Origin of the sequence: Collinsella sp. AF23-4AC (assembly GCF_003462685.1) — a bacterium.
Classification (GTDB): Bacteria; Actinomycetota; Coriobacteriia; order Coriobacteriales; family Coriobacteriaceae; genus Collinsella.
Genome location: NZ_QRVE01000001.1, coordinates 1 through 163,410 on the forward strand (window position 1 = coordinate 1; position 163,410 = coordinate 163,410).

Consider the following 163,410-nt stretch of genomic DNA (forward strand, 5'->3'; position numbering starts at 1 on the left):
AAGGAAAGGAATGGCAGGTCGCTTGCGGAGGCCGGGATATCCGTGATGCCGGAGCTGCTCAGGGCGCGGCAATATGCGAGCGCTGCGTCATTGGTCTCTCGGTCTCCCACGATGGACCCGGATTGGAAGCCTTCGCCCATGAGCGCGTAGTAGCTCTCGGCAGAGTCGAGAAAGGCGGCGTCGGTTTGAGCGGCGAGGGCGGCGTTCGCGTATCTTGCAAGCTCCGCGTCAGCTTGCTGCTCTGGAGATAGGTCTGGGCCGCTGGCCTGGGGCGCGCGCGTATTGAATGCGTGACAAAGCCCTGCATGCCCTGTTTCATAAAGAAGGGCCCGTAGATGGGTGAATTGAACGCACTGGGGACGGAAAAGGCTGCAGCGAGAACGAGCGTACAAATCCATACGGCCCTGTCTCTTAGGATTAGTTTGAGAAGAAGTCGACAGTACATTTAGAAGCACCTACGTTCCTCAAAGAATTGTTAGATTAAAAGTAACAGACCGGATGAAGATACGTGCGACGGGGGCGAGGCGAATGGCTGAACGGTATCGATATGCGGGTTTAACGGCATATCGACCACATAGATTATTAACTTGCATTTCTAACAGTTAAGGAGACGGGTGCTTTCCAGCACGCTCCTTCGATGACACCTTCCGCTAGCCGCTATGATGGTTTCATCCAACAAAGAATGTGCCCTGGCGTTCAGGTTCACCGCTAGCGTTGACAACATATGAGATGGGCCCGGCCCTTGCCGCGCGCCGAATGGGCGAGAGGTGTCGGGCTCCATGTTTATTCCACCTGCTTGTTATCAACCAGCTTCGTTCAACGTCAGACATTCAAGATGTCAGACGTCGAACCTGCGCCAAAGACGCAGCTGGGGCTACTAGTTGCCTACAATCGCTCGCGAAGCTCACCTGTTCGTGCGTGAATGTCTGACAGCTCCGTCAGACATTGTCGGACATTTGATTGTTCGACAAATGCGCACGTGGTCGCGTTCGCAAAGATAACTGAACGGTCGATGGGTGCATTGAGACCGGAGCAAACGGCGGATGCCAGAAAATTGGCCTCACAGAATCGCACCCATGGTTGATAAAATTGACCGCCCGGGCGCAAATACCCGGGCGGTCAATTCATCCCCTCGTTCGCGATCCTGTTGGGTTTTGGGCTTTGACATGTTGTTGACGGATGGATCAGCCGTACAGCTTGATCTCCCGGGGTTCCATGTGGTCGTCCCCCAATAAGACGTCCCTGATGTAGCTCTGCGGCAGGAACTCGACGGGCAGCACTGGGTCGTCGACGTAGCCGGACACTGGGAGTAGGCGTGGCCTTTGGACATAGCGTGGCCGCCTGCCGGCGGTCGGACTGCCACTTCAGCCAAAAGCTCAGGCGCGCGCATTAAAATAATGAATAGATCGCTTGATGGGCTTTTGACCAAGCATGAACATCGCAGGTAAATCCGTGTACCAATTTTTGATACACGGATTTACCTGCGGTTTGTTGAAAGCTCTGACATGCGCTGTCGACTTCATTAAAATCGATTGCCGATCAAGTCTTCCTATATATGCGAGCCCCAAGAAACTGCGCTGTGAACCTGAGTCCTCTATCGATCGGCCCGGTGCACCGGGCCGCTGTCCTCGAGCCGGCAACAGCTTGCCGGTCTCAAAACGTATACTTGATTTAAGGCGGAGTGGAATGTGGGCGCGCAAGGAGATGCGGAATCGATGAGAGCCTCAAAAAAAACTACTGCAGTGTTATCATCTTTCGTCCTCTCTATTCTTCCATTTCTGATTCTATGGGCGGCTTGGTCAGTCCTCCCTGATACAATTCCCGCTCATTGGAGTGGGGGTGTGGTTGATCGATGGGGTAATAAGCTTGAATTGCTGGTTGTTCCGCTGTTTTCTCTGATTGGTTCTATTGCAATTTCTGTGTACCTTATTGTTTCCACGCGGCGAAGAGAGTTCGCGGATTTCTCTGTTCGAATGCGACGGGACTTTGTTGCGTGCTATATTTCCAGTCTTCTTTTATCGACAACCTGCTCAGTGATAATTGCCGTTTGGGTTCAGTTGATTCTTACGCAAAGCACTGCGGTTGATGGGGGGCTTGGACTATCGATCCTGTATTCCCTTCCCGGGCTATATGTGATCTTGTGCGCTTTGCCGCCTTTTTATGCGAGCGGCGAGAGCAAAAAGGCAGAGCGCCTGATAACAGTTCTTATTGGCGGCGCGGAGATTGTTCTTTGTGGAATAGTGCTTGAAGGTTCGGCTGCCTCTTATGCGATGATTGGACTGATGATTCTGTTCTGTGCGTTTGAGATTGTGTCACAGGTAAGGGATAGCCGGTCCTTATGAGTTGAATTACGCGCGTGCGGATATAAAGGTTGGCATGTTAAATTTGTTGAAAACTCTGACATGCGCTGCCGACTTCATTAAAATCGATTGCCAATCAAGTCTTCCTATATATGCGAGCCCTGAGAAGCTGCGCTGTGAACCTGAGACCGCTATCGATCGGCCCGGTGCACCGGGCTGCTGTCCTCGAGCCGGCATCAGCTTGCCGGTCTCAAAACGTATGCCGTCCGGTACGACCAACAGCCGAGTCTTGCGCCCAGTTCGAGCAGCGCCAGAACCCCGTGCCGGAACCCACGCAGCCGATGGCAGGGGAATTCAGCCGCGGCCATCGAGGAGCCGACCCAGGGACGGCGCCCCCAGTCCTCGAAAGATTTCCACCGCCCCCTACAGGCCTGGATTGATTTAACAGTTGATTTAATCCGGCTGAACAAGCCGAGCATGGGCCGGTTGACAAAATGTAAGGTAAAAAAGCAGATACGACCGTACGCCGGTGCAGGGTTCGGGTGATGTGATAGAAAGTAATACACGTATTACATCTAACCGGGAGGTGCATCATGGCAACCGCCACCGCAGCCCTGAGAACCCCCGAGAACCTCGCGAACAGGTACGACCGCCTGGCGAAGTCGACGGGCCGCACGAAAACCTTCTACATGACGGAGGCGCTTGCCGCAGAGATAGGCAGGCTCGAATACGAGTACGGCCTCATGAATTATCCGGGAAGCGTTTGGTTGCGAGGTATGCCAGTGTGAGGGCCTGATTCGTCAGGCCCCGCACAGGGGGACCGCGATGGTGGCCACCGCACCGCCCGAGGGGCCGTTGGCGAGCGAGACGGAGCCCCCGTGGGCGCTCGCGGCCTCGGAGGCGACGTGGAGGCCGAGCCCGTAGTGGCGGCCTCCGTCACGCGAGGAGCGGGAGGAGTCGTCTGTGAAGAGGCGCTCGCAGCCGCGTTCGAGGGCGGCGGGAGAAAAGCCCGGTCCGTCGTCGGCGACCTCGATGACGAGGTGGCCGCCCGCGACATCGCAGGAAACAGTCACGCGCGAGCGCGCGTGCTCGGCGGCGTTGACCACAAGGTTCGCGGCGGCTCGCGCCAGGGCGGTTCGGTCGAGTGGGGCCTCGGGCGCGCCCGCGACAGCAGGGCCCGTGGCCGCGTCGAGCGTCACGCCTCGCGCCCGGGCGATCTGGGCGGCCTCGACGAGAACCTGCTCGCAGAGCTCGACCGGCCGCATGGGGGCCCTCTCCGCCCCGCCGGACCCGCGCGAGGCCTCGATGAGCAGGCGCACGTAGCCGTCGAGCCTTTCGACACTGCCGGCTATGTCGCGCGCGGCAGCCGCGAGGTCGCTGTCATTCTCGTCTTCCAACTCCTCCGCCACGAAGTCGGCGTTGGCGCGCAGCACAGTGAGCGGCGTCTTGAGGTCATGGGCGAGCGACGCCATCTGCTCGCGCTGCCCCCGCTCCGCGGCCCAGCGGGCCTCGAGCGACTCGGCGAGGGAGACCCGCATGGCGTCCATCGCGGCGAGGACGTCGTTCACCTCGCGCACGTTGGTGCTGCCGACCGCGAAGTCGAGCTCCCCCGCGCCGACGCGACCCGCCGCCTCCGCGAGCGGCGCCATCTTGCGCGAGATCACGCGGCTCGCGCGCCGCGCGACGAGCGCAAGCGCGAGTGCGCTTCCCGCCGTGGCGCCGACGAGCATGAGGTTCTGCGGGTTGGGAAGCAGGCCGGCGAGGTCGCGCGAGACCCACTGCGGCAGATACTCGCTGACGAGTGCGCAGGCCCCGCCGCCTTTGAGCGGGAACGCGGCGTAGGTGAGGCCCGAACCCCCGCCCTCGATCTCCACTGTGCCCGGATCCGCGGCGAGTGCCGTACGAGCCATTTCTGTCGCGTCCTCGAGCCGCGTGCTCTCGAGGTCTGTCATCATCACGTTTCCGTCCTTGTTCAGGATGAGGTAGCGGTACGCCGTCGGCACGTCCTGCTGCCCGCAGACGCCGTCGCGTGCCAGGCCCTCCGCGACCTCGCGCGCATTGGCCGGCCCCCAGCTTGCCTCGTAGACGAAGCCCGCGTTGATCGCCACAGAGAGCACCATGAACGAGGCGAGCCACGCCGTGGCGACCGCCGCGAACGCGTAGGCGAAGTAGCGCGCGATGACGAAGGAGAGCGGCATGCCCCCGCGACCTCGCGCCCCGATCTTCAGAGCTGCCACTTGTACCCCATCCCCCAGACGGTCGCGATCGGATCGGCGCCGGCCTCGGAGAGTTTCCTCCGGGCGCGACTGACCTGCATGGATATGGCCGCGTCGTCGGCGTCGCTCTCCCAGCCGAGCACCGCCTCGCGTATCTGCGCGCGGCTCATGACCTGCCCGGGGTGGCGCGCGAGGTACTCGCAGATGGCGTACTCGGTGGGCGTGAGCGGCACGGTCTCGCCGCCCACGGCGAGGTCGCGCGCCCCGAGGTCGATCCGCACCTCCCCGAAGGAGAGGGCGTGCGAGCGCGGCCGGCGCTCACGGCGTAGATGGGCCGCGACCTTGGCGCGCAGTTCCGCGGCCCCGAAGGGCTTGCGGACGTAGTCGTCGGCGCCCAGGCCGTAGGCAGCCACGGCATCCTCCTCAGCCACGCGCGCGGTCAGGAAGACGATGGGCCCGTCGAAGTCCGGGCGGATCTGCCGCACGAGCTCGAAGCCGTCGAGCCCCGGCATCATGACGTCGCAGAGCACGAGGTCGAAGCGCGAGAGGTCCATCCCCGGGACCGCCGTCGGATCCGCCGCCCTGACGACCTCATGGCCGTCGCGGCCGAGGACGCGCGCGAGCGCGTCGAGGATCGCCCGTTCATCATCCACTGCCAGTATCCTCGCCATGTTCGACCTCCTGAAACTTCCGTCGGAATTGTACTAGCGCCGCGCTCAGCGGTCCAGAGCCCTGCGCGCAGCCGCGGGTGCCTCGGCCGCGTCGCACGCGCGGTAGCGCACGCCCGAGCCGCCGCGCGCCTCGATCTCGAGCCAGCCCTCGCCGTCCGACTCCTGCCCGAAGAAGATGAGCTGGAGCTCTCGGACATTGCATCTGTCGTCCGCCGCGTCCACCAGGTAGACGTAGTTTGCCCCCGCCCCGGTGGCGTTGGCGTAGGAGCTCGCGTGACTGCCGGACTCGGGCGCGGGCGCCCACATGGCGATCTCAGGGTTGGGCAGCACGCGGTCGGCGATCGAGCGCAGCGCCGACCCCCAGCCGGCGTCGAGCAGGGCATTCCCGCCCAGGACGAGCGCTGCGGAGAGGAGGGCGAGCATGGCGGCGAGCGGCCTCCTACGCATCTGCCCTCCCGTCCTCGAAGCGGCAGAACCAGGCAAGAAGGACGGCGTCGGCTGCCAGGGTGAGCACGAGGCTGGCGAGCGCAGTCGTGAGGAGTGGGCCCGCCGCGCGTGCGGCGTCGATGAAGGCCTCCACCCCGAGCGACCCCAGGCGCGCGGGCCAGGCGAGCGGCACCCAGCTCAGGGGCGTCGCCAGGGCACCGGTGAGCTCGCCGGTCATGAGACCGTGCGCAAGTCCGCCCACTGAAAAGAACGCGAGGAGCATCCCCGCCGCGCCGGCGCCGATGACGGCGTTGCGGCCGAGGCGCAGGGCCACGCCGAGCCCCAGCGCGTAGAGGGGCAAGCTGCCCAGCACGATGCCCGCCCAGGCGGCCGCAAGCGGAGCGGGCCCGAGCGGCAGGCGCCCGGCGACGGCGAGCACGGCCCCGAACACGCCGAGCGCCACGGCTAGCGCGCCCGCGCCGAGCGCCGCAAGGGCGAGTAGCTTCGCCGCGACGGCGCGCCCGCGCGAAGGGACCGCCGTGAGGTTGGCGAGACGCCCGGCAGCGCGCTCCTCGTCCACGGCGAGCCCGCAGACGATGGCGGACATGAGCGGCATGAGGGCGCCGAGGAACTGGACGTAGGCGTCCGCGCCCAGCGCCGGGTCCCATCGGGCTACGGAGAAGTACTCGCCGCAGGCAAGACCGGCTGCCAGGCCGCAGACGAGGTGCATCGCCGTGAGCGGGGAGCGAGCCAGGCGCAGGGCCTCGGAGAGCAGGGCCCGCGAGAGAGTCATGCGCGGCGTCGGGTCGGAGAGTCGTGTCATGGCCATCACCTCTCCTCGGAGCGCGCGAACCAGGCCGCGCCCGCCGCCGTGAGCGCGGCGAACGCGAGCGCGCTGACCGCAAGGCCCGCCAGTGTGAGCATGCCATCCGCCGCGAGCGCCCCGCCGAGCGCCATGTCCGCCGCGAGTGGCTCGCCGCTCGGCAGCACGGGAATGAAGCTCGTGGGGATGACCATACTCGCCGACGGCGGAAAGAGCTGCGGCAGCGGCACCAACGACCAGGCAAACCCACCCACGAGCTGCGCGACGAGCGGGCAGAAGATGCCCGCGAGCATGCCGAGCCGCGCCGTGAGAAAGAGCCCTGTGGGGATCATCCACGCCGCGGTCACCGTGTTGGCGAGCGCGCAGAGGAGCATCGTGAGCGTGCCCGCGGCCGTGAGGCCCTGCGAGGAGAACGCCGATCCCGCGAGGTAGATGCCGAAGACCACGAAGTTCGAGAGCGTGCAGAGCGCGAGGCACCAGAGTGCCTTGGCCCACCAGGCGCGCCCGAGCGGGAAGCCCAGGCCCAGAAGCCCCCGCATCCGCGTGCGAGCGTCCGCCCGCGCGACGCACGCCACCACGAGCGAGAGAGACACGGGCAGGAAGAGCGCGTACCAGTAGTTCCACGCGCTGAAGATCTGCACGCCCCGATAGGGCATCGCGCCGAGCAGCGGCATCGGCAGCGCCATGAGCACGGCCAGGCGAACCGGTGCCGCGTGGCGCGACTTCAGGGCCTCGGCGCGCAGGCCCGCGAGCAGGCCGCCTTTCTCGCCCGTCATGCCGCCACCTCCCCGCGTGCTCGTCGCCCTTCCCGGCAGAAGCTCATGAAGAGTTCCTCGAGGTCCTGCCCAGGCCGAAGCGCATTCTCGTAGGCGAGGCGCCCCCCGCAGATGATGCCGATGGTGTCCGCCATCTGCTGCACCTCGGAGAGGATGTGGCTCGAGACGATCACCGTCGTACCCGCCGCTGCGAAGCCGCGGATCTGGTCGCGCAGCTCCTCGATGCCGATGGGGTCGAGGCCGTTGGTGGGCTCGTCGAGCACGAGCAGGCGTGGCCGGGCGATCAGCGCCAGCGCGAGCCCCAGGCGCTGCCGCATGCCCATCGAGAAGCGCCCGGCGCGCTTCTTCCCGGTGTCCGCGAGGTCCACGGCGGCGAGCACCTCATCTATGCGGCTCTCGGGAAGGCCCAGCAGCGTGGTGCGCACGCGCAGGTTCTCGCGCGCGGTGAGGTTGGGGTAGAGCGGCGCCTCCTCGATGAGGCTGCCGATTGCGTAGAGGTCCTCGCGGCGCCAGGCGTGCCCGGCAAAGAGGATCTCCCCGGCCGTCGGCCGCAGCATCCCGCAGATCATCTTGAGCGTTGTCGACTTGCCGGCGCCGTTGGGGCCGAGCAGCCCGTACACCTCGCCCTCGCGGATATGAAGGCTCACGTCGGCCACGGCGTCCTGCGCCTGGTCGCCGCGGCCGAAGCGCTTGGTGAGCCCGCGCGTCTCGAGCATGTAACCCATGGGTTTATCCTTTCTCTTCCGGGCGCGCGGGCCGATTCACCGTGCCCGCGCGTCTTACCTTTCGGGTTCACCATCCATGGTGGGGCGCGTTTCTAACGAAGCCGTAACGGCCGTTGGGCTCTTTTGGCGCCAACCCTTCTCGACCCGCACATCATGATTAATTTGCTTAAGGCAACAACTTTCCCGATCGATGTAATCACCGAATCAAAACGTGTACATCAGCCATCAAAGATGCCGAAAAATGTCATATTTGGAGGCTGATGTACACAAATGCAGAATCCAGCGCAGCCCAGAGGCGCCCTCCACATGTCTGGACTCTCTATGGCTGCGCTGGATAGACATCGCCGGAACGGGTATAGTATCGAAAGTTTTGTCGTTAACCAGCGGGGGAGTCCTGTGGGCATCAAAAAGAAGATCAAAAAGGAGCTTATCGGCACTTCCGATTACCCGTCGAATAAGATCTTTACGATCTCCAATTTCATCACCTTTACGCGCCTGATCCTCACCCTGGTATTTCTGTACCTGTTTGTGACGGATAACAACCGTGTCATCGCCATCGTTATCTACGCCGTTGCCGCCTCCACCGACTGGATGGACGGGCAGATCGCCCGCATGACCAAGACGGTCTCGTGGCTCGGCAAGGTCATGGATCCCATTTGCGACCGTGCGCTGCTGTTCACCGGCGTGCTTGGACTGGTGGTTCGCGGAGAGCTGCCAATCTGGGTCTGCGTGCTCATTATTGGCCGCGATATCTATCTGGGCATCGGCACGCTTATCGTGCGTCATTATCACCGTCGCCCCATCGATGTCGTCTTCCCCGGAAAGATTGCCACAGCGCTGCTCATGACTGGTTTCTCGCTCATGCTGCTCGGTTTCCCCGTTATTGACGGCCTGCATCTTTTACCTTCAACCCTTAAGGCCTTCCCGGGCCTCAACGGAAGCTCGGTGCCCCTCGGCATCTTCTTTGTGTACGGCGGCGTGATCTTCTCCATGCTCACGGCTGTCATCTACTCCATTAAGGGCGGAGTGGCCATTAAACAGGCTCTCGCGCATCCCGAGGACGAGGACATCGACTTTCTGAACCCTGAAATCGAAGACTGATTCGTTGGGGTATGATTACGTACGGTTCATTATTTGCGGCACGTCCGCGATAAGTTAGGGGTTGTCATGGACAACATGGTTAACAATATGCCTCAGAATGATAAGACTGCTGACGCTACCTGCGTATTCCGCGTGCCTTCAAGCGACGTCACCGTTCCCGACCTCATGGCCAACGTGCGCATCACCGCCCCCGTTCTGTCCATCGTCAAGGGTCCGCAGACGGGTGCCGCTTTTGAGCTCGAGGACGACGTGACCACCATCGGCCGCGATCCCGCGAACGGCATCTTCCTCAACGACATGACTGTTTCGCGCAGCCACGCGCGCATTATTCGCGAGGGCCTCGGCGCTCGCATCGAGGACTTGGGATCGCTCAATGGCACCTGGGTCGACGGTGCCATCGTCAATGCAGCCCCGCTGCACGACGGTTCTTCCGTTCAGATCGGTACGTTTACGCTCATCTACCACGAGAGCACGCCGGAGCGCATCGAAACCGGTGAGTAGGGCATGGCCGAACGCAACTATCTGAGTATCGGCCAAGTCGTCAACCTACTTCGAGGCGCATACCCCGATCTTTCGAACTCAAAAATTAGATTTCTAGAGGATGAGGGGCTCATTACCCCTCATCGTACGCCTAAGGGATACCGTCAGTACTCCAAGGAGGACGTTGATCGCCTGGAGGTCATTCTGCACTTGCAGAAGACTCGCTACATGCCACTCAACGTGATTAAGCAGCGCTTGGAAAACGCCACGGACCTGTCAACGCTCGCCTACGAGGTGGGTTTGCTGTCCGATGTTCCGCTCAAGACGGAGCCCAAGGAGACTAAGCAAAAGCTGCATCCCATCGAGACCATTCCCGATATGCTGGGCGTCGAGATTTCGTTTATCCGCTCGCTCGCCGAGAACGACCTCATTCGCATCATCAAGAGTCCGCAGAATCGTGAGCTCGTCGATGGTCGCGATTTTCCGATCATCCGTTACTGCTCCGAGCTGTCACGCTTCCATATCGAGCCGCGCAACCTGCGTCAGTACGTGTCTTCGGCCAACCGCGAGTCCTCGATGTTTGAGCAGGTGCTCGTGAGCATGCTCGGAATGGATACCTCCGATGACGAGCGCGATGCCAAGCTCGAGCGTGCGTTTAAGAAGCTTCACGACCTGACCGAGGGTGTGCACACCGCGCTGCTCAAGAACCGCGTTTTTGAGTCGCTCAACGCCGTGGTCGAGGACGCCGACATCGATGCACTCGATGAGGAAATCACTCGCTCCGAGTCCACCAAGGCCAAGAACGAAGAGATAGCCGCGCCGGCTTCACACGAGGATTCTCTCGTAAAGCCGCTCAAGGTCGTCGCCCCTTCGCAATCCGGAACCACCACCGCGGGCAAATAACAGCTGCCGCTTAACCGGCAACCCATTGAAAGGTCATGCAATGTACGACTTCGAATCTCAAATCGTCGACATCCCCGACTATCCCGAGCCCGGAGTCATCTTTAAAGATATCACGCCGCTCTTTGGCAACCCCGAGGCGCTCAAAGCCATGACCGATGCCCTCGTCGAGCACTTTGCCGGCATGGGAATCACCAAGGTCGTGGGTCCCGAGGCTCGCGGCTTTATGGTTGGCGTACCGGTGGCTGTAGCACTTGGCGCCGGCTTTGTTCCCGCACGTAAACCGGGCAAGCTGCCGCGCGAGACCGTAAGCCAGAGCTACGAGCTCGAGTACGGCACCGATTCAATAGAGATCCATGCCGACGCTATCAGCTCTAAAGATACCGTGTTGATTCTGGACGACTTGGTCGCGACGGGCGGAACCGTCGAGGCAACAGGTAAACTTGTGCGAGATATGGGCGCAAAGCTTGTCGGTTACGGTTGTATACTTGAGCTTGCGTTTCTCAACCCGCGCGAGAAGCTCACGCCGTCTGATGACGATGTGGAGCTCTTTAGCCTGGTGACGGTAGACTAGCCGTTACCCTTAGTTACTGGAAAGGAAGCTACATGCGCACAGCAAACACGCACAAAAACATGGCACGCTGCGCTGCTACGGCAACCCTCGCTTGTGTTTTGGGCTTGGGCCTCGCGGCTCCTGCCTACGCCGATACCGCATCCGACCTTGCCGCTGCTCGTTCGAAACTCGAGCAGATCGGCACCCAAACCCAGCAGATTTACGATGAGCTTGCCACGCAGACGCAGGCGCTCGATCAGACTGCCGGCGAGATCACGCAAAAGCAGCAGGAGATCGCCGATGGTCAGGCCAAGCTCTCGACCTATGTCGCCGGCGAGTACAAAACCGGCGGTCTGAGCCTGCTTCAGGTTCTGACGGGCGTCGATGACCTGAGCGATATGCTCAACCGTCTGTTTTACTACGGCAAAGTTTCCGATAAGCAGGCTCAGACCATTCAAGAGGTCAAGGAGCTTAAGCAGCAGCTCACCGATAAGCAGGCCGAGCAGGAAAAGAACGTCGCCGCTACGCAGAAAAAGGTCGACGAGCTTAACGCTCAGCAGGCTGAAGCCCAGAACGTCGTAAACTCCCTGGATTCACAGCTGCAGGCCGAGCTTGCCGCCGAGGCCGAGGCCAACGCCGCGCTGCAGGCCGGTATCAACGCCAGTACCGCCGAGAAGGCCACGGTGAGCAACGAGACTGCCGGTACGACCGAGAACACCAACAACGGTGGCCAGACCAACAATAACAACAACCAGGGCGGCAACACTCCGGCTCCTACGCCGGCACCTGCTCCGACGCCGCAGCCCTCCACGCCTGCTCCGGCTCCGACGCCTTCTGCTCCGAGCCAGTCCGTCGATGGCGGTTCTGTTGTCTCGCGTGCATACAGCAAGCTTGGTTGCGCTTATTCCTGGGGCGGAATTGGCCCGAACAGCTTCGACTGCTCTGGTTTTGTTAGCTACTGCCTCACTGGTCGCTATTGTCGCCTGGGCACCACGGGCACCTTTATGGGCTGGACGCGTGTGTCCGATCCCCAGCCCGGTGACGTTGTGGTCAACTCGTACCACACCGGCATTTACATCGGTGGTGGTCAGATGATTCATGCTTCCGACTACAACACGGGTGTTATCATCAGCTCCGTTGCCGCCGGCATGAACAACAACTATATCTTCGTGCGTTACTAAGTATTCAGATAAAGCAAACGGATATGGACCTCGTGGCTTTGAGCCGTGGGGTCCATTCTTTTGCCTTTAGTGCAGGCCTCTATCTAGTTTTGAATACTAGATAGAGGCCCAATCGGTCTGCAAGAAGGCTATAATTGTTTGGGAACAATTAGAAAGGACCCTCTATGAGCTGGGCACTTATCTCCGATTCAAGCTGCAACCTCCGCGATTGGCAACCGACCGCGCCTCATACCACCTTTGCATTTGCACCCCTCAAAATTCGAGTGGGGGAGCGTGAATTCGTCGATGACCATTCGCTCGATGTTCACGAGCTCAACTGCGCTGTTCAGGCGGAGACGAACGCTTCTTCGAGCGCTTGTCCCAGCGTAGGGGAGTGGGTCGAGCTCTTCAAATTGGCAGACAAGACCATCTGCATGCCGATCTCTGAAGGTGTGTCGGGCAGCTACAACGCGGCAGCCACGGCTCGCGATATGGTTCTTGCCGAGGAACCCGACCGGCAGATTCATCTAGTCAATTCGCGCGCAGCTGGCGGCAAAATGGACCTCATTTTCTTGCTGTTCGACCGCTATCTTGCAAGCAATCCGGATGTCTCATTCGAGGACGCTTGCGCATACTTCGATAGCCTTGAGCAGAACAGCAAAATCCTCTTCAGCCTGTGCAATTACGAAAACCTGGCCAAAGCCGGACGTATCCCTAAGGCAGCCGGCGTCATTGCCAACAAGCTCAATATCCGCATTTTGGGCACGGCGAGTGAGGCCGGTAAAATCGAACTCGTCGGTCACACGCGTGGCGAAAAGAAGATGCTCAAAAAGATCATCGACACCATGGAAGCCGAGGGCTTTACGGGCGGTGAGGTCGTCATCGACCATGTGGAGAACGCATCGAGTGCCCAGGCGCTGGCCGATTACATTGTTGAGCATTGGCCCGGCTCCAAGACCATCATCATGCCCTGCAACGGCCTGGATTCCTATTACGCCGAGATGCACGGCCTCATCATCGGCTACGGCATGGGCGTAGCTTCGGGCAAATAAAGTCCAACCAAGCAATATTACGGGCGGGACAAAGCGACAGATGGCTCTTTGTCCCGCCCGTTTTATACGACGGCTATCTATTAAACCCGTTGAACTTGAGATAGCTCATCAGGTACGCCTTCGAAACGAAGGATGAAACCGCACTGCGTACAAGCAGCGACTCACGCGTTACCTGATGCGCGGTATCGGGAACCGGCGTCTGCTCGACGGAAAACGCCGAACGAATCGATGCCTCGAGCTGATCGACCACATAATCAAAGGCCGTCGGGGCATCGTAGCTCAAACGCTGAATGTTAAAGAGTGCCTGCACCGCAGCAATAGGTAGCACCTGCTTAAAGATACAGATAGCGATCAGGCGGGCAATCTGCTCGCGGCCATATTGCTTTTTGACCGGAGCGGGCACCAGGCCGACCTTCACGTAGTTATTGATCATCGATGGCGTAATGACAGGCTGTTCCACGCAAATGGACAGCGGCTCCATCCACAGCGCAACATACTCAATGACCTGGTCGCGGTAGAGCGTCACATTGGGCAACTGGTCATAGCGCGGCAGACTCAACGTATTGAGTTTGCGTACGATATCGGACTGAATAAATGCATCGGGCAGCACAGTGGGTTGAATATCCTCAGGCTTAATGCTGACCGACGAATCAGACATCGGAATAACGTGTTTAACGTGATTCATAAAGGTCCTCCGTTCCTATTTTATATTGTATTCTACGTTATCTAGTTTTGCATACCACATAGCCGGCAAGAAAATTGGCGGGACAGTGCACTGATGCATCATCCCGCCATTTAGTAACTTGATAACAACATTACATAAGATATATTATCGTACTTATGCGCGTAGGAAAGTGTATGCGCTGGTTGCTGCTATAGCTCCGTCCGAAACGGCGGTCACAACCTGGCGCAAACGCTTAGAACGGATATCGCCGGCTGCGAATAAGCCGGGCGTACGGGTAGCCATCGAATCGTCGGTGACAATGCCGCCGTCGGGAGCCAGATCGACGAGATGCTCAACCAGCTCGGCATGCGGCTGCGTCCCCGTAAAGACAAAAATACCAAATGAGCCAGGTTCAAAGGACTCAGTGTGCATTCCACCAGTCGCATTGTCCTTGAACGTAATTGTCGTGGGCATCGCTTCACCAGAAAGCTCAACAATACTAGTTTGGTACCTAACTGAAATATTGTCCTTAGCAAGCACCTTATTCACAACGCCCTCGGGTGCACGGAACTGATCGCGACGCAGCACGATGGTCACGCTGCTGGCAATGTCGGAAAGGAACAGCGCCTCCTCGCATGCTGAATTGCCGCCTCCGATAACAAAGACCTGCTTGCCGCGGAAGAACATACCGTCACATGTTGCGCAATACGAAACGCCACGACCGCGATACGTGTCCTCGCCAACAAAACCCGCAGGACGCGGTGTGGCGCCCATGCACGCAATGACGCTCTTGGCCGTTGTGTCACCCATATCATGATGGATGGTAAATTGAGCCGCATCGGCATCGTAGTCGACGCCTGTTACCATACTCCATTCAACCTGAGCCCCCAGGCCTTCAGCATGCTGTTGAAACCGCTCACCAAGTTCGGCACCGCTCAGCAGCGGAATGCCAGGATAATTCTCAATCTCGTTGCTCGTGGCAATCTGTCCGCCGGACATGCCCTGCTCAAGAACGGTTGTCGTAAGATTGGCACGCGCCGCATAAATGGCGGCAGCATAACCCGCGGGACCGCCGCCGATAATCGCAACATCGATTGTCTGATCGGTAATCATGAAGAGTCCTCTCGTCGAAACGTTGTCGTTCTTTGCGCTCATACCCAAATTTACGTGAACGTGACACTCATGCACTACAATGATAAATCCGTGTTACAACGTCGAAGGGGAGTTATCGATGGATCAGACGCAGACGAGCGACGACGCTCCCCTGCTCACGCTTAGCACTCCCCAATCGGAGCAAACCACGCTCCTGGATCAGCAAAAACCTCTCGTGACCATCGTGCACGCCTCGGTTGGCTCGGGCCACAAGGCCGCCGCAAATGCGATTGCGCAGGCATTCGACCTCATCCGCGGCACCAATGGTATCCCCGAGGATGTTGAGATTGAAGTGCTCGATATCCTTGATTTTGGACGTATTAAATTCGACGGCAATAAGACCGCGGCTTCTTTTACGGGAGCCACGCGCCCCATTTACGACCTGACCTGGCGATATACGCTTACGGGACATCTGCTCTGGGGTGGTGGCACGGCATGGTCGAGAATTATGTTCCCCGCCTTCAACGATTATATTCGTAGCCGCAGGCCCATAGCCGTGGTCGCAACGCACATCACAGCAGCCAATGTTGCCGTGGGCGCCCGCGTAATTACAGGTAGCGATTATCCGGTCATCTGCGTGCCGACCGACTACGAAGTCGAGGGCTGGTGGCCCCACAAGGACACCGATCTATTCTGTGTTGCCAACGAATTTATGGCCGAAACGCTGCGTCCGCGCAAGGTGCCCGAGGCAAAGATTCGCATTACCGGCATTCCTATTCGCGCCGGATTCGACACGGATTACAATCGCGAGGAAGAGCTGGCCAAGTTCAATCTCCCCACCGACAAGACCGTCGTGCTGGTGATGGCCGGCGCCAGCTTGCCACAGCCTTACGTCCGCTTTCGCGCGGCGATGGACCAGACCCTCCCCTTCCTACGCAGCTTTGAGGACATGCACTTTGTCTTTTTGCCCGGCAAAGACGTGGAGTATGCCACACGGTTGAAGACGCTCTTCGATGCCATGAAGCTCGAGAACGTCACGGTGTTGGACTATGTCGACGACATGGCGGCCCTCATGCACGGCTGCGACCTGGCAATCCTCAAATCGGGCGGGCTCACGGTCACCGAGTGCCTATGCGCACATCTGCCGATGATCCTGCTGGGCAAATCGTACGGCCAAGAAAAAGCCAACACCACCATGCTTACCGGCATGGGCGCCAGCATGCACGTCACCACGGCACGAGAGCTCATCGTGACGTTGCGCCACCTGCACGACCATCCCGAATCACTCAAAGCCCTACTCATCAACGGCGAAGTTCTACGCCGCCCCCACGCAGCCGAAGACATAGCCATCGCAACCATGGAGCTCGTAGGCAAACCCCAAAAGCGCAAAAGAGCCTTCTGCCGCTTCTACTGGGGCGAAAAACCTGCGCATATCAGGTAGCGTCTTAATTTCCGCTCACCCGTGGGAGGCCCCTATATATCATCCCGTGCTCAAACATTCTCGCTTCGCTGCGAAACTGCGCGCGGGACGATATATAGGGGCCTCCCACGGGTGAGCTGCGTTTACGCACTAGCAGCTTCGCCAGATTCCCCTCCAGTAGAACCTGCTAAGGCGATACCAGAAAATATAAAAGCAGTAAGCCAACGCGACAAAGGAAGTGTCCCTTTATCGCGTCGGCTTACTAGCAAAGTGAGTATTTTTTCAAGCGAGTAGCCGCCCGCCCGGGGCTTACCTATATCGTTCCACGCGCAGTTTCGCAGCGAGCGAAGCGAAGCGAGAATGTTTGAGCATGGAATGATATAGGTAAGCCCCGAGCGGGAGGGATACGAGCGCCCTAGGCGACGCCGCTGGAGCCGAAGCCTCCGTTGCCTCGGTCGGTTTCGTCTAGTTCTTCTACTTCTACGAGGTTGACCGTAGGGACTTCTTGGATGACGAGTTGGGCGATGCGGTCGCCTTTGTTGATTTGGATGTTGTTCGTGGGGTCTAGGTTGATGAGGATGACTTTAAGCTCTCCTCGGTAGTGGGCGTCGATGAGGCCCGGCGTGTTGACTATAGACAGGCCTTGCTTGATGGCCAGGCCGCTGCGGGGCTGGACGAAGCCGGCGTAGCCGTCGGGCAGGGCGATGGCTAGGCCCGTGGAGACCAGACGACGCTCAAAGGGCTTCAGAGTACAATCCTCGTTGGAACGCAGGTCAAGGCCGGCATCCGTAGGATGGGCGTATTTGGGAAGCTCGACGGTTGGGTCGAGACGTTTAATGTTAACGGTAATGTTGGACATGAAATCACCTTAGCTTGTCGAGCTCTTGCAGAAACTCATCGACGTCTTTGAAATCGCGGTAGACCGAGGCAAAGCGGATGTACGCCACCTTGTCGATCTTGGCCAAGCGCTTGAGCACCATGTCACCTAACTCATGGGACGTGACGGCCGTCAACGTGCGAGAGCGCAGCTCGACCTCGATGTCGTCAATGATCTCATTGAGCTTTTTAGTATCGATATCTCGCTTGATCGTGGCGCGCATCAATCCGACCAGCAGCTTATTGCGATCGAACCGCTGCTTAGTTCCGTCCGACTTAATGACCTCGATTGGGTCTTCGCATCGCTCGAACGTTGTAAAACGGTAGTTACACGAGCAACATTCGCGACGGCGCTTAATGGTGTTATTTGACTCCTGCATGCGGGAATCAACGACGCGGGTATGTGCCTTGCCGCATTTGGGACAGCGCATGGTACCTCCTCTTAAACGATAACAAGGGTACCATGCGCAGCGCGATAATGATTACGAACGAGCAGGAACCTTAAGATGCGCACCGGCGGCGAGCGAACCATGCTCCAGATGATTGACGTTACGGATCATGTCGGAAGTCTCTAGCGTGGAAAGGCCTTCGATAGGATATTCCTCGGCAAGAGACCAAAGAGAATCGCCAGGCTGAACGCGAATGGTCTCGTAGGTAACGTTGGAAACGGACTCGGCATACGCGGTGTGACGAGCGCTAAAGACCGACGTAGCAAGGACAAAGAAGAGCGTAAGCGAAACGGCAACAGCGACAATCGTCGGAACCTTCAGGGCAACGCGGGCCGGCGCGACTGCAGCCTGCTGATTGCGAGCAGACTTTACGGTCAAAGGCTGAAAGCCGGAACGGCCACCCTGAACAACAGTAAAAGCGGGCGCGGCAGGCGTCTCGAGCTTAAGGACGAGGTTTCCCTGGACCATATTCGTTGCGTTCATCATGTTCTCCTCTCGCGTGTTTTGCTGAGAACAGTTTTATCAAGCCGCGCGGACAAAAATATCTGGCGCGAGAACGAATGTTCGGTTATTATTATCTTCGAACAGTTGTTCCTGTCAAGCAAAATTCGAACATTTGTTTGACATGGGTAGAGAGGATGCCCTGATGGCTCGCAAAATTACCAAGCGTCAGCAGCAAATTTACGACTTCATCAAGGAATATCAGCAGGAGAAGGGTTATCCGCCCAGCGTGCGCGAGATGGCTTCTGCCGTGGGCCTTTCCTCCCCCAGCACCGTGCACGCTCATCTCTCTGCCCTGGAGGCGCGCGGGCTACTCAAGCGCGATGCCACCAAACCGCGCGCCCTGGAACTCTTTAACGAGGACGGCTCCTCGGTCTCAATTTCTAAATCTGACGAGCCCTCCGCACCTCGCGGAACGGTCTCGCTACCGCTCGTTGGTCGCGTCGCAGCTGGGATTCCCATTCTGGCCGAGCAGAATATCGAAGACACGTTTACTATCCCGACCGAAATCGCCACCGATCAGGGTTCCTTTATCCTTGAGGTGCATGGGAGCTCAATGATCAATGTCGGCATCTTCAATGGCGATTACATCATCGTCCGTGAACAAAAGAGTGCCATGAACGGCGAAATTGTCGTGGCCATGATTGATGGTTCAGCGACCGTCAAGACGTTCTACAAGGAGCAGGGGCGCGTGCGCTTGCAGCCCGAGAACGACACTATGGAGCCTATCTATGCGACGAACCCCGTTATTTTGGGTAAAGTTGTCGGTTTAATGCGCCGGTTCTCGTAATGCAAAAACGCATCACCATCTTTGATACCGTCCGCGGGTTTACGATGATTTCTATGGCAGGTTTTCACGCTTGCTACGATCTCGCCTACCTGTACGGCTGGGATATGCCCTGGTTTACCCAGTCAGTCTTTCAAGACATCTGGCGCGCCAGCATCAGCTGGGTATTTTTGTTTATCGCGGGTTGGATGTGTACCCTTTCGCGCAACAATATCAAACGTGCCGCCAAATACGCCTTAGCAGCACTCGTCGTCTGGGTGGCAACAACACTTGTCTCAGTCGACGATTCGGTTAATTTTGGCATCATCTACTGCATGGCCGCATGTACTGGCATCGTGGCGTTGACCGATCCCGTCCTTAAGAAGATATCGGCGAGATGGGGCATGCCCCTATGCCTTGTGTTGTTCGCCCTCACCTGGAGCATCCCCAAAACGACCTACCCTGTCCCCTACCTGGCGTGGCTGGGATTTCCGAGCCCTGGGTTTGTCTCGGGTGATTACTACCCCATCATCCCGTTTATCTTTATGTATCTTGCAGGATACTTCGCCGCACACATAGCGCAGGGAATCGATAAGACCGTCCCTAGCTGGGCCTACGCCAACCCCCTGCCGGCGCTCGCCAGCCTTGGACGTCACGCACTCCCCTTTTATCTGCTGCATCAGCCCATCATTCTGGGCATTTTGGAGCTCGTCTACTCGGTGCGATAACGCTCGAGCCGCGGTGCAATACGAGCCGGCAACTTCGCCACAATGCGAACACCGTCCTCGAGATATTCCTCATGCAGAAGGGTTCCCTGCTCATGCACCAGCGTGATGAGAGCGCCCTCGCGATACGGAATGTCAGCGGAGAGCAACACATCGGTGGCAGCTGCCTCACGAGCAATGCGATCGACGAGATCGTCGAGCCCCTCGCCCGTTTGGGCCGAGAACAGAACGGCTTCCGGATAGCGACGACGGAAACTCAATCGATCAACGCTATCGAGAAGATCGATTTTATTGAATACGGTCAGCGTTAAACGCTCTCCGGCGCCGATCTCATCGAGCACGCGGTCGACAGCCTCCAGCTGCCGCTCATAGTCCTCGTCAGACGCATCTACGACTTTGAGAATTAGATCGGCACCCAACACCTCGGACAGCGTCGATTTAAAGGCATCGACCAGACCATGCGGCAGCTTTTGAATAAAGCCGACGGTATCAGTAATCGTCATGCCGCGACCGCCGGGCAGGCGATACGAACGCGTCGTCGGGTCGAGCGTAGCAAACAGCTTGTCCTGAGAAAGTACCGTAGAGCCGGTCAGACGATTGAGCAACGTCGATTTACCGGCATTGGTATAACCGGCTAACGCGACGCGAAACGCCGGTGACTCAATGCGGCTCTTGGATTGAACATCGCGACGCTGTTCAACCTGCTTGAGCTCACGACAAAGCGCAGCGATCTTATTACGAATGAGGCGACGGTCGACCTCGAGCTGACTTTCGCCCTGACCAAAGCGTGAGCCGATGCCGCCGCGCGTCTGTTCCTTGGCGAGATGACTCCACATGCCACGCAGACGAGGCAACAGATATTGAAGCTGTGCCAGCTGTACCTGTAGGCGTCCCTCACGCGTCTGAGCATGAAGGCCAAAGATATCCAAGATCAGTGCAGTACGATCGATAATCTTTACCGGCTCGCCCACGGCTTTCTCCAAATAGGATAGCTGCGAGGGCGTCAGGTCGTCATCAAAAATAACGACATCGGCATCCATGCGATGTACCAGGCCGCACAGCTCTTCAACCTTACCGGAACCGATAAACGATTTAGGATACGGCTTTACCAAACGCTGCGATAAGCGTGCCACGCACTGGGCACCAGCCGTGTGGGCAAGACGCTCCAGCTCATCAAGCGAGCGATCGAGCGGCCATGCATTGTCGCGCCATTCAACACCAACCAAAATGGCACGCTCGGGCTCGGGTGCCGTGGGAACAAGAGGAAAACGGGCCATTAGGCAACCTCAATACGATGCAAGATATCCTCAACGACCTCATCGATTGTAAATTTATCCATATCAAACCACACGATACGATCATCGTGCTTAAACCACGAAAGCTGACGCTTGGCATAACGACGCGAACGCATCTTAATGAGTTCGCGAGCCTCATCCATGCTCATCACGCCATTAAAAGCATCGATGATCTCTTTATAGCCAATTGCCTGCATCGACGTCAGGGCATCTCCCAGCCCCTGGCCCATAAGACTGCGGACTTCATCGACAAGACCCTGCTCAAACATCAGATCGACGCGCAGATTAATGCGCTCGTAGAGCACCTCGCGATTACGCGTCAGACCAAACCATAGGGCGTGATAATGCTCGCGCGGAACACTAAACTGACTTTTTTGCTTTGCATAGGAGATACCATCATCATGCATCTCGAGCGCACGAATCACACGGCGCACGTTATGGGGATGAATAACAGCAGCCGATTCTGGATCGCGCTCGGCAAGCAGAGCATGCAGCTCTTCCTCGCCAATACGCTCGGCAAGCTCCTGATAGCCCGCACGGCGATCGTCCTCAAGTTCTCCCGAGGGAAAGTCCATCTCATCGAGGGCGGCCTTGAGATACAGGCCTGTACCCCCGCAAAACACCGGAAGACGTCCTGACCCGAGCAGACGATCAACATGCGCGCGAGCGTCGACCTGGTAAAGCGCCGCAGAGTACGCCACACCCGGCTCTACAATGTCGACGAGACGCAGCGGCGCCGTACACTCATTGGGCGCCATCTTTGCGGTACCGATGTCCATGCCGCGATAGATTTGCATCGCATCGCACGACAGCACTTCGGACGAAAGACGAGCTGCCAAACGGTCGGCAACATCACTCTTACCAACCGCCGTCGGACCGACGATCGCAACGGCGGAAAGACCTGCCCCGGGAGAAATCATTAGCGCGGCTCACCCACAACGGAGCCTGACAAATACCACGTCTTAGCAACGTCGACGTTAACATCAACGATCTTACCGACAAGCTGGTCGATGCTGTAACCCTCGGGGATGGGTGCATGCACGGTCTGATTCTTGGGACTCTTACCCAGCAGCACCGCATCGTTCTTTTTACTCGTTCCCTCAATGAGCGCCGGCACCACAGTATGAAGCTCGCCCTGGTTATACTCGTGTGCCGTGGTCTCGATAACCTTAACCAGGCGGTTGAAACGCTCGAGAATAACCTCATGCGGCGTAGGATCGTCAATCTCTGCGGCCGGGGTACCAGCGCGCTTGGAATAGATGAAGGTATAGGCCTGAGCATAGCGGACCGTCTCGGCAAGTGAGAGCGTCTGCTCAAAGTCTTCTTCAGTCTCGCCCGGGAAGCCCACGATAATGTCGGTCGAGAGCGCGATATCGGGCATGCGGTTGCGAATGCGATCGACAAGGCCCAGATAGTCCTCGCGTGTATAACGGCGATTCATCTCTTTGAGGATCCGCGTCGAACCGGACTGGACGGCCAAGTGCAGCTGCGGCATAACGGCAGGCGTCTCGGCCATGGCGTCGATGGTCTCGGGAAGCAGATCCTTGGGATGCGAAGACGTAAAGAAGATACGCTCCACACCCGTATCGCCCACGGCACGCAGCAGATCGGCAAAACGCGGCTTACCAAACAGATCGCGACCATATGAGTTAACGTTTTGGCCCAGCAGCGTAATCTCACGCACGCCCTGGCGTACCAAACCGGTCACCTCGTCGACAATCTCCTCGAAGGGACGGCTCTTTTCGCGACCGCGCACGTACGGTACGATGCAGTAGGTGCAGAAATTATTGCAGCCGGTCATGATGGGCACCCAGGCGTGATACTGGGTCTCGCGATGCCACGGCATGCTCATGGCATCCATATCCTCATGCTCATTGGTGCGGATATAACGCTTGCCGTCAAGGAACGCCTCGGCAATGAGCTCGGCCACATGCGCGATGGAATGCGTGCCAAAGATGACATTGACGTTATCGACGTTGGTGAGCAGGCCCTCGCCATCGCGCTGCGCGATGCAACCGCCAACAGCAACCACGCGCTTGCCCGAAGGCGAAGGCGGCAGGCTTTTGCAGGAATTGCACTGACCGTACAGGCGAGTATCGGCGGCCTCGCGCACGCAGCATGTCATGAAGACAACAATATCGGCATGCTCGGGATCGAGCGCCATAAGGCAACCATACGAATCGAGCAGACCGCTCACGCGCTCAGAGTCGTGCTGATTCATCTGGCAGCCAAAGGTGCGGATAAAGTAGGTTTTACCGGCAAGAATATCGCGTACGGAACGCTGGTCCATGTGAATAAGTCCTAACGATGGGGAGCAAAACGAGGCAATCAGAAGCTATGCCACAGGCTTAACATCATCCATGACGACGTTATCCATAGCAGCTCGATTGATCTGGTGAACGTAGATAGAAAGGCGGATGGCCGTGCGCGACTCCCCGTTAATGAGGATGTCGGAGAACACGGGCGCGCAGGAAATATCAAAACCGGTTGGGATCAAAAAACCGCGCGCGATAGCCACGGCCTTAATGGCCTGGTTGACCGCACCGGCGCCGACACACTGAATGTTGACGGGTACACCATCCTTGACCATGCCGGCGATGGCGCCGGCAACGGACGCGGGCGATGATTTGCTTGATACCTTCAGGCAATCCATGAAGAAACTCCTGCGTTTAAAAGTACGTTTTAACTGCAATAACTGTATCGTACCGAGTGGACTCGGTAAAGGCACTATTCCTCTTTGGCAAGATCAAAGGTCACGGTGATTCGATCACGCGAAACGCGAATCTTTGGGTCGCCGCAAAGGTTGAGATAGTACCGGGCGGCAAGGTCATTAAAGTCGCGCTCCACAGCACGCGAAAACTGTGCCATATCATCCTTGGCAATACGTAGCCCGCGACGATCCTTTGCGAGATCGACAGGAGCCGGCGCATGCGAGGACGAATCACGCTCGCGCAGCAGACGCGCGGTCACACCGCGAACGGGCTTAATCTGCCCTGCCAAAATGCGATGAGCCGTGCGCTCGGACATCTCAAGACCCAAACCAGCACAGATACGGATAAAGTCCTCGGCATCAGAAGCAAGGCCTAAACGATCGACAACCGGAAGCTCGCTCTCGTCGTCAATGAACAGGAGACGAGACGTATCGAGCCGGCTTGACGCCTGAGCATAAAGGGTCGCGGCAATCTCAGACGGAGAACCAAGGTAGACATCGCAACCACGCAACTCCTCGAGCGCAAACTCACAAGCAGCGCGAATAATATTATGCGGACCGCGAGCACAGACATAACGTCCGTCCTCATCCTTGACGGCCTGGGGCCAGCTGGACTGATCGGCACGCTCACTGAGGCGGTCGGCCGCGACGCTCACCTTAAAGGCTGAACCAAGATCGACACCGGACGTGACCACACGGGCCTCATCGGTGTTCTGCTTGATCGAAAACAATGCCATGCCACGACCGTGAACGCCCCAACGGTCCATCTTCATGCTCTCGAGCTTGGAGGTAACGCGAGCATCGAAGATTTGCTCTTGCATATCCTGCGGAACACCCGAGCCGTTATCCAGAAAGACAAGCGTGCGGACGCCATCTTCCTTGGTCGTAGCGAGAAAGACCTTGTCGGCGCCGGCATCGCGAGCATTACGGAGCATTTCGATGACGATATCCTCGACATGCTGAATGTCGTGCTTTGCCTGGCGCCGCTCGGCCTCCGAAACGCGGAGGCGGACATACCCCTCGCCAAGGTTCTCCTCGACGCGAAGGTTGCCCTCCCCCGACATCGACGCGATAAATGAGATGAGCTCGTTCGCGTCGCTCATGTTATTTAGCGATATCGACAGCGCGGCTCTCGCGAATCACGACAACGCGCACCTGACCGGGATACTCCATCTCTTCCTCGATCTGATGGGCGATATCGTGAGCCAGGACCGTGGACTGGGCATCGGAGATCTTGTCCGGCTGAACCATGACGTGAACCTCGCGACCAGCCTGCATGGCATAGGTACGCTCGACGCCGTCATGGGAGTTGGCGATCTCCTCGAGCTTCTCAAGACGCTTGATGTAGTTCTCGGCAGACTCGCGACGGGCACCGGGGCGAGAGGCAGAGACAGCATCGGCGGCCTGTACCAGGACATCGAGCACCGTGTTAGGGTCGACATCGGCATGGTGAGCCTCGATAGCGTGGACGATAACGGGCTTCTCGCCATAACGGCGGGCCAGCTCGGCACCGATGACGGCATGCGGGCCCTCGACGTCATGGTCGATTGCCTTGCCCAGGTCGTGCAGCAGGCCGGCGCGCTTGGCAGTCACAACGTCCAGGCCAAGCTCGGAAGCCATCACGCCGCACAGATCAGAGACCTCGAGAGAGTGCTGAAGCACGTTCTGACCAAACGAAGTACGGTAGCGCAGGGCACCAAGGGTCTTGACGATCTCGGGGTGCAGGTCGTGGATGCCGGTATCGAAGGCAGCCTGCTCGCCAGCCTCGCGCACGCGCTGCTGAACCAGGTCAGCGGCCTTGTGATACATCTCCTCGATACGGGCAGGGTGAATGCGGCCGTCGGCGATGAGGTTCTCGAGGGCGACACGGGCGGTCTCACGACGGACCGGGTCGAAGCTCGAAAGAACGACGGTCTCGGGCGTGTCGTCGATCACGAGGTTGACGCCGGAAACCTGCTCGAAGGTCCGGATGTTGCGACCCTCGCGACCGATGATACGGCCCTTGAGGTCATCAGAGGGAATGTGCACGGAGGTAACGGTGACCTCGGCAGTATGGTCGGCAGCGCAGCGCTGAATCGCCAGAGACAGAATCTCCTGGGCGGTCTTGTGGCACTCGGCGCGAACCTGCTGCTCGGACTCGCGAATGATCGTGGCAGCCTCGTGGGTGACCTCGCCGCGAACCTTATCGAGGAGCTCCTTGTGGGCGTCCTCGCGGGTAAGGTCGGCGATACGCTCGAGCTCGGAGGTCTGCTTTGCGCAGAGCTCCTCGAGCTCACGGGAGCGCTTCTCGACCTGACCGGCCTGGCTGGACAGCTGATGCTCGCGCTTGTCGAGAGCATCGTTGCGGCGATCGAGGGATTCCTCGCGCTGCATCACGCGGTTCTCGAGCGTACGAATCTCGTTCTTACGCTGCTTATCCTCGGCCTCAGCGGCCTGCTTGTTCTTGATGATCTCCTCTTTAGCCTCGAGCAGAGCCTCTTTTTTGAGGGTCTCGGCCTGACGCTTGGCATCACCGATCAGGGACTCAGCCTGTGCGTGTGCCGACTGAATCTTTTCGTCGGCCTCGTGAAGACTACCCTGCTTGGCGGTGCGCATGTAGGCAATGGCGGCGATGGCACCCAAAACGATGCCAACGAGCGCTGCGATGATAGGCATGCTCACTCCTTTTTATGGATTCGTTACACAACAAAGCGAACCGTCCTTACGAACGGCTCGCGACATTTGAGTAATATGGGCGCAGCTTATGCGGGTCGGATACAGATAAACATATAAACAAACTCATCAAAGATGAGCACATATCACAAAGCAAATGACGCTGTTTATCGTACGTTGAACCACAACAACTGTCAAATAAATGCCCCCAACACGGCGGCTAAAACACGGTGAACGGCAGGGCCACAAAACGCATACGCCTAAACCGCACATTCCTCACGTTCGGCATCGAGACGCGCCTTAACGGCATCGGCGGCGATGTGGTACGAAAAGCCCTTGCCCATCAAAAACCGAACCAGTTTTTCGAATCCGCGCGTCTCTGGAACACGCCGCTTGGCGAGCAGGGCTGACGCACGCGCCAAATCGTCCTCGACGGCAAAATAATCCTCGGGATAACCGGGAATGTCATCGAGCACGACATGACGGCGCTTGAGCTCGGTCTCGATTTTACGCTGTCCCCAACCGCGCCGCTTGCGTTCCTCGATAAAGTACGAGCAAAAGCGGTTCTCGTCTAAAAAGCGATACTCGGTGGCGCGCTCGACGGCGAAATCGATCGCGGACTGGTGAAAGCCGTAGCGAGCCAGCTTTTCACGGACCTCACCCGTCGCATGGTCGCGGCGCGATAACATCTCGGTCACCATGGTAAGTGCACATTTACGCTCGATGAGCTGCACCGCCTCACGAAAGTTATCCCAATCACAGGGAAGATCGGGGCGGTTTTTGACATAAAGCCGCGCGACCCGCACGGGGATCCAAATGGACCGCTCAAAACCGCCCTCAAGCTCACAATCGATATGTGCGCAAGGCTTTTTGGACGCATAGCCGCTCGAGAACGAGGAGGCCGCCTTCTTATCGGGAAAGACGACCGAGGCCTCGGTCACCGTATACGACATGAGCGTAACCGCTACTCGTCGTCATCATCGAGCATGGCGGAACCATCGATGGCGTAAAGCTCGTCAAACTCCTCAGGCGCAGGCTGATCGGTCAGCTCGACCTCGGATGGAGCATCGTCATCAAACTCAAGCCCGCAGGCAAGGCGGACCTTATGCTCAATCTCGTCGGCGCAATCGGGGTGTTCGCGCAGAAACGCCTTGGCGGCCTCGCGACCGTTGCCGAGCTTGTCCTCGCCATAGGCAAACCAGGAGCCCATCTTCTTGCAGATGCCGCACTCGACAGCCATGTCCAGAATCGAGCCCTCCTTAGAGATGCCCGTACCGTACATGATGTCAAACTCAGCAGAACGGAACGGAGCTGCCACCTTGTTCTTAACGACCTTGGCGCGCACGCGGTTACCGATAACCTCATCCTTAAGCTTAATGCTGTCGATGCGGCGAATGTCGATACGCACCGAAGAGAAGAACTTAAGGGCGCGGCCGCCCGTCGTGGTCTCGGGGTTGCCGAACATGACGCCGATCTTCTCTCGCAGCTGGTTAATGAAGATGCATGTCGTGTTGGACTTGGACAGCGAGCCGGCGAGCTTGCGGAGCGCCTGACTCATCAGGCGAGCTTGCAAACCGACCGTGGTATCGCCGATCTCTCCCTCGATCTCGGCACGCGGCGTCAGCGCGGCGACGGAGTCGACGACGATGGCATCGATGGCGCCGGAACGCACGAGCATGTCAACAATCTCGAGCGCCTGCTCACCCGTATCGGGTTGGGAAATCAGTACCTCGTCGATATCCACGCCAATGCGCGCGGCATACGTGGGATCGAGCGCGTGCTCGGCATCGATAAATGCCACCACGCCACCCATTGCCTGAGCCTCGGCCAGGATCTCGAGCGAAAGCGTCGTCTTACCGGAGGACTCAGGACCGTAGATCTCGACGATACGGCCGCGCGGCACACCGCCGATACCAAGAGCGGCATCGAGGGCCAGAGCCCCCGTGGGAATGGCCTCGACCTCGAGCTCGGGACCACCGTCGCCGTACCTCATGATGGAACCCTGGCCGAATTTCTTCTCGATCTCTGCCTTGGTGGTGGCGATCATCTCATCGCGCTCTTTACCCGTCGTGCGAGCATGAACGGTACGTACGGGACCTGAATTCTTGGCCATGAATAGCCCTCCTCTTAACAACCTGCATCGATAATAAACGAACGGCTGTTCGTGGTCAACCGTTCAGGCCAATCATATGCAGTCGACCTTTCCAAAACCCAACCAAACGCCGACCAAACACTGACCAAATGCTTGACCATATAGGGCCAAATATGAACAAGGCAGGCAAAAATACGTCTACAACCAGCACATACGCCAAATGTGCCTAAGGTCCCTATCTCCACAATTAAGGGGCCCTAAGGCCCCTTAAAACACGTCTATTCCATAGAGTTGAGCACAAGGGCAATGCGTCCCAATGCCTCCGCGACCGCATGGGCACGAACACACGAACGGTCGCCCTCATAGTGGCAGCGCACAGAGTCCACGACCGGCACTTCCCCATCAGCCGCGCGATACGCCCAGCCAATATAGAAAGTGCCAGCCGGATCGTCCTCAGTGCCGCCGCCGGGGCCGGCATAGCCCGTTGCGCTCACTGCAATATCGCTCTGATACAGCTCCAGCGAACCCGCCGCCATCTCGCGCGCGGTCTGATGCGACACCGCGGTATAGCGGTCGAGCGTCTCCTGCTCAACACCCAAAACGCGATGCTTAATCTCATCGCAGTAGGTCACCGCACCGCCACGCAGCACCGCCGAGGCACCCGGGATATCGGCAATCGTCGAGGCGATCATACCAGCCGTCAGCGACTCAGCCGTCGAAACCGTCACGCCCCGAGCGCTCGCGCGCTCGACAATATCACGCGCCAGCTCCTCATTATGTGCGGAAATCTGCTCAAAAAAGTCCGTCATACCCACCAGGACCTAGACCGAAAAGACGATCTTGCGGCAGTTCCAGAAGTACTGGGCGCCCGAGATAACGGTCAGGACAACGGCAACGGCGTACAGGAAGCGCGACACCGAGTAGATGCCGAGCGTCAGCGCCACCGGGCCAAGGTGCAAGCCGGCCATCGCAAAAACGCACAGGTAACCGCAGATGGAGACCATCGTGGTTGCCGTCTTGTACTTGCCGAGCTTATCGGCCGCAACGACCACACCGGCCGCACTCGCAACCATGCGAAGGGCGCTCACCAGAAGCTCACGGAACAGGATGATGAACACCGACCACACGGTTACGGCACCAAAGTCCAAGAACAGCAGCAGGGCCGAGAACACGAGCAGCTTATCGGCGATGGGGTCCAAGAATTTACCGAAGTCGGTGATCTCGTTGCGTGAACGAGCCAGATAACCGTCGACCTTATCGGTGCACGACAGGATCACATACAGAATGAAGGCAGCGGCGGCGAGCGGACCGTCGAAGGTGCTCCAATCCGTACCGGCAACGCTCGTGTGAGAAAGCGCCGAGACGATCATGAACACCGGGATAAAGACGATGCGCACGCACGTCACGATGTTGGCGGGCGTCCAGACACTCGTCAGTTCCTTATTGCTCTCGTTAGCCACGACGCTCTCCTACTCCACAACATGGCCGATAAGCTCATAGCAGAAGCTATCGGTAAACTCGACAGTCAGAATATCGCCCACGGACGCCTCGCTGGCGTCCAAGTGCACCGCGCCATCGGAATCGGGCGCCTGGAACCAGGCATGGCCGATCAGCTCGGCGCCGTCCTCGGTCTCCTCGATGCCGTCGACGATCACCTGGGCGCGCTCGCCCACATGTGCGGCGGTGGCGGCAAAACCGAGCGACTCGGCCAGGTCCATGGCCTCCTGGGCGCGCTCGAGCTTGACCTCTTCGTCGACCTGACCCTCCATCTTAGCGGCCAGGCTGCCCTCCTCCTGCGAGTATGCAAAGACGCTCGTGTAGTCAAAGCCGACGGTGTCCATAAAGTCGATAAGGTCGCGGAACTCGTCGTCGGTCTCGGTCGGGAAACCGACCATGGCCGTGGAACGGATTACGATGCCGGGGATGCGCTCACGCAGATCGCGGAACAGGTCCTCGAGCTCTTGGCGCGAACCGGAGCGACGCATGGCCTTAAGGATGCGTGCATCGCAGTGCTGCACGGGAATATCGATATAGGGCAGCACCTCGGGGGTATCGCGAATCGTCTCGATAAGCTCGTCAGTCATGCCCTCGGGCTGCAGGTAGAGAACGCGGACCCAGACGTTCTGCGGACGCACGGCCTCGGCGACGGCGCGCAGCAGCTGTGCCAGATTGCGCGGCGAGCCCTCGGCGACGTCATCATCCGCAAAGTCGGTGCCCCAGATGCCCGTGTCCTGGCCGATCAGCACGATCTCTCGCACGCCACCGGCAACCAAGTCGCGCACCTCGGAAATAATGCTCTCGGCACTACGCGAGTGATAGCGGCCGCGGATGTAGGGAATCATGCAGAAGCTGCAGAAGCGGTTGCAGCCATCGGAAATCTTGACATAAGCAACGGCACCCTCGACGGTACGCTTGACCTGCGGGATATAGGCTGCGATCTCACGCTCGACACCCAGCACGCCATCGATGACCGCCACGATGCCGTCCTCCTCGTCGGCCTTCACAAAGGCCGCGACCTCGGGCAGCTCGTCAGGCAGGTCGTCGCCATAGCGCGACGGCACACAGCCGCACATGACGATGGGACAAGAACGAACGCCGTCCTGAACCTCGTTGGCGAGCTCGAGCGTGGTCTCGATGCTCTCGGACGTTGCAGAGGCGAGGAACGAGCATGTATTGACGATGGCGATATCGGCATCCTGTGGGTCGAATGCCTCCTCGTAGCCCGCGGCGGTCAAAAGAGAACGCATGCGGTCGGTGTCAACCTCGTTCTTAGCGCACCCGAGGGTAATGTAGAGCACGGAGCCCAGCGGTGTAACCATGTTGGAGAGCGGTCCTTTCGAATGATATTAGCGGTAGTTGGTGAACTGCAGCGGCTGGCCGTAGTCCTGGTCGCGCAGGAACTGGATCACGGTCTGCAACGCGTCCTTCGAAGCAGAGGAAACACGCAGCTTGTCGGCCTCGATGGTCACCTTGACCTTGAGCTTTTGGTCCTTGATGTCCTTGTTGATCTTCTTGGCGGTCGCCTGGTCGATACCCTCGACGATATGGCCGAGCACGCGCACGGTGCCGCCCGATGCCGCCTGCGGAGCATCCCACGAGACAGCCTTGAGGTCGATGCCGCGCTTGATGAGCTTGGAGCTCAGCACATCGATGATCTGCTTGGAGACAAAGTCGGCCGGGGCGTTGATCGTAAAGAGCTTGTCGCCCTTCGAAAGCTCGATCGCGGCGCCGGAATCCTTCAGGTCATAGCGCTGGGAAATCTCGCGCGTGGTCTGCTGGAAGGCGTTGTCGACCTCTTGCATGTTGACCTCGGACACGACGTCGAAGCTGGAATCTTTAGCCATGATATTTCCTTTCGCGTACGAGCGGCTTAGTAGCTATCGTACGAATAGTCGGTAGAATCGGTGGGCGTCTGACCGTCAGTTGCGGTATCGGTGCCATCCGTGGACTGGGCATCGGTGCCGTCGGTGGTGTCGTTACCATCGGTGGCGTCGGCACCATCAGAACTTTCACCATTCTCGGAATCAGTCGTCTCCTTCTTGGGAACGGTGATCGTCACACGCGCCACGCCGGAGGTCTTGGTATCGTAACGGACCTTTTCACCGTTCTTGGTAACGGTGACATCGGAAGGCTTGGACGTGGTGATCTCGATCGAGGACTCGGGCGTGTACTCTTGCTCAAAGGGGCCAGTCGCCTGGGCGCCATAGACCGACTTGCCGTCGACCTTGACCTCAATCCACGCGGTCTTTCCCTTGGCAACGGAGACCTTGACCTTCGTAACCTCGTTCTCTTCCTTCTTGGCCGTCGTCTTGGTAGCGTCCGAATCAGTCGACTCATCCGTCGCCTCATCGGCGTCTTCGTCCTCGTCGACCGTTTCGGTCTTCTTAGAAGACTTCTTAGTCGTCGTCTTGGTGGCAGTGGGCGTCTCGGGCGTGGTCTCGGGCGCCGAAGATGCGCAGCCGCGCAGAAGCACCACGATGAGCACGATCAGCAGCAGCGCAACGGCGCCGATGCCGGTGTAGACGATACGCGGATCGAGCCCGGTGTTTTGAGGAGTACGTGATCCGCCGCGTCCGCGACTGGAACTGCTGCGGCCGCCTCCCTGAGGCATACGACCACGATTGCTATCGGAACGGCCGCGATAGCCACCCTGGCCCTGAAGGCCGCGCTGACCCGAGCGGGGCGCAAGTTCACCGCGGCCTTGATAGCCACGCTGGCCCGAACGCGGAGCCGAAGAGCGCTGGCCATACGGCTGTGATTGAGAGCGAAGACGCGGCGTCACCTGCGTGGTATCGGCATCCGCATAGCCACCGCGAGAGCGTCCCGTAGAGGCACCACGGTAACCGCGATCGGAATAGCCGCCGTCGCCGTAGCCGGCACGAGGGTCACGCGCCACGCCTCGGGCAGCGGGAAGTGCACGGTCCTCGGGCATCGGCGTACTGCGGAACCGGTCACGCTGTGAGCGAATCTCTTCGCCCGAACCCGTCTCGGTAATATAACCGGCCTGCTGAGGACGCTGTCCATAGCGGGTCGAACGACCGCCCTGAACCATCAGGAAGCGCCCGTTTTCGACCGAGGAACGCGAATTGACGTAGCCGGCGGCGTCCTGAAAACGACCGCCCTGCTGCGACGTCTCGCGTTCGTATGCCATCAGATCGTCAAAGTAGGCATTGACGACCTCGCGCGGATTGAGGCCCAAAAAGCGAGCATAGCTCGAAATCATGCCCTGCGCATAGCCGCGCGGCGGCATCGAAGCAAAGTTACCGGTCTCGAAAAACTCGATGATCTGCGGCCTGATTTTGATGGTGTTGGCGACTTGCTGAATGGAAAGGCCCATACGGCGACGCTGCTCAAGCAGCATGTCACCAAAGCGTGCAGCCATCAGAATCCTCCAAACTCACGATCTTCACGTGCCATCTCGGCGTCGACAGACTCCAGCGCGGCAAGCCCCTCCTCGTCCAACAGGACCTCGCGCGGCTTGGAACCGTCGGGCGGGCCGACGACACCCTTTTCTTCCAGCATATCCATAATACGCCCGGCACGCGCATAGCCAACCTTCAGACGACGTTGCAGGCCAGATGTGGAGCCAAGCTGCGATTCCACCACAATATGGGCGGCTTCCCAAATGAGCGGATCATCGTCTTGCGGCTCGGCGACTCCGGTACGGACAATGCCGCCGCCACCCGCCATGGACATGGAAGCGGGCGCCACGGCAGACAGGATCTCCTCGTGGTAGTCGGGCTCGCTCTGCGACTTGACAAACTCGACAATCTCGTTGATTTCGTCGTCCGAGACAAAGCAGCCCTGGATACGGCGAGGCTTGCCCCAGTCGACCTTGGAGAACAGCATGTCGCCCAAACCGGTAAGCTTTTCGGCACCCATCTGGTCGATAATGACGCGCGAGTCGATGCCCGTGGCGACGTTAAAGGCGATGCGGTTGGTGATGTTGGCCTTGATGAGGCCCGTCACCACGTTGGAGCTGGGGCGCTGCGTAGCCACGATAAGGTGAATACCGGCGGCACGGCCCAGCTGGGCGATACGAACGATCGAGGCCTCGACATCCTTACCGGCAACCATCATCAGATCCGAGAGCTCGTCAATGATGATGACCAGGTAGGGCATCTTTTGCGGCGGGTTGTCGTAATGCTCAAACTCGCCGGCGGCCTGCTTTTCGTTGTAGGTCGAGATCTTACGCACGTTAAGACGCTCGAAGACCTTCAGGCGACGCTCCATCTCGGACACGGCCCATTGCAGAGCGCTCGCGGCCTGCTTGGGCTCGGTCACTACAGGCACGTAAAGATGCGGCAGACCGTTATAGCCCGCAAGCTCGACGCGCTTGGGGTCGACCATGATCAGGCGAACGTCCTCGGGAAGGGCGCGCATGAGCAAGGTCGTGATGATGGAGTTGATCATGACCGACTTACCGGAACCCGTGGTACCGGCGATCAGCAGGTGGGGCATCTTGGCAAGGTCGGCGACGACCGGCGTACCCTCGGCATCTCGACCGATGGCGAGCTCGAGCGGACCGCCCTTCACATAGGGAAGCACGTCGCCCAGGTTGACGTTCTGGCGCTTGCGATTGGGGATCTCGATACCCACAAGCGAGGTGCCGGGGATCGGGGCAAAGATACGCACCGACTGGGCAGCAAGCGATAGCGCGATATCGTCCTCGAGGCTCGAAATCTTGCTCACGCGCTCGCCCTCGCCAGGTTGCAGCTTAAAGGTCGTCACCGTGGGGCCGGCGATCCAGCCGACCACGCGGGCACTACGACCAAACTCCAGCAAGGTGGACTGAAGCGACTCGGCAGTCTGTTCCAGCTCCTTGTCAGAAGACGCGGAGGAAGCCGACTGCGGGTTGGCATGCAGAATCTCAAGTGGCGGAAGTTTGAGGCCGTCCTCTTCTTCGCCCTCGTTATCTGCGGCGCCGCCATCCGCTCCCCCATCGCTAGCCGCAGCCGATTCGACAGCACTCAAGGCAGGCGCATCGGCAACCTTGGGATGCTTCAAGAAATCGGGGATCTGAGGTGCTGCCGAGACAGGATTCACGGCAAACGGCGGCTCGGACTCGTCGATCTTATCGGGGTCGTCTTCCATCGAAAGCTGACCGGTTACCTGGTCGCGCTTTGCATGGCGACGCGGCAGCAAAGTTGTCTTTGCGGTCTCAATCGGAGCCTCGTCGTCCTCGTCATCGCCCTCGGTGAGCTCAATCTCGCTCTCGGACCAAGACGGGTCGGGCTCACTCGTATTGAGTTTGGGCGCAGCCTTGCCCTTCTTGGCATGGCGGCGCGGCAACAGCGTCGTCTTAGCGCGCTCAGCTTCCACGGCATCGGACACGTCGACAAACGGATCCTCGTCCTCGTCGTCATCGTCCAAAACCGGGTCCACATCGTTGCCCATGACCGTGGTCACGGCAGCATCGGAGCCCTTTTGACGAAGAATGCTCAGGTGAGGACGGGCAACGCCGGGCACCGACAGGGCCTCATCGTCACCCCACGGACTCGCGTTAACATCGGCACGACGGCGCTCGGCAAAATCGGCCGCACGGTCGCGAGCAGAGCGCAAAACGCCGCCCACCGAAAAGCCGATGATGACCAGGCCCACGACGACAAGGCCCAACAGGACCACCATCGCGATAGGCTTACCCAGGGCATTCTGCAGCGCACTCGCAATAAACGCACCAATGTAGCCACCCGAGGCGGACAGATTTTGCGGCGTGAACATAAGGTCGCACGAGTCGCTCGTACCTGGCACCATCAACGAAAGAATGGAGACGACGGCGATAAAGACCACGGCGCCGCCCGCAACAGAGCGCGCGTTGAGCGGCGAGTCCTCGCCTAAAAAGAGCGTGGCGGCAAACAGCAAAATGACGATCGGCAGCACGTAGGCGCCCAGACCGAAGCCCAAGTGGTAGAAACCGGCAACCGCAGCCGTAACGGGCGCAGTCGCCGGCGAAATCACGGCAATAAAGGACGCAATCGCCAAAACAGCAATGACCACGCCGGCGATATCGCGGTTGGCCGAGGGCTCGACCAAGGGCTCGAAATCATCGAACTCGGACTCGTGGCCCTTATTGGCACGCAGATGGGAACCGGCACCCTTAGCAGATGCCGGCTGGTTGTTGGCTTTATTGCCTTTGGCGTTTTGTGCAGATCCGCGCGCCAAACTAAACCTCCATGACGACCGGGATGATCATCGGACGGGTACGCGTACGGCTCCAAATGAAGTTGGAGAGCGAATCGCGCACGGCCTTACGAATAGCATCGGAGCCGCTGCTGGTAAAGCTAAACTTGCCCTTCTCGATCGTCTTCATGATGGACGCGGAGGCATCCTCGGAGAATTGATCGTCGATGGCAAACGAAACACCGCGGCCCGAGAACTCGATGGCCTCGATCTTCTTGTGCTTGAGCGAGACGATGGCAACGGCTGTGACCATGCCGTCGTTGGCGAGCTTTTGACGGTCGCGCAGGACGATGGGGTCGGTGTCGCCGATGCGCAGGCCGTCAACATAGACGACGCCGGACTCGACGGGCGTACCGCGCTTGACGATACCGCCGCGCATCTCGAGCGTGTCGCCGTTATCGAGAATAAAGATATGATCGTCCTTGAGACCCATCTTGCGGGCCAGCTGGGCATGGGCGCGCAGGTGCACGGCCTCACCGTGAACCGGCATAAAGTACGTGGGCTTGGCCATGGCCATCAGGAGCTTGAGCTCCTCCTGGCTACCGTGACCGGAGACGTGGACGAGAGCGCGGTTCTTATCCCACACGTCGCAGCCGAGCTTGGCAAGGCTGTTGACGACCTGCTGGACGGCTTTCTCATTGCCGGGAACAGGAGTTGCAGAGAGGATAACGGTATCGCCCTCGTGGATGGAAAGCGTCTTGTGCTCGCCATTGGCCATGCGGGACAGAGCCGACAGCGGCTCGCCCTGCGAACCAGTGCACATGACGACGATCTTGTCGTCGGGCAGGTTATCAATGTCGAAGGCATCGATGATATCGGCGTCATCAATGTTGAGGTAGCCCAGCTCACGCGCCACGCGGGTGTTCGTGAGCATAGAGCGACCGGTCACAACGACCTTACGGCCGCACTTGCGGGCGGCATCGCAGATCTGCTGCAAACGATGGATGTGGCTCGAGAACGATGCGACGAACACGCGACCCGGGGCGTTCTTGATGGCGTGCAGCAGGTTGGGACCAACCTCTGCCTCGGACTTGGTAAAGCCGGGAACCGTGGCGTTGGTAGAGTCGGAAAGCAGCAGGTCGATGCCCTGCTTGGCAAAGCGGCTGATAGCGGCATAGTCGGGCGTGACGCCGTCGATGGGCGTCTGGTCGAGCTTAAAGTCGCCGGTGTGCATAACGGTGCCCTGATTGGTGCGGATGAACACGCCCAGAGCGCCGGGGATGGAGTGCGTCATCGAGAAGAAGTCGAGCGAGATGCCGCCGAGGTTGACATGGCTGCCGCCCTTGACCTCGCGGAACTTGGGTGCGCGGATGCGGAACTCAGAAAGCTTGCCCTCGATAAAACCAAGCGTCAGCTTGCTCGAGAAGATGGGCACCTTATTGTTGAGGTCCTGCAGCAGATACGGAAGCGAACCGGTGTGGTCCTCGTGGCCGTGGGTGACGACGATACCGCGGAGCTTCTCCTCGTTCTCTAGAACATAGGTGTAGTCGGGAAGCACCAGGTCGATACCGGGCTGGGAGTCATCCGGGAACATGAGACCGGCGTCGACGAGCACCATGTCGTCGCCGCACTCGAAGACCGTCATGTTCTTGCCGATGCCGTCAAGGCCGCCGAGCGGGATGATCTTCAAGGGAGATGATTTTTTAGCTGCCATAGGTTAGTGTGGTTTCCTTTCTTCGAAACGGGTCTGGAACAACCGACGGGGCGCTTCTGGCAAACCGACCGCCGGGAACGTACAAACATGCATCGCAGAGTCGATGCAGTAACCACAGTATGATACCCATTTGCCCACCAACAGACCACCCATGCATCAAAGCCCCATCTGAACCAGTCTATCCCGCCGGTTTCCCGTGGGGCGGGCACTGATGAAGTTTCCTGCTCTACAGTCCTGCTCACGACGGAGGCCACATTAAGTGGCCTCCTGTTCGTGCGGAACTCGCGATAAACTTCATCAGTGCCCGCCCCACGGGAAACCTGCCAATAAGGGACAAGTTCATTTTGGTTGGTTTTATCTGGGAAAATACTGCTACGTCTATCAACAGACCTGAAATCTGACCACTGATTAGACTATCTAACTAAATAGCGAGCGGCACTAACCAGCCCTTTTGCTCGTGCCCGGGAGGGACGCATATGAAGTTTATCGCGAGTTCCGCACGCAAAGGAAAGCACTTAATGTGCTTTCCGTCTTGCGCAGGACTGTAGAGCAGGAAACTTCATATGCGGCCCTCCCGGGCACGAGCAAAAGGGCGACCCCCTTAGGAGTCGCCCTTGTTGAGCTGCTTATGTACGGCTGTTACTCGGCGTCGTGGTGACGGCGAGGCTTTCGGCCTCCGTTGTCGCCGGGACGGCGCGGACGGTCGCTGCGCTCGGAGCGCTCGCGACGCGGACGCTCACGACGCTGGAAGTGCTCGCCGTCGCCCTCGGAGGCACCCTCGGCGCGAGCCGGGGCCTCGGGCTTATCAAGACGATCGAGCGAGATTTTGCCGCGATCGTCGACCTCGATGACGACGACCTTGACCTCGTCGCCCACGTTGAGGACGTCCTCGACCTTCTCCACGCGGCCCTTGGCGACGCGGGAGATGTGCAGCAGGCCGTCCTTACCGGGCAGCAGGTTGACGAAGGCGCCGAAGGGCTGGATGGAGACCACGCGACCGGTGTACTCCTCGCCCGGCTCGGGAACCTTGATGATGAGCTTGATACGCTCGACGGCCTGGTCGACGGACTCGCCGGTGCCGCCGACAAAGACGGTGCCGTCCTCCTGGATGTCGACCGAGGCGCCGGTCTCGTCCTGGATACCGCGGATGACCTTACCGCCGGAACCGATGACGTCGCGGATCTTGTCGGTCGGAACCTGGATGGAAACGATGCGCGGAGCAGTGCTGCGCGTGGTGTGGCGCGGCTCGGGGATCACATCGAGCATCTTCTGCAGGATGAAGGCGCGACCCTCCTTGGCCTGCTGCAGAGCGCGGGCCAGGATGTCGAAGGTGAGGCCGGTGGCCTTGTTGTCCATCTGCAGGGCGGTGATGCCCTCGGTGGTGCCGGTGACCTTAAAGTCCATGTCGCCCAGGAAGTCCTCGAGACCCTGGATGTCGGACAGGACCACGGTCTTGCCCTCCTCCTGGATCAGGCCCATGGCGATACCGGAGACCGGGCGCTTAATGGGCACGCCGCCGTCCATAAGGGCGAGCGTGGAGCCGCAGGTCGAAGCCATCGAAGAGGAGCCGTTGGACTCCATGACCTCGGAGACGACGCGGATGGCGTAGGGGAACTCGTTCTCGTCGGGGAGCACCGGAAGCAGAGCGCGCTCGGCCAGGTTGCCGTGGCCGATCTCGCGGCGCTTGGGGCTGCCCATGCGGCCGGTCTCGCCGGTGCAAAACGGCGGGAAGTTGTAGTGGTGCATGTAGCGCTTGCCCTCGGTGGGCTCGATGGTATCCAGACGCTGGCCCTCGTTGAGCATACCGAGCGACAGGACGGAAAGCACCTGGGTCTGGCCACGCTGGAACAAACCGGAGCCGTGAACGAGCGGCAGGTAGTTATCCTTCACCATGATGGGGCGAATCTCATCGGCGGCACGGCCGTCGACGCGCTCGCCGGTCTCGACGACCATGGTGCGCATGGCCTTCTTCTCGAGCTTCTTGAGCGCCACGGGAATCTCGCGCTCCCAAGCGGACTGCTCCTCCTCGGTGAACTCGGCACGGATGGACTCCTTCAGAGCCTCGACCTTGCCGATACGGGAGAGCTTGTCGGCGTCGCGAAGGGCGGCTGCCATCTCGTCGTAGTGGGCGAAGATGCGCTCCTGGACCTCCTCGACGGGCTGGTCGAGCGGGTACTCCTTCTTGACGATAGCGCCGTTGACCTGCTCCCACTCGGCGACGAACTCATCCTGAGCCTGGCAGAAGGCAGCAAGGGCCTCCTGGCCAAACTTCATGGCGGCGAGCATGTCGTCCTCGGAGATCTCCTCGGCGCCGGCCTCGACCATCGAGATGAAGTCGGCAGAGCCGCCCAGCTCCAGGTCCAGATCGGAGTTCTCGCGCTCCTCGTAGGTGGGGTTGACGATAAACTCGCCGGTCTCCACGTTACGGCCGATACGCACGCAGGCAAGCGGGCCCTCGAAGGGCACGCCGCCGAGCGTCATGGCCAGGGAAGCACCCATGACGTTGATGACATCGAAGGGGTTGACCTGGTCGGCGACGAGCGAGGTAGCGACGATGTGTACCTCGTTGCGGAAGCCGTCCGGGAAGCTCGGGCGAATCGGACGGTCGATCATGCGCGCGGTGAGCGTGGCCTTCTCGCTGGGACGGCCCTCACGCTTGAGGTAACCACCCGGGATGCGGCCGGCTGCGTACATCTTCTCGTTGAAGTCGACGGTCAGCGGGAAAAAGTCGTAGTTCTTGCGCTCCTTGGAGACGACCACGGTGTCGAGCATCGTGGTGTCGCCCTGCTTGACCAGGCAGGCGCCGGTGGCCTGCTTGGCAAGCTCGCCCGACTCAAAGGTGTAGGTCTTGCCGTACAGCTCAAAGGTCTTGGATACGAGTGTCATTGTTCTCCTTTACCCCACAGGCCCCTTGCCTGCAGGCTTCTCATGTGACGCGGGCCCCCTGCCCCCGCCACGCTTCAGAGCGTGATTGTTCGCGCCCTTACACAAAAAGAGCGCCCCGCTGCGCAGGACGCTCTTAGCATGTACAAATCCTTACTGGATGTTGTCGCGGATGCCCAGAGCCTTGATGAGCTCACGATACTCGACGATGTCGTTCTTCTTGATGTAGGAGAGAAGACGACGACGACGGCCGACGAGCATGAGCAGGCCACGACGGGTGTGGAAGTCCTTCTGGTGGGACTTCATGTGCTCGGTCAGCTCCTTGATGCGCTCGGTCAGGATGGCGACCTGAACCTTGGGGTTGCCGGTGTCGACCGGGGTGTTACCGAACTGAGCAGTCAGCTCTGCCTTGCGCTCTTTGGAAACAGTCATTGTTTCACCTTTCGTTTCTTGTCGCCCGCGGGCGACGCTATTCGCCTCGGACTGGGAAGCCGCCGGTGGAGCGAGCATCCAAGGTCGAGGTACCAACAGGTCGGTATGTTACCACAAGCAGCCCGCGCCTGCGCATCATCACCGACCCAACATGAATTCCATCGCACGGAGACGTTGATCTGTGTGCGTCGCAGCCCACACGTGCGAAAGCCCCAGCAAAAAGGCAGCGGTATGGGGGTCGACCCTCTCGGCCATGAGTGCATCGAACGTCATGGACATGAGGGCGCGCAGCCATGCGACCTCACCGGTCGACACCAGCTCGGCACCCGGAACGCTCGACGCGCACGACCCGCACATGAGACCGCCCGCCTGGGGCGAAAAATACGACAACATGGGGTCTCCGCACAGCACGCAGGCCGAAAAATCGGGTCGGTAGCCAACGTGGGACAGCAGCTTAAAGACATATGCCGCCACAAGTAGATCCATATGCGCCGCGTCGAGCCCGCCGCCCACCAAGGCAAGCGCTCGCTGCGTGATGGCAAAGGTAAACGGGTCCTCGGCGTCCTCGAACGAGCACACGCGCGCCACCTCGGCAATCGCGCTTGCGGCGCAAGTCGTCTCGTAATCGGGCGAGGCGCCGAGCGGCGCCTCCATGAGCTCGGCCTGAGAAACCACGTCGAGCGACCGACCATGCGCGAGCAGCATATCGACGGTGCAGAACAGCTCGCAGCGCGCCGCCAAGCGCCCGCCGGGTTTGCGCGCGCCCTTTGCCACGGCACGAACCTGCCGACCCCGCTCGTCAAGCATCGTCAGAATCAGGTCGGTCTCTTTGAGCTTGGTCTTATCGAGGACGAGCACCTTCATGCGATATGTCCGGGAGCCTGCCATGCGCGCCGCGCGCCCTTAGTCCTCGGCGTTATAGCCAAAGCGGCGAATCTGGGCCTCGTCGTCACGCCAGCCGGCCTTGACCTTCACGTCCATCTCCAAAAAGACCTGGGTGCCAAAGATGCGCTCAAGGTCGCGACGGGCGTCGATGCCGATATGTTTGATCATCTCGCCGCCCTTGCCGATGATGATGCCCTTTTGGCCCTCGCGCTCGACGTAAATGGTGGCGTGCACGCGCAGCACCTTCTTGGTCTGCTCAAGCGCATCGCAAATCACGCCCACGGAGTGCGGGATCTCATCACGGGTGCGGCGCAAGACCTTCTCGCGCACAAACTCGGCAACGAGCGTCTCATCGGAAGCGTCGGTACCCATGTCCTCGGGGAACCAACGCGGACCCTCGGGCAAAAAGTGCGCAACGGTCTCGATGAAGGCATCGACGTTAAAGTTCTTGACCGACGACGTCACGATCTCGTCGTCATATTCCATAAGCTCGTGGGCGGCCTTAAGCTGCTCCATGACCTGTGCGGGGTCGGCTTCATCGGCCTTGGTGAGCACCAGGACCTTCTTGGAACGGGCATTCTTGACACGCTCGGCAACCCAGGCGTCTCCCCTGCCGATCGGTTTGGTGGCATCAATCAAAAACGCGACAACATCGACATCGTTCAGCTCGAACAGCGCGCTCTTGTTGAGCTCGGAGCCCAGGCCGTCCTTGGGCTTGTGGATACCCGGGGTATCGACAAAGACCAGCTGGTAGCCGGGGCGGTTGACGACGGCGCGCATGCGGCGGCGGGTCGTCTGGGCCACCGGCGAGGTGATGGCGACCTTTTTGCCATAGCAGGCGTTGAGCAGCGTGGACTTGCCGGCGTTGGGGCGGCCGACCAGGGCCACAAAGCCGCTGCGGAAACCAGGCTCAACGTCGCCAAAGCCCGCGAGGTTGTCGTCCTCGTCGCACAGGGCGTCGAGCTCCTCGTCGCTCATGCCCTCAAACGGGTCGAACTCCTCGACCTCATCGCAATCCTCGGTCGCCTTAGCATCCAGGGACTCTTCGTCCAAAATCTCATCGGTAGGCTGCATATTGTCGGACATGGGAATCCCTTTCTAAATAAAGCCGAGCGCGTGGGCAAATACCAGCAAGCCCACAATCGCGGCGGTGATTGAAAGTACGTATACCGAGGCGGCGGCGATGTCCTTGGCGCGTTTTGCCAGCGGATGGAGCTCCTGGGTCGCCAGATCGACGATGGCCTCCATGGCGGTATTGCACAGCTCGCCGTGAATCACCAGGCCGCAGCAGATGATAATCGTGGCCCACTCGGCAATGTCGAGCCCCACAATGCAGCCGGCAATGACGGTGCACACGCCTGCCACGAGCATGACCTTAATGTTGCGCTCGGTCTTGACGGCGGTGACGAAGCCCTCCATGGCGTAGGAGAACGACTTTAAAAAGGACGGATGGTCCTTGTTCGATCCGGGAATCATAAACGGCTCCTAGTCGTGGGCATGATTGGTGATGGGGCCGACGTGAACGAGTTTGGGGTCCTCGCCGCGCTCGAGCGCCAGATCGCGCAGGATAGCGTCCTCGCGGGCCTCCATGACCTCGGCCTCGTCGTCCTCGATATGGTCATACCCCAGCAGGTGCAGCATGCCGTGTACGAGCATCAGGCGGCACTCGTCAGCAGGGCTATTACCAAAGCCGGGGGCCTGACGGGCAATGACCTGCGGGGCAAAGATGATATCGCCGAGCTCGAGCGTCTCGTCAGCGGGAATATCCTCGTCAAAGGCCGAGTCACATTCAAACGAGAGCACATCGGTGGTGCGGTCGATGCCACGCCACTCGTGGTTGAGCTCGTGCATCTCGTCCTCGTCGACATACGAAAGGGAAATCTCGACTTCACGCTCAACACCCTCGGCGGCAAGCACAACCTCGCAGATGTGCTCCACCTCCTGCGCGTCGAGCAGCGTATCGAGCTCGGCATCGTTGCTGATCAATACACTCAACGGGACTCCTTTCGGTCGCGCGAGCGCTGCTCACGCACGTCATCATAAGCATCGTATGCCTCGACGATACGACCCACCAGGGCATGGCGCACCACATCGGCGCGCTCCAGGTGTGCAAACGCCACATCGTCGACACGGCCCAAAATCTTCTCGACATCCGCCAAGCCACCACGACGACCCACCAGGTCGCGCTGGCTGAGGTCGCCGGTAATCACGAACTTGGAGTTGAATCCAAGGCGTGTCAGGAACATCTTCATCTGCTCGGGCGTGGTATTTTGCGCCTCGTCGAGCACCACGAAAGCATCGCTCAGCGTACGACCGCGCATATAGGCAAGCGGGGCGATCTCGATCACGCCGCGCTCCATAAGCTCATCGGTTCGCTCGCGATCCATCATGTCAAAAAGGGCGTCGTAAAGCGGACGCATGTACGGATCGATCTTTTCCTCGAGGGTGCCAGGCAAAAAGCCCAGGTTCTCCCCCGCCTCGACAACCGGACGCGTCAAGATCAGACGGCCCACCTCGTGGCGCTTGAGCGCGGCAACGGCGAGCGCCATGGCCAGATAGGTCTTACCGGTACCGGCAGGACCCAAGCCAAAGGTGATGGTATGCGAGCGAATGGCATCCACATAGCGCTTTTGCCCAAGCGTCTTGGGACGAATGGCATGACCGCGGTATGAAAGCAGCACGTCATCGCGAAGCGATGTGGCCTCATGCTCGCCGTCGCGCAAGACGGCCAGGCAGCGAGAGACATCGTCGGCAGACAGCGTGCGCCCGGCGGCCGCCTCACGGAAAGTATGTTCGAAAAAACGCGCCACGAGTTCGACCTCGTCCGGGTCACCGCTCACGGCGAAGCTATCGCCACGGGCGACCACATGGGCGCGAACCAAACTCTCGAGCGCACGAAGGACGCCGTCGCCGGCGCCCAAAACGCGCGAGGGATCAATTCCCTCGGGAACGGTAAGTCTAATCTTCGAGGCTTCCATGGACCTCCCTGCGCGCATGGACCAAGCCGGAATCATCGACTCCGATGATAGCAACATCGAGCAGGCACGGGGCTGTAAGTCCACAGGTATCGTCAAGACGGGCATGATGGAACGAACCGAGCGTTAAATTGTCATCGTACTCAAGCACGGCACGCTCGACAGTGCCCACGCGACGACGAGCATCGGCAATAGCGAGCTCCTGCGCCGCGTCTCGCATACGGCGGCTGCGCTCGGCCATAACCTCGGGCGGCACCTGGTCGGGCATGTCGGCAGCAAGGGTACCGGGACGTTTGCTGTAGCGGAACACGTGCATACGCGAGAAACCCACACGGCGGCACAGCGCCAGCGACTCCTCGAACTCCTCGTCCGTCTCACCAGGAAAACCGACGATGACATCGCACGAAAGAGACGCCTGGGGCAAGTTGGCGCGAATCATACGCACCGTGTCCTCAAAGGCCTCCGCACTATAGGGACGACCCATGCGATGCAAGGTCGCCGTACAGCCGGACTGCACGGGCAGGTGCAAAAACGGGGCGATACGCTGCGGATAGCGCGCCATAACCTTAAGCAGGCGCTCAGAGATATCCATGGGTTCGACCGAGGAAATGCGCACATGCGCAATAGTCGTGCGCTCCATGATGGCCTCGAGCAGCTCATCGATTTCGACATGCTCGTCGGTCGCGCTCTTGCCATCGTAGGCACCCAGGTTCACACCGGTCAGCACCACCTCGGGCACGCCGGCCTCCTGGGCTTCGCGCACCTGTTCGAGAACGGACTCGACGGGCACGGAACGCTCGGGGCCGCGGGCCTTCCACACGATGCAATAGGTGCAGCGATGGTTGCAGCCATCCTGGATCTTCACGCCCAGCCGCGAACGACCGAGCGCATCGACCACGTCACCATCGCTGCAGGCGGGAACGCTATCGGACTCAACGCCCAGCACCTCGCAGACACGTTCGACGACATCGATCTTAGACGGCTCGGCAATCACGCGATCCGAAAGCTCCAACAGCTCCTCGGGATGCAAATTGACCACGCATCCGGTCACGACCACATAGGGCTCGTTTGGATGGGCCAGCGCATGACGGACGGCCTTACGGGTCTTGGCCTCGGCCTCGCCCGTAACGGCACAGGTGTTAATGACGATCAGATCGGCATCCTGGGGCTCCACCATGGCGAAGCCCAGGCGCATAAGATCGGCAGTGATACGGTCGGACTCAACCCGGTTGACACGACAACCGAGGTTGACAACAGAGATATGAGGTGCGAGCACGCGGGCTCCTTAATCGAGGATGTCGTCGAGGGCACTCTTGATACGGTCGGTCACCGACTTCTTACCGGATGCGACGTCATCGCCCATCTCGTCGGCAAAGGCGCGAAGCAGCTCGCGCTGCTTGTTGGAGAGATTGGTGGGGACGACCACGCGCAGCTGCACGATCAGACGACCGCGCGAACCGCCACCGCCGATACGCGGCATGCCGTAATTGTTGACGCTCACGGTGTCGCCGTACTGGGCGCCGGCGGGAACCGTCACCTTAACGACCTCGTCGGGCATAATGCCCTCGACCTCGATCTCGCAGCCGAGCGCAGCCTGCGCAATCGAGATATCGCTCACCAGGTACAGGTCGTCACTGTTGCGCTTAAAGCGCTCATGGTCGGCAACGCGCACGTTGACAATCAGGTCGCCCGAAGGCTCGCCGCGAAGGCCGGCCTCGCCAAAGCCGCTCACACGCAGCTGGCGACCGGTCGAAACGCCGGCGGGAATATCGATGTCGATCTTTTCGTGCGAAGGCGTGCGGCCCTGACCGTCGCAGGTCTCGCAGGGATGGTCGATAACCGTGCCCTCGCCATGGCAGTCGGGGCAAGGCGAGGAAGACTGAACCTGGCCCAAAAACGATCGCTGAACCGTCGTGACGTAGCCCGTACCGTGGCAGCGACTGCATTGCTTTTCCTGTGCACCCTCGGCCCTACCGGTACCGTTGCAGTCCTCACAGGGAGCAAGGCGATCATAGCTGATCGTCTTTTTGCAGCCGAGCGCCGCCTCCTCGAGCGTCACCGAAAGCGAGATGGCCATGTCACGTCCGCGACGACGCTCACGACGGCTGCGGGCGCCACCACCGGCACCGCCGCCAAAAAACGACGAGAACAGGTCGTCCATGCCCATGCCACCAAAGATATCGTTGATGTCGACATAACCAGAGCCACCGGGGCCGTCCGCGGTGCCGTAACGGTCGTAGTTAGCACGCTTGTGCTCATCGGAAAGGACAGAATAGGCCTCGTTAAGCTCCTTGAACTTGGCCTCGGCCTCGGGGTCGTCCGAAACATCCGGGTGTACCGTACGGGCTTTCTTTAGAAACGCGCGCTTAATGGTCCGCGCGTCGGCATCCTTATCGACGCCAAGTACCTCGTAGTAATCCCTATTTTCCGACACGACCGAATCCTTCCGACTTTCATTATTGTCACAGTGCGTCCTATACCCAAGCAGGGCCGACCGCAAACAGAGGGTTTGATGTTATTGCATTTGGTACGGCGAAAGCATGGCCCGTTGCGAACAGCTCGCGAACCAAACCGACACGAGCGCGAACATGAAGCCGTTGGCAAAACCGTTGGCAAACTGCATCGCACCGCGCTTCCACCACAGCAGGCTGCGATGAAGCACGCCGTCCGAAAGCACCATGAACAGGCCCATGGCAAACGGAATAAAGCACATCATGGCAAAGGCCGAGAACACGCCCGAGATGGCCGAGAGTACCAAAAACGGCGCCACGATGCCCATCAGGTAAAAACCGGTACGAGCTTTGCCTTCCAAGCGCTCGGCCTCAACATGGGCGCGGCCGACCAGATCGCCGCCCGCGGCACCGTTGGTGCCAGCATGACCCATGCCGCCAATGCGGACCTCGTCGCCATCGTGCGTGCCGGCAGGAAACTCAATCGTCTGCTCGGAGGTTACGCGAGTACGACCGCTGCCGCCGCAATCAGGGCAGGGGTCGGCCACGACCTTACCGGAACCGCCGCACTCGGGGCAGACCGACTGGAACGTACCCGCACCAAACAGGAAGGACAGGTCGACGTCGATGTGGCCGCGGCCACCGCAGCTCGGGCAGGTATGGGCATGCTCAGACGAAACGGAGCCCGAACCGCCGCAGTTGTTACAGGTATCGAAGCGCGTGTAGCGGACGGTCTTGCGGGCACCGCCCTTGGCCTCCTTGGCGTCGAGTTTGATATCAACGACCACGTTGGCGCCGTTCTCGGGATTGTAGGCAGCCTGCCCGCGACGCGGCTGGCCCCAGGCGCCACCAAAGGGAAAACCGCCCTCAAAGGGATTGCCATAGCCCGCGCTGCCGGCGTAGCCGCCGCCATAGGGCGAAGCCGTAGGAGCGCCGGCGAAGGGGTTGCCCGAACGCATGGCGTCGTAGCGCGAACGCTTCTGCTCGTCCGAAAGCACGGCGTAGGCCTCGGAAACCTCTTTAAACTTTTCCTCGGCATCCGGCTCTTTGTTGACGTCCGGATGGAGCTTGCGGGCCTTTTGCTGGAAGGCCTTTTGAATATCACGCGAGGTGGCGTCCTTAGAGACACCCAAAATCTCGTAGTAATCTTTTTCGTTCATCGTCGCCATGCGTGGCAACCTCCTGCTCACAGCAGCGTATATATTCCGGTAATTCTACCCGAGCGGCCTAAGCTAGATCCCAAAACAGCTCGAACAGAACATTTCCATCGAGCCAGCCCAGGTGTGTCGGCGCCAGACGAGCTCGGACATGGCCCGCGAGGACGTCTGCCGAAGTGAAGGGTCCCTCATGGACTCCGAGCGTCTCGGGCACCCAAGTGGCAAGACCCAATTCGAGCGCGCGATCGCAGGCAGCTGCCAGCTCGCCCGTTGGGATGACGCAAGCTGCACGAACCAACAGATCGGACGCAATACCGCGCGTCATGCGACAAGCGAGCATCAGGTCTTCAGCCGCAGCCTCACGCTGCGACAGATATTCAGTCTCGAACGCCGTCGCGTCATCGTCACGTTGCACCAGACGCACGCGGTACGCATCGCCTCGAGAAGAAACACCGGGGAACAACCCTGCAAGACGGTCGAAATCCTCGGCGTCGAGCATGCCCGCGGCAGAGCGACCAAGGCCCAGGTAACCCCGTCCGGTCCAGTAGGCAATGTTATGGGCGCACTCATGGCCGTCGAGCGCATAGCTTGCCACCTCATACGGGTGATAGCCGGCCGCACCCAGACGCTCACGCGCCACATCCATGCACGAAGCTTGAAAATCCTCGTCGGGCTCGACCGACTCGTCGCGGCACGCCATGCGATAAAGGGGGGTCCCCTCCTCAAGCGTGAGCGGGTAGACCGACACATGATGCGGAGCCGCCGCCAGCACGCCATCGAGCGTGCGCTTCCAACTCGCTGCGGTCTGCCCGGGAAGTCCGCACATAAGGTCGCACGACACGTCAAGCCCAGCGTTCTTGACCGTCGCGATGGCGGCAAACGCCCGATCGGCATCGTGAATACGGCCGATGGCGGTAAGTTCGGTGTTATCGAGCGTTTGCACGCCCAGAGAGACGCGTGTGACACCAACCTTGGCAAGCGCAGTGGCAAGCTCGGCGGTCAGCGACTCGGGATTGGCCTCGCAGGTAAACTCAACGGGGGCGCACCACGCACGAATACGCCGCGCCAGCTCCACCAGGCGCTCCCCCGCCAGCGACGGCGTACCGCCGCCAACATAGACGGTGCGGATATGGTCAAGGGCCCCAGCCTTGCCAAAAGCATCGAGGCGCGCGAACAACTGCTCAAAATAGACATCGAGCGCAGCACTCAGGTCGCACGGAGAAAAACTGCGCGAGTCAAAGTCGCAGTACCGGCACTTTTGGGCGCAAAACGGCACGTGCACGTACAGCGCGGTAACGGCCACCCTTAAGCCTCCAGCGGATGAGGGGGCACCGATTCGCCGGCGGCAAGGGCAGCCTCGCAGGCCACCACATCGCGCTCGATATCATCGACCAGTGCCATAAACTCCTCGTACGTGGAGCAGCGCACCACCTGAGCGCGCCAGGCGGCGGCATGGGGCATGCCCTTTAGATACCAGCTCGCGTACGTACGGGCGCGCGACATAAGCGGCAGAAGCTCGTGCGTCAACGTCAGGTGCTCACGCAGAGCCTCCAGGCGCTCGACCGAGGAGCGAGAAGGAACCGGCGTGCCATCGAGCGCAAGGGCGCGAGCATCACCGAACACCCACGGATTGCCGTAGATGCCGCGCGCGATAAACACCGCGCTGGCACCCGAGTTTCGCAGATGCACCGCGGCATCCTCGGCGGTGAACACATCACCCGAACCGATCACGGGAATCTCAACGGCATCTGCGACCTCATCGACGACCGACCAATCAGCCTGGCCCGTGTAGAGCTGCGTGGCGCAACGACCATGCACGGCGACTGCGGCAGCCCCTGCGCCCTCAAGCATCTGGGCAAACGTCGCGGCATTACGGTCCTCGGCATAAAAGCCCTTGCGGATCTTGACGGTCACGGGCACATGCGCCGCGCCCACCGTGGCCTCGACGATCTTCTCCGCCAGGTCGGGCGTGCGCATGAGCGCCGAACCCTCGCCCTTGGTGACAACCTTGCGAGCCGGGCAGGCCATGTTGATATCGATCAGCGACAGGCGATCGCCAACGCGCTCCTCGACGGCGGCGACGGCGCTCGCAAACTGATCGGGCTTGGAGCCAAAGAGCTGCACGCAAATCTGCTGCTCCTCGTCGGCCGGCAGCACCAGGCGCCACGTTTTGTTGCTGGCATAGGCAAGGCCTGCCACGCTCACCATCTCGCTGTAGGCAAGGTTGGCACCACGGCGGCGACACATGATGCGATAGGCGGGGTCGGTAACGCCCGCCATGGGAGCCATAAGGAACGGCTGCTCGGCATAGGCGCCCAGCAGCCGCTTGCTGTAATCAGAAAGCGCCATGGACCTACTCGTCCACCTTGAGGATCGCCATAAAGGCCTCCTGCGGGACCTCGACCGATCCGATGGCCTTCATACGCTTCTTGCCCTCTTTCTGCTTCTCGAGCAGCTTGCGCTTACGCGAGATATCGCCGCCGTAGCACTTAGCAAGAACGTCCTTGCGACGCGCCTTGACGGTGGAACGGGCGATGATCTTGTTGCCGATAGCACCCTGGATGGGAACCTCGAACAGCTGACGCGGGATGATTTCCTTGAGCTTGTCGCACAGGCCACGGGCCAGGCCATATGCCTTGTCCTTATGGACTATAAACGAAAGCGCGTCCACCTCGTCGCCCGAAAGCAAAATATCGAGCTTGACGAGCTCGGAGGGACGATATTCGTTGAACTCGTAGTCGAGCGACGCATAGCCCTTGGTGCGGCTCTTGAGCTGGTCAAAGAAGTCCAGGATGAGCTCGGCAAGCGGCATATCGAAGCGCATCTCGACCGATTTGCTCGTCAGGTGGATCATGTCGGTTGTGACGCCGCGGTGCTCGATGGCGAGCTGCATGACGGCACCCGTGTACTCAGGCGGGCAGATGATCTTTGCCTTGAGGTAGGGTTCCTCGATACGCTCGATGCGCGTGGCCTCGGGAAGGTCCTGCGGGCTGCGGACATCGATCATCTCGCCGTCAGTCTTGTAGACGTGATAGTCCACCGAGGGGCTCGTGGCGATAAGGTCCAAGTTGAACTCGCGCTCCAGGCGTTCCTTAACGACTTCCATGTGCAGCAGGCCCAGGAAGCCCACGCGGAAGCCAAAGCCGAGCGCCACCGAGGTCTCGGGCTCCCACACCAACGACGGGTCGTTGACGTGCAGCTTATCGAGCGCGTCACGCAGGTTCTCGTAGTCCTTGTTATCGATCGGGAACAGGCCCGTGTAGACCATGGGCTTGGCCTCGCGATAGCCCGGAAGCGGCTCGGGACAGGGATTCGACGCCCACGTGAGGGTGTCGCCCACGCGCACGGCCTCGGGGTCCTTCAGGCCCGTGACCACATAGCCCACCTCACCGACCGTCAGCGCGTCGACTGGCGTCTCGGCGGGACGCTTGACACCCACGCCGTCGACCAAAAAGTCGCCCTCGGCCTGCATCATGCGCAGGGTATCGCCCTTTTTGATGGAGCCGTCAAAGACGCGCACCGTGGCGACGACGCCGCGATACTCGTCGAAGTACGAATCCAGGATGAGCGCCTTGAGCGGCGCGTTCGCATCGCCCTTGGGAGGCGAGATCAAAAAGACAATGGACTCCAGCAGATCGTGGATGCCCTCGCCGGTCTTGCCCGACACGCACACGGCATCGTCGGCGGGAATGGCCAGATCGTCTTCGATCTCGGTCTTAACCTCGTCGGGATGCGCCGAAGGAAGGTCGATCTTGTTGATGGCCGGAACAATGTCCAAGTTGGCGTTCATGGCGAGCGTCGCATTGGAAACGGTCTGCGCCTCGACGCCCTGCGTGGCGTCCACGACGAGCACCGCGCCCTCGCAAGCTGCCAGCGAACGCGAGACCTCATAGGTAAAGTCCACGTGGCCCGGCGTATCGATCAGGTTGAACTGATACGTCTCGCCATCATCGGCGTCATAGGACACGCGAACGGCATTGGACTTGATCGTGATGCCGCGCTCGCGCTCGATATCCATAGTGTCGAGCAGCTGCGACTCCATGTCGCGCTCGTCAACGGTATGGGTGAGCTCGAGAATACGGTCACTGATCGTGGACTTGCCATGGTCGATGTGCGCAACAATCGAGAAGTTACGGATGTGGGAAATGTCAATTGAAGTATTCATGCGGACTATCTTACCCGAGCGATACAAAAAATGGAGCCTGTTCCATAAAACAGGCTCCATTTATGCGCGTAATCTGTGTGGTGTGAAATTTACAACTTAGGCGTTGATGCTGTTCACGAGCTTGGCAAGACCGGACTTGCGGTTGGAAGCCTGGTTCTTGTGGATGACATGCTTAGCGGCAGCCATGTCGAGACGCTTGGTGACGGTCTTGAGGGCAGCCTGGGCCTTCTCGGCGTCGCCCTCGGCGACGGCGGACTGGACGTGCTTGGTCAGCGTCTTGAGCTCGGACTTGACAGCCTTGTTACGCATGCGAGCTGCCTCATTGGTGCGGATACGCTTCTTCTGAGACTTGATGTTTGCCACTTCTGGAGTTCCTTTCGAGTTCCTTGCAAAAAATGTATGACACCTCTGAGACACGGTGAGGTCATGCAAGCGCCTACTATAGCACGCTCCCCCTCAAAGGGATAGAACGAATTTGTCAAATAGGCAGGTATCATCACGATTTTCTCAAGATGTTCGTAATCCAGAGCAAAAGCGCAGTCTGAGAATCGGCCGAACCCTTGAGCGCGAGCTCCACATCAACGGCACCCTCGAGCGCTGCGACGAGCTCTGCCATCGAAAAGCGACGTGCCCAGGTAAGGTGATTCTTGACCTGCCAGGCCTGAAGCTTGAGCGTCGCGGCGAGCTCACGCCCCTGCCCACGAGAGTCAAGCGCCTTGGCGACGATCAGCTCACGGATGCGGCCGCACAGCAATGTGTAGGTCCACACGTAACTCTTGGCGGGCAGTAGATTGAAGAGCTCGAGCGAGCGTCGCATGTCACGGGCCGAGACCGCATTGAGAAAGTCCCAGGGTTGAACCTCGGCCGTGCGGACGATCCAGCGTTCCACATCGGCAAGCTCAATCTGGGGGGCCTCGACCATCTGGGCAAGCTTGGCCAAGTCGTTATCGAGCATGCGGGTGTTCTCGCCCGAGCGCGAGACGAGCTCCTCGGCGGCCGCCGTCGAGATGGACTTGCCGTGTTGCGTCGCCATCTGCTGCACGCGGCGTGGGAGCTCCCAGCGCTTGGTGCCGGAGCAATCGATCACCGCCTTCTTGTCGATCTTGGCGATCGCTTTATACAGGCGCGTGTTCTTGGCAAGCGAGTCGGCGATGATGAGACAGACCGTTGTGGGGCTGGGACTTGCCAGATACTCAACGAGCGGCTCCGAGACCGCCTTGGCGAGCTTTGAACAGCCGTCAAGGATTACCAGGCGAAACTCGCTGCCCATCGGAAAGGTGTTAAGCGATCCGATAATGGACTCGATATCGGGGTCCTTGGTCATGTCGCGCTCGTCGAGGTTGAACTCGACCATACCCGACTTTTCCAGACGCGCTTTCATACGCGAGACGGCGTGATCGCGCTTGACGCCGTCGGTACCGACGATCAGATATGCCGGCAGCAGACCGGTTTCGGACATTGCGCTCCCCTCCCGCAGGCCTTCGTATTCGCTCCGTGCCATTCTAGCCCAGGGGCCCACCACACGCCAACGACGATCGTCACGATCGCTGGCATCGCATCGCAAAGCCATTCGCAGTCGGCGTGACGGTAATGTCGCCGTGTTGGATAGTGCACGCGAACACGCCGCCCGCTTCCTTAACGGCATCGATGCAGGCATCGGACGGATGGCCGTATCGATTCCCCTCACCGGCGCTTGCGAGGGAAAGCTCGGGCTTCAGGACGTCCAGTAACTCACCGTCGACTGAAGCCTTAGAGCCGTGATGCCCAAGTTTAAGGACATCGATATCCCCCACCTCCTGCACGAATTCCCGTTCTTGGTCGAGCTCGGCATCACCGGTGAGGAGCAGACGCAGGCCCTTGCCTTTCTGAACATAAGAGAGCAGCAGGACAAGCGAATCCTCATTTCCCTCGCCATCCACGGACTCGAATGGCCACATCACGCGGGCGCAAAATGAGCCGATATCGACCGTATCCCCACGGCGCACCTGCCGATACTCCACGCCAGGTCGGTTCAATACCTCGGCAGGAGCATCCTCCAGCGCATCCGCCGCAACGGCAATCGTTCCAACCGAAAACTGTTCGAGCACATCGGGAAGACCACCCCAGTGATCCTCATCCCAATGCGTCACAAAGACGGCATCGATATGGTGCACGTTATTGCGAACCAAAGCCGCCACCACGCGCTCGTCGAGCCCGCAGTCGACGAGCGCTACTGCGCCGCCCTGGCGGATAAGAATCGCATCGGCCTGGCCCACATCGAGCACCGTCACCGAAGGCGGAGCAAATCGATCCCAATAGACGTACGGAATCGCAGCCAAGAGCACCAGGCATGCAAGCCCCACCGCCATAGGACGTACACGGGGACGCGGCCACCAGACCAGCAGAACCGCCAGCAAACACGGCACTAGGTAAATCCACATGCTATCGGGCGGCACGCCCACGGATGCACCCGGCATGGCGGCAAACAGCTGCTCGAAGAACAGCGCGCAACGGGCGGCAATCATGGGCACAACGAGAGCCCAAGTCCGCAACGGTCCCACGAGCGAAAAGGGAGCCAGCACGATCGACACAGCGAGCAATACGCTCACAACCGGACCGATGACCGCATTTGCCAACGGAGCAATGAGCGAGAATGTACCGAAGGCAGGAATGGTAATGGGAAGTGTCGCCAGTTGCGAGCACAGCGTGACGGAAAGCATGCTGGCAACGCCCGATGGCACACCCAGCTCACTCAAAGCGTAGGTCGCATAGGGGCAAAAGCACAGAATGGCAAAGACGCTGGCACATGAAAGCTGAAAGCCCATCTCGAACAGCACCGTCGGCCGCAGTAGCACAAAGATGGACATGGTTACGAAGAGTGCCGAAAGGCCGTGCCGGCGACGCCCCGCGCCGTTTACGACAAGCGTCGCGAACACCATACAGCACGCACGCACGGCCGAGGGAGACGCGCCAGTAAAGGCAGCGTAACCCACAAGCGTTATCGCCAATATCGCCCGCTGAAGGCAACGTGGGCACCGAATCTTTTGCAATACACCCTCGATTACAAACCCCACGATGGCCAAATGGCTGCCCGAGACGGCGATAAGATGCGCCGTTCCCGTCACCGAAAACCAGTCGCCCGCCGGCTGGACGCGCAGCTCGGCCGAACGACCGCAGACGACACCGGCTATGAGCGCACGCGCCGGGTCGGTCGCAGGCGCGATGGACGCAAGCAGCCCATTTCGCAGCCGAAGCAGCGGCCCCGGAGAACCCTCATCGACCGACACAATCCGAACGGCTTTAACCTTGCGCACCTCGCCTCGGAGCACGCGCGATCGTCCATATGCATCGTTCTCAAAACGTGAAACGCGACCGATAACACGCACGTGCGCCCCGACCTTGAGCTCACGATCACACGATAGGCGAACCGTTGCCAAGTTCTTACCGTCCGCGCGTGCCTCGCAGGTATAGGAATACACGTCGTCGTTTATGGATGGGTCACCCTGCACGACAAACTCGAGGCTGCTTGCCGCTCGACCATCGAGCGCCTTCGAGGCACTCAGCGTGCCCACAGCCCACCACACCGAGACGACCGCTCCCGCCACGAGACCGACGGACGCGGCATACAGCCACCGCTTCCAAGGGGCAAGCCGCGCACAAGATTGAGCCAGCACAACGAATACCGCCGCCGCAACGGGAATGGCCCATAGCGGCCCGACCGCCGGAGCCCGCTCCCTCAGCAGCGCATCAGCGACCATGTTGAGCACCAAGACGCAGCTCATGCACATGCCGGCACACAGGGCCATCGTCCACGGCATCAGGGGCCGCGGAGGCATCACGTGCTCGCGCTCGGTCGTACTCATACGCAGATGCAATCTTTGATTTTGGCAAGCTTCTTCTCGCCGATTCCCGACACACGCATCAGATCGTCAACCGAAGAAAAAGCACCGTTCTTTGTCCGCTCATCGATAATCGACTGGGCCATGGAGGGGCCGATGCCCGAAAGCGTCTGCAGCTCTTCTGCGCTTGCCGTATTGATGTTTACTAGGCCTGTTGCGCCACCCGCGCCCGATGATGCGGAAACCCCACCATCAACACCGGCTTCCGCAATGGACGCCTGCTGCTCCCCTACCGTTGGAACATGGATTTTTTGTCCATCAGTGACCTTAGATGCCCGATTGAGCCCCGTAACGTCTGCCTCGGGCGCCAGCCCGCCGGCGGCATCAATCGCCTGAGCCACCCGCGCGCCGTCCTTGAGACGATATACGCCGGGCGACACAACGGCGCCATCAACATCGACATAGACCTCTGCCGCAGCAGACGCCTTAGGCGAAGAGCCTTCGGATGTCTTTCCGCTCGAAGCATCGCCGGATCCCGGCTCCACTAACGAGCCCGAACCATCAGTGCACTCAAACGACACGCCGCCGGCACTGCCGCCAAGGTTCGCCATTGCCAGTCCACTCGCCATCGCAATGACGACCAGTATCGCCATCACCACTGCCTTATGACCGAGCAGTTTGCCCGCCCAGCGGTCCATCTTTTTGACTCGTTCATGTTGTTCACGCTGCGCCATAGCAAAACCTCCCAACACCATCGTGTCAGGAAAGGAGCTCCGCAACAGCCACGCCCCAAAACCGGTTTTCGCGGTCAAACCAAAAGCTGACCAAAACCTTGCGCAATAATGTCCATTTATTCAGGCAAACGTCGACAAATGAACCGTTTATCGCCTAATGCCCAGATAGCAAAAGACCGACGATGCAGGCGCATCGTCGGTCTATGCACAAATTTATTCGTGATCTTGGTAAATCTCACGCGGAGCAAGCTCCGAATGTTTGCGCTTTAAGGTCTTAGGGGCCTTATACGTGTTGCTCTCGAAGTCGATGTACTCGGTCTGCTTGAGCAGGCGCTCGATCATCTCCTCGTGATCGAACAACTCCCAGGCCTCATGCACAGCATCGAGTTTAGCGTGCGTCTCGGGACGGCGCGGCATAAATAGCGTGCAGCAGTCGGGAGCGGCCTCAGTCGAGATATCGAACGTACCGATCTCCTCGGCGCGCGCGATGATCTCCTGCTTGTCCGAACCGATGAGAGGGCGGAACACGGGGATCTTCACGGCCTCGTTGACGGCCATGATGTTCTCAAGCGTTTGGGAGGCAACCTGCCCAAGCGATTCGCCCGTAACGATAGCCTTGGCACCCTCGATGTGTGCAATGCGCTCGGCAACCGAATACATAATGCGGCGATACATGATCACGCGCAGGTTGCTGGGACAGGTAACCGAAATCTCACGCTGGCAGTCGCCAAACGGCACCACGTACAGGCGGCCGATCTGGACACCTGGCTCAAGCGCACGGATGATGTCCTGCACCAAATACTCGCTCGTATCGGGCGTCTGCGGACGACCGGAGAAATGTACCGGCACGCACACCGCGCCGCGACGCGCGAGCATCCAGGTCGCCACCGGAGAATCGATACCCGACGACAACAGCGTCACGACCTTGCCGGCAGAACCCACCGGCAGACCGCCCACGCCACGCTCGGAGCGCGCATACACGTAGACGCTACCCTGGACCACCAGTACGTGCACCATCGCATCGGGGTCGTGCATTTGAACCTTTTTATCGGGGAAGGCCTCACACAGTACCTCGCCCACCTGACGATTGATGTCAATCGAAGTGAGCTCATAGTCGGTATTGGAGCGCTTGGCGTGCACCTTAAACGAATCGAAGGGGCCAAACTCGCGCAGCGCCTTGACGGCGGCGGCACAGTACTCCTGCGGGTCGCGGTTAGTGTGATACGCCAAAGACACGCGAGCAACGCCGGGAACGGTGCGAATGACACGCGCCGCCTCATCGGCCTGATGCTCGTTAAAGGTCACGAGGATATAACCGGAAATTCGAGACACGGTATTCACGGAAAAGGCGGCCAAGGCCGCCTTGATGTTATCCATGAGGATATGCTCAAAATGTGCGCGGTTCTTACCCTTCAGTCCAACCTCGTGATAGTGGACCAGGCAGACGCGAGCCGCCATTTAGGCTTCAGCAACCTTGTGGCCGAGCGCCTTCTCGTAACGGGCCTCGTCGTAAGAGATGTCGCCGTCGACAATCTCGTCCATAGCCATCGAGATGGTATCGGCACCGGAAAGCCCGATGGTGATGTCATCGACATCCTGGACGGCAAGCACGCGGTTGTGCTGGCCACGCAGCATGCTGTTAATGTCGCAGGCGCGCTTGGAGGCAAGCGAAGCGAGCAGGAAGCGGTTGTGATCGGTCTTCTCCAGAAGATCGTCAATGCAAGGCTTTACAACGGACACGGACCTCAGATCCTTTCATGCATATCGAGAACGCGAACGAGCTCATCGGTCGCGCGGTCGAGATCGTCATTCACCACGACGTCGTCGTAGCGGTCGGCAAGGGCAAGCTCATCGGCGGCGTTTGCCATACGCAGCTCAATCGTCTCGGGCGTCTCGGTACCGCGACCGACTAGACGCTCGCGGAGCACCTCAAGCGAAGGCGGCTTGATAAAGATCAGCACGGCCTCGGGGAAACGCTCCTTCACCTGCAGGGCGCCCTGGACATCGATCTCCAAAATCAGAGACGCGCCCGAGGCGAGCTTGGATGTAACCTCGCTCACCAACGTGCCATAGCAGTTACCGTGGACCTCGGCCCACTCAACAAACTCACCGTTTGCCACGCGGCGGTCGAACTCCTCGCGCGTCAGAAAAAAGTAGTTGACGCCGTCGACCTCACCTTTGCGTGGTGCTCGCGTGGTAGCCGAAACCGTCAGGCCCAGGTTCGAGCGGCGCTCGCGCACACGAGTGACGAGCGTGCCCTTGCCTGCGCCTGACGGTCCAGAAATCACAAAGAGCTTGGAATCCTGAGCGCTCACTTATTTGGTCAGCTGCTCGAGGAGCTGCTCGCGCTGACGGACGCCGAGGCCCTGGACGCGACGGGTAGCGGAGATACCGAGCTCCTCCATGATCTTGGCGGCCTTGGCCTTGCCATAACCAGGGAGAGACTCGATGAGGGTGGAAACCTTCATGCGGGAAGCAATGGGGTCATCGGAGTTGAGCACAGACTCGAGGGACTTCTCGCCCTTCTTGATCTGCTCGCGAAGCTCAGCGCGGGCGTGACGTGCGGCAGCAGCCTTCTCAAGAGCCTGCTTGCGCTGCTCATCGGTAAGCTGAGGGAGTGCCATTCGTACCTCCAAATAGTTGGGTTATATCTGATTCAATAATTGGCATTTTAGCACGTAGAACGTACAAAATGCCCAATAGCGGCTCCATAGGTTAGACGATACCCGCAAAAAGTGCAATATACTGCGCCCAAAGTTAAGCCCCTGACCTGCGATTCCACACAAAGGATGGGAAAGTTTACGCAGGCACAGGGGCTATTTTGTGCTAATGAGACCCAAAAGTGGTGACTTAGGGGAATCTTTTACGCGACGTTTTCGACCAGCTCGGCGACGATGGCGTCAAAGGCGGCAACCGGATCGTCGGCACCGGTGATGGGACGTCCCACAACAATGTGGCTTGCACCACGCTCGATAGCCTGGGAAGGCGTCGCCACGCGAGACTGGTCACCAAGAGCGGCACCCACCGGACGCACGCCCGGGGTCACGATGAGGGCATCGGGACCCAGCAGCTCACGCATGTCGTGAGCCTCCATCGGCGAGCACACGATGCCATCGATGCCGTTGGCCTGAGCGAGCTTTGCCAGGCGGGCGGCCTCCTCGGCCACGGGCGACTCGACGCCGATCTCGCTCAAGGCATCCTGATTCATGCTCGTGAGCACGGTGATGGCGACGAGCTTGGCGCGGTCCTCGCGCGCCTCCTCGGCACCCTCGCGGCAGGCAGCGAGCATGGCGCCCGAACCCAAACCGTGGACCGAGAGCAGGTCGGCACCGGCAAGCGAGGCCGAGCGGGCGGCACCGCGAACCTGATGCGGAATATCATGGAACTTGAGGTCAAGGAAGACCTTAAAGCCCAGGTCCTTGAACGTCTTGACGATCTCAGGACCCTCGGCGTAATAGAGCGTCATGCCAACCTTGAGCCAGGCGGCATGGCCCGAAAGCTCGTGGGCAAGCTCGAGCGCACGCTCACGGTCGCAGTCGAGAGCGACGATAACACGGTCGCGGGCATCGGTCTCTAGCATTCGAAAGCACCTACCAGCTCGTTGATGTCCTTTACGCCCTGGGACTCCGCCCAGGCCTCGAGCTCGTGCGCGATCTTGAGCGAAGCGCACGGATCGACGAAGTTGGCCATACCGACCGACACGCAGGTGGCGCCGGCCAGGATAAACTCAGCCGCATCCTCGCCGGTCATGACACCGCCGACGCCGTTGATGGGGATATCGACGGCCTGGGCGACCTCCCAGACCATGCGAACGGCGATGTGGTGGCACAGCGGACCCGAAAGGCCGCCCTTGGGTTTGGCAACGCGGGACTTGCGGGTGTGCACGTCAATGGCCATGCCCTGGATGGAATTGATGACCGAAAGGCCGTCGGCGCCGGCGGCCTCGAGAGCCTTGGCAATCTCGGCGACGTTAACCGGAGCCATCTTTACGAACAGCGGCTTATCGGTCACCTTGCGGCAGGCAGCCATAACGGAAGAGGCGCCCTCGGGCGTGGAGCCCATGGCGGCACCGCCGGCGGCGATATTAGGGCAGCTCACGTTGATCTCGTAGCCGGCAGCCCAGGGGCACAGCTCGACATACATCTCGAGCGCGCGGACAAACTCCTCGACGGAGTGACCGGCGACTTGGCAGATAACCTGACAACCGTCCTTGGAGAGCTGCTCGAGCCACGGACCGGACTCACGGGCAAAGGCGGCCACGCCGGGGTTCTGAAGGCCCACGGAGTTGATCATGCCGCCGGGAATCTCGGCCATGCGGGGCGCGGGGTTGCCGGGCCAGGGCTCGGCAGCGCAACCCTTGGTGGTGATAGCGCCCAGCTGGGAAACATCAAAGAAGTTCTGGAACTGCCAACCGTAGCCAAAGGTACCGGCTGCGGTGTTGATGGGGTTCTGCATCTTGACGCCGCCGAAATCGACGGCCATGTTCACGGTACCCACTAGAAGACCACCACCTTGGAAGCATCGAACACGGGGCCGCACATGCAAGCACCCTTCATACCGTCGACCGTCTCGACATTGCAGGTGTTGCAGGCGCCAAAGCCACAGCTCATCATGCGCTCGAGGGACACCTCGCAGTACGCACCGGCCTCGGCGGCAGCGGCGGCGACTTTCTTCATCATGACAGCGGGGCCGCAGCTGGCCACATAGTCGTAGCCGCCCTCGCCGAGCAGCTCGGCTGCCGGGTCGGTGCAAAAACCGTGCGTGCCCAGCGTGCCATCATCGGTGCACACGTTAACCGTGGCGCCCAGCGCGCGGAACTCATCGACACCCACGGCCTTGGAAGCGGTGCCAAAGCCCAGGCAAACGTCGACATCCACGCCCTGCTCGACAAGCTTGCCAGCGAGGCAGAGCACGGGCGGAACGCCGATGCCGCCCGCCACGAGCAGTGCCTTCCTGGTGCCCTCGGGAACAAGCCAGCCGCGGCCGCCAGGGCCCAACAGGTTGGACTTGGAGCCGGGGGCCATCTGCGACAGACGACGGGTGTCGTCGCCCACGACGGCGTACCACAGCTCGACGGTACCGGCCTGGGCGTCGGCGCGATAGAAGCTCAGGGGCACGCGAAGCAGCGAGGACGCATCGCCGGGCACGGCGATGTTCACAAACTGACCGGGCTTGAGCGCACTTGCAAGCTTGGGGGCCGAGATGACGAGCGAGAAGATGCCGTCGGCGATCTCCTGGTTCGAGACGACCTCGAAGTCGTGCATGCGTGCAGTGGAAGGTGTGAGCATAGACGCTCCAATCCCCCATGCGATTGCATGGTCAAAACGAACAGAAAGCGCGGCACCGCAAGGGCACCGCGCACAAAAGCGATAAGGCTATGCTAGCAGATGCAGCCGTCGGCGAGCGTCTGCTTACCGCCGACAAACACATCGGTGGCACGACCGGTAAGCGTGCGGCCGGCAAAACCGGAGTTCTCGGCGCGCGACTCGTAACCGTCCTCGCCGACCGTCCAGGTGGCAGAGGGGTCGAACACGGTCAGGTCGGCAACGGAGCCCGCCTTGACCTGAACCTGGTCGAGGCCCAGGATCTCACGCGGCTTGATGGCCATGAGCTCGACCATGCGGCCCACGCTCATCTTGCCCGTGTTGACCAGCTCGGTGAGCACAAGTGACAGCGAGGTCTCGAGGCCGATCATGCCAAAGGGCGCAAGCTCGAACTCGCGGGCCTTCTCCCACGGGGTGTGGGGAGCGTGATCGGTGACGATAGCGTCGACGGTGCCGTCGATGACGCCCTGACGGATGGCCTCGGCATCCTCCTCGGTACGCAGCGGCGGATTGACCTTGAGCGAGGTGTTGTAGGTCTCGTCCAGGTCGTTCTCGGTCAGGAACATGTGGTGCGGGGTGGCCTCGCAGGTAACCTGAACGCCAGCGGCCTTACCGGCACGCACGATCTCCAGACCATGGGCGGTGGAGATGTGCTGGATGTGCAGCTTGGCACCGGTCAGCTTGGCGATCTCGATGTCGCGGGCGATCTGGAGCTCCTCGCCGGCAGCCGGCCAACCCTCGAGGGCCAGACGGGTCGAGACCTTGCCCTCGTTGATCTGGCCGTGGCCGACCAGGTCCTCGTCCTGGCAGTGGCTCATGAAGACCTTGCCGAACATCTTGCCGTAGTCCATGCAGCGACGGAGCATGCCCGCGCCCTGCACGCCGCGACCGTCATCGGTGAAGGCGACGGCGCCGTGGGCGACCATATCGCCCATCTCGGACATGGCCTCGCCCTTAAGACCGCGGGTCATGGCGCCCGACGGATAGACGCGGCAGTGGCCGACCTCGGCAGCGCGGGACTTGACGAACTCCACGACAGTGCCGTTATCGGTGACGGGATCGGTGTTGGGCATGGCGCACACGCCGGTAAAGCCGCCCTTGGCAGCTGCGCGGGTGCCGCTCTCGATGTCCTCTTTGACCTCGTAGCCGGGCTCGCGAAGGTGAACGTGCATGTCCACCAGGCCGGGGACGAGGTACTTGCCGGAAAGGTCGCGGACCTCGGCCCCCTCGACGGCGAGATTCTCGCCGACCTCGGCGATCTTGTCGCCGTCAATCAGGACGTCAACGACACCGTCAAGCTCGACGGACGGGTCGACGACGTGGGCATTCTTAAGAAGCAAGGCCATTATCGGCACCTCCAAGCAGCAGATACAGGATAGCCATACGCACGCAGATACCGGCGTAGACCTGCTCCAGGATGACGGAGCGTTGCGGGTGGTCGGCCATATAGGAGTCGAACTCGACGCCGCGGTTGATGGGGCCCGGGTGGCAGATGATCGCGTCGGGCTTCATGAGCTTCTCGCGGTCCTTGGTCAGGCCGAAGAGCTTGTGGTACTCGCGAATAGTCGGGAACGGGGCACCCTCGAGGCGCTCCTGCTGCACGCGCAGCATGTAGACGACGTCCAGCTCGGGCAGGACGGAATCGAGGTCGCTCGTCACGTGGTCGCAGCCCAGGACCTCGGGCGACGGCGGCAGCAGCGTGCCGGGGGCGACGGCGTAGGTCTCGCAGCCCATGATCTTAAGGGCGGGGATCAGCGAGCCGCAAACGCGGGAGTGGGCGATATCGCCGACGACGGCGACCTTCAGACCGTGGAAGTCACCCTTGTGCTCCCAGATGGTGTACAGGTCGAGCAGGGCCTGCGTAGGATGGTTGTGCTTGCCGTCACCGGCGCAGATGACGCTTGCGGGCGAGTTCTGCGTGACGATGTAGGGAGCGCCGGCGTGCTTGTCGCGCACGACGATGCAGTCGATCTTATAGGCGTTGAGGGTCTCAACGGTGTCGACGAGGCTCTCGCCCTTGACCGTGGAGGTCGAGGAGCCACCAAAGTTAAGGCTGTCGGCCGAAAGACGCTTCTCGGCGAGCTCGAAGGAGCTACGGGTGCGCGTCGAGGGCTCGTTGAACATGTTGACGATGGTCTTGCCCTTGAGCGTGGGGACCTTCTTGATCGCACGCTCGTTGACCTCGGAGAACGCCTTGGCGGTCTCGAGGATGAGCTTGATGTCCTCTTCGGAGTACTCGGTAATGTCGATCAGGTGCTTATGGTTGAACGCCACGGTACTACTCACCTCCCAGCGGCGCGGAGCCCACGTGGGAACCCGGCGCGACGTCGTTAATCTCGACGGCGGTGTGGCCGTCGACTTCCTTCATATATAGGTGCACGTTCTCCTCATGCGACGAGGGAACGTTCTTGCCGACAAAGTCCGGCGAGATGGGGAGCTCACGGTGGCCGCGGTCGACGAGGACCGCCAGCTCGATGCGGCTCGGACGGCCCAGGTCCATGACGGCGTCGAGAGCGGCGCGGATGGTACGGCCCGTATACAGGATGTCGTCCACCAGCACGACGCGTTTGCCGTCGACGCTGAAGGGAATGTTGGTAGCGTGGATCGCGGGAGCGAAATTGGTCGCATAGTCATCGCGGTAGAAGCTAATGTCCAGGCTGCCGAGCGGAACGTCGACGCCCTCGATCTCCTTGATCTCCTCGGCGAGCTTCTTTGCCAGAAGGTCGCCGCGCGTGACGATGCCGACCAGAGCGAGGTCTTCACAGCCCTCGTTGCGCTCGAGAATCTCGTGCGCGATGCGGGTCATCGCTCGATTGACGGCGGTCTCGTCCATGATGACCGCCTTGGGGGAAGTCGTGCCCATCGATCTCCTTCCTCACATGTCTTGACTGCTGACACAGTCAAAAAAATAGATGCCCGACCGCTCAAAGCGGACCAGACACCCACAGGAAGGGCTGCTCTTTGGCAGCTATGTAATTCCATGTGGGTATCTCGTACCCCTTTAATGGTCAAGGGATAGTGTAGCCAACCTCGAGCTTAATTGCGAGCATAAATACAGAACAATCCGTAAACGGGCGCAGGCGCTCCATAAACCTATATATATTTGTGGGACGAGCTTGAAAACCTTGTTGCGAGCTGGCATAATCCCCTCTGCTGCACGCAAATCGGATCTACGTCCAGGGCCGTGGCGTGAGCACTATCGCCAAAAGAGGAATATCTCTGTGTAGATTACGCACAGGGAGCTGCTTCTGTGCTATAGTTCAGGCTTGTTTGTTAACGCGACATGTTCGTTTGTCGCCCAAGGAGGGTCAGTTATGTCCAAAGTTTGCGAAGTTTGCGGTAAGCACCCCGTTGCCGGTCGCTCCATCAGCCACTCTCACCGCGTCACCAACCGTAAGTTCCGCCCCAACATCCAGCGCGTCTACGTCGTTGTCGATGGTCACCGTCGCAAGATGAACGTTTGCTCCACCTGCCTCAAGTCTGGCAAGGTTGCGCGCTCCTAAATAAGGTCTTACCAACAAGTACCTCGGACTCTCCGGGTCAAAGACCTCGCGTTCATATAGAACTTACCAAAGGCGCCCTCCCCTACGGAGGGCGCCTTTTTGCACTCATTGGGGAATGACTTACATGAGTGTTTTCACGCATTGGGGACAGACATGGCGCACGCAAGCGGCACACCGACTGGCTCCGGCCCCTGCCTCACGCTGCATCCTTCCAGCCTGCAGTTGCCTTGGTCACACTCGTGGCGCCGATACCGGTGATACGAGCAATTTGCTTGACCGTGAGATGCGCCCGCCTGAGCCTCAGCAGACACGCATCACGTTCGGGGCGAGGCAGGGCCTTGAGCAGCGCAGGATCTATGCTGAGCAGGACTTCGCGCGCAACGGAAAGAGCGTCCTCATCGGGGATCCGTCGACGCGGAAGAATCTCCACTGACCAAATACGCCCGGCAACTTCCTTAAGATGCTCGCAATAGCGACGAGATCCCCCGACAATATCGAGCATAGGGGCCGCATCACAGATGTCAAAGGGATCGTAGCCCAGCTGATATGCCTTGAAGCTTGACCAGCGATACGCCTCGAGCGAGTCGAGCGCACCTTTCACGGGATTGAGATGGATATAATCGAGCAGCTGCACCGCCTGCGTGTCCGACTCAACCGCAACACGCGAATAGCGATTGTCAAACAGATGACCCGTTCTTCCCGTTTTCCCATTGAAATACTTAGCATACGCCGTCAGTGCGCACTGCATTGCCTTTGAAAGGTTGTCATATGGGTCATCAACCATCAAATGGAAGTGGTTGTCCATAAGGCACCAAGCCAACACCGCCACTTTTAGGCGAGCAAACCTGTCCGAGATATCCGATAAGAAACGATATCGGTCAGAATCATCTTCAAAAATAATCTGCTTGGAGTTGCCACGGTCAAAGACGTGGTAATAGCCGGTGAGCGAAACGGCGCGGGCGCATCGGGGCATAATCTCTCCTTTCAAAACTGAACAGGCAACACCTAAAAGGAGAGAAGGAACGCGAAATGCTGAGCCTGTGACCTATTTATATCCAATGAGCGGCATAAACAGGTCCAGAACGGCAAAATGACAAAACGATGTCTGTCCCCAATGAGTGAAAGCACTCATGTAAGTCTGTCCCTAATGAGCGGGGCGATGCACTGGCAGATAGTTTTAGTTAAAACGCTTCAGTTTATTGAAGCGTTTTAGTATGCCTTTTACGGGAATCTTGCCGTTCGCCGAATAATTTCTTGCTATCATGCAAGTCGTAGGGTAAATCTCCGATCGCAAGGAGACACAAATGGTGAAAAAGTCACCGGAAAACACTACTCCCGCAATTGTGGACAACGTAGAGGCGCTTGAGGCTAAGCTCGCTCAGATGCGAGAGGCCCAGGCGCTTTTTGCTACGTACACGCAGGAGCAGGTCGACAAGATCTTCTATGAGGCCGCCATGGCCGCCAACAAGGCTCGTATCCCGTTGGCGAAGATGGCCATCGAGGAGACCGGCCGCGGCGTTCTTGAGGACAAGGTCATCAAGAACCACTACGCCGCAGAGTACATCTACAACGCTTACAAGAACACCAAGACCTGTGGCGTTCTGGAGCGCGACGAGGCTTACGGCATCACCAAGATCGCCGAGCCCATCGGCATCGTGGGCGCCGTCATCCCGACGACCAACCCCACCTCCACCGCGATCTTCAAGACTCTGATCAGCCTGAAGACCCGCAACGGCATCATCATCTCCCCGCACCCGGCAGCCGCCAAGTGCACCATCGCCGCCGCCAAGCTCGTGCTTGACGCCGCCGTCAAGGCCGGCGCCCCCGAGGGCATCATCGGCTGGGTCGATGTCCCCTCCATCGAGCTGACCAACATGGTCATGCGCGACGTCGACATCATCCTCGCCACCGGTGGCCCGGGCATGGTCAAGGCCGCCTACTCCTCGGGCAAGCCCGCCCTGGGCGTTGGCGCCGGTAACACCCCGGTCGTCATCGACGACACCGCCGACGTGCTGCTCGCCGTCAACTCCATCATCCACTCCAAGACCTTCGACAACGGCATGATCTGCGCTTCCGAGCAGTCCGTGACCGTCATCGACACCATCTATGACCAGGTTAAGGCCGAGTTCCAGAAGCGCGGCTGCTACTTCGTCAAGCAGGGTGCCGAGATGGAGGCACTGCGTGCCGCCATGTTCAAGAATGGCGCCCTCGATCACCGCATCCCCGGCATGGCTGCTGCCAAGATCGCTGAGCTCGCCGGCATCGAGGTTCCCGCCAAGACCAAGATCCTGATCGCCGAGGTCACCTCCACCGACCCCGCCAAGGAGGAGTTCTCCCACGAGAAGCTCTCCCCGGTCCTGGCCATGTATCACGCCAAGGACTTCCAGGAGGCCGTCGACAAGGCCGAGCACCTGGTGCTCGCCGGTGGCCCGGGCCACACCGCCTCTCTGTACGTGCACCCCGCCCAGGCCGAGAAGATCAGCCTGTTCGAGCACGTCATGAAGGCCTGCCGTATCGTCATCAACACCCCGTCCTCGCACGGCGGCATCGGTGACCTGTACAACTTTGGCATGAAGCCGTCTCTGACCCTGGGCTGCGGCTCCTGGGGCGGCAACTCCGTCTCCGAGAACGTTGGGGTGAAGCACTTGATCAACGTTAAGACTGTGGCCGAGCGCCGTGAGAACATGCTGTGGTTCCGCGCTCCCGAGAAGGTCTACTTCAAGAAGGGTTCCACGCCCGTCGCCCTCGACGAGCTCGGTACCGTCATGGGCAAGAAGCGCGCCTTCATCGTCACCGACCAGTTCCTCTTCAAGAATGGCAACACCCGCGCCATCGAGGCCAAGCTCGACGAGATGGGCATCGCCCACGACTGCTTCTACGACGTCGAGCCCGATCCGTCGCTGCAGTGCGCACGTCGCGGCGCCAAGCAGATGGCTCTCTTTGAGCCGGACGTCATCATCGCCGTCGGCGGTGGCTCCGCTATGGACGCCGGCAAGATCATGTGGATGATGTACGAGCACCCCGAGTGCAAGTTTGAGGACATGGCCATGGACTTCATGGACATCCGCAAGCGTATCTTCACTTTCCCCGAGATGGGCAAGAAGGCCTACTTCGTCGCCGTCCCGACCTCTTCGGGTACCGGCTCCGAGTGCACGCCGTTCGCCATCATCACCGACAAGGAGACCGGCATCAAGTGGCCGCTCGCCGACTACGCGCTGCTCCCCAACATGGCTATCGTCGACGCCGACAACTGCATGACCGCCCCGCGCGGCCTGACCGCTGCCTCCGGCATCGACGTCATGACCCACGCCATCGAGTCCTACGTCTCCATCATGGCTTCCGACTACACCAAGGGCCTCTCCGAGCGCGCTGCTAAGCTCGTCTTCGAGAACCTGCCCTCCAGCTTCACGAACGGCGCCAAGGACCCGCATGCCCGCGAGGAGATGCACAACGCCTCTTGCATGGCCGGTATGGCCTTCGCCAACGCCTTCCTGGGCCTCAACCACTCCATGGCTCACAAGCTCGGCGCCTTCCATCACCTGCCCCACGGCCTCGCCAACGCCGTCATCCTGACCCGCGTTATGCGCTACAACGCCGCCGAGGCTCCCGTCAAGATGGGTACCTTCTCCCAGTATCCTTACCCCAACGCGCTGCACAACTACGCCGAGATGGCCAAGTACTGCGGCATCGAGGGCAAGGACGACAAGGAGGTCTTCGAGAACTTCATCACGAAGCTCGAGGAGCTCAAGGACTTCATCGGCGTCAAGAAGACCATCGCCGACTACGGTGTTGACGAGCAGTACTTCCTCGACACCCTCGACGAGATGACCGAGCAGGCATTCAACGACCAGTGCACCGGCGCAAACCCGCGCTACCCGCTCATGAGCGAGATCAAGGAGCTCTACCTGGACGCCTACTACGGCCGCGAGCCTCAGGACTACGCCGTCTGCTAGTTTTAGCACGGTTTTTAACGGCGGGGGTGCACGGGTGTTTCACACACCCCCGCCGTCGCTTCTATCGCATCGTTGAAAGGATGCAACCATGCTGCTACCCGATTCCAAGACCGAGCTCGTCCGCCGTGGCAACAAGGTCGTTTACGACCTGGGCGACAAGATCGTCAAGGTCTTTAACGAGACCAAGCCTGTCTCCGACGTGTTCAACGAGGCTTTGAATCTTGCCCGCATCAATGAGTGCGGCATCCGCAGCCCCAAGGCTCTCGAGGTTTCCCAGCTCGAGAACGCCAACGGCTGGGCGCTCGTGACCGAGAAGGTTCCGGGCACCACCCTTGCCGAGAAGATGACTGCCGAGCCCCAGCGCTTTGGTGAGTATCTCGAGATGTTCGTCGACCTCCAGATCGAGATCCACGGCTACACCTCCCCGCTGCTCAACCGTCAGCGCGACAAGTTCGCCCGCATGATCGACAGCCTTGATCAGCTTAATGCCACCACGCGCTACAACCTTCAGGAGCGTCTGGACGGCATGACCAAGGAGTTCAAGGTCTGCCACGGCGACTTCAACCCCTCCAACGTCATCGTCGGCGACGACGGCCAGCTCTATGTATGCGACTGGGCACACGCCACCCAGGGCTCCCCTGCTGCCGACGTTGCCACCACCTACCTGCTCTTCGCCCTCAACAGCAAGGATCAGGCTGAGGCCTACCTGGAGCTCTACTGCGACCGCGCCGACATGCCCATGCAGGTCGTGCGTCAGTGGACGAGCATCGTCGCCGCTTCCGAGCTCGCTCGTAAGCGCAACGTGAACGATGAGTTCCTGAAGAACTGGATCGACGTCGTCGATTATCAGTAATATCTGAGCGATTTATTTCGCATCGGAGGCACAAAGGGAAACCCCACAGCTCGAATGGGCTGTGGGGTTTTCCTTTTAGATATCGAGGATGCCACAAGATAAAAGGACGGCCCCACATCTCCCCGATCTGGAGAAATGCGGGGCCGTCCCGTATATCGAACTACAAGCGAAATCGTCGATTAACGGCGGGCCGCCTTAACAAGCTCGGCAACCTTGGCGACGACCTCGTCAATCGCCACGTCCTCGCGCTCGCCCGTGGCACGGTCCTTGAGCTCAACGTTGCCATTCTTAAGGCCACGCTTGCCAAGCACCACCTGATACGGGAATCCCATAAGGTCGTTATCGGCAAACTTAAAGCCGGGACGCTCGTCACGGTCGTCGACGACGACCTCGATACCCTCGGCGCACAAGCCCTCGACGATTTGGTCGCAGACGGTTGCGCACTCCTCCTTCTTGGGATCGAGCGGAATCACCGCGACCTCGTACGGGGCAACGGAGACCGGCCAGACGATGCCGTGTTCGTCGTTGTGCTGCTCCACGACGGCAGCAAGCGAGCGGGACACACCAACGCCGTAGCAACCCATGATGAGCGGCTTCTCCTTGCCGTCCTCGTCCATAAAGGTGGCACCCATGGCCTCGGAGTACTTGGTGCCCAGCTGGAAGACCTGCGAGACCTCGATGCCGCGGGCAGCAGAGAGCGGCTTGCCGCAGTGCGGGCAGGGATCGCCGGCAACGACGGTGACCAGATCTGCCCACTCATCGACGGTAAAGTCGCGCTCGGGGCAGGCACCGGTAAAGTGATAATCGACCTCGTTGGCACCGCAGGCCCACTGCTTGGACTCGCGCAGGCTCTCGTCACACACCAGACGGATGCCCTCGGGCAAGTTAACCGGTCCGATAAAGCCCTTGTGCAGACCGTTCGCCTGAAGCTCCTCGTCGGTCATCATGCGATAGCCCTTGCCAAAGACATGCTCGGCCTTGCAATCGTTGAGCTCGTGGTCGCCCGGGACAATGGCCACGACGGGCTTGCCCTCGGCGTCGATGAGTGCCAGAGACTTGCGCGTGCCGTTCTCGGGGAAGCCGAAGAACTTTGCAACGGCCTCGATGGTGCCCATGCCCGGAGTCTCGACCTTGGTAAGCGCACCGTCGCCAGGACCCTCGGTCACAACGACCTTGGTGCTTGCGGCCTCATCGTCGGCTGCAAAGCCGCAATCGTCGCAGTAGACGAGCGAAGCCTCGCCGGCGTCAGCCAAAGCCATGTACTCGACGGAGGTATCGCCACCGATCTCGCCGGAGTCGGCGACAACGGGCAGAGCCTTGATGTAGCAGCGCTCGCAGATGTTGGCGTAGGCCTGCTTCATCTTGTCGTACTCCTCCTGCAGACTCTCCTGCGTGGCGGAGAAGCTGTAGGCGTCCTTCATGATGAACTCGCGGCCGCGCATCAGGCCAAAGCGGGGACGGAACTCGTCGCGGAACTTGTCCTGAATGTGGTACAGGTTAACGGGCAGCTGTTTGTAGGAGCGCAGCTCGTTGCGCACCAGGGCCGTGACGGTCTCCTCGTGCGTGGGACCCAGGACGAACTCGCGACCGTGACGGTCGTCAAAGCGCACAAGCTCCTTGCCATAGGCGTCGATGCGGCCGGACTCACGCCACAACTCGGCGTCGACCATGATAGGCATCATAAGCTCCTGGGCGCCGGCAGCGTCCATCTCGTCTCGCACGATATTCTCAATCTTGCGGATCGAGCGCCAAGCAAGCGGCAGGTAGGAATACAGACCGGCGGCCTCTTTGCGGATCATGCCGGCACGGAGCAGCAGGCGGTGGCTGGCGAGCTCAGCGTCCGCCGGATCCTCTTTGAGCGTCGGCGCATAGAGCTTAGACATATACATTGCTCGGGTCATTTATTTCTCCTCAATTAGTTTGTCGACCTCGGCCATAAGCGCGTCGACAATTTGATCCTCAGCTACTTTACCAATGATCTGGCCATGCGAAAAGAGCAAGGCCTGACCACGTCCGCAAGCAACGCCCAGGTCGGCATCAGAAGCCTCACCGGGGCCATTAACGGCACATCCCATGACGGCAATCGAAAGCGGCGCGGCATAGTTCTTAAGCCGCTCGGTGACCTCCTCGGCGATGGGAATCAGGTTAACCTGGCAGCGGGCGCACGTGGGGCAAGAGACAATCTCGGGACCACGGCGACGCAGGCCCAGTGACTGCAAAATTCCCCAGGCGACCGGCGGCTCCTCAACCGGATCGGCCGTGAGCGACACACGCATGGTGTCACCGATGCCTTCGGAAAGCAAGATACCCAAGCCTACAGAGCTCTTGATGGTGCCCTGAAGCTTGGTCCCCGCCTCCGTCACGCCCAGGTGGAGCGGAACATGCGGTATCTCGCGCGACAGGGCGCGATAGGTATCAAGCGTCGTCTGTACGCTATGGGCCTTGGCGGATAGCACGATGTTGGTAAACCCACGGTCCTCAAAGTGCCGCACAAAGCGTTCGCTCGACATCACGAGCTTTTCGGGCTGCGTGAGGTCGTCGCGCTCGGCGATATCCTGCTCAAGCGAACCGGCATTGACGCCGATACGAATCGCACAGCCCGCGGCACCCGCAGCATCGATCACCGCGTCAACCTTGGCCCAATCGCCGATATTGCCGGGGTTGATGCGCAGCTTAGAGGCACCAGCCTCGACAGCGCCAATGGCAAGCTTATGGTTAAAATGGATATCGGCGACGATTGGCACCGGAGACTCGGCACAAATCGTGCGAAAGCCCTCGAGCGCAGCCTCGGTAGGCACGCTCACGCGCACGATATCGCAGCCAGCCTGCGCCAACGCGCACACTTGCGCAAGCGTTGCCTGGGCATCAGCAGTATCGGTGCAGGTCATAGACTGAACCACGACCGGAGCGCCACCACCGATCTGCACGCCGCCCACATGCACGGGGCGTGTCAACTCGCGAGGCAAAGGATGGGATAAAGACAATCCAAACACTCCCCTACAGAATAAAACGAAGGATGTCGGAACGAAGCATATAGACAAACAGCAGTGCAAAGAGCGCGATGCCGACATAGCTGACGATTGTCTGCACTTTGAGCGGCAGCTCGCGGCCCGCAATCTTCTGAATGATCTCGATGACCAGCTTGCCGCCATCGAGTGGTGGGATGGGCAGCAGGTTCATAAAGCCAAGCGAGAACGAAATGAGGGCGGCAAACGAAAGGAACGTGGCAGGGCCGGCAGCAGCGGCCTGTGAGGACATAACGCTAATACCAACGATCGAAGAAGACTGATCGAGAATCTCCATCGTATGCTGCGGCTGGAGCAGGCGCATCACGCCATCCGCTGTCTGCACGACATAGGAGAACGACAGGCGAGCCGACGTGATGGGGTCTAAACGGACCACCTGCGTAGAGGCATACACACCTAGGCGCTCGTCCTCTTTGAGCGCAACCGTGGTCGAATGCTGCTTGCCGTCACGCTCGTACTCGATGGCGATATCGTCCTTACCGGCAGCCTTGCCGATGGCATCGTAGACATCCATCCAAGTGGAACATGAGACACCGTCAACCGAAAGGATCGCGTCACCGCCCTCGATACCCGCCTTGGCGGCAATAGACCCCTCGTCAACCTGACCGATCACGTTGGTATCCATCGGCACGGTGACACCCGCAATGGAATAGATGCTCATAAGGAGCAAAAAACCCGTCAAGATATTGACGATAATGCCCGCGAGCAGCATAAAGGCGCGCTTGAGAAAGCCTTGGCCAAGATAGGTGTGCGAGCGCTCTTGCGCAAGGAACTCGGCCTCGCCGCACGGCAGCTCCCACACATCGCCCTCGGCAGTCGCATGTTCGCGATCGAAACGGCGACCATCAAAGGTGGTATAGCCTGCCTTGTCTCGCGGCAACGTCTGATATTTGGTGGGATAGTAGCTCGGCGAGGGCTTCTCCCCTTCCTCATACCAGGGCGCGATGGAGCCCCAGCCCAGCAAAAGGGCGCATGCCTCGAGCACATCCTCCTCGGAAAGCTCGAGCTCGACAGCAAGGTCGGCCACGGTCACGCGACCATGACGATAGATAGCCGCGAGCACGCGGTCGGCGCACGAAACATCGGTCGGATCCATACCGCAGATGGCAGCGTAGCCACCCAGCAGCAGCGGGGTCACGCCAAACTTGGTTCCAATGCGACGCGACGTGTAATGGATGTCAAAGCGGCACGGCAGACCCAAAAAGAACTCGGTCACACGGACGCCGCAGGCACGCGCCGCCAAAAAGTGGCCGCCCTCGTGCAAAAACACGAGGACGGAAAGCATCAGCAGGCCCCAAAAGACCGATGAGAGAACGCTCAGAACAGTATCCATAAAACGAAAAAGCAATCCTTATGGGTTAGGAACGGGTTGCGGCGAGCACCTGCGCAGCCTTTTCACGCGCCCACGCATCGATGTCGCGAAGCTGCTCAAACGAATCGACCACCTGCATATCGTGGGCGTCCATGCAGGATTCCACAATGCGATCGATATCGGTAAAGCTGCAGCCATCGTGCAGGAAGGCATCGACGGCGACCTCGTTGGCGGCATTGAGCACGCACGGCATGGTGCCACCCGTCTTGCCGGCACGCTCGGCCAGTGCCAGACAGCGGAAGGTATCCATGTCGGCAGCATCAAACGTGAGCTGCCCCAGCTCGCGGAAATCGATACGAGGCGCCGGAGTATCCCAACGCTCGGGATACGAGAACGCGAACTGGATGGGAATACGCATGTCGGATGCACCGAGATGCGCCATCACGGAGCCGTCGGCGAACTCGACCATAGAGTGAATCTTGGACTGACGCTGCACGACCACGTTAATGAAATCGAGGTCGCAGTTAAACAGATGCATGGCCTCAATGCGCTCCAGGCCCTTGTTCATGAGGGTGGCGGAGTCAATGGTGATCTTGGCACCCATGGCCCACGTGGGATGCGCGAGGGCATCGGCACGCGTCACGCGATCGAGCTCGTCGCGCGTGCGGCCAAAGAACGGACCGCCCGAGCAGGTGAGCCAAATGCAGTGGGCCTCGCGCGGGTTCTCCCCCAGATAGCACTGGTAGATGGCGGAATGCTCAGAGTCGACCGGAATAAGCTGGCCCGGTTGCGCCAACGGCATAAGCAAGTCGCCACCGACGACGAGGGACTCCTTGTTGGCAAGGGCAAGGCGCTTATTCGAGGTCAAGGCCGCATGGCTCGCCTCGAGACCGGCGGCGCCCACAATAGCGACAAGCACGCAGTCGACATCGTCGCGACGCGCGAGCTCGCAAACCGCCTGCGCGCCAACGCCGAGCTTCGTTCCCTCGGGCAACTCCTGCAGCACGGCGTCATCGCCATGATCGACATCGGCCACGGCAACCGCCGGAACCGAGAACTCGCGGGCAGCGGCAACGAGCTCGGAGGTACTGGAGTTAACGGACAGCGCCGTCACCTGCAGGCGATCGGCATGCTGGCGGCACACATCGAGCGCCTGGGTGCCGATAGAGCCCGTACAACCCAGGATGGCAACGCGAAGGCGTCCATCGGGGCCATACGTCGTCTGGAAGGACATTACAGCACGCCTCCGATCATCAGCAACAGCTGCGCGGTGATGCAGCCGAAGATAAGCGAATCGCTACGATCGAGCATTCCGCCGTGGCCCGGGATAAGGTTGCCGGAATCTTTGACGCCCACACCGCGCTTGATGCGCGACTCGATAAGGTCGCCGATAACGCCCAGAATGGACACGACCACGCCGCACAGCAGCGCATAGGGCAGGCTGAGCTTGTAGAAGTGCGTCGCCCACAGGATGAGCCAAATCAAAACCGAGCCCAAGATGCCGCCGGCAAACCCCTCCCAGCTCTTTTTGGGAGAGATCTTGGGAACCATCTTGTGCTTGCCGATACGGCTGCCCACGATGTAGGCAAACGAATCGGAGACCCAAAGGGACGCGCAAACGCCCACTGAAAGCAGGGCGCCGGCAAAACCGGGCACGGCATCGCGCAGCAGCACGATAGCCGACAGCATAAAGCCAGTGTAGATGGGACCCATGAGCGTCACGGCCACATCAGAGATGCGGGTACGCGGCGACCAGACATACCAAATGCCCACAGCGAGCATCAAGGCAAAAAGCAGGGCATTCAGCAACATCGAATCGCCCAACGCCGACAGCGGAAAGAGTACGGCGGCAGCGATACCCATGCGCTCGTTAGCCATCTTGCCATCGAGCCTTGTCATACGGAAAAACTCATAGCAGCACAGACCGCTCATGACAGAAACAAAGATGGCCGTGGGCACGATACCCAAAACCAGGCACAGGATAAAGACAACGGCGTAGACGATACCGGCGGCGGCACGGGTAATAAAGCCCGCCAGCCACGAACCGGTGCCGCTCTTCGCTGCAGGCGCTCCCGCAGTGGCAGCTTTGCGCACAGGCGTCTTGGGAGCAGATGCCTTGGGACGATCGGACACGATTAAGCCTCCTCGGTCTTGCTCAGTCCACCAAACCTACGGTCACGGCCCTGATAGGCCAAAATGGCGTCGACAAGGCCCCAACGATCAAAGTCGGGCCAATAGGTATCGGTGACGTAGAATTCGGAATAAGCCACCTGCCACAGCAGATAGTTCGAAAGGCGCAGCTCACCAGAGGTGCGAATCACAAGTTCGGGATCGGGAAGACCGGCGGTATAGAGGTGGGAAGCCACCATGTCGTCATCAATTGCGGCAGGATCGATCTTACCGGCGGCAGCGTCGACTGCGATCTGACGGACAGCACGGGTAATCTCGGCACGCGCGCCGTAGTTGACGGCAAGCGCCAGCGTCATACCGGTGTGATCGGCGCACTCGGCAAGACCGCGTTCAAAAACGTCGCGGGTCTTCTTGGGCAGCGCGGAAATGTCACCCAAAAAGACAACGCGCACGTTTTCGCGCTTCAGAAGCGGCAGCTCGTCGATAAACGTCTTGGCAAACAGATGCATCAAGACGTTGACCTCATGCTGCGGGCGGTTCCAGTTTTCGGTAGAAAACGCATAGGCCGAAAGCACGTCGACGCCCAGGCGCACGCAGGCGGTAATGATCTCGCGCAGCGAGACGATACCCGCCTTGTGGCCCTCGGTGCGTGCAAGACCGCGCGACGTGGCCCAACGACCGTTGCCGTCCATGATGCACGAGATATGGTGCGGAATGTTATTGAGGTCAAGGTCGGAAAAACCGACGCCCGCAGGGGCGTCGGCAAAGTACTCGACCAGTTTATGCTCGTCGTATTGCACCTTAGATCTCCATGACCTCGGCTTCTTTTTCCTTCAGAAGCTCCTCGACCTTGGCGACATACTCATCGGTATGCTTCTGGACCTTGGCCTGCTCGCGACGTACGTCGTCCTCGGTGAGCTCCTCATCGCGCTCGAGCTTGTTGTTGAAGTCGCGACGGATGTTACGGATAGACACCTTGGCCTGCTCGGCGTACTCGCGGCACTCCTTGACGAGCTCGCGACGGCGCTCCTCAGTGGGAGCCGGGAACGGCAGACGAACGACGGTGCCATCGGAGTTGGGGGTAATACCCAGATCGGAAGCGCCGATGGCCTTGACGATAGCATTGATGAGCGCCTTATCCCACGGCTCGATGAGCAGCATGTGAGCCTCGGGGGTCTTGACGGCGGCAACCTGCGTGACCGGCGTGGGGACACCGTAATAATCGACGGTGATGTCGGACAGAATGTTGGCGTTGGCACGACCGGTACGGACCTTGGAGAAGTTATGCTTGAGGGACTCGAGCGACTTGTCCATATGGGCGGTGATGTTCTCTGCCATGCTTAATCCTCCTGATAGACGAGCGTGCCGACGGGCTCACCCGCGAGCGCGCGCTTGACGGTGTCCTCGCCATCGATGTTGAGGACCAAAATAGGCATACGGTTATCCTGGCACAGGGCCGTAGCTGTGGAATCCATAACCTGCAGACCGCGAACGAGAACCTCGTGATAGGTAATCTTGTCAAAACGGACGGCATCGGCGCACTTGACGGGATCCTTGTCGTAGATGCCGTCAACCTTGGTGGCTTTAATCAGAATCTCGGCGCCGATCTCGCACGCACGAAGAGCCGCGGCGGTGTCGGTCGTAAAGTACGGATTGCCCGAACCGGCGGCAAAAATAACAACGTTGCCCTTGGAAAGGTGGTTGATGGCGCGACGGCGAATATAGGGCTCGCAGATCTCGTTCATCTGGATAGCGCTCATCACGCGGCAGGGAACATCGTTATGCTCGAAAGCATCCTGCAGGGCGAGCGCGTTCATAACGGTCGCGAGCATGCCCATGTAGTCGGCCTGAGCACGCTCCATGCCACCGGCAGCGCCTGCCATGCCGCGGAAAATATTGCCGCCGCCGACAACGACGCCGACCTCATGGCCAACGGCGAGCAGCTCCTTGACCTGCTTGGCAAGATGATCGGTAACCTTGGGGTCGATGCCATATTGGCCGTCGCCCATCAGCGCTTCGCCGGAAAGCTTAAGAAGCACTCGTTTATATCGGATGTCGGACAAAGCGATCCTCCTTTAATTAGACTCTCAATATGATATCAAAGGCTCTGATAAGAGCCATGAAAAAGCAGGCTGTGAGTAAAACCCACAGCCTGCTCATTACCAGCTACAAGAGCTTATTTACTCGCCACGGACCAGACGGTCAAAGGCAACGACGGTAATGGTGTCGCCGAGCTCCTTGGAGACCTGCTCAGCGTACTTCTTGATGGTGAGGGAGCTGTCCTTGATGAACTCCTGCTCGGTGAGCACGGACTGCTTGTAGAACTTCTCCAGACGGCCAACAGCCATCTTCTCCTGGATAGCCTCGGGCTTGCCGGACTCGGCAGCCTGGGCCATGTAGATCTGCTTCTCGTGCTCGACGGTCTCGGCCGGAACCTGATCGCGGGTAGCGCAGATCGGGGCGACGGCGGCAACCTGAAGGGCAACGTCGTGAGCGAAGGTCTTGAAGGACTCAGCCTGAGCGGTCTCGGCCTTCTCGAAGGCGAACTCGACGAGGACGCCGATCTTACCACCCATGTGGATGTAAGAAGCGAGCGCGCCGTTCTCGGCCTTGCGGGCAGCGAAGCGGGAGATCTTCATGTTCTCGCCCATGATGTGAATCATCTCGGTGAGCTCGGAGGAAACGGTCTCCTCGCCCATCGGCTTCTCGAGCAGAGCGTCGACGTCAGCAGGCTCGGTGGTAGCGACAACCTCAGCGACCTTAGAAGCAAAGCCGGTGAACTTGGCGTTGGAGCCAACGAAGTCGGTCTCGCAGGAGAGCTCGAGCAGAGCGCCGGTCTTGCCATCCTCGGAGACGAACGCGGCGACAGCGCCCTCGTTGGTCTCACGGCCAGCCTTCTTGGCAGCCTTGGCAAGGCCGTTCTTACGCAGAACGTCGACAGCGGCGTCCATGTCGCCGTCAGCCTCGACGAGAGCCTTCTTGCACTCCATCATCGGAGAGTCGGTCATCTCGCGGAGCTGCTTGACCATAGCGGCGGTAATCTGGGCCATTGTGGTTCCTTTCAAAGAGATGAAAAAGAATTAACTAAGACTGATTTACTCGGCCTTGGGCTCAGCGGCCATCTCGGCCTCGGAGACCTGCTCCTTACCGGAGCCAGCGAGGCAGGCGTCAGCCATGAGCTCGCACATAAGGGTGACAGCGGAGATAGCGTCATCGTTGCAGGGGATGCCGTACTCGACCTCGTCGGGATCGGAGTTGGTGTCGATCAGAGCGACGACGGGGATGTTCAGGCGCTGAGCCTCCTTGATGGCGTTCTCCTCGCGCTTAGTGTCGATGACGAAGAGAGCCTGGGGCAGACCCTTCATGTCGCGGGCGCCACCGAGGTTGGTCTGGAGCTTGGTGAGCTCCTTGCCGAGCACAGCCTGCTCCTTCTTGGGGAGCACTGCCATGCGGCCGTCCTCGACCATGGCCTCGAGCTCCTCCATGCGGTTGATGCGGGAGCGGATGGTGACGAAGTTGGTCAGCATACCGCCGAGCCAACGCTGGTTGATGTAGGGCATATTAGCGCGCTCAGCAGCGTTCTTGACGGCCTCCTGAGCCTGCTTCTTGGTGCCGACGAACAGCACGTTGCCACCCTTGGCGACGTTCTTGACGAAGGTGTAGGCCTGGTCGGCGTCGAGGATGGTCTGCTTGAGGTCGAGGATGTAGATGCCGTTGCGCTCACCGAAGATGAACGGCTTCATCTTGGGGTTCCAGCGACGGGTCTGGTGACCGAAGTGGCAGCCGGCCTCGAGCAGGGTGCGGATATTAATCTTGGTAGCCATGTTAAACCTCCTGTGGTTTGCCTCCGCGCGGGGTCATCCTCCAAAACCAACCCGGACATGTGCTACCAAAGCCCGGGCACCACGGTATGAAGTAGCCGCGCGTGCGTGATAAAAACATGTTGCCGTGAAGCAACCCGATGAATGATAGCAGGAATGCATCTTCGTGCCAACCCGCAATCAAAACCACACACCTGAGTGCGGCGCGGGACGTCCCAGCCACTATTCGCCTCGGGGATGGGCTTGAGCCACGGCACGTTTGAGCCGATCGGGCGTGAGGTGCGTGTAGATCTGCGTCGTGGACAGGCTCGCATGACCCAGCAGCTCTTGAACCGAGCGCAGGTCCGCACCGCCCTCGAGCAAGTCGGTCGCAAAGGTATGGCGCATCGCATGCGGGGCGATGTCGGCCGGAATGCCGGCGAGTGTCGCCAGAGTATGGAACCGCCGCCTGAGCATGGCGGCACTCATGCGATTACCGCGCGCCGATATAAGCAGCGGATGCGGCCCGGTAGTGGGGTCACGGCGCTTTGCCTGAGCGAGCAACTCCGGCCGCCCCTCCTCAATATAGAGACGCGTCGCCTCGAGCGCGCGACGATACAGAGGGACGATACGTTCCTTGCTCCCCTTGCCCCACAGGCGCAGCGTGCGTTCGGACCAAGCGATGGACTCCACATTGAGTGCTGCGAGCTCAGAGATACGAGCACCCGAGGCATAGAGCAGCTCGAGCATCGCCGCATCGCGCAGTCCCGCGGGGGTTGAGGTATCAGGGGCTTTGAGGAGCGCCTCCACCTGTTGGTTCGTCAGCACACCGGGCAGATCGCGCGGGAGCTTGGGCGAGGAAATTGCCGAGACCGCATCGCCCTCCACGACCCCCTCGGCAGCCATCCATCGATAGAGCGATCGGATAGCCGACAGATGCGCCGCAAGCGTTCGGGGAGCAACCTGCTCACGCGAAAGCTCGGCAAGATAGCGACGAATGGTGCGCACGTCGGCAGCGAAAGCATCGATATCCTCGCGCTCGCACCAGGCAGCAAAGCGCTCCAGCCTCGAGCCATAGGCCGTCACCGTGTTGGGAGAAAGTCCCTCGACACGTGCGATATAGGCGATAAACGAGTCGACGGTGTCGTACAGGTCAAAGGCTATGACCGGTCGCCTCCAAACAGATCGGGGCGAGTTGCCAGATAGGCATCAAGAGCCTCGAGCGCACGGTCCGCATAGGCCTGGTAGCGGTCGCGCTTACTGCGGCGCTTGCCGTCCTCGAGCGGCGGCACCAAGCCAAAGTTGACGTGCATGGGCTGATAGTCCACCGTTGCCGGATCGGTCGCATAGCCCACGAGCGCGCCCAGGGCGCCCACGCGCGGCAGCTCGACGCCCGCGGCACCGATAGCCTCGGCATAGGTGTTGAGCGCCGCGAGCAGACCGGTCGCCACGGCCTCCATATAGCCCTCGGTGCCGGTGATCTGACCGGCCAGGCGCACGCCGGTACCGGGCACGGCAAAGGTGCCATCGAGCACGTGCGGGGCGTCGACAAAGGTATTGCGGTGCATGACACCGTAGCGGAAGAACTCGGCGTTCTCCAGACCCGGCACCATATGGAAGACGCGCTTCTGCTCGCCAAAGGTCAGGTTGGTCTGGAAGCCCACCAGGTTATAGGCGGTCTTCTCCTTGTTCTCGGCACGCAGTTGAATCGCCGCCCAGGGGCGACGTCCGGTACGCGGGTCGGTGAGGCCGACGGGCTTCATGGCGCCAAAGCGAATGGCGTCCTTGCCGGTGCGCGCAACCTCCTCGGCAGGCTGGCATGCCTGGAACAGATCGCCGCCCTCAAAGTCCTTGAGCACCACGCGGTCGGCCGTGGTAAGCGCCTCGATAAAGGCCTCGTACTCCTCCTTATTGAGTGGAGCGTTGAGATAGTCGCCGCTCCCCTGTTCCTCGTAGCGCGACTGCGAGAACAGCACGTCCATATCGAGCGTGGAGGCATCGACGATCGGCGCCGCGGCATCGAAGAACGCAAGGGCGTCGCCACCGACGAGCTTCATGACCTCTTCGCTCAGCGCCGGCGAGCACAGGGGGCCGGCGGCAATGACCACATGGCCCTCGGGAATCTGCGTGACCTCGCCGTGAATGATCTCGATATTGGGACGGGCGGCAACCTCGGCCTCGACAAGCTCGGAAAACTTGACGCGGTCGACCGCCAAGGCACCACCGGCGGGAACAGCCGCGCGATGGGCGCAATCGAGCAGGACTGAACCCATGCGCTCAAGCTCAGCTTTCAGCAAACCAGCCGCGGAATCCGGACGGGTCGACTTAAACGAATTGGAGCAGACGAGCTCTGCCAGGTGATCGGTATGGTGGGCCGGGGAGCTCACCTGGGGGCGCATCTCGCACAGCTTTACGGCAAACCCGCGGTCTGCCAGCTGAATCGCGCATTCCGAACCCGCCAGACCGCCACCGATAACCGTCACCTGATCGAACTGCATCTGCAAACACCTTTCTAATTGACACGTTTTCCATTGTGACCGAAGGGCGTCTGGGCGTGAAGGGCAAACTTGGAGGGCGCATACCTTCCATCCATCATGCGCTCGATAAGGCCCTCGAGTTCAAGCGAACCCAAGAGTTTGAGTACGCCGACGGCATCGAGCGAGACGAGCGCCGCGATGTCGTCGACCTTGAGCGGAGAGGCGATGAGCGCATGCATCACGGTCTGCTGTGTTGGATCCAGGTCGGCAATGCCGGGAGCATCAGGGCGCGAGTAGCGCAGGGTGCCGTAGATACGTGAGACAGCCATCTCGATAGATTCCTCGTCGATGATGCAGCAGGCACCGTTCGCAATGAGGTAATTCGTGCCACGCGACTCGGGCGATAGGATCGACCCCGGCACGGCAAGAAGTTCGCGCCCCAAATCCATAGCAGCCTCGGCTGTAGAAAACGTCCCGGAAGGCATACCCGCCTCGGATACAAAGAGGGCTTGCGACAGGGCCGCGATCACGCGATTCCGGCGCGGAAAGGCAAACTTGCGCGGACCCATGCCCCACGGAGAGATCGACACGACCGCGCCACCCGTATCGAGCGTGCGAGTAATAAGCCCCGCGCTCGAACGCGGGTAGACCACGTCGGCGCCCGTCCCCAGCACCACGACGTGTTTGCCGCCGGCGTTGACCGCAGCCCAACCCGAGGCCTGGTCACAACCGACCGCGCCGCCCGAAACAACCGTCACTCCCGCCTCGACCGCCACCTTTGCCGCAAGCTCTGCCACGGCAAGACCATACGGCGAGGCCTTTCGCGCGCCGATGATGGAGAGCGCGGGCGTCGAAAGCGCCTCGGGGTTGCCGCGCACATAGAGCGTCTGAGGTACATCAGAAAGCTCCAAAACGGTCTCGGGATACAACGCGTCACCTGGATGCAGCTCGAAGGTCCCCTCGGCCATCATTGGTCCCTCCTTCCCTGGTACATCGCCGCCTCGAGCACGTGGTCCTGCGTCACTTGCTCGCTCTCGGCGACATCTGCGATCGTGCGCGCAATGCGAACCAGGCGCACGATGCCACGCCCTGTGAGATGCGTGCGTTTGGACAGACCGAGTACGCATTTCTCGGCAGCATCATCGAGCTCAAAGGTCGAAACGACGCCGTCAATGGACCGCGTCTCGTCATCCTCGGCCTCGGCATCCGCATCGTCCATACGAGACTCGCGCCAGGTGCGAAAAGCGCGACCGCGCACAACGTAGTCACGTAACTCGGCCGACGACATACCCTCCGCGCCCTCGATAATCACCTGGGGATCGGGACGGGTCACATCGATCATCATGTCGATACGGTCGGCCAAAGGACCGCGCAGCTTTGCCCGATAGCGCTCGACCATCGATGCCGAGCAGCGGCACGGCACCTCGCGGTCGCCCAAAAAGCCGCAGGGGCAGGGATTGCTCGCGGCCAGCAACTGAAAGCGCGACGGGAAGGTAAAGGCCCCGTCAACGCGTACGATCCTCACATAGCCGCGCTCGATAGGCTGTCTGAGCGTCTGCAGCACACCCGTGGGAAACTCGGCAAGCTCGTCCAAAAAGAGCACGCCGCCATGAGCAAGGCTAATCTCACCCGGGTGCACCGGGCGCCCGCCGCCGATAAGGCCTGCGGTCGAAATACTGTGATGGGGGCTTCGAAACGGCCGATGACCTGCCAATAAGCCATCGATGTTCTCGCCCAAGACCGAATGGATGCACAGTGCCTCCTGCTGATCCTCAACGGAAAGCTCAGGCAGAATGCCAGTCATACGGCGCGCAAGCATCGTCTTGCCCGATCCCGGGGACCCGATCATAAGCAAACCGAGCTCACCCGCTGCCGCCAGTGCCATGCCGCGTTTGGCAACCTCCTGCCCCAGCACGTCGGCATAGTCGAGTTCGGGCTCAAAAGTAGCCTCCACACCCTCGGAATCCAGATAATGCCGCGCGGCATCGCCCATGCCATGGGCAAGCTGAGACAAATGATCTATGAATCCGCAATCCACGCCCGCGAGTGGCACATGCTGGTCTGATCTGCCGGCGATAAAAGACAGCCCCAAATCACGCGCCAATAACTGAAACGCCACCTCGCCCTTGACGGGAAGCACCGTACCGTCCAAGCCAAGCTCACCGGCGATAAGACAACGATCGAGGTTGTCGCGGGGAATCTGACCATCGGCCGCCAATACCGCGATGGCGATGGGAAGATCAAAGCCGCTACCGGTCTTGCGAATATCGCCAGGTGCCAGATTGACCGTAATGCCCGAGCGTGGGATCTCGAACCCGGCGGAGCGCATCGCACAGCGAATGCGACCACGCGACTCCATCACCTCCATACTCGGGATGCCGAGCATCTGAATGCCCGGAACGCCGCCGGCAAGCGAGACCTCGACCGTGACGGGAATCGCCTCAACGCCGCGGATACAGGCTGCGTGAACGGCAAACGTCTCGAACGCCATCACGACACCTGCCAATCGAACGCATTGTACTGGTGCTCGATCTCGGCGATATGCCCGCCGCGAATGGTGACGCCCACGGCATCGAAGCGGATCGCCTTGAGCGGATAATGCTCCATGAGATAACAACTCGCGATGCGACGATAGCGCCGCTGCTTTTGGGCGTTCACCGCTTCCTCGGGAAACACCCGCGTATCGCAATCCAGCGCAACACGCCTGGTCTTGACCTCGGCCATCACCACCACATCGTCGAGCTCATCGAGCAGCACCAGGTCGGCCTCGCCCTCCGAGCATCGATAGCCTTGTTCCAGCAATGCATAGCCGCGCTCGTTAAAGTAATCGATTGCGATAAGCTCGCCCAGCATACCGAGCTCGCGAGGACTGAGCCCCTTGATAAACTCGGGCGTGATCGACCCGCAATCGAGCTCCCCCTCTTCCCAACGCTCCTTGAGCTGCTGCGTCTTGCTCATTTTGGCTGCGGCACACATGGGGTCTCCTTTCCCACTTCCTGCATTGCCTCGATAATGAGGGCAGGTTTCATGCGGGTAAGTACCGGAAGCAAACCAAAAACCAACCAAATGCCGACAAATGAGGGGCCGCGCGCAACAATAGCGTTGCACACGGCCCCTACCAGCAGGTTTATGGAGCCCTTAAGGTCCCAGTCTTCACAATTGGCCTAAAAAAGGCGCTCAGTCTGCAGAAAGTTTCCGCAAAAGCTCACACGGTGCAGCGGACAAAGTCCATGTTTGCGAATCGCCTCGATGTGCTCGGGGCTTGCGTAGCCCTTCGACTCGGCCAAATGGTACTCGGGATATTCGGCATCGTACTCGACCATCATCTCGTCACGCGTGACCTTTGCCATGATGGATGCCGCGGCGATACAGGCGATCTTGGCATCGCCCTTGACCACGTCGCGCTCGTGGGGCACGGCGCCCAGGGGGTTACCGTCCATAAGCACGCAATCGGGCTCAAGCCCCGTATCTGCCACCGCACCCGCGACAGCGGCTCGAATGGCGCGGGCCATGCCCATCTCATCGATATCCGCAGGAGCGATATGGCAAAAGCCGATAGCAGTCGCCACCTCGGCAATCTTCACCGAAAGCAGCTCGCGGCGCGCCGGCGTGAGCTTTTTGGAATCGTTGATGCCCCAGATGCGCGGCTCCATCGGAAGACACACGGCACACACGGTCAGGGGACCCGCTACCGAGCCACGGCCCACCTCGTCGACGCCCACGACCACGCCATCACCGCCGAGCTCATGCATAAGCTCGTACATGCCGTTGACGCGCTCGCGTTCGGCAAGTTCCTTGGCATGGCGCTTAAGGGCACGTTCGCAAGCCTTGATCACCTGCTGGCGCGGATCCTCGCGATAATGCTCCACGAGGGCGGGAATCTCCTCGAACGTGGCGCTCGCCAGCTCGCCGGCAACCTGCGATGCCGAAACCGAGCTCGTCATATTGGCCATACCAGGCCCTCCTTGCATGCAAATCAGATAAAAAGAAGGGCCACCCGAAGGTGGCCCTTGTGTCCAAACGAGTGGACGGACGCTGCGATCTTCTTAGCGCTTCTCGGGGATGCGAGCAGCCTTGCCCACCTTGTCGCGGAGGTAGTACAGCTTGGCGCGACGGACGCGACCATGACGAACGACCTCGAGCTTGGCGATCTTGGGGCTGTGAAGCGGGAAGGTACGCTCAACACCGACACCGAAGGAAATCTTGCGGACGGTGAAGGTCTCGCGGGCACCGGCACCGGCCATGCGGATGACGTCGCCCTGGAAGACCTGGATGCGCTCGCGGTCGCCTTCCTTAATGCGGTAGTGAACCTTGACGTTGTCGGCGACGCGAACCTGAGGAATGTCCTCGCGGATCTGCTGACGCTCGATTGCGCGGATGTAATCCATGTGCAATTCCTTACTCTTCTAGAGGTGCCGTTCCACCTAGGCCGGCACGTAGTTGAACAAACGTATTCGAGTATACACGCGCGGGTTTCTGCTGCAAGAACAATTTTTTACGCAGACAAAAAGACAAAACCCGCACATGATAACCGCCCGCCTCACGAATGAGACGGGCGGCGTGAAGGGGGCTACGCTAGGCGCCCAAACCCAAAACGTTAGGCGGAACGCTTGGCCTCGAGCTTGGCCTGGGCGGCAGCCAGGCGCGCGAGGGGCACGCGATAGGGCGAACAGGACACGTAGTCCACGTCGGCCACGTTAAACAGGGCCTTGATGGACTTGGGGTCGCCGCCGTGCTCGCCGCACACGCCAAAGTGCATGTCGGGGTTGGTGGCGCGACCTTTCTCGACGGCCATGCGCACGAGCTCCAGCACCGCCGAGTCGATGGTCTCGAAGGGGTTGTCCTTCAAGATCTTCTTGTGCAGGTACAGCGGGATGAACTTGGCCTCGGCGTCGTCGCGCGAGAAACCGAAGGTCGTCTGGGTAAGGTCGTTGGTACCAAAGCAGAAGAAGTCGGCGTGCTGCGCGATCTCGTCGGCAACCATGCAGGCACGCGGCAGCTCGAGCATCGTGCCCACGGGAATATTGAGCTCGACGCCCTCCTCGGCGGAAACCTCGGCGATCACGCGCTCGATGACCTCGCGAGTCTGAACGTGCTCGGCCGTAATGGAAACGAGCGGAACCATGATCTCGGGGCGCGGGTCGACGCCCTCCTTGATAAGGCGGGCAGCAGCCGTGGCCACTGCGCGAACCTGCATGAGCGGCAGATCGCTAAAGACGACGGACAGGCGCACACCGCGCAGGCCGAGCATCGGGTTGGACTCGACCATGCCGTCGATACGACGCAGACGGGTGCGCAGAGCGGCAAGCTCTTCCTCGTTGGCGCCAGCGGCTTCCTTCTTGGTGATGGCGACCTCGAGCTCACGCGGATTATCCAGGAACTCGTGCAGCGGCGGATCGAGCAGGCGAACGACCACATCGCGACCGGACATGGTCTTGAACATCGCCAGGAAGTCCTCGGTCTGAACCTTGAGCAGGTCGGCGAGGGCCTGCTGCTTCACGGCCTCATCATCGGACAAGATAAAGCTCTGGATGATGTTCTTGCGGTCGCCCAGGAACATGTGCTCGGTGCGGCACAGGCCAATAGCCTCGGCACCAAACTCGAGCGCGAGCTCGGCATCCTCGGGATTGTCAGCGTTGACGCGCACATGGTTGGCGTGGCCGACGGTCTCGTCCAGGCGAATCTCGTCGGCCCAGGACAGGATGGTGTCCAGGTCGCCGGTGAGCTCGGCCGAAACCAGATCAACGGCGCCGTCGACGACGATACCCTGGGTGCCGTCGATGGAGATGACATCGCCCTCGTGCAGCACACGATCGCTGCCTTCGATGCGTACAACCTTCTCAGCCGCGTCAATGTGGAAGCGCTCGACGCCGCAGACGCAGGGTGTGCCCATACCGCGAGCGATAACGGCGGCATGACTCGTCTTGCCACCGTGGCTGGTCAGGATGCCCTCGGCGGCAACCATGCCCTTCAAATCGTCGGGGTTGGTCTCCCAGCGAACCAAAATGACCTTGCGGCCCTCGTTGGCGCGCGCGACGGCATCGTCGCTCGAGAACACGACCTCGCCCACGGCGGCACCAGGGCTGGCGTTAAGACCGCTGGCCAGAGCCTCGTACTTCTTGGAGGCATCAAACTGCGGGTGCAGGAGCTGGTCGAGCTGCGCGGGATCGATACGGGCCACGGCCTCCTCGCGGGTGATCAGGCCCTCCTCGACCATTTCGATGGCGATACGCAGGGCGGCGGTGGCGGTGCGCTTGCCCACGCGCGTCTGGAGCATCCAGAGCTTGCCCTGCTCGATGGTGAACTCGATATCGCACATATCGCGGTAATGATCCTCGAGCGTCAGGAAAACGCGCTCGAGCTCCTCGCCCGCGGACTCGAGGCCCGGGGTGGTCTTGAGGTCGGCGATGGGCTCGGTGTTGCGGATGCCAGCAACAACGTCCTCGCCCTGGGCATTAACCAAAAAGTCACCGTAGAACTCCTTGGTGCCGTCGGCCGGGTTGCGCGTAAAGGCGACGCCGGTCGCAGAGGTCTCCCCCTTGTTGCCAAACGCCATGGCCTGCACGTTGACGGCGGTGCCGAGCTCGTCGGAAATGCCGTGCTGCTTGCGGTAGATGCAGGCGCGATCATTCATCCAGCTGCCAAAGACGGCCTGGATGGCAAGGCGCAGCTGGAGCTCCGGATCGTGCGGGAAGACGGGCTTGCCGTCGACGACCTCGAGCTTGGGATACAGGTCGGCCTCGACGTTCTCGGAGAAAATGCTCTTAAAGGTCTCGACGAGCTCCTGCAGGTCTTCGGCCGAAAGCTCGGAATCGACGCGAACGCCGGCGACCAGGCGTGCCTGGGTCAGCGCGTTCTCGAACAGGTCGGCGTCAACACCCATAACGACGTTGGAGAACATCTGGATAAAGCGGCGGTAGCTATCCCAGGCAAAACGCGGGTTCTGCGTCTGAGCAATGAGGCCCTGAACGGAGTCGTCGTTGAGGCCCAAGTTGAGGACCGTATCCATCATGCCGGGCATGGAGAACGGGGCGCCCGAGCGAACCGACACGAGCAGCGGATCGGAGGCGTCGCCGAGCTTCTTGCCGCAGCGGGCCTCGAGGTCGGCCTCGGCGGCAACGATCTCATCGAGTGCGCCTTCGGGCCAGACGTTGCCGGCGCCGGAGTACTCGACACAGGTCTGGCAGGTAATGGTAAAGCCACCGGGAACCGGCAGACCGATGCGGCTCATCTCGGCAAGGTTTGCGCCCTTGCCGCCAAGCACGAAGTTCATGGACTTGTCGCCCTCAGTGACACAGGTGCCCTGGGTGTCGGTTCCAAAACGGTAAACCCTCTTGCAATCGCTCACGATACTTCCCCTTCTATGCGCTCTCGCGCACGACCGTGGTGACGAATCGACCCGCCGGATGCGGGCCGTGAGGGAACTATACGGCGGACGTTGAGCGGGCTTGCGTAGAGGGTGCGGGGTTTGGTAAACGAGGTAAATGTGGCGGTAAACGGTAGGTAAAGGTGGTCACATTATGAAGATACCAATGCAAGAGAATTGCAGGTCAAATGCAAGTTCTTTGCTAAATCGCTTTACCAATATCGTGCATTATTTATAGGTAGTCTTTTTAAGACGGTGCATTTTTAGCTACCCCAAAGAGTTAGCTTTGCTGGGCTCGGCGGGCGGCGCGGCGGGCACGGGCTTCTTGGATTTCCTCCAGGTGACCGATGATCTCGGAGGCACTCTCCTCGATCGCCTTGCCGTCGGTGCGCACCACAAAGCAGCCCAGACGCTTCATAAGGGCGCGGGCTTCCTCGAGCTCGCTGCGCACACTCTCGGGCTCGACATAGGAGCCGGCAACGGCGCGAGCATAGTCATCGCCCAAGCGGCTATCGCGAATTTCAGAAATAACGTCGACGGTCGAAATCAGGCCGAACAACCGCATCGGGTCGACCTCGTAAATTGACTTCGGCGGCTCCATGCCATGGGCCAAAGGAACATTGGCAACCTTGTAACCCTGATAGGCCAAATACATCGACAGCGGCGTCTTGGACGTACGCGACACACCCAGCAGCACGATATCGGCACCCGACAGATCGTCGCAACCGCGCCCGTCGTCGTGCTCAACGAAATACTCCATGGCCTCGATGCGATGGAAATAGCGGTCATCGGTCTTGTGAATCACGCCCGCGACGCCCTTGGGCGGCACACCGATGAGCGACGACAGCACGGCGAGCGCTGGGCCGATCAGGTCAACCGAACGAATATGCAGCATGCCCAGGTAATCGAGCACGCGGGCGCGAAGCGCCGGATCGACAATGGTGTGGAACACGGCAATATCGCGATGGTCCGCATCGACGCGCGGGCCCACAAACGACTTGACCTGCTCCACCGAGTTCACCTTGGGCAGGCGCAAGAGACGAAAAGCCCCTTCATCAAATTGCCCGGACGCCGCAAGCACCACCTCACAAGCGGTATCGCCGAGAGAGTCGGAGATAACGATAACGGTGGGACGAACGGCGACCGGGCAATCCATGCGGGGCTCCTTTTGCGCTTACGCGCAGGCTGGCTTACTTTTTGCGGGCAAGCTCACCGATGTTGGCGATGCCGGAGAAAACGGCCTCGAAGCGGTTGAGCAGCTTAAGGCGATTATCGCGAAGCTGCTCGTCCTTGTCCATGACCATAACCTCGTCGAAGAAGCGGTCGATGGGGGCACGCAGGGCGGCAAGGGCGGCAAATGCGGCCGGGTAATCCTCGGCAGCAAGGGCGTCATCGACAGCGGCCTGAGCAGCCTCGGAGGCGTCGGCGAGCGCGAGCTCGCCCTCGCCCATCAGGCTGCGGTCGTACTCCGCACCCAGCTCGGGCTTGGAGATGTGCGCAGCGCGGGCATAGGCGGTAGCCAGGTTGTCGAAGGTCTCGGCATCGTTCTTGCGAGCCTCGTCGAGCGCGGCGCAGCGGGCGAAGAAGACGGACGGAGCGATGATGTGCACCGCGGAAACGGCGGCGACGGTGTCGGCAGGAATCTTCTCGTCGCGGGCCATGCTCACCAGGCGGCCATGGAAGAAGTCACGGACCTGTTGGGCGACCTCGGCGGAGTCGAACTCAATGCCTTGCTCGCTATAGAGCTCAAGGGCAAAGTCAATCAGCGACGTGGGGTCAATCGGCAGACGATCGCGCAGGATGTTGATGATGCCGATAGCGGCACGACGCAGCGCATACGGGTCGGACGAGCCGGTCGGGGGCTCGCCGATGGCAAAAATACCGGCAATGGTATCGAGCTTGTCGGCACAGGCCACGATGCAGCCAGCGGTGCCCTCGGGCAGCTCATCGCCGGCGAAGCGGGGACGATAATGATCGCGAATGGCGTGGGCGACCTCGTCGTTCTCCCCCATCGCGATAGCGTAGTAACCGCCCATCACGCCCTGCTGGCTCGTGAACTCGACGACGGCGTTGGATACCAGGTCTGCCTTGCACAGGTGCGCAGCGCGAGCAGCGTCTGCAGCAAGGTGGGCGCCCAGATGGGCCTCACGGGCGATGGCGAGCGCGAGCTGCTCAATACGCTCGGACTTGGCGAGCACGCTACCGAGCTTCTCCTGGAAGGCAACCTTGGCCAGACGCTCACGGAACTCATCGAGGGAGATCTTCAGGTCCTCCTCGTAGAAGAACTTTGCGTCGTCCAGACGGGCGCGCACGACGCGCTCGTTGCCGTCGATCACGCGCTCGGCATTCTCGGGCTTGCTGTTGGAGACGACCACGAACTCACGCGTCAGCTTACCCTCACCGTCATAAATCGGGAAGTAGCGCTGGTTGGTGAGCATAGACTCGCAGATGATCTCGTGCGGGACCTTGAGGAACTCCTCATCGAAGGTACCGACGAGCACCGTCGGCCACTCGCAGAGGTTGATGACCTCCTCGAAGACCTTCTTGGGCGTATCGACGTGGCAGCCAGGACGGACGGCCTCGACCTCGGCGATACCGGCAAGGATGGCCTCACGACGGCGCTCGGCAGAAAGCACGCCGGCGTCCTCGAGCACCTGCTCGTAAACAGCGGGGCTGGCGACCACATGGTCACCGGGGCCCAGGACGCGATGGCCGCGCGTGGTGTTGCCACTCGTCACGTCGGCAAACGACACGGGCACGACGTCCTCGCCCAAAAGGCAGCAGATCCAGCGGACCGGACGCACGAACGTGGCGTGCTCGTGGCCCCAGCGCTGGCTGCGGTAGTTGGGCCACTGCAGGCCGGCGATGGTCTTCTCGCACAGGGCCGTCAGAATCGGGGTGGCCGGGGCGGAAGGAATGTTCTTCTCAGCAAAGACGTACTCGCGTCCGTCGGTGTCCTCGCGACGGACCAGGTCCTCGGCAGCCACACCGCACTTGCGGGCAAAGCCCTGGGCGGCCTTGGTGGCGTTACCGTCAGCGTCGAAGGCGATGTTGGCCGCGGGGCCACGCTTGACCTCGTGAACCTCATCGGTCGCAGTGGCGACATTAGCCACGAGCGCGGCAAGACGACGCGGGCTCGAGATCACGCGGACCTCGCCGTGGGCCAGACCGGCCTCGTCGAGACCCTTGGCGATAATGGTGCCAAGCTGCTTGACAGCATTGTTCAGCGGTGCAGAGGGCATTTCCTCCGTACCGATCTCAAACAGGAAATCCTTAGCGTCTGCCATGGCTTACGCCACCTCGCCTTCCTGGTCGGCATTCTCGTTGATTCCGGCGACCTCGGCCATATAGGCCTCGCAGCACGCCTTGGCGACGGCGCGGACGCGCAGGATGTAGTTGGCGCGCTCGACTGCGGACAGCGCACCGCGGGCATCGAGCAGGTTGAAGGCATGACTGCACTTCATGACGCAGTCGTACGCCGGCAGCGGCAGCTTGCGCTCCAGGCAGGAGTGGCACTCGGCCTCGTAGTCGTCGAACTTCTGACGCATCATCTCGACGTTGGCGACCTCAAAGTTGTAAGCGCTGAACTCGCGCTCGTTCTCCAGGAACACGTCGCCGTAGGTCATGGGCGTGCCGTCGGGCAGGTAGCTCCACACCAGGTCGTAGACCGAGTTGACGCCCTGGGCGTACATGGCGATACGCTCCAGGCCATAGGTGATCTCGACGGGCACGGGATCGACCTCGATGCCGCCCACCTGCTGGAAGTACGTAAACTGCGTGACCTCCATGCCGTTGAGCCAGACCTCCCAGCCAAGGCCCCAGGCGCCGAGCGTCGGGCTCTCCCAGTCGTCCTCGACAAAGCGGACGTCATGGTCGTTGGGGTCCAGGCCAATGGCGGCCAGCGAACCCAGGTAGAGCTCCTGGGCGTTGACCGGCGAAGGCTTGATGAGCACCTGGAACTGATAGTAGTGCTGCATGCGGTTGGGGTTCTCGCCGTAGCGGCCGTCGGCGGGACGGCGGCAGGGCTGCGCATAGCAGGTGCGCCACTCGGCGGGACCAAGCGAGCGCAGCGTGGTCGCGGTATGGAAGGTACCGGCACCGACCTCGGAGTCATAGGGCTGCATAATGACGCAGCCCTGCTCGCCCCAGTACTGCTGGAGGCGCAGGATGATGTCTTGGAAGGAAAGCGATGAAGCGTTCATGCCTCTAATATCCCCTCGTCGAAACGATTACACGGTTAGGTACTGTACTATAGCGGTTTTTAGTCGATAGCGCCGATACGGTTGAGCGGCCAGTAGCGCACAAGTGCAACGGCTATCAAGTCGGAGCGGTCGACCGGGCCAAAGTAGCGGGAGTCGGCAGAGTTCTCGCGGTTGTCGCCCATCACCCACACACAGTCGTCAGGGACGGTGTAGGGATAGCTCACCTGAGCGCCGGGGGCTTGGGCCGAAAGCGGCCAGCTCATGCCGGTTGTATAGTCTTCGTCGAGCGCCTGGCCGTCGACGACAACCTTGCCGTCCTGCAGGTCGACCGTCTGACCGGCCGTGGCGATGACGCGCTTTACCAGCACGTCATGCTCGGACGTGACATCGGGGTTGTGGAACACCACGATATCGCCCTGTTTGACGGGCTGCCCAAGCTCGAGGCTGACCTTCTGCGCCAGGATCTGGTCGCCAATCTCGATCGTGGACTCCATGGAACCGGTAGGCACCACAAAGGGTTCGACCACAAACGAGCGAATCAAAAAGGTGGCGACCAGTGCGATCGCGACGACCACGATCCACTCAAACGCACCCTTTAGCACGGAATGCTGCGATGGAACCATTCTCACTCCTCGCTCTGTGAATACGAAGCGTCCAGGATCTCCTGCGCGTACGCGCGCTCCTCTACCGTAAGTCGTGCCGTCTCGATAAGATCGGGACGCCAACGACAGGTACGCTCGATGGCGTTTTTGCGACGCCAGGCATCGACCTTGGCATGGTCGCCGCTTACGAGCACCGGCGGCACGCCCTCGCCATTGAACTCGGCGGGGCGGGTGTACTGCGCGTACTCGAGCAGGCCACCGTCCTCGGCGGTCGAGAAAGACTCGTCCACGTTGCTCATCTCGTCGCCCAAGGCTCCGGGAATGAGCCGTACGACGGCATCGGCCACGACCATAGCGGGCAGCTCGCCGCCTGTGAGCACGTAGTCGCCGATCGACAGACGCTCATCGGCATACGCATATGCGCGCTCGTCGACGCCCTCGTAACGGCTGCACACAAACAGCAGGCGCTCGCTTTTGAGCAGGCGCTCGGCCACATGCTGCGTAAAGGGCTCCCCGCAGGGGGTGAAGAACACCACGGTGGGCTTGGGACCCTCGGAGCTGATGGCCTCGATTGCCTCGGCAATGGGCTCGACCTTCATGAGCATGCCCTGCCCGCCGCCATACGGCTCGTCATCGACAGTGCGATGGCGATCGTGCGTCCAGTCACGCAGGTTATACGCCTTAAAATCAAAAAGGCCGGCCTTGCGGGCGCGGCCCAAAATCGACGTGGACATGACGGGCTCAAACATCTCGGGAAAGACCGAAAGGGTCTCTATCAGCATGCTGTCCTCCCTACTTGTCCATATCGATCAAGCCGTCCATAACGTGGACGGAAATTGTTCCTGTGTCGGGAAAATCGAGCACAACCTGCTCGATCACGGGAATCAGCACCTCGCCGTACCGATCGCCCTCGACAACCCAAACATCGTTGGCGGGCGTCGACATGATCTCGACAATCGTACCGAGCGAGCCAAAGCGCTCATCGACCACCTCGCGACCCATAAGGTCGGTATAGGCGGCGTCGAGCGAATCGAGCTCGAAGTCGTCACGATTGGCCAGCACATAGCATCCGGTGATGCCCTCAGCGGCCGTCAAGTCATCTATGCCCTCAAACGAGACCAGATCGCCATCGCCCGTATCGGTGACGGACACGACCGTGCAAAAACGGTCGCGCTTGAGCGCCGGCGGCGTCAAGGCGACACGCATACCCGGCTCCAATACAGAAGGAAGCCCCCGCAGCGGCTGCGCGAGGACCTCCCCCTTCCTTCCGTGCGGCTTGACCACACGGGCGATGTTTTTGTACTGGGACCTCAAGGTCCTAGCCCAGAACCTCTACCTCGACAGCTGTGTCGAGGCGAGCGGCCAGTGCACGGGCGAGCGTGCGAATGGCCTTGATGGTACGGCCACGACGGCCGATGACCTTAGCGACGTCATCCTCGGCAACCGAAACCTCAATCGTAGAGGCGTCGTCACCATCGATGACCTCGAGGCTCACGGAATCCGGGTCGTCGACGATCTGAACAACGAGATATTCGACGAGATCGGCGATGCGATCTGAGAGCATTGCCTCACCCTCGAGCTGTGCAGCGTCAACCTCAGGCACGATTTACTCCTCGGCGCCCTCAGCGGCCTCAGCGGCAGCCTTAGCGGCCTCGGCCTCTTTGGCGAGCTGTTTCTTGGACTTCTTGACGACGGTCTCGGTCTTCTCGCCCTCGTTAGCGGCCTTGACCAGAGCGGCGACGGCGTCGGTGAGCTGAGCGCCCTTGGACTGCCAGTCAGAGATCTTCTCGAGATCGAGGTTGATGGTCTTGGGGGCGGTCATCGGGTTGTAGCGGCCAACCTCCTCGATGATACGACCGTCACGCGGGGCGCGGGAATCGGCGACGACGACACGGTAGTACGGACGCTTCTTAGCGCCGTGACGAGCAAGGCGAATCTTGACTGCCAAAGGAAACTCCTCCAACCAAGCAGCATTAGGCTGCAACTACAAACAAACAGTTGAACATAATACGCCATCGACGCGGGCAGGTGAAGTCCGTGAGACCAACTTCTTCGGTGTAGTCGAGGGCAAATCCATATCTTAGACAAGAATTCGCGATTTGCAAGCACATACACGCACCCCACATGAGCTGCGCGGTATACTCATGACATGGAAAGACGCGAACATACATACGGTTATGAGGATGCTGCGGGCGTCACGCCGCCGCCCTGGACGGGTCCGGCGGTGGGCCTGATGGACCTCGATGCATTTTTTGCGAGCGTGGAGATGCTCGATCATCCCGAATGGCGCGGCAAACCGCTCATCGTGGGCGGAGACGCCGAATCACGCGGCGTCGTGTCCACGTGCTCGTACGAGGCACGTCGCTTTGGCGTGCACTCCGCCATGCCCTCGGCCGAGGCGCGGCGTCTGTGCCCGCAGGCCATTTGGACGCATGGGCATTTCGATCGCTACCACGAGGTCAGCGCGCAGGTCATGGCGATTCTCGCCGACGAGACCCCGCGCGTTGAGCGCGTATCCATCGACGAGGCCTTTATCGATATCACGCCGGGCCGCTTTGCGCCCGAAGACCCGCTACTGGTTGCGCGGCGTATAAGCGACCGCGTGGCGGCGCTGGGAGTGACCTGCTCCATTGGCGTGGGCTGCAACAAGACGGTCGCAAAGATCGCAAGCGAACGGGACAAGCCGTTTGGGCTGACCATCGTGCGCCCCGGAACCGAGCAGCGCTTTTTGGCCGCGCTGCCGGTATCTGCCATGAGCGGCATCGGGCGTTCGGCCGAGGAGCGGCTGCGCCGCATGCGCATCTATACGCTCGGCGAGCTGTCACGCGCACCGGAATCCACCCTGGCCTCTATTATTGGTGTTAACGGCGAACGCATGCGCCAGCGTGCGCTGGGACTCGAAATCTCCGAAGTCACGAGCCTCGATGAAGAGCGCGAGGTCAAGTCGGTCAGCAATGAACGCACCTTTGCGAAAGATTTGACTGAGCGTGGGGATATCGAAGCGGCGATTGCGCTATTGGGAGAGTCAGTGGGGCGCCGTCTGCGCCGTCAGGGGCTGACGGGTGCCACGGTAACGCTCAAGCTCAAGTATTCGTATGGCAGCGGGCGTACGGCACAGCGCCGGCTGCCTCATCCGACCGACGATGAGAACATCTTCGTGGCGGTTGCACTCGAACTGCTCGATAACATCTGGCAGGAAGGCATGCATGTGCGTCTGGCGGGCATCGGAATGAGCGATTTTGATCACCAGGGAGGCATCCAAACCGACCTGTTCTGCGAAGTCGATGACCGCGGGGCCCAATCCAGCGACCGACGCGACCTCTCCGTCGCAATTGACGCCGTCCGCGACAAGTTCGGCGACACCGCCCTATCCTTCGGCCGCCAATCCCGCTTCGACGATTAACCGCCTTTGGGCAAAAAGAAAGCCGGGCAGCTGCGAATGATTATTCTAGGACGGGGATTTTTTAATCATTTGGAGCGTCATTTCGCCCTTTGAATGATATTGGTCCCAATTCCCGTCAGACGCGAAATCTGGTCAATCGTAAACCCCCGATGCCTCAACACTGCCAGAAGACGATTTCGCTCTGATTTCGGCAAAGTTTTAAGCTGATAAGGCTCATGCGGAGCCAAAAGAGCCCGGGCAACTTCCAGCGCATCCATATCGGAGATATGCTTACCTTCGGGCATAAAATAGGGATTAGGCTTGCCGTCGGTACTCGAAAGATAAAACGCTTCCGTACCCCCAAACAGATTGAGAATACCTTCACAATCACAAATTTCGGGATGAGAGAAATACTCATGGAAGCTGCTCCAGCGATACAGAGGAGCAGAAGAAATACCTGCTTTTGCAGGATTGTCGTGTATGTATCGGACGCAACGGAGCAGCTGTTTGTCGTCAGAAATGATCACACTCTTGAATCGTTCCTGGAACACCGGTCCGCGGCGGCCGGTTTTTTGATTGAAGTGTTTCGCATATGCCGTATCAATCGCATGCATAGCAACGCTCATCTGATTATCGAGATCATCAAATAGCAGGTGAACATGATTGTCCATGAGGCACCAGGCAAGAAGACGAATATGAGCGGACGTAAATCGTCTGTTCATTAGATTGAGAAAATAAAGGCGATCGTCATCGTCTTCGAAGATCAGCTGGCCAGCACAGCCCTTGAGCATGACGTGATAATGGCCAAGTTCGGACAACGCACGGGCAACACGAGTCATCGAAACCCTCCCTTCCAAGGATGCAGTAGTCACAGCATACAAAAGGAAAGGAAGAAAAAGGCCGAACCGCCCAACAAAGGTGAGCGGTTCGGCAAACGGTAGCAATGATTATTTTATCCCCGTCCCAGAAAAATCATTTAGAGGAGGTCGAGGGGAAGCTGGGGGGCGTCTCCCCAGAGTTTCTCGAGGCGGTAGAAGTCGCGAGCTTCGGGAGTGAAGACGTGGACGACAACCGAACCGTAGTCCATGAGCATCCAGGTCTTCTGCTCGCGGCCCTCGATGGAGAACGGATGCTCGCCGCAAGCCTCGGCGACCTTCTCCTCGATCTCGTCGACGATCGAATCGACCTGGCGGTTGTTGGTACCGGTGGCAAGCACAAAGTAGTCGCATACGTCGGAAAGCTCGGTCAAGTCGAGCACCTGAACGTCCTCGCCCTTCTTGTCGTAGGCGGCCTGCGCGGCGGCGCGGGCGACATCCTCGGCGGCGACACCGCTCGCGGACAACGAGGCGGCGGTGCGGTCGGACGTGGCGGCGAAGCTCTTGTGCTCCACATCCTTGAGAATCTGCTCGTCAGTCATGGTCTCGTCGGCCATGGAATACCTCTTTCTAGACAGCCCGAGCTAGCGTAGCTGGGCGTAATGGTTGTAAATCGAAATAGCCGTGGGATAAAGATAGCGCCCGGACTGGATCACATAGACCAAACCCTGCGCAAAACAGGAGAAGAACAACTCGTCAAGCGTCGACTCCCCCACCATCTTGCGCAGCGCGTGGGCATAATCACCATGGCGGTTGGGCTCGATGGCATCGGCTACAAAGACCACCATATCGAGCGGCGTCATGTCGCAGGCGCCCACGGTGTGACGGTCAACAGCTTGGAAAACGGCCGGCGATAGCTCGGGAAATAGCTGCGGAAGCTCATAGGCGGCAACCGGGCCATGCAAAAGCGGCGTCGCGGCAGACGGAGAGCCGGCAATCTTAATGCCGTAATGCAGGGCGCGCGTGACCAGCTCGTCGTCGGAGAGCACTTTGTCCCAGTCATGGATCAGGCCAGCGGCAGCGGCATCAAAGCGGTCGACACCGTATACCTCGGCTAGGTGCAGCGCAGTCTCGGCAACCCCGAGCGAATGAACGTAGCGCTTACGTTTATCCTTCATGCGCACATCGAGCAACTCGTGGATACGCGTCAACAGTGCGCGCTCGTCGCCCTCAAACTGGTCTTCTACCGACAACGTTCTCCCCCATCAATCAAAATCGTCTTGCCCAAGATCGGCATACAGGCCGCGTTTACGGATATAGCCGAGCACGGACTCGCTCGTAAGATAGCGCACGCTCATGCCGCGGGCAACCCGCTTGCGAATATTGGTCGAGCTAATCGCCAGCGCCGGAATCTGAATATAGCGCACGTCGAATGGCAGGCCCGATTCCTTAATCCGCGCCCGGGCCGTATCGATGTCAAAACCGGGACGTGTCGCAGCAATGAAGGTCGCCAGTTCGGCAATCTCATCAGCATTGTGCCAGGTCACAATATCGATAATCGCGTCGGCACCCGTAATAAAGTAAAGCTTTACCTGCGGCGGGTAAAAGTCGCGAAGGGCATGAAGCGTATCGGCCGTATAGGTTACGCCCGGACGGTCAATCTCGAACCGGCTCGCCAAAAAGGCCGGGTTCGCGGCGGTGGCGAGAACCGTCATGGCATAACGGTCCTCGGCAGGCGTCACCGGCTTGTCAAGCTTAAAGGCGGGAGAACCCGCCGGCATAAAGAGCACAGCGTCCAAGTCGAGCGACTCGCGCGCCTGCTCGGCAGTCACCAGGTGCCCGTAATGAATCGGGTCGAATGTGCCACCCATAATGCCAAGCCGAAACTCTTTGCCATCTTTTATGGGCAGCTCGGGCAAACCGATTCCACCGCGCAGCGACATGGCTTACTCGCCCTCCGAGGTCTCGGCATCGTCCGCGGCATCCGCCGCATCGACAACCTCGACGCCCTCATCCGCAGCATCGGCCACGTCAATGGCCTCAACGGCAACGTCCTCGCCAGCGTCCTCGAGCTCCTCGTACTCCGAGAAGTCCTCAGCGCCCTCAAAGTCAAAGGCACGCTGGCAAATGCGGACCTCGTCGCCCGCACGGCAACCGGCCTTCTCGAGCGCGTCGTCAACACCCATACGCGCAAACTTGTGCTGCAGGTAGATGACGGCTTCCTCGTTTTCCCAGTCGGTCTGGATGACCATGCGCTCGATGGCACGACCGACCACGCGGAAGGCATGGGGCTCTTCCTGGACAATGCGGAAACGCTTCTCGCGCTGCAGACGGCGGCGCTCCCACTCCTCGTCGCGCAGATCGACCGGCTCATCGGAGACCGCCAGCTCGGCGCGAAGCTTAGCCACCTGCTCGCCCACGGCAAGCATCAGCGTGTTGAGGCCGGCGCCCGTCACGGCGGACACGGCAAAGAACATATGTCCGTCGTCGAGCGCGGCGCGCTTGAGATCGGCAATCTTGTCGGCCGTGCCCGGCGCGTCGCACTTGTTGGCGACGACGATCTGCGGACGCTCCGAAAGCTCGGCGCCATACTGCTCGAGCTCACGGTTGATGATGCGGTAATCCTCAACCGGGTCGCGATCCTCAAAACCGCCCGTCATGTCGACGACATGCATGATGAGCGCCGTACGCTCAATGTGGCGCAGGAACTGGTGGCCCAGGCCCTTGCCCTCGCTCGCGCCCTCGATCAAACCAGGAACGTCGGCAACGACGTAAGAATACTCACCGGCACGCACCATGCCCAGATTGGGCACGAGCGTTGTAAACGGGTAGTCAGCGATCTTGGGGCGGGCGGCACTCATGCGCGCAATGAGCGATGACTTACCCACCGAGGGAAAGCCCACGAGTGCGGCATCAGCCATAAGCTTCATCTCGAGCTCGATCCAGTGCTCCTCGGCCGGTTCGCCCAGCTGTGCGAACGCGGGCGCGCGGCGCACCGACGTCACAAAGTGCGTGTTGCCCAGGCCACCGGCACCGCCGGGCGCCACGACAACGCGCTCGCCATCATGCACCAGATCGGCAATCTCGAACATCGGGGTCTGCGTCTCGGGGTCGAGCTCGCGCACCACGGTGCCCATGGGAACCTTCAGGATCAGGTCCTCGCCGCTCTTACCGTTACGACGGGCACCCTGCCCGTGCGTGCCGCGCTCGGCGCGGAAGTGATGCTTAAAGCGGTAATCGATCAACGAAGACAGCTGAGCATCGGCCTGGATGACGACATTGCCGCCACGACCGCCGTCGCCGCCATCGGGGCCGCCCTTGGGGACAAATGCCTCGCGCCTAAACGACATGCATCCGGCTCCGCCGTCGCCGCCGCACACGTTAATGCGGCTGATATCGGTGAACTGTGACAACAGAATCGCCTCCTACAAAAAGAGGGAGACCCTTGAATCCTAAAACTCAAGTGCCTCCCACATATGTGCTCTATGAAGGGTGAATTACGCGTTCGCGAGCGGGCGTACGCTGACCCTGTGCTTGATACCCTTGTGGAACTCAACGGTACCGTCGACCAGCGCGAACAGCGTGTCGTCCTTGCCACGGCCAACGTTCTCACCCGGGTGGATGTGAGTGCCGTGCTGACGGACGAGAATCGTGCCCGTGGTTACCGTCTGGCCGGCATAGCGCTTCGTGCCAAGGCGCTGACCGCGGGAGTCACGGCCATTACGGGAGGAACCGAGTCCTTTTTTGTGTGCCATTGTGTATACCTACTCTTTCGTTACGAGTGTAATCTACTCGGCGACGGGAGCCTCGGCAACAGCCTCGGCCTCTGCCTTGACAGCCTTCTTGGCGCGGGACGTAGCCTGGACCTTCACGATCTTCAGCTTGGTGAGCTGCTGACGGTGACCCTTCAGACGACGATAGCGCTTACGCTTGTGGAACTTGAAGACCAGCTGCTTCTCGCCCTTGAACTGCTCAACGATCTGAGCGGTAACCTTGGCCTTGGCCAGCTTGTCGGGATCGGTGACGATCTTCTTACCATCGTTGAGGAAGATGACCGGCAGGGTGATCTTGTCGCCCTCATTGCCCTCGATCTTCTCGACGGTGATGACATCGTCGGTGGCGACCTTGTACTGCTTGCCGCCCGTGTTAACGATTGCGTACATGTTTACTTGCCCTTCATGCATCAGTTAGTGCAACAGCCGAATATAGTAGCAGGCGAAAATACCCCCGTCAACGAGTATGTGGAGCAAATCCACAAGTTCGCACAGGTATGGGGCTGACGAGTCGGCCCTCGTCGTCCTCGCATGCTTGATTCTGACGCTCGACATCGTAGGAGCAGATGGTCACGAGGTCTTGCATACCGGTGGAAACAATAGGTGCATCCACGCCCGGGGTCAAGCCCTGCAACAAAACATCAGCTGCAGAAAGCAAAATTTCCGGACGCATGGAGCCCTCGTTATCGGCATGGGTGTCGAGCATGAGCACTAAATGGTCCGGGCGCTCCCCCGCCGTGAGCTCATAGCCCACGAGCGTGTGATCCAAATCCAAGCGCTTGCTCTTTTTTCCGCGCGCGTAGTCGATGCCATGGTCCGCGCGCAGCGTGTCGATCGCACGACGCACCTCGTCGGCGCTTACGGGCGCCTCGGGATCCAAGTGCAAATCGATGCGATACGACAAGCGCGTGAGCTGCGCCGTCAACGCCGGCGTGCGCACGTCGATGTACGCCGCCTCGATGGGTGCCAGATCGGCCGGAGAGGCCGCAGCCAGGCGCCCAAACGCCTCGTCGAGCGCCACGAACTCGGTCATAAACAGGTCATACCACTCGCAGGTCGACGACGTACCCACCGGTAGCGCCGAAGAGAAGCCCACGCGCATGTGAGGAGAGAAACCCTGCGTGACGGCATAGGGAAGTCCCGCACGGCGCACGATGCGCTCAATGGTATGGATTACTTCGAGATGGCCCAGGTACTTAAGGCGATCGCGCTTGCCATAGCGAACACGAAGCCTAAAGAGCGTGGGGTTGTCGGTCAGGCGCTCACTCATGCGCGATCACCCATCAATACATTCTTGGCGTGGAGCGTGGGGCAGATTCCGCAGCCGGTGCACGACGTGCGGGTGCAGTCGGGAGTCGTGACACCCTCGAGCGAGCGACGGTACTCGCGCTCGAGGAAGCCGCGCGTGCAGCCGGGGCTCACGTGCTCCCACGGCAGGCGCCAGTCCAACTCGTAGGGCAGGTGCACGAGCTCATTGAGGTCGATGCCGTTTTTGGCAGCAGCCTCCTTCCAGTTATCGAGCGAGAAATGCTCTACCCAGGCGTCAAAGCGAGACCCCGAGCGCCAAGCATCGATGATGACGGGCGTCATGTCACGACCGGCGCGGGACAGCGCGGCCTCGATGAGCGAGGTCTCGGCATCGTGGTAATGCACGCGGACGGCACGGTTGCGAACGCTCGTGATAAGCAGCTTCTGGCGACGCTTGACGTCGTCGTAGTCGAGCTGCGGGCACCACTGGAACGGCGTGGCAGCCTTGGGGATAAACACCGAAACCGAGATGGACACCGAGATCGAGCCGCGACGAGCCTTGGGCACCACGGAACGACCGAGCTCCAGCACGTGATCGGCCAGATTGGCGATGGCCACGATGTCCTCGTCGCGCTCGCCGGGAAGGCCCATCATGAAGTAGAGCTTCATGCGGTTCCAGCCGGCCTCGAAGGCCGCCTTGGCCGCACGGTCCAGGTCCTCCTCGGTCACGTTCTTGTTAATAATGTCGCGCATGCGCTGGCTGCCGGCCTCGGGTGCGAACGTCAGGCCGCCCTTCTTTTCGCCGGCGACCGACTCGGCCATATCCACGCCAAACGAATCCAGGCGCTGCGACGGAATAGACACGCGAATACCCGTATCCTCCAGGCGACGGTTGAGCCTGCCGAGCACGTCGCGAATGCAGGAGTGGTCGGTCGTGGAAAGCGAGGTCAGCGACACCTCGTCATAGCCGGTCTTTTCCAGACCCTGAATCACCGACGAGACGATCTGATCGGCCGAACGCTCGCGCACCGGGCGATACGTCATGCCGGCCTGGCAAAAACGACAGCCGCGAGCGCAGCCGCGCAGGATCTCGATAGACAGGCGGTCGTGAACCAGCTGCGCATAGGGTACGCACGACTGCGACAGCGGATTCGTGGCGCCGAAATCCTCGACGACGCGCTTGTAGACCACGGTCGGCGCATCCTTGCCCTCGCGCGGCACGGTGTAGCCATGCGGCGAGCAGGGCTCGTCGTAACGAACCTCATAGAGCGACGGCACGTAGTTGCCGGCAATGGATGCAAGCTGCTCAACAATCTGCGCGCGCGGGACTCCTTCGTCGCGCAGGCGCCGATGCAGCTGGCAGGTCTCGAGCAGCGATTCCTCGCCCTCGCCGATGAGGATGGCATCGAAGAAGGCCGCGTACGGCTCGGGGTTGTACACCGAGGGACCGCCGGCGATGATAATGGGATCGTCCTCAGTGCGGTCGGCCGCCAACAACGGAATGCCAGCGAGGTCGAGAGCCTCGAGGAAGTTCGTCACCGCCATCTCGTGCGGCACATGCAGGCCGACGATATCAAACGAAGCGACGGGGGCAGCGCCTTCGAGCGACAGCAGGGGAATACCCGCCTCGCGCATGGCGTCACCCATATCGGGCCACGGCACATAGCCACGCTCGCAGGAGATGCCCTCGGCCTGGTTAAGGATGTTGTAGAGGATGGCGATGCCCTGGTTAGGCAGACCGACCTCGTACACATCCGGATAGATCAGGCAGCAACGGTAGTCGGCATCGGCCTTGGAAAGCGTGCCCCACTCGTGATCGATATAGCGACTCGGCTTCTCGACCTTGGCGAGCAGCGGCTCAATTAAATGAAAACAGTCTTGATACGGAACGCGCAACGGAAAACCCCTAAGCAGCGAGATCGGATGCGTCTTGATAGGACGCCATAGGACGGGTAGCGCCCGCGACCGTGGTCACCAGATCGCGAACGCGGGAGAACGTGGCAGTGACTACCTCGTTGGCACGGCTGTAGTCAACATCGCGCTCGTAGAGCGAAACGAGCGCACGGCCCATGCCATAGGTGCCCGCGGCAGCAGTGAGCGCCTTGACGGCAAACCCAATATGCGGCGTCTGCTTGACGAGCGCGCGGGTGACCGCGCGGATCACAAGACCGCCGGCAAGCACGCCCGCGACCTCGTAGCCGCGCTCGGGCTTAATGCCGCGTCCAAAGACGGCAGCGAGCTCAAAGAGCATGCCCACCTGCGCCAGCGCCATAACGGGATAATCGGCGCCCGGCAAAAACACCAGCGCACCGGTCGCCATATTGGTGAGCGCGCACGAGGTGATGATACGATTGGCCGCCGCGATGCGCATGAAGGCAAAGTTCGCCGCAAAAGCCGTTTCCTTGTCGGTGCGGTCGAGAATCCAGCGGGCAAGCGTCTCGAGCAGATACGTCTTATCGGTTGCCGCGACAACGCCGAGCATGGGCGTGGACTCCTCGATAAACGGCACCTCCACAGCAGACTCGGCAAGCACGCACACGGGCGCGCCGGCGATCACGAGCTCCTGCACGGCACTCTCCAAGCGGTCGGAACCACACGAGAGCACCAGCACCACATCGGTATCGGTCTTTGGAGCAATTCGCTCCTCCCCCAGACGCTCGACGCGCACAATGCCCGAGGTCGTCTGCGGCACAAAGGCGTCACGCACCGTCTCGGCCAGAAAGCGCGAGGCGGACGAATCCAGATAGACCGAAACGCGCACCGGCGTATCGGAATCCTTCTTAACGGACGCGCCCATCTTAAAAGCGCGGGTCAGCTTATCTACGGGAATTTTCATAGCAAACCCCTCCAGCGGTTACGCGGCGCCCGAACGATGCCGCCATATGGATTGTACGATACCCACCGTCAGCAGCTGAATCATCATCGAAGACGAACCGAAGCTAATAAACGGTAGCGGAATACCGGTAATCGGCATCATGCCGATGCACATGCCGATGTTTTCGAAGGTCTGGAACGCCCACATGCCAACGATGCCCACACACGAAAGACGCAAAAACAGTGACTCACACTTAAAGGCGACGCGAATCGTCGAAAAGATCAACAGCACGTAGAGGCACAGGAGCAAAAAGGAACCGCAAAAGCCAAAGGTCTCGGACAGGAAGGCGAAGACGAAGTCGGTGTGGAACTCAGGCAGAAAGCCGCCGGCCGACTGCGTCGCATGGCCCAAGCCCTTACCAAAGAAGCCGCCCGAGCCAACGGCGATAAGCGACTGCTGCAGGTTGTAGGCATCGTCCGAATCGGCATTATCGGGGTCGATAAAGACCGTCAGACGGTTCATCTGATACTGCTTGATGAGCACATCGTGGCCGAGCAACGAATCAAAGACCGAATCGAGCGCCAGGACGAGGGCCACCAGGCCCACGAGCAGGGCCAAGGTCGACAGCACCCATTCGCGGCGTGCACCGCTCATGCAGATGACGATGGCACCCGAGACCAGCACGACCAGGCCCGAGCCCAGGTCGCCCATGGCAACGACGGCCAAAAACGGAATGGACAGCATGCCGCAGAGCTTGACGTAGTCGCGAACGGTATCGATGCGACCGTTATACTGCGAGCCAAGCGTGGCAATAAAGAAGATGGTGATGAGCTTGGCAAGCTCAACCGGCTGGAATGTCAAGCCGATACCGGGAATCTTGATCCAGCCCGTCATGCCCAGACCGCCTGTATAGGACAGACCCGGAATCTTGGGCGAGAAGATCACGATCAGGTCGATGACGAGCAACGCCGTCGAGAAGTTGGAGATGCCGCGCAGGTCGGTACGCCACACCAGCACCGCAAGCACCGCGCCAATGCCAATGCCCAGCAGGTGGCGCGAGAATGAGGCGTCGGCCTTAAACTGTGACGCCGACCAAATAATGATGGCGCCATAGGCAACGAGCGCGACGGTAGCCAGCAGCACACCGATATGCACCTTTTGGCGAAACGTGCCGCGCGAGGCCGAAAGTTGCTTGTTGACGCGGTCCAGGCTGCTGCGAGAGCCGGTCTTGGTTGAACGGAACAGATCCGCCGGAGAAAAATCCATCGCAACCTCCTATCGAACCGAAGAATCGCCCGAGGCCGAAGAGGTATCGGGCTCGTCATAAATCACGCCGAGCACGTCGCGCACGACATGCATCGCGGTATCTGAGCCGCCGCCGCCCTGCTCCAGAACAGTAGCGATGACATACTTGGGATCATCGGCCGGTGCATAGGCGCAGAACCACGCGTATTCGTCCTCGCCACTTTTCTCGCCCGTGCCCGACTTGCCGTATACCTGCGGCGTCAGGGTGCCAAAGTGCGCCGCCAGGGACGTCGATGCCGTGTAAATCACGTCGTGCATGCCGTTGCGAACTAGAGCCAAATCCGAATCGCTGTTGATCTTGGCCTCCAGGCGCTTCTTCTTGCCCTTGCCGTTGTACTTATAGGCATCGCCGTCGCCATCGCGCGACACGGCAGATAAAAACACGTGAGGCACGTACTGTTTACCGCCGTTGGCAAGACCCATATAGGCGCACGCCATCTGCAGGGGCGTCACCAGGATGTCGCCCTGGCCGATGGCAATGTTCGTCATATCACCGGCATTCCACTTGCGGTCCTCGGCAGATGCGTCGGTGAAGTACGACTCTTTCCACTCGGCATCGGGAATACGGCCCGCGCCCTCACTCGGCAGATCGATACCGCAGGTCTTGCCTAGGCCCCAGCGACGAAAGACCTCCTGCAGGCCCTCGGAATGTTTCTCGTCATAAAAGAACGCCTTGCCCATGTCGTAGAAGACGGGGTCGCACGAGTTGGCGATACCCGACTGCAGCGTCATGGTGCCGTGGCCGGAATGCAGCCAGCAGTACTTGCCCCACGACTTGCCCAGACCCGTCCAATAGCCCGTGCAGTTGGTCGTCTGCCCCGACGTGTAGGTTCCAAACTCAAGACCGGCCAGTGCCGAGAGCGGCTTGATGGTCGAAGCCGACATGTACTGTCCGCTAATGGCGCGGTTGAGCAGCGGGTGCGAACCCTTGTCATCATTGAGCTCGGTCCACACGTCATTTGAGACGCCGCCGATAAAGACGGACGGATCGAACTTGGGCTCGCTCGCCATGCCCAGGATCTCGCCATTGTTGGGATCGAGACACACCACAGCGCCGTTGCCGGCATTGCTGTAGCCAGTGGTCTTGGCAAGCTCGATAGCGCTCGCCAGTGCCGTCTCGCAGGCCTGTTGGATCTTAAGGTCGAGCGTGAGCTTAATGTCGGAGCCGGCCTTCGCCGGCACGGCGCCGGCCTGACCGGTCACATTGCCCGAGGCATCGACCTTGACGGTCTGCTCGCCACGAATACCCTGCAGCAGGTTTTCGTAGTAGCTCTCAACGCCCGCCTGGCCCACGATATCGCCCGACTGGTACGTAATCTTGCCAGCAGAAGCATCATCATCGCCAGAGGTTTTCTTATTCTGGGCCTCGAGCTGCTCGGAGGTAATGGTGCCGGTATAGCCCAAGATATGGCATGCCGTCTCGCCATATGGATACTGGCGCTCGGTACGCTCGGCAATCTTGACGCCCGGGAACTCGCCGGCATGCTCCTGAATATAGGCAACCGTGGAGCGACGGACGTCCGTCGCGATGGTATGCAGGCTCTGAGCGCCCTCTGTATTGTCCTGAATATTGCGAAGGACCGCCACGTAAGGCATTCCAAGCACGTTGGCAAGATGGCGAACCAGAACCTCATCCTCCGCAAGGTCGCGGTAGGCCACGACAGCAAGTGAGGGACGGTTCTGGACAAGCGCCACGCCATTGCGGTCAAGGATGCGACCGCGCACAGCGGGTGTGGTAACGGTGCGAGTCTGATTACTATTGGCCTGCTTCTCGTAATAGTCCGACGAGACCATCTGCATGCCCCACAGCTTGACGGCAAGCGCCGCAAACATCGCGCCCACACCCGTGGTGAGGATGGAAAAGCGGCCCTTAAAGGCGGTCGCCGCGGTATTGCCCTCGCCCTCGGTGGCGCGCGGGGCCGTTCCATGCTGCGTATCGTAGGTAAAACGGGAATCGCCACGACGCATGATGACCAGCGCGACCACGATGGCCACAACCAGCACGATACCGGCGATAATAACCGTCAACTGGGAAGACATCTACGGGCCTCCCCTATTTGAGCTTGCGGGTCTTGGGCTTAAAGCGCATACCCGTCTGGCGTCCGCCACGCGCGGAGAATCCATAGCCGGACTGCGGCACGACGCCGGACATCAAAAACGGAATGGCAACCAGACCCGTCAGGATCGAGGACGGCAGTGCATGGCCGAAGATCGCCACGACAAAGCTCGTCTCCAAACCCATAAACAGCAAGATGATGCTGTAAATCACATTAATGACGAGCGCGAAGGTGCCCACCGTGATGCCGCGCGCACTCGGGGTACCGCCCGTCTGACCGACGGCACTGTGCACCAGGGCAAAAGAACCCACGGTCAGCAGGAGCGACATAACGCCCACCGGCACGGCAGCGGACAGGTCATAAAACAAGCCGCTGCAAAAACCGCACACGACGGCACGGGTCGGGTCGCCCGAGAACACGCTTAGGCACACCAGGATAATCATGAAGTTGACGCGACCGCCCGCAATGGAGATCTGCGGTGCCAGGCCTGCCTGCAGCAGCACGCACACGATGGCGGCGATCACAAACGTACGGGAGCTCATCCCCTGCTCGTGTAGATCCATGGACATGCCCCCTATTCGTTCGAGCCGGAATCAGTCGTCTCGGACGTGTCGGAACTGTCATCCGAACTCTCGTCCTTCGTCTTGGTCGCAGCATCGCGCGACGTTCCCTGCGGCGTGCTATTAGCGGTGCTCACGTCCTCATCCGAAGCTGACTGTTCGTCGGTCAGCGAGGTAATGACCAGCACTTCCTCGTTGTTCTCGGCCGTGGTCTGAGCGCGCACCACAATGGTGTAGTACACGTCGTTTGCCGATTTCTCAACCGACGAGACGGTACCGAGCGGAAGGCCCTTGGGGAACACGCCGCCAATGCCCGAGGTCACGATGATGTCGCCAACCTTAACATCGGAGTCGACGCTCACGTACTCAAGACGCAGCGTGCCGTCAGCCTGACCCTGCAGCATGCCCTGGGCGCGCGTGTCCTGCACCATAGCGGACACGCCCGAGTTCTCGTCGCCAATCAGGCGCACGGTGGACGTCTTGGCCGAGACTTCGATGATCTGGCCGATAACACCGGCCGAACTCGTCACAGGCATGTTGATGGTAAGGCCGTCGGCAGAGCCCTTGTCGATGGTTACGGTCGAGGTCCAGGCATCGCCCGAGGCACCAACGATACGAGCAGCGGTCGATTTGAGGTTGTAGGTCGACTGCAGCCCGACCAGCCCCTCCAGACGCTCGGCGGTCTTTTGAGCCTCGGAGAGCTCAGCAACCTTAGAGGTCAGCTCCTCGTTTTGCTTCTTGAGCTCGTCGAGCGTGTCCTGCGACGCCGTAAGGTTAGAGAACACGTTGCCAATAGCATTGAAAGGAGCCGCCACAGCCGAACCCACAAAGCGCACCGGCGAGGTAATCGTCGTTACGCCCGAACGCACGGCATGAATCGGTCCCGCCTCGCCCTCGCGGATGTAAAACGTGAGCAGCAACACCGAAATCAGGCTGAAAACAATCAACGGGCGCATACCCGTTGATTGTCGCTTGGTATTCAGATTTGTGGAGAAACCCGAAGATCGTGCCAAATGGAATCCACCTTTTGGAAATTAAGCATTGGTCTGGACGAAGCCGCCATCAAACGCATTGGCCTCGAGCACGCGGGCACAGCCGTTAACGACGTTATCGAGCGCCGTTGGGCTGACGTTGACCGAAACGCCGGTCTCATCGCGCAGGCGCACGTCGAGACCGCGCAGCAGCGCGCCGCCACCGGTCAGCAATATGCCATAGTACATAAGGTCAGAGGCAAGATCGGGCGGCGTGGCATCGAGTGCGTCCTTGACGGCCTTGGCCATCTCGTCGAGCGGCTTGTTGAGTGCGCGACGAATCTCCTCGCTCTCGATGCGCACGGTCTTGGGCAAACCGGTGATCACGTCGCGGCCGTTGACCTCGACGTCGAGCTCGTCCTTGAGCGGCACGGCGGAGCCGACCTTGATCTTGATGTCCTCTGCCGTACGCTCGCCGATGGCCAGGTTGTAGGCATCGCGAACGTGCGTGAGGATGGCCTGATCGAACTCGTCGCCGGCAATACGAATGGACTGCGAGACGACGATGCCGCCCATAGCGATAACGGCAACCTCGGTGGTACCGCCACCGATGTCGATGACCATGGAGCCGGTGGGCTCCTCGACGGGCAGGTCGGCGCCGATAGCGGCAGCCATGGGCTCCTCGATCAGATAGGCCTGGCGGGCACCGGCCTGGATCGTGGCCTCAAAGACAGCACGCTTCTCGACCGACGTGACACCGGAAGGAACGCAGACGACAACACGCGGACGCGGGGTCCACGGATAGCGCTTCTCAGACGCCTTGTCGATAAAGTAGCGAAGCATGGCCTCGGTAACATCGAAGTCGGCGATGACGCCGTCCTTCAGGGGACGAACGGCCACGATGTTGCCGGGCGTACGGCCGAGCATGCGCTTTGCCTCGATACCGACCGCCAGGATGCGCTCGTCGTTCTTGTCGATGGCGACAACAGAGGGCTCGCGAATGACGATGCCCTTGCCGCGCACGGAGACAAGCGTATTTGCGGTGCCGAGGTCGATGGCAAGATCGCCCGCATAGCTACCGAAGAACATATCCATCAAAGAAAACAACGCAACTCCTGATGTGTTGGATGATTGCTGGAAAACTACTAGCTCATCATACTAGCGCAAGCCCGGCACCTCACTTGCGGTGAAGCGCCGGGCAAAGCTAAATCCCATAAGGTCACTACTGGTTGTCAGCAGCCGAGAAATCCATATCGAGCGAGGAAACGGCCCAGCCGATATGGTTGTCGGAGCGCACGAATTTGACGGTGTACTCCTGCTCGCCGCCCTTGGACAGCGATGCCTTCACCTTGGCGGTCGTCTCGGTCATGGACTGATCCATGCCCTCGACGGACACGGTGGCACCCTGCGGAATCGAGGAGATGATCATCGACTTAGCGTCCTCGGACAGGCTCGATGCCAGGCAAGACTCGGCCTTTGCGGTGTCACCGTCGTCGGCAGCCTGGAACAGATCGGTAACGACAGACTCCTGGGACGGGAAGCCAAAGCCGCGCGTGTAGGCAAAGCCCAGACCGCCCGCGGCGATCAAAATGAGCAGAAGCAGCACGATGAAGACTTTGAGACCCGTGTGGCGATGGCGACGACGAACCTTGGCCTGCTTGCGGTCCTGACGGTCCTGCTGGACCATCTCGGACTCGGACAGCGTAAAGAAGCCGGTGTCCGAGGGATCGGGCATAAACTGACCGGTCGCGCCCGTAGGATCGAGCGGATCGACGGCAGGAGCGTCCATCGCAGGCGCCGGAGCCGTGGCCATAGCCGTTTGGGCAGACAGCGCGGCAAGCGAATCGTGCACGCGGGCAAGCTCGTCGGCCTGCTCGGAGGTGAGCTGGTAGATGCCATCGGCAGTAGCGGCGTTAAAGGCGTCGAGTGCGTCGGAGGGACGGCCGGCGGCAGAAAGCGCCTGACCCATGCCGGCGTTGAGCGCACGCGTGTCGTCGCGGGGGCCGGCAAAGTCGATAGCCGTGCGGTAGGTCTCCACGGCATCCGCCGGACGGCCGAGCTTAATGAAGCAACGACCGAGCTCGCCGAGTGCGGCGGCAGGAGCCGGATTGGCGCCGTCGATGGCGGCCTGACGGAAGGCAGTACCCGCGTTGGCATAGTCGCCCGACTGGAACAGCGCGTTACCCAGGCCCAGATAGGCCTTAAACGGCGTGGCATAGGAAGCATCCTGCGTAGCAGCAGAGAACGCCTGTGCGGCCGTCGTGTAGTCGCCCACGGCGGCGAGTGCCTTGCCGCGGTTGGTGAGCAGCGCGCCGCGCTTGCCGTAGGTGCCGTCGTTGAGGGCGGCGGCATAGGCCTCGGCGGCCTCGGCATACATGCCCAGGTGCATCAAGGCGTTGCCACGAAGGTGATCGGCCTCGCCCATAATCTCATCGGGAGTCTTTGCCGCCCCAAGCATCTGGGCTGCAGCGGAAAAATCACCCGCGCGGTAAGCGGCGCGGCCCTGTTGGATCAGCTGGCTATTCAAGGAAGTCCCCTTTACTCGTGAACGATCTCGACGTGGACGATCTCGTCGCCGGCGCGCAGCTGCGAAATCACATCGAGACCCTCGACCGTGGTACCAAAGACGGTGTAACCGGAATCGAGGTTATGCTGGGCACCCAGGCAGAAGTAAAACTGCGAACCCGCGGAATCGGGGTCCATGGAGCGTGCCATGGCAAGGGCGCCATCGACATGGCTGTTGCGCGGATTGGTGGCAAACTCGCCCTTGATGCAGTAGCCGGGGCCACCGGTACCGGGCATGCCGTCGGGGCCCTCAAGACCGGCAGCGACGTCGGCGCCGGACATATCGCGGGTATTGGGGTCGCCACCCTGAATGACAAAGCCGGGCACATAGCGATGGAACTTAAGGCCATCATAGAAACCCATCGTGGAAAGCTCGCAGAAGTTCGCGACATGAATGGGAGCGCCCTCGCCGTCAAACTTGACCTTGATGGTACCCTTCGACGTCTCGATTACGGCGCACTCGTCGCCGGCAAGCTGATACTCGGGCGTGTAGAGCTCTTTCTTAAAACCAAACATGTGGTTCCTTCCTCGTGCGTTTAAAGCATATTTGTACGAATTGTAGCAATAAGCATGCGCTTACATCAATTGCGCACGTAGGTTATGCCGACTATGGCGAACTAATTTTAGGAACGCTGCTGCGGCTTCCAGGAACCCACATTGGCGTCGTACTGGTTCAGCGCGCTGTTGCCGCCCTGCGCGATGGGCGCCAGGATCTCGCTTTGGTGGGAACTCATCGACTCGCCATCGGGAATGGCCAGCGAGATGTCCCAACTCTGGCAGATCACGTCGACGCGCTCATACATCCACTCGGCAAGCTGCTTTAAGTGGGCGATGTCGTCCGCATAGACCGTATCGTCCTGATACTTAAGGTTATTGAGCTCATCTTGCGTCTTTTTGATCTGGTCGCGCAGGGCGTAGGCACTCTGCGACAGCTCCTGACGGGTTGACAGCGGCGATCGGAGATAGCCGTTGTTAAAGGAATCGATGACCTCGCCGATCTGGTCCTCGTCACCGTAGGACACGATGGTCTGATACAGACCGTCGAGCCTGGTATAGAGCTGATCATCGGTGAGCACGGTTTCTTCCTGGACCACCTCGGCAGAATCGTCCTGCTTGGTATCGTCCTCAGTCGCCTCGCCCTTTTGGCGCGTAGGGAAGGTCGTCTGCGCAGCCTGGCCAAACTGGTCATAGAAGCCGGGCATAACACCCATGGGATCGGTCGTCACGAACCAATAGGCACCGCCGCAAAGGACGGCAAGGACCGCGATGACGATGAACGGCTTGGGGATATGACGCTTGTGCTTGTGATAGGCGTCCTCGTCGGGGTGCACCTTGCGCTTGGGTTTTTGAGCATCGTCGTGCAGGGAAACCGGCGTGGGAATATCGACCTTGGGGATACCGAAATCCTTATCGAAAGCCGGCAGCACGCAGGTCTCGTTAGGATCGGCGGCGTCCGAAAGCACCGCAGCGGCAGAGGCCGGCGCATGCGGCACCTCGGTATCGATCTGCTCTTGCGTTAGGCGCGGAAAACCCGCCGTGCGGCCCGCAGCCAAGTCGGATGCGGCCGCGTCCTCGGAGAGGATACCCGGAGCCGGGCGTCCGCATTTGGGGCACGTACGGTCATGCGGAGAAAGACGGGCACCGCAGCCCTCACAGAACACGAACTCGGTGTGCTCGGGGCCATCGCCCGGACCCACATAGGCGTTGCAGTAGGGGCAGAACGAGGCGCCGTCCTCGATAGTCTTAAGGCAATGCGGGCAGATCACGGCATCCTCTTTTCGAAGCAATTCAAACAATCGAGGTTAGAGCATAACATCGCCACGGCCCCACAGGAACAAGGCACCAATTCAACATCGCCAGGGCGCGTAGCTACTTCTTCTTTTTGCTTGGCATCGAGACTTTGATGCCTTGGGCGGACTTGGTCACGCGAGAGCGTTTGGCTCCGGCACTCCTCTTTTTCTTGGGTTGGGCCTGGGCCACGCCCTCGAGTGCGCGGGCCTCGGCCTCACGAACGGTGCGAGCTTCGCGGCGCTGCGCCATGTCGGCGGCGACGCGCTTGGCAAAACGCTCCGCCGTCGAACCCGTCGAGCTCACCTTGCCGCCACCGCGACCCAGGCGGACGCGCACACCGCGGCCAAAACCAGTTGCGGCATGACGACGACGCGGCTTGAGCGAATCCATCATCGTGGCGAGCTTAAAGAACACCGAGCAGGTAAAGACCACGATGACAGCCAAGATAACCATCTGGCCCATCGACAGGTTGGCAATAGACAGCAGCTCCGGGAATCCGATAACGCCCGTCAGGATGCCGGCGACTACAAACACAAAGAGCACCACTCGTAAGGGCGTGAGAGGCTGCGAGATGCGCCAGATCAGGCTGACGCTCGCCGCGCACGACGTAAGCAGGCACATCGTAGACAGCGTGAGCTGGCTAAAGCCAAACACGCGCGCCACAAAGATATCGAGCGCCGCAGCCAAAATGACCGCAATCGACGCCGGCAGTGCGCGCTTGAGTACGTTCGTCAAAAACGCACCCTTCACGCGAGCATTGTTGGGCTCCAGGCCCAACACAAAGCCCGGCGCGCCGATGCAGAAGAAGTTAATGAGCGTCATCTGGATGGGCTCGAAGGGGTACGGCGGCAGCGCGATGCACAGCGCGGCCAGGCCCATCGAGAACAGCGTCTTGGTAAGGAACAGCGAGGCCGAACGCTGCAGGTTATTGATGGAGCGACGGCCCTCGGCCACCACGGCGGGCATCGAGGCAAAGTCGTTGTCGACCAGCACGATCTCGGCCACGTTGCGCGCGGCATCGGAGCCGGCCGCCATGGCCACGGAGCAGTCGGCCTCCTTGAGCGCCAGCACGTCGTTGACGCCGTCGCCCGTCATTGCCACGGTGTGCTCGCGGCGCTTGAGCGCCTGCACGAGCTCGCGCTTCTGCTGCGGGGTCACACGACCAAAGACATGGTAGCGGTCCACTGCGGCATCGAGCTTTGCTGGCGTATCGAGCGTCGTGGCGTCCACATAAGCGTCCGCCCCCGGCACGCCCACCACGCGCGCGATCGACGACACCGTACGCGGGTCGTCGCCACTGATCACGTTGAGGGTCACGCCCTGCTCGTTAAAGTAGCCGATGGTCTCGGCCGCCGAGGTACGAATCTCGTCGCGGATGGTCACAAAGCCCACGGGCTCGGCCTCGCCCACCATATCGCCATCGGGCGTAAAGCCGTCCACGCGCGCCGCCACGAGCACGCGGCAGGTATCAGCAAGCTCGGCGACACGGTTCTCGACCTGCGAAAACACACGCTCCGAAAGCACAAACTGCGCGGCGCCCATCACATAGGAGCCCTGCGCAAAAGAAGCGCCACTCCATTTTTTAGACGACGAGAACGGAATGACCGACAGCGGCTCAGACACCTCGACCGGGCGATCGGCGTAATAGTTGAGCAGCGCCTGACAGGTCTCGTTGGCATCGGCCGAAGTCGCACGCGCCACGTTAGCCAGCGCAAAATCGAGCACTGTGGTATCGACGGGAACAGATGCCTCGTTCTCCCCCACACCCAGGGCAACGCCCTCAACCGGCAGCGGATACGTGCCCTCGACCTCCATGCGACCCGACGTGATGGTACCCGTCTTGTCCAGGCACAGCACGTCAACGCGAGCGAGCGTCTCGATGCAGTAGAGCTGCTGCGCCAGCACCTTGCGGCGGGCCAGGCGCACCGTGGCGATGGCGAGCACCGACGAGGTCAGCAGCACCAGGCCTTGCGGGATCATGCCCAGCAGGGCGCCCACCGTGGACAACAGCGCCGACGAAGGCACATGACCAGCCAACAGCTCAGAGAAGCACCACGAAAGCGCGCTATCGCCCGGGGTTCCCGCGGCATCCCACAGCTCGCTCACACTCGAGGCAAACAACGCCAAACCGAGCGGGATCATGATGATGCTCGCAAAGCGCACGATGGCGTTCAGCGCGTTCATGATCTCGGAATTGACCTTTTTGACGTACTTGGCCTCGTTATTAATTTTGGCCACGTAGTTGTCGGCGCCGACATGGATCACGCGGGCGCGCAGCAGGCCCGAGTCGATAAAGCTGCCGCTCATGAGCTCGGAACCGGGCTGTTTCTTAATAAGGTCGCTCTCGCCCGTCAGCAGGCTCTCGTTCACGAGCGCCTCGCCCGAAACCACCACGGCGTCAGCGGGAATCTGGTCACCGCGCCCCAGGCGGATGATGTCGTCGAGCACGATCTGGTCCAGGTCGAGCTCCACCTCGGCGCCGTCGCGCACCGCGATGGCCTTCTTGGAGGTCAACAGCGTGAGCTTATCGACCATCTTCTTGGAACGCATGGACTGAATGACGCCAATAGCGGTATTGAGGAACACCACGAACAGGAACGTCAGATTCTTAAACGAACCGGTCAAAATGACCAGGAACGCCAAGATCACGTTGATCAAATTGAACAGCGTGCAGAGGTTCTCGATGATGAGCTCTTTGACCGACTTGGTCTTGAGCTCCATGTTGCGGTTGATCTTACCGGCGGCGATGCGCTCCTCGACCTCGGCGGTCGAGAGTCCGCGCTCGATATCCGTTGCTGCCATACCACGTCCCATCACGTCGCGTCGGTATAAGAAAAACCGCCCGGACCATGCGAGGTTCGGACGGTCTTACGTTCGATGGTGCCCCATGTTGGATTCGAACCAACGGCCTTCTGCTCCGGAGGCAGACGCTCTAATCCCCTGAGCTAATAGGGCCAACGTTTGGCATTATACCCAAGTGCACCACGGGCTATCAAAATAAAAGAAAAAGCTTTGCAATTCCGAGGAAGACACGGCGCAACGGCCCACTTTAGAAGGCAAAAGCGAGTCAGATAGTATAAACTCTCATGCACCATATATACACGGCTCGCGATGCGGGCCGTTTTTGCAAGGGTTATCCATCGAGGTGAGAGGCACACCATGATTGCAATTTTAAAGCAGAGCGCCAGCGACGAGGCCGTCAGCCATATCGTCAGCTGGATTGAAAAAAAGGGTCTGAAGACCGATGTCTCGCGCGGCGAGAACGAGACGATCATCGGCCTGGTGGGCGATACGACCAAGATCGACCCGTTCCTGCTCGAGTCTATGGACGTCGTCGAGCGCGTACAGCGCGTCTCCGAGCCGTTCAAGCGCGCCAACCGCAAGTTCCACCCCGAGGACTCCGTCATCGACTGCGGCCACGGCGTACATGTAGGCGGCGATCAGTTCCAGGTCATCGCCGGCCCCTGCTCCGTCGAGGGCGAGAACCTCATCCGCATCGCCCGCCGCGTGAAGGCCGCCGGCGCCACGATGCTGCGCGGCGGCGCCTACAAGCCCCGCACCTCCCCATACGCCTACCAGGGCATGGGTCCCGCCGGCCTTGACCTGCTGTGCGAGGCATCGGCCGAGCTCGACATGCCGATCGTCACCGAGATCATGGACCCACGCGACGTGCAGGTCTTCCTGGACAAGAAGATCGACGTCATGCAGATCGGCGCCCGCAACGCCCAGAACTTCCCTCTGCTCAAAGAGGTCGGCAAGACCAAGACTCCGATCTTGCTTAAGCGCGGCATGTCCGGCACGATCGATGAGCTGCTCATGGCCGCCGAGTACATCATGAGTGAGGGCAACGACAACGTCATCCTGTGCGAGCGCGGTATCCGCACCTTCGAGACCCGCACCCGCAACACCTTCGACCTCAACGCCGTGCCGGTGCTGCACCACCTGTCGCACCTGCCCGTCGTCGCCGACCCCAGCCACGCCACCGGCTACACCCGCTACGTTGAGCCTATGGCGCTCGCCGCGACCGCCTGCGGTGCCAACGGCCTGGAGATCGAGGTCCACGACGAGCCGAGCCGTGCCTGGTCAGACGGCGCTCAGGCCCTCACCCCCGATCAGTTCGACGACACCATGCGCCGCATCCGAGCCATCCGCGAGGTCGTCTGCCAAGAGACCATGGAGTAACCCATGGGTACGGTGAGAAACGCGCGCGTTAACCAGGGCGGCCCCAAGTGCGCCGGCATTGTGGGCCTGGGCCTCATCGGCGGCAGCTTTGCCCGCGGCTATGCGCAGGCGGGCGTCCGCGTGCTGGCCTGGGACCCCGATGACGATGTCATGACTGCCGCCAGCATGGGCACCGTTGCCGGAGAACTCAACGACGAGACACTCGGCGAATGCGACATCATCGTGCTGGCTTGCTACCCCGAAGCCTGCATCGAGTGGCTCGAGGCGCATGCCCAGGCACTCGCCGACGCCACCGACACCGAGGCCATCATGGGCCCCGTGGTGATCGACACGGTGGGCGTCAAGGGCATTGTGTGCGAGCGCGCCTTTGAGCTTGCCCGCGAGCACGGCTTTTACTTTGTGGGCGCGCACCCCATGGCGGGCACCCAGTTCTCGGGCTACGCGCACTCCCGCGCCGACTTGTTCCAGGGCGCGCCGCTCGTGCTCGTGCCGCCCGCGGTGGACGATGCGCTCAAGCTGGAACTTTTGGGCCAGGTGCGCGAGATGGTACGCCCCTTGGGCTTTGGCAAGTTCAGCGTGACCAGCGCTGCCGAACACGACCGCGTCATCGCCTTTACGAGCCAGCTCGCGCACGTGGTATCAAACGCCTACGTCAAAAGCCCGACCGCCCAAGTTCACCACGGTTTTTCGGCCGGTAGCTACCGCGATCTCACCCGCGTGGCGCACCTCAACCCGCAAATGTGGTCCGAGCTCATGATCGACGACGCCGACGCACTCGCCTTCGAGATCGACCATCTGATCGAGTCGCTTGGCGCCTACAGCCGTGCACTCAAGGACCGCGACCAGCGCTATCTGGAGAATCTCCTTGCCGAGGGCGACCGCATTAAGCGCGCACTCGACGACGAGGCCTCCCACTAGACCACCTATCACGCCAGGTCGAAAGGACCGAAGCTTATGGCGATTACCATCGATATCGACACCGCACGCCCCTACCAGGTGCATGTTGGCACGTTTTTGCTGGAGCAGGCGGGACCGCTCGTGCGCGCCACTGCCGGCGGCACCAAGGCCGTCATCGTGACGGACACCAACGTGGGCCCGCTCTACCAGATGCCCGTTAAGCAGAGTCTGGAGGCATCAGGCTACGAGGTGAGCATCTGCACCTTCGAGGCCGGCGAGGCCCATAAGCGCGCCGAAACCTATGTTGCCATTTTGGAGTTTGTGGCCGAGCACGAGCTTTCACGCTCCGACGTGATCGTTGCACTCGGCGGCGGTGTCGTGGGCGACGTGGCCGGCTTTGTGGCCGCCACCTACATGCGCGGCTGCAAGTTTGTGCAGATCCCCACGAGTCTGCTCGCCATGGTGGATTCGTCGGTGGGCGGCAAGACGGCCATCGACCTGGCTGCCGGCAAGAACTTGGCCGGCGCCTTTTGGCAGCCGAGCGTGGTTATCGCCGATGTGGGGTGCCTGGCCACCCTCACGCCCGAGCAGTTCGCCGACGGCTGCGGCGAGGTCGTCAAGCATGCCGTAATCGCCGATCCGGAACTCTTCGATGAGCTCGAGAAGACCCCGCTCACGCTGGAGCTGCTCAACCAGGACGTGGCTCGCGTGGCGCTCATCATCGCCCGCAATATCGACATCAAGCGCGCCGTGGTCGTCGCCGACGAGCGCGAAACCAACCAGCGCAAGCTCCTCAACTTTGGACACAGCGCCGGACACGCCGTCGAGGCCTGCGAGCACTTTGAGCTCGGACACGGCAACTGCGTGTCGATCGGCATGGGCATCATCACGCGCGCCGCGGCCTTGCACGGCGTCTGCGATGCTGCACTGCCCGGTCGTATTGAGGAACTCTGCGCCCGCCATGGCCTCAAGACCCGCTGCGACCTCGATGTCGATGCCGTCTTTGCCGAGGCGCTCCACGACAAGAAGCGCGCGGGCGACACCATCGACCTGGTGATTCCGCACGGCATTGGCCGCTGCAGCATCGACCGCACGCCGCTTTCCACTTTCCACGAACTTATTGCCGAGGGCCTCGGCCAGAAGGGAGACGCTTCCGCATGCTAGCCCGCATCACCCCGTCCCCGCTCAAGGGCAACGTTCCCGCCATCGCGTCCAAGTCGATGGCGCATCGCCTCATCATTTGCGCCGCGCTTGCCAACGGCGAGACGCACGTCACCTGCAACACTACCTGCGCCGATATCGAGGCCACGGTGCGTTGCCTCACGGCGCTCGGCGCCCGCATCGAGACCGTCGAGGATGGCTTCCAGGTCCACCCCACCATGAAGAGTGTTGAGTTTGGCCTGCTCAAGGCCCTTGCCGGCGGCACGCTCGACTGCGGCGAGAGCGGCTCCACGCTGCGCTTTATGCTGCCCGTCGCCTGCGCGCTGGGTGCGGATGCCACCTTCGTGGGTCAGGGACGCTTGGGCGCCCGCCCGCTGTCCCCGCTCTCGGACGAGATCATCGCCGCCGGCTGCGACCTACAGGGTCTGGGCGGTTTTCCGCTCAAGACGAGCGGACGCATGCGCCCGGGTACCTTTGTGCTGCCGGGCAACGTGAGCTCGCAGTATATCTCGGGCCTGCTGCTGGCAGCCCCGCTGCTCGCCCAGCCCTCCTGCGTGCAGGTGACCGGCCTTATCGAGAGTCGCCCCTACATCAACCTGACACTCCAGGCCATGAAGGCCTTTGGCGTCGAGGTCAACGTCGAGCGTATTCCCGCCCGGGACGGCCAGCCCGAGGTCACAAACTTCCGCGTGAGCAGTGGCTCGTATCGCACGCCCGGTAACGTGGCCGTCGAGGGTGACTGGTCCAACGCTGCCTTTTGGCTGTGCGCCGGCGCCATCGGCTCCGACCCCATCACCGTCGAGGGTGTGTCACTTAGCTCGGCCCAGGGCGACCGTAACGTACTTGCCGCGCTTTCGCGCTTTGGCGCCCGCATCGTGCGCTCCACCAACGCCGCCACCGTGCAGTCCGACAAACTCGCCGGCTTTGAGATGAGCGCCCACGATATTCCCGACCTCGTGCCCGTTATCTCGGCCGTGGCCTCACTGGCACAGGGCCGCACCTTTATCCGCGATTGCGCCCGTCTGCGCATCAAGGAATCTGACCGTCTGGTCACCACCACCCGCGAGCTCACCGCGCTGGGCGCACAGGTGCGCATCGCCGGTGACGACCTCATCATCAAGGGCGTCGATGCCCTTACCGGCGGCGAGGTCGATTCGCACAACGACCACCGCATCGCCATGATGGCAGCCATCGCCGCAAGTCGCGCCACCGGCGAGGTCGTGATTCACGGCGCCGAAGCCGTCAACAAGTCCTATCCCGATTTCTTCGACCACTACCGCCTGTTGGGCGGCAAGGTCACGCTCGAGGAGGAATAGCATGTCCTCGACCTTTGGCAACGTATTGCATCTGAGCATCTTCGGCCAGTCGCACTCCCCCGCTATCGGTTGCTCGCTCGATGGCATCCCGGCGGGCATCGCCGTGGACCAGGAGAAGCTGCAGGCCTTCCTCGACCGTCGCGCCCCCGGTCGCGACGAGACTGCGACCAAACGCCGCGAGGCCGACGCCGCGCATATCATCGCCGGTGTAGTCGATGGACATACCACCGGCGCGCCCATCGCTGCGATTATCGAGAACACCAACACGCGCTCCAAGGATTACTCCGAGCTGCGCCGCAAGCCCCGCCCCGGGCACGCAGACTTCTCTGCGCGCGTGAAGTACCACAACATGCACGATGTCGCTGGTGGCGGGCATTTTTCCGGCCGCCTAACGGCACCTTTGTGCATCGCCGGCGGGATCGCGCTGCAGGCGCTCGAGGCCCGCGGCATTCAGGTCATGGCGCATGTGGCGCAGATCGGCGGCATCTCCGACCTGCCGATGGACGACATGGTCTATCGCGAGGCCGACCGCAAGGCGATCCTTACGAACGATCTTCCGTGCATTGACGCCGCCGCAGCCGGCCGCATGCGCGAGGAGATCCTAGCCGCGCGCGACGAGTTCGATAGCATCGGCGGCATCGTGGAGTGCGGCATTTACGGGCTTCCCGCGGGCATCGGCGACCCCATGTTCGACGGCATCGAGAACCGCATCGCGCAAATCGCCTTTGGCATTCCCGCCGTAAAGGGCGTGGAGTTTGGCATGGGCTTTGCCGTGGCCGCCATGCGCGGCAGCGAGAACAACGACCCGTATCGCATCGATGCCGAGAACGGCAAGATCGAAGTCGAATCCAATAACGCCGGCGGCATCCTGGGCGGTATTTCGACCGGCGCGCCCGTCATGTGGCGCATGGCCGTAAAGCCGACGCCCTCCATTGGCCGCGAGCAGCAGACCGTAGACATGGACGCCATGGAAAATGCCGAGCTCTCGGTCCACGGCCGTCACGATCCCTGCATCGTCCCCCGAGCCGTCCCCGTAGCCGAAGCAGCCGCAGCGCTGGCCATCTGGGACGCCCTCCTCGAGGACGCAGGCCAGCTCTAACCCGACTCACCTGAGTTGCCTGTCAACTCAGCCGTAACGCGAAAGGGACTTCCATGGACCTTGCCGATATTCGCCAGACCATCGATGGCATCGACACCGCGCTCCTCAACAGCTTTGTCGAGCGCATGGACATTGCCACCGAAGTCGCCAAGTCAAAAATCGAGATGGGCAAGGCCGTCTTCGACCCCGCCCGTGAGCGCTCCAAGCTCAACAACCTCGCCAGCCGTGCGCCCGAGCGCTACGAGGCCCAGACCATCACCCTGTTCCGTCTCCTCATGAGCATGAGCAAGGCCGAGCAGCAGCGCTACATCAACGAACTCAAGGGCATCACAGTGTCGCAAAAGGCCCACGCCACGGCCGTAGCCTTCGACACGCCCTTCCCCCAGACTGCCAGCGTCGCCTGCCAGGGCGTTGAGGGTGCCTACAGCCAGATCGCCGCATGCAAGCTCTTCGACGTGCCGGATATTGCGTTCTTCGAGACCTTCGAGGGCGTCATGCGCGCCGTACGCGACGGGTTCTGCGAGTTTGGCGTGCTGCCAATCGAGAACTCCACCGCCGGCTCGGTCAACGCCGTCTACGACCTGCTCGCCCAGTTCGACTTCCACATCGTGCGCTCGCTTCGCCTCAAGATCGACCACAACTTACTCGTCAAACCCGGCACCAAGCTCCAGGACGTGCGCGAGGTCTACAGCCACGGCCAAGCCATTGCCCAGTGCGCAGGCTTTATCGAGGGCCACGGCCTGCATGCCACCAAGTACCCCAACACGGCCATGTCGGCCGAGATGGTCGCCAACTCCGAACGCACCGACGTCGCCGCTATCGCCTCGCGCAGCTGTGCGGCGCTCTACGGCTTGGAGGTGTTGGAGCCCAACATCCAGGACTCGGACAACAACTACACGCGCTTTGTCGTCATCAGCCGCGAGCCGCGCGTCTACCCCGGCGCCAACCGCACCTCGCTCATGATCACCACGGCCAACGAGCCGGGCGCGCTCTATCGCGTACTCGAGCGCTTCTACGCGCTCAATATCAACCTCATCAAGCTCGAGAGCCGTCCCATCCCCGGCCGTGACTTTGAGTTTATGTTCTACTTTGACCTGGACTGCCCCTTTGGCAGCAAGGCTCTCGACGACCTGCTCGATTCCATCGACGACGTGTGCGAGAGCTTCACCTACTTTGGCAGCTACACGGAGGTGCTCTAGATGACCGATACCGCCGCAACCCGCCCCTACGGCGTGCTGGGCCGCGTGCTGGGCCACAGCTACACCCCGACCATCTACAAGGAGCTGGCGGGGCTTGAGTACGCGCGTTTTGAGCGCGAGCCCGAGGACCTCGCGGCCTTTATGAGGGGCGACGAGTGGGAGGGCACCAACGTGACCATCCCCTACAAGCGCGCCGTCATGGAGTACCTGGACGAGCTCAGCTCACTCGCCAAGCGCATGGGCAACGTCAACACCATCACACGCCTGCCCGACGGGCGCCTGCGCGGCGACAACACCGACTACTTTGGCTTCCAATGCCTAGTCGAGGAACTTGGCGTAGAGGTCGCCGGCAAGAAGGCCCTCGTGCTCGGAGCCACTGGTGGCGCCGGCACCACGGCAAGTATGGTGCTGGGAGACCTGGGCGCCATCGTCGTACCCGTGGGTCGCACGAGCGAGGTCAATTACGACAACATCGCGCAGCAATCCGATGCCGCGCTGCTCGTCAACTGCACGCCCGCCGGCATGTTCCCCCACTGTCCCGACGCTCCCTGCACGCTCGAAGGCCTCGATGCGCTCGAAGGCGCTATCGACATTGTCTACAACCCCGCCCGCACGGGCCTGATGCTCGAGGCTGAGCGCCGCGGCATCCCCTGCATCGGTGGTTTGCTCATGCTTGTGGCCCAGGCGGCGCAAGCCGTCGAGCGCTATACCGGCCAGGTCACCCCGCGTGAGCGCATCCTGGACGTGACGGAACGCTTGTCACGCCGCGAACAGAACATCGCCCTGATCGGCATGCCGGGCTCGGGCAAAACCCGCGTGGGTGAGCAGATCGCCGAGCTCACGGACCGCGAGCACATCGATCTGGACCGCGCGCTTGAAGAGCGCCTGGGCGGGCCCTGCGCCGACTATATCGTCGAGCGCGGCGAGGAGGCCTTCCGCGAGCAGGAAACGGCGGCGCTGGCCGACATCTCCAAGCGTAGTGGCCTGGTGCTTTCCACGGGCGGCGGCGTGGTCACGCGCGACGAAAACTATCCGCTGCTGCACCAGAACAGCCAGATCGTGATGCTCAACCGCAAGCTCGACGAACTCGCCCACAAGGGTCGCCCCATCACCGCCCGCGATGGCATCGACAAGCTGGCCGAGCAGCGCATGCCGCGCTACCGCGCCTGGGCCGACTACATCATCGACTCACGCGACTGCGCCGCCAACACCGCCCGCGCCGTCCTCGAGACCCTCTAACCTGCCAAAAAGGGACAGGTTTATTTTGGCAGGTTTTATCTGGGCAAACGCCGAAAATCGCATGACCAGCCACACCAACCAACCGCAAAGGAAACAACCATGAAGGCACTCGTTATCAACGGCCCCAACCTCAACATGCTCGGCATTCGCGAGCCGGGCATCTACGGCAGCGACAACTACGACCGCCTGGTCCAAATCTGCCTGGAGGCAGGAGCCGCGCAGGGTTTTGACGAGGTCGAGGTCTTCCAGTCCAACCACGAGGGCAGCATCGTCGACAAGATCCAAGAGGCATACGGCAAGGTCGACGGCATCATCATCAACCCGGCAGCTTACACGCACACGAGTGTGGCCATCCTCGACGCCCTCAAGGCCGTCGCCATCCCTGCCGTCGAGGTGCACATCAGCGCCGTAGAGACGCGCGAGGACTTCCGCCAGGTGAGCTATGCACGCCTAGCCTGCTTCGCCACCATCACCGGCGAAGGCCTGCAGGGCTACGCACATGCGCTAGAGCTGTTGAAAGAGCATCTGGAAAAGTAAAATGCCAACCCCAACAAACAGCAGCGGCTTGCTCGCGCTCGGCTTCAGCAGCATACAAGATGAAAAAAGCCCAGACCACCAAGCGGTCCGGGCTTAATAAACGATGGTGCTCCATGGCGGATTCGAACCGTCGACCTTGGGATTAGAAGTCCCCTGCTCTATCCAACTGAGCTAATGGAGCAAATAACCACACGCCCAAGCAAGCGCAAGCCTGTCGGGCGCAAGTAATTATAACCTAGTTGAACTGCTCGCGGTACGCCTTGCAGACCTCATCAACCGGGCCGTCCATGCGAAGGTCACCCTTCTCAATCCAAACGGCACGCTGGCAAATGCGCTCAACCTGCTCCATGGAATGCGAAACGAACAGAACTGTCACGTCGCCGCTCTGGATAAAGTGCTGGATGCGGTCCTCGCACTTCTGCTGGAAGAACACGTCACCGACGGACAGCGTCTCGTCAACGATCAGAATATCGGGCTCGGTAATCGTCGCGATTGCAAAGGCGATGCGTGCCACCATGCCCGAGGAGAAGTTCTTGAGCGGCATATCGACAAAGTTCTGTAGCTCAGCGAACTCGATAATGCCGTCAAAGTTGGCGTCGATGAACTCCTTGGTATATCCGAGCAGAGCGCCGTTCAGATATATGTTCTCACGGGCGGTCAGCTCGGGGTCAAAGCCGGCACCAAGCTCAATCAGCGGCGCGATGTTACCGTGCACCTTAACGCTACCCTCGCTAGGCTCAAGCACGCCAGCGATAATCTTGAGCATCGTGGACTTGCCGGAGCCATTGGTGCCGACCAGGCCCACGACCTCGCCACGATGAATATCAAACGAGATATGCTTGAGCGCCCTAAACTCCTCAAAGAACAGCTCGTGCTTGGCAAGCTTAATGAAGTACTCCTTGAGGTTGGTCAGCGACTCGGACGCCATGTTAAAGATCATGGTGACGTCGTCGACCTCGACAGCCAGAGGCTGCTCGCTGTAATCAACAACAGATTCAGTCATCACAGCACTCCTTAGATGTAGAGGATAAATTTGCGCTCGGACTTATGGAACACGGTGTAGCCAATAACAAGCGCAAGGACCGCCCAAGCAACGCACATACCAAACGTCATAAGCGAGGGCGTAGTCTGGAACAGGAAGATATCACGCATAAACTGCAGATAGTTGTACATGGGGTTCGCGTAAACCAAAATACGAACAAGATGAGGCATCTGAACGATAAAGTCGGTAGTCCAGAAAATGGGCGTGATATAGGTCCAAGCCGTGATGACAACACTCCACAGATGCATAACGTCGCGGAAAAAGACCGTGAGGGCCGAGAGCATCATGCCCAGGCCCATGCAGAAGCACATAAGCAGCAGCAGGCAAACCGGCAGCAGAATGAGGTGCCAAGAAGGCATAACGCGGAACCACAGCATGACGATGGCGACGGCGACAAGGGAGAAGGCAAAGTTCACCAGCGAGAAAAGCACTTTCTGCACCGGAAAAACCCAACGATGCACCTTAACTTTCTTAAGCAGCGGAGCCGCACCCACGATGGACGTCAGTGCCTGGTTCGTGGACTCGGACATCACGGCAAAGGTAACGTTACCGACAATCAAATACAGGGGATACATTTCGGGCGTAATCGAGCCATTTCGGCCCTGGGCGAAAATCGTCGAGAACACGATTGCCATGACAACCATCATCAGCAGAGGGTTGAGCACCGACCATGCGACGCCCAGAACGCTACGGCGATACTTGATCTTAAAATCCTTGGTAACCAGCTGACGAAGGATAAACGCATCCTTCTCAAATTCGTTCTTAGCAAACGTCGCAGGCAGACTGCGAGTTTCTTGTTGCTTTGTCTGATCCGACACGGATGCAACTCCTTTACTCGTAATCGTTGACAAACGAACAGTATAGACCCGCTCTTAACACCGCAAGGCGGCATTGAGAAACTGGAAAACTATCCCACAACATCAGATTCGGAATGCCTTTCGTCGGGCAGCAAGCCGCGAGCAACTACCACAAACACAACCGGAAGACCAAATTGTGCCGCGACGATATAACGGGGCCAATACCAAATAGGGCTCGCAATAAAGATCGTTCCGAACAACAGCAAGAAAGGCAAAAGCGGCAATGCGAAACGCGAACGCCCACGCGATACCAAAAGAACTGTCGAAAACATGAGCAACCAAAAGACAACGGCGCCAGGAATAGACCAAGCGCTCAGTCCAATCGCCACATCGACATCGTCGCCGAGGGGTGCAAGCAAGTTGCGAAATATAACTCCCGTAGAAGCCTCTGCGTCGGCCACAAGGTTATACGGAACGCCCATGAGAAAGTTTTCAGGCAGACAGTCAGCACCCTTTACATTTGGGGCCCAAAAACCAAACGTCTGCAGTTCCCACGCTTCAAAATATATCGATGGGTTACGCGAAAGCATCGAGACCCAATGGGTCCAAAATTCATCCTTTAAACGCTCCGCATTAAAGTCTTCATTCCATTTAAGCGGATCGATACAACTGGGAAAATACACCTCTTTGTAACGATCAAGCGGAAGCAGCTCGTTCATATAAGAACGGTCGGACTCGGACATATCGCCATCGACCGCGGCAACGCGAGCCATCTGAGCAAGCGGAATACCCACTGACTCAACATCCTCCGATGGAACAACGCCCAGAGCCGAGTACACGGGCCCCGTAATAACCAAGCATGTGACAAGCGCAAATCCAAGAGATGCGGCCAAACGAGAGGCAGGTTTCATCGGGGCAATGCAGCCGAGTCGGCCCAAAGCTACAACTATCGCAAGCACCACGAATAGCGCAGCGCAAATATACAAACCGTTATTCCGTAGAAGCATAACGCCCAACGCTAGGGCACCAAAAACAAGCAAACGCAACGCACTCGACCGGGAATCCTTTCCCATGACGGCATCGGCAAGCATGGTCACCATCAAGACAAGACAGCAGGAAAACAACGGGTCTTTCCAAAGCGCCACAGAATAAAGAGCGCAATACCGTGACAAGCCAAAATAGACTACTAGCAGCCAAGACCAGCGAGAGGAGACCCCCGAGCGGGAAGTCACCCAAATTGAAAGATAGCCAAACGTGCTGGCAACGCAGGCCATCTGAAGCACCGTTAGCAAAGCAACGCCCACCGAAGGGCTCATCCCCATGAGGCCTGCAATTTTGATACAAGCAGCCATCATCATGGTGAATGCAACCGGATGATGGTTGCTCAAAGGGTTCCACCCCATAATCTGAGCAAACGACGAGAAGGTATCCCCAAAAAACAGGCCTGGACAATACCTCAGGAAGAACGGGAGATACAAAAGAAATATCACTAGAGCACGGACCGCAACAGATAGGAGTCGAATGGACGAGTCACCATCATTAGTCCGCAGCGAGTCATTGCAGAAAACACAGCAGCGGCAACGACAAGACAGCTGAACAAGCACCGACAAGACCCAAAAGACCAGCGCCGACATCACCCAAAAAGCAACAAAATCAATCGCGGAATACGGCTCAATATAGTTCTCGTAAATCCCGCCGGCAATCACCGGTTCAGTCACACGAATATGCGCTCCCAGCACAAGAACAAACGAAAATACAAGGGAAATCACTAAGCAGCAAGCTCTACCAACAACAGACGGAAATGCAAAATCCCTGCACGCAAACTTATTGAAATTAACCAATGATGCGATTATCGCAACACATGCCAAGACAGATGGAAACAGGTCGAAGGAACCACTACAATACGTCACCGTAGCGATGCTTGCTGCAAACAGCAAAACAGCACGTGCCGCATTTAATAACCTGAACTCTCGAATCACTGCGCCCATCCTAACCACGAAACAAACGATTCGATTGTACGCGACCAAAGGAACCTTCATGGCCGAGCAAACGATTGCCGTTATTATCCCCTGTTACAACGAGGCAGTCACCATCGGAAAAGTCATCGACGACTTTCGCCGCGAACTTCCGCAAGCGACGATCTACGTATACGACAACAACTCGTCAGACAACACCTCTCACATTGCTGCAGAGCACGGTGCCACGGTGCGTTTTGAGCCGCGTCAAGGAAAAGGCAACGTCTGCCGTCAGATGTTTCGCGACATCGACGCCGATTGTTACCTGATGGTCGACGGCGACGACACCTACCCTGCCGAAGCGGCAAAGGCCCTCTGCGAGCCCATCCTAAACGGCACGGCCGACATGACCGTAGGCGACCGCCTTTCCAATGGGACCTATGCCGAGGAAAACAAGCGAGCCTTCCATGGTTTTGGCAACAACCTAGTTCGCGCCATGATCAAGTGGATCTATGGCTTCAGCTTCGATGACGTTATGACGGGCTATCGCGCAATGAGTCGACCCTTTGTCAAAACGTTCCCCGTGCTTTCCGAGGGATTTCAAATCGAAACCGAGCTCTCCATCCATGCCGTCGATCACCGCTGGCGCATCAAGGACGTGCCCATTGAGTACCGCGATCGCCCCGAAGGATCCGAGTCTAAGCTCAATACCGTCAGTGACGGCATCAAGGTCGTCGCTATGATCGGCACGCTGTTCAAGGACTACCGTCCGCTCAAATTCTTCAGCCTGGTCGCGCTTCTGTTTGCGATTATCGGCCTCGCCCTGGGCATCCCCATCGTCGTCGAATATTTCCAGACCGGGCTCGTCCCCCGCTTCCCCACCGCAATGCTCGCCGCATCTTTCATGTTCCTTTGTGGCCTGAGTCTCGCGACGGGGCTTGTCCTTGATTCCGTTGCAAAGGTTGAGCGTAAGCAGTGGGAGATCAACGCGTACAACACATATGGCTGCAGCATTCCCTCCAGCGCAAATAAAAACGAGAGGTAAGTCGCATGCCACTCATTTCCATTGTTGTACCGTGCTATAACGAGCAGGAATCGCTTCCGATTTTTCTTAAAGAGCTCGACAACGTCGTTCGCACCATGGCACAGCAAGACCCCAAGATCTCCTTTGAAGCCGTCCTCATCGACGATGGCTCGACGGACAAAACGCTCGCCGTCATGAAGGCGGAAGCCGCAGCGGTGCATCCATACGCCATCCAGTGGCACTCTTTCTCGCGCAACTTTGGAAAAGAGGCAGCACTGTTTGCCGGACTCCAACATGCAAAGGGTGACTATGTCGCCACCATGGACGCCGACATGCAGGACCCGCCCTCGCTGCTGCCGCAGATGTACGAGATCTTGCAAACCGAAGACTACGACAACGTCGCTACGCGCAGGACCACCCGCAAAGGCGAGCCTCCAATCAGGTCGTTCTTCGCCCGCATGTTCTACAAGATAATCAACCGCATTTCCAACGCGGACATCGTCGACGGTGCACGCGACTTTAGGCTCATGAAGCGCCCCATGGTCAACGCTATCGTCTCCATGGGCGAATATAACCGATTCTCCAAGGGCATTTACGGCTGGGTGGGCTTCAAGACCAAATGGCTCCCCTATGTAAACGTCAACCGCGTGGCCGGCGAGACCAAGTGGAGCTTTTGGTCGCTGCTCCTCTATTCCATCGACGGCATCGTCGCGTTTTCCACAGCGCCGCTCTCCCTCGCCGCCCTCACAGGTATCGTTTTCTGTCTCATCGCCATTCTGGGATTCGTCGTCATCCTGGTCAAAACACTCGTTTGGGGTGACCCCGTCGGCGGATGGCCGTCGCTCGCCTGCCTCATAACGCTGTTTGGCGGCATGCAGCTTCTGTGCCTTGGAATCATCGGTGAATACTTGGCAAAGGCCTACTTGGAAACCAAGCAACGTCCTATCTATATCATTCGAGAATCCAGCGAGGAATCTGATGACACGGATCAATAAATGCACGTTCAAGAAGAATGTAGCATTCTATGCTGCCTGCTTTGCGTTTACCGTCACGCTCTTTGTAACGCTTGCCGTGGCAGGACACGTCTACCCCTTTGGGGACAACTCGTTTCTCGCTGGCGACCTCAAATACCAGTACATCGACTTCTTTGCTTGGTTCCGGCGCGTCCTTTTGGGCGAGGAGAATCTTCGCTACTCCTTTTCTCAGGGACTGGGCATGAACACGTGGGGGCTCTATAGCTACTATCTCGCCAGCCCCTTTAACCTGCTCTGCGTACTGTTTCCTAAAGACAAGCTGACGCTCTTTGTGTTTGTTATCGCCGCGCTCAAGCTCGGCTGCATCCACATCAGCAGCGCTTGGTTCTTGCAAAAGCGCTTTGGCCTACCCAAGCCCGCAGCATTCCTGCTTTCCCTCTCGTTCACATTTTGCAGCTGGACCATCAGCAACCTGCGCAACCCGCTCTGGATCGATTGCCTCATCCTACTGCCCATCTGCGCCTACGGATGCTACGAGCTCATCCGCAAGCAGCGCATGATCCGCCTCGTCATCGCAACGGCGCTCAATATCATGTTCTGCTGGTATACGGCCTACATCAGCATCCTGTTCCTCTGCATCTTCGTATTGGTCGAATTTATCGATTATGTTACAGAAGAAGAATTTTGCTGGAAGCTCATGTTCGATCGGGCCCTACGATTCGCCGGGGCTATCGCGCTTGGACTGCTTCTGTCCGCCTGGACCTTTTTGCCGACCATCCTTGCCATGTCCAAGGGCGGTCCCGTTATGACACTCGGCCCCCTACTTAAAACCAGCATCAAGTCGCTCATCAGGGGCTTTCTTCCCTGCATGTGGGTAAACAACGAAAGCACACCGCAGTTCTATTGCGGCATCATCATGATGCTGCTCGCGGTGAGTCTGCTGGTTAACCGCACGATTTCAATCAAGACGCGCATCGCAACACTCGTCGTCACGATAATCCTGGTCGCAAGCTCCGTTTTAAGCCCGCTCGAGTACATCTGGTGCGGCATGCGCGTTCCCAACGGCTTCTACTCGCGCACGGCTTTTTTGCTGAGCTTCTTTGCGCTGTGGGCCGCAGGATACGCGTTTCAGAAACTCAATGAGCGGCCAACATTACGTCGAGCCCATCGTCCGGCCATCATCATGCCACTCCTGGCACTCACGGCAATTGAACTATTTGCCAACGCCCATGTTATGTGGAACCAGCTGTACACAGGCTATTCCGAAGAAGCCAACAGCGCCTATATCGCCACCGCAACCGACACGATCACGGCTATTCAAGACCAGACTTCGGCGTCGTTCTACCGCATTGACCGTACGACCACGCGTGTCGATAGCGCCGCCCTCAACGAAGGCTTGACGCTTGGATACAACCAGCTGTCCTCGTATTCGTCCGCCAACAACCCGCAGGCCATCGCACTGCTCAACTCCCTTGGATACAGCAGCATCGGCGAATTCTCAACCCGTTATGCCGAGCCCATTCTCGCCGTCGATGCCCTGTTGGGAGTCAAGTACGCCATTTCTGAAAACGCGCCTGCAGGATACGTTTTAGCCAAGACGAATCAGGCCGACTCCACAAGTGCGGTATACGAGAACCCCTATGCGCTCAGCATTGGCGTCGCAGCCTCAAGCGATATCCAAAACAGCACGCTGAAGAGCGAGAACCCTTTCGAAAAGCAGAACGACCTCTACAGCAAAATCCTAGGCCGCGAGGTCGAGCTCTATACCAAGATCGAGGCCACAAGCACGGAGAATAGCAATAGCTTAAAGCAATGGAGTGTTACCGTACCGGCAAGCTCCATCGGGTATCTCTACATCAACAAAGATGCGACCGCCGGCAGTTATTGGCCCGTCACCCTTACCATCGACCAGCGAACGATCGAAAACGAGGCCTGGAGATTCGACAATAATATCCGCCAGATTGCGGATGCATCGGACGCCCCGAGCCAACATACGGTGTCAATCGGAGTCGCAGAGGGCTATACAGACATGCCCCAAGACGATGAGCCGGTCTTTTACGCCCTCAATCTGGACGTTTTCAGACAGATCATTAACGAGCTTAAGACGAGCGAGTTTATTCCGACGGTTTTTGAGGACGGAAAGATCGAAGGCGAGTATACCGCCAAGGATGACGGCAACCTGCTGCTGAGCGTTCCGTACGATGAGGGCTGGAACATAACGGTAAACGGAACCGCCGCAGAACTAACGCCCGCCGCCGATAAGGGCCTGTCGTCCCTGAACGTGCAGAAAGGCACGAATAGGATCGTGATGACCTACAAGACTCCGGGCGCCCTTGCGGGGCTTGCAGTGAGTCTGGCGACCGCCGCCGCCCTTGTTGCAGCGGGGCTATACGCCGGGCACAAGAAAAGCCGCCGTTAACAAGCGGCGGCTTTTACTCTCGAAAAGTTGATAGCGGCTAGAGCGTCTTGAGGTACTCCCCCAGCTCTTCCTCCCAGTCGGGCATGTGGAACCCGACCGACTCGAGCCTGGAAAGGTCGAGCGCGGAGTGGACCGGGCGCGGGGCGACGGGGCCGGCGGCATTCGCGTAGTAGTCGGCGGTGCTGACCGGCACGACCTTCTCGCCGTTGCCGTTGGCGGCCTCGAAGACGGCGCGGGCGATGTCGGCCCAGGACTTCACGGCGCCGGAGCCGGTGCAGTCGTAGGTTCCGTAGGGGGCGTGCGTCCCCAGCACGTGGAAGATGGCCCGCGCCATGTCGCGCGTGAAGGTCAGGCGGCCCAGCTGATCGTCCACGACCGTGACCTGCTCGAGCCCGTCCTCGGGGTCGGCCACGCGGTCGGACAGGCCCTTCATGGTCTTGACGAAGTTGTGCCCCTCGCCGATGACCCAGGAGCTGCGCATGATGTAGTGGCGCGGGCAGCCGGCCACGGCGATGTCGCCGGCGGCCTTGGTCTGGCCGTATACGGACAGCGGGCTGAGGGGCTCCTCCTCGCCATGCACCTCGGCGGTGCCGTCGAAGACGTAGTCGGAGGACACGTGGACGAGCGTGATCCCGTGCTCGGAGCATGTGCGGGCGAGCAGGGCCGGCCCGGTCGCGTTGGCCTTCCAGGCGACGGCGCGGCCCTCGGGGGTCTCGGCCCTGTCCACCGCGGTGTAGGCGCCGCAGTTGATGACCGTGCCGTAGAGCGACCAGTCGTACTGCGCGTAGGCGTCCGGGTCGGACATGTCGAAGGTGTCGATGTCGCAGAAGTCGAAGTCCTTGGCGACGCCGCGCTCCTCCGCCAGCGCGCGGACCGCGCGGCCCAGCTGGCCGTTGCAGCCGGTGACGAGAGTGCGCCTGGGCGCCATGGGGACGACGTCCCTGAGCATCGGGTGGTTGAGGTCGGCCTCGGAGACGGTGGCCTCCGCAAGCGGGATGGGCCACTCGATGGCGAGCTCCGGGTCGGCGAGGTTCACGAAGGTGTAGGTCTTCTTAAGCTCCAGCGACCAGTGGGCGTCCACCAGGTAGGTGTAGGCGGTGCCGTCCTCGAGCGCCTGGAAGGAGTTGCCCACGCCGCGCGGGACGTAGATGGCCTTGGAAGGGTCCAGGACGGTCGTGAACACCTTGCCGAAGGTCTCGCTTCCCTCGCGCAGGTCCACCCAGGCGCCGAAGACCGAGCCGCGGGCCACGGAGATGAACTTGTCCCAGGGCTCGGCGTGGATGCCGCGGGTGACGCCGCGGCTGTCGTTGTAGGAGATGTTGTTCTGGACGACCTTTAGGTCCGGGATGCCCAGGGCGGTCATCTTGGCGCGCTGCCAGTTCTCCTTGAACCAGCCGCGCGAGTCGCCGTGGACGGCGAGGTCGACGACCTTGAGGCCCTCGATGCCGGTCTCGGCGACGGAGAGGTCCTTCTCGAATGCGATATCTGCCATGTGGAAAAAGCTCCTATCGAAGAGGTTGGATAACCGGGGGTGCCCGCGCGGGGACGCAGGATCATCCCCATGCCCTGCGGCCCCGCGCGGGCGCCCCGCGGTGCGCTTCGCCGGGGTGTGGCCTACTGGCCCTGTGCGCGGTAACGGGCCTCGGTGGCCTCCTTGGCCGGGCGCCACCAGGACTCGTTGGCGACGTACCAGTCGATGGTGGCCTTCAGGCCCTCGGCGAAGTCGGTGTGGGCCGGCCTCCAGCCCAGCTCGCGCTGGAGCTTGGTCGAGTCGATGGCGTAGCGGCGGTCGTGGCCGGGGCGGTCGGCGACCCAGTCGAAGTCCTCGGGGTCGCGGCCCATGGCCTCCAGGATCATGCGCAGGACGGTGATGTTGTTCTTCTCCCCATTGGCGCCGATGAGGTAGGTCTCCCCCATGCGGCCCTTGGTGAGGATGTCCCACACCGCGGAGCTGTGGTCCTCGGTGTGGATCCAGTCGCGGACGTTCTCGCCCTTCCCGTAGAGCTTGGGGCGGACGCCGTCGACGATGTTCGTGATCTGCCTGGGGATGAACTTCTCCACGTGCTGGTAGGGGCCGTAGTTGTTGGAGCAGTTGGAGATCGTGGTGTGCAGGCCGTAGGTGCGGGTCCATGCGCGCACGAGCATGTCGGAACTCGCCTTGGTGGAGCTATAGGGGCTCGAGGGCTTATACGGCGTCTCCTCGGTGAACTTGGCGGGGTCGTCGAGCGCCAGGTCGCCGTAGACCTCGTCGGTGGAGACGTGGTGGTAGCGGACGCCATATTTGCGGACGGCCTCCAGCAGGCGGAAGGTGCCCTCCACGTTGGTGCGCAGGAACGGCTCCGGGTCGGCGATGGAGTTGTCGTTGTGGCTCTCCGCGGCGTAGTGCACGATCGCGTCGTGGCCGGGGACGATCCTATCGAGCAGCTCCGCGTCGCAGATGTCGCCCACGACGAGCTCCACGCGGTCGGAGGGCAGCCCGGCGATGTTCTCGGGGTTGCCGGCGTAGGTCAGCTTGTCCAGGACGGTCACGTGCACGTCGGGGTGGTTGTTCACCACGTAGTGCACGAAGTTGCTGCCGATGAAGCCGCAGCCGCCCGTGACGATGATGTTCTTGGGTTCGAAAATCTCAGACATGAAAATCCAATCTGAAGCATGTACAGCTTCTTTAGTATGCCGCAGGAAGTGACGACGCGACACTATTCAACAAAACTATCGGACATTTCGGCATGCGATAAGAGCCATAACCTTCGCAGAATTACCTCCCGTACAAAACGCCTCCGGAATGCAGTCCTTGTCGTAGTGAAAAACCGAATCCCCAGTTATTTCACGTAAGTACTTATAGAAGAAATCCTCCCAGCTTTTAAACTTCTCACTGTTTACAAAGGCTTCTGGGGTTTCCAAAACCGTCTTAACATCTAGCCCTGAAATTACGCCGGAGCTCAGCAGAAGCCATTCGAACGACTCGGGAAGACAAACCGTAACAGTATCGCGGTGAATGTCTTGCAGTTTAAGGACGCGGTCCGCATAGCACCCAAATGCCGCTCCGTCCGCAACAACAAACACGCGATCGTCGAGATGCTGATCCAACCAGCGCAAAATCGCGCTGTTCGTCATGGCCGAAGTACAGGTAAGCTCACTGTCAGCGAAATGCCGTTCAAAGAACTGGAAACCAGACCTACTGTCCTCGCATAGAAGGATAGAAAAGTCCTGTTTTGGCGCCGACCGGGAAATAGCATAACGATGATTCCCGCGATCTTGATAAACAGGGATGAAAGAATGGTATTTTCCGCTCGTCTTAATCTTGTAAATCTCATCCACGCTATACGGAAGATTGGGGAAATCAGCCCTTGAGATCAGCACGAAATAATTCGAGGAATACAGCACATGATGGGCAAACTCATCAGAATGAATCTCTTTTAAGCCCTCATCGACAAATACAATCGAGTCATGAACGGACGAAAGCTGGTTTCGCCAATCATAATCGGTCAAAGCGACACAGGGACAATCACATTGCAAGGAAACACCCGACTGCTCGCCCGTTCGCATGTAGTCTGCGACCATGTCAAACAGTGTCGTCTTACCCGTGCCGCTATCGCCACGCACAATAGTGATGTTCCGCTTGATGGTAAATGTGTACTTGGTTCCCCTGCGGCGGGAAATCTTAACGAGATGCGAACCGTTCATAAGCAGCACCTACAGATACGGAATCGACTCGTGAATCAATTCGGCCATATTGTGAACGATTCGGCCGCTATTCACGACTTTGATTTTAAAATCCTCGCGACCAAAGTCCATCACATGATAGAGATTCACAACGAGCTTGCGGTCTTTCGCCATGTCGAGAATCCACTTGGCACAGTTGTCACCACAGGTAGAAGCGTTAAAAATATGCTTACGATCAAATCTCATAAGCAGCAGCGTTTTCACGCCACCAGAAAGCTGGAGTGGGGAGATAGATCCAAGCACGGGGCTTTCGATGACGTTCTCGGAGACAACATCCGATCGATCGACATCTTTAATTATCGAGACTGCATAGGGATCCGTAATCCAAGAAGACCGGTAAGAGTTTTTGAAATATGTCGCTGTGTTGTAAATCGCTTCTGGCATATCGCCAAAGTAGACGCTTAACACATCCACTTCCAATCATATTGTCTTTATGGTCAACGTAATCATAACGAAAGGGGCCACCAGATAAACGGTGACCCCTAAAAGAAAACAAGCTTGCGCTAGTACTCGCGCGGGCTGTTGACGATCTCGCCGGCGGCGACCTTCTTGAGGTGCTGCCCGTAGACCGACTTGCCGTAGGCCTTGGCGGCCTCCTCCAGCTCGGCGGTCGTGATCCAGCCGTTCTCCCAGGCGATCTCCTCGGGGACCGAGACCGGCAGGTCCTGGGAGTGCTCGACGGCGCGGACGAACTCCGCGGCCTCGTGCAGGCTCTCCATGGTGCCGGTGTCGAGCCACGCATACCCGCGTCCCAGCGTCACGACGGACAGCGTCCCCTCCTCCAGGTACATCTGGTTGAGCGTGGTGATCTCCAGCTCGCCGCGCGCGGACGGCTTGACCTCATGCGCCTTGGCGGCCACGTCGCCCGGGTAGAAGTACAGGCCGGTGACGGCGTAGGAGCTCTTGGGCTCGGCGGGCTTCTCCTCGATGGAGACGGCCCTCCCCTCGCGATCGAACTCCACGACGCCGAAGCGCTCGGGGTCGTCGACGTGGTAGCCGAAGACCGTGGCGCGGCCCGACTCTGCGTTCTGCACGGCGCGCGTAAGGTGGCGCGACAGGCCGTTGCCGTAGAAGATGTTGTCGCCGAGCACCAGTGCGCACGGCTCGCCGTTAATGAACTCCTCACCGATGGTGAAGGCCTGCGCGAGGCCGTCCGGAGAGGGCTGCTCGGCGTAGGACAGGTTCACGCCGTAGCGCGAGCCGTCCCCGAGCAGGCGCTCGAAGTTGGGCAGGTCGGTCGGCGTGGAGATGACCAGGATGTCCCGGATGCCCGCCAGCATGAGGGTGGACAGCGGGTAGTAGATCATGGGCTTGTCGTAGACCGGAAGCAGCTGCTTGGAGGTCACGAGCGTGAGCGGGTACAGGCGCGTGCCGGAACCGCCGGCGAGGATGATGCCTTTCATGTAGTCCTCCGTGTCATATAACTCATTTTGTTACGACTTATATAATAAACTCTATCGGTCATATCAATTAAAAAATATATGAGCGATACCCATTGAACAGGGCATCTAATTGCCTCGGCACGGAAAGAGCGTCAGGAACAGTGAAGATTTACATCGCAGCTCATAAGCACTTTGACATTGATGCACAGGCGCCTTACCAGCCGCTCTTCGTCGGGGCAAGCTCCATTCCAGCGGAAAATCGACAAGCTGGATGGCTGTACGACGATCAAGGCGATAATATTTCCCAGAAAAACAAGCACTACTGTGAGCTTACCGGCCTCTATTGGATATGGAAGAATTCTCCTGAGTCGATAGTTGGGCTCACGCATTATCGAAGGGCATTTGAGTCCCCCAACGACTCGAAGCAGATGCTCAGAGACTATGAAATTGAGAACATTCTTACTAAGTATGACTGTATTGTTGCAGCCAAAGAACCCTGCACAAGCTCAATCGGATGCAACTTAATCACTGTTGCTGAGCAATATAGAGTGATCCACTCTTCGACAGATCTGCTACAGGCAAGGGAAATCATCAGAACGAAATGCCCTGGCTACTTGGATGCTTTTGATGAAGCAATTTGTGAGGAGTGCTCTTTTTCACCATGCAATATGATTATTTGCAAAAAAGAGCTGATGGACCGATATTGTAAATGGCTTTTCAAAATCGAAAAAAAGCTTGAGAAGCGAATTGACTATATAAGTGGTCGCGATAGCTATCAACAAAGGATGCCTGGCTTTATCTCAGAACGACTATTCAATGTCTTCCTTAAAAAGGAAGACATAAGATGCTATGAATGCCACATCTTTAACCCAATAAATAAAGAGGCCCTTACGATCGATCAAAGCACGTGGCCTCAAAGGAGACCGCAACTTACATGCGCTTGCTCTACGAATGCCATATTTAACGGAGTAGACTATTCATCTGTATTTGATTATTCCTTTTATGTAAATCATTACGAGGATTTATTCGATAGATATAAAGACGACCCCCATGGAGCGCTGGAACATTTCATTGCAATCGGCATTAACGAACATCGAGTTGCGCATCCTCATTTTTCTATTGGCTCTCTTCTGAATGGAAATCCCGATTTAAGAAGCAAGTGCAGTGGGAATCTCGAAGCAACGCAAATGTATATAGCGAATCCTAAAGAGTATATGCATCCAATTGGGTATGAAAATATTCATCCGCTAGACGAGCAAAGCAATTCAACTATGGTCACATGGCATGAACGTCGAATTACAGCAGCGCGCATTCGATACCAAGAAAGAATAGAGAGGCTACCTGTACTGGGTTAATTCAATGTAAGAATAAACCCTAGATCAAAGTGAAATAGCACAGACATCTTCAGTGCAACAGAAAGGTAAATTGAAATGAAAATTAACATGGATTGTATTTGCCGTGGAAGCGGGAAGGTGTACGTTCTTCTAAAGAATGTTAAGACAGATGCATCAAATATTCAGGTGACAGCAGCAAAGAGCGACGGAACGACAATACCAAGCTCAATCTATCCATACGAGTCAAATAACAATCAATACGTCATAGTTCTTCCCGACCTCGGAACTGGTGATTGCGATATTCAGATTAATGATTTGAGTGCGCAATATATCTATGATGCCATTAAAATCAGCTTTGGCACGGCAAAATGGGCGTCAAGATTAAACTACAAAATTAAAAATGATTTGTCCCATTCCATAAGGAACTATGACGATAAGCATGACTTGGATGTAGCAAGCATGCGTTTTCACGAGTTTATCGAAGATGGAGATGAGGCCATTCTGCGTTGCTCTGTAAAACTTCCTCAGCGCGACAACAACATAATTGTTATCAACTGCTTCGATACCTCAATGAATCGCATTGAGATCGAGCCGATCACCACCGATGACATTACGATTCCGTTGTGGTTTGCCCCCAATAAAAAACGTCGCGAGATTCAATACTCGGTCCGAATCCCAAATAGCACAAATAGGCTAATCTTCACAATCGAAGACGACAACCATCCGAGCTTTAACAGCTTCGCTGTTGTGGACAATGAAGAGCTCGAAAAGCTGCGCATTTTAACCACGTCGAAGATGAAACCTATTTCGATTGATCCAACTGCATATCCAAAATGGCTTGAACAACACAAGGCAAGCTCGGCGATGCTCGAAAAACAATCGATGGTTACCTTCAAGAAAATGCCTTTGTTTAGCATCGTCGTTCCCCTATTCAACACACCCGATAATTTGTTCAGGGAAATGGTGGAATCAGTTCTTAAACAGAGTTATGCGAACTGGGAGCTTGTGCTGGTCAATGCAAGCCCAGATAACAGCACGCTTGTAGATATGATCGAAACCGCTAAGAATCAAGACGCTCGCATTAGGGTGATAGAGCTAGCGAACAATTCCGGCATTTCCAAAAACACTCTTGAGGGGACAAAAGCAGCGAATGGTGATTTTATTTGCTTCTTAGACCACGACGACACTCTCGAACCCTCGGCGCTTTATGAATATGCGCATGCGATAAATGCTGAAACCAATATCGATCTGATTTACTGCGACGAAGACAAGCTGTTTGCAAATGGCAGCTATGGTGATCCGTTCTTTAAGCCAGATTTAAGCATCGATTTGCTGCGAGGCGTTAATTATATTTGTCATTTTCTTGCAATCAGAAAAACATTATTCGATCGTCTAGAGTACGGTGACGAGCAGTACGATGGAGCCCAAGACCACGACTTGACGCTTAAAGCAATCGAATGCGCGCGGAACGTGGCGCACGTGGCTAAAATCCTGTACCACTGGAGAATTACCGAGAACTCAACTGCAGGCGACCCGAACTCAAAGCTATATGCATGGGATGCTGGTGTCAAAGCTGTACAGGCCCATTTGGACAGGCTTGACGTCGCAGCAAAGGTTTGCCGCGGAAACGACCCATTCACTTACAAAGTTACCTATGCAGTTCCAGATAGTCATCCACTTGTGTCAATCATTATTCCGACAAAGGACCATCCCTCTGTTCTCGACACCTGCATTAACTCGATCATAGAACGCTCAACATACGATAACTACGAAATCGTCATTATCGAAAACAACAGCGAGAACCCAGAAACATTCGAGTACTACTCCGAATTAGAGAAAAGGTATCCCGATACAATCCACATCGAATATTGGGATGCGGAATTTAATTTCTCAAAGTTGATGAATTTCGGCGCTAGCAAAGCGAAGGGCGACTACCTTCTCTTGTTAAACAACGATACAGAGGTTATAACTCCAAACTGGATTGAAAACATGTTGGGCATTTGTTCGAGAAAAGAAGTTGGCATTGTTGGCGCAAGACTTTTCTACAGCGACAATACTTTGCAGCATGCGGGCGTCGGTATCGGAGGAATTGGAGCCGGCCACCTTGGAAAAGACTACCCCAGAGGTAAATGGGGCTACTTCAATCTATGTGACCGCACGCAGGATTTAAGCGCAGTAACTGCAGCATGCCTCATGACTAAGAGAGCTGTATTCGACGAAGTCGGCGGCTTTAGAGAAGAACTGGCTGTTGCTTTTAATGATGTTGACTATTGCCTCAAAGTGAGAAGTCACAACTATCTTGTTGTATATACACCCGATACCGAGCTGTATCATTACGAGTCGTTATCACGAGGCTATGAAATTAGCAATGAAAAGAAAATGAGGTTCCATAGGGAATACTCACTGCTCAACTACCTATGGCCAGAGTATTACGTGAAGGGCGATCCGTATATAAATCGCAATATCGTCAGCGGGAATTTGTATTATCAAATTTAAAAAAGATTATGACGCTTTAATTCTGAGCAGGCAAAGGAAGAATAAAGGGTTGTGGGTTAAACCGACAACCCTTTATTCTTAATAGGTTAATTTATAAAGAAAGAACCCGTTTGCTGAACCTAATTGCGTGATTTGCAATTCAACAGATGAATACTCTGTCAAATCCCTACTAGACATAACATACTTCACATTAAGCTGCCTTAAATCATCTTCAGTCAAATTCACTGTGAAGAGATCATCCTGAGTGGAATTAAATGACGTAGATGGAGCAAATACATTAGCAACGATATGAGCATACCTGTTGTATGCATACTCGTTCTCGTTATTTTCATCGATAGAATTCCAACGCGCCAGATCAGGATAAGCATTGGTGGAGTTAATTACAGGCGCTCCATACGCAGCGCAAAGATTGGCAACTGTCCAAGAACCATCGACAACCCATTTATCTGAATAATCACTCTCTTCCACAAACTGATTAACGAGAGACTCTAAATTCGTATCTGTAAGCGGAGCCGCACCGATTTGAATTGGATTGATACAGAGACCTGGAATTACGCCGAAGCAAATCGCAAAAGCAACGAATAAACCGGTACATTTTTTACCAAGAATAAAGGAGCAAAACGAAAGGCACGAAAAAAGACAGAACAATATAAGCATCAACAGATATAGCATCCTTGCAACAAGATATTTCGCAGAAAGAAGAATGAAAATCTGGATTGCTGAACTCAGAATAAGACCGATTATTAAGATAATTGGCAAATAACCAATGGCGCTGCTATTCCCTTGGAATTCTTTAGCCTTTTCGACAGAAATCAAAAATAGGAGAAGTTCCAGGTAACCAATAGGAAACAATAGTCGCAGAACAGGAACGTTATACATTAAGGTCATTCGAGATAGAAATGACGGAAAACCAATAAATGCAAAGACTAGGAAAAACAATTGAAGTGCTGTAAGCACAGATAACTGCCAATCTCGCCTTTTAATAAAACAAAGCAAAGATGCAAGCGTTCCAAGAGGGAAGAAACAAAGAATGGTTGCAATTTCGCATTCATTTGAAACCAGCGGTGAATCAAAGGCATAAAAGAGTGGAATTGCATAGGAAAAAAGTTCAGAAAGTCCGCTTCCGCCAGTTTCAAAGCGCGCACCAGGATAAACGGTATTCATAACAGATGTCATTGCTTCGGAGGACTGGAAGAAGGAAAGGAATATTAGTCCCGCAGAGATCAACAGGCAGAACACTAAAACGAAAGTATCACTTAGTGACCATGCAAGAACTGAATGTTGATCGTTAGATTTTAAAGTTTGACAATACTCTATTGTTCTAAATACACCCATCAAGGCAAAAATGAAGAAAAATGGGACCATCCAAGCAGGGTACATGAGCATTATGTAACAACCACATAGCCATGCTATAGCAGCTATCGCAATAATCCTGATATTCCTTTTTTGAGTAAAGAGCGCCCTATCCAGCAACAAAACAAGGGCTTGGCCATAAAGAATCACCTCACCCGTGCCCCACCATTGAATAAGTGGCGAAAAACAAAGCAAGCATGAAAAGAGCAAGCTGAGCGGCTTTGACTTAATAATAAGAAAAGCACAATCAAAAGAGACGAGAACCATTAGACATAGTTTCGCGGACCAAGCGAACGCAAGGCCGAATTCAAAACCAAATAACAAATAGCCCCAAAGCACTGGTCTAAATAACGTGATTACGCTCCAGCAGGCAGCGCCATAAACCATCCGGACATCCGTTAAATCTCCTCTCAGGATTTCCGAAATTGGAGCATAGCCATTATGGGACTGAGAAAGTTGAAACAGGGTTCCAACTGAGAACTCATCACTTCGAAGGGACCTCGGTATACCCCAAAACGGAGTGCCAGCGTTTTCAGGGAGCATAATGCTCCACATGCCAAGCGATGATCCGCTGATTTTAAAAGCGATGGCAAGCATCGCAACAATCATACCGATTAACCATCGATATTTATACAAAAATTCGCTTTTGTACTCCACCAATTTGATTACAGAAATGACAAATACAATAGTCAATCCAGCAACAATTAGAACTGCCAAATCGTCATTAAGCATCGGGTTGGCAATTGTAAAGCCAACCGTGCCATAGAAAGCACTAATGTAATTAACAAACAAAGACAGATATATCAGTGCAAAAGATAACGGCAGGGCGAAAATTCCGGCACGGTAAAGGTGATGCAAGCCGCTGTAAACACGATGGTTTCGAGCTTCCGCTGCTAAATAGTTATTCATACAGTTAATCTAAACTCCATCTTTAATTAACCCTGCTGATTTCGCAAAACATCATTCTCATTTTCAAGTATCGCAATACGTTGAGTTAAGTTCTTGCAAGCCGTAACGAGTCTGCTAATCGCAATACTGAGAGATAGAGAAATCATCAATAAAAGTACCACGGCGACGAGAAAAGCAAAATTCGAAGGACTAATAAACCCGATACAGCCTGAAATTCGATAAATCAACTCCGGAAAGCAAACGCTTAATAGCGCCACCACGCACAGGCAGAGCCATAGTAACGAGTACTTTAAAAGTAGCTTTCCTTTGCCGACTAAGGAGACGACATAAAAGAAAAGGCCACTAAAAATTACGCCAGCGCCCACACGAATTATCATACTCATTAGTGAGCCGCCTTTCTATAAACAAAACAGGCCATGGAAATTGCAAGCGAAACTTTAATCATGTAATAAATTGAAGAAAAGCCAGAAATTGATGACACTCCGCCCTGTCTCTCGCGCATAAGTACGGGAACCTCAACCACTGAAAGACCAGTTTTTAATGCTGCGGCAATAGATTCAGGCTCAGGGTAATCGTCTGGGTAGTCCCTACAGAACAGGTCTATAGCCTTTTTTCCGCACGCGCGAAATCCAGAAGTAGGATCTTTAATCGTCTTTCCGGTAAATAATCTCAACCAACCAGAAAGCCATCGGATACCCACTCTCCTTAAAAATGTAGACTGAAAGCCTTCCGTGGGCACGGCAAATCTGGAACCGATGGTTAAATCGGCACCATCAATAATCGGCTCGATTAAATTCCCGATATAAGAAGGATCATGCTGACCGTCACCATCAACCTGGACATCAATGTCATAGCCATGCCTGAGCGCATATTTATGACCAGCCTGAACGGCACCACCGATGCCTAAATTTTGCGGAAGGTCGAGGACATTAAATCCATGCTGACGACAGATAGATAGAGTTTTATCGGTTGAACCATCATTTACAACAACATAATCATAGCCAGCTTCAACAACCGACGAAACAGTCTGAACAATATTGGCTTGCTCATTATAGGCAGGAATGATTACCAACACCCGCAACATGTCATCCATTAAAACCCCAACGATCCACATCGGACCTATATTGAAAATAGAACTTGCTTAATTTTATCCAAACAAACCAATCTCGAGAAATGCTCACGATAATAATTGAAGCCATTGGATCCCAAAGCTTCAATGGCGTCTTTATTCATTGAAGCAATTTTCACCATGTTGCTAGCAAGTGCGCTAGCATCTGAGGGATTAGAGACGAATCCGCATCTAGCAGAACGAACCGCATTGGCGCCTTCGCCACGCATTACAGCAAGTATTGGTTTCGAAGACGCCATGCAACTTGAAATTTTCGCCGGAATAGTAAGCTCTAACTCAGGATTGTCAGCAAATGGTGCAATCATTGCCGTTGCAATATCTGAATACATGGGCACAACTTCAGGATCTACGCGCCCAACAAACAAAATGGACTCGCTTAGTCCCTTATTTACAACGGTCTTCTGCAATTCCGCTCTGGACATGCCATCGCCAAGAATTAGCAGCTTCATCTCAACAGAACTATTTTTGATTGCATACGAAAATGCCTCAATAACTGTGTCAAGGCCCTGTGCGGGAGTTATTGATCCGGCAAAAAGGAAAACACACTGACTTCCAAATTGTGATCTCAGCTCCTGTGAAACACTCTTTTGTTCGTAAACCTCCTCACAGTGCTGAGGTATTACGCTTATCGAAATATCTGGATTCAAAGGTTTAATCCTATGAAATAAGTTGTCGGCCAAAGAGTCACTCAAGGCAATCAACTTATTACAGGCAGCATACTGCTTGTCGCAAAACGATTTGGCAAAAGCTCTCAGAAAGCTATTTTGGACATTTAAAACGGTGTACAAATTTTCGGGCCAAATATCCAAGACATAGGTGACAAGAGGACATTTATTTCGCCATGCAGCAAACCTTGCTGGAATTATCATCAAAATAGGACTTGTATTATAGCAAAATACAACGTCGTAATTGTTTTTGAGCCTTAACGCCTTGAAAGATGCAGTAATCGGCCAGCTAATAAAGTTCAGGAAAATGCGGGCCGAAGTATTACCCTTTCGGCGTATTTCACCAGACCGAAAGACAGACGCACCATGGTAATCATCGCAACGATGGCCACAATAACCATATCCTTCAGCCCATTCACCTGAAGGATAATTTGGAATACCGCAAAGGACATCAACGCTTGCACCGTCTTCAATAAAGCCTTCGACGATGTCGTTGACTCGAAAAGTCTCCGGATAAAAATGCTGCGTTACGACAAGTATTTTTTTACCAGCGCATGAGCTAGTCATTAAATGCTCTTCCTCCACACCATCTTGTCCACGACGCCGGTGTAGCTCTGGATGATCTTGACCACCTTGGTGGATACGGTCTCGTCGGCGTAGTCGGGAACGGGCGCCTCGGGCAGCGACCCCTCCGCGTCGAGCTCGACGGCGGTATGGACGGCCTGCAGCAGGCCCTTCTCGGAGATGCCGGCCAGCGTGAAGCAGGCCTTGTCCAGCGCCTCGGGGCGCTCGGTGGAGGTGCGGATGCACACCGCCGGGAACGGGCACCCGATAGAGGCGAAGAAGCTCGACTCCTCGGGCAGGGTGCCGGAGTCAGACACCACCGCGAAGGCGTTCATCTGCAGGCAGTTGTAGTCGTGGAAGCCCATGGGCTCGTGCATGCGCACGCGCGGGTCGAGCTGGAAGCCCGTGGCCTCCAGGCGCTTGCGCGAGCGAGGGTGGCAGGAGTACAGGATCGGCATGTCGTATCTCTCGGCCAGGGCGTTGATCGCGGTGAACAGGCGCGTGAAGTTCGCCTCGGTGTCGATGTTCTCCTCGCGGTGGGCGGACAGCAGCATGTAGCGCTTGGGCTCCAGGCCGAGCTCGGAGAGGATATCGGAGGCCTCGATCTTATCAAGGTTGGCGCGCAGGACCTCCGCCATGGGCGAGCCCGTGACGTAGGTGCGCTCGGGCGCGCAGCCGGTATCCCTGAGGTAGCGGCGCGCGTGCTCGGAGTAGGCAAGATTGACATCGGAGATCACGTCGACGATGCGGCGGTTGGTCTCCTCGGGCAGGCACTCGTCCTTGCAGCGGTTGCCGGCCTCCATATGGAAGATGGGGATGTGCAGGCGCTTGGCCGCGATGGCGGACAGGCAGCTGTTGGTGTCGCCCAGGATGAGCAGCGCGTCGGGTTGCACCTGCACCATGAGCCTGTAGCTTGCGGCGATGATGTTGCCCACGGTCTCGCCCAGGTCGGCGCCCACGGCGTCCAGGTAGACGTCGGGGTCGTCCAGCGACAGGTCGCGGAAGAAGATGCCGTTGAGCGTGTAGTCGTAGTTCTGCCCGGTGTGCGCCAGCAGGCAGTCGAAGTGGCGACGGCACTTCTTGATGACCTCGGACAGGCGGATGACCTCGGGGCGGGTGCCAACGATGATCAGCAGCTTCAGGCGACCGTCGTTATTAAAAGAAATATTGGAATTCATAGTTTTCCCTAAAAGCCGAGTCTAGTATTTAGCCAACAATAATGAGGCGGACAGCACGTCACCACATTCAACAAGTTTTGAATCGTCCCTATGCAAGGTCTCGGAGCATCCACCGACATCGTAACAAACGACCGGAACCCCACAAGCCTCAGCCTCAAGATTGACCGTAGGATAATTATCTTCGTATGTTGGATTGAATAGAACGGAGGCAGAACTATATAGTGAGGCCAACTCTATCTGAGAGTCGGTTCGCGGAATACCAACCACCCCCGGAGGTAGTTGCCTCATCTGCTTAGCACTCAGTCCAACCAAAACAATAGAATACTCGGACTTGTCAAGCTTATCCGCAAGGGCAAAAAAGTCTGAAAGACCCTTACGCTTGGACCATGGAGAGGCAACCCCTAAAATAATCTTCCTCGAATCAAGGCCGTATTTCTCCTTAACGCTAAAAACCTCACTATTGGATCGTGGCTTAAAAACGTTGAGATCAATCGTATTGTGTACAACCTCAATCGGATACTTTGATAAATAGCTACAAGCAACCAGTCCAGCCAGCCATTTAGAAGGGGTAATGATAGTCATTCGATTGGAAGGCAGCGAAGTGAAAATCGAACGTTTGGCCCCGTAGCTCCATTTACATGATGCAGAATTAATAGTTGGAGGATATCCCATAAGTTGAGGGCACCTCTTGGCGCCACATCCAGTTTTCCATTGATTGCAGCAAGAATAGGTGAAATAAGGGCAATGGCCGGTAAAAGCCCAGCAGTCGTGCAAAGTCCATACAACACGACAATCAGATTTCATCAACCATTTAAACAGTTTATCAATATTCAAATAGTAACCATGGAGGTTGTGCAAGTGAACCACGTCAGGATCGAACTCATCAAGACGATGAATCAACGCGTCGGTTTGCCTCACCGAATGAAAGCCTACCTTACCGTCAAGGAGAGTAAGACCAACGTCAAGTATAAAATTAGCCGGTGACCCAAAACAGTATTCACTGACACTGCTCGCAGGCCTTCTTCTGCCCCAGCAAGCAAGCGATTCGCACCCTTGATCAATAAGAGCAAGATGCTCCTTCATCATAATGCGCCCAGTGGATCCATTTGGAACGCTATTAATGTGAGCGTATCTGGTCAAAACCTCTAGACTTCCTCGTAGTAGGTGTCGGGGTCCTCGGGGTCGAAGGGCTCGTTGGCCCACATGACCGTCACGAGGTCCTCGGTGTCGGACAGGTTGGTGATGGAGTGCGTGTAGCCGGGGATCATCTCCACGGGGCGCATGTCGAGGCCCGAGACGACGTACTCGTCGACGGGGAACGGGTTGCCCTCGGCGTCCTCTCCCACCTTCCTGAGCTTGATCGACGCGGTGCCGGAGACCACCAGGAACCTCTCCCACTTGCTCATGTGCCAGTGGTTGCCCTTGGTGATGCCGGGCCTCGAGACGTTGATAGAGACCTGGCCGCGCTCAGGCGTGCGCAGGAACTCGGTGAACGATCCGCGCGCGTCCGTGTTGGGTCTGAGGTCGTAGGCGAAGTGCCCCGGCTCGTAATAGGAAAGGAACGTGCTCCAGAGCTTCTTGGAGAAGGAGCCCTTCGAAAGGTCGGGCACCGACAGGGTCTCGCGGCTGTCGCGGAAGCACCCGAGCAGGTAGACTATCTCGCCCAGAGACTTCACGTCGGTGTCGGGGACGCAGCAGAACCCGTCACCGTCGACGCGGTCGAGGCCCTCGTAGCCGCAGCGGTGCTCCTGTCCCAGCAGTGCGCCCAGCATCTCGTCGACCAGGTCGTCGATGTAGAGGAGCTCCAGCTCCACGGAGGGGTCGTTGACGGTGTAGGGGCGGCCGTTGGCGACGGCGTCGCAGAAGGTCGCCACGGCGGAGTTGTAGCGCGGGCGGCACCACTTGCCGTACAGGTTCGGGAAGCGGTAGATGAGCACCGGCGCGCCGGTCCTCTCGGAGTACTCGCGGAACAGGCCCTCCCCCGCCAGCTTGGACTCGCCGTATACGGAGCCCTCGAAGCGGCCCGACAGGCTCGCCTGCGCGGAGCTGGACAGCATGACGGGGCATTTGTTTCCGTGGCGCTCGAGGGTCTCGAGCAGTGTGGAGGCGAACCCGAAGTTGCCCTCCATGAACTCCGCCTGGTCCTTGGGGCGGTTGACGCCGGCCAGGTTGAAGACGAAGTCGGCGCGGGAGCAGTACCCGTCCAGCTCACCGGGCGTCGAGTCGACGTCGTACTCCATGACCTCGAGGGGGAGGAGTTGCTGGTATTTCGCGCGGCGGTCCTTGCCGTCGCGGACGTTCTTCAGCGCGCAGCAGAGGTTCCTGCCGACGAAGCCCCTGGCGCCGGTGACGAGGACGCGCACCCTACTGCACCGCCTCGTGCTCGCGGCCCTCCAGGGCCAGCTGCACGTACTCGGCGGTCTTGATCTTGGCGATGGTGCCGGCCACGTCGAGCCTCTCGGTGTTGTGGGAGGTGTAGGACTCGTCGGCCTGGGTCTCCACCTCGCCGTCCACGACGAACTTGTCGTAGTTCAGGTCGCGCGAGTCGCAGGCCACGCGGTAGTAGCCGCCCATGTCCTCGGCGCGCAGTCGCTCCTCACGGGTCATGAGGGTCTCGAACAGCTTCTCGCCGTGGCGGGTGCCGATGACCTGCGTGCCCACGCGGCCGAAGACCTCCTGGACGGCCTCGGCAAGGTCGCCGATGGTGGAGGCCGGCGCCTTCTGGATAAACAGGTCGCCGGGGTTGGCGTGCTCGAAGGCGAACTGCACCAGGTCGACGGCCTCGTCCAGGTTCATGAGGAAGCGGGTCATGTTGGGGTCGGTGACCGTCAGCGGCTCCCCTTTTCGGATGCGGTCGATGAACAGCGGGATGACGCTGCCGCGCGAGCACATGACGTTGCCGTAGCGGGTGCAGCAGATGGTGGTGCGGCCGGCGCCGTTGCGGGCGTTTGCGTAGATGATGGACTCCATCATGGCCTTGGACTTGCCCATGGCGTTGATGGGGTAGGCGGCCTTGTCGGTGGACAGGCACACGACGCGGTCAACGCCCTCGTCGATGGCGGCGTGCAGGACGTTGTCCGTGCCGATGACGTTGGTGCGCACGGCCTCCATGGGGAAGAACTCGCAGGAGGGCACCTGCTTGAGGGCGGCCGCGTGGAAGATGTAGTCCACGCCGTGCATGGCGTCGCGCACCGACTGGGCGTTGCGGACGTCGCCGATGAAGAAGCGCACCTTGGAGGCGAGCTCGGGGGACCTCTCCTGCAGGCGGTGGCGCATGTCGTCCTGCTTCTTCTCATCGCGCGAGAAAATGCGGATCTCGGCCAGGTCGGTGTTCATGAAGTGCTTGAGTACGGTGTTGCCGAACGAGCCGGTGCCGCCCGTGATCATGAGGGTCTTGTCCTTGAATACGCTATCGCACATTTCAAGCTCCAATTAAAATAATAAAGATGAATGAAACTTAAACAATTAATAAGTAAATACAAAGCTTACCGATACGTTTCTTATCCTAAACGAAAAGACGACTGGTGAGCATAAATTTGAATTAAAAAGCGTTTATACCTGCGCTAAAACTGATAACTCCCCCATTGGCGTTGAAGAAGTCATTGCAGGTAGATATAAAGCGTCAGCCGCTCACTTTTATATCTAAGAATTTAGCGAATCACTGATGCATTACTTCCGAATAATGCATGGAAGCATCGCGACACATCCGGCAAAATAAGCAAGCGAAATTGCAATACTTGTCCCGTTAGGTCCGAACGACTGAATCATTAAGCTGGAAAGAGGGACAACAACGATTAAAGCAACTAAATTACCAGCAAGATTACCAACCATCTTTCTTTTAACAATTGTCAGGTCGGAAAAGAAACCGATAAACGCCGTAAGCAGAGAGCTAATTACCGCACCGTATAGCAAAAAAGAATACTGATGAATTTGGTCACCGAAAAGTAGTCCCAAAAAGTAGTCGCCGCAGATAAAACAAGCGAACAAAATAAGAATACACAAGATAAGGGCGCCAAGAACGACCTTCGCCAACATGGTATTAAATGCTTTCTTATCCCCCGACCCACTAGCGCTCGCAAACGCGCCGAGCAAAGGGGCATAGGCATTAACAGCACCCGCCTGAACGATTGCCGCGGGAGAACAAACCGAGGAATAAACGCCCAACATTGAGGCCCCTAATGCAGCAGCAAGTTCTTGACGCGACACAGATGTAACTGCAGCGCAACAAAAAACCCCAACCGTAGCGGGAAGACACTTATAAAACAGTTCAGACATCGCCTTGAACCTAAAAGAAGGAACGATCGAATCGAAATTCGAAGACCAACGTACATCAACAACCATTACAGGGAGAGACACCGCAATCATTAGAACGATGCTCAATACAAGAGAATGTGAGATATACATTCCTGCGCAAAACGCAAGAAGTGACAAAATGCCTCTCAGCAGCATCGAAATGCCACAATAAATCATATTTCCTGCTTTTTGATCAATGCCGTGGAACACATCGACCATCACTTCTATTGACTTATATATGCAATAGAAGTAAACGGGGAGAAGGGAAGACTGCTGACAGGTAAAGAATGCATAAGGTAATACGAAAACAAACCCCAACACTATTGTGATTAGACGAAAACCAATGTATTCCCCCGAAGAATACTCACATGAAAGATCAGATACCTGAAAGGATCGAATCTTATATAAACCGATTGGAACAAATAGATTGCTGATTGTCATTGCCAAAGACAAATCACCCGCATAGCTAAAATCTGATGAAAAACGAACTACAGCAACTGTCGTTAACCACTGGCAAGCGAGGTATGCAACCGAGCCAACGGTATTCCATGTGATGTTTTTCTTTAAATTGTCAGTCAAATTAACCCAATCGATTTAAGATCTTTCAATCTACTATTTAAAGCCTAACCAATAACCTCTTTGGCGATTGCATCAATGCTTTCACCGTATCCAACGCCAGGCACGGCCCATTTGCCATTTAAATCAACAGTTCTCGGAGCACAGCCACGACTGACATATTTAAAGCGAGCATCAATACACGGATTGACCAATGACTCCGTTGAACCATACGCCTTTAAATGTTGAACCTGTGCCCGCAGTCCTTCACGAACAGATCCGAAGGTGTAGCCTGGGTTACCAGGTCCAGTGGCGCCAAGGCCTCCAAAATTGCACTGATTAGGCTGAACCAAATTACCAAACTTCAAATATCCCGTTTCTTTCATCACCTGTCCATATAAAACCTCAGGTGAGACACCCTCCGACTGAGCCTCTTCATATAGAATTTTGCAGAAATCTTTAATATTCGACGCTCCCCTATCCGTGTAAACGACTGAAGGGAATCCTTTTGAACCCACGGTCTTTGTGAAATGATCGGCGGCATCTAGATAGGTTGAATAGGCGGACGACATAATAAAACCTTCGTATCCAGTCATACTTGCGCCGTTACGCCCCTCCTTAATGCCACAATTTAAATAGTGGATGTAATAGCTCTTCAGGCTCATCCCGAAAGCCTTCCTCAGGTCCGCATAACGATTTCGATAGCCGTAAACGTCGAAGGACTCGTTACCGCGCCGGCCCTCGGCCATGCCGCAGCTGACGAAATGACGCAGAACGGCCGCATCGTCAACAAACTTGAGGCCGCCCTTGACAGTCGTAAAGGCATTCAGGACGTCGCCGTTGTTAGAGGTATAGAAGTCGAAATCGTAAACGGGGGAATAATCGGTACCGCCTTGCGAAACGACAGCGCCCGCGAGGGAATCGCATCCGGTAGCGATCCTCCCCTCAGCGCGGCCGCTGCTGAGGTAATGGCCGTATAGAGCGGTGAGGTTGGCACCGAACGCGCGACGAAGGTCGGGGTACCTGTTGTAATAACTCAGCACGTCGAAGGACTTGCTCCCGCGCCGGCCCTCGGCCATGCCGCAGCTGACGAAATGGCGTAGCACGGCAGCATCGTCAATCATTACAACGCCAGCGGGGCTTCGTTTAGAAAAAGCGCTGCGAATGTCTTCGTTATTCGATAGATAAAAAGAAGGGTCGTAGACAGAAGAATAATCAACGCCATTGATAGTCGTAGCGTATCCCTCAATCTTTGAGCATCCAGTCCCATGCCTTCCTTCTGCTTTTCCAGCTGTGACGAAATGTTCGTAGTACTTAACTAAATCAAAGCCAAAGGCAGCTCTTAAATCTGGATATTCATTAAAGTAGCTCTGTACGTCAAAAGTGGCAGAACCGCGCCTGCCTTCACTCATACCATAGTTAATAAAATGGTCTAGGGCTAAATCGCTATTTCCAGCCGTAGCCTTGGCAACGTCGGGATTATTCGACAAATAGTAATTAGCATCGAATACGGAAGAATAATCGAGCCAAGTTGACTTAGGAAATTGCGCAATAATCGCATCGGCATCGGCCTCGCCAAGACGCCTGCAGCCCTCATCGCTAAAATAATTCAACACGTCCCCCGCATTAGAAATAAAGCCATGCTCGATTAGAATGCCGGGAATACCCTGTTCGCGGGCGCAACGGATGACCGCAAACTCATCTCCGACCTCCATTTGGAATACACCGCGATAGCTGAGCCCCATAGAAGCGAGGTTGTTCATTACTTTATTCGCAAGCTCCACAGAAACTTGCGTGTAATCATATTCATTGGCAGTGGGGGCATATACCTCAGCGCCATGTGCAACAGGCGAACCGGAATTGATATGGAAACTAACAAAGGCCTGTGCGCCTTGGCTCACGCATCGTTGGACACGATGGAGGTAATCATTTCCGGAGTAGCCGCCGCTTTGCTCGCGAGCAAGAACGACTTTGAAACCATACGTCTCAAGCTTATTCTTGCAAGCAGCAACGATCTTCCAAGTTAGATCCGCCTCACTCTTACCATTTCCCTGTGCACCGGGATCAGTCCCGCCATGGCCGGCATCAAGGGCAATTACCCGAACGTTTTTTCGTGCCGAGCGCGCAGCATAAGTAGAAATGCCGTCCGGTGAATCGGCACACTCCAACGCCTGTTTAATTGATTGGGCCTCAACGGCATTGCCATCGCCGTCTGCATAGTAAACGGAAGTGCCCTCGGAATTAGCAGAGCCATCAACAACCGCAAAAGAATAATCCCTGTCAGAGAGATCAATCTCATGTTCAGCATCATCGCCTTGAAGGACATAGGTTATTGAAGTAAGAAAGTATGTATTGAACTCTAGCTTCGAGCCAAATGTAAATGCAGCAGAATTAACAGCCTGCGCTGAAGCGTCAACAGCTCCCTGAACTCCATTGGCGCTCACATAGTTTAGCGTTGCGGAAACAACAGTATCGCTGTCATTAGGAGTTGCAAACGCGACGACTTGGTCAGTCCCGCTAATAAGGTTCGGATAGGCAAGGTATATATATTGAAAAGAAGAATCCGTCGATTCGGCTTGCGGCTCAGCCAAAGAAGCATTTACACCGAAATCCTCATCAGCCGATTCGTCGACGTCCGCCGGCGACGATTGCTCAACAGCTATGTCTCCGTCGGCAGTGCCCTCGTCATGTGAAGCTACAGCCTCATCTGCGAACGCAGCATCTGATGTAATATCCACAGATCGCACGCTAGTCGCAGCATAAGCAGCGGCTACAGGACTCAACAAGGGTGAAATCGTCAAGAGAGCAGCTAAAGAAAACGCTGTTGAGACACGCAACGCCTTTTTCATATTGTATCCCCCATCAAAATAATGATACTAAGGGTAGATTATCTTACAATGTCCTCCGCATCGGAAGTCCAGTTGTCCAAAGCACGGGAATTGTTATAAAGGCAGATGGAAACCTGCCCCTATTAAAAGATAGCAAGCGTACTCAGCAAGCTTTTTTCGTCTCTAACAGTTTAGATAACAGGTGATGATTCGGGGACCGAAAGGTCCCCGAATGCTATGCTCTTCCCAGCCAAACAAAGAATCCGCCCGAGCGCCCACCCGGATCTTTGTTTGGCGACAATCCCTCCGGGTGGGCACTCGGGCGGATGGGACAGATCCATATGGGAAGAGCGAACCCATTCAGGGCGCTCGTGGCGGGCCTCACCGCCGACGAGTTCCTGCTGCTCAGAGAAGCCGTCGACAGGAGGCGCTGCCGCGACTAGGTCGGCGTCGGCACGCTGGCCGAGGCCGCAGCGACCTATCGGCCGGACCCGAAATGCCCGGGGTGCGGCGCACGAGGAATCTGGAGGGGCGGCTCCGCCGCGACCGGGGTCCCGAGGTGGCGCTGCCGATCCTGCGGCAGTAGGTTCAACTCCCTCACCGGGACCGTCCTCGAGCGCTGCCGAATGCCGCTCCTCGTCTGAGCCTCCTTCATCAGGCTCATGTGCCACAACGTCCCCGTCGAGCGCACGGCCGAGCTGTACGGCGTCAACTACAAGACCGCCTTCGAGCGGCGGCACCGCGCGCTCACCATGGTGTCCGGTTACCGGGACCGGATCGTGATGCGCAACACCGTCTGGGTCGACGAGACCTACATCAGCGACACCGACCTCTCCAAGGGCTACGGGCAGGCCCGCAAGCGCGGCCTCTCCCGCCAGAAGCTCTGCATCTGCGTCGCCATCGATATCCACAAGAACCCCGTCGAGGTCGTCTGCGGCCACGGGAAGCCCAGCTCGGCGCGCGTGAGGGATGCCATGAGCGGCAAGATAGCGCCGGGGTCGCTACTGATTCACGACCTCAAATGAGCCCACGGCGTGTCCTGCCGCTCGACGCGGGACGGCGCGAGGCCCCTCTTCCAGGTCTTCGCCGACGCCTACGAGAGACAGTCGGTGGTGATCACCACGAACCTGGAGTTCAGCAGGCGGGGATCGGTGTTCGGCGACGACCAGATGGCCGCCGTCATAGACCGCATCGTCCACCACGGGAGGCTCGTCCATTTCCGTGGGGAGTCCTAACGCGTGCGTCACGCCCTCATGCGGGAGGGGCAGGTGCTCAAAAAGGGCGCGCACGGCCGGCGCGCGCCCTGCTCAAATCCCGATGCCCTTTTTGCTCAAATCCTCTTGACGCAACACGCCAGATCCCCGCATCAGCTACGAGAATACCCGGGCAAACCAACGGCGGCACCCGATCCGCATTGAGAATATAGGAAGGTGCCTGGGGTCGCTCGTGTCAATCCTGATCTAGAAGATACAGTGAATACTAGACTCATCCATCCGCAACCGGCGGCATGGCCGTATCGAAATAATCGCCATCCAATCGAAACGAAATTCATATCTCAATACTAAGTTTGACCACAAAGACTATGAACCAAACGGGAATTTAAAGCGAAAGCTATACGCGCGAAGAATTATTATCAATGACCTCTTCGGCAACACATTTAACTAAAGGAATCTCATAGGAAAATGCGCGATCGTGCTTAAAAGGAATAAACGCACCGAAAGTTTGTTTTTTACTGTGAACAATCGCATTTCTTACTTTATAAATACGGGAAGCTATTAATCCGGCCACATTATCGGATTCCCAATCTATAACTGGAGCATCAGATTCAAATTCAACCCCATTGCTCGAATACCACGCAGGCCAATCGAAACGATAGCGACGTAGGGATTTCATTAACTGAGGCACATGGACACACGACTCAACCAAGTACTCAAGCTCACGTTTTTCATTTCCAAAACCAAGTTCGCTCTTATGGGATATTTCTTTTTCTAACTTACTAACAATCGAATACAGATACTGATCGTTGTATGCAAATTCAACCGACTGGAGCTCGTTTCTCAACAATTCGGTCGTCATTTTTCGATAGGCGGAATTAAAGTAAAATTCAACCGAATGATAGAAGGACAAAAACTGCAAATATGGGCTTCTCGAAGACACGCCAAGACAAAAATGATTGACAGCGCTCTCGTCAAATTTTACATCCGGAACACAATCAATTTCTAACTTCGTAACAAATAGCCTCCCATAACTTCCTTTTTCTAAAAACTCATCAAGCGATGAAATTAGCCTCAGCGGCCTATCTAAACAAGAGATGTACTTAAATTGGAAGGAAGCCGCTCGTTCACGAAGTTGTTTCGGTTTGCTAAACCCTTTGGTAGTTATTCGTAAGGAGAGAATACCTGTGATTTCAACAAAAGCAGATATCCAATCACCAACATTATGAGATACGGTTCTTCCATCGGTGATTGAATGCGATCTCAGGCGTCGCAAAAAAGGATTTCTGCCTCTGAAAGTATTGCCGTCAAAACAACCTTCATTTAATAACATTAATATAATACAAAAAATATATGTAACGCTCGCCGGCCCCATTCTAAATTCAGCAAAAGCATTTACCGACTTACATGAAATTTGATCTGTATAATGAGTTGCATATAATCCGGATATATCGACCATACACTCATAGTTCTTACGATTTGAAAACCATTCCATACCACGAAAATCAACAATGGCCTCAACCGCTTTATCATATTCGCGTTTCAAGTCGTCGTCATTTATAATAATTGTCTTCTCAACATCCGAAATCTCGGGGTCAAACTCTTCTTCAATTCGATAACTGAGATTTAAATGGCATGTCAAATCATCACTGGCATTATTTGGAGAGCTCTTGATTCCCATGATGAAGCAAAATACTTCTTTGAAAGAGACATAATCGACAATATCCATAAGATACCTCTTAACTTTTATGTGACACTTGTTCTCAATACTATATCTGTCAACAATTTTTAATGTCATGAATTCTCATTGCCGGCGCAACAGTCTTGACTAGAGAGAGGCCCACGCAACCCAATACAATAATGCATCCAACAAAACCAAATAGCGTAGGTGACCAAGAGCAAATGCAAGTTTTTACTAGAATCGCAAATCATTATCAGTAAATAGCCCTAAGGCTGACAGCTTTGCGATGTTTACAAGCTCACCGAGCCACCTATTTCTCAAAACAATCGCCGCGAGTCAAAAAGAACAAGCTGTTACGACTTGCCATCATGACTAATTTATTAGACGATTTTCGACAAACGAATCAAACGCGGCAAGTCGACCGTTACGAAAAAAGCACCAGGAACTCAACATAACGAGGGAACGACTTCACACTCGTATAATTCAACAGGCTCCTCAATCGAGTTTGAAAGTCCTCCTTAATCTCGCATCTGTTTCCGCTGCAAATAATCAAAAGCAACGGAAACAGTTTCGTAGACATAAATGGAAAATCTGATAGCCACAAAATCATCAGAGCCATGTTAATAGTTAATGAATGACCAACATAATGGGGCTTATAGGACAAAATGTGTGTCCACGTTGGGGGCATCGGCGCAGGTCGATGCCCCTTTTTCAGCCGTTTAAATTCCGTGCCCGCTTTAACCGCTCGGACAGAATGTGTGTCCGGTTGCCTATCGTTCTCGCAGGTAGATAACCTTTTCCGGAACCGTTAAATACCCTTTCGGAAGAGGTGCCCATGAAGGCCGTTTATTGCCCCTACTGCGGCGGTCGGACCAAGCGCAACGGCAGGACCTCATCGGGGTCCCAGCGGTGGAGGTGCACGGCCTGCGGCGCGTCGACGACGGTGAGGTACGACGACACGGCGACAAGGCTGGACGAGTTCCTCGGGTGGCTCCTCTCCAAGGACTCCCGAGCGGCGATGCCGGGCGGCGGGCGGTCCTTCAGGCGCAGGACGGCCGAGTTCTGGGAGGTCAGTCTCGTTCCCCGACGGCTACGGGGAGGCCGACCTCAGGTCGCTCGCCTTCATCGACGCGTGCCAGGACTTCGTCTTCCACCGGAAGACGGGCAGGGGCAAGAC

At 58.6% G+C, this 163,410-nt stretch carries 149 protein-coding genes and 2 tRNA genes; 30 read left to right on the plus strand and 121 right to left on the minus strand.

Annotated features, from left to right (window positions below; translation table 11 throughout):
• A partial coding sequence (locus tag DWY05_RS10050; RefSeq protein WP_233511287.1) for a hypothetical protein occupies positions 1-398 on the minus strand: 398 nt, incomplete at its 3' end.
• Between the two features lie 1,317 nt (positions 399-1,715).
• Here DWY05_RS10050 and DWY05_RS00010 point away from each other — a divergent pair.
• Entirely contained in the window at positions 1,716-2,342 is a 627-nt protein-coding gene (locus DWY05_RS00010; RefSeq protein WP_117821538.1) for a DUF1648 domain-containing protein, read from the plus strand.
• A gap of 551 nt (positions 2,343-2,893) precedes the next feature.
• Positions 2,894-3,088, plus strand: coding sequence for a hypothetical protein (locus DWY05_RS00015; RefSeq protein ID WP_117821537.1), 195 nt, complete (start codon positions 2,894-2,896; stop codon positions 3,086-3,088).
• A gap of 12 nt (positions 3,089-3,100) precedes the next feature.
• Here the strand turns inward: DWY05_RS00015 and DWY05_RS00020 are convergent, their stop codons facing one another.
• Genes DWY05_RS00020 through DWY05_RS00045 form a run of 6 tightly spaced genes read right to left on the minus strand, consistent with a single transcriptional unit; the run spans position 3,101 to position 7,937 of the window.
• The gene (locus tag DWY05_RS00020; RefSeq protein WP_117821536.1) at positions 3,101-4,537 is read right to left on the minus strand and encodes a sensor histidine kinase KdpD; all 1,437 of its coding nucleotides are present in this window, start codon (positions 4,535-4,537) and stop codon (positions 3,101-3,103) included.
• On the minus strand, positions 4,525-5,187 hold the full coding sequence (locus tag DWY05_RS00025) for a response regulator transcription factor (protein WP_099431768.1): 663 nt from the start codon (positions 5,185-5,187) through the stop codon (positions 4,525-4,527). The genes DWY05_RS00020 and DWY05_RS00025 overlap by 13 nt, the downstream gene beginning before the upstream one ends.
• Before the next feature lie 45 nt (positions 5,188-5,232).
• Positions 5,233-5,610, minus strand: coding sequence for a hypothetical protein (locus DWY05_RS00030; protein ID WP_117821535.1), 378 nt, complete (start codon positions 5,608-5,610; stop codon positions 5,233-5,235).
• Positions 5,611-5,626: 16 nt separating this feature from the next.
• On the minus strand, positions 5,627-6,442 hold the full coding sequence (locus DWY05_RS00035; RefSeq protein WP_117837144.1) for a lantibiotic ABC transporter permease: 816 nt from the start codon (positions 6,440-6,442) through the stop codon (positions 5,627-5,629).
• Complete coding sequence (locus DWY05_RS00040; protein WP_117820608.1) at positions 6,442-7,212, minus strand: hypothetical protein; 771 nt, start codon at positions 7,210-7,212, stop codon at positions 6,442-6,444. The genes DWY05_RS00035 and DWY05_RS00040 overlap by 1 nt, the downstream gene beginning before the upstream one ends.
• Positions 7,209-7,937 (minus strand): lantibiotic protection ABC transporter ATP-binding protein, encoded by a 729-nt coding sequence (locus tag DWY05_RS00045; protein ID WP_117820607.1) that lies wholly within the window; start codon positions 7,935-7,937, stop codon positions 7,209-7,211. The genes DWY05_RS00040 and DWY05_RS00045 overlap by 4 nt, the downstream gene beginning before the upstream one ends.
• A 396-nt stretch (positions 7,938-8,333) precedes the next feature.
• On the opposite strand from DWY05_RS00045, the gene DWY05_RS00050 reads away from it, so the two are divergent.
• The 6 genes from DWY05_RS00050 to DWY05_RS00075 all read left to right on the plus strand — a co-directional run bounded on the left by DWY05_RS00050 (position 8,334) and on the right by DWY05_RS00075 (position 13,183).
• Entirely contained in the window at positions 8,334-9,038 is a 705-nt protein-coding gene (locus tag DWY05_RS00050) for a CDP-alcohol phosphatidyltransferase family protein (protein ID WP_117820606.1), read from the plus strand.
• A 66-nt stretch (positions 9,039-9,104) separates the two neighbouring features.
• Positions 9,105-9,539: an FHA domain-containing protein gene (locus DWY05_RS00055; RefSeq protein WP_006236002.1), complete on the plus strand. Its 435-nt coding sequence runs from the start codon at positions 9,105-9,107 to the stop codon at positions 9,537-9,539.
• A 3-nt stretch (positions 9,540-9,542) separates the two neighbouring features.
• Complete coding sequence (locus DWY05_RS00060) at positions 9,543-10,421, plus strand: MerR family transcriptional regulator (RefSeq protein WP_117820605.1); 879 nt, start codon at positions 9,543-9,545, stop codon at positions 10,419-10,421.
• Between the two features lie 40 nt (positions 10,422-10,461).
• Positions 10,462-10,992 carry an adenine phosphoribosyltransferase gene (locus tag DWY05_RS00065; protein ID WP_035138474.1) on the plus strand — a complete coding sequence of 177 codons (531 nt, stop codon included), beginning with the start codon at positions 10,462-10,464 and terminating at the stop codon, positions 10,990-10,992.
• Positions 10,993-11,024: 32 nt separating this feature from the next.
• Entirely contained in the window at positions 11,025-12,152 is a 1,128-nt protein-coding gene (locus DWY05_RS10195; RefSeq protein WP_199409552.1) for an NlpC/P60 family protein, read from the plus strand.
• Positions 12,153-12,316: 164 nt separating this feature from the next.
• Positions 12,317-13,183, plus strand: coding sequence for a DegV family protein (locus DWY05_RS00075; protein WP_117820604.1), 867 nt, complete (start codon positions 12,317-12,319; stop codon positions 13,181-13,183).
• A 73-nt stretch (positions 13,184-13,256) separates the two neighbouring features.
• Here the strand turns inward: DWY05_RS00075 and DWY05_RS00080 are convergent, their stop codons facing one another.
• Positions 13,257-13,868 carry a DUF1836 domain-containing protein gene (locus tag DWY05_RS00080; RefSeq protein WP_199409551.1) on the minus strand — a complete coding sequence of 204 codons (612 nt, stop codon included), beginning with the start codon at positions 13,866-13,868 and terminating at the stop codon, positions 13,257-13,259.
• A gap of 153 nt (positions 13,869-14,021) precedes the next feature.
• Positions 14,022-14,960: an NAD(P)/FAD-dependent oxidoreductase gene (locus tag DWY05_RS00085; RefSeq protein ID WP_199409550.1), complete on the minus strand. Its 939-nt coding sequence runs from the start codon at positions 14,958-14,960 to the stop codon at positions 14,022-14,024.
• 118 nt (positions 14,961-15,078) lie between these two features.
• On the opposite strand from DWY05_RS00085, the gene DWY05_RS00090 reads away from it, so the two are divergent.
• Positions 15,079-16,380, plus strand: a complete 1,302-nt coding sequence (locus tag DWY05_RS00090) for a glycosyltransferase (RefSeq protein WP_117820602.1) — start codon at positions 15,079-15,081, stop codon at positions 16,378-16,380.
• A gap of 394 nt (positions 16,381-16,774) precedes the next feature.
• Here the strand turns inward: DWY05_RS00090 and dut are convergent, their stop codons facing one another.
• The 3 genes from dut to DWY05_RS00105 are packed head-to-tail and all read right to left on the minus strand — an operon-like array spanning position 16,775 to position 18,167.
• Positions 16,775-17,218 carry a dUTP diphosphatase gene (gene dut / locus DWY05_RS00095; RefSeq protein WP_117820601.1) on the minus strand — a complete coding sequence of 148 codons (444 nt, stop codon included), beginning with the start codon at positions 17,216-17,218 and terminating at the stop codon, positions 16,775-16,777.
• Between the two features lie 4 nt (positions 17,219-17,222).
• A complete protein-coding gene (nrdR, locus tag DWY05_RS00100) occupies positions 17,223-17,666 on the minus strand; it encodes a transcriptional regulator NrdR (protein WP_022093781.1) in 444 nt (147 codons plus the stop codon).
• Between the two features lie 51 nt (positions 17,667-17,717).
• Positions 17,718-18,167 carry a LysM peptidoglycan-binding domain-containing protein gene (locus tag DWY05_RS00105; protein ID WP_158558680.1) on the minus strand — a complete coding sequence of 150 codons (450 nt, stop codon included), beginning with the start codon at positions 18,165-18,167 and terminating at the stop codon, positions 17,718-17,720.
• A 163-nt stretch (positions 18,168-18,330) separates the two neighbouring features.
• Between DWY05_RS00105 and lexA the strand changes: the two genes are divergently transcribed.
• Both lexA and DWY05_RS00115 read left to right on the plus strand, forming a co-directional pair.
• Entirely contained in the window at positions 18,331-18,975 is a 645-nt protein-coding gene (lexA, locus tag DWY05_RS00110; RefSeq protein WP_147335199.1) for a transcriptional repressor LexA, read from the plus strand.
• Complete coding sequence (locus tag DWY05_RS00115) at positions 18,975-19,679, plus strand: heparan-alpha-glucosaminide N-acetyltransferase (protein WP_117820598.1); 705 nt, start codon at positions 18,975-18,977, stop codon at positions 19,677-19,679. The genes lexA and DWY05_RS00115 overlap by 1 nt, the downstream gene beginning before the upstream one ends.
• Here the strand turns inward: DWY05_RS00115 and hflX are convergent.
• From hflX to pyrR, 42 genes are all read right to left on the minus strand, one after another.
• The gene (gene hflX, locus DWY05_RS00120) at positions 19,664-20,953 is read right to left on the minus strand and encodes a GTPase HflX (RefSeq protein ID WP_117820597.1); all 1,290 of its coding nucleotides are present in this window, start codon (positions 20,951-20,953) and stop codon (positions 19,664-19,666) included. The genes DWY05_RS00115 and hflX overlap by 16 nt on opposite strands.
• The gene (miaA, locus tag DWY05_RS00125; protein ID WP_117820596.1) at positions 20,953-21,891 is read right to left on the minus strand and encodes a tRNA (adenosine(37)-N6)-dimethylallyltransferase MiaA; all 939 of its coding nucleotides are present in this window, start codon (positions 21,889-21,891) and stop codon (positions 20,953-20,955) included. The genes hflX and miaA overlap by 1 nt, the downstream gene beginning before the upstream one ends.
• Positions 21,891-23,261, minus strand: coding sequence for a tRNA (N6-isopentenyl adenosine(37)-C2)-methylthiotransferase MiaB (miaB, locus tag DWY05_RS00130; RefSeq protein WP_117820595.1), 1,371 nt, complete (start codon positions 23,259-23,261; stop codon positions 21,891-21,893). The genes miaA and miaB overlap by 1 nt, the downstream gene beginning before the upstream one ends.
• Before the next feature lie 45 nt (positions 23,262-23,306).
• The gene (locus tag DWY05_RS00135; RefSeq protein WP_006235982.1) at positions 23,307-23,624 is read right to left on the minus strand and encodes a stage V sporulation protein S; all 318 of its coding nucleotides are present in this window, start codon (positions 23,622-23,624) and stop codon (positions 23,307-23,309) included.
• A gap of 74 nt (positions 23,625-23,698) precedes the next feature.
• Positions 23,699-24,784 (minus strand): ATP-binding protein, encoded by a 1,086-nt coding sequence (locus tag DWY05_RS00140; protein WP_117820594.1) that lies wholly within the window; start codon positions 24,782-24,784, stop codon positions 23,699-23,701.
• A gap of 1 nt (position 24,785) precedes the next feature.
• Entirely contained in the window at positions 24,786-26,336 is a 1,551-nt protein-coding gene (gene rny / locus DWY05_RS00145; RefSeq protein ID WP_089573375.1) for a ribonuclease Y, read from the minus strand.
• 257 nt (positions 26,337-26,593) lie between these two features.
• A complete protein-coding gene (locus DWY05_RS00150) occupies positions 26,594-27,286 on the minus strand; it encodes a regulatory protein RecX (RefSeq protein ID WP_117820593.1) in 693 nt (230 codons plus the stop codon).
• 11 nt (positions 27,287-27,297) lie between these two features.
• On the minus strand, positions 27,298-28,446 hold the full coding sequence (recA, locus tag DWY05_RS00155; protein WP_022094695.1) for a recombinase RecA: 1,149 nt from the start codon (positions 28,444-28,446) through the stop codon (positions 27,298-27,300).
• 257 nt (positions 28,447-28,703) lie between these two features.
• A complete protein-coding gene (locus DWY05_RS00160; RefSeq protein WP_117820592.1) occupies positions 28,704-29,234 on the minus strand; it encodes a CinA family protein in 531 nt (176 codons plus the stop codon).
• Between the two features lie 12 nt (positions 29,235-29,246).
• Positions 29,247-29,795 carry a CDP-diacylglycerol--glycerol-3-phosphate 3-phosphatidyltransferase gene (gene pgsA, locus DWY05_RS00165; RefSeq protein WP_006235973.1) on the minus strand — a complete coding sequence of 183 codons (549 nt, stop codon included), beginning with the start codon at positions 29,793-29,795 and terminating at the stop codon, positions 29,247-29,249.
• Positions 29,796-29,894: 99 nt separating this feature from the next.
• Complete coding sequence (gene rimO, locus DWY05_RS00170) at positions 29,895-31,244, minus strand: 30S ribosomal protein S12 methylthiotransferase RimO (protein WP_117820591.1); 1,350 nt, start codon at positions 31,242-31,244, stop codon at positions 29,895-29,897.
• Positions 31,245-31,271: 27 nt separating this feature from the next.
• Positions 31,272-31,769, minus strand: a complete 498-nt coding sequence (locus tag DWY05_RS00175) for a YajQ family cyclic di-GMP-binding protein (RefSeq protein ID WP_117820590.1) — start codon at positions 31,767-31,769, stop codon at positions 31,272-31,274.
• Positions 31,770-31,795: 26 nt separating this feature from the next.
• Positions 31,796-33,307, minus strand: coding sequence for a RodZ family helix-turn-helix domain-containing protein (locus DWY05_RS00180; protein WP_117820589.1), 1,512 nt, complete (start codon positions 33,305-33,307; stop codon positions 31,796-31,798).
• Positions 33,307-36,087, minus strand: coding sequence for a DNA translocase FtsK (locus tag DWY05_RS00185; RefSeq protein ID WP_233503979.1), 2,781 nt, complete (start codon positions 36,085-36,087; stop codon positions 33,307-33,309). The genes DWY05_RS00180 and DWY05_RS00185 overlap by 1 nt, the downstream gene beginning before the upstream one ends.
• Position 36,088: 1 nt before the next feature.
• The gene (locus DWY05_RS00190; protein WP_022094702.1) at positions 36,089-37,759 is read right to left on the minus strand and encodes a ribonuclease J; all 1,671 of its coding nucleotides are present in this window, start codon (positions 37,757-37,759) and stop codon (positions 36,089-36,091) included.
• Between the two features lie 639 nt (positions 37,760-38,398).
• Positions 38,399-40,645 carry a polyribonucleotide nucleotidyltransferase gene (locus tag DWY05_RS00195; RefSeq protein ID WP_099431791.1) on the minus strand — a complete coding sequence of 749 codons (2,247 nt, stop codon included), beginning with the start codon at positions 40,643-40,645 and terminating at the stop codon, positions 38,399-38,401.
• A 150-nt stretch (positions 40,646-40,795) separates the two neighbouring features.
• Positions 40,796-41,074 carry a 30S ribosomal protein S15 gene (gene rpsO, locus DWY05_RS00200; RefSeq protein ID WP_099431792.1) on the minus strand — a complete coding sequence of 93 codons (279 nt, stop codon included), beginning with the start codon at positions 41,072-41,074 and terminating at the stop codon, positions 40,796-40,798.
• A 138-nt stretch (positions 41,075-41,212) separates the two neighbouring features.
• Positions 41,213-41,962, minus strand: a complete 750-nt coding sequence (gene recO / locus DWY05_RS00205) for a DNA repair protein RecO (protein ID WP_117820588.1) — start codon at positions 41,960-41,962, stop codon at positions 41,213-41,215.
• A 15-nt stretch (positions 41,963-41,977) separates the two neighbouring features.
• A complete protein-coding gene (gene era, locus DWY05_RS00210; protein WP_199409549.1) occupies positions 41,978-43,045 on the minus strand; it encodes a GTPase Era in 1,068 nt (355 codons plus the stop codon).
• Between the two features lie 12 nt (positions 43,046-43,057).
• The gene (locus DWY05_RS00215; protein ID WP_099431794.1) at positions 43,058-43,435 is read right to left on the minus strand and encodes a diacylglycerol kinase family protein; all 378 of its coding nucleotides are present in this window, start codon (positions 43,433-43,435) and stop codon (positions 43,058-43,060) included.
• Positions 43,436-43,444: 9 nt separating this feature from the next.
• A complete protein-coding gene (gene ybeY / locus DWY05_RS00220; RefSeq protein WP_117820587.1) occupies positions 43,445-43,954 on the minus strand; it encodes an rRNA maturation RNase YbeY in 510 nt (169 codons plus the stop codon).
• Positions 43,951-44,937, minus strand: a complete 987-nt coding sequence (locus tag DWY05_RS00225) for a PhoH family protein (protein ID WP_117820586.1) — start codon at positions 44,935-44,937, stop codon at positions 43,951-43,953. The genes ybeY and DWY05_RS00225 overlap by 4 nt, the downstream gene beginning before the upstream one ends.
• The gene (locus DWY05_RS00230; protein WP_117820585.1) at positions 44,918-46,210 is read right to left on the minus strand and encodes a MiaB/RimO family radical SAM methylthiotransferase; all 1,293 of its coding nucleotides are present in this window, start codon (positions 46,208-46,210) and stop codon (positions 44,918-44,920) included. The genes DWY05_RS00225 and DWY05_RS00230 overlap by 20 nt, the downstream gene beginning before the upstream one ends.
• Before the next feature lie 9 nt (positions 46,211-46,219).
• Positions 46,220-47,368 carry a molecular chaperone DnaJ gene (gene dnaJ, locus DWY05_RS00235; protein WP_117837145.1) on the minus strand — a complete coding sequence of 383 codons (1,149 nt, stop codon included), beginning with the start codon at positions 47,366-47,368 and terminating at the stop codon, positions 46,220-46,222.
• Positions 47,369-47,449: 81 nt separating this feature from the next.
• Positions 47,450-48,553, minus strand: a complete 1,104-nt coding sequence (locus tag DWY05_RS00240; RefSeq protein ID WP_197032772.1) for a DnaJ domain-containing protein — start codon at positions 48,551-48,553, stop codon at positions 47,450-47,452.
• Positions 48,554-48,611: 58 nt separating this feature from the next.
• Positions 48,612-49,844 carry a radical SAM family heme chaperone HemW gene (hemW, locus tag DWY05_RS00245; protein ID WP_117837146.1) on the minus strand — a complete coding sequence of 411 codons (1,233 nt, stop codon included), beginning with the start codon at positions 49,842-49,844 and terminating at the stop codon, positions 48,612-48,614.
• A 2-nt stretch (positions 49,845-49,846) separates the two neighbouring features.
• Complete coding sequence (dusB, locus tag DWY05_RS00250) at positions 49,847-50,890, minus strand: tRNA dihydrouridine synthase DusB (protein ID WP_117837147.1); 1,044 nt, start codon at positions 50,888-50,890, stop codon at positions 49,847-49,849.
• Positions 50,891-50,894: 4 nt separating this feature from the next.
• Positions 50,895-52,706, minus strand: a complete 1,812-nt coding sequence (gene lepA, locus DWY05_RS00255) for a translation elongation factor 4 (protein WP_117735177.1) — start codon at positions 52,704-52,706, stop codon at positions 50,895-50,897.
• Positions 52,707-52,802: 96 nt separating this feature from the next.
• A complete protein-coding gene (gene rpsT / locus DWY05_RS00260; protein ID WP_022094714.1) occupies positions 52,803-53,069 on the minus strand; it encodes a 30S ribosomal protein S20 in 267 nt (88 codons plus the stop codon).
• 133 nt (positions 53,070-53,202) lie between these two features.
• Entirely contained in the window at positions 53,203-54,165 is a 963-nt protein-coding gene (gene holA, locus DWY05_RS00265) for a DNA polymerase III subunit delta (RefSeq protein ID WP_117837148.1), read from the minus strand.
• A gap of 79 nt (positions 54,166-54,244) precedes the next feature.
• Positions 54,245-56,548: a DNA internalization-related competence protein ComEC/Rec2 gene (locus DWY05_RS00270; protein ID WP_117837149.1), complete on the minus strand. Its 2,304-nt coding sequence runs from the start codon at positions 56,546-56,548 to the stop codon at positions 54,245-54,247.
• Complete coding sequence (locus tag DWY05_RS00275) at positions 56,545-57,258, minus strand: ComEA family DNA-binding protein (RefSeq protein ID WP_117820578.1); 714 nt, start codon at positions 57,256-57,258, stop codon at positions 56,545-56,547. Before DWY05_RS00275 ends, DWY05_RS00270 begins: the two co-directional genes overlap by 4 nt.
• A gap of 213 nt (positions 57,259-57,471) precedes the next feature.
• Positions 57,472-58,716 carry a tRNA uracil 4-sulfurtransferase ThiI gene (gene thiI / locus DWY05_RS00280; RefSeq protein ID WP_117820577.1) on the minus strand — a complete coding sequence of 415 codons (1,245 nt, stop codon included), beginning with the start codon at positions 58,714-58,716 and terminating at the stop codon, positions 57,472-57,474.
• On the minus strand, positions 58,717-58,998 hold the full coding sequence (locus DWY05_RS00285; RefSeq protein WP_035138532.1) for a DNA-directed RNA polymerase subunit omega: 282 nt from the start codon (positions 58,996-58,998) through the stop codon (positions 58,717-58,719).
• A gap of 5 nt (positions 58,999-59,003) precedes the next feature.
• Positions 59,004-59,573, minus strand: a complete 570-nt coding sequence (gmk, locus tag DWY05_RS00290; protein ID WP_006236131.1) for a guanylate kinase — start codon at positions 59,571-59,573, stop codon at positions 59,004-59,006.
• Positions 59,574-59,882 (minus strand): integration host factor, actinobacterial type, encoded by a 309-nt coding sequence (gene mihF, locus DWY05_RS00295; protein ID WP_006236130.1) that lies wholly within the window; start codon positions 59,880-59,882, stop codon positions 59,574-59,576. It abuts the gene before it with no gap.
• A gap of 239 nt (positions 59,883-60,121) precedes the next feature.
• A complete protein-coding gene (gene pyrF / locus DWY05_RS00300) occupies positions 60,122-60,838 on the minus strand; it encodes an orotidine-5'-phosphate decarboxylase (protein WP_035138533.1) in 717 nt (238 codons plus the stop codon).
• Positions 60,832-61,740 (minus strand): dihydroorotate dehydrogenase, encoded by a 909-nt coding sequence (locus tag DWY05_RS00305; protein ID WP_195621782.1) that lies wholly within the window; start codon positions 61,738-61,740, stop codon positions 60,832-60,834. Before DWY05_RS00305 ends, pyrF begins: the two co-directional genes overlap by 7 nt.
• Before the next feature lie 14 nt (positions 61,741-61,754).
• The gene (locus DWY05_RS00310; RefSeq protein WP_117820614.1) at positions 61,755-62,522 is read right to left on the minus strand and encodes a dihydroorotate dehydrogenase electron transfer subunit; all 768 of its coding nucleotides are present in this window, start codon (positions 62,520-62,522) and stop codon (positions 61,755-61,757) included.
• A 116-nt stretch (positions 62,523-62,638) separates the two neighbouring features.
• Positions 62,639-63,928, minus strand: coding sequence for a dihydroorotase (locus DWY05_RS00315; RefSeq protein ID WP_117820575.1), 1,290 nt, complete (start codon positions 63,926-63,928; stop codon positions 62,639-62,641).
• The gene (locus tag DWY05_RS00320; protein WP_055309882.1) at positions 63,912-64,856 is read right to left on the minus strand and encodes an aspartate carbamoyltransferase catalytic subunit; all 945 of its coding nucleotides are present in this window, start codon (positions 64,854-64,856) and stop codon (positions 63,912-63,914) included. The genes DWY05_RS00315 and DWY05_RS00320 overlap by 17 nt, the downstream gene beginning before the upstream one ends.
• 4 nt (positions 64,857-64,860) lie before the next feature.
• Positions 64,861-65,445 (minus strand): bifunctional pyr operon transcriptional regulator/uracil phosphoribosyltransferase PyrR, encoded by a 585-nt coding sequence (pyrR, locus tag DWY05_RS00325; protein ID WP_006236123.1) that lies wholly within the window; start codon positions 65,443-65,445, stop codon positions 64,861-64,863.
• Between the two features lie 451 nt (positions 65,446-65,896).
• Here pyrR and rpmB point away from each other — a divergent pair, with 451 nt between their 5' ends.
• Positions 65,897-66,085, plus strand: a complete 189-nt coding sequence (gene rpmB / locus DWY05_RS00330; RefSeq protein WP_022094725.1) for a 50S ribosomal protein L28 — start codon at positions 65,897-65,899, stop codon at positions 66,083-66,085.
• A 196-nt stretch (positions 66,086-66,281) separates the two neighbouring features.
• Here rpmB and DWY05_RS00335 read toward each other — a convergent pair whose 3' ends face one another.
• The gene (locus tag DWY05_RS00335) at positions 66,282-67,058 is read right to left on the minus strand and encodes a transposase (RefSeq protein WP_117820574.1); all 777 of its coding nucleotides are present in this window, start codon (positions 67,056-67,058) and stop codon (positions 66,282-66,284) included.
• 331 nt (positions 67,059-67,389) lie between these two features.
• On the opposite strand from DWY05_RS00335, the gene adhE reads away from it, so the two are divergent.
• Together adhE and DWY05_RS00345 are read left to right on the plus strand one after the other, a co-directional pair.
• Positions 67,390-70,038, plus strand: coding sequence for a bifunctional acetaldehyde-CoA/alcohol dehydrogenase (adhE, locus tag DWY05_RS00340; protein WP_117779086.1), 2,649 nt, complete (start codon positions 67,390-67,392; stop codon positions 70,036-70,038).
• 88 nt (positions 70,039-70,126) lie between these two features.
• Positions 70,127-70,891, plus strand: a complete 765-nt coding sequence (locus DWY05_RS00345) for an aminoglycoside phosphotransferase family protein (protein ID WP_006236119.1) — start codon at positions 70,127-70,129, stop codon at positions 70,889-70,891.
• Between the two features lie 179 nt (positions 70,892-71,070).
• Here the strand turns inward: DWY05_RS00345 and DWY05_RS00350 are convergent, their stop codons facing one another.
• The 26 genes from DWY05_RS00350 to rpsP all read right to left on the minus strand — a co-directional run bounded on the left by DWY05_RS00350 (position 71,071) and on the right by rpsP (position 97,754).
• The gene (locus DWY05_RS00350) at positions 71,071-72,792 is read right to left on the minus strand and encodes a proline--tRNA ligase (protein ID WP_231500748.1); all 1,722 of its coding nucleotides are present in this window, start codon (positions 72,790-72,792) and stop codon (positions 71,071-71,073) included.
• Positions 72,793-73,875, minus strand: coding sequence for a flavodoxin-dependent (E)-4-hydroxy-3-methylbut-2-enyl-diphosphate synthase (ispG, locus tag DWY05_RS00355; RefSeq protein WP_117773531.1), 1,083 nt, complete (start codon positions 73,873-73,875; stop codon positions 72,793-72,795).
• Positions 73,876-73,888: 13 nt separating this feature from the next.
• The gene (locus tag DWY05_RS00360) at positions 73,889-75,250 is read right to left on the minus strand and encodes an RIP metalloprotease (protein WP_117564266.1); all 1,362 of its coding nucleotides are present in this window, start codon (positions 75,248-75,250) and stop codon (positions 73,889-73,891) included.
• A 25-nt stretch (positions 75,251-75,275) separates the two neighbouring features.
• Entirely contained in the window at positions 75,276-76,463 is a 1,188-nt protein-coding gene (gene dxr, locus DWY05_RS00365) for a 1-deoxy-D-xylulose-5-phosphate reductoisomerase (RefSeq protein WP_117837150.1), read from the minus strand.
• Complete coding sequence (locus tag DWY05_RS00370) at positions 76,463-77,362, minus strand: phosphatidate cytidylyltransferase (RefSeq protein ID WP_231500749.1); 900 nt, start codon at positions 77,360-77,362, stop codon at positions 76,463-76,465. Before DWY05_RS00370 ends, dxr begins: the two co-directional genes overlap by 1 nt.
• 2 nt (positions 77,363-77,364) lie before the next feature.
• Positions 77,365-78,159: an isoprenyl transferase gene (locus DWY05_RS00375; protein ID WP_117629174.1), complete on the minus strand. Its 795-nt coding sequence runs from the start codon at positions 78,157-78,159 to the stop codon at positions 77,365-77,367.
• 1 nt (position 78,160) lies between these two features.
• Positions 78,161-78,697 (minus strand): ribosome recycling factor, encoded by a 537-nt coding sequence (gene frr / locus DWY05_RS00380; protein WP_006236112.1) that lies wholly within the window; start codon positions 78,695-78,697, stop codon positions 78,161-78,163.
• A gap of 2 nt (positions 78,698-78,699) precedes the next feature.
• Positions 78,700-79,422, minus strand: a complete 723-nt coding sequence (gene pyrH, locus DWY05_RS00385) for a UMP kinase (RefSeq protein ID WP_040359955.1) — start codon at positions 79,420-79,422, stop codon at positions 78,700-78,702.
• A 117-nt stretch (positions 79,423-79,539) separates the two neighbouring features.
• On the minus strand, positions 79,540-80,409 hold the full coding sequence (gene tsf, locus DWY05_RS00390) for a translation elongation factor Ts (protein ID WP_022094736.1): 870 nt from the start codon (positions 80,407-80,409) through the stop codon (positions 79,540-79,542).
• A 45-nt stretch (positions 80,410-80,454) separates the two neighbouring features.
• Positions 80,455-81,183: a 30S ribosomal protein S2 gene (gene rpsB / locus DWY05_RS00395; protein WP_006236109.1), complete on the minus strand. Its 729-nt coding sequence runs from the start codon at positions 81,181-81,183 to the stop codon at positions 80,455-80,457.
• 219 nt (positions 81,184-81,402) lie between these two features.
• Complete coding sequence (locus DWY05_RS00400; RefSeq protein ID WP_117837151.1) at positions 81,403-82,323, minus strand: tyrosine recombinase; 921 nt, start codon at positions 82,321-82,323, stop codon at positions 81,403-81,405.
• The gene (gene trmFO / locus DWY05_RS00405) at positions 82,320-83,657 is read right to left on the minus strand and encodes a methylenetetrahydrofolate--tRNA-(uracil(54)-C(5))-methyltransferase (FADH(2)-oxidizing) TrmFO (protein WP_117837152.1); all 1,338 of its coding nucleotides are present in this window, start codon (positions 83,655-83,657) and stop codon (positions 82,320-82,322) included. Before trmFO ends, DWY05_RS00400 begins: the two co-directional genes overlap by 4 nt.
• Positions 83,658-83,671: 14 nt before the next feature.
• Positions 83,672-84,607, minus strand: a complete 936-nt coding sequence (locus tag DWY05_RS00410; RefSeq protein ID WP_370448081.1) for a DNA-processing protein DprA — start codon at positions 84,605-84,607, stop codon at positions 83,672-83,674.
• Complete coding sequence (locus DWY05_RS00415; RefSeq protein WP_117820568.1) at positions 84,604-86,127, minus strand: YifB family Mg chelatase-like AAA ATPase; 1,524 nt, start codon at positions 86,125-86,127, stop codon at positions 84,604-84,606. The genes DWY05_RS00410 and DWY05_RS00415 overlap by 4 nt, the downstream gene beginning before the upstream one ends.
• Entirely contained in the window at positions 86,127-86,612 is a 486-nt protein-coding gene (locus DWY05_RS00420) for a YraN family protein (RefSeq protein WP_117820567.1), read from the minus strand. Before DWY05_RS00420 ends, DWY05_RS00415 begins: the two co-directional genes overlap by 1 nt.
• Before the next feature lie 188 nt (positions 86,613-86,800).
• Positions 86,801-87,589 carry a ribonuclease HII gene (locus tag DWY05_RS00425; RefSeq protein ID WP_117820566.1) on the minus strand — a complete coding sequence of 263 codons (789 nt, stop codon included), beginning with the start codon at positions 87,587-87,589 and terminating at the stop codon, positions 86,801-86,803.
• A gap of 93 nt (positions 87,590-87,682) precedes the next feature.
• Positions 87,683-88,024 carry a 50S ribosomal protein L19 gene (gene rplS / locus DWY05_RS00430; protein WP_117583231.1) on the minus strand — a complete coding sequence of 114 codons (342 nt, stop codon included), beginning with the start codon at positions 88,022-88,024 and terminating at the stop codon, positions 87,683-87,685.
• Between the two features lie 209 nt (positions 88,025-88,233).
• Positions 88,234-90,984 carry a pyruvate, phosphate dikinase gene (gene ppdK / locus DWY05_RS00435; protein WP_117820565.1) on the minus strand — a complete coding sequence of 917 codons (2,751 nt, stop codon included), beginning with the start codon at positions 90,982-90,984 and terminating at the stop codon, positions 88,234-88,236.
• Positions 90,985-91,282: 298 nt separating this feature from the next.
• The gene (locus DWY05_RS00440) at positions 91,283-92,158 is read right to left on the minus strand and encodes a pyruvate, water dikinase regulatory protein (protein ID WP_117820564.1); all 876 of its coding nucleotides are present in this window, start codon (positions 92,156-92,158) and stop codon (positions 91,283-91,285) included.
• A gap of 34 nt (positions 92,159-92,192) precedes the next feature.
• The gene (gene glyS / locus DWY05_RS00445) at positions 92,193-94,289 is read right to left on the minus strand and encodes a glycine--tRNA ligase subunit beta (protein WP_117820563.1); all 2,097 of its coding nucleotides are present in this window, start codon (positions 94,287-94,289) and stop codon (positions 92,193-92,195) included.
• A gap of 3 nt (positions 94,290-94,292) precedes the next feature.
• Positions 94,293-95,204, minus strand: coding sequence for a glycine--tRNA ligase subunit alpha (locus DWY05_RS00450; RefSeq protein ID WP_117820562.1), 912 nt, complete (start codon positions 95,202-95,204; stop codon positions 94,293-94,295).
• A gap of 59 nt (positions 95,205-95,263) precedes the next feature.
• A complete protein-coding gene (gene lepB / locus DWY05_RS00455; protein WP_117820561.1) occupies positions 95,264-95,827 on the minus strand; it encodes a signal peptidase I in 564 nt (187 codons plus the stop codon).
• A 2-nt stretch (positions 95,828-95,829) separates the two neighbouring features.
• Complete coding sequence (gene trmD, locus DWY05_RS00460; protein WP_117583237.1) at positions 95,830-96,588, minus strand: tRNA (guanosine(37)-N1)-methyltransferase TrmD; 759 nt, start codon at positions 96,586-96,588, stop codon at positions 95,830-95,832.
• A gap of 10 nt (positions 96,589-96,598) precedes the next feature.
• Entirely contained in the window at positions 96,599-97,090 is a 492-nt protein-coding gene (gene rimM / locus DWY05_RS00465) for a ribosome maturation factor RimM (protein ID WP_233503981.1), read from the minus strand.
• Positions 97,091-97,124: 34 nt separating this feature from the next.
• The gene (locus DWY05_RS00470) at positions 97,125-97,370 is read right to left on the minus strand and encodes a KH domain-containing protein (RefSeq protein ID WP_171021534.1); all 246 of its coding nucleotides are present in this window, start codon (positions 97,368-97,370) and stop codon (positions 97,125-97,127) included.
• A 42-nt stretch (positions 97,371-97,412) separates the two neighbouring features.
• Positions 97,413-97,754 (minus strand): 30S ribosomal protein S16, encoded by a 342-nt coding sequence (gene rpsP, locus DWY05_RS00475; protein WP_117820559.1) that lies wholly within the window; start codon positions 97,752-97,754, stop codon positions 97,413-97,415.
• Positions 97,755-97,955: 201 nt separating this feature from the next.
• Here rpsP and dinB point away from each other — a divergent pair, with 201 nt between their 5' ends.
• A complete protein-coding gene (dinB, locus tag DWY05_RS00480; RefSeq protein WP_117820558.1) occupies positions 97,956-99,209 on the plus strand; it encodes a DNA polymerase IV in 1,254 nt (417 codons plus the stop codon).
• Positions 99,210-99,286: 77 nt separating this feature from the next.
• Here dinB and DWY05_RS00485 read toward each other — a convergent pair whose 3' ends face one another.
• From DWY05_RS00485 to DWY05_RS00580, 20 genes are all read right to left on the minus strand, one after another.
• Entirely contained in the window at positions 99,287-100,027 is a 741-nt protein-coding gene (locus DWY05_RS00485) for a transposase (RefSeq protein ID WP_117820557.1), read from the minus strand.
• A 137-nt stretch (positions 100,028-100,164) separates the two neighbouring features.
• Entirely contained in the window at positions 100,165-100,620 is a 456-nt protein-coding gene (rsfS, locus tag DWY05_RS00490; protein ID WP_117820556.1) for a ribosome silencing factor, read from the minus strand.
• Positions 100,621-100,647: 27 nt separating this feature from the next.
• Complete coding sequence (gene yqeK, locus DWY05_RS00495; protein ID WP_171025201.1) at positions 100,648-101,181, minus strand: bis(5'-nucleosyl)-tetraphosphatase (symmetrical) YqeK; 534 nt, start codon at positions 101,179-101,181, stop codon at positions 100,648-100,650.
• Positions 101,182-101,268: 87 nt separating this feature from the next.
• Positions 101,269-101,946, minus strand: coding sequence for a nicotinate-nucleotide adenylyltransferase (gene nadD, locus DWY05_RS00500; RefSeq protein WP_117820554.1), 678 nt, complete (start codon positions 101,944-101,946; stop codon positions 101,269-101,271).
• Between the two features lie 3 nt (positions 101,947-101,949).
• Positions 101,950-103,416, minus strand: coding sequence for a GTPase ObgE (obgE, locus tag DWY05_RS00505; protein WP_199409547.1), 1,467 nt, complete (start codon positions 103,414-103,416; stop codon positions 101,950-101,952).
• A gap of 84 nt (positions 103,417-103,500) precedes the next feature.
• Complete coding sequence (rpmA, locus tag DWY05_RS00510) at positions 103,501-103,758, minus strand: 50S ribosomal protein L27 (RefSeq protein WP_006236075.1); 258 nt, start codon at positions 103,756-103,758, stop codon at positions 103,501-103,503.
• A 33-nt stretch (positions 103,759-103,791) separates the two neighbouring features.
• Positions 103,792-104,166, minus strand: a complete 375-nt coding sequence (gene rplU / locus DWY05_RS00515; RefSeq protein WP_117786063.1) for a 50S ribosomal protein L21 — start codon at positions 104,164-104,166, stop codon at positions 103,792-103,794.
• A 67-nt stretch (positions 104,167-104,233) separates the two neighbouring features.
• The gene (locus DWY05_RS00520; protein WP_099431827.1) at positions 104,234-105,046 is read right to left on the minus strand and encodes a TIGR03936 family radical SAM-associated protein; all 813 of its coding nucleotides are present in this window, start codon (positions 105,044-105,046) and stop codon (positions 104,234-104,236) included.
• Positions 105,043-106,920: a TIGR03960 family B12-binding radical SAM protein gene (locus DWY05_RS00525; protein ID WP_117820552.1), complete on the minus strand. Its 1,878-nt coding sequence runs from the start codon at positions 106,918-106,920 to the stop codon at positions 105,043-105,045. The genes DWY05_RS00520 and DWY05_RS00525 overlap by 4 nt, the downstream gene beginning before the upstream one ends.
• 10 nt (positions 106,921-106,930) lie before the next feature.
• Positions 106,931-107,860 (minus strand): YcjF family protein, encoded by a 930-nt coding sequence (locus DWY05_RS00530; RefSeq protein WP_006236071.1) that lies wholly within the window; start codon positions 107,858-107,860, stop codon positions 106,931-106,933.
• An 18-nt stretch (positions 107,861-107,878) separates the two neighbouring features.
• A complete protein-coding gene (locus DWY05_RS00535; protein ID WP_055249988.1) occupies positions 107,879-109,105 on the minus strand; it encodes an FtsW/RodA/SpoVE family cell cycle protein in 1,227 nt (408 codons plus the stop codon).
• Positions 109,106-109,114: 9 nt separating this feature from the next.
• Positions 109,115-111,184: a penicillin-binding protein 2 gene (mrdA, locus tag DWY05_RS00540; RefSeq protein ID WP_055285113.1), complete on the minus strand. Its 2,070-nt coding sequence runs from the start codon at positions 111,182-111,184 to the stop codon at positions 109,115-109,117.
• Positions 111,185-111,197: 13 nt separating this feature from the next.
• Positions 111,198-111,764 carry a hypothetical protein gene (locus DWY05_RS00545; RefSeq protein ID WP_117837153.1) on the minus strand — a complete coding sequence of 189 codons (567 nt, stop codon included), beginning with the start codon at positions 111,762-111,764 and terminating at the stop codon, positions 111,198-111,200.
• Positions 111,765-111,775: 11 nt separating this feature from the next.
• Positions 111,776-112,717 (minus strand): rod shape-determining protein MreC, encoded by a 942-nt coding sequence (gene mreC, locus DWY05_RS00550; RefSeq protein ID WP_117820550.1) that lies wholly within the window; start codon positions 112,715-112,717, stop codon positions 111,776-111,778.
• A 78-nt stretch (positions 112,718-112,795) separates the two neighbouring features.
• Complete coding sequence (locus DWY05_RS00555; RefSeq protein ID WP_006236061.1) at positions 112,796-113,827, minus strand: rod shape-determining protein; 1,032 nt, start codon at positions 113,825-113,827, stop codon at positions 112,796-112,798.
• A gap of 127 nt (positions 113,828-113,954) precedes the next feature.
• On the minus strand, positions 113,955-115,259 hold the full coding sequence (locus tag DWY05_RS00560) for a tetratricopeptide repeat protein (RefSeq protein WP_233503976.1): 1,305 nt from the start codon (positions 115,257-115,259) through the stop codon (positions 113,955-113,957).
• Between the two features lie 11 nt (positions 115,260-115,270).
• Entirely contained in the window at positions 115,271-115,813 is a 543-nt protein-coding gene (locus DWY05_RS00565) for a peptidylprolyl isomerase (RefSeq protein WP_006236059.1), read from the minus strand.
• A 107-nt stretch (positions 115,814-115,920) separates the two neighbouring features.
• Entirely contained in the window at positions 115,921-117,063 is a 1,143-nt protein-coding gene (locus tag DWY05_RS00570; RefSeq protein WP_158558679.1) for a zinc ribbon domain-containing protein, read from the minus strand.
• Between the two features lie 103 nt (positions 117,064-117,166).
• A complete protein-coding gene (locus DWY05_RS00575; RefSeq protein WP_117820548.1) occupies positions 117,167-119,890 on the minus strand; it encodes an HAD-IC family P-type ATPase in 2,724 nt (907 codons plus the stop codon).
• 76 nt (positions 119,891-119,966) lie between these two features.
• Positions 119,967-120,043, minus strand: a tRNA-Arg gene (locus DWY05_RS00580).
• 204 nt (positions 120,044-120,247) lie between these two features.
• On the opposite strand from DWY05_RS00580, the gene aroF reads away from it, so the two are divergent.
• The 8 genes from aroF (at position 120,248) to aroQ (ending at position 128,718) form a co-directional block, all read left to right on the plus strand.
• Positions 120,248-121,270, plus strand: coding sequence for a 3-deoxy-7-phosphoheptulonate synthase (gene aroF / locus DWY05_RS00585; RefSeq protein WP_117820547.1), 1,023 nt, complete (start codon positions 120,248-120,250; stop codon positions 121,268-121,270).
• A 3-nt stretch (positions 121,271-121,273) separates the two neighbouring features.
• Positions 121,274-122,188, plus strand: a complete 915-nt coding sequence (locus DWY05_RS00590; protein ID WP_117820546.1) for a prephenate dehydrogenase/arogenate dehydrogenase family protein — start codon at positions 121,274-121,276, stop codon at positions 122,186-122,188.
• Positions 122,189-122,224: 36 nt separating this feature from the next.
• Complete coding sequence (gene aroB, locus DWY05_RS00595) at positions 122,225-123,331, plus strand: 3-dehydroquinate synthase (protein WP_117820545.1); 1,107 nt, start codon at positions 122,225-122,227, stop codon at positions 123,329-123,331.
• Positions 123,325-124,644, plus strand: coding sequence for a 3-phosphoshikimate 1-carboxyvinyltransferase (gene aroA, locus DWY05_RS00600; RefSeq protein ID WP_117820544.1), 1,320 nt, complete (start codon positions 123,325-123,327; stop codon positions 124,642-124,644). Before aroB ends, aroA begins: the two co-directional genes overlap by 7 nt.
• Before the next feature lies 1 nt (position 124,645).
• A complete protein-coding gene (gene aroC, locus DWY05_RS00605) occupies positions 124,646-125,743 on the plus strand; it encodes a chorismate synthase (RefSeq protein ID WP_117820543.1) in 1,098 nt (365 codons plus the stop codon).
• 53 nt (positions 125,744-125,796) lie between these two features.
• A complete protein-coding gene (pheA, locus tag DWY05_RS00610; RefSeq protein WP_117820542.1) occupies positions 125,797-126,942 on the plus strand; it encodes a prephenate dehydratase in 1,146 nt (381 codons plus the stop codon).
• A complete protein-coding gene (locus tag DWY05_RS00615; protein ID WP_117820541.1) occupies positions 126,943-128,181 on the plus strand; it encodes a shikimate kinase in 1,239 nt (412 codons plus the stop codon).
• A 99-nt stretch (positions 128,182-128,280) separates the two neighbouring features.
• Entirely contained in the window at positions 128,281-128,718 is a 438-nt protein-coding gene (gene aroQ, locus DWY05_RS00620; protein ID WP_117820540.1) for a type II 3-dehydroquinate dehydratase, read from the plus strand.
• A gap of 104 nt (positions 128,719-128,822) precedes the next feature.
• On the opposite strand, the gene DWY05_RS00625 is transcribed toward aroQ, so the two are convergent.
• From DWY05_RS00625 to DWY05_RS00640, 4 genes are all read right to left on the minus strand, one after another.
• Positions 128,823-128,899, minus strand: a tRNA-Arg gene (locus DWY05_RS00625).
• A 54-nt stretch (positions 128,900-128,953) separates the two neighbouring features.
• Positions 128,954-129,721 carry an ABC transporter ATP-binding protein gene (locus tag DWY05_RS00630; RefSeq protein WP_022094777.1) on the minus strand — a complete coding sequence of 256 codons (768 nt, stop codon included), beginning with the start codon at positions 129,719-129,721 and terminating at the stop codon, positions 128,954-128,956.
• Between the two features lie 11 nt (positions 129,722-129,732).
• Positions 129,733-130,578 (minus strand): ABC transporter permease, encoded by an 846-nt coding sequence (locus tag DWY05_RS00635; protein WP_233503975.1) that lies wholly within the window; start codon positions 130,576-130,578, stop codon positions 129,733-129,735.
• 89 nt (positions 130,579-130,667) lie between these two features.
• Positions 130,668-132,536 carry a DUF6020 family protein gene (locus tag DWY05_RS00640; RefSeq protein ID WP_147335198.1) on the minus strand — a complete coding sequence of 623 codons (1,869 nt, stop codon included), beginning with the start codon at positions 132,534-132,536 and terminating at the stop codon, positions 130,668-130,670.
• Between the two features lie 58 nt (positions 132,537-132,594).
• On the opposite strand from DWY05_RS00640, the gene DWY05_RS00645 reads away from it, so the two are divergent.
• The 3 genes from DWY05_RS00645 to DWY05_RS00655 are packed head-to-tail and all read left to right on the plus strand — an operon-like array spanning position 132,595 to position 136,929.
• Entirely contained in the window at positions 132,595-133,557 is a 963-nt protein-coding gene (locus DWY05_RS00645; protein WP_117820538.1) for a glycosyltransferase family 2 protein, read from the plus strand.
• A gap of 5 nt (positions 133,558-133,562) precedes the next feature.
• On the plus strand, positions 133,563-134,531 hold the full coding sequence (locus tag DWY05_RS00650; RefSeq protein ID WP_117820537.1) for a glycosyltransferase family 2 protein: 969 nt from the start codon (positions 133,563-133,565) through the stop codon (positions 134,529-134,531).
• Positions 134,515-136,929, plus strand: coding sequence for a YfhO family protein (locus DWY05_RS00655; protein WP_117820536.1), 2,415 nt, complete (start codon positions 134,515-134,517; stop codon positions 136,927-136,929). Before DWY05_RS00650 ends, DWY05_RS00655 begins: the two co-directional genes overlap by 17 nt.
• A 37-nt stretch (positions 136,930-136,966) precedes the next feature.
• Here DWY05_RS00655 and DWY05_RS00660 read toward each other — a convergent pair whose 3' ends face one another.
• From DWY05_RS00660 to rfbA, 5 genes are all read right to left on the minus strand, one after another.
• Positions 136,967-138,421: a sugar nucleotide-binding protein gene (locus tag DWY05_RS00660; RefSeq protein WP_199409546.1), complete on the minus strand. Its 1,455-nt coding sequence runs from the start codon at positions 138,419-138,421 to the stop codon at positions 136,967-136,969.
• A gap of 122 nt (positions 138,422-138,543) precedes the next feature.
• A complete protein-coding gene (gene rfbB, locus DWY05_RS00665) occupies positions 138,544-139,563 on the minus strand; it encodes a dTDP-glucose 4,6-dehydratase (RefSeq protein ID WP_117820535.1) in 1,020 nt (339 codons plus the stop codon).
• Between the two features lie 75 nt (positions 139,564-139,638).
• A complete protein-coding gene (locus DWY05_RS00670) occupies positions 139,639-140,613 on the minus strand; it encodes a hypothetical protein (protein WP_117790442.1) in 975 nt (324 codons plus the stop codon).
• Between the two features lie 9 nt (positions 140,614-140,622).
• Positions 140,623-141,066: a DUF4869 domain-containing protein gene (locus tag DWY05_RS00675; protein WP_233503980.1), complete on the minus strand. Its 444-nt coding sequence runs from the start codon at positions 141,064-141,066 to the stop codon at positions 140,623-140,625.
• An 89-nt stretch (positions 141,067-141,155) separates the two neighbouring features.
• The gene (rfbA, locus tag DWY05_RS00680; protein ID WP_117820534.1) at positions 141,156-142,055 is read right to left on the minus strand and encodes a glucose-1-phosphate thymidylyltransferase RfbA; all 900 of its coding nucleotides are present in this window, start codon (positions 142,053-142,055) and stop codon (positions 141,156-141,158) included.
• 140 nt (positions 142,056-142,195) lie between these two features.
• On the opposite strand from rfbA, the gene DWY05_RS00685 reads away from it, so the two are divergent.
• On the plus strand, positions 142,196-143,389 hold the full coding sequence (locus DWY05_RS00685) for a DUF4422 domain-containing protein (RefSeq protein WP_158558678.1): 1,194 nt from the start codon (positions 142,196-142,198) through the stop codon (positions 143,387-143,389).
• 75 nt (positions 143,390-143,464) lie between these two features.
• Positions 143,465-145,864: a glycosyltransferase gene (locus tag DWY05_RS00690; protein WP_117820532.1), complete on the plus strand. Its 2,400-nt coding sequence runs from the start codon at positions 143,465-143,467 to the stop codon at positions 145,862-145,864.
• 78 nt (positions 145,865-145,942) lie between these two features.
• Here DWY05_RS00690 and DWY05_RS00695 read toward each other — a convergent pair whose 3' ends face one another.
• The 10 genes from DWY05_RS00695 to DWY05_RS00740 form a co-directional block, all read right to left on the minus strand.
• A complete protein-coding gene (locus DWY05_RS00695; protein WP_117820531.1) occupies positions 145,943-148,126 on the minus strand; it encodes a hypothetical protein in 2,184 nt (727 codons plus the stop codon).
• A gap of 26 nt (positions 148,127-148,152) precedes the next feature.
• A complete protein-coding gene (locus DWY05_RS00700) occupies positions 148,153-148,509 on the minus strand; it encodes a DUF2304 domain-containing protein (RefSeq protein ID WP_117820530.1) in 357 nt (118 codons plus the stop codon).
• Positions 148,509-149,219: a glycosyltransferase family 2 protein gene (locus DWY05_RS00705; RefSeq protein ID WP_233502336.1), complete on the minus strand. Its 711-nt coding sequence runs from the start codon at positions 149,217-149,219 to the stop codon at positions 148,509-148,511. The genes DWY05_RS00700 and DWY05_RS00705 overlap by 1 nt, the downstream gene beginning before the upstream one ends.
• Positions 149,220-149,245: 26 nt before the next feature.
• On the minus strand, positions 149,246-150,505 hold the full coding sequence (locus tag DWY05_RS00710) for a glycosyltransferase family 4 protein (RefSeq protein WP_147335197.1): 1,260 nt from the start codon (positions 150,503-150,505) through the stop codon (positions 149,246-149,248).
• Positions 150,487-151,662, minus strand: coding sequence for a non-hydrolyzing UDP-N-acetylglucosamine 2-epimerase (gene wecB / locus DWY05_RS00715; protein ID WP_117820528.1), 1,176 nt, complete (start codon positions 151,660-151,662; stop codon positions 150,487-150,489). Before wecB ends, DWY05_RS00710 begins: the two co-directional genes overlap by 19 nt.
• A gap of 21 nt (positions 151,663-151,683) precedes the next feature.
• Positions 151,684-152,748 (minus strand): glycosyltransferase, encoded by a 1,065-nt coding sequence (locus tag DWY05_RS00720; protein ID WP_117820527.1) that lies wholly within the window; start codon positions 152,746-152,748, stop codon positions 151,684-151,686.
• A 59-nt stretch (positions 152,749-152,807) separates the two neighbouring features.
• Positions 152,808-154,025 (minus strand): NAD-dependent epimerase/dehydratase family protein, encoded by a 1,218-nt coding sequence (locus DWY05_RS00725; RefSeq protein ID WP_117837154.1) that lies wholly within the window; start codon positions 154,023-154,025, stop codon positions 152,808-152,810.
• 1 nt (position 154,026) lies between these two features.
• Positions 154,027-155,082, minus strand: coding sequence for a polysaccharide biosynthesis protein (locus DWY05_RS00730; protein WP_117837155.1), 1,056 nt, complete (start codon positions 155,080-155,082; stop codon positions 154,027-154,029).
• Positions 155,083-155,331: 249 nt separating this feature from the next.
• Positions 155,332-156,534 (minus strand): lipopolysaccharide biosynthesis protein, encoded by a 1,203-nt coding sequence (locus tag DWY05_RS09870; RefSeq protein WP_147335216.1) that lies wholly within the window; start codon positions 156,532-156,534, stop codon positions 155,332-155,334.
• Positions 156,535-156,578: 44 nt separating this feature from the next.
• Positions 156,579-159,359 (minus strand): N-acetylmuramoyl-L-alanine amidase, encoded by a 2,781-nt coding sequence (locus tag DWY05_RS00740; RefSeq protein ID WP_117837156.1) that lies wholly within the window; start codon positions 159,357-159,359, stop codon positions 156,579-156,581.
• Positions 159,360-160,000: 641 nt separating this feature from the next.
• Here DWY05_RS00740 and DWY05_RS00750 point away from each other — a divergent pair.
• Both DWY05_RS00750 and DWY05_RS00755 read left to right on the plus strand, forming a co-directional pair.
• Complete coding sequence (locus DWY05_RS00750; RefSeq protein WP_117821335.1) at positions 160,001-160,363, plus strand: hypothetical protein; 363 nt, start codon at positions 160,001-160,003, stop codon at positions 160,361-160,363.
• Positions 160,364-160,372: 9 nt separating this feature from the next.
• Entirely contained in the window at positions 160,373-160,573 is a 201-nt protein-coding gene (locus DWY05_RS00755) for an ATP-binding protein (RefSeq protein WP_117821336.1), read from the plus strand.
• Positions 160,574-160,949: 376 nt separating this feature from the next.
• On the opposite strand, the gene DWY05_RS09875 is transcribed toward DWY05_RS00755, so the two are convergent.
• Positions 160,950-162,281, minus strand: a complete 1,332-nt coding sequence (locus DWY05_RS09875; RefSeq protein WP_147335217.1) for a hypothetical protein — start codon at positions 162,279-162,281, stop codon at positions 160,950-160,952.
• Positions 162,282-163,410 lie beyond the last annotated feature (1,129 nt).

Excerpts from the sequence above, each read along its gene's own strand:
- DWY05_RS00035 (WP_117837144.1), bottom strand. The coding sequence starts at position 6,442 with ATGGCCATGACACGACTCTCCGACCCGACGCCGCGCATGACTCTCTCG.
- miaA (WP_117820596.1), bottom strand. The coding sequence starts at position 21,891 with ATGATTTCTCCCGGGGCAGGTCTTTCCGCCGTTGCGATCGTCGGTCCG.
- DWY05_RS00135 (WP_006235982.1), bottom strand. The coding sequence starts at position 23,624 with ATGGATTGCCTGAAGGTATCAAGCAAATCATCGCCCGCGTCCGTTGCC.
- DWY05_RS00700 (WP_117820530.1), bottom strand. The coding sequence starts at position 148,509 with ATGAGTATGATAATTCGTGTGGGCGCTGGCGTAATTTTTAGTGGCCTT.
- DWY05_RS00105 (WP_158558680.1), bottom strand. The coding sequence starts at position 18,167 with ATGAACGCAACGAATATGGTCCAGGGAAACCTCGTCCTTAAGCTCGAG.
- rpmA (WP_006236075.1), bottom strand. The coding sequence starts at position 103,758 with ATGGCACACAAAAAAGGACTCGGTTCCTCCCGTAATGGCCGTGACTCC.
- DWY05_RS00730 (WP_117837155.1), bottom strand. The coding sequence starts at position 155,082 with ATGTGCGATAGCGTATTCAAGGACAAGACCCTCATGATCACGGGCGGC.
- DWY05_RS00645 (WP_117820538.1), top strand. The coding sequence starts at position 132,595 with ATGGCCGAGCAAACGATTGCCGTTATTATCCCCTGTTACAACGAGGCA.
- adhE (WP_117779086.1), top strand. The coding sequence starts at position 67,390 with ATGGTGAAAAAGTCACCGGAAAACACTACTCCCGCAATTGTGGACAAC.
- rimO (WP_117820591.1), bottom strand. The coding sequence starts at position 31,244 with ATGGTTACACCGCTGGGCTCCGTGCTCTACATTACCCTCGGGTGCGCT.
- DWY05_RS00015 (WP_117821537.1), top strand. The coding sequence starts at position 2,894 with ATGGCAACCGCCACCGCAGCCCTGAGAACCCCCGAGAACCTCGCGAAC.
- DWY05_RS00140 (WP_117820594.1), bottom strand. The coding sequence starts at position 24,784 with ATGAGCGACGCGAACGAGCTCATCTCATTTATCGCGTCGATGTCGGGG.
- DWY05_RS00440 (WP_117820564.1), bottom strand. The coding sequence starts at position 92,158 with ATGGATTGCCCGGTCGCCGTTCGTCCCACCGTTATCGTTATCTCCGAC.
- DWY05_RS00670 (WP_117790442.1), bottom strand. The coding sequence starts at position 140,613 with ATGAACGGTTCGCATCTCGTTAAGATTTCCCGCCGCAGGGGAACCAAG.
- DWY05_RS00485 (WP_117820557.1), bottom strand. The coding sequence starts at position 100,027 with ATGACTCGTGTTGCCCGTGCGTTGTCCGAACTTGGCCATTATCACGTC.
- rpsB (WP_006236109.1), bottom strand. The coding sequence starts at position 81,183 with ATGGCTACCAAGATTAATATCCGCACCCTGCTCGAGGCCGGCTGCCAC.
- frr (WP_006236112.1), bottom strand. The coding sequence starts at position 78,697 with ATGGCAGAGAACATCACCGCCCATATGGACAAGTCGCTCGAGTCCCTC.
- aroB (WP_117820545.1), top strand. The coding sequence starts at position 122,225 with ATGGCGATTACCATCGATATCGACACCGCACGCCCCTACCAGGTGCAT.
- wecB (WP_117820528.1), bottom strand. The coding sequence starts at position 151,662 with ATGAATTCCAATATTTCTTTTAATAACGACGGTCGCCTGAAGCTGCTG.
- DWY05_RS00075 (WP_117820604.1), top strand. The coding sequence starts at position 12,317 with ATGAGCTGGGCACTTATCTCCGATTCAAGCTGCAACCTCCGCGATTGG.
- DWY05_RS00695 (WP_117820531.1), bottom strand. The coding sequence starts at position 148,126 with ATGAATAACTATTTAGCAGCGGAAGCTCGAAACCATCGTGTTTACAGC.
- rplS (WP_117583231.1), bottom strand. The coding sequence starts at position 88,024 with ATGGATTACATCCGCGCAATCGAGCGTCAGCAGATCCGCGAGGACATT.
- aroF (WP_117820547.1), top strand. The coding sequence starts at position 120,248 with ATGATTGCAATTTTAAAGCAGAGCGCCAGCGACGAGGCCGTCAGCCAT.
- DWY05_RS00740 (WP_117837156.1), bottom strand. The coding sequence starts at position 159,359 with ATGAAAAAGGCGTTGCGTGTCTCAACAGCGTTTTCTTTAGCTGCTCTC.
- DWY05_RS00150 (WP_117820593.1), bottom strand. The coding sequence starts at position 27,286 with ATGTCGTATACGGTGACCGAGGCCTCGGTCGTCTTTCCCGATAAGAAG.
- DWY05_RS00655 (WP_117820536.1), top strand. The coding sequence starts at position 134,515 with ATGACACGGATCAATAAATGCACGTTCAAGAAGAATGTAGCATTCTAT.
- DWY05_RS00530 (WP_006236071.1), bottom strand. The coding sequence starts at position 107,860 with ATGAAAATTCCCGTAGATAAGCTGACCCGCGCTTTTAAGATGGGCGCG.
- mreC (WP_117820550.1), bottom strand. The coding sequence starts at position 112,717 with ATGCGCCCGTTGATTGTTTTCAGCCTGATTTCGGTGTTGCTGCTCACG.
- DWY05_RS00720 (WP_117820527.1), bottom strand. The coding sequence starts at position 152,748 with ATGATGAAGGAGCATCTTGCTCTTATTGATCAAGGGTGCGAATCGCTT.
- DWY05_RS00030 (WP_117821535.1), bottom strand. The coding sequence starts at position 5,610 with ATGCTCGCCCTCCTCTCCGCAGCGCTCGTCCTGGGCGGGAATGCCCTG.
- tsf (WP_022094736.1), bottom strand. The coding sequence starts at position 80,409 with ATGGCCCAGATTACCGCCGCTATGGTCAAGCAGCTCCGCGAGATGACC.
- DWY05_RS00310 (WP_117820614.1), bottom strand. The coding sequence starts at position 62,522 with ATGCACGACTTCGAGGTCGTCTCGAACCAGGAGATCGCCGACGGCATC.
- DWY05_RS00420 (WP_117820567.1), bottom strand. The coding sequence starts at position 86,612 with ATGTGTGCCGCAGCCAAAATGAGCAAGACGCAGCAGCTCAAGGAGCGT.
- pgsA (WP_006235973.1), bottom strand. The coding sequence starts at position 29,795 with ATGATCGTCTCGGCGCTTTCTCACACGAGCGTTGCCGGTACGGATTGG.
- pyrR (WP_006236123.1), bottom strand. The coding sequence starts at position 65,445 with ATGGGCACGACTTCCCCCAAGGCGGTCATCATGGACGAGACCGCCGTC.
- DWY05_RS00090 (WP_117820602.1), top strand. The coding sequence starts at position 15,079 with ATGGATCAGACGCAGACGAGCGACGACGCTCCCCTGCTCACGCTTAGC.
- DWY05_RS00060 (WP_117820605.1), top strand. The coding sequence starts at position 9,543 with ATGGCCGAACGCAACTATCTGAGTATCGGCCAAGTCGTCAACCTACTT.
- rny (WP_089573375.1), bottom strand. The coding sequence starts at position 26,336 with ATGCCTATCATCGCAGCGCTCGTTGGCATCGTTTTGGGTGCCATCGCC.
- DWY05_RS00315 (WP_117820575.1), bottom strand. The coding sequence starts at position 63,928 with ATGGCCTTGCTTCTTAAGAATGCCCACGTCGTCGACCCGTCCGTCGAG.
- miaB (WP_117820595.1), bottom strand. The coding sequence starts at position 23,261 with ATGGACCAGCGTTCCGTACGCGATATTCTTGCCGGTAAAACCTACTTT.
- aroQ (WP_117820540.1), top strand. The coding sequence starts at position 128,281 with ATGAAGGCACTCGTTATCAACGGCCCCAACCTCAACATGCTCGGCATT.
- dxr (WP_117837150.1), bottom strand. The coding sequence starts at position 76,463 with ATGTCCTTCCAGACGACGTATGGCCCCGATGGACGCCTTCGCGTTGCC.
- DWY05_RS00660 (WP_199409546.1), bottom strand. The coding sequence starts at position 138,421 with ATGGCAGATATCGCATTCGAGAAGGACCTCTCCGTCGCCGAGACCGGC.
- DWY05_RS00180 (WP_117820589.1), bottom strand. The coding sequence starts at position 33,307 with ATGGCTGCACGCTTTGGTGACATGCTGCTTGAGCAGCGTCGCCGTATG.
- DWY05_RS00705 (WP_233502336.1), bottom strand. The coding sequence starts at position 149,219 with ATGGATGACATGTTGCGGGTGTTGGTAATCATTCCTGCCTATAATGAG.
- DWY05_RS00345 (WP_006236119.1), top strand. The coding sequence starts at position 70,127 with ATGCTGCTACCCGATTCCAAGACCGAGCTCGTCCGCCGTGGCAACAAG.
- DWY05_RS00065 (WP_035138474.1), top strand. The coding sequence starts at position 10,462 with ATGTACGACTTCGAATCTCAAATCGTCGACATCCCCGACTATCCCGAG.
- DWY05_RS00160 (WP_117820592.1), bottom strand. The coding sequence starts at position 29,234 with ATGACGGACTTTTTTGAGCAGATTTCCGCACATAATGAGGAGCTGGCG.
- DWY05_RS00085 (WP_199409550.1), bottom strand. The coding sequence starts at position 14,960 with ATGATTACCGATCAGACAATCGATGTTGCGATTATCGGCGGCGGTCCC.
- DWY05_RS00410 (WP_370448081.1), bottom strand. The coding sequence starts at position 84,607 with ATGATGGCCGAGGGGACCTTCGAGCTGCATCCAGGTGACGCGTTGTAT.
- thiI (WP_117820577.1), bottom strand. The coding sequence starts at position 58,716 with ATGGCGGCTCGCGTCTGCCTGGTCCACTATCACGAGGTTGGACTGAAG.
- DWY05_RS00350 (WP_231500748.1), bottom strand. The coding sequence starts at position 72,792 with ATGACCCGAGCAATGTATATGTCTAAGCTCTATGCGCCGACGCTCAAA.
- nadD (WP_117820554.1), bottom strand. The coding sequence starts at position 101,946 with ATGTCGCTGCGCGGTGGAATCGGTTTGCCCGAGCTGCCCATAAAAGAT.
- nrdR (WP_022093781.1), bottom strand. The coding sequence starts at position 17,666 with ATGCGCTGTCCCAAATGCGGCAAGGCACATACCCGCGTCGTTGATTCC.
- DWY05_RS00215 (WP_099431794.1), bottom strand. The coding sequence starts at position 43,435 with ATGATTCCCGGATCGAACAAGGACCATCCGTCCTTTTTAAAGTCGTTC.
- rfbB (WP_117820535.1), bottom strand. The coding sequence starts at position 139,563 with ATGTCTGAGATTTTCGAACCCAAGAACATCATCGTCACGGGCGGCTGC.
- pyrF (WP_035138533.1), bottom strand. The coding sequence starts at position 60,838 with ATGCTAGAGACCGATGCCCGCGACCGTGTTATCGTCGCTCTCGACTGC.
- glyS (WP_117820563.1), bottom strand. The coding sequence starts at position 94,289 with ATGGCAGACGCTAAGGATTTCCTGTTTGAGATCGGTACGGAGGAAATG.
- lepB (WP_117820561.1), bottom strand. The coding sequence starts at position 95,827 with ATGGTTCCATCGCAGCATTCCGTGCTAAAGGGTGCGTTTGAGTGGATC.
- recA (WP_022094695.1), bottom strand. The coding sequence starts at position 28,446 with ATGGCCAAGAATTCAGGTCCCGTACGTACCGTTCATGCTCGCACGACG.
- DWY05_RS09875 (WP_147335217.1), bottom strand. The coding sequence starts at position 162,281 with ATGGATATTGTCGATTATGTCTCTTTCAAAGAAGTATTTTGCTTCATC.
- DWY05_RS00750 (WP_117821335.1), top strand. The coding sequence starts at position 160,001 with ATGTGCCACAACGTCCCCGTCGAGCGCACGGCCGAGCTGTACGGCGTC.
- DWY05_RS00010 (WP_117821538.1), top strand. The coding sequence starts at position 1,716 with ATGAGAGCCTCAAAAAAAACTACTGCAGTGTTATCATCTTTCGTCCTC.
- DWY05_RS00450 (WP_117820562.1), bottom strand. The coding sequence starts at position 95,204 with ATGAACGCTTCATCGCTTTCCTTCCAAGACATCATCCTGCGCCTCCAG.
- DWY05_RS00425 (WP_117820566.1), bottom strand. The coding sequence starts at position 87,589 with ATGGCCAATATGACGAGCTCGGTTTCGGCATCGCAGGTTGCCGGCGAG.
- dusB (WP_117837147.1), bottom strand. The coding sequence starts at position 50,890 with ATGGCGCTTTCTGATTACAGCAAGCGGCTGCTGGGCGCCTATGCCGAG.
- rplU (WP_117786063.1), bottom strand. The coding sequence starts at position 104,166 with ATGTACGCAATCGTTAACACGGGCGGCAAGCAGTACAAGGTCGCCACC.
- DWY05_RS00575 (WP_117820548.1), bottom strand. The coding sequence starts at position 119,890 with ATGGCAGCAACGGATATCGAGCGCGGACTCTCGACCGCCGAGGTCGAG.
- DWY05_RS00470 (WP_171021534.1), bottom strand. The coding sequence starts at position 97,370 with ATGCTCTCAGATCGCATCGCCGATCTCGTCGAATATCTCGTTGTTCAG.
- DWY05_RS00025 (WP_099431768.1), bottom strand. The coding sequence starts at position 5,187 with ATGGCGAGGATACTGGCAGTGGATGATGAACGGGCGATCCTCGACGCG.
- DWY05_RS00055 (WP_006236002.1), top strand. The coding sequence starts at position 9,105 with ATGGACAACATGGTTAACAATATGCCTCAGAATGATAAGACTGCTGAC.
- aroA (WP_117820544.1), top strand. The coding sequence starts at position 123,325 with ATGCTAGCCCGCATCACCCCGTCCCCGCTCAAGGGCAACGTTCCCGCC.
- rsfS (WP_117820556.1), bottom strand. The coding sequence starts at position 100,620 with ATGGCCGACGAGACCATGACTGACGAGCAGATTCTCAAGGATGTGGAG.
- mihF (WP_006236130.1), bottom strand. The coding sequence starts at position 59,882 with ATGGCACTCCCTCAGCTTACCGATGAGCAGCGCAAGCAGGCTCTTGAG.
- DWY05_RS00040 (WP_117820608.1), bottom strand. The coding sequence starts at position 7,212 with ATGACGGGCGAGAAAGGCGGCCTGCTCGCGGGCCTGCGCGCCGAGGCC.
- DWY05_RS00415 (WP_117820568.1), bottom strand. The coding sequence starts at position 86,127 with ATGGCGTTCGAGACGTTTGCCGTTCACGCAGCCTGTATCCGCGGCGTT.
- DWY05_RS00190 (WP_022094702.1), bottom strand. The coding sequence starts at position 37,759 with ATGGCAGCTAAAAAATCATCTCCCTTGAAGATCATCCCGCTCGGCGGC.
- DWY05_RS10195 (WP_199409552.1), top strand. The coding sequence starts at position 11,025 with ATGCGCACAGCAAACACGCACAAAAACATGGCACGCTGCGCTGCTACG.
- DWY05_RS00535 (WP_055249988.1), bottom strand. The coding sequence starts at position 109,105 with ATGGATTTTTCTCCGGCGGATCTGTTCCGTTCAACCAAGACCGGCTCT.
- dut (WP_117820601.1), bottom strand. The coding sequence starts at position 17,218 with ATGTCCAACATTACCGTTAACATTAAACGTCTCGACCCAACCGTCGAG.
- lexA (WP_147335199.1), top strand. The coding sequence starts at position 18,331 with ATGGCTCGCAAAATTACCAAGCGTCAGCAGCAAATTTACGACTTCATC.
- era (WP_199409549.1), bottom strand. The coding sequence starts at position 43,045 with ATGTCCGACAATATGCAGCCTACCGATGAGATTTTGGACGAAGAGTCC.
- DWY05_RS00270 (WP_117837149.1), bottom strand. The coding sequence starts at position 56,548 with ATGAGTACGACCGAGCGCGAGCACGTGATGCCTCCGCGGCCCCTGATG.
- DWY05_RS00045 (WP_117820607.1), bottom strand. The coding sequence starts at position 7,937 with ATGGGTTACATGCTCGAGACGCGCGGGCTCACCAAGCGCTTCGGCCGC.
- DWY05_RS00195 (WP_099431791.1), bottom strand. The coding sequence starts at position 40,645 with ATGACACTCGTATCCAAGACCTTTGAGCTGTACGGCAAGACCTACACC.
- DWY05_RS00690 (WP_117820532.1), top strand. The coding sequence starts at position 143,465 with ATGAAAATTAACATGGATTGTATTTGCCGTGGAAGCGGGAAGGTGTAC.
- pheA (WP_117820542.1), top strand. The coding sequence starts at position 125,797 with ATGGACCTTGCCGATATTCGCCAGACCATCGATGGCATCGACACCGCG.
- DWY05_RS00305 (WP_195621782.1), bottom strand. The coding sequence starts at position 61,740 with ATGGCCGTCGATTTCGGCGGCGTCAAGATGCAGAACCCCATCAACACC.
- yqeK (WP_171025201.1), bottom strand. The coding sequence starts at position 101,181 with ATGAAGGATAAACGTAAGCGCTACGTTCATTCGCTCGGGGTTGCCGAG.
- DWY05_RS00545 (WP_117837153.1), bottom strand. The coding sequence starts at position 111,764 with ATGGATCTACACGAGCAGGGGATGAGCTCCCGTACGTTTGTGATCGCC.
- mrdA (WP_055285113.1), bottom strand. The coding sequence starts at position 111,184 with ATGTCTTCCCAGTTGACGGTTATTATCGCCGGTATCGTGCTGGTTGTG.
- recO (WP_117820588.1), bottom strand. The coding sequence starts at position 41,962 with ATGGCAGGCTCCCGGACATATCGCATGAAGGTGCTCGTCCTCGATAAG.
- DWY05_RS00630 (WP_022094777.1), bottom strand. The coding sequence starts at position 129,721 with ATGACTGAATCTGTTGTTGATTACAGCGAGCAGCCTCTGGCTGTCGAG.
- DWY05_RS00240 (WP_197032772.1), bottom strand. The coding sequence starts at position 48,553 with ATGGCGACGATGAACGAAAAAGATTACTACGAGATTTTGGGTGTCTCT.
- DWY05_RS00590 (WP_117820546.1), top strand. The coding sequence starts at position 121,274 with ATGGGTACGGTGAGAAACGCGCGCGTTAACCAGGGCGGCCCCAAGTGC.
- DWY05_RS00225 (WP_117820586.1), bottom strand. The coding sequence starts at position 44,937 with ATGGAAGCCTCGAAGATTAGACTTACCGTTCCCGAGGGAATTGATCCC.
- dinB (WP_117820558.1), top strand. The coding sequence starts at position 97,956 with ATGGAAAGACGCGAACATACATACGGTTATGAGGATGCTGCGGGCGTC.
- DWY05_RS00555 (WP_006236061.1), bottom strand. The coding sequence starts at position 113,827 with ATGGATATGTTCTTCGGTAGCTATGCGGGCGATCTTGCCATCGACCTC.
- rfbA (WP_117820534.1), bottom strand. The coding sequence starts at position 142,055 with ATGAAAGGCATCATCCTCGCCGGCGGTTCCGGCACGCGCCTGTACCCG.
- DWY05_RS00360 (WP_117564266.1), bottom strand. The coding sequence starts at position 75,250 with ATGGATACTGTTCTGAGCGTTCTCTCATCGGTCTTTTGGGGCCTGCTG.
- DWY05_RS00615 (WP_117820541.1), top strand. The coding sequence starts at position 126,943 with ATGACCGATACCGCCGCAACCCGCCCCTACGGCGTGCTGGGCCGCGTG.
- DWY05_RS00650 (WP_117820537.1), top strand. The coding sequence starts at position 133,563 with ATGCCACTCATTTCCATTGTTGTACCGTGCTATAACGAGCAGGAATCG.
- rpmB (WP_022094725.1), top strand. The coding sequence starts at position 65,897 with ATGTCCAAAGTTTGCGAAGTTTGCGGTAAGCACCCCGTTGCCGGTCGC.
- DWY05_RS00175 (WP_117820590.1), bottom strand. The coding sequence starts at position 31,769 with ATGGCTAAAGATTCCAGCTTCGACGTCGTGTCCGAGGTCAACATGCAA.
- DWY05_RS00115 (WP_117820598.1), top strand. The coding sequence starts at position 18,975 with ATGCAAAAACGCATCACCATCTTTGATACCGTCCGCGGGTTTACGATG.
- aroC (WP_117820543.1), top strand. The coding sequence starts at position 124,646 with ATGTCCTCGACCTTTGGCAACGTATTGCATCTGAGCATCTTCGGCCAG.
- holA (WP_117837148.1), bottom strand. The coding sequence starts at position 54,165 with ATGTCCGAAACCGGTCTGCTGCCGGCATATCTGATCGTCGGTACCGAC.
- DWY05_RS00080 (WP_199409551.1), bottom strand. The coding sequence starts at position 13,868 with ATGAATCACGTTAAACACGTTATTCCGATGTCTGATTCGTCGGTCAGC.
- DWY05_RS00565 (WP_006236059.1), bottom strand. The coding sequence starts at position 115,813 with ATGTTTGGTTTTAAGAAAGAGCTCTACACGCCCGAGTATCAGCTTGCC.
- DWY05_RS00335 (WP_117820574.1), bottom strand. The coding sequence starts at position 67,058 with ATGCCCCGATGCGCCCGCGCCGTTTCGCTCACCGGCTATTACCACGTC.
- DWY05_RS00275 (WP_117820578.1), bottom strand. The coding sequence starts at position 57,258 with ATGGCGCAGCGTGAACAACATGAACGAGTCAAAAAGATGGACCGCTGG.
- rpsO (WP_099431792.1), bottom strand. The coding sequence starts at position 41,074 with ATGACTGTTTCCAAAGAGCGCAAGGCAGAGCTGACTGCTCAGTTCGGT.
- hflX (WP_117820597.1), bottom strand. The coding sequence starts at position 20,953 with ATGGCCCGTTTTCCTCTTGTTCCCACGGCACCCGAGCCCGAGCGTGCC.
- trmD (WP_117583237.1), bottom strand. The coding sequence starts at position 96,588 with ATGCTGATAGAGACCCTTTCGGTCTTTCCCGAGATGTTTGAGCCCGTC.
- DWY05_RS00520 (WP_099431827.1), bottom strand. The coding sequence starts at position 105,046 with ATGAGTGAGCGCCTGACCGACAACCCCACGCTCTTTAGGCTTCGTGTT.
- trmFO (WP_117837152.1), bottom strand. The coding sequence starts at position 83,657 with ATGCAGTTCGATCAGGTGACGGTTATCGGTGGCGGTCTGGCGGGTTCG.
- lepA (WP_117735177.1), bottom strand. The coding sequence starts at position 52,706 with ATGAATACTTCAATTGACATTTCCCACATCCGTAACTTCTCGATTGTT.